The sequence below is a fragment of the Streptomyces sp. NBC_00986 genome (assembly GCF_045162565.1).
Taxonomy (GTDB): domain Bacteria; phylum Actinomycetota; class Actinomycetes; order Streptomycetales; family Streptomycetaceae; genus Streptomyces.
This window is the reverse complement of the sequence record NZ_CP108733.1, coordinates 11,538,322-11,750,813: the sequence shown is the minus strand read 5'-3', so window position 1 is coordinate 11,750,813 and position 212,492 is coordinate 11,538,322. Positions and strand designations below refer to the sequence as shown.

Genomic DNA, 212,492 nt, shown 5'->3' with positions numbered 1-212,492 from the left:
CCGCAGACACGACGCGGTGTCGCTACGCGACACTCTCCGCGCTCCGCGCGGAAGACCGGAACTCCGTTCCGGTCACCGGCTCGCTCCGCGATCCGGCAACGGGACCAGCCTCCGGCCGGCCCCGGACAGGACCGGTGCGCTCCGCGCCCCAGCCCTGCGAAAGCAGCTGGCTAGGGGCGGGTTCAGAGGTGAATGGAGGCCTCTTCGAGAAATGCGTCACTCTTGAGAACTAGATAAATTCTGGAGTAATTCGCCACAACCAATTCAGTGCATTTACTCCCCAATATCGTCGATCGATCGGCCGATGAAAAACTCCTACGACTGTATCGATAAGAATGGAGGGTATATGCCTGACAAATTAACAAAAGAAAGAATATCCAACACTAACGATCGCTACACTAATTTCAGTATTTAAATTTACTTCTGCTGGCTCGGCTTGACAGTTTCTTTGCGTAAGACTGTTTGCTATTTCAGGAATCGCAGAAATAAGTAACATCGAATGAGGCTCGCGTGTAGTTTCGAACAGGGAACTCACGCGAGCCTTCATTTTTCTCTTATCGGTTCGGTGGCGTAATTCTTCGCAACGGATTAATTCTGGGGGTATTTGCATATCCCCTATTGGACGGTACTTCGACGGACCGACTCTGCCTGCGGTGGTGGGGCCTGCGCCGTAACACCGCCGCAGGCCCCACCCTGAAAGGGTGAACCGGGGAACTAAGCGAGCTGGTCCCAGTGTCGAGTGGGACATGAACGGTGATCTCATTAACACGCTCCTCACACTTGCCAGTGGAGCGGCTCTCCTGGGTCTCGGGGCGGTAGCGAACGACTGGCAGACACGGCGCACCGAAGCCCGCAAGCAACGGATGGACGACCGGACGGAGCTGCAAGCGCAGGCGGACGAGCTGATCGCGGCGGTGCTCGACCTGAAGGTGACAGGCGGTCTCCATGACCAGCTCACGGGTAGCCGAAGAACACGGCTGACCGTCGGCATGCACGCACTGGTCCAGGGACTTGCGGAGTGGTCTCGGTCAGGGCGAGGTCGCCTTGGTCTCCTCACCGGCTACGGCAACGCGTCGAAGGTCATCAGGCAGTGGGACCGGGACCACACAGCATCGGCGGCCGGACTGGCTGGGCCGCTCATTCGCCTTGGAGCTGCCGCCGCGCCGCTGATGAGTCGCCAGGAACGGGACCTGGCTGCGGCAGCAGGGAACGTGTTCACCACGATCGTCGAGAACTTCGCGGAGGAAGGCCGGGTGGAACATGCCCTGGCGGAATTCCGAGAGGCGCTGCTGCCTGTCCTGAACCCACCCCCGGCTCGGCGAGGCCTGCTGTCTCTCCGTCGGCGGTGACGACGGGACGGTGCCCGGAATCAGCGCGCCGGCCTTGGGGTCGACGGAGAGGACGGCCAGGACGCGGTCCAAGGCGCGGAGCTCCGCGTCGTTGATGATGTTCTCCATCTGCTTCGCCGCGGGAGTCGGAGAAGCAGATGTGTCGAGCCGAGGCCCGTGGTGAGGGGGCATCAGGCGACGGACGGACGCTCTCGGGTGGGGCGACAGGTGCTGCTCGCGCACGCCGCCGACGCCCTGCGCCGAACGCCGGTAATCCGTATGGACCGGTGCGAGCACCTGGGCTCCAACAGCCGTCACGTAGGGCAAATCGCGGTGCGCAGTGGAAGCGCACACCGTCGGCGCTTCCCAGGCCGGTCCGAATACGTACGCAATGCAGGTGAAGCCGATGCCCGCCCGTGATGGGCGTAGGCGATCGGCTTCACGTGGAGAGAGGTGCGCCAACACCTTCTCTGCTTCCCTGCTGCGTGCCGGTTGGAGCCAGTAGCAATCAGGGCGCCACGGTCGGCGTACGCCCACCGGTAGCTGACTACGAGTGTGCCTGGACTTTCTGATGCACTCAGATCACGGGCGGCGCGAAATTGAATCAACGCAGGTCAGCACGCCCGTGTCCAACTATGCCAGCCTTGCGCACATATCTGGTAGATCGCCAGGTGAGAATTGCGCACTCACAATTTCGGCCATCCCCGCCGCATGCTAGGGCCGTGTTCGACGCCGTGACCTGCGCCAACACCTTTCGATCTTCACATTCGCCATACCCGCACGTACTGGTCTGCGCCTGCAATCGCGTGACGGAGGTCACTGGTGGCCTTTTGGAGCGTTGGTGAGCCAACGGTTTGACCGACTGTCATACATGCCGTAGCGGCTGGGACCCTGTGGAGCAGCAGGTCTCCCACGTGTCGAGAGCGCCAACTCTCGCCAGGCGCATGGGAGACGAGTCCGGTTGGAGCAAGTAGCGCCGTCCGGCGATCTCCTGATCGCCGGACGGTACGTAAGGGGATACACACATGGGCGGAAAGCCCACTGCTGCGGCGGGCGCCGCGGCCACCACGCCGGTGTCGACCGGCACCAGCACCACGACCACGGCCGGCCGGTTCGGCATGCCGCAGGCGGTCGTCATCGTCGCGTTCGTCGTCACCGCGGCCTTCCTCGCCCCTTCGGGCATGAACGTCCGCGATGTCCTGCTGCTCCTCGCGGGCGCCGGCACCACCGGCGCCACCGTCGTCGCGATGGCAGTGACCGGCAGCAGCAGGGCCGGCCGTATCAGCCGCATGGTCCGTGCCTACTTCAGTGCAGGGAACTGAGGTGATCGGCGTGGGGCGCCCCGAGAAGCCGGTGAACCGCACCGTTCCGGCACGCGCGAAGCTCGCGGACTTCCTGCGCGAGCGCAAGGCCCGGTCCGGCCAGACCTACGAGCAGATGTCCCAGGAGGTCAACGGCATCCCTTCGAAGGCCACGTTCGAGCGGGCCGCCTCCGGCAACTCCGTGCCCTCCCAGGAAACCGTCTTGGCCTTCATCGCCACGACCTCCACCAGCAAGGAGATGACCGTCGCGGCCCTCAGCTCCGCCATCAACCGCGGCCAGGAGCTGTGGATCCGTGCCCGCCGGGACACCCGGGCCCCGTACTACGTTCCCAGCGCCCCCGACCCAGACCTGATCTCCACGCGGGCCGACCTGCTCCGCGACCTGCGCCGACAGCATGTGTGGGCTGGCTATCCCACGCCCGGTGAGATGGAACGGATGTCCGAGATCGGCGTGCTGCCCAGCAGCAGCACCCGCCGCGTCATCAAGGGCGAGATGCTGCCCGTCGACCTCCGGCAGACCATCGCCTTCCTCAAGGCCTGCTACGTCGTCAGCCCTGCCGACCTCGAACCGTGGCTCGCCGCGGTGGACCGGGCCCACGCCGACGCGGAGGCCAAGCGGCTCAAGGCCCTCCAGGAGACGCTCGCCCGGACCAAGCAGAAGACGGCCGCCATCCCCCTCAAGCTGTCCAGCCACGAGAGCACCGACGTGGACATGGCCGCGTAGATAGGGATATCCCGACACGTCGACGGCGGATCGTCGCGGTCGTCGCCGGACATGAAGCAGGGCCCCGCACCATGTGCGGGGCCCTGCTCGCAGGATCACAGATGGTTGCCGAACGTACTCATGCCGCGAAGCCGATGTTGGTGACGTACTCGTACTGCCCCCACTGGGAGCCGAGGTCGACGACCTGGTCGACCCACGCGTCGTCCAGCTCCTGGTCGTCGCCAGCCACCCACGCGGCGACGATCCGGTCCCAGTGACGCACGTTCATCGTCCGAAACTCCACTGCTCGTTGGTGGGGGCGGTCCACCTGTGACTGGTTGAGGGGGTGGATCTCGACTCGGGTGCCGCGGTTGAGGCGGGTGAGGAGGTAGCGGGCGACGTTCTCGCGGCGCACGGTGCGGTAGGCCTGCTCGATCGCGGCGAGGTTCTTTCGTGAGGGCGTGCGGGTGCCGTTCAGCCAGGCGCGCAGCGTGCGGCGGGTGACGGTCAGGCCGGCGGCGCGTGCGGCGGCCTGGGCGTGGTCGGTGCGGGTGAGGTAGTGCAGGCGGGCGAGGAGGCCTCGCCGGGCGGTGATCGGGGTGGCGATGTAGCCGGCGAGGGCGTCCAGTTGGCGGGCGACGGCTTCGTAGCCCTTGATGCCGCGTGCGCCGTACTTGCCGAAGTCGATGTTCCGCTCGGGCATTTCAGGCCTTCTCTTCCGTCGCGGTGCCGACCGTGTAAATGTCCTTGACCTTCACCTCGGTCACGCCGCGCCCTTCGGGGAAAATGGCGCGCCATTCGCCGATGACATGCAATTCGTCGGTGCCCATCGCGCGTACCACCATAAGGCCTTCGTCGTAGGCGCGGTGGGCTTTCCACCACAAATTCACGAATGCCTGGGAACGAATGAGGTGCATCCAGTCGGTGCGGTACAGGTCCCGGTTGTAGTTTGACTCCCCCATGGTTGAGACGAATTTCGAGTACATCGCCTTCACGTACTCCAGGGTTACGTCGTCGCCGTCGGTGATCGCGGTGTCGCGGGCGTCCTTGAGGGTGATGCGGAACTTCTCCAGCAGGCTCTCGGTGGCGCCCGACGTCCACGATTCGTGGATTGCGGGCGGCTCGCACAGGGCGTACTTGGGGCTGGAGATCCGCAGCAGCAGGCGCAGGGTCGGCTCCGTGATCCACAGCGGGCCGGCTTCGTCGCGGTTGCCGATCGGGTTGGGCAGGACCGTGTCGTGGTTCCAGGCGGGTGGGGTGATCAGGTGGATGCCGGCCCGGCGGCGGTCGTGGTGGTCGCCGGTGGAGTGTTCCAGCTGACCGAGCGGGAGGTGGGTCTTGAGTGCGGACAGGTAGGCGCCGTTGATGTCGAGCGCGGTCACCTCGTGCACACCTGGCGGGAGTTCGGGGCGGGCCCATTTAGGGCGGGCCTCCCAGATCTGGTCGGCGCCCCGCGCGGTCTGCTTGCGTAGCACGTCGGGTAGCCACGGGTGCGCGACGACGTCGTAGCGGCCGCCCTTGCGGGTTGTGTCGAGCAGGGTCATCGCGTCCGGGATCGCCCGCTTCACCAACGTCGCGGTCGCCGCCTCGACATCGCCGGCGTGCTCAGCGAGCACGGCGGCGACGGCGGACGCGATCGGGTCCGGGGTGTCGGCGGTCTGCATACGACGCCCGACCGGCACCACCTTCACCCCGCGCCCGAGTTGCCGCACCGGCCTGTCCGCGGCCGCCGGACGCCACGCCTCGGCACGCCCGGCAGGCTCCCGCTCCGAGGCGGGCTCAGTGGCCGGGGCTGCCGGGGCGGGACCGCAGTCGGCTGGGTCCAGGTGTTGGGGGAATCCTTCGACCTGGTGGTGGGCGGGCTGCCCGCACAGTACGCACGGCTGCGGGACGGCTAGTTCGTCGACGTCGTCCAGGTCGGCCAGCTCGTCGGCTTCCGCTGGCTCCTCTGGAGGTTCGGTGGCGGGCTCTGTGTCTGCAGTTGCGGCGGTGTCCAGCTTGGTGCGGGCTCCGTTGAGGAAGTAGGCGTATTTCTCGCGCACTTCGCCGCTCGGGTCGCGTCCGGACTCCCAGCCCCCGACCGTGGACGTGCCGACGCCCAGAGCTTGTGCGAGCTGGGTGCGTGAGACGTTCAGTGCCTCCCGTAGAGGGCGGCGTTCTTCAACGGGCGGCAAGGGTGTTTCCTGCTTGGCTCGGGCGAGCAGGGCGTCGATTGCCTCGAAGTCCGTCATCGTGCTCCCCCGTCCTGCACGGCAGCAGTCCGGCGGGCGCGGGCTGCGGTGCGGCCGGCTGGTCGGCGGCGTTGCGTGGGCAGGGACTCTGTGGCCTGGGTGGGGCCGGCCAGCAGTTCCAGTACGTCGATTCCGTAGTGTGCGGCCACGATGTCGCAGTCGGCCAGGCTCCAGGCGGCCGCTCCGGACTGACGGCGGCTCACCTGTGCCTGACTCACCCCCAGCGCGGCCGCGAGATCGGCCTGCGACTCGCCTGTCGCATGCAGGAGCGCGGCGATCGCCGACCGCAGCCGCTCGTCCAGGGCCATACTCATAGCGAGAAGTATACAAGATACGCACTATTGATGCGAATATTGCAACCCTCGGCGTGTTCGGTGCTGCCGGGTGTCGCGGTGGAGCCGGTGCCGTTGGCTGCGGCCTGGTGACCTGGCCCGGACCGGGTCGCGGCGGCCTTCACGATGCGGTCGGGGGCGTCTTCGCGGGCGGCAGGGTGCTGCTGGTTGGGTGCCTGTCAGGTGCTGGTGGAAGATGTTCGGATGCCGCATGTGACGCTGCGTCCGCATCAGGTTGAGGCCGTTGATTCTGTTGTCCGGGCGCTTTCCGGCCTCCCCGGCGGCCGTATGCCTGCCGACGGCCTCAGGGCGCAGGTCATCGCTGCTACCGGGTCCGGGAAGACGCTGATCGGTGTCGAGTCGGCGCGCCGGCTGTCCGCCCGCCGGGTGCTGGTTCTGGTGCCCACCCTGGATCTCCTCACTCAGATGGCGCGTGCGTGGCGTCGGGGCGGGCGCAGGGGCTTGATGGTGGGGGTCTGTTCTCTGCGTGCGCGGGAGAGTGGTGGTGTGCCGTGCACGACGGATCCGGCCGAGCTGGTGGAGTGGACGTCGGGGCCGGATCCGGTGACGGTGTTCGCGACCTACGCCTGTGTCGGTCAGGGCGTTGTGCAGCGGGCGCACGAGGCCGGACTGCAGGTGTGGGACTTGGTGGTGGTGGATGAGGCGCACCGGGTGAGTGGTGATGCGGGCCGGCCGTGGGCTGCGGTGCATGACCAGCAGCAGATTCCGGCGGTGCGGCGGCTGTACATGACGGCGACGGCGCGTGTCTGGGAGGCGGAGGGCGGCGCCCCGCGGCTGGTGGCGAGTATGGAGGAGGACTCCCCTGTCTTCGGGCCGGTCGCGTACAGGTTGCGGCTGTCGGAGGCCATCCGGCTGGGGCTGGTGGCTCCGTATCAGGTGCTGTGTCTCGACATCCGTGACCCTGGCCTCCATGCCGTGCTGACGAGCGGGGACACCGGCTCCGACGCCGTGCGCGGGGTCCGGCTGGCGGCGGTTCAGACGGGGCTGATGAGGGCTGCCGTCGAGGAGCGGTTTCGGCGGGTGCTGGCTTTTCACAGCCGGGTGGGTGAGGCGGAGGCGATGGCGGCCGGGGTGCCGGCGGTCGCTGCCCGGCTCGCCCGGGACGACTCTGACACGTTTCCGGCTGCGGAGCGGGTGTGGGCCGGCTGGCTGTACGGCGGGCACCCGCCGCTGCACCGGCGTCGGGTGCTGGAGGAGTTCGCGTCGGATTTCCTTCGAGGGCCGCAGTCCGGGGAACGGGATGTTCCCGCCGCACTGCGTGTGCTGAGTTCCGTTCGCGTCCTTGGAGAAGGCGTCGATACAGCTGAATGTGACGCGGTGCTGTTCGCGGATGCGCGTGGTTCGATGATCGACATCGTGCAGATGGTCGGCCGGGCGCTGCGGATGCAGCCGGGAGCGGGGAAGCTGGCCACGCTGATCGTTCCGGTGTTCCTCGGACCGGACGAGGATCCCGACGACATGCTGACCTCGGCCTCGCTGAGCGCTCTTGCAAAGGTCCTCGGGGCGCTGCGGTCTCACGATGCGGAGACGGTCTCTGCGCTCGCGGAGGCGCGGGTCCGCAACAGTCGTCCCGGGGTCGGGCAGGGGGACGGGGAGGGCGGGTTCGAGGGTGAGGACAGCGGGCAGGAGCGGGGCCTTGCAGCGGTCAGTGGGGCTGCGGCGGGGGTGCTGCGCTTCAGTGAGGAGCGTGATCCGTTCGCGCTGACGCAGTTCATCCGGCTGCGGATCATCGACCCCGAGGGGGCGTACTGGCGGCGGGGCGTCGAGGCCGCGGCGAAGTGGCTGCGCGAGAGCGGCAGCGCCGGGCTGCGGGTGCCCTACGTGTTCGTGGCGCCTGAGGAGTGGGGCGCGGTCGGGGGGTATCCGCTGGGCCGCTGGTTGGCGGATGTACGGCGCTCTTACGCCGCCGGCACGCTGGAGGCCAGACGGGTTGTCGAGCTTGAGGCGCTCGGGGTGGTGTGGTCGGCGTGGGACACCGCCTGGGCCGATGGACTCGCCGTCGCCAAGGACTACGCAGCCGTGCACGGGCATCTTCTCGCGCCCGCCACCGCGGTCTGGGGCGGTGATGGGATGGCGATCGGGGTGTGGCTGAAGAACCAGCGTGCAGCGGCCCGCAAGACCCGCGCGAACGCCGAGCGGCGTGCCGCCGGGGAAACGGGCATCTCGTCGGCCGGTGAACTCTCCGAGAGCCGTCTGGACGCCCTGGACGGGATCGACCCGGCCTGGTGCCCCGGATGGGGCATCGACTGGCAACGCGGCTTCCACCTGACGCTCACCCACGTCCGCGCCGGCGGGGCACTGCCGGCAGGGGCGGGTGAGGCGATCGTGCAGGGCGAGGACCTCGGCGCCTGGATCCAGGCACAGCGGGCCGGCTGGGACAGGCTGGCACCGGTGCAGCAGTGGCTGCTCGACAGTGTCCTTGGCCTGCAGCCGCTCACGCCGGCAGAGACGGCAACGCAGGCGGGGAGACGGACTCGGACCGACCGATGGGCCACGCATCTCGCCGCCGCCCGCCAGTTCCACGCGCGTGAAGGCCACCTCCGTGTCCCGAGGAAGTTCGTCGAGGAGCTGGCCGGTGGGGACGGGGAGAGTGGTGTGCCGGTTCGACTCGGGGGGTGGCTCGACAACACACGGCGCAGGGCCGACAAGCTCACCCCGGAACGTCTGGCGGCACTCGACGAGTTGGGCATGCGCTGGTAGGCCCATTGCGGAATGGCAGCACCAGGTTGGTCAGTTTGGTGTCCCGTGGCAGTCGGCCGGTCCGAGCGCGAACTGCTCATGCGGGGAGCATCACCGGCAGTCGGGGTCGGTGCGGGGGTTGATGAGGTCCTGTTCGGCGTCTCATCGAGCACGCTGCGACAGTCTGAGTTGATCAAGGTGTGGTACGCGCCCGGGCTGAACATGGTGAGCGTCGGCGTGGTGCCGTCGTAGAAGAGCATGCTCGTGTTCTGGCTCAGCAGGATCCAGTTGGCGGGGCGGCGTGAGTGCCGGGCTGGAGCTGCTGGTCCCGTCGGCGTCCTGCCTGGGAGGGGCCTTTCTGCGCTGGGTGCTCACTGCGGCCGTGCAGCGGGGCTGCGTGGCGCATGTGCACAGTCAGCATCCGGTGAGGGTCCATGAGCGCATCTACCGGCTGGGCTATCTGATCGCAGGCGAGTCGCTGCACCTGGCTGTGGAGTTGGACGGGTTCGCCTTCCGCAGTGATCGTGCCGCCTTCGTCTACGACCGGCTGCGGCGGACCGACCGGGCGGCCACGGGGCTGCCGGTGCTGCGGTTTTCCTATGACGCGGTGTGCCTGGACACGGCACGCTGCGTGGCTCAACTGCAGGCGATGCCGTGCTGGCGCCGTGGGTGATCGCCGCGCCGCGCGTCGAGGTCCGGCGTGTGCGGGGCAGCGTCGGCCGTGCCAGCGCAGTTGTTCGCTGTAGGGGAGCTGGCCGGGACCTGCACTCAGCCCCACACCGAAGCCATCTGTCAGTAACTTGCGCCAAAGCCCCGCTCTCCAAAGCTGGGCAACCCCTGGCGTCCGGTGGCTGCCCGCCCAGCAGAGCCGCGGCGGTGAGCAGCCGGTCAGCGCACGATCGTGGTGGCGGACGCGTGGTGTTCTGCGGCTATGCGGTGGGCCAGGGAGCGTTTTTTGAGCTTGAGGAAGGGGGTCTCCAGGAACCGGAAGCTGAGTTCGGCGGCGGCATAGGTGCTCGCGAGGACCAGGGCCGCGAAGCACAGGTCGGAGCCGCTCCAGCCGGTGAGGGTGTGTTTCATGTGCGGGGCCAGCTGGCCGAGGAGAGGAACGTGCAGGGCGTAGATGCCGTACGAGATGACGCCTGTGCGGACCAGCCAGCGCGGTGACAGGACCTGTGCGAACAGGCCTTCGCGGGAGGCGAAGTGGACGAGTGCGCCGAAGAAGAACGAGACCACGGTGTACTGCCAGACCCAGCCGTAATGATCCGGGAAGGTGACGGGGTAACCCCAGTTCCCGGGCATTCCGTGACCGGTGGCCAGGTTGTGGCCGAGGAGTGCGAGGGTAGCGAGCACGAACACGGTCGCCGCGGCCGCGGCGAGGCGGGGCAGTTGGCGGCGTAGTTCGGGCAGTGCTGTCAGGGCTCCGACGGCGAACGTCTCGATGTAGGTCAGCGGCGACTGGGCGATGGTGAAAAGCCGGAGGTAGCCGTTCGTCTCGGTGGCTTTGAGGAGGAAGTAGAGGCCGACGCGGAGCAGGGGGCCGCCGAGGGCGAGTGCGACGGCGGCGCGGACGAACCAGCGGCGTGGCAGGAGCAGCACCAGCAGAGCCCAGACGATGTAGAGCTGGGCTTCGACGCACAGGGACCAGAACTGGTTGTAGATGGGCACCGTGGGGGGTGCGAAGTCTCCCGCGAGGGTGCGGAAGTCGTAGGTCCACGTCCACAGGTAGGGCAGGTCCGAGGTGATCTCGGCGTGGTGGTAGCCGGCGAGCGCGCAGACGGTGACGACTGCGCAGACGCTCAGGTAGAGGGGGGCCAGTCGCAGTGCGCGGTTGCGGAAGAAGTCCCGCGCGCGCCGGCCACGGCTGAGGTCCTCGTGGCCCAGCAGGGTGCGGGTGATGAAGTGGCCGCTGAGCGCGAAGAACATCGGCACGCCCAGCCAGCCGAAGGGGAGCTGGCCGGTGTGGTAGAGGACCACGCTCAGTACGGCTATGGCGCGCAGGCCGTCCAGGGACGAGAGGTGGCGCTGGCTGGCGGAGTTCCGCGTGCCGGGGGGCACCGACGGCGGGGAAGAGGGGTTCGCTGTCGTCTCGGTCATCGTCGTCTCTCAGCCGTTGTGGTGGGCGGCGAGCCAGTGGTCCTCCGCGTCGTAGTCGAAGAAGGAGAAGCCGGCCGGGTGGTGGGCCAGGGCCGGGAAGACCTCGGTCCAGTCCCGGTCCCGTACGGCGGACAGCAGTGACTCGACGGTGCCGGGCAGCGACTCCAGGTAACCGGTGACCGGTTTGTAGCCGATCTCGCGGCCGGCTGCTTCCAGGCTCAGCACGAACGGGTTCGGCACCCCGTACGGGTGCAGGCCCACCATGCCCTCGGCCGGTCCCGGCATGCCGACGATCTCCGAGCTCGCGCCGAGGAGTTCGTCGACGGCGGTGGCGATCTGTCGTGCCGTGGGGACGTCGGGGTCACCGATGTTGAGGGCGCGGGTGCCGGGTGTGTGGGCTGCGAGCCGTACGGCCTCGGCGATGTTGGAGGTGTGTGCGGGGTGGAAGCGAGTCAGGCCCTGGTGGGCCAGAACGCGCACGGGCCGGTTGTCGAGGGCGCGTTTGACGAACCACCACTCGGAGGGCTTCTTGCCGCGGGGGCCGTGCGGGGCGCCCACGCGCAGCAGGGTCACGGGCAGCGGGCTCCGGCTGCCGTGGGGGGCGTGGGTGGCGGCGGCTTCCATGGCGCGCTTCTGGGTGAGGTAGTTGTCCTCACCGGCCTCCACCATGCGCTGGCCCTCTTCGATGGGCTCAGGGAAGACGCCGAAGCCGCGCGGGCCCATCATGGTGCCGAAGCCGCGTTCCTCGTCGTCGGTGTAGAGCGCGGAGGTGGAGATCGCGACGGCCGATCCGACCAGCCCGGCCAGTGAGCGCAGCTGCTCGCCGTGGCGGCCGGTGTACGCGATGACGTCGACGAGTACGTCGGCGCCCGGGCCGATCGCGGATCGCAGCTGTGCGTCGTCGTCCCGGTCGGCGCGTACGGTCTCCACGTTCCAGTCGGGAGACCAGCCCGCGTCCTGCCCGGTGCGCGAGACGGCGCGTACGCGCCAGCCGTCCTCGGCGAGTGTCCTGACCACGGCCGGACCGATCTGTCCGGTCGCGCCGACCACCACTGCGGTCCTGCTCATGCCGCACCCCCTGCTCGATACCCGTATCGCGGGCAGCTTCAGGGGGTGGACCGGAGTATGCCTGGAGTCGTGGTGGACCCGTGCCGTGGGCCAGGTCAGAGGATCTCGGCGGCGATCGCCTCGATGTAGTCCGTGATGGTCTCGTCATGGTCGAAGTAGGGGACCAGTTCGCGGGTGCGCTCGTAGAGTTGACGCGTGGCCGGGGACAGGCCTTCGCGGCCGCGGATGTCGACGGCCTGGCAGGCGCACAGCAGCTCGAAGGCGACGACGTACTTGGCGTTGGTGAGCACCTCGCGGGCTCGGCGGGCCGCGACGAACCCGAACGACACGATGTCCTGGAAGTCCGCTGTGCTGGTGAGCGTCTGGATGGACATCGGCATGGCCGAGGCGCGGGTCTCCGCGGTGATGGAGGCGGTCATGAACTGACCGCCCATCAGGCCCAGGCGCAGACCGGGGTCCTCGCGGCACAGGAACGGCGGCAGCCCGTTGCTGTTGCTCTTGTCCAGGTAGCGGTCGACGCGCCGGTTGGAGAGGTTCATCAGCGTCGTCAGGGCGATCACCAGATGGTCCATGGCCATGGACACGTACTGTCCGTGGAAGTGGCCGTTGTGGAAGACCTCGTCCTCGTCGGGAACGATGAGCGGGTTGTCGTTGGAGGAGTTCAGCTCGTCCTCGAGGGTGTTGCCGATGCCGGTGATGCTGTCGAGGACGGGGCCGAGGATCTGCGGGGTGCAGCGCACCGAGTAGGCGTCCTCGATGGCCTGCGAGCCGGCCTTCGTGGAGGAGTCCATCTCGCCGGAGAGGATCTTCTCGGTGTCGTGTTCGTCGACAGCGAGCTTGGAGTCGCGCAGGGTGTTCCACAGGGCCGCTGCCACGGCGCGCTGTCCCCGGTGCGGCTTGAGCTCGTGAACGCGCGGGTCGAACGGCTTGGTCATGCCGCTGAGCCCTTCCACGGACAGTGCGGACACCAGCAGATAGGTATCGAACAGCCGGCGCGCCGCCGAGTGGACGAGGCTGCCCAGGCCGACCATGCCCGAGGTGCCGTTGATGAGGGCGAGGCCCTCCTTGAAGCTGAGGGTCATCGGTTCGATGCCTGCCTGGCGCAGTGCCTCGGCGCCGGGCAGGGTCTCGCCGTTCAGGCGGGCGCGCCACTGGCCGACGCATACGAGGGCGATCGCAGCGAGGGGGCCGAGGTCGCCGCTGGTGCCGAGCGAGCCCTTCTCGGGCACGCAGGGGGTGATTCCGGAATTGTAGACGGCGACGAGCTTTTCGAAATTCTCCAGCGAAATGGCGGAGTTGCCGCGGGCCAGCGAAACGATCCGGGACAGGATCACGGCACGTACGGTGGTGTCGTCGAGGTGCTTTCCGACATTGGTGGCAACGGCGTTGATGAGGTTTTCCTGAAGCTGTTTCGCCTTGCTGATGGGAACCAGCCAGTCGACGAAGCCACCCATGCTGGTGTTGACCCCGTAAATGACCCGTCCGTCGTCCACGAAATGTTCCAGGGTCTGCCTCGACGTGTGGATGCGCTTGCGCACGCCGTCGTCCACGACCACATGCTGACCGTCGCGTACGGCAGCCTCCAGGTCTTCCAGACGCACCCGCTGGCCGACTGAAAGTGTGAAAGTCATGGTGCCCACCTCGGTTTCACCGATGTTCGTACGGCTCCCTGGAGCCGCCTGGCCGGGTCTAGTTGAACTCATGTCCCATTCAAGTGCGTGCCCCATGCAGGAACTACGGCTATGGACCCCTAGGCGGGCACCCTGCCCCCAGAATGTGATTGCGGTCAGTTCGGTCCGCGGGAAACACGCAGCAGCAGTTTCGCGAACTCGACGCCGAAGCGGCCGAATTCGTCGCTGTAGTGGCCGATGATCTGTGTTTCGCGGGAGACGCACACCCGGGGCCCGCCCGTCGACATCCGTGCCGTCTGTACCTGGGCGGAGAGTTCGGCGCGTTCCTTGACGAGGCCGATGATGCGGGTGTCGATGGTGTCGATCAAGGCGCGGTGGCCGCGTATCGTCGTGGCGGCCTGGTCGGCATCGGCGCCGTTTCCACGTATTCCGGTGTCCAGGTCAGGCGTGACGGCCGTACTTCTGGCAGTGGTCATACATATCTCCTCGGGTCGTGGATGCGGTGGCCGGCGGACGTCAGCCGCCGGAGGTCGAGCGTGTGGCCATGCGCAGCAGGTCCGCGACGTCCATGTCCTTGATGTCCTCGGCCGACCGCTCCGGCTCCGTGTCCGGCGACGGCGGGCCGTCGCCGCCGCTCTCCTCGCCTGCTGCGAGTTCGAGGAGGGCGTCGAGCAGTCCGGCTTCGCGCAACCGTGCCAGCGGCACGCGGAGCATCAGCTCGCGCACCGACGCCTCGTCGTCGACCGGTACGGGGGCGGTGTCCAAGGCCAGTTCGCCGAGCAGGAAAGCGGCCAGGGTCTGCGGGTCCGGGTAGTCGAAGACGAGGGTCGCGGGCAGCCGCAGGCCGGTCGCCGTGCCGAGCCGGTTGCGCAGTTCGATGGTGGTGAGCGAGTCGAAGCCGATGTCCCGGAAGGCCCGCTCGGCACCGATGGCGTCGGCCCCCTTGTGCCCGATGACGGCGGCCGCGTGCTCGCGGACCAGGTCGAGGAGGAAGCGGCTCCGCTGGTCGGCGGGCAGCGCGGTGAGCCGGCCGGCCAGGCTCTGCTCCTCGGCGGGCTGTGCTGCCCGGGCCGCGGCGCGGCGGGGGCGGCGGCGTACCAGACCCTGGTAGAGGTGCGGGAGCTCCTCCTGTTCGCTCAGGACGGCCAGGTCGAGCGGGAGCGGTACGAGTACGGCCGTGTCGTGCCCCAGGGCCGCGTCCAGCAGCGCCAGGCCCTGTTCCCCGGTCAGCGCCCGCGCGCCCGCTCGTTCCATGCGGCGCAGGTCGGTCTCGTCGAGTCCGCCGCCCATGCCGGCGCCGGCCCACAGCCCCCAGGCGAGGGACTGGGCCGGCAGGCCCGAGGCCCGCCGGTGCTGGGCCAGGGCGTCCAGGAAGGCGTTGGCGGCCGCGTAGTTGCCCTGTCCGGCGCCCTCGACAAGCCCCGCCGCGGAGGAGAACAGGACGAAGGCGGCCAGGTCGGCGTCGCGGGTCAGCTCGTGCAGATGCCATGCGGCGTCCGCCTTCGGCGCCAGTACGGTGTTCAGGCGCTCGGGGGTGAGCGACGCGAGGACGGCGTCGTCGAGCACGCCGGCGGTGTGCACGACCGCGGTCAGCGGATGGTCGGCGGGAATCTTCGCGAGGACCGCCGCCAGAGCTTCCCGGTCGGCCGCGTCACAAGCCTCGACGGACACGACGGCACCCGACTCCTCCAACTCCGCGGCCAGTTCCGCCATGCCCTCCGCCGCGGCGCCGCGCCTGCTCAGCAGCAGCAGGTGGCGCACGCCGTGCCGGGTGACGAGGTGGCGGGCGACGAGTCGGCCCAGGGCTCCGGTGCCACCGGTGACGAGGACCGTGCCCTCGGGGTCCGGGCGGCGCGGGACGGTCAGGGCCAGCTTGCCGGTGTGGCGTGCCTGGCTGAGGTGCCTGAAGGCCTCACGGGCCCGTCGTACGTCCCAGGCGGTGACCGGCAGAGGGCGCAGGGCACCACTGTCGAACAGCGTCATCAGTTCGGCCAGCATCTCGTGGATACGGTCCGGGCCCGCGTCGATCACGTCGTAGGCCTGATAGGACACGCCGTTGTGCCGGGCGGCGACCTCGGCCGGGTCGCGCAGGTCCGTCTTGCCCATCTCGATGAACCGCCCGCCGGGGGCGAGCAGGGAGAGCGAGGCGTCCACGAATTCCCGGGCCAGCGAGTTCAGTACGACGTCCATGCCCTGCCCGCCGGTGGTCTGGCGGAAGGCGTCGGCGAAGTCCAGCGTGCGGGAGCCGGCGATCCGGGAGCGGTCCAGCCCCAGCGTGGCGAGAGTGTCCCATTTCCCGGGCGAGGCGGTGCCGAAGACGTCCGCGCCCAGGTGCCGGGCCACCTGCACGGCAGCCATGCCCACGCCGCCGGCCGCCGCGTGGATCAGGACCCGGTCGCCGGGGCGGGTACGGGCCAGGTCCACCAGGCCGTACCACGCGGTCAGAAAGACCAGGGGCACGGTGGCCGCCTGCTCGAACGTCCAGTCCCGCGGCACTCGGGCGAGCATCCGATGGTCTGTCTCCCCCTGTGGCCCGAACGCGTTGGTGAAGATGCCCATCACGCGGTCGCCGGGCTTGAACTCCTCCACTCCGGAACCCACTTCGAGCACGACACCGGCGCCCTCGCCGCCGAGCCGGCCTCCACCGGGATACATCCCGAGGGTGACCAGGACGTCCCGGAAGTTGACGCCGGCGGCCCGCACGGCGACCCGCACCTGTCCGGCGGCCGGACCGGTCTGCGGCTCCGGCACGGCTACCAGAGCCAGGTCGTCCACAGTTCCGCCGCCGGTGGCCTCCAGCAGCCAGTGCGCACTGTCGTGCGGGGGTACCAGCGCGGTGTCCGAGGCAGCGGTGCGCAGCCGGGCGAGGTAGGCGGCGGATGCGCGTACGGCCAGTTGGGGTTCGCCTGTCTCCAGCAGCTGCTGGAGCCGTGCCACGAACGGGTCGTCCGTCCCGGCAACGCTGTCGGCGTCGGCGTCCACCAGGACGATCCGGCCGGGGTTCTCCGCCTGCGCGGACCGGACGAGACCGCGCAGCGCGGCGCCTGCGAGATCCGTCACGTCCTCGCCGTCGAGGGCGACCGCCCCCCGGGTGAGCACCACGAGGCGGGAGCCGGCGAAGCGCTCGTCGGCCAGCCATGCCCGCATGACGTCCAGCACGTACCCCGTGGCGGTGCGCAGCCTCCGCGGCACGTCGTCGCCGGACTCGGTCCGGCACGGCAGCACCAGCGCCGTGGGTGCGGGTGTCGTACCCGCTTCGATGGCGGCGGTGAGCGCGGGCAGGTCGGGGTAGGACGGCAGGGAAGCGATCCGCGCTCCGAGGCCGATGACCGGGCCGGCGTCCTGCCGGGGCTCGGGGAGCGGCTGCGGGAGCGGTTCCCACGCCAGCCGGAACAGTGAGTCGGTGAACGTGGCGTCCGCGTTCTGCCGTACACCTGTCAGTGGACGGCCGACCAGCGAACGCACGGTCGCCACCGGCCGCCCGGCCCCGTCGGCCACGTCGAGCGAGGAGACCTCCGCACCGCGCAGGCGGCGGATCCGCACGCGCAGCGCCGTGGCGCCCGCCGCGTGCAGACTGACACCGCCCCAGGAGTACGGCAGCAGCGCCTGGCCACTGTCGTCCAACAGGGCCTCCGCATGCAGGGCGGCGTCGAGGAGGGCGGGGTGCAGACCGAACCGGTCGGCCTCACCCGCCGCCTGCTCGGGCAGGGCGACCTCGGCGAAGACCTCCTCGCCCCGCTGCCAGGCCGCCCGCAGCCCCTGGAACACCGGCCCGTAGCCGTAGCCTCGGGCGGCCAGGTGGTCGTACATGCCTGTGGTGTCAACGGGCTCGGCACCCGCCGGTGGCCAGACGCTCAGGTCGTAGGACGGCTCCTCGGCGGAGGATGCCAGGGTGCCGGTGGCGTGTGTGGTCCATCCACCGCCCGACTGCGGGCGGGCATGCACAGTGACCGCACGACGGCCCACACCGTCCGCCGCCCCCACCACAACCTGAACCTGCACCGGCACATCCGACAGCAGCACCAGCGGAGCCGCCAGCGTCAGCTCCTCCACCACCGGGCAACCGACCTCGTCCCCCGCCCGGACCGCCAGCTCGACAAAGCCGGTCCCCGGGAACAGCACACTGCCGCCCACAACATGATCCGCAAGCCAGGGCTGCGCAGCAGTCGACAGACGACCCGTCAGCACCACGGTGTCGCTGCCCGCCGGACCGACCACCGCACCCAGCAGCGGATGACCCGGCGCGTGCAGACCGGCCGAGGCCACATCGGCGACCTGCTCCGAAGTCTCCAGCCAGTACCGCTGATGCTGGAAGGCATAGGTCGGCAGATCCACCCGGCGGGCCCCGCACGGTGCGAAGAACGCCGCCCAGTCCACCTCCACACCCCGCGCCCAGATCCGGCCCAGAGCATCGATCAGCGTCCTGGCCTCGTCGCGGTCCTTGCGCAGCACCGGAACACACCCGGTCTCCGGAGCCATCGCCGACAGCACACCGTCCGGACCCAACTCCAGGAAAGTCCCCACCCCCTGGGACTCCAGCCAGCCGATTCCGTCCGCGAACCGCACCGCCTCACGGACGTGGCGCACCCAGTACGCCGCATCCGGAACCACCGGCCCACCCGTCACGTTCGACACCAACGGGATCACCGGACTGCCATACGTCAGCCCGCCCGCCACGGCGGCGAACTCGTCCAGCATCGGCTCCATCAACGGCGAATGGAACGCATGACTGACCGCCAACCGCTTCGTCCGACGACCCTCGAAACGGGCCACCAAACGGTCCACATCCGCCTCAGTACCGGAAACCACCACCGCACGCGGCCCGTTCACCGCGGCAACCGACACCTGTCCGTCCAGCAACGGAACGACCTCGTCCTCGGTGGCCTCCACCGCCACCATCACACCGCCCGCCGCAAGCTCCTGCATCAACCGGCCCCGCGCCGCGACCAGTTGGGCAGCATCCGCCAGTGACAACACCCCGGCCACATGCGCCGCCGCCAGCTCACCCACCGAATGACCCGCCACATAATCGGGTGTGACACCCCACGACTCCAGCAGCCGGAACAACGCCACCTCAACAGCGAACAACGCCGGCTGCGCAAACTCGGTGCGATCCAGGCGGTCCTGGTCCCCGCCCCACATCACCTCACGCAACGACCCGTCGACCAGCCCGTCGAAGCAGTCGAACACCTCGTCGAGGGATCGCGCGAACACCGGGAACGACGCGTACAGCTCCAGGCCCATCCCCAGGCGTTGGGCACCCTGACCGGTGAACAGGAACGCCGTCGATCCGGCCGAACGCGCCGTCACCGGCGCCTGACCACCCGCCAGCGCGTCCAGACCCCGCAGCAACTCGTCCCGGTCCGCACCGACCACCACCGCACGCCGCTCCAGCCCGGCCCGCCCTGTCCCCAGCGTCAACCCCACATCCACAGTGACCAGTTCAGGCCGCTCCGCCACGAACTCCGACAGCCGGACCGCCTGCGCACGGACCGCGTCCTGCGACACACCCGACACCACCCACGGCACCACCGGCAGCGGGGGAAGGTTCTCCGGCTCGGCCGGCTGTTCCGGGGCCTGCTCCACGATCACATGCGCATTCGTGCCGCTCACGCCGAACGAGGAGATCCCGGCCCGGCGCGGACGCCCCACCTCCGGCCAGGGCTGTGCCTCGGTGAGCAGTTCGACCGCGCCCTCGTCCCAGTCGACCTGCGGCGTCGGCTCATCCACATGCAGCGTCCGCGGCAACACCCCATGCCGCATCGCCTCGACCATCTTGATGATCCCCGCCACACCGGCAGCCGCCTGGGTGTGCCCGATGTTCGACTTCAGCGAACCCAGCCACAACGGCTGTTCCTCCGCACGCCCCTGCCCGTACGTCGCCAAAAGCGCCTGCGCCTCGATCGGATCACCCAGCCTGGTACCCGTACCGTGCGCCTCCACCGCATCCACGTCCGCCGCCGACAGACCCGCGTCCGCCAACGCCTGCCGGATCACCCGCTGCTGCGCCGGACCATTCGGAGCCGTCAACCCATTGCTCGCACCGTCCTGATTGACCGCCGAACCACGAACAACCGCCAGCACCCTGTGCCCCAGCCGCTGCGCGTCCGACAACCGCTCCACCAGCAGCATGCCGACACCCTCACTCCAGCTGGTGCCGTCGGCGGAGGCCGAGAACGCCTTGGAGCGGCCGTCGGCGGCGAGGCCGCGCTGTGCGCTGAAGTCGACGAAGGTCTTGGACGTGGCCATGACGGTGACGCCGCCGGCCAGGGCCATGGAGCACTCACCACGCCGCAGCGCCTGCGCCGCCAGGTGCAGGGCGACCAGGGACGACGAGCACGCCGTGTCCACCGTCACCGCCGGACCCTCAAGGCCGAAGGTGTACGCCAGGCGTCCGGAGGCCATGCTGCCGGCGCTTCCGGTGCCGTGGTAGCCGGTGACGTCCTCGGCCGCCTGGACGAGCCGGACGGTCCAGTCGTGATACATCACTCCGGCGAAAACGCCGGTCCGGCTGCCGCGCAGGGAGTCCGGGTCGATGCCCGCGCGTTCCATGGCCTCCCAGGAGGCTTCGAGCAGGAGCCGGTGCTGCGGGTCCATGGCGGTGGCCTCGCGGGGGCCGATCCCGAAGAAGCCGGCGTCGAAGTCGGCGGCGCCGTAGAGGAATCCGCCCTCCTTGACGTACGTCTTGCCGGGGGTGCCCGGCTCGGGGTCGTACAGACCCTCGACATCCCAGCCCCGGTCCGCCGGGAACTCCCCGATACCGTCCCGGCCCTCGGCCACCAGCCGCCACAAGTCCTCCGGAGACTCCACACCCCCAGGGAAACGGCAACTCATCCCCACGATCGCCACCGGCTCGTCCTCCCGGAGCACAGCCGCTTCGGCTGTCGAGGAAGCGATGATGTCCGAGGGCAGGGCCTTGGTGAGGACGAAGGCGGCCAGTTCGCGGGGGGTCGGGTAGTCGAAGGTCACCGTGGCGGGCAGGCGCAGGCCCGTGGCGGTACCGAGACCGTTGCGGAACTCGACCGCGGCGAGCGAGTCGAAGCCGATCTCGGTGAACGCGCGGCGGGGATCGATCGCCTGGGCGCCGTCGTGGCCAAGGACGTGGGCGGCCTGGTCGCGGACGATCTCGAGGACGAGGCGTTCGTGGTCGGCGGCCGGGGTGGCGGCGAGCCGTTGGGCCAGCGCTCCGCCCGCCGCGGCCGGGATCCCGGAGCCGGCGGCGCGCCGGACGGGTGGGGGGACCAGCGTGCGCAGGAGCGGCTGTATGTCGCCGCGGGCGCGCAGGACGGCCTTGTCGATCCGCAGGGGCAGGACGGTCGGAGCCAGGGTGCCGGGTTCGTTGCCGCAGGCCAGGTCGAACAGGGCGAGGTTGTCGTCGGCGGACAGTGTGACCAGGCCCGAGCGGTCGGTGCGGCGCAGGGTCGCCTCGTCCAGCCTGCTGCCCATGCCCGCGTTGCCGCCCCACAGTCCCCAGGCGAGGGAGAGGGCGGGCAGGCCCGTGGCCCGCCGGTGCTGGGCCAGGGCGTCCAGGAAGGCGTTGGCGGCCGCGTAGTTGGCCTGGCCGGGGGCGTCGAGGGTGCCGGCTCCGGAGGAGAACAGTACGAACGCCGAGAGGTCCAGGCCGGCGGTGAGCTCGTGCAGGTGCCAGGCCGCCTCGGCCTTCGGGGCGAAGACGGTGTCGAGGTGCTGTGCGGTGAGGTCGCCGACCAGGGCGTCGTCGACGGCGCCTGCCGCATGGACGACCGCGGACAGGGTGCGGCCTTCGAGCAGTCGGCTCAGGGCGGACCGGTCGGTGACGTCGCAGGCGACGGCTTCGGCCGTGGCTCCCGACTCGCCCAGTTCCGCGAGGAGTTCCGCGGCTCCGGGGGCGTCGGGGCCGCGGCGGCTGACCAGGAGCAGCCGCCGTACGCCGTGCCGGGTCGCCAGGTGTCGGGCGAGGAGTCCGCCGAGGCCGCCGGTGCCGCCGGTGATGAGGACGGTGCCGGGGCCGGACCAGGGGCTGTGAGGGGTCTGCTCCGTGGCGGAGGTGTCCTGCGGGCGTTGGAGGGCCGGGACCGCTGCGAGCCGAGGCACCCTGAAGGTGCCGGTGCGGATGGCGAGTTGGGGTTCTGTGGTCAGGGGTGCGGTGCGCAGGGCGGGCACGGAGGTGTGTGTGTCGTCGACGTCGACGACGACGAGGCGGCCGGGGTGTTCCGCCTGTGCGGCGCGCAGCAGCCCCCACAGCGCAGCTGTGGGCAGGTCCGGGGTCTCGTCCGGGGCCACGGCGACGGCGCCGCAGGTCACCAGGACGAGCCGGGATGCGGTGAACCGGTCGTCGGCGAGCCAGTCCTGCAGCAGTCGGAGCGTGCGGGCGGTGGTCTCCCGGGCGCTGTCCGGACCGGCGCCGGCGGTGGGGGTGCACGGGGCGATGACGGACTCGGGCTGTGGCAGGCCCGCGGCGATCTCGGCGGCGAGCGCGTCGAGTCCGGGGTGCACGGTGACGCCGGGGCCGAGCGTGTCCGGTCCTGGCGCGTCGGGATCGAGCAGTGCCCAGGAGGCGGTGTCGGGCACCGCTGCAGCGGCTGTCTCGGGCCAGGTCACGTGCAGGAGCGTGCCGTGGTTCGCGGGCCGGGCCGTGCTCGGCAGGTCGGTGGGGGCCGGCCGGGTCACGACGGATTCGAGCTGGGCGACGGGCTCTCCGGCGGGGTCGGTGAGCTGTGCGGTGACCGTGTCCGGGCCGGTGCGCCGGATGCGGACGCGGACGGTGGACGCTCCCCGGGCGTGGAGGGTGAAGCCGGTCCAGGAGAACGGCAGCCTGGGCCGGTCGTCGGAGGTCTGGTCGGTGGCGTGGGCGAGGGCCTGCAGGGCGGAGTCGAGCAGCGCCGGGTGCAGCCCGTAACGGCCGGCCTCCGCGGTGAGAGCCGGGTCGGTGGCGGCCTCGGCGAGGATGTCGTCGCCGTGCCGCCATACGGTCCTCAGGTTCTGGAAGGAGGGGCCGAACTCGTAGCCCTGGGCGGCCTGTTCCTCGTACAGGCCGGTGATGTCCACCGGCTGGGCGCCGGGCGGCGGCCAGGCCTGCGGGTCGGCGGCGGTGGGAGCTGCGGGTGCCGGGCCGGGGGCGAGGAGGCCGCTGGCATGCCGGGTCCAGGGTTCCTCGGTGCTTGCGCGTGCGTGGAGTTCGATGCTCCGGTGGCCGGTGTCGTCTGCGGGGCCGACGACGGCCTGCACCATGAGGTCGCCGCCTTCAGGCAGCGCGAGAGGGGCTTCGAGGGTGAGTTCGCGGACGGTGGGGCAGGCGGCCTCGTCGGCTGCGCGGACGGCCAGTTCGACGAAGGCCGTGCCGGGTACCAGGACGTGGCCGGCGATGACGTGGTCGGCGAGCCAGGGCTGGGTGCGGGTCGAGAGGCGTCCTGTGAGGACGAAGGTGTCGGTGCCGGCGGGGGCCACTGCCGCGCCGAGGAGGGGGTGGTCCGCGCCGGTCAGGCCCAGGGCTGCCGGGTCGGTGGGTGTGGTGGCGTCGAGCCAGTGGCGGCGGCGCTGGAAGGCGTACGTGGGCAGGTCGACGCGACGGGTGGCGCGTTCGGCGAAGAACGTCTGCCAGTCGGCCGCCACGCCCCGGGTGTGGGCGGTGGCCAGGGCGGTGACGAGTTCGCGCTCCTCGTCGTGGCCGGCCCGCAGGACGGGGGCGAAGGCGATGTCGGTGTCCGGGGCGTGCGGGTTCTGCGCGCCCATCGCGGTGAGCACCGCGTCGGGTCCCAGCTCCAGGAAGGTCCGTACTCCCTGGGACTCCAGCCAGCGGATGCCGTCGGCGAACCGCACTGCCTCGCGGATGTGGCGCACCCAGTAGGCCGCGTCGGGGACGACGGGCTCACCGGTGACGTTGGAGACGATCGGGATCACCGGCACCGCATGGGTCATGGCGTCGGCCAGCAGGCCGAACTCCTCGAGCACGGGTTCCATCAGCGGCGAGTGGAAGGCGTGGCTGACCGCCAGCCGTTTCGTCCGGCGGCCCTGGTCGCGGAAGTGGACGGCCAGTCGTTCCACCTCGGCTTCGGCTCCCGAAATCACCACCGCCGAGGGGCCGTTCACCGCCGCGATCGACACCGCACCCGCAAGCAGCGGGACGACTTCGTCCTCGGTGGCCTCCACCGCCACCATGACCCCGCCCGCCGGCAGCCTCTGCATCAAACGGCCTCGCGCCGCCACCAGCAGCGCGGCGTCCTCCAGCGACAGCGCCCCGGCCACATGCGCGGCGGCCAGCTCGCCCACCGAATGCCCGGTGACGTACTGCGGCCTGACTCCCCACGACTCCAGCAGCCGGAACAGCGCCACCTCGACCGCGAACAGTGCGGGCTGGGCGTATTCGGTGCGATCCAGCCGGTCCTGGTCGGCGCCCCAGACCACCTCACGCAGCGGCACTTCCAGCTGGATGTCCAGGAAGCCGAGAGCCTCGTCGAAGGCCCGGGCGAACACCGGGAACGCCTCGTAGAGCTCACGGCCCATGCCGATCCGTTGCGCTCCCTGGCCCGTGAACAGGTAGGCCAGGCGGCCCGGGGAGGCCATCGCGTGGACGGTGGCGGGGGCGGGGCGGCCCTCGCCGAGGGCGGTCAGGCCCTTCAGCAGTTCGGCACGGTCGGCCGCGACCACGGCGGCACGGCGGGCGAGGGCGGCCCGGGTGGTGGCGGTCGCCCCGCCGACGTCGGCGGCGGTCAGCGTGGTGTCGGCCTCGACGAGGGCGCGCAGTCGGTCGGCCTGGGCACGCAGGGCAGGTTCGCTCTTCGCGGACAGCACCACCGGAACGGGGCGGCCGTCGGTGCCGGGGGCGTGGTCGCCCTCGGTGTCCTGCGGTGCGGGCTGCTCGACGATGAGGTGGGCGTTGGTGCCGCTGACACCGAAGGAGGAGATGCCTGCGCGGCGCGGCCGGTCGCCGTCCTGCGGCCAGGAGACGGATTCGGTCAGCAGCTCTACGGCTCCCGACGACCAGTCGATGTAGGGCGAGGGCCGGTCGACGTGCAGTGTCCTGGGCAGCACTCCGTGGCGCATCGCCTCGATCATCTTGATCGTGCCGGCGACACCTGCCGCCGCCCCGGTGTGTCCGATGTTCGACTTGACCGACCCCAGCCGCAGCGGCCGTTCCGCGTGGCGTTGCCGTCCGTAGGTCGCCAGCAGCGACTGCGCCTCGATGGGGTCACCGAGCCTGGTGCCGGTGCCGTGGGCCTCGACGGCGTCGATGTCCTCAGGGTTGAGCCCGGCCTCGGCGAGCGCCTGCCGGATCACGCGTTGCTGCGCCGGGCCGCTGGGGGCGGTCAGGCCGTTGCTGGCGCCGTCCTGGTTGATGGCGGAGCCCTTCAGGACGGCAAGGACGCGGTGCCCGTTGCGGCGGGCGTCGGAGAGCCGTTCAAGGACCAGAACGCCCGCTCCCTCGGCGAAGTTGGTGCCGTCGGCCGTGGCGGCGAATGCCTTGCAGCGGCCGTCCGCGGCCAGTCCCCGCTGCCGGCTGAACGTGGTGAACGTGCTGGGGCTGGAGATGACCGTGACACCGCCGGCCAGCGCGAGCGTGCACTCGCCGCGGCGCAGCGAGTGCACGGCCAGGTGGGTCGCGACCAGTGAGCCGGAGCAAGCCGTGTCGACGGTGAGGGCGGGGCCTTCGAGACCGAGGGTGTAGGCGACCCGGCCCGAGACGATGCTCGGGGCGGTGCCGGCCATCAGGTAACCGTCGTATCCTTCGGGCGCCTGGTGGGCCCGCGGACCGTACTCGTGCGGCTCGACGCCGATGAAGACGCCCGCCCTGCTGCCGCGCAGGGGGGCCGGGTCGATGCCGGCGTGTTCGAGGGCTTCCCAGCAGGTCTCCAGCAGCAGCCGCTGCTGGGGGTCCATGGCTGCGGCTTCCTTCGGGCCGATCTCGAAGAAGTCGGCGTCGAACTCGGCGGCGTCCGGCAGGAATCCGCCGTGCCGCAGGTAGCTGGAGCCGTGGGCGGCGGGGTCGGGGTCGTAGAGCGCCTCCAGGTCCCAGCCCCGGTCGGTGGGGAAGCCGGTGATGACGTGGGTGCCGTCGGCGATGAGCTGCCACAGGTCGGCGGCGGAGCGTACGCCGCCGGGGTAGCGGCAGCCGATGCCGACGACGACGACCGGGTCGTCGGCGTCGGTGGCTGCGGCTCGCACGGTGACTTCCGGTACTGCCGGCTGTGCGGCCCCGCCGAGCAGCAGGGTGTGCAGGTGGGCGGCGAGTTCAGCGGGCGTGGGATGGTCGAAACCGACGGTGACCGGGAGTTCCAGGCCGGTCGCCGCGACGAGCCGGGCGTGCAGGTCGACCAGGCAGAGCGAGTCCAGGCCCGCCGAGAGGAACGGGCGTTGCGCTCCGAGGGTGCCCACCGGGTCGGCGGGGGGCCGGGGTGCCGCCGGGTCCTGCAGGCCGTCGGCGTCCCGGCCTGCAGTGTGCAGGGCTTCGGCGGCGAGGGTGAGGACGAGGTCGAGCAGCGTGTCGGTCTGCGCGGTGACGGGCAGAGCGGCAAGGCGGCGGCCGAGGGCGTCGCCGGCGGTCTGCGCGGTGTTCCAGGACTCACTCATCCCTGTACTCCAGTTGTCCGTCCGGCGGCTGCACGTGCCGCGAGGAGCGAGCGGTCCACCTTGCCGTGCTCGGTGACCGGAATGTCGTCGATGACGCGGATCTCCTGCGGCACCATGTAGTCGGGCAGCGTCTGCGCGCAGAAGGCGCGCAGCTGTTTCTTGTCGAGGGCGCTTTCGTCCGCACCGGCGTCGCCGGGTGCCGGGGCGGGGCCCGGCACGATGAACGCGGTCAGCTGCGGGTCCCCTCCCTGCACGGGCAGCAGCTGCACGACGGCCGCCGCGACCGCCGGATGGCTGAGCAACCGCCTCTCGATCTCGGCGAGTTCGACCCGGTTGCCACGCACTTGCACCTGCGAGTCGACGCGGCCGCAGAAGTACATCTCACCGTCCTCGCCCCGGTAGGCGAGATCCCCGGTGCGCAGCACCGATTGTCCCGAGTACGGCTGGAGGGGGTCGGGCACGAGCGTGGCGGCGGTGGCCTCCGGGTCGCCCCAGTAGCCGCTGAAGAGTGAGGGGCTGCGCAGGAAGATCTCGCCGATGACGCCGGCCTTGTCGACGGGGTTGCGGTGTTCGTCGAGCAGGATCGCCTCGCTGCCGGGTAGCGCGGTGCCGATCGACAGACGTTCCAGGTCGTCGGGGAGGGGGTGCGGCACGTCGGTGAAGGAACACGCCATCGACTCGGTGGCGCCGTATCCGTTGACGGCTCGGACCCGGGGCAGCAGGCGTTGCAGAGCGCGCAGTTCGGGCAGTGGGAAGTCCTCGCCGGCGAACAGCACCCCGCGCAGCCGGTCGAGCCCGGCGAGGGCCTCGGGCTCGTGGCGCAGCACCGGGCGCCAGATGGAGGGCACGCCGTCGACCCTGGTGGCGCCGGTGTCGTCGAGGAAGTTCACCAGTCGGCGGGGCCAGTTGAGCACCGGCCTGGGAACGGGTACCAGGGTGGCCCCGCTGCCCAGGGCCAGGCCGATGTCGAAGAGGGCGAAGTCGAACTGGAGGGGTGAGGTGCTGGCGATCCGGTCGTCGGCGGTGACCAGTCCGCGGCGCAGGATCGCCCGGAAGAAGGCGACGACCGAACGGTGGCTCATCACCACGCCCTTGGGGCGTCCGGTGGTTCCCGAGGTGAAGATGATGTACGCGGTGTCGGTCGCGGTGACTTCGCGGCGCAGCCGGCCGTGGCGCGTCACCGGCTGCTCCACCGCGATTCCGTCGGGTCCGAAGCGTGCCGTGCCGAGGCTTGCGGGCAGGCCGGTGCGGCCGCCGGTGACGGTCTGCAGGTGCAGGGCGGGCTCGGCCGATTCGGCGACGGTGAGCAGGCGCGGGGTGGAGGTCTGCGGGCTCACCGGTATGAAGGCCAGGCCGAGCAGAGAACATGCGAGCAGCAGGGCGATGGCCTCGGCGGAGGTGTCGGACTCCAGGACGACCCGCTCGCCGACGTCGAGTCCGAGTTCCTCGAGGGCGGCGGCGTAGCGCTGGACCAGGTCGTCGAGGTCCCGGTACGTGACGGCGCGCAGGCCGCCGTCGGGGGCGCGCTCCAGCACGGCCGTCGTATCGGGTGCCGACCGTGCGGCCGCCAGCATGAACCAATAGAGATTGTCGACCGATTCATGCGCGCGAGGTGCCCGCCCATTCAAAGCCACCGGAATTTCCTTCCTGGACCAATTTGCCGCACAGCCACGGGCGGCCGAATACCGAATCCATTCTCTAACACCGGCGTCACAGCACTACAAGGCCGACCGGAACGACGCCGGGGAACGGGGCCGCCGGGTTAGGGGGCCGTAGGGGTACTTGGGCCGCGACACCCGGCGGGAAACTTCGGGCATGACCATAGACCATGAACTCGATGCGATTGTCTTTCCCGGAATCACACCGTCCCGATTTTCGGACGTGGGAAAGTTCATGCTCATCAACCCCTGCGCCCGGGAATTGGTGGCGGCGGCGGACGAGACGCTGGGTTACTCGCTTCTGGATCGGTTCCGGAATTCGGAGAGTGATTTCACGGAGGCCGCCAGAGTTGCCTTCCTGGTCAACTGCCTGGCGCTGGCCCGCTGGGCCGAGGAGGAGTACGGCGCTCGCGCCGACGCGGTCGTGGGGCCGAGCTTCGGCGGCACGCCCGCGGCTGTGCACTCCGGGGCCCTGTCGTTCGCCGACGCGGTGTGGCTGACCGCCCGCTGGGGGCACGGCCTGGAGGCGTACTTCGCGGAGGAGTACGGCGACGTCGTGACCCAGTCGTTCGCCCGCACCCCGCCCGAGCGGCTCGCGACGATCCGCGCGGAGCTGGAGGAGGCCGGCGAGTGGCACGAGATCGCGTGCCATGTGGACGACGACTTCTACATGCTGTCGGTGCGTGAGCGCCGGCTCGAGTGGCTGCAGCAGCGGGTGCGCGCCCTGGGGGGCCTGCCGCTGTACACGATGCGCCCGCCCATGCACTCCCCCGCCTTCGGCAGGCTGCGGGAGCGGTTCGAACGCGGTCTGTTCGCCGAGCTGAGCTTCACGGACCCTGTCGTACCGGTCGTCTCCGACCATGACGGCTCGGTGCTGCGCACGGGCGAGCAGGTGCGCACGCTGCTCCTCGACGGGATCGTCAGGCCGGTGCACTGGCCGACGGCGCTGGCCACTCTGCGCGGGCTGGGGGTGAGCCGGCTGTACGTCTCGGGCCCGGACGGGCTGTGGGGCAGGGTGCGTTGCGCCCGGCGGTTCGACGTCGTGGCGCTGAAGCCGAAGACGGCGCTGCTGCCCCGTCGGCAGGCGGCCGTGGCCTGATGCGGACCGCGGGGCACGGCCGGACGGCCCGCCGGCACGCCGCAGCGCCCCTTCCCCGCGGGCGGGTGAAAGGGGCGCTGCGGCGCGGCGGCGGGCCGTCCGGCAGCGGGTCAGGCGGTGAGTCCGGTGACGGGGCAGACGCCCGCTCCACGCGACCTGGAAAGCGTTTCCCACAGCTTTCGGGGGGTTTCGAAGTTCTCCATGTCGAGTGCGTCGTCAAGGAACTTCACGGCGTATTCGACTTCCAGATCGGCAAGGAGCTCGACGGCTCCCATCGAATCGAGTCCAAGGTCCCTCAGGCCCATCTCCGGGCCCAGCTCCTCACCGTCCAGAAGGAACGACAGGTGTGTGCGGAGCACCTTTTCAAATTTCTCGTCCCACATGACTACCCCCGAATCTCGGAGAACCACCAAAAACGTTCTAGGGCGCTGCCAATCCTGGCGGCGGCGCGCGGCGACGTACCACCCTTATCAGCCCCTTATTCAGCCTCACGCACTGGAGTGACCGTGACCGAGAGTCTTGATCCGCCCGTACTGCACGAGCGTTTCCTGCGCTCGCTCGCCGCTCATCCGCGGCGCACCGCGCTGCACGTCGGCCCGGACGTGCTCACCTACGAGGAGCTGCACGAACTGGCCCTGAGCTGGGCGGGTGCGCTGCTGTCGGGGCCCGAACAGCCGACGGCCGTCGCCGTGCTGACCGCCAAGGGCGTCGTGAGCTACGCCGGGATCCTCGCAGCACTGTACGCAGGGGCGACGGCCGTGCCGCTGCACGCCGGTTTCCCCTCGTCGCGCACCCGGCGGATGCTGCGGGACGCCGGCGTGTCCGCGGTGATCGCGGACCGGCCGGGGCTCGCCGCACTGCAGGAGACCGGTCTGGATCTTCCCGTGCTCGCACCGGCGAGCGGCGGCGCGCAGCTGAGCGGGCACCGCGCCATCCGGGTGCGTCCCGGTGAGGCACTCACCGCGCCGCGCACCAACGGCGGCCGGGGTAGGGCCTATCTGCTGTTCACCTCGGGCTCGACAGGCCGCCCGAAGGGCGTTCCGATCAGTCATGCGAGCCTGGACTCCTACTTCCGGCACGCGGACCGGCGCTACGATTTCGTACCGGACGACGTCTTCTCGCAGGCCACCGAGGTCAACTTCGACTGCCACATGTTCGACCTGTTCTGCGCCTGGGGCGCCGGCGCTTCGGTGCACGCCGTTCCCGCGCGCGCCTATCTGGACCTGCCGGCGTTCGTCGCCGAGCGGCGGATGACGGTGTGGTTCTCCACCCCGAGCGGCATCGCCGTCACCCGCCGGCGGGGCGGCCTCACCCCCGGTTCGCTGTCCTCGCTGCGCTGGAGTTTCTTCGCCGGCGAGGCGCTGCTGTGCGGGGACACTGCGGACTGGCAGGCGGCGGCGCCCGGATCGGTGGTGGAGAACCTCTACGGCCCGACGGAGCTGACCATCACGGTCACCGGGCACCGCTGGGAGCCGGAGCGTTCCGCGCGGCTCTCGGTCAACGGGATCGTTCCGATCGGCACGGTGCATCCGGGCCACTCCCACGTCCTGCTCACGGAGACGGGCCAACTCTCCGACGTCGAGGGCGAGTTGTGCATCACGGGCCCGCAGATGGCGGCCGGGTACTTGGAGCCCTCGGACGGCGAGGGCCGGTTCCTGCACCACGACGAGCGCATCTGGTACCGCACCGGTGACCGGGTGCGGCGGCTGGAGAACGGTGAACTCGCCTACCTGGGGCGGCTCGACGCACAGGTCCAGGTGCAGGGCTGGCGGGTGGAGCTCGCAGAGGTCGACGCGGCGGTGCGGGCCTGCGCGGGAGTGGTGGACGCGGTCACGGTGACCAGGCCCGCACCCGAGGGAGGCCTGGAACTCGTGGTCTTCTACACCGGTGCGCCTGTTCCGCCGGCCCAGCTGGCGCGGGAACTGGGCCAGTCCCTGCCCAGCGGACTACTGCCGCGCCGCTACGAGCACGTGGAGGCCTTCCCGCTGAACTCCAACCGGAAGGTCGACCGCAGGGAACTGACCGCACGCGCGGCGGCGTAGGCCCCGGACACACCGGACCCGCCGCCCGGTGATGTCCGGGGCGGCGGGTCTCGGGTGGGGGCTCAGACCGCCGTCGAGTGGGCGGCGCGCCCGGCGATCAGGGTCTCGATGCCGTCCAGGACACAGCGCAGGCCGAACTCCTCGCCATCGCCGGCCGCCGGATCGAAGGCACCGGAGGACATGGCCGCCATCAGCGCGGGGTAGCGGTCGCTGTGTTCGCGCACGATCTCGGCGACCGCGGATCCCCACTGGTCGTCGGGGGTGTCCTGCTCGACCGGCTCAGGGCCGGAGGAGCGGTAGTTCCAGCTCTGGACGAGGCCGCTGACGGTGAACACCGCGTCCAGTTCCTCGGCCCCGGTCAGCCCGGTGCCGGCGAAGGCGGAGACCGCGACCTCGAGCCAGTTCAGCTGGTTGGGTCCCATGAGGCGAGGCCGGGCCGCCAGTTCGAACATCCATGGGTGGCGGTGGTAGACACCGGTGAGTTCGCGTGCCCACCGCTCCAGCTTGGGCCGCCAGCCGCCCGTCTCCTCGTCCAGAGCGGGCGGCTCACCGATGGCCGTGTCGATCATGAAGTCGATCAGGTCGGCCTTGCCGGGAAGGTACCGGTACAGCGACATCGGCGTGAAGCCGAGCTCGCTGGCCACCCGCTGCATCGAGACCGTCTGCAGCCCCTCGGCGTCGGCGATCTTGACCGCCGCGGCGACAATGAGCTCCACGGACAGCGCCGGCTTCGGCCCGCGGCTGGCACGGTCCTTGCCGCCCCAGAACAACGCTGCGCTGCGTTTCGTCCCGGAGTTCTTGCGGGTCACCTCGTTCTTGCCCGCGGCCATGTGCGCTCCCCACTCGGCTCCGACCGCCGCCAGAGCACGGCACGGCCTGCTCTGGCCAGACGTTCGTACGAACACTTTCGGTAGCAGGATAAGGCGCCTGACCCGCCGGACGGGTCCTACCGCACGCCAGGACGGTGGGTCAGCAGGAACGGCACGTCCGTCAGCTTCTCCGAGATTTCCCACAGCCGGACGGCGAGGTCCTTGTCGAGGGCCCTGTCAGCGGGCATCAGCGGCGCCGGGCCGGGACCGTAGTAACCGCTGGGCCGCGCTCCGGGCGAGGTGGCGGCGTAAAGCGTGGGCTCGGCACCCTTGTCCGCGGACTGCAGGAAGAGACCGACCAGCTTCTTGACCGGTTTGGGCAGCGCGCCGATGTTGGTGGCTGTCGTGCCCGGATGGACGGCGAGGCTCAGCAGGTCGAGCCCGGCCACGACGGCACGGCGCTGCAGTTCCTGTGCGAACAGCAGGTTGGCCAGCTTGGAGCGGGCGTAGGCGCTCATCCTGCCGTACTTCCGCTCGGCGGCCAGGTCGTCGAAGTCGATCTCGCCCTCTTCGTGGGAGTCGCTGGTGACGGTGACGACGCGGGCTTGCGGGCGGGCCGTGAGCAGCGGCAGCAGCCGACCGGTGAGGGCGAAGTGGCCGAGGTGGTTGGTGCCGAACTGCTTCTCGAAGCCGTCCTCGGTCAGCCGGCGGGCGATCAGGCCCACTCCCGCGTTGTTGATCAGCAGGTCGAGTCCGTCGAGGCGGTCGGCGAGCCGGTCGGCGAGAGCGTGCACCGAGGCGAGGGAGGCGAGGTCGAGCGGGACGTATTCGGTCTCCGTCCCCGTCGTCCGGCGAATGTGCTCGACGGCGGCCCGGCCCCGGGTCTCGTTCCGGCAGGCGATGAGGACGTGGGCGCCCCGGCGGGCGAGCTCGCGTGCCGTGGGCAGTCCGATGCCGCTGTTGGCACCGGTGACCAGTGCGGTGACGCCCTTCAGATCCGGCTCACTCATGGCCCGCGCTCCTCGCGTCCGAGAGGATCTTACGTACGGCGGCCACGGTGCGCTCGGCGTTCTGCTGGGGAGTCAGCTCGCGCAGTTCGATGGAGATCACCTCGACGGACACGGGCACGTCGACGCCCTTGTCGGCCAGTGTCCTGGTCAGTGCGACCAGGTCGAAGTCGCCCTCGCCGGGCAGCAGCCTGTGGTGGATGCAGTCGTCCTGCACCGACCCGACGGGCTCGGCGTGGCCGTCGGCCAGCTCGAACCCGGTGATGTGGCGTCCGTCGACCTTTGCCAGGCCGGCCGGGCCGTAGGGGTCGCGGAAGTAGTGCCAGGCGTCGATCAGCAGGCCGCCGTTGGAACGGTCGGCGGCCACGACGACATCGGCTGCGACGTCGTAGTTGAACGCCGGGAACACCGCGAAGGGCTCCAGTTCCACGGTCAGGCCGTGGGCGGCGGCCCGGTCGCACAGCGCGGCGAACCGCTCCACGAGCAGGTCGAGCGGGGCGAGCGGGGCCGGCGGGATGAACACCGCGCTGGTCTTGATGCGCTGTACGCCGAACACTTCGGCGGCCGCGTACATGCGGTCCTCGGTCTGCCGGGCCTGCCGGTACTCGTCGCCGTCGGTGTGCCAGCCCAGCAGGAGCTCGAGCTCGCCGATGCGGATGCCGTGGTCGTCGGCGATCGTCCGCAGGGTCCCGGGCGTCTCACCGGCCGGCAGGGCCTCCAGTTCGTACGTGCCCATGCCCATGCCGGTGGCGCCCACCTCGGCGAGGGCCGCGACCCGGTCCTTGAAGGAGTCGCGCACCGGCGCGGGCCACAGCGAACCCGTGAGGTGGGGATGGGCGAAGAACGGACTTTGCTGGTCGAGAAGGCTCATGTTTCCTCATCCGTCGTGGCCTGCGTCGACTTGCGTCTATCGGGCTCTTGAATGCCTGTCAATGGAACTCCATTGAATCGGCGTCGCACGCCCCCGGACCATCGGGAAGACCCCCTAGATGCGTTCTGCCGCCCCCTAGAAATTTCCTCGGCCCGACACCGGCGATTATTTCCCAATTAGCCTCGCGGTATGGCCAACCAAGTGGAATGCACCGAGGAAGTCCTCGCCTACCTACGGGACGTGTCCCTGCGGGACGATCCCGTGCTCAAGGGCCTGCGTGCCGAGACGGCCGCGCTGCCGGCCGGGACGGCGTTGCAGGTCATGGCGGAGGAAGGCCAGCTGCTGGCCCTCCTTGTGGCCCTCACCGGGGCCCGCAGAGTACTGGAGGTGGGCACTTTCACGGGATACAGCACCCTGTGCATGGCCCGCGCCCTGCCCTCCGGCGGCTCGGTGGTCACCTGCGACATCAGCGACAAGTGGCCCGCCATCGGCGCGGAGTTCTGGAAACGGGCGGGGGTGCACGATCGTATAGAGACCCGGGTCGGGCCCGCCGCGGACAGCCTCGACGCACTTCTCAAGGAATCCGGCGCCGGGAGTTTCGACTTCGCTTTCGTCGACGCCGACAAAGCGAACTACCGGACGTATTACGAGCGTTCTCTGGAATTGCTGCGCCCCGGCGGTCTCATGGTGATCGACAACACGCTGTTCTTCGGCCGGGTCGTGGACCCGGCGGCCCAGGACCCGGACACGCGCGCCGTGCGGGATCTCAACGTGTTCCTGCGCGACGACCTGCGGGTCGAGCTGTCGCTGCTTCCGATGGCCGACGGGATCACCCTCGTGCGCAAGAAGTAGGCCCGCGGGGGAACACGGCCGGGGCGGCACCCTGTCGGGGTGCCGCCCCGGCCGTGTTTCAGCCCACCGGGTCCGGGGTCAGGTCCGGTGCTTCCAGGCGGAGCGTGGTGGGCGGGTCCTGGGGTGAGGGCGTCAGGTGCAGCCGCTGGATCCCGTCGCCGCCGGCCGCTTCGAGCGTCTCCAGACAGCCACACGGCTCCTCGGCGAATCCGGCGAAGCGGTAGGCGATCTCCATCATGCGGTTGCGGTCCGTGGTCCGGAAGTCGGCGACCAGATGGACGCCGGCCCGGCAGGCCTGGTCCACCAGCCAGTTCAGGATCACCGTACCCGCGCCGAACGAGACCACCCGGCACGAGGTGGCGAGCAGCTTGAGGTGCCAGGCACGTTCGCCGGTGCGCAGCAGCAGGACCCCCACCGCCCCGTGCGGACCGAACCGGTCGGCCATGGTGGTGACGAGGACCTCGTGCTGCGGGTCCGCGAGCAGGGAGCGCAGCCGTTCGTCGGAGTAGTGCACGCCGGTCGCGTTCATCTGGCTGGTGCGCAGCGTCAGTTCCTCGACCCGGGTGATCTCCTCGTCGCCGGCCCGGCCGATGGTCAGGACCATCTCCAGGGAGCGCAGGAACTCCTCGTCGGGTCCCTGGAAGCGCTCCTTCTCCGCCTCTCGCTCGAACCCCGCCTGGTACATGCGCCTGCGCCGGAGGGAGTCGACGGTGACCGTGGCGGGACTGAATTCCGGCAGGCCGGTGAGTTCCAGGGCCTGCGTCGCGTCGTAACAGCGCACCTGCGGTGCGTGGTAGGCGACCTCGGCGCGCTCGGCGGGCTGGTCGTCGATGAAGGCGATGGTGCCCTCGGCGAACCTGAGGCTCGCGGCGATCTCCCGTACGGAGTCGGACTTGCGCCCCCAGCCGATCCTGGGGAGCACGAAGTACTCGGCGAGGCCCAGCTCCTCCAGGCGCGCCCAGGCGAGGTCGTGGTCGTTCTTGCTGGCGATCGACTGCAGGATCCCGCGGGCGTCGAGGGCGGTGACGGCCTCGCGTATCGCGTCGGTGGGGCGGACGTCCCCGTCCTCGAGCAGGGTGCCCTGCCACAGCGTGTTGTCGAGATCCCAGACCAGGCATTTCACCAGGGTCGGTGCGTCGGTCACAGTTCCTCCTGAGGTGGTTGATGTGGTGTGTCTGCCGGCCGGCGGCGGGAGACGGTCCACGTGCACCACCGCCGGGGCGCCGGCCGGCACACCGCGTCAACCAGCCCTGGAGGCGGCCAGAACGTGCTGGGCGAGGATCAGCTCACAGATCTCGTTGGTGCCCTCGATGATCTCCATCAGCTTGGCGTCCCGGTACGCGCGGGCCACCGTCTCGCCGTCGAGGGACCCGGCGGAGGCCAGGACCTGTACCGCGGTGCCCGCGGCCCGGGCGGCGTGGCCGGCACTGACGTGTTTGGCCAGGACGGTCGAGACGACCATGTCGGGGGAGCCCGTGTCCCAGTGGCCACTGGCGTGTTCGCAGGCCCGGGTCGCGGCCTGCTCCGCGATGTACAGCTCGGCGAGATGGCGCTGGACGAGTTGGTGCGCGGCGAGCGCGGTGCCGGACTGGTGGCGTCGCCCGGCGTGGCGCACGGCCGTGTCCAGACAGGCGCGGAGGATACCCACGCAGCCCCAGGCGACCGAGATGCGCCCGTAGGCCAGTGCCGTGGTGACGATCAGCGGCAGTGGCAGTCCTGCCCGGCCCAGGACGTTGTCCGCGGGCAGCCGTGCCCCGTCGAAGAACAGGTCGGCGTGGCCGGCCGCCCGGCAGCCGAGGGGGCTCGCGATGCGTTCCACACGGACGCCGGGCGTGTCCTTGGGGACCACGACGAAGGCCGCGTCGCCCTCGAAGCGGCCGGCGATCAGCAGCAGGTCGGCGTAGGCGGCTGCGGTGACCCACTTCTTGCCGCCGTCCACCACGACGGAGTCACCGTCCGAGCGGATCTCGGTGGTCATCGCGGACAGGTCACTGCCCGCCTGCGGTTCGCTGAACCCGACCGCGGCGAGGCTGCCCGAGGTCAGTTGCGGCAGCAGCGCGGACTGCTGCGCGGGGTTGCCGAGCCGACGGACGGTCCAGGCGGCCATGCCCTGTGAGGTCATGATGCTGCGCAGCGAGCTGCACAGGCTGCCCACGTGGGCGGTGAACTCACCGCTGTCCCGGCTCGTGGCGCCGATCCCGCCGTGGGCGGCGGGGACTTCGGCGCACAGCAGTCCGGCCGCGCCGAGCTTGCGCAGCAGCGCGTCGGGCAGCGCTCCGGTGAGGTCCCACTCGGAGGCGTGGTCCGCGACCAGGTCCCCTACCAGGCCGCACGCCTGGTCCAGTGCCTCAGACACCGTCGCCGGCGGCGCTGCTGAGCCGCTCCACGAGGGCCGCCATCTTCCGCGCGGTGCGGAAGTTGTCGAGCTTGAGGTCGGCGCCGACGATGGTGACGCCGTAGGTCTGTTCGAGGTGGACGACGAGCTCCATCGCGAACATCGAGGTGACGAGTCCGGTCGCGAACAGGTCGTGGTCCGCGGCGACCTGGGTGCCGATCCTGGTCTGCAGGAACCCGAGCAGCTCCGTCTCGGGCGTCGTCGCGTTCGTCGTCATGACAGTGCCTTTCCGTAGTCGTAGAAGCCGCGGCCGCTCTTGCGCCCGAGAGCGCCTTCGCGAACCTTCTCCAGGAGCAGTTCACAGGGCTTGCACCCCTCGTCGCCGGTCCGCTCGTACAGGGCGGCGAGGGAGTCGACGAGGTTGTCGATGCCGATCAGGTCGGCGGTGCGCAGTGGCCCGGTGGGGTGCCCCAGACAGCCCTCCATCAGGCTGTCGACGGCCTCGACCGTGGCGGTGCCCTCGCCCACGACCCGGGCCGCGTCGTTGATCATCGGGTGGAGCAGCCTGCTGGTCACGAAGCCGGGTGCGTCACCCACCACGATCGGCATCCGGCCGAGTGCGGTCATCAGGGCGGTCACCCTGGCCAGCGTCGCCTCGCCGGTATGGGCACCGCGGACCACCTCGACCATGCGGATCAGGTACGTCGGGTTCATGAAGTGGGTGCCGATGAGGTCCTCGGGGCGGTCCACGTCCTCGGCGAGCTCGTCGACGGGGATGCCCGAGGTGTTGGTGATCACCGGGGTCCCCGGGGCGACCCGCGCCGAGATCTCCCGCAGCACCTTCGACTTGACCTCGGTCAGTTCGGTGACCGCTTCCACGACCGCGTCGAAGGGTCCGCCGGTGTCGAATTCCGTGGCGGTGCGCAGGGTGCCCGGTTTCCGGTCCGCGGGCAGGGCTCCGAGCAGGCCCGCGTGACGAAGGTGCTGGGTGATCCGGGTGCGGGCGGTGCCCAGCACGTCCGGGTCGTTGTCGGTGAGCAGCACGTCGGCGCCGTAGCCGAGCGCCATGGCCGTGATGTTGGCACCCATCACGCCCGCGCCCACCACGGCTATGCGCGAGGCACCCCGCTCGGTAGTCATCGGCCCTCCGCTTTTCCTGGAATTCAATTGAATATTTGCGTTCGAAATATACGGAATACGCTACGTAAGCGATCCCGTGGGGGTCAACCCCTAAGGGTTTCCCCCGGGCCCCTAACCGCCCCGGATCCAGGCACGGTTGACAGCCCGGCCGACATCTGTGTACAACATAAACGCAATGGCCTATGCCGTATACGGTTAGCTTGATCGGCGCCCCGAGGAGTGCCGGGACATGGAGGAACGATGAGCACAGCGAAGGCCGGGGCGGCTCCGGCCCGCGGACAGTCCCGAGGGGCGGATCGCAGGTGGATTGCGCTGGCAGTCCTCTGTGTGGCCGCCCTCGTCATCAGCGTCGACCTGACCGTCCTGCAGCTGGCGATCCCGTCGCTGACGGAGGACATGAACCCGAGCGCGAGCCAGATCCTCTGGATCGCGGACATCTACGGCCTGGTGATGGCCGGCCTGCTGATCACCATGGGCATCATCGGCGACCGCATCGGACGCAAGAAGCTGCTGGTGCTGGGCGCCGTGCTGTTCGGCGGGGCGTCCGCGCTCACGGCCTGGGCACCGAACCCGGAGTCGCTGATCGCGGGCCGCGCACTGCTCGGTGTCGCAGGCGCCACGATCTACCCGACGACCCTGTCGATCATCCGGAACATCTTCACCAACACCAAAGAACGCACTGTCGCGATCGGCATCTGGACCGGCATGATCAGCGGCGGCACCGCGCTGGGCCCGATCGTCGGCGGACCGCTGCTCAACAACTTCTGGTGGGGCTCGGTCTTCCTGATCAACGTGCCGCTGATGGCGGTCGTCTTCCTCGGTGGCCTGATCCTGCTGCCCGAGTCGCGCAACCCGAAGCCCGGACGGCTCGATCTGTTCAGCGTCGTGCTGTCGGTGATCGGCATCCTCGCGGTCGTCTACGCCATCCAGGAGTCCGTCCGTGACGGCTTCGGCGAGCCCAGGATCTACGGCACCGCCGCGGCCGGCGTCGTCGCCCTGCTGCTGTTCGTCTGGCGGCAGACCCGGCTGGCCGAGCCGATCCTGGATGTGCACCTGTTCAGGAACCGCGCGTTCTCCGGCGCGTTCGTGGCGAACTCGTTCACGATGTTCGGCTCGGTCGGCGTCCTGCTCCTGATCAGCCAGTACCTGCAGTTCGTGCACGACTGGTCGCCGATGCGTGCCGCTCTCGCCCTGCTGCCCCCGGCCGGAATGGGCATGATCTGCGCCCCGCTGGTCGTCCAGCTGATCCCGCGTCTGGGCCAGGCCCGTACCGTCGCACTCGGCCTCGCCCTGCTCAGCAGCGCGATGTTCCTGTACAGCAGGGCCGATGTGAACGCCGGCTACACCGCGCTGCTGATCCCGACGCTGCTCCACGGCATCGCCGTCTCCTGCATCTTCGCCTGCACGGTGGAGATGATCGTCAGCAGCGCGCCACCGGAGAAGTCGGGCATCGCATCCGGTATCGCCACCACCGGCGGTGAGCTCGGCGCGGCGATGGGCATGGCGGTCCTGGGCACCGTCCTCAACACCATCTACCACCGCCGGATCGATCTGCCGGACGGTGTCACCGGGCAGGCGCGGCGGCTGGCGAGCGACTCGCTCGGTTCGGCCATCGACGTTGCCGGACACGAGCCCGCCGGCCTGAGCAAGGAGATCCTTGCCTCTGCGAAGTCGGCCTTCATGGACGGCATGCACCTGGCGGTGGTGATCAACGGCACCATCCTGCTGGCCATCTGCCTCTTCACCCTGTACTCAGCCCGCGGCCTGCCGAAGATCCTTCCGCACCACGAGGAGGAAGCCGGCCGGGACACGGTGCCCGGGCAGACGCAGCACACCACGACCGACGCGGGCGTGCGTGGCTGACCGGCCGGGCCCGTCCCGCACCGGATGAGAACGACCGCTGCCGGGTGTACATCCCCCGGCGCCCGGCAGCGGTTTCCCTCAGAGAGAAGAGAAGGTCGAGCCGTGATGGTGGGAAGGATCATCCGCTACGACGATGCGCGCGGGTACGGCTTCATCGTGCCGCGCGGTGGTGGTCGGGACGTCTTCGTGCACGCCAATGACTTCCTCTCCGACAGAACGCTGCTCAGGCCGGGCGTCCTCGTCCGGTTCGACGTCTGCGAATCGGAGCGCGGCCTGCGGGCCGTCACGGTCAGCCCTGTCGAGGACGAGCGCGACACGGAGGCCATGTCCGTCTCCGAGTTCGTGCGCGAGGTGACCGACACCCTCACCGAGGAACTTCCGTCCCTGCCCCGCCGGCAACTGGCACGGGTCGGAGAAAGCCTGGGCGAGCTGGCCCGACGGCACGGCTGGCTCGCCGACTGACCACCCCCCGGGAGGTGCAAACCCCCGTCATCTCCCGGGGGGCTCCGCGCGTCCGGCGCAGCGGGCCCCTAAATGCCTCTCCGACCCCGGAATAGGGGTCGACTGCCGTATCACCCGGGTCGGTACCGGCGATAGAAATTCAAATACGGCAGTGAAAGAAGAAGCAAGGTGAATGGGGAGGCAGGACGAAAATGAATCGAGTGGCAGGAAAGGTTGTCGCGATCACCGGCGCGGCACGTGGACTCGGCCGCAGCCATGCAGTGCGGCTGGCCGAGGAGGGCGCGGACATCATCGCGCTCGACGTGTGCCAGGACGCCTCGACCGCCGAGTACGCCGGCTCTCGGCCGTCGGACCTCGACGAGACCGCCCGCCTGGTGGAGAAGACGGGCCGCCGTGCGGTCGTCCGGCAGGTCGACGTACGTGACCGGAGCTCACTGTCCACCGCGCTGGACGAGGCGGTGGCCGAGCTCGGCCGTCTCGACGTCGTCATTCCCAACGCCGGTATCAGCCCCATGGGCCCCGACCGGCCCCTCAGCGCCTTCACCGAGACGCTCGACGTCAACTTCATCGGTGCGGCCAACACCGTGCACGCCGCCCTGCCGCATCTCGCCGAGGGCGGATCCGTCATCCTGATCGGCTCGGTGGCCGGCCTGATGCCGCGCTACGACGGCAACACGGGCGTCGGACACGGAGCAGCCGGTTACAGCCTGTCGAAGCACCTGCTCACCGAGTACGCGGACTGGCTGGCGATCCAGCTGGCCCCGTCCAACCGGCGGGTGAACGTGATCCATCCGACCAACGTGCCCACCGAACTGATCAAGAACGAGGCCGCCTACCGCACGTTCCGCCCGGACCTGGAGAACCCCACGGCCGACGACGTCGAGCCGGTCTTCAAGTCCGTGCACGGCATGCCGATCGCCTACGTGGAGACCGCCGACGTGTCGCACGCCGTCGTCTTCCTCGCCTCCGACGAGTCGCGCTACATCACCGGCGCCCAGCTGCGGATCGACGGCGGCATGGTGGCCAAACTGCAGGCGGGCTACGACCCCCGCGGCTGACACTGTCCCCCGCAGCACCAAGTGTGGAGCCCCGCCGGACGTCCGGCGGGGCTCCACACTTGGTGCCGGTACCCGGATCGCGCCTACTTGCCGAGGACCAGCGGCAGGTGGTCGAACCCGTGCAGACCCGTGGCAGTGCGCCACTGCGGTGTGCCCTCGATCTCGATCGTGGAGAAGCGGTTGATCAGGGCGGGCAGGATGACCTGCGCCTCCATCCGGGCCAGGTTGGCGCCCAGGCAGTAGTGCGCGCCGCCACCGAACCCGACGTGTGCCCCGTCGTTGCGGGTCAGGTCGAGCCGATCGGGGTCGGGGAACTGCGCAGGGTCGCGATTGGCGCCCGCCGTCATGAGGAAGATGAGCGAGTTCTCCGGGATGTCGTGCCCCCCGATGTGCAGCGGCTCCCCCGCCAGCCGGACGGTGCCGGAGATGGGCGTACCGTGCCGGATCAGCTCCTCGACGGCGCTCGCGGTGATGTCCGGATTCTCCCGCCACCGCTTGAGCTCGTCACGGTTCTCCAGGAGGGTCCACACACTGGTGCTGATCAGATTGGTCGTGGTCTCGAACCCGGCGATGAACAGGAAGGTCGACAGGCCCATCAGGTCCTCGTCGGAAAGCCGGCCCGCCTCCACCTCCGCCACCAGGCCCGAGATCAGGTCCTCACGGGGCTGGGCTCGCCGGTCCCGGAACAACTCCTCGAAGTGGCCGCGGAGTTCCTTGGTCGCCTCGTCCGCCCTGGCGAGTTCCTCCTCCGTGTAGGCGCCGCCGCCCCACACCCGCGTCCAGTCGTTCGCCAGCTCGTAGAAGAGCATGCCCTTCTCGCTGGGCACGCCGAGCAGTTCGCAGATCACCGCGACCGGGTAGGGGCTGGCGACCAGCTTCACCAGGTCGACGGGCGCACCGCCGCTCGCCTGCTCTGCGAGCACGTCCAGGTACTGCTCGGCGATCTTCTCTATGGAGCCGCGCAGCCTCTTGATGGCGGACGGGGTGAAGACCGAACTCGCCAGACTGCGCAGCGCGGTGTGCTCCGGCGGATCGAGGGTGACGAGGGCACGCAGGAACAGTCGCAGCGAGTCATGCTCCTCCCAGTCCTCACGCCGGATGGTCGCGGCCCGACCGCCGTTCTTCATGTTGGGCATCTTGGCCAGTTGCGACACCTCCTCATAACCGGTGACGGCGTAGGCCTGGAGAACCGGACTCCGGTAGACCCGGTCGACACGCCGCAGTGCCTCGTAGAGAGGGTAGGGATCGACCGGCATGGGCGGAGTGCCGAGTTTCGCCAGTGCGGCCTCGGCCTCCTCGATGAGTTCTTCTTGGGACGGCACGGAAATCATTTCTCCTATCCGCCTGGCGGGAAAACAAATCAATTCGACACCAGCAGGCTAGGGGCGGGGAGTTCTGGTACGAACCCCTATCCGCCCCTAGCCACGAACCCCTACCGACTGACTTGACCTGCCCTGATGATCGGGAATGACCTCGACCAAGGGGAAACTCCCGGTCGCGGCGTCAGGAAATTCCGAGTTCGTTGTCGAGCACTTCGAACAGTTCATCGTCGGTGGCCGCACCGAAGTCCTGCTTGAATTCTGCTGGTGCGGATTCGCCGTATGCGCCCTGCCACTTGCGCAGCAGTACGTCGAGCCGCGCGGCGACCTTGGAGTGCTCCGCTCCGGTCGGGGACAGTCCGCTCAGCGCGAGGTCCATCCGGTCGAGCTCGGCCAGCAGCGCCCGGACGCCGTCGCCCCGCGCGGGAGCGGCCGACTCGTCCAGGAAGGCGGCCACGGCCGCCGCCGAAGGATGGTCGAAGGCCAAGCTGGACGGCAGGACCAGACCGGTGACCGTGCCGAGCCGGTTGCGCAGCTCCACGGCGGCCATGGAGTCGAAACCCATCTCCTGGAAGGCCCGTTCGGGATCCACCGCGTCGGCGTCGGCGTGGCCGAGTACCGCGGCGGTGTGTGTGCGCACCAGGTCGAGCAACGACTGCCGGCGCTCCGGTGCGGCGAGAGCAGCGAGCCGCCGCCGGAATCCGTCCACGTCCTGGCGCTCGGCGGCGCTGCGGCGTCCCGGGGCTCGGACCGGCGCGGGAACGCTCGCTTCGTCCTCGGCACTCCGCGCGCCGAGGACAGCCAGGACCTCCGTGACGGGCCGGGTCACCATCGCCGCGACATCCACCACCGCACGCCCGGTCCCATCGGCCGCACTCAGCACGACACCGGACGCGCCGGCCCGGACGTGTACACGCAGCTCCGACGAACCGCCGGCGGACAGCAGCACACCCTTGTACGACTGCGCCCACATCGCTTCGTCGCCCGTCAGAGCGATGCTGTGGAGGGCGGCGTCGAGGAGGGCGGGATGCAGACCGAACCGGTCGGCCTCACCCGCCGCCTGCTCCGGCAGAACAACCTCCGCGAACACCTCACCGTCGCGCCGCCAGGCCGCCCGCAACCCCCGAAACACCGGCCCGTAGCCGAGTCCGACCCCCGCCAACTCCTCGTAGAAACCCCCCAGTTCCACCGGCTCCGCACCAACCGGCGGCCAGACGGCCAGGTCGTAGGACGGGGAGTCGGCGGCTGCCGCCAGCGTGCCGGTCGCATGGGTCGTCCACTCCGCGTCCGGTCCTGCGAGGTGCGGACGGCTGTAGACCGTCACCGGGCGGCGGCCCCTGTGATCCGGTGCCGCGACGACGACCTGGATCTGGATCTGGGAGTCCTCAGGCACCACCAACGGAACGGACAGCGTCAATTCCTCGACCGCCGAGCAACCGACCTCGTCCCCCGCCCGGACCGCCAACTCCACGAAACCGGTCCCCGGGAACAGCACACTGCCGCCCACGACATGATCCGCAAGCCAGGGCTGAGCAGCAGTCGACAGGCGCCCGGTCAGCACGACGGTGTCGCTGCCCGCCGGACCGACCACCGCCCCCAGCAGCGGATGACCCGGCGCGTGCAGACCTGCCGAGGCCACATCGGCGACCTGCTCCGAGGTCTCCAGCCAGTACCGCTGATGCTGGAAGGCATAGGTCGGCAGATCCGTGGCGCGGGCCCCGCACGGTGCGAAGAACGCCGCCCAGTCCACCTCCACACCCCGCGCCCAGATCCGGCCCAGAGCATCGATCAGCGTCCTGGCCTCGTCGCGGTCCTTGCGCAGCACCGGAACACACCCGGTCTCCGGGGCCATCGCCGACAGCACACCGTCCGGACCCAGCTCCACGAACGCATCGACACCCTGGTCCCGCAGATAGCTCACACTGTCCGCGAACCGCACCGCCTCACGCACATGCCGCACCCAGTACGCCGCATCCGGAACCACCGGCCCACCCGTCACGTTCGACACCAACGGGATCACCGGACTGCCATACGTCAGCCCGCCCGCCACCGCCGCGAACTCGTCCAGCATCGGCTCCATCAACGGCGAATGGAACGCATGACTGACCGCCAACCGCTTCGTCCGACGACCCTCGAAACGGGCCACCAAACGGTCCACATCCGCCTCAGCACCGGAAACCACCACCGCACGCGGCCCGTTCACCGCCGCAACCGACACCCGGCCCTGCAGCAACGCAACGACCTCGTCCTCGGCGGCCTCCACCGCCACCATCACACCGCCCGCCGCAAGCCCCTGCATCAACCGGCCCCGCGCCGCCACCAGCCGGGCCGCATCCGCCAGTGACAACACCCCGGCCACATACGCCGCCGCCACCTCACCCACCGAATGACCCGCCACATAATCGGGTGTGACACCCCACGACTCCAACAGCCGGAACAACGCCACCTCAACAGCGAACAACGCCGGCTGCGCAAACTCCGTACGATCCAGGCGGTCCTGATCACCACCCCACATCACCTCACGCAACGACCCGTCGACCAGCCCGTCGAAGCAGTCGAACACCTCGTCGAGGGATCGCGCGAACACCGGGAACGACGCGTACAACTCCCGGCCCATGCCGACGCGTTGGGCACCCTGACCGGTGAACAGGAACGCCGTCGATCCGGCCGAACGCGCCGTCACCGGCACCTGACCATTCGCCAGCGCGTCCAGACCCCGCAGCAACTCGTCCCGGTCCGACCCGACGACCACCGCGCGCCGCTCCAGCCCGGCCCGCCCTGTCCCCAGCGTCAACCCCACGCCCGCCAAAGGCAGTTCAGGCCGCTCCGCCACGAACTCCGACAGCCGGACCGCCTGCGCACGGACCGCGTCCTGCGACGCACCCGACACCACCCACGGCACCACCGCCGGAACCCCACCCCGCACCTCCGGCTCCACGACCGGCTCCGGCTCCGGCTCCGGCGCCTGCTCCACGATCACGTGCGCATTCGTGCCGCTGATGCCGAACGAGGAGATACCCGCCCGGCGCGGACGCCCACCTGCCTCGGGCCATTCACGCGCCTCGGTGAGCAGCTCGACCGCGCCCTCGTCCCAGTCGACCTGCGGCGTCGGCTCATCCACATGCAGCGTCCTGGGCAGGACGCCGTGCCGCATCGCCTCGACCATCTTGATGATCCCCGCCACACCGGCAGCCGCCTGAGTGTGCCCGATGTTCGACTTGACCGACCCCAGCCACAACGGCCCGGACTCCGCACGCTCTTGCCCGTACGTCGCCAAAAGCGCCTGCGCCTCGATCGGATCACCCAGCGTCGTACCGGTACCGTGCGCCTCCACCGCGTCGACATCCGCCGCCGACAGACCCGCGTCCGCCAACGCCTGCCGGATCACCCGCTGCTGCGCCGGACCATTCGGAGCCGTCAACCCATTGCTCGCACCGTCCTGATTGACCGCCGAACCACGGACGACCGCCAGCACCTTGTGCCCGAGCCGCTGGGCGTCCGACAACCGCTCCACCAGCAGCCAGCCGACACCCTCACTCCAGCCTGTACCGTCCGCGGCGGCCGAGAACGCTTTGCAGCGGCCGTCCGGAGACAGACCTCGCTGGGCACTGAAGTCGACAAAGGTGTCTGCGGTGGCCATGACGGTGACGCCGCCGGCCAGGGCCATGGAGCACTCACCGCGCCGCAGCGCCTGCGCGGCGAGGTGCAGGGCGACCAGGGAGGACGAGCACGCCGTGTCCACCGTCACCGCCGGACCCTCAAGACCCAGGCTGTACGACACCCGGCCGGAGAGGACACTGCTCGCGCGGCCGACGGCGGAGTAGCCGGAGAGTTCTTCGGGGAAGTGCGCGAGGTCACCGCCGTAGTCGTAGTAGGCGCCGCCGACGAACACGCCGACGCCCTGGCCACGCAGGGAGTGCGGGTCGATGCCCGCGCGTTCGAGGACCTCCCAGGAGGTTTCCAGGAGCAGCCGCTGCTGCGGGTCCATGGCGGTGGCCTCGCGGGGGCCGATCCCGAAGAAGCCGGCGTCGAAGTCGGCGACCGCGGGGAGGAATCCGCCGGTCATGGCATAGGTCTTGCCGGGGGTGCCCGGCTCGGGGTCGTACAGACCCTCGACATCCCAGCCCCGGTCCGCCGGGAACTCCCCGATACCGTCCCGGCCCTCGGCCACCAGCCGCCACAAGTCCTCCGGAGACTCCACACCCCCGGGAAAACGGCAACTCATCCCCACGATCGCCACCGGCTCGTCCTCCCGGAGCACAGCCGCCGGCAGCGGAACGGAGCCCGTCGCCGCGCCCGTACCGAGGAGCTCGGTGGTGAGGTGGTCGGTGAGCCGGTCGGGGGAGGGGTGATCGAAGACGGCGGTGGCGGGCAGGCGCAGGCCCGTGGCGGTGTGCAGGGCGTTACGGAACTCGACCGCCGTGAGGGAGTCGAAGCCCAGGTCGCGGAAGACTCGGTGGGCTTCGACGTGCTCGGTGGAGTCGTGGCCGAGGACTCGGGCGGCGTGCTCGCGCACCAGCTGGAGCAGGAGTGCGCGCTGTTGCGTGGGGGTGTGTCCGGCGAGGTCGGCGCGCAGGTGCGCGGCGGTGTCCTCCCCGGTGTCCTGGGCGGAAACCTGCTGTTCGGGGTCGGTGGCACCGAGCGCCTGCCGTGCTTCGGGGAGGTCGGCGAGCAGGGGGCTGGGGCGGGTTGCGGTGAAAGCGGCGGCGAAGCGGTCCCACTGGACGTCGGCGGCGGTGATCGTGGTCTCGTCCCGCTGGAGTGCCTGTTCGAGCGCGGTGACGGCGAGTTCGGGGTCCATGGGCGGCAGGCCGTGGCGGCGCAGCAGCAGCTCGTCGTCGCCCTGAGCTGCCATTCCACCACCGGCCCAGGGTCCCCACGCCACGGAGGTGGCCGTGAGTCCCTGTGCGCGGCGGCGCTGGGCGAGGGCGTCGAGCTGGGCGTTGGCGGCGGAGTAGGCGCCCTGGCCGCCGCTGCCCCAGACACCGGAAACGGAGGAGAACAGCACGAACGCGTCGAGGTCGGAGTCGGCGAGCAGTTCGTCCAGGTGGGACGCGCCTGCCACCTTTGCGCGGAGCGTGGCGGAGAACTCCTCGATGGTGGTGTCGCCGAGCGGCACGGTGGAGTCGACGCCGGCGGCGTGCACGACGGCCGTCACGGGGGTGCCGTTGTCGCGCTGTCGGGCGAGGAGGGCCGCGAGCTGGTCGCGGTCGCCGACGTCGCAGGCCGCCAGGTCGACCTCCGCGCCGAGCGCGGTGAGTTCTGCCCGCAGGTCTTCGGCACCGGGTGCCTGAGGGCCGCGGCGGCCGGCCAGGACGAGGCGGGTGGCGCCGGTGCGGGCCAGTCGGCGTGCCACATGGGCGCCGAGTGCTCCGGTGCCTCCGGTGATGAGGACGGTGCCGCCCGGCCGCCAGGGGGTGTCCGGGTGTGCGGTGGTACGGGGGGCCCGCACCAGACGTCGTACCAGAGTCCCCGAGGGACGCAGGGCGACCTGGTCCTCGCCGCTTTCGCCGGTGAGGACGGCGGCGAGGCGCGCCTCGGTGTGCTCGTCGACCAGGTCGGGCAGGTCGACGAGGCCGCCCCAGCGGGTGGGCTGTTCGAGGGCACGTACCCGGCCCAGGCCCCACAGGGCGCTCTGACCGGTGTCGGGTGACCCGTGGTCGTCGGTGGCGACCGCGCCGCTGGTGACGACCCAGAGCGGCGCCTCCAGGCGGACGTCGTCCTGCGCCTGGACGAAGGCGAGGGTCAGCGCGAGTGCGGTGCTGATCTCGGGGTGCAGGGGATGAGGTGTGTCGGCGAGGGGAAGCAGCGACAGGATGCCGGCGATCCGTCGGCCGGCCACGGCCTCGGCCAGCCGTGAGGCCCGTTCCTCGCGTCCGGCGCAGTCCGCGTCCAGGCCGAGGAGGATCGCGTGGGCTCCGTGTGCGGTCAAGGCGCGCGTGGCGGAGGTGACGAGCGGATGGCCGGCACCCTGTTCCTCGTGCAGGACGAGCCAGTCGCCGTGCAGCGCTTCCGCCCATCCGGGTTGCGTGTGGGGTACGGGCTTCCAGACGACCTCGTAGCGCCAGCCGTCGGGGCCGGTCGGGGCGGGGGCCGTGGCGGGGTCGGCGGCGTGGGCGCGGGGCCAGAACCGCTGGTGCTGGAAGGGGTAGGTGGGCAGGTCGATGCGGCGGCCGTCGGCGCCGTCGAGAAGTGCGGTCCAGTCCACTTCGGCGCCGGTGGTGTGCAGGTGGGCCACGGCGGTGAGCACGCTGTCGGGCTCGTCGCGGTCCGGGCGCAGCGCCGCGGCGAAGCGGGCGGTGACGTCGTCTGCGGTCAGGCAGTCCTCGCCCAGGGCGCTGAGCACTCCGTCCGGGCCGAGTTCGAGGTAGCGGGTGGCACCCTCCTGCTCCAGGGTGCGCATGCCGTCGAGGAAACGCACCGGCCGGCGTACATGGCTGACCCAGTAGTCGGCCGAGCAGAGCTCGGTGGTCAACAGGCGGCCGGTGACGTTCGAGACGAGCGGTATCTGTGGAGGGGCGTAGGCCAACTCGCCTGCTATCTGGGCGAATTCGGCCAGCATCGGCTCCATGAGCGGTGAGTGGAAGGCGTGGCTGACGGTGAGACGCTTGGTCTTGCGGCCGCGGGCGCGCAGGATGTCGGCCACCCGTGTGACGGCCGTCTCGGCGCCGGAGACGACCACGGCGGACGGTCCGTTGACCGCTGCGACGGAGGCCTCGCCGTCCAGCAGGGGAATCACCTCGGCCTCGGTGGCCTGTACGGCGGCCATGGCGCCGCCGGCGGGCAGTGCCTCCATGAGCCGGCCGCGCGCGGCGACGAGCCGGGCCGCGTCCTCGAGTGTCAGAACACCCGCGGCGTGGGCCGCGGCGAGTTCCCCGACCGAGTGTCCGAGCAGCAGGTCGGGGCGTACACCCCAGCCCTCCACAAGGCGGAACAGCGCGACCTGGAGAGCGAAGAGGGCTGCCTGTGTGTACTGGGTGCGGTCGAGGAGTGCCGCCTCGGCCGAGCCGGGTTCGGCGAACAGGACCGAGCGCACGGGCAGTGCCGGGCCGGCATCGGGGTGCCCGGTGAGGTGGCGGTCAAGTTCCCGGCAGACGGCGTCGAAAGCCTGCGCGAAGGCGGGGTAGGTGTCGTGCAACTCCCTTCCGGCGCCGACACGTTGGCTGCCCTGGCCGGTGAACAGGAATGCGGTCCGGCCGTCCCGGGCCCGGCCCTGGACGAGCCGCGCGGCCCGCTCGCCGCCGGCCAGCGCCCCGAGTGCGGTGAGCAGGCCCTCCCGGTCGTGGGCCGTGAAAGCGGCCCCGTACTCGAAGCGGGAGCGGGTCGTGGTCAGGGAGTGGGCGAGGTCGGCGGGGGTCTGCTCCGGATGTGCCGCCAGCTGGGCCCGCAGCCGCCCGGCCTGTTCCCGCAGGGCTGCCGGGGTCTTCGCGGAGACCGGTATCAGCAGGGGGGTGCCGCCCGCGGCCTGCCCCCCGGCCGGGGCCGGCTCCGCGGCCGGCTGTTCGGGCTGCTCGATGATGACGTGAGCGTTGGTGCCGCTGGCACCGAAGGAAGACACGCCGGCCCGGCGCAGCCGCCCGGTCTGCGGCCATGTCTGTTCCTCCGTCAGCAGGCGCACGTCGCCCCGGTCCCAGTCGACCTGTGTGCTCGGCTCGTCGACGTGCAGCGTCCTGGGCAGGATGCCGTGCCGCATGGCCTCGACCATCTTGATGATCCCCGCGACACCGGCGGCGGCCTGGGTGTGTCCGATGTTCGACTTGACCGAGCCGAGCCACAGCGGCCGGCCCTGCGGACGGTGCTGCCCGTACGTCGCCAGGAGCGCCTGCGCCTCGATCGGGTCACCCAGGGTGGTGCCGGTGCCGTGTGCCTCCACCGCGTCCACGTCCGCCGACGTCAGGCCGGCGTTCTCCAGTGCCTGCCGGATGACCCGCTGCTGGGCAGGTCCGTTGGGCGCGGTGAGGCCGTTGCTCGCTCCGTCCTGGTTGACGGCCGAGCCCCGTACGACGGCGAGGATCCGGTGCCCGTTGCGTCGGGCGTCGGAGAGGCGCTCCACCAGGAGCATTCCCACGCCCTCGCCCCAAGCGGTGCCGTCCGCGGCCGCCGCGAAGGGCTTGCAGCGCCCGTCGGGGGCGAGACCGCGCAGCGTGCTGAACTCGACGAAGGTCTGCGGGGTCGACATCACGGTCACACCGCCGACCAGCGCGAGCGAGCACTCGCCGGAGCGCAGTGCCTGGGTCGCCCAGTGCAGGGCGACGAGCGAGGACGAGCAGGAGGTGTCCACGGACACCGCGGGCCCTTCCAGGCCGAGGCTGTAGGCGACGCGGCCGGAGACCAGGCTGCCGTTGCCGGTTGCTGCGGTGTCCCCGCTGACGACGCCGTAGTCGTGGTAGATCACACCGGCGAACACACCGGCCTTCGTGCCGCGCAGCGTGGCCGGGTCGATCCGCGCGTGCTCGATCGCCTCCCACGAGGTCTCCAGGAGCAGCCGCTGCTGCGGGTCCATCGCCAGCGCCTCACGCGGGCTGATCCCGAAGAAGGCGGGGTCGAATTCCGCGGCGTCGTAGAGGAATCCGCCCTCGCGCACATAGCTCTTGCCCTCGGTGCCGGGTTCCGGGTCGTAGAGTCCCGCGGTGTCCCAGCCACGGTCGGCGGGGAACGGCGCCATGGTGTCCGCGCCGTCCACGACCAGGCGCCACATGTCTTCCGGGGAGTTCACCCCGCCGGGGAAGCGGCACGCCATGCCGATGATCGCAACCGGCTCGCCGACCTGTGCCGCCAGCCTGCTGTTCCGCTGCCGCAGCTGCTCGACCTCCATCAGCGTGTTGCGGAGCGCCTCGATGATCTCGTCCTTGTTCGCTTCCACCGCAGGGGTCCAATCGGTCGGGAGAGTCGGTCAGTCGAGGGAGTCCAGGAAGCCGGTCAGGATGCGGTAGAAGCGCTCCGGTTCCTCGATGTGGGGCACATGACTGGACTCCTCGAGGATTTCCCAGCGGACGTCCGGGATGAGATCGGCGTACGGCTGCACGGTCACCGGGGTCGCCTCGTCGTGGCGACCGGACAGCAGCAGGGTGGGCGCGGTGATGGCGGAGACGCAGTCGGTCACCGACCAGTCCCGCAAGGTGCCGGTGACGTGGAATTCCGTCGGCCCGTTCATGCTGAAGTAGACGGTGGGATCGTTGTAGATCTCCATGAAGGTGGCCAGGTACTCGCGGGGCCAGGGGTCCACCCGGCAGACGTGCTTGCGGTAGAAGTGCATGGCGGCGTCGAGGTATTCGGCGCTGTCGGTCGTCCCCGCCGCTTCGTGCCGCTTCAGTGTGTCGTCGACGCCAGGCGGCAGCGCGCTCCGCAGGACGGCCATCTCCTTCAGCCAGAGCCCGTACGAGGCCGGCGAGTTGGCGATGACGAGGCCGCGCAGCCCGTGCGGACGCGCCGAGGCGTGCTTGGCGGCGAGCAGCCCGCCCCACGACTGCCCGTACAGCAGATAGTCGTCGGCGACACCCAAGTGCTCCAGCAGGTTGCCGAGTTCGTCGAGGAAGAGCTGGACGGTCCAGAAGTCGGCGCCCTGGTGAGGCAGATGGGTGGAGCCGCCGTTGCCCAGCTGGTCGTAGTGCACGACGGGCCGGCCCTGCTCCTCGGCGAGCGAGGACAGGCCGAGGAGATAGTCGTGCGTGGCCCCGGGACCGCCGTGCACAGCGACGAGCGGAGTGCGCCCGGAGTGCAGATCGCCGGTGACCCGGTACCACGTCTCGTATCCGCGGAAGGGTGCGGTTCCCTTCTTCGCCGCCGCGAGGACGTTTCCGCTGGGCGCCATTCCCACCACCTGATTCAAGAGACGAAGCCGTGTTCACAGTCCTATGGAGAGGTCCTGCAGAGACCCTTGACGGTCGCCGGAGAGGTCCGGACCGGGGTCAGTCGAGTGAGCGGAGCCATTCCTCGATCAGCCGACCGGTCGATTCCGCTTCCTCTTCCACCAGTGCGAAGTGGTTTCCGTGCGCAAGCCGGAAGGTGTGCGCGGGGTCCCAGGGCTCGGCCCGCGGATAGTCCTCGGGGCGGATCGCCGGGTCGTCGTCCGGGATGAACGAGCCGCCCGCCCCGACGAACAGCACCGGCGCGTCGATGCCGGGCCGCTTGAAGTCGGGGAGCAGGTGGAAGTACCGGCTCATCGCCGACAGCCGCGCGCTGTCGTAAGGCCCGAAGGTCGATTCCATCTCCAGCATGCGGTACGTCATGTGCTGGAATCCCGGGGGCATTCCGTGGTCGTCGACGCTGTACGTGTCCAGGAGGACCACCCCGGCGGGACCGGTTCCCGTCGTCTCCTGCAGCCGGTGCGCCGTGCCGTAGGCGAGCAGGCCGCCGGACGAGTAGCCGACCAGGACGAACGGCTCGCCCTCGGCCGCCTCGAGGACGCTTGCCGCGAGGACGTCCACCACTGCGTCTGCGGAGGCGGGCAGGCTCTCGCCCTTGGCGAAGCCCGGCAGGGGAAGCGCCGACACCGGGCGTATGCCGCGGAAGGACGCGGCCAGCCGCGCGTGCTGCACGACTCCGCCCGCCACCATGGGGGTCGCGACGCAGATCAGGCGGGGGCGGTTCGGGCCGTCGGCCAGCCTGGCCGCGCTGGGCAGCCGGTCGAGGACCGCGCGCGTCTCGAACTGCGGCCGCAGATCGGCGACCGCCCGGAGCATCGCGAAACTCTTCGGGATGTCGCAGGTCAGGACGGATTCCCGGAACAGCGCGGTGAGCGTGTCCGCGGGCTCGTCCGCCGTGTCGGCGGCGGACGGCCCGGAGAGGCCGGCGGCAGCCATACGGCCGGACAGCTCCGCCCGCAGGAACCGGGCGAGCCCGGCCGGACTGTCGCTGTCGAAGACGACCGTGGGCGGAAGTCGAAGTCCGGTCTCCGAGGAGAGGGCACCACGCAGTTCGATCGCCGCGAGCGAGTCGAAGCCCGATTCGAGGAACCCGTGGTCGGGGTCGACGGCCCGGGTGTCGCCGTGTCCGAGCAGCCGGGCCGCGTGCGACAGCACCAGCTCCCGCAGCGTCTCTTCCCACTCGTCCTCCGGCAGGCCGGCCAGCCGGTCGCGCAGGGCGTTCGGATCGGCCTGTGGCTTGGCCGCGGCCCGCCGCCTGGCCGGAACCAGGGTCCGCAGCAGGTCGGGGACATCGGCCCCGGTCAGGGAAGGGACATCGAGGCGGATCGGCGCCAGCACGGGCCGGTCCCCGGCCATTGCCGCGTCCAGCAGGGCGAGTCCGTCCTCGGAGCGCAGCGGCAGCACACCGCCCTGCGCCATCCGCGAACGGCCGGCCTCCCCGAGCATCCCGGCCATCCCGCTGGTCTCTTCCCACATGCCCCAGGCCAGCGAGGTTCCCTTCAGACCCAGACCATGGCGATACGAGGCGAGCGCATCCAGGTAGGCGTTGGCCGCCGCGTAGTTGGCCTGCCCCGGAGAACCGAGGATGCCTGCCGCGGACGAGAACAGGACGAACGCCGACAGGTCCATCCCGGCCGTCAGCTCATGCAGGTACCACGCCGCGTCCGCCTTCGCTCCCAGCACCGCATCCACCCGCTGCGGAGTCAACGACCCCAGCACACCGTCGTCCAACACGCCTGCGGTATGAATCACCGCCGACAGCGATCGTCCCTCCAGCACCCCCGCCAACGCCGACCGGTCCGCCACGTCACACGCCACCACCTCAACGGACGCGCCCACGGCCGTGAGCTCCTCGGCCAGCGCAGCGGCGCCCGGCGCCCCCGGGCCCCGACGAGAGACCAGCAGCAGTTCCCGCACGCCGTGCTCGGCCACCAGATGCCGGGCCACCAAGGCACCCAGACCACCCGTACCGCCCGTCACCAGCACCGGGCCGTCCAGCACCAGCGCTCCCGCCTCCACCGCGGCGCGGACCAGCCGGGCCCCGTGCACCACACCGTCGCGCACCGCCACCTGCGACTCACCCGCACCCAGCACCAGCGGCAGCTCCTCCAACCGGGCATCCGCCAGAACGATCCGGCCCGGCTCCTCCGACTGCGCCGACCGCACCAACCCCCACACCCCACCAGCAGCCACATCCACCACCGGCTCACCACCCACACTCACCGCACCCTCGGTCAACACCACCAACCGAGACCCCACAAACCGCTCCCCCACCAAAAACTCCTGCACCACACCCAAAACCCGATGCAGACCCCCATGCAGTTCCCCGGACCCACAGCGCAGCACCACCGTCGGCGGCACCACCTCACCGAACCCGCCCCACTCCGCCCACTCCGCATCAACCACCGGAACCACCGGCACCACCGGCACCACCGGCACCACCGGCCACTCCACCGCGAACAGCCACTCCCCCGCACCAGAGCCCCGCGCCGCAGCCAACTGCCCTGCATCCACCTCCCGCACCACCAACGAACCCACCGACACCACCGGCCGGCCCACACCATCAGTGGCGAACAGCTCCACCCCGCCGTCGACCGGCGCGAGCCGAACCCGCAGCACGGAAGCCCCTGAAGCGTGCAGTGAGACCCCCTCCCACAGGAACGGCAACGCGATCCGTTCCTGTGCTTTCTCTCCGAGTCCGGTGGCGTGGAGGGCGGCGTCGAGGAGGGCGGGGTGCAGACCGAACCGGTCGGCCTCACCCGCCGCCTGCTCGGGCAGGGCGACCTCGGCGAAGACCTCTCCGTCGCGCTGCCAGGCCGCCCGCAGCCCCTGGAACACCGGGCCGTACTCCAGACCGGCAGCCGCCAACGTGTCGTAGAAGCCCTCCAGTTCCACCGGCTGCGCACCCGCCGGTGGCCAGACGCTCAGGTCGTAGGACGGCTCCTCGGCGGAGGATGCCAGGGTGCCGGTGGCGTGTGTGGTCCATCCACCGCCCGACTGCGGGCGGGCATGCACAGTGACCGCACGACGGCCCACACCGTCCGCCGCCCCCACCACAACCTGAACCTGCACCGGCACGTCCGACAGCAGCACGAGCGGAGCCGCCAGCGTCAGCTCCTCCACCACCGGGCAGCCGACCTCGTCCCCCGCCCGGACCGCCAGCTCGACAAAGCCGGTCCCCGGGAACAGCACACTGCCGCCCACGACATGATCCGCAAGCCAGGGCTGCGCCGACACCGACAGGCGCCCGGTCAGCACGACGGTGTCGCTGCCCGCCGGACCGACCACCGCCCCCAGCAGCGGATGACCCACCGCGTGCAGACCTGCCGAGGCCACGTCGGCGACCTGCTCCGAGGTCTCCAGCCAGTACCGCTGATGCTGGAAGGCATAAGTCGGCAGATCCGTGGCGCGGGCCCCGCACGGTGCGAAGAACGCCGCCCAGTCCACCTCCACACCCCGCGCCCAGATCCGGCCCAGAGCATCGATCAGCGTCCTGGCCTCATCACGGTCCCGCCGCAGCACCGGAACACACCCGGTCTCCGGGGCCATCGCCGACAGCACACCGTCCGGACCCAGCTCCACGAACGCATCGACACCCTGGTCCCGCAGATAGCTCACACTGTCCGCGAACCGCACCGCCTCACGCACATGCCGCACCCAGTACGCCGCATCCGGAACCACCGGCCCACCCGTCACATTGGAGATCAGCGGGATCACCGGGCTGCCGTATGCCAACTCCCCCGCCACGGCGGCGAACTCGTCCAGCATCGGCTCCATCAACGGCGAATGGAACGCATGACTGACCGCCAACCGCTTCGTCCGACGGTCGGTGAAATGCCCCACCACCCGCTCGACGTCCGCCTCAGCACCCGAAACCACCACCGCACGCGGCCCGTTCACCGCCGCAACCGACACCCGGCCCTGCAACAACGGAACGACCTCGTCCTCGGCGGCCTCCACCGCCACCATCACACCGCCCGCCGCAAGCTCCTGCATCAACCGGCCCCGCGCCGCCACCAGTTGGGCCGCATCCGCCAGTGACAACACCCCGGCCACATACGCCGCCGCCAGCTCACCCACCGAATGACCCGCCACATAATCGGGTGTGACACCCCACGACTCCAACAGCCGGAACAACGCCACCTCAACAGCGAACAACGCCGGCTGCGCAAACTCGGTGCGATCCAGGCGGTCCTGATCACCACCCCACATCACCTCACGCAACGAGGCATCGAAGCAGTCCAGCACCTCATCCAACGCCCGGGCGAACACCGGGAACACCTCATACAACTCCCGGCCCATGCCGACGCGTTGGGCACCCTGACCGGTGAACAGGAACGCCGTCGATCCGGCCGAACGCGCCGCCACCGGCACCTGACCATTCGCCAGCGCCTCCAGACCCCGCAGCAACTCGCCCCGGTCCGCACCGACGACCACCGCGCGCCGTTCCAGCCCGGCCCGCCCTGTCCCCAGCGTCAACCCCACGCCCGCCAAAGGCAGTTCAGACCACCCCGCCACGAACTCCGACAGCCGGACCGCCTGGGCGCGTACCGCGTCCTGCGACGCACCCGACACCACCCACGGCACCACCGGCAGCGGGGTGAGGTCCTCCGGCTCGGCCGGCTGTTCCGGCGCCTGCTCCACAATCACGTGCGCATTCGTGCCGCTGATGCCGAACGAGGAGATACCCGCCCGGCGCGGACGCCCACCTGCCTCGGGCCACTCACGCGCCTCGGTGAGCAGCTCGACCGCGCCCTCGTCCCAGTCGACCTGCGGCGTCGGCTCATCCACATGCAGCGTCCTGGGCAGGACGCCGTGCCGCATCGCCTCGACCATCTTGATGATCCCCGCCACACCGGCAGCCGCCTGAGTGTGCCCGATGTTCGACTTGACCGACCCCAGCCACAACGGCCCGGACTCCGCACGCTCTTGCCCGTACGTCGCCAAAAGCGCCTGCGCCTCGATCGGATCACCCAGCGTCGTACCGGTACCGTGCGCCTCCACCGCGTCGACATCCGCCGCCGACAGACCCGCATCCGCCAACGCCTGCCGGATCACCCGCTGCTGCGCCGGACCATTCGGAGCCGTCAACCCATTGCTCGCACCGTCCTGATTGACCGCCGAACCACGGACAACCGCCAGCACCCTGTGCCCCAGCCGCTGCGCGTCCGACAACCGCTCCACCAGCAGCCAGCCGACACCCTCACTGAACCCGGTGCCGTCCGTGTCCGCTGCGAACGCCTTGCAGCGGCCGTCGGGAGCCAGGCCGCGTTCGCGGCTGAACTCGACCAGCATGTCCGGGGTTGCCATGACGGTGACGCCGCCCGCGAGGGCCAGCGTGCACTCGCCCGAGCGCAGCGCCCGTACGGCGAGGTGCAGGGCGACCAGGGACGACGAGCACGCCGTGTCCACCGTCACCGCCGGACCCTCAAGACCCAGGCTGTACGCCACCCGGCCGGAGGCGATCGAACCGGCGTTGGTGTTGTGCGCGTAGTCGTGGTACATCATCCCGGCGAAAACGCCGGTCCGGCTGCCGCGCAGTGTGTGGGGGTCGATGCCGGCCCGTTCCAGGGCCTCCCAGGAGGTTTCCAGGAGCAGCCGTTGCTGCGGGTCCATGGCGGTGGCCTCGCGGGGGCCGATCCCGAAGAAGCCGGCGTCGAAGTCGCCTGCCTCGTGGAGGAATCCGCCCTGGCGGGTGTAGCAGGTGCCCTCGGTGGACGGGTCCGGGTCGTAGAGACCGGCGAGGTCCCAGCCGCGGTCGGACGGGAAGTCAGCGATCGCGTCGCCGCCGTCCGCGAGCAGCCGCCACAGGTCCTCGGGGGAACCGACGCCTCCCGGGAAGCGGCAGCTCATCCCCACGATCGCGACCGGCTCGTCGGGCGAGGCGGACATCGACGGCTCGGCGGGTGCCCGCCGTGCGGGTTTCACATCGTCCAGGTCGGCCACCAGACGCCGGACGAGGGCCAGCGGAGTCGGGTGGTCGAAGACGAGCGTGGCCGGCAGGCGCAGGCCGGTGGCCTCGCTGAGCGCGTTGCGGAACTGGACCGCGGCGAGCGAGTCGAACCCCAGGTCCTTGAAGGTGAGCTCGGGGCTGATGTGCGCGGCTCCGGCATAGCCGAGGACGGCCGCGGCCTGGGTGCGCACCATGTCCAGGACGAGGTCGCCCCGCTCGCGTTCGGACAGGCCGGCGAGTCGTTCGCGCAGCCCCTGGTTGTCGGTGGTGGTCGCGGCGGCGCGCCGGGGGGTGCCGCGGACGAGTCCGCGCAGCAGGTCGGGCACGTCGGTCCCGGCCAGGGCGCGGGTGTCGAGGTGGATCGGCGCCAGCGCGGGGCGGCCGTCGGCGATGGCCGCATCCAGCAGCGCCAACCCGTCCTGCGATGCCAGCGGCAGCACACCACCCTGCGCCATCCGAGAGCGGTCGGCCTCGCCGAGTCCCTCGGTCAGACCGCTGGTCTGTTCCCACAGGCCCCAGGCCAGCGATGTCGCCTTCAGGCCGAGGCTGTGGCGGTGCGCGGCGAGGGCGTCCAAGTAGGCGTTGGCCGCAGCGTAGTTGGCCTGCCCCGGAGAACCGAGGATTCCCGCCGCGGACGAGAACAGCACGAACGCCGACAGGTCCATCCCCGCCGTCAGCTCATGCAGATACCGGGCCGCATCCGCCTTCGGAGCAAACACCCCGTCCAGCCGCTCCGGCGTCAACGACGACACAACACCGTCGTCCAGCACACCCGCCGTATGAACCACCGCAGTCAAGGAGCGGTTTTCCAGCACCGCCGAGAGTGCCGAACGGTCCGCCACGTCACACGCCACAATCTCAACCGCAGCACCCAACTCCGCCAGCTCCAAAGCGAGTTCGGCTGCTCCGGGGGCGTCCGGCCCCCGACGAGAGACCAGCAGCAGCTCCCGCACGCCGTGCTCGGCCACCAGATACCGGGCCACCAACGCACCCAGACCACCCGTACCACCCGTGATCAGAACCGGACCCACGCCGTACGACGGCCGCACATCCACGTCCACCCCGGCACGCACCAGCCGGGCCCCGTGCACCACACCGGCCCGCACCGCCGCCTGCGACTCACCCGAACCCAAGACCAGGGCCAGATCACCCAGCTGACCATCGGCCAGGACGATCCGGCCCGGCTCCTCCGACTGCGCCGACCGCACCAACCCCCACACCCCACCACCGGCCACATCCACCACCGGCTCACCACCCACACTCACCGCACCCTCGGTCAACACCACCAACCGAGACCCCACAAACCGCTCCCCCACCAAAAACTCCTGCACCACACCCAAAACCCGATGCAGATCCCCACCACCAACCCGCAGAACCACAACCTCCGGAACCACATCCCGAACGTCATCCCACTCAACCCACGACACCTCAACAACCTCAGCCACCGGCACCACCGGCCACTCCACCGCGAACAGCCACTCCCCCGCACCAGAGCCCCGCGCCGCAGCCAACTGCTCCGCGGAAACCTCCCGCACCACCAACGAACCCACCGACACCACCGGCCGGCCCACACCATCTGCGGCGAGGACCTGGAGCCCGTTCTCCGAGCGGGTGAGACGGACGCGGAGCGTCGAGGCGCCGGTGGCGCGCAGGGTCACGGCGGTCCAGGCAAACGGCAGTGCGGCGGCGCCGTCGGCGACCACTCCGGTCAGAGCGCCGCCGTGCAGGGCGGCGTCGAGGAGCGCCGGATGCAGACCGAAGCGTTCCGCGTCGCCCGCCGCCTGCTCGGGCAGGGCGACCTCGGCGAACACCTCGCCGTCCCGCCGCCAGGCCGCCCGCAGCCCCCGAAACACCGGCCCGTACTCCAGACCGGCAGCCGCCAACTCCTCGTAGAAGCCCGCCAGGTCCACCGGCTCCGCACCTACCGGCGGCCAGACGGCCAGGTCGTAGGACGGGGAGTGGGCGGCTGCCGCCAGCGTGCCGGTCGCGTGCAGAGTCCAGGCGGCTCCTTCCACGCCGTCGCTCTCCGGGCGGGCGTAGACGGAGAGCGGGCGGTGGCCCGTCGCGGTGACGGCCTCGACGACGACCCTGATCCTGACCGCGGTGTCGTCCGGCAGGACCAGGGGGGCGCAGAGGGTCAGTTCCTCCACGACGGGGCAGCCGGTCTCGTCGCCCGCCCTGATCGCCACCTCGACGAAGCCGGTGCCGGGGAACAGCACCGTCCCGCCGGCGGCGTGGTCGGTCAGCCAGGGCTCGGTCCTGGGCGCGAGGCGTCCGGTGAGGACGAGCGGTCCGTGCGGGTCGCCTTCGACCGGGTCGAGGGCGGCGCCGAGGAAGGGGTGTTCGATGGGGCGCTGGCCCAGGGTCCGGGCGTCGGTCGTGCCGGAGGCGGACGGGGTATCGATCCAGTAGCGCTGCCGTTGGAAGGCGTACGTCGGCAGGTCGACGGCGGCCGGGGTGTGCCCGGTGAGGAGAGAGCTCCAGTCGACGGGGGCGCCCCGGGTGTAGGCGTCCGCGAGGGACAGGGCATAGCGGCGCGGGCCGCCGTCCTCGCGGCGCAGCGACTCCACGGAGGCCGCGACGGCGCCGGTCTCGGCGATGCTCTCCTCGATGCCGGGGCGCAGCACCGGGTGCGGGCTGCACTCGACGAACAGGCCGTAGCCGTCGGCGAGGAGGGCACGGGTGGCCTGCTCGAACTCGACGGTGGAGCGCAGGTTGCGGTACCAGTAGCCGGCGTCGAGCCGCTCGGTGTCGGTGCGGGCGCCGTGCAGTGTGGAGTAGAAGGCGATGTCGGTGGCGCGCGGCGCGACGGGCGCGAGGAGTTCGGCGAGTTCGGCTTCGAGCGCGTCGACGTGGACTGAGTGCGCGGCGAAGTCGACGCCCGGGATGGCCCAGCGCATGGTGCCGGAGCGGGCCAGGGTGGTGCCGAGTTCGGCGAGGGCGTCGGCGTCGCCGGAGACGACGACGGCACTCGGGCCGTTCACGGCGGCGATGGAGACCCGGCCGTCGAGGGGGGCGATCTTCTCGCGCACCCAGTCGACGGACTGAACGATGGACAGCATGCCGCCGCGGCCCGCGAGGGCGCGCAGCGCCTTGCTGCGCAGGGCGACGATGCGGGCGCCGTCCTCCAGGGTGAGGGCGCCCGCGACGCAGGCGGCGGCGATCTCGCCCTGCGAGTGCCCGACGACGGCGGCGGGCTCGACACCGTACGAACGCCACAAGGCGGCGAGGGAGACCATCACGGCCCACAGTGCCGGCTGCGCGACGTCGACGCGGTCGAGGGAGGGGGCGTCCGGTTCCTGGCGCAGGACCGCGGTCAGCGACCAGTCGATGAAGGCGTCGAGGGCACGGGCGCACTCGTCGACACGGGCGGCGAACACCGGCGCGGTGTCGAGAAGTTCGGCGGCCATGCCGGGCCAGTGGGAGCCCTGCCCCGGGAAGACGAACACGGTCTTGCCGGGGGTGGTTCCGGTGCCGCGGACCAGTGCCTCGTGGGGCGCGCCGTCGGCGAGCGCCTGAAGGGCGCGGGTGAACTCGTCCTGATCGTCGGCGAGGACGACGGCACGGTGGGCGAAGGTGGCGCGGGTGGTGAGCAGCGCGTGCCCGAGGTCGGCGGGCGCGGTGCCCGGGTGGTCCGCCAGGTGCGCGGCGAGGCGCTCGGCCTGGGCGGTGAGGGCCTGGGCGCTCTTGGCGGAGAGGATCCAGGGCAGCAGGGCGCCGGAAGCCGGGGGGGTGTGGGGCTCGGCCGGGACGGGTTCGGTGTCCTGCTCGATGATGACGTGGGCGTTGGTGCCGCTGACGCCGAAGGAGGAGATGCCGACGCGACGCGGCGCGCCCGTCTCGGGCCACTCCCGGGCCTCGGTCAGCAGCCGTACCTCGCCCTCCGTCCAGTCGACCTGCGGCGTCGGCTCGTCCACGTGCAGCGTCCTGGGCAGGACGCCGTGCCGGATCGCCTCGACCATCTTGATGATCGCGCCCGCGCCCGCCGCCGCCTGGGTGTGCCCGATGTTCGACTTGAGCGAACCCAGCCACAGCGGCCGTCCCCCGGAGCGGTTTTGGCCGTACGTGGCGATCAGGGCCTGTGCCTCGATCGGGTCGCCGAGTTTGGTGCCGGTGCCGTGGCCTTCGACGGCGTCGATCTGCTCGGGCGCAAGGCGGGCATTGGCCAGCGCCTGGCGGATGACGCGCTGCTGTGCCGGACCGTTGGGCGCGGTCATGACGCTGGATGCGCCGTCCTGGTTGACGGCGGTGCCGCGGACGACGGCGAGCACGCGGTGTCCGTTGCGGCGGGCGTCGGAGAGGCGCTCGACCAGCAGCATGCCCACGCCTTCGGACCAGTTGGCGCCGTCGGCGGCGCCCGCGAAGGACTTGCAGCGGCCGTCGCGCGCCATGGCCTGCTGGCGCGAGTACTCGACGAACGTCTCCGGTGTGGCCATCACGGCGACACCGCCGGCGAGCGCCAGCGTGGACTCGCCGGAACGCAGCGACTGCAACGCCTGGTGCAGGGCGACGAGCGACGACGAGCACGCCGTGTCGACGGTGACCGACGGACCTTCGAGGCCCAGCACGTACGAGACCCGGCCGGAGGCGATCGCACCCGCGTTGTTGTTGTACGCGTAGTCGTGGTACATCATCCCGGCGAACACACCGGTCCTGCTGCCGCGCAGGCTCACCGGATCGATGCCCGCCCGCTCCAGCGCCTCCCACGACGCCTCCAGGAGCAGCCGCTGCTGCGGGTCCATGTAGAGGGCGTCGTTGGGGCTGATGCCGAAGAACGCCGGGTCGAACTCGGCGGCGTCGTAGAGGAACCCGCCCTGGTCGACATAGCTCGTCTCGGGGCGTTGTCCGGTCGGGTCGTAGAGGTGCTCGACGTCCCAGCCGCGGTCGGCGGGGAAGGTGCCGATGGCGTCCGTGCCGTCGGCGACCAGCCGCCACAGGTCTTCGGGGGAACCGACGCCGCCGGGGAAGCGGCAACTCATTCCGATGATCGCGATGGGCTCCGATGCTGCGGCGGTGAGCTCTTTGTTCTGCCCGCGCAGGCGCTCGGTCTCCTTGAGGGAGGCCCGCAGGGCGGCGACGAGTTTCTCTTCGGAACCGGTCATCGTCGTCTCACACTTCCTGATTCGCGTCGTCGCGGCCGGAGCCGTCGAGTGCCAGACTGATCAGCATTTCCGTGTCCATCGCGTCGATGTCCTCGCGCTCGTCGGCGTCCGGTGCGCCGTCGGCCTCCGTGCCGTCGGCCGCGAGCCGCAGCAGGGTGTCGACGAGGCCGGCCGCGCGCAGCCGGGTGTAGGGGACGGAGCGCAGGATGCGGTGGAACTCCTGCTCGGTGGTGTCGGCCGTCTCGGTGTCCGCCGCCGGCTCCGCGGTGGCGGGTGCGAGGCGTTCCAGCAGGTGTCGGGCGAGCGCCCGCGGGTTGGGGTGGTCGAAGACGGCGGTGGCGGGCAGCCGCAGGCCGGTCAGCTCGCCCAGCCGGTTGCGCAGTTGCATGGCGGCGAGCGAGTCGAACCCGGACTCGAGGAAGCCCCGGTCGGGGTCGACGGCCCGCGCGTCGCTGTGTCCGAGGAGCCGCGCCGCGTGCGTGAGCACCAGGTCCCGAAGCTCCTCTTCCTGCCGTACGGACGTCAGACCGGCGAGCCGCGTACGCAGCGAGTCCGGGTCGCCTCCCTGTCCCTTGGCGGCCGCCCGTCGGGTGACGGGCACGAGTCCGCGCAGCAGGTCAGGCACGTCGGTCCCGGCCAGGGCGCGGGTGTCGAGGTGGATCGGCGCCAGCGCGGGGCGGCCGTCGGCGACCGCCGCATCCAGCAGCGCCAACCCGTCGTGCGACGCCAGCGGCAGCACACCACCATCGGCGATACGGGAACGGTCGGTCCGGTCGAGAGCGCTGGTCATTCCGCTGGTCTGTTCCCACAGGCCCCAGGCCAGCGATGTCGCCTTCAGGCCGAGGCTGTGGCGGTGCGCGGCGAGCGCGTCCAAGTAGGCGTTGGCCGCCGCATAGTTGGCCTGCCCCGGAGAGCCCAACGTCCCTGCCGCGGACGAGAACAGCACGAACGCCGACAGATCCATCCCCGCCGTCAGCTCATGCAGATACCGGGCCGCATCCGCCTTCGGAGCAAACACCGCATCCAGCCGCTCCGGCGTCAACGACGACACAACACCGTCGTCCAGCACACCCGCCGTATGAACCACCGCAGTCAGGAAGCGGTTCACCAGCACACCGGACAACGCGTCACGATCACTCACATCACACGCCACAACCTCAACCGCGGCACCCAACTCCGCCAGCTCCAAAGCGAGTTCGGCTGCGCCGGGGGCGTCCGGACCGCGCCGCGACAGCAGCACCAGCTCCCGCACACCGTGCTCGGCCACCAGATACCGGGCCACCAACGCACCCAGACCACCCGTACCACCCGTGATCAGAACCGGACCCACGCCGTACGACGGCCGCACATCCACGTCCACCCCGGCACGCACCAGCCGAGCCGCACGGACTTCACCACCGCGCACCGCCACCTGCGACTCACCCGCACCCAGCACCAGCGGCAGCTCCTCCAACCCGGCATCCGCCAGAACGATCCGGCCCGGCTCCTCCGACTGCGCCGACCGCACCAACCCCCACACCCCACCAGCAGCCACATCCACCACCGGCTCACCACCCACACTCACCGCACCCTCGGTCAACACCACCAACCGAGACCCCACAAACCGCTCCCCCACCAAAAACTCCTGCACCACACCCAAAACCCGATGCAGACCCCCACCACCAACCCGCAGAACCACAACCTCCGGAACCACATCCCGAACGTCATCCCACTCAACCCACGACACCTCAACAACCTCAGCAACCGGCACCACCGGCCACTCCACCCCGAACAACCACTCCCCCGCACCAGACCCCCGCACCGCAGCCAACTGCCCCGCATCCACCTCCCGCACCACCAACGAACCCACCGACACCACCGGCCGACCCACACCATCCACAGCCGTCAGCACCACACCATCGGCAACCCGCGCAAGCCGCACCCGCAACACCGAGGCACCAGAAGCCCACAACGTCACGTCCGACCAGGAAAACGGCAGCAACGTCCGACCGTCCCCCTCCACAGCACCGAGCGACATCGCATGCAGAGCAGCGTCCAGAAGCGCCGGATGCAGACCGAAACGACCCGCCTCACCCGCCGCCTGCTCCGGCAGGGCGACCTCGGCGAACACCTCACCGTCGCGCCGCCAGGCCGCCCGCAACCCCTGGAACACCGGCCCGTAGCCGAGTCCGACCCCCGCCAACTCCTCGTAGAAACCCCCCAGTTCCACCGGCTCCGCACCAACCGGCGGCCAGGAGAGCAGCTGTTGGTCGGTCCTCTCGTCGGCGAACGGCGCGAGCGCTCCGGTGGCGTGCAGCGTCCACGGGCCCTCGTCCTGCTCGGGACGGGCGTGCACGCTCACCGGGCGGTCGCCGTGCGGCTCGGCCGCGCCGACCGTGACCTGCACCTGTACCCCGCTCTGCGCCGGCAGCAGCAGGGGTGTGGTGAGGGTGAGTTCGCGGATCACCGGGCAGCCGACCTCGTCGCCCGCCCTGATCGCCAGCTCCACGAAGCCGGTACCGGGGAACAGCACGCTGCCGCCCACGGCATGGTCCGCAAGCCACTTGTGGGTGTGGGTCGAAAGGCGTCCGGACAGCAGCACACCGTCCGTTCCCGCGAGGGTCACCGTCGCGCCGAGCAACGGGTGGTCGGGAGCACCCAGGCCGACGGCGGCGGGCGAGCCGGTGTCGGTGACCGGTTCGAGCCAGAAGTGCTCGTGCTGGAAGGCGTACGTCGGCAGGTCGGTGTGGCGGGCGGGCGCGGTGGGGAAGAGCCGCCGCGGATCCACGGTCGCGCCGTGGGCGTGCGCCTCCATCAGGGAGGCGAGCAGGCGGCGTTCGTCGCCGTTGTCTCGGCGCAGCGAGCCGACGACGGCGGCCCGCGCGTCGGCCGCCTCGATGGTGTCGGCGAGGCCGACGAGCAGGCCGGGGTGCGGGCTGCACTCGACGAACAGGCCGTGCCCGTCGGCGAGCAGGGCCCGGGTCGCCTCTTCGAAGCGGACCGTCTCGCGCAGGTTGGTGTACCAGTACCGGGCGTCGAGGGTCGCGGTGTCGAGGGGGGAGCCGGTCACCGTCGAGTAGAAGGGGATGTCCGAGGTATGCGACTCCAACCCCGCGAGCTGCGCGGCGAGTTCGTCGCGGATGCCCTCGACGTAGACCGAGTGCGAGGCGTAGTCGACGGGGATGACGCGGGCGCGGACTCCGTCGGCGTCCAGGGACGCGCGCAGTTCCTCGAGTGCTGCGGGCACACCGCAGACGACGGCGGACGTCGGGCTGTTGACCACAGCGAGCTGCAGTTGTCCGCCCCAGTCGGCGATGCGCGCGCGGGCCTCGCTCTCGGAGAGGGCGACGGACATCATGCCGCCCTGACCGGCGAGTTCACGCCGGATGACCTGGCTGCGCAGGGCGACGACGCGGGCGCCGTCCTCCAGGGTGAGGGCGCCCGCGACGCAGGCGGCGGCGATCTCGCCCTGCGAGTGCCCGACGACGGCGGCGGGCTCGACACCGTACGAACGCCAGGCTTCGGCGAGGGAGACCATCACGGCCCACAGCGCGGGCTGGACGACATCCACGTCGGTGAAGTCGGGGGCGCCTTCGTCGCCGCGGAGCACGGCGAGCAGGTCCCAGTCGACGAAGGGTTCCAGGGCGCGGGCGCAATCGCGCAGTCGCGCGGCGAACGCCGGCACGGAATCGAGGAGGTCCAGGCCCATGCCCTGCCACTGGGAGCCCTGGCCGGGGAAGACGAAGACGGTCTTGGCGGCGCCGGGCACCACAGTGCCGCGGACCACGGTGCTCGTCGCTGTCCTGTCGCCCGGGGCGGCCTCGTCACCCGCCAGTTCGTCCAGCCCGGCGAGGAGTTCAGCCCGGTCGGCGCCGATGACGGTGGCCCGGTGTTCGAAGAGCTGGCGAGTCGTCAGCAGCGCGTGCCCGGCACCGGCGGCCGAGGGCTCTTCCTCGGCGCGGAGGAAGGTGCGCAGCCGGTCCGCCTGGCCGCGCAGGGCGTCGGCGGTGCGGGCGGTCACGACGAGTGGGACGAGCGCCGGTGCCGGGGGTGTGGGGCTCGGCCGGGACAGGTTCGGTGTCCTGCTCGATGATGACGTGGGCGTTGGTGCCGCTGACGCCGAAGGAGGAGATGCCGACGCGACGCGGCGCGCCCGTCTCGGGCCACTCCCGGGCCTCGGTCAGCAGCCGTACCTCGCCCTCCGTCCAGTCGACCTGCGGCGTCGGCTCGTCCACGTGCAGCGTCCTGGGCAGGACGCCGTGCCGGATCGCCTCGACCATCTTGATGATCGCGCCCGCGCCCGCCGCCGCCTGGGTGTGCCCGATGTTCGACTTGAGCGAACCCAGCCACAGCGGCCGTCCCTCGGGCCGTTCGCGCCCGTAGGTCGCCATCAGTGACTGGGCCTCGATCGGGTCGCCGAGTTTGGTGCCGGTGCCGTGTGCCTCGACGGCGTCGATGTCGACGAGCGCCAGTCCGGCATTGGCGACGGCCTGCCGGATGACGCGCTGCTGGGAGGGTCCGTTGGGGGCGGTGAGGCCGTTGCTGGCGCCGTCCTGGTTGACGGCGGTGCCGCGGACGACGGCGAGCACGCGGTGTCCGTTGCGGCGGGCGTCGGAGAGGCGCTCGACCAGCAGCATGCCCACGCCTTCGCCCCAGCCCGTGCCGTCGGCGCTCGCGGCGAACGACTTGCAGCGGCCGTCCTTGGACAGCCCGCGCTGCCTGCTGAACTCGATGAACGTCTCCGGTGTGGCCATCACGGCGACACCGCCGGCGAGCGCCAGCGTGGACTCGCCGGAACGCAGCGACTGCACCGCCTGGTGCAGGGCGACGAGCGACGACGAGCACGCCGTGTCGACGGTGACCGACGGACCTTCGAGGCCCAGCACGTACGAGACCCGGCCGGAGGCGATCGCACCGGTGCTGCTGTTGTACGCGTAGTCGTGGTACATCATCCCGGCGAACACACCGGTCCTGCTGCCGCGCAGGCTCACCGGATCGATGCCCGCCCGCTCCAGCGCCTCCCACGACGCCTCCAGGAGCAGCCGCTGCTGCGGGTCCATCATCAGCGCCTCGTTGGGGCTGATCCCGAAGAAGCCGGGGTCGAAGTCCCCTGCCTCGTAGAGGAATCCGCCCTGGTTGACATAGGTGGTGTCGGGGCGTTGTCCGGTCGGGTCGTAGTCGCGTTCGACGTCCCAGCCGCGGTCGGCGGGGAAGGTGCCGATGGCGTCCGTGCCGTCGGCGACCAGCCGCCACAAGTCGTCCGGCGAGCCGACCCCGCCCGGGAAACGGCAGCTCATGCCGATGATCGCGATGGGCTCGTCCAGGGCCTGAGCGGTGACGGCGACCGGCGCGGTCTCGTCGACCGTGTCGGCGATCTCACCGAGCAGGTAGCGGGCCACGGACTGCGCGTTCGGGTAGTCGAAGACGAGGGTGGCGGGCAGCCGCAGGCCGGTCGCCTCGCCCAGCCGGTTGCGCAGTTCCACGGCGGCGAGCGAGTCGAACCCCAGGTCTCTGAAGGCACGTTCGGGGTCGACGGCGTCCGGCCCCGGATGTCCGAGCACGGCCGCCGCCTCGGTCCGTGCGATGAGCAGCAGCGCGTCCTCCCACTCGGTCTCGGGCAGCCCCGCGAGCCGGGTGCGCAGGGTGTCCGCGCCCGCTTGCGCTTTGCCGGCCGCCCGTCGGGTGACGGGCACGAGTCCGCGCAGCAGGTCGGGCACGTCGGTCCCGGCCAGGGCGCGGGTGTCGAGGTGGATCGGCGCCAGTGCCGGACGGCCGTCGGCGATGGCCGCATCCAGCAGCGCCAACCCGTCCTGCGATGCCAGCGGCAGCACACCACCCTGGCTCATCCGCGAACGGTCGGTGTCCCCGAGCGTCGCCGCCATTCCGCTGGTCTGTTCCCACAGGCCCCAGGCCAGCGATGTCGCCTTCAGGCCGAGGCTGTGGCGATACGACGCGAGGGCGTCCAAGTAGGCGTTGGCCGCCGCATAGTTGGCCTGCCCCGGAGAACCGAGGATTCCCGCCGCGGACGAGAACAGCACGAACGCCGACAGGTCCATCCCCGCCGTCAGCTCATGCAGATACCGGGCCGCATCCGCCTTCGGAGCAAACACCCCGTCCAACCGCTCCGGCGTCAACGACGACACAACACCGTCGTCCAGCACACCCGCCGTATGAACCACCGCAGTCAGGAAGCGGTTTTCCAGCACCGCCGAGAGTGCCGAACGGTCCGCCACGTCACACGCCACAATCTCAACCGCAGCACCCAACTCCGCCAGTTCGGCGACGAGTTCGGCTGCGCCGGGGGCGTCCGGCCCCCGACGAGAGACCAGCAGCAGCTCCCGCACACCGTGCTCGGCCACCAGATACCGGGCCACCAACGCACCCAGACCACCCGTACCACCCGTGATCAGCACCGGACCCACGCCGTACGACGGCCGCACATCCACGTCCACCCCGGCACGCACCAGCCGAGCCCCGTGCACCACACCGGCCCGCACCGCCACCTGCGACTCACCCGAACCCAGCACCAGCGGCAGCTCCTCCAACCCGGCATCCGCCAGAACGATCCGGCCCGGCTCCTCCGACTGCGCCGACCGCACCAACCCCCACACCCCACCAGCAGCCACATCCACCACCGGCTCACCACCCACACTCACCGCACCCTCGGTCAACACCACCAACCGAGACCCCACAAACCGCTCCCCCACCAAAAACTCCTGCACCACACCCAAAACCCGATGCAGACCCCCCTGCAGTTCCCCGGACCCACAGCGCAGCACCACCGTCGGCGGCACCACCTCACCGAACCCGCCCCACTCCGCCCACTCCGCATCAACCACCGGAACCACCGGAACCACCGGCCACTCCACCCCGAACAGCCACTCCCCCGCACCCGAGCCCCGCGCCGCAGCCAACTGCTCCGCGGAAACCTCCCGCACCACCAACGAACCCACCGACACCACCGGCCGGCCCACACCATCCACAGCCGTCAGCACCACACCATCGGCAACCCGCGCAAGCCGCACCCGCAACACCGAGGCACCAGAAGCCCACAACGTCACGTCCGACCAGGAAAACGGCAGCAACGTCCGACCGTCCCCCTCCACAGCACCGAGCGACATCGCATGCAGAGCAGCGTCCAGAAGCGCCGGATGCAGACCGAAACGACCCGCCTCACCCGCCGCCTGCTCGGGCAGGGCGACCTCGGCGAACACCTCACCGTCGCGCCGCCAGGCCGCCCGCAACCCCCGAAACACCGGCCCGTAGCCGAGTCCGACCCCCGCCAACTCCTCGTAGAAACCCCCCAGTTCCACCGGCTCCGCACCAACCGGCGGCCAGACGGCCAGGTCGTAGGACGGGGAGTCGGCGGCTGCCGCCAGCGTGCCGGTCGCATGGGTCGTCCACTCCGCGTCCGGTCCTGCGAGGTGCGGACGGCTGTAGACCGTCACCGGGCGGCGGCCCCTGTGATCCGGTGCCGCGACGACGACCTGGATCTGGATCTGGGAGTCCTCAGGCACCACCAACGGAACGGACAGCGTCAGCTCCTCGACCGCCGGGCACCCGACCTCGTCCCCCGCCCGGACCGCCAACTCCACGAAACCGGTCCCCGGGAACAGCACACTGCCGCCCACGACATGATCCGCAAGCCAGGGCTGAGCAGCAGTCGACAGGCGCCCGGTCAGCACGACGGTGTCGCTGCCCGCCGGACCGACCACCGCCCCCAGCAGCGGATGACCCACCGCATGCAGACCGGCCGAGGCCACATCGGCGACCTGCTCCGAGGTCTCCAGCCAGTACCGCTGGTGCTGGAAGGCATAGGTCGGCAGGTCCACCCGGCGGGCCCCGGACGGTGCGAAGAACGCCGCCCAGTCGACCTCGACACCCCGCGCCCAGATCCGGCCCAGAGCATCGATCAGCGTCCTGGCCTCGTCACGGTCCTTGCGCAGCACCGGAACGCACCCGGTCTCCGGGGCCATCGCCGACAGCACACCGTCCGGACCCAGCTCCACGAACGCATCGACACCCTGGTCCCGCAGATAGCTCACACTGTCCGCGAACCGCACCGCCTCGCGGACATGCCGCACCCAGTACGCCGCATCCGGAACCACCGGCCCACCCGTCACGTTCGACACCAACGGGATCACCGGACTGCCATACGTCAGCCCGCCCGCCACGGCGGCGAACTCGTCCAGCATCGGCTCCATCAACGGCGAATGGAACGCATGACTGACCGCCAACCGCTTCGTCCGACGGCCGGCGAAACGGGCCACCAAACGGTCCACATCCGCCTCAGCACCCGAAACCACCACCGCACGCGGCCCGTTCACCGCCGCAACCGACACCTGTCCGTCCAGCAACGGAACGACCTCGTCCTCGGTGGCCTCCACCGCCACCATCACACCGCCCGCCGCAAGCTCCTGCATCAACCGGCCCCGCGCCGCGACCAGTTGGGCCGCATCCGCCAGTGACAACACCCCGGCCACATGCGCCGCCGCCAGCTCACCCACCGAATGACCGGCCACGTAATCGGGTGTGACACCCCACGACTCCAGCAGCCGGAACAGCGCCACCTCGACGGCGAACAACGCCGGCTGCGCAAACTCCGTACGATCGAGAACCGCCTGGTCCCCGCCCCACATCACCTCACGCAGCGAGGCATCGACCAGCCCGTCGAAGCAGTCGAACACCTCGTCCAAGACCCGGGCGAACACCGGGAACGACGCGTACAGCTCCAGGCCCATGTTCAGGCGTTGGGCACCCTGACCGGTGAACAGGAATGCCGTCGTCCGGTCCGTGGCGGCGATGCCCTCGTGGTCCGACAGCGCCTCCAGGCCCCGTACCAGTTCGTCCCGGTCCGACCCGACGATCACCGCGCGCCGTTCCAGCCCGGCCCGCCCGGCGCCGAGGGACAACGCCAGGTCCGTGAGCGGGACTTCGGGGCTCTTGGCCAGGAAGGCGACGAGGCGGGCGATCTGTTCGCGCAGGGCCTGCCCGGTGCGGCCCGACACCACCCACGGCACCATCGGCAGCGGGGTGAGGTCCTCCGGCTCGGCCGGCTGTTCCGGCGCCTGCTCCACGATCACGTGCGCATTCGTGCCGCTCACGCCGAACGAGGAGATCCCGGCCCGGCGCGGGCGGTCCGCCACGGGCCACTCACGCGCCTGCGTCAGCAGCCGTACATCGCCCTCGGTCCAGTCGACCTGCGGCGTCGGCTCGTCCACATGCAGCGTCCTGGGCAGGACGCCGTGCCGCATCGCCTCGACCATCTTGATGATCCCCGCCACACCGGCAGCCGCCTGGGTGTGCCCGATGTTCGACTTCAGCGAACCCAGCCACAACGGCTGTTCCTCCGCACGCCCCTGCCCGTACGTCGCCAAAAGCGCCTGCGCCTCGATCGGATCACCCAGCCTGGTGCCCGTGCCGTGCGCCTCCACCGCGTCGACGTCCGCCGCCGACAGACCCGCGTCCGCCAACGCCTGCCGGATCACCCGCTGCTGCGCCGGACCATTCGGAGCGGTGAGGCCGTTGCTCGCACCGTCCTGATTGACCGCCGAACCACGGACGACCGCCAGCACCCTGTGCCCCAGCCGCTGGGCGTCCGACAACCGCTCCACCAGCAGCATGCCGACACCCTCACTCCAGCCCGTGCCGTCGGCGGAGGCGGCGAAGGACTTGCAGCGGCCGTCGGGGGCCAGGCCGTTCTGACGGCTGAAGGCGACGAAGGCGGCCGGCGTGGACATCACCATGACGCCGCCGGCCAGGGCCATGGAGCACTCACCCTGCCGCAGCGCCTGCGCGGCGAGGTGGAGCGCGACCAGCGAGGACGAGCACGCCGTGTCCACCGTCACCGCCGGACCCTCAAGGCCCAGGCTGTACGCCACCCGGCCAGAGAGAACGGCGGGTGACACGGCCGTGGACATGAAGGCCTCGGCGGCCTCGGGGGCGCGCAGGAGCAGGTCGCCGTAGTCCTGGATGCCCGAGCCCACGAAGACGCCGACGTCCCGGCCGCGCAGGGAGTGCGGGTCGACACCGGCGCGTTCCATGGCTTCCCAGGACGCTTCCAGGACGAGCCGTTGCTGGGGATCCGTGGCGATCGCCTCGCGCGGAGAGATCTCGAAGAAGTCCGCGTCGAAGTCCGCGGCGCCATCGATGAAACCGCCCTCATGGACATAACTTGTGCCGTGCGGGCCGTCGTTCCCAGCGAGTTTCGCGAGGTCCCAGCCGCGGTCGGCCGGGAATTCCCCGATGCCGTCCCGGCCCTCGGCCACCAGCCGCCACAGGTCGTCGGGCGAGCCGACGCCACCGGGGTAGCGGCAGCTCATCCCCACGATGGCGACCGGTTCACGGTCGGCGGTCTGCGCCTCCTGCAGTCGCTGCCGCGTCTGGTGCAGATCGGCGGTGACCCGCTTGAGGTATTCGAGGAGCTTCTCGTCGTTCGCCATCAGATCCTCACAACATTCCAGGCGCGCCGTGTCAGGCCGGGCCGAGTTCTTTGTCGATGAAGGCGAGCACGTCTTCTGCGGACGCGGACTCCAGGCGCTGTTGCACGTAGTCGTCGCGGTCCGTCGCACCGACGGTCTCGGTGACCCTGGCCAGCAGCGACTGCAGTCGCGCCGTCAAGCGGTGGGTGGTGATCTCCCGCGGGTCGAGGGAGGCCGCCAGCATCTCCAGCCGGTCGAGCGTTTCGGGCAGGGAAGGGGCAGGGGCCCCTGGGTCCGACCCGGGCGCGATCCTCAGTCGCTCGCGCAGATGGTCCGCGAGGGCGGCCGGGGTCGCGTGATCGAAGACCACGGTGGCCGGCAGCCGTTGACCGACGGCACCACCGAGGCGGGTGCGCAGTTCGACCGCGGCGACCGAGTCGAATCCGAGATCCTGGAAGTTGCGCCTCGGGTCGACGTCCGACGGCCCGTCATGGCCGAGTGTCTCTGCGGTGTGGGTGCGCACCAGGTCGAGCAGGACGCGGCCCTGTTCGACCGGCGGCAACGCGGCCAGTCTCGCGTTGAGTTCTGATTCGTCCGCTCCGTCCGAATGGTGCTCGGAAGCCTCGTCGAGAGCCTCGCGCACCTCGGGGAGCGCATCGAGCAGCGGACGTGGCCCGGCGAGCGTGTAGGCGGGAGCGAAGCGGGACCAGTCGAAGTCCGCGACGACCAGGTGGCTCTCGTCGTGCTCCACGGCCTGCCGGAGGGCCGTGACGGCGACCGCAGGGTCCATGGCGGGGGCGCCGGTGCGGCGCATGAACGCCCGGATCTCCTCGTCGACCATTCCGGTGTCCAGGGGGCCCCAGGCGATCGATGTCGCGGTGAGTCCCCGGGCGAGGCGCCGATGCGCGAGCGCGTCGAGGAAGGCGTTGGCGCTGCCGTAGGCGGGCTGTCCGGCACTGCCCCAGACCGCGGCGCCCGACGAGAACAGGACGAAGGCGTCCAGCTCATGGTCCGCCAGGAGTTCGTCCAGGTGCAGGGCACCGCCGCACTTCGCGGCGCCGACCTCGGCGAACTCGTCGAGGCAGGTCTTCGGCAGGGGTGTGTCGAGCTGGGCGACTCCGGCCGCGTGCACGACGGCTGTCAGTGGCTGGTCGCTGGGAACGGAGTCGAGGAGCCGACGCAGCGCCTCTCTGTCCGAGACGTCGCACGCGGCAACGGTGACCCGGGCGCCGAGCGCGGTCAGTTCGGCGGTCAGCTCGTCGGCGCCCGGTGCCGCTGGGCCACGCCGGCTGGTGAGCAGGAGGTGCCCGGCGCCGTTCGCGGCCAGCATCCGTGCCACCCGCGCGCCGACTCCACCGGTGCCGCCGGTGATCAGGGTGGTGCCGTCCGGCCGCCAGGTGCGGGTGGCGGGCGCGCCCGAGAGGGGTGCGCGGACCAGCCGCTGCGCATGGACGTGTCCGGCACGGACGGCGACCCGGTCCTCGTCGGTGTGCGTCGTGAGGACGATGTGCAGCGCCTCCAGATCGGGTGCGCCCAAGGTGCCGGGTACGTCGATCATGCCGCCCCAGAACGCGGGGTGGTCCAGGGCCAGCGCCGCGGCCGCACCCCACACCGCTGTCTGGAACGTGCTGGTCAGCTCCGTGGCGTCGCTCACGGCGACCGCCCCGGAGGTGAGGCACCACAGCCGCATGTCGAACTCGGCCTCGTGGAGGGCCTGGACGAGTGTCACCGTGGCGGCGACTCCGTAGGAGAGATGGGGGTGGTTCCGGTGAGGGCGGTCGTCGAGGGCGAGCAGGGACAGGACGCCGACAGGTGTGCCGGCGGCCGACCGCCGGGCCCGGTCGAGTTCACGGGCGAGTTCCGGTCCGCTGATGCCCTCCGGAACGGCGAGCGGTACGAACCGGGTGCCGTACCGATCGAGTCCTTCGGTGATCGCCCGGGCCCATGGTCCGGACTCCGTCCCGGCGGGGACGACGAGCAGCCAGGTGCCGTTGCGTGCTGGGTCCCCGTCTGCCGGGAGCGGCGCTGGGGTCCAGGTCAGCCGGTAACGCCAGGAGTCGATCAGACCACGTTCGGCAGCCGTCCGATGCCACTGTGACAGCGCGGGCAGGACCTCACCGAGCGCCGTGGGACCGACATCCAGCTGCCGGCTGAGAACGGCCAGGTCCTCACTGTCCACCGCCGACCAGAACTCCGCGAGCGCCGGGTCTGCGCCATGTTCTTCCGGTACGGCGGTCTCGGCCACGGCCCAGAAGTGCTTGTGCTGGAAGGCGTAGGTGGGCAGGTCCACCCGGCGAGCCCCGTACGGTGCGAAGAACGCCGCCCAGTCCACCTCCACACCCCGCGCCCAGATCCGGCCCAGAGCGGTGACCACTGTCCTGGCCTCGTCACGGTCCTTGCGCAGCACCGGAACACACCCGGTCTCCGGAGCCATCGCCGACAGCACACCGTCCGGACCCAACTCCAGGAAAGTCCCCACCCCCTGGGACTCCAGCCAGCCGATACCGTCCGCGAACCGCACCGCCTCACGCACATGCCGCACCCAGTACGCCGCATCCGGAACCACCGGCCCACCCGTCACGTTCGACACCAACGGGATCACCGGACTGTCGTATGCCAACTCCCCCGCCACGGCGGCGAACTCGTCCAGCATCGGCTCCATCAACGGCGAATGGAACGCATGACTGACCGCCAACCGCTTCGTCCGACGGTCGGTGAAATGCCCCACCACCCGCTCGACGTCCGCCTCAGCACCGGAAACCACCACCGCACGCGGCCCGTTCACCGCCGCAACCGACACCCGGCCCTGCAACAACGGAACGACCTCGTCCTCGGCGGCCTCCACCGCCACCATCACACCGCCCGCCGCAAGCCCCTGCATCAACCGGCCCCGCGCCGCCACCAGTTGGGCAGCATCCGCCAGTGACAACACCCCGGCCACATACGCCGCCGCCAGCTCACCCACCGAATGACCCGCCACATAATCGGGTGTGACACCCCACGACTCCAACAACCGGAACAACGCCACCTCAACAGCGAACAACGCCGGCTGCGCAAACTCCGTACGATCGAGAACCGCCTGGTCCCCGCCCCACATCACCTCACGCAACGACCCGTCGACCAGCCCGTCGAAGCAGCCGAACACCTCGTCCAAGACCCGCGCGAACACCGGGAACGACGCGTACAACTCCCGGCCCATCCCCAGGCGTTGGGCACCCTGCCCCGTGAACAGGAACGCCGTCGGCCCCTCGTCGGCCCGCGCTCCCTCCACCGTGCCCAGGCGTTGCAACAACTCCTCACGCCCCGAACCCACCACCACTGCCCGGTACTCCAACGCCGCCCGCGACACTCCGAGTGACAACCCCGCGTCCACAGCGGACAGTCCAGGCCGCTCCGTCACGAACTCCGACAGCCGCGCCGCCTGCGCCCGTACCGCCCCCGCGCTACGACCCGACACCACCCACGGCACCACCGGCGGAACCTCGGCCCGCGCCTCCGGCTCCGCCATCACCGGTTCCGGTGCCTGTTCCACGATCACGTGCGCGTTCGTGCCGCTCACGCCGAAGGACGACACACCCGCCCGGCGGGGACGCCCCACCTCCGGCCAGGGCTGTGCCTCCGTCAGGAGCCGCACCGCACCTGCTGACCAGTCCACCTCGGGCGTCGGCTCATCCACGTGCAGGGTTTGCGGCAGCACCCCGTGCCGCATCGCCTCGACCATCTTGATGATCCCCGCGACACCGGCAGCCGCCTGGGCGTGCCCGATGTTCGACTTCAGCGAACCCAGCCACAACGGCTGTTCCTCCGCACGCCCCTGCCCGTACGTCGCCAAAAGCGCCTGCGCCTCGATCGGATCACCCAGCCTGGTGCCCGTGCCGTGCGCCTCCACCGCGTCCACGTCCGCAACCGACAGACCCGCGCTCACGAGTGCCTGTTCGATCACCCGCTCCTGGGCCGGTCCGTTGGGGGCGCTCAGGCCGTTGCTCGCGCCGTCCTGGTTGACGGCCGTGCCGCGGACGACCGCCAGCACCTTGTGCCCCAGCCGCTGGGCGTCCGACAACCGCTCCACGAGCAGCCAGCCCGCGCCCTCGCTCCACCCCGTGCCGTCCGCGGCGGCCGAGAACGCCTTGCAGCGGCCGTCCGGAGACAGGCCGTTCTGGCTGCTGAAGCCGATAAAGGCCTCGGGGGTGGCCATGATGTTGACGCCGCCGGCCAAGGCGAGGGAGCAGTCGCCGGACCGCAGCGCCTGCGCGGCGAGGTGGAGCGCGACCAGCGAGGACGAGCACGCCGTGTCCACCGTCACCGCCGGACCCTCAAGACCCAGGCTGTACGCGAGCCGGCCCGAGGCGATCGCGCCCGTGCTGCTGTTGTACGCGTAGTCGTGGTAGACCATGCCCGCGAACACACAGGTCCTGCTGCCCTTGAGGGTGTGCGGGTCGATGCCGGCGCTCTCCAGTGCCTCCCAGGCCAGCTCCAGCATCAGGCGCTGTTGAGGATCCATCTCCCTGGCCTCGCGGGGGCCGATCTTGAAGAAGTCGGCGTCGAACTCTCCCGCGTCGTGCAGGAATCCGCCGTGGCGGGTGTAGCTCTTGCCCTGTTTGCCGGGCTCGGGGTCGTAGATCCCGGCGATGTCCCAGCCGCGGTTGACGGGGAAGCCGCTGATGGCGTCCCGTCCCGTGGCCACGAGGTCCCAGAGTTCCGCGGGCGAGGTGACGTCACCTGGCAGCCGGCAGCTCATCCCCACGATCGCGATCGGCTCCCGGTCCCGCTCCTGCAGGTCCCGCAGCTGTGTCCGGGTCTGCTGGAGCTGCGCCGTGGCGCGCTTGAGATAGTCGCGAAGCTTTTCGTCGTTCACCACCAACAACACCCATCACTCGCACGGCGGACTGCGGATTCGGCCTGCGGAAGGACACAGGGGAACGCGCACGGGGTCCGGTCGGGGACCCGGTGCGCCGTCTGTCCTTCGGACCGGGCCTGCCGGGGAGCCGGCGCTTCGGCTCCCCGGCCCGGGATCACGCGGCGCGGGCCGCGGCCATGACCTTGTCGACCGCGGCGACGGTGCGGTCGATGTTCTCCTGCGCGGAGAGCTTGCGCAGGTCGTTGGACATGATCTCGGCCGCGATCGGCGTGTCGACGCCCTTGGCGTCCAGCGTGCGCAGCAGCGTCACCAGGTCGAAGTCGCCCTCGCCGGGGAGCAGGTTGTAGTTGAGGCAGTCCTCCATTCGGGAGATCTGCGGCTCCGTGGTGGCGTCCCTCAGCTCCACGCCGAAGATGTGCTCGGCGGGCAGCTTCTCCAGGGCGGTGTACGGGTCGGGGTCGCGGAAGAAGTGCCAGCCGTCCACGACGAACCCGGCGTTCTCGCGGCCGGAGGCGAGGATGAGGTCGACGGCGGCGGCGTAGTCGAAGCCGGGGTTGACCGACTGCGGCTCGAGGGCGATGCGGATGCCGTGGTCGGCCGCGCGGTCGAGGATGCCGTTGAAGCGCTCGACGAGCACCTCCTGCGGCGGGAACTCGGTCGGCGTCATGATGACCGTCTTGACCTGCTTGATGTCGAACTGGTCGGCCAGGTCGTAGAGGTGGTCCTCCATCTGACGGGCCATGCGGCCGTAGTCGCCGCCGAAGTGCCAGCCGTAGAGGATCTGGAGTTCGCCGATGGTCACGCCGTGGTCGGCGAGAATTCCACGCAGCTGGTCCACGGTGTGGGTCTTGAGCAGCGTGTCGAATTCGTCGCCGTCGAATCCTATGCCCGTGACGCCGTCCGTCGCGGCGGCTGCGACACGCTCTTCGAAGGAATAGCGCGGCGGCTCACCGAAAGGGCCACCAAGCAGGTGGAGATATGGCAGAAAAACGCCCTGCTGGTCCAGCAAGCTCATCAGTTGGCTCCATTCGTTCACTGTTTCCGCGGTCCGTTTCCAGTCGACCTCCATTCAAGGTGCGCACACCCGGAAGCACCACAGCGCTTCCCCCCTCAAAGCGTCGCCGCACCCCCTACTTAGGCTTTCAACCCCACGGTGAACTCTGCCTTTTGATGCCTGTGGCGCGTACGATCCAAGCACTTCGCCACTCCCGCAGGAAAGGCAACGGAATGAATACGCTCACATCGGAACGTGTCCGCACCACGCTCGACAAACTGTATGCGGACGAGGAGGTGCAGGATGAGCCGGTCATCGCTGCGCTGGTCGCGAAGAATCGCCCGCTGGGTGATTTCACGCACCAGGAGCAGACGGACATGCTGGCCGAGGCCTACATCTCGATTCCCCGCGAGGCCGGTGAACTGATCTATCTTCTGGCAAGGAACCGGCAGGCGAAGAACATCGTCGAATTCGGCACGTCCTTCGGGATATCGACGGTGTTTCTCGCGGCGGCGGCGCGGGACAGCGGCGGCTCGGTGATCACCACCGAGTGGCACGAGAAGAAGGCGGAGGTCGCGGAGGGGAACATCGCCGACGCCGGCCTGAGCGACATCGTCGAGGTACGGACCGGGGACGCCCTGGAGTCCCTCAAGGAGCTGCCCGGCCCGGTGGACCTCGTGTTCCTCGACGGGTGGAAGGACCTGTACCTGCCGGTGCTCGAACTGCTCGAGCCCTCCCTCTCCCCCGGCGCCCTGGTGATCGCCGACGACATGGGGACGCTGCCGGAGCAGCCGTACTTCGATCTGGTCCGCTCCAGTGGCCGCTACCAGTCGGTGCACGTCCCGATGGGTGACGGCCTCGAGGTGTCGGTACTGGTCGCGGACTGACCGGCCGCCGCACGCAGGCCGGACGTCCCTCGCGGGCACCGCCCCGGTCGGCGGTGCCCGCGACGTATGTCCGGCCCGGTCAGGAGATCTCCGCCGCCTCCATGCGGAACTCGACGGGCAGTTGCTCCCGGCTGGTGATGTTCAGCTTCCGGTAGACCCGGGTCAGGTGCTGTTCCACCGTGCTGACGGTGACGAAGATCTTTGTGGCGATCTCCCGGTTGGAGTGCCCCGCGGCGGCCAGCATCGCCACCCGGCGCTCGGAATCGCTGAGTGCCGCGAACTGCCCCTCCCCCATGGGCCGTTTGTGCTTCTCGGGCCGGCCGGCGGAGTGGTAGGGCGTGAGGACCTGGACGAGTCCTTCGGCGTGGCAGCTGTCGGCGAGACGGCGAGCGCGGCGGGCGACGGTCCGGGCGTCGGCCTTGTTGCCCAACGACTGGAAGGTTTCACTCAGGTCGGCCAGGGCCCGGGCGCTTTCCAGACGGTCGTGTCCGGCCTGCAGCGCCTTGAGGGCGTCGCCGAGGATACCGGGCCGCTCACCGACGTCCCGTACGGCGGCCAGACAGCGCAGCACGATGCCCCGGCTGCGCGGCAGACCGGCGCCCAGCCTGCTCATTTGCTCCTCGACGAGCTGGGCGGCGTGATGGCGCTTGCCCAGGGCGAGCCACACCTCGGCGGCGCCGACCCGCCAGGGGGCGACGGAGGGGGAGTCCATGTTCCACTGGATCATGCGCTCCCCGCAGGCCATGAAGTCCGCAAGCGCCGCGTGCGGCCGGTCCATGGCCTGGTGGTGGCGGCCACGGGCGAAGAGGTAGTGGAGTCCGGCTCTGGTCTCCAGGACCTGCTGGCGGATGGGGCGGCTCAGGCACTCGGCCGCCGCCTCGTGGTTGCCTGCGGCGGTGTGGCCCTCGACCAGCATGGCCAGCAGCAGCGCCGAGCGGATGCTGCGTTCGTTGTCCGGCACGAACTTCAGAGCCTGCTGGGACTGTTCCAGCGCGATGTCGATCTGGCCGCGGCGCAGCGCGACCAGCGCGCGGAGCGCACCGAACAGGGCGTTCCAGGCGATGCCGTCGGCTCCGTGCAGTTCGCTCTGCAGCCGGTCGCACCAATCGGCGGCGGTGTCGAGCATGTCGGCGTAGACGAGCGAGAAGATCGCGGTGGCCGCGACCTCCAGCGAGCCCTGCGCCACCGTGCTGTCCTGCAGCACCTGTTCGGCGAGTGCGACGGTGTGCTCGCCGCCCGACTGGGTGACGACGGTGGACAGGCTCTGCACCGCGCGTAGCGAGGGCGGGGCGATCACCGGGGCGGTGGCGGCGCTACGGGCGGCTTCCGGCAGTAGCGCCTCCAGCCTGGTCAGCAGTCCCGGGTATCCGGCGGCGACCAGATGCCGGAGCTGGCGCCATTCCGTGCCGAGGCTGAATCCGTCGTCCCGGGCGGCCACCTCGGCGACGACGTCGAGCGCGTCGTCGAACTGCAGGTGCCACAGGAGCCCTTCGGCCAGCTTCAGGGCCTCCCGCTGCCCCACCTTCCCGGCGAGTGCGGGTGCCTTGAGCGCAAGGTGGCGGGGGCCGGAGGAGACCGGTTCCACCAGACGGTAGAGGGCCGCCACGCGCGCCTTGGTGGCATAGCGCCGGTCCTCGTCGGGGCAGCAGTCGACAGCGAAGTTGAGGTACTGGATGGCCGCGGAGATCTCCCCGTCGGCCAGCGCGTCCTGGGCTGCGCTGCACAGCACCGGCAGGACCCACTCGCGGGGCAGCGGCCCCGCGGCGGACAGCTGACTGATCACCGACCGGGACGGCTCGCCCTCCTCGTACAGCAGTTGGGCGGCGCGGTAACGCAGGTCGATGGCCTCGTCGGCGGGGATCTCCGCGATGACGGCGCTCTGGGTCTCCGGATGGCGGAACCCGCCTTCGGCGAGCACGCCGACCTCGACCAGGCGCTGTACGGTCCCCGCGGTGACTCCGGTGCCGAGTTCGGTCAGACGGCTGATGAGGCCGGTGTCGGGGGCCCGGTCCAGGATCGCGATCGCCCGGGCGACCCGGGTGGCGACGGGGCCCATCCGGTGCAGGCAGACCAGGACGGCCTGGCGGAAGGCGTCCACGCCCGAGGGTTCCCTGGACATCGGCAGGGTCTCCTCCAGCAGGGCGCAGGTCAGCAGCGGATTGCCGCCGCCGAGGTCGAGGCAGCGCCGCGCGAGGGTGTCGGCCTCGGCGGCGGACAGCCGGCTGCCGGTCATCCGCAGGATGTCTCGGTAAGTCAGCGGGCCGACCTGGATGCGCTGTACCCGAGGCCGGTAGATGAGGTCCTCCAGGATGCGTCGCGGTGGCGCCGCGAGCTGCGGCTCCCAGGTGAGCACCAGGGCGAACGGGATGCTCTGGACGCCGTACGCCAGCTGTTGCAGACAGCGCAGCGACTCGTCGTCGATGTACTGCGCGTCATCGATGGCGATCAGTACGGGACCGGCCGCGTTGAGATCGGCGACCGCCCGGTGGGTCTCCCGTGCGACGCGCAGCGGTCCGCGTGCCGGCCCGGCGGTGTCGACACCGAGTCCGGTGAACAGCTTGCCGAGTGCGGCGTACGGCAGGTCCTGTTCGTCCGGGGAGCCCGTGGCGCCCAGGACGGTGGTACCCGCTGCCGTGGCCCGTTCGACGATCTTCTGCAGCAGGGCGCTCTTCCCCATGGTCGCCGGGCCGCATATGACCGTGAAGCCGTTGGTTCCGGCGGCGACTTCGTCGAGCAGGGGATCCAACCCCGGCCCGTCGAGCGGCTCGTCTATGTGCGTGTACTGCTCCAACAACACCAACACACCCTCCGGATCCTGATTCCGCACTGTGCGGAACTCCCGTGCACGCATGACTGGATCGAGATGCATGTCCTTCGGGTGAACTGGACCGGGTTCCCCGAGATCCCTCCGTCCAGAACGCTACGACCGGTCTTTCCGACGGGCCAACCCCTGCCCGTACCCCAGCCGCCCCTAGGGGCGGCCGGGTGCAAGGGGTGAATACCGGCCACGCCACCGGACTCCTGCCGTCGTGGACCGCGGCCGACCTGGCGTGCGAACGGTTCTCAAGCCGTCTCCAAGCCAATAGGGGTCTCATGGTGGTGCCCCCCAGTCGGGGGCGGCACCACCCCGGACAGCACGCGAACCCGCGCATCGGCCGCGAAGGGAGTGCCGAGAGCCTTGCTGGCTGAACGAGCTGACACGTTGGAGCACCTGCAGGCTCTCCTGCTGGGGGCCACCGGGACGACGTCCCCACGCGCCCTGATCAGCGGACCCACCGCCATGGGCAAGACGTCCCTGCTGCACGCCCTGGCCCGGCGGGCGACGTCCTCGGGCCGTGTCGTCCTGCTGGCGGCGAGTACCCCGGCGGAGCAGGACGTGCCGTACGCGACGGTGCACAAGCTCCTGAAGTCCCGGTCCGTCGCCACGAGTCGGCGTCCGGTGCACCGGAGCTCCGCGGACGAGGCCGCGCAGGTGGCCGGTGACGCGCGGCGCACCGTCGCCGAGCTGGCCGGCCGCGGCCCCGTGCTGGTCGCGGTCGACGACCTCCAGTACACCGACACCGAGTCGCTGCGCTGGCTGCGGCAGCTGGTCCAGGAGGTGGCGCCGGGAGGGCTGGCACTGGCCGTCACCCTGGATCCGCAGCTCGACCGGCCGCCGTCCGGCGTGCTCCAGGACCTGCTGTACCACCCGCAGGTGCGGCGCGTGCATCTTGGGCCGCTCGGACCGCGCGGGGTACGGCAGTTGGTGCGTGAGCGGCTCGGGCCTGTTGCGGCGGACCGGCTCGCACTGCCGCTGCACGCGTGGACGGGCGGCAATCCCCTGCTGGTCCGGACCCTTCTCACCGACCACGCGGACGGCCGTCCCCAGCCGGCGGAGCGGACGGCGGGCGCCGCGTTCCGGCAGGCCGTGCTGGTGTGCCTGCACCGGTTGGGCGAGCCGGCCGTCCGGGTGGCGCGAGGCGTGGCCGTCCTGGAGGAGTCGGCCGACGTCCATCTGGTGGGCCGGCTGACCGGCATCGGCTCCGACCTGGCCCGGCGTGCCGTCGAGAAGCTCTCGGAAACCGGGATCCTGGACGGCACACGGTTCAGACACCCCGACGGCGGGGCGGTGGTGCTGGAGGCGGTCCCGGCGGGCGAAGCCGTTCGGCTGCGGGACCGGGCGGCCCGGCTGCTGCTCGACGACGGGGCCCCTTCGGAGGTCATCGCCCGGCAGCTGCTCGGGGCCGGCCCCGCCCCGGGGGACTGGACGGTGCCCGTCCTGCAGGACGCGGCTTTCCACGCCCTCACCGACGACCGGCCCGACTGCGCGATCGGCTATCTCAAGCGGGCCCTGGAGTGCGCGACCGACGACGGTGAACGCCACCTGATCAAGGCGAGATTGGCGTCCGTTCACTGGCTGCTTGCCCCTGGATCGGCGCGGGACCGTTTCTTCGCCCTGAAGGCGCCGATCCTGGAGGGGAGACTGGGCCGGGCACAGGCCCAGGTGGTCGCCGAGTCCCTGCTGTGGCAGTTCCAGTTCCACGACGCCGTCGAGGTGCTGGGCAAGCTGGCCGCCGACCGGGGCGACGCCACCCAGGCGGCCTGCGACGCGACTCTCATCCGCTCCCTCGTCGGCAACAACTTCCCCGGGCTGCTCCCCCGCATCGAGGAGTTCGCGACGCCGCCCACCAGCACCGGCGTGCCCGAGCCACCCGTGATCGCCACCCCCGAACTCCGCTCCGCACAGGCCCTGTCCGCCGTTCTCGGCCAGCGTGCCGACGAGCACACCGTCGCCCAGGCCCAGCAGGTGCTGCAGGACGTGAGCTTCTACCACAGCTCCTGCCGCGCCGTGACCTCTTCGGTGCTGAGCCTCGTCTACTCGGACCTGCTGGAGGATGCGGCGCACTGGTGCCGGCGTTTCCTGACCGAGGCGGACCGGCACCGTCTCGCGGCCTGGCAGGGCATCATCGGCAGCCTGGCCGCGCTCACCGAGCTGCGCCGTGGCCGGCTCGACGACGCCGCCACGTCCGCCGAGCGGGCCATGGACCTGCTCCGCGGAGAGACCTGGAACGAGAACTATGCGCTGGCGCTGGCCACCCGCGTCGAGGCCATGACGGCCATGGGCCGGTACCGGGCCGCGGCCGGGCTGCTGCCCCCGGCCGTGCCCCCGGGGCTCTTCGAGACCCGGGTCGGCCTGCACTACCTGCACGCGCGTGGCCGCCACCATCTGGCCGCCGATCGCTGCCATGCCGCCCTCGCCGACTTCTCGGCCTGCGGGGAGCTGATGGTGAAGTGGCACATCGACAACGCGGCACTGGTCCCCTGGCGGGCCGGTGCGGCCGAGGCCTGGCTGCGGATCGGAGAGCGCGGACGCGCGGCGGCGGTGCTGCACGAGCAGCGGCTGCCGCACACCGGGGGGCGCCACCGCACCCGGGGGATCGTTCTGCGGTCGCTGGCCGCCACCCGCACGGTCCGGGAGCGGCCCGCTCTGCTCGAGGAGGCGCTGCGGCTGCTGGAACGCGGTGGCGACCTCTACCACAGCGCCTGCGCCCTGGCCGAACTGAGCGAGGCCTATCAGTCGGTGGGCGACACCGTGCGGGCCCGCGCCGCCGCCCGCCGGGCGCGGCTGGCCGCCCAGGAGTGCCGGGCCGGCGAGGTGCTGCCACTGCTCTCCCCCGTGCCGCCTCTCAAGGAGCAGCGGACGCATCCGGACGACGACAGACTGGCCACGCTGAGCGAGTCGGAACGGCGCGTAGCCGTTCTGGCCGCCCAGGGGTTCACCAACCGTGAGGTGGCAGCCCGGCTGTACATCACGGTCAGCACGGTCGAACAGCACCTCACCCGGATCTACCGCAAGATGCAGATCCGAAACCGGGAGGAGCTGCCCATCGAACTGCGTCTCGCCGGTGACGTCGGCGAGGCCATATGAGCGCTTCGGCGCGGAAAAGGGACAGCATGCCCGCAACGTCCACGGAACTCGGCCCCTGGCTGCGCAGGTTCCATCCAGCGCCCGCAGCGCGTACCCGGCTCGTCTGCCTGCCGTACGCGGGCGGTTCGGCCTCCTACTACTTCCCCGTCTCCCGAGCGCTCGCGCCGTCGGTGGACGTCCTCGCGGTGCAGTACCCCGGCCGCCAGGACCGGCGCGGCGAGCCGTGCCTGGAGGACCTGCACGAGCTGGCGGACCTGCTGGCCGGGCAACTGCGCCCGCTGCTGGAGGCGGAACCGGACACGGGCTACGCCCTGTTCGGGCACAGTCTGGGCGCCACCCTCGCCTTCGAGGTCGCCGTACGGCTCCAGGAGGCGGGCCTGTCACCGTCGCTGCTGTGCGCCTCGGGGCGGCGCGCGCCGTCGCGGACGCGGAACGAGCACGTACACCTCCTCGACGACGAGGCGCTGGTCGCCGACATGAAGGTGCTCGGCGGCGACGGGGCGCAGCTCCTGGACGACGAGGAGCTGCGGGAACTGGTCCTGCCCTACGTCCGCAGCGACTACAAGGCGGCCGAGACCTACCGGTACCGTTCCCGCCCGCGCCTGGCCTGCCCGCTGCTGGTGCTGACCGGCGACGACGACCCCCGGGTGACGGCGGAGGAGGCCGACGCCTGGCGCGAGCACACCACGGGCGCCTTCGACCTTCGGGTCTTTCCCGGCGGGCACTTCTTCCTCAACTCCCATGTGCCCGCCGTACTGGACGAACTGGCCAGGCGGCTCGGGACGCGGGGCTGACGCACGGCCCTCAGCGGGGACCGGGCAGTGCCACGGCCGTGAGGATGAGGCCGGCCTCCACCGTCCAGGTCCCCTCCAGCGTCCGGATCCCGTGCCCGCGCCCCGCGGGCGGCGGGGCGAGCAGGCGGGCGGCGAAGCGGGGGGCGTTCAGGTCGATCACGATGTCGGCGTCCTCGAAGCCCAGGTTCTGCTCGGTGTAGGGGTTCCACGCCTTGTAGACGGCCTCCTTGGCGCAGAACAGCAGCCGATCCCAGCGCAGCCGGGGCCGGCTCGCCAGGGCGCCGCGGACGCGGGCCAGTTCGGCCGGCAGCGCGATCACTTCCAGTACGCCCTCCGGCAGCGGCGCGTGGGGTTCGGCATCGATGCCGAGCAGGGCGATGTCTTCGGTGCGGGCGACTGCGGCGGCCCGGTAACCGGTGCAGTGCGTGATGCTGCCGGTCGTCGACTCGGGCCACTTCGGAGGCCTGCCCAGGGAGCCCACCAGCGGCACCGGATCCCACCCCAGCCTGGCCAGCGCCCGGCGGGCGCACAGCCGGGCCGTGCTGAACTCGCGCACCCTGGACGGCACGGCGTCGCGGATCAGCAGTGCCTCCTGGCTGAACAGCGGAATGTCCGGCGGATCGTCGTAGGCCTCGGCGACGGCCACCGAATCGGGCAGGATCCGCTCCAGAAGGGCGGGCCTGCGGTCCGCCCCCGCGTGGCCGGCGGAGCACACCGGGATCATCTCGTGGGCGCTCACGGCAGGATCCTGCGCGGCACGGTGCGCGGGTGGCCCGCTCTGCGCCACTCACGGGGGTAGCCCACCGAGACCTCCTCGAAGCGCACCCCGTCGTGCCAGGTCGTACGGGGGATGTGCAGGTGGCCGTAGACCACTGCGGCGGCGCGGAACCTGCGGTGCCAGTTCGCGGTGCGTACCGTGCCGCACCACTGGGCGAATTCGGGGTGGAACAGGATCCGGGTCGGCTCCCGCACCAGCGGATAGTGGTTCACGAGCACGGTGGGGATGTCCGGGTCGATCGCTTCGAGACGCGCCGCGGTCTGCTCCAGCCGGTCGTTGCACCAGGCTTCCCGGCTCGGATGGGGGTCGGGGTGCAGGAGGAACTCGTCCGCGCACACCACGCCCTTGTCGTACGCCTGGGCCAGCGCCGCCTCCTTGTCGCTCGCGGTCGGCGTGCGAAAGGTGTAGTCGTACAGCAGGAACAACGGTGCGACGGTCACCGGGCCGCCCGGTCCCTCCCATACGGCGTAGGGGTCCTCGGGGGTGCGGACGCCAAGGTTTTTGCACAGGTCGACGAGGTGGCGGTAGCGCTCGACGCCGCGCAGCCGGACGGGATCCTCGCGGGGTGTCCACAGTTCGTGGTTGCCCGGCGCCCAGACCACTTCGGCGAAGCGGTCCTTCAGGAGCCGCAGGGCCCATGCGATGTCCTCGGTGAGCTCACCGACGTCGCCCGCGACGAGCAGCCAGTCCTCGTCACTGTCCGGCCTGAGTGCTTCGACGATCTCCCGGTTCTCCGGGTAGGCGACATGCAGGTCGCTGATGGCAAGAAGGCTTCCCCGTTTCATCGCCCGCCTCTCCTGTGCACCGCCGCAAAAGCCGAAGCCCCCGCCGACGCAGGGCCAGCGGGGGCCTTGGTGCCACCGATCGCCTCGTGGGGGTCCGGGCGTGCGGTGGATGCGGGCGCCGCCGGGGATCAGAAGCGGGCGCCCACCGCTGTGTTCCGCGTGCCCGGGCGGCATCGACCGGATGCGCGGATGGTGTCAGCGTGCCGTGTGCTCGGAGACGGCGCAGCCCCCTACCGCCTCCTACACCGGCTGCGGTCCCCCCACCCGCACGCGGGAACGCCGCAGGACGGGCCACTCGCCCGGGCGTGGTTCCCGGCGCACAGGATGCCGGGGTCCACCATCATGACCGGCGGCGGGCCCGGGCCGACGGCGGCCGGCAGCAGCGGCGCCAACTTCTCGCGTGCGGCGTTCGCCTGGGCAGGCGCCCAGGGGGGACGGCCGACGGGGACGACCACCGCGTGGTGGCGTGAGCCGGTGCATGTCTCGGGAACGGGTCCCGCCCATATCAGAAACCAGGACAGCACAGACCAGAAGAACTCCGTACTGGCCGCGAGCGGACCTCCGCCGGGGTGGACGGCGTCCACGCCGAAGCGGTCCGCCGCTTCGAGCAGTTCGGCCGGCCACTGGCAGTCGGCGACCCGGTACGTCTCGCCGGCCTCCCGCGCCGGACGGGCGCAATGGCGGCAGCCGCAGTGCGCGAACACCCCCGTGAGGCCTGCCGTTCGGCAGGTGGCCAGGAGTTCCGCGGCCCGTTCACCTCGGCCGGCGACGACGAGGACACGCATGACATCAGCCCAGTCAGCCCTGGTAGGGGTGGGATGTCCTGGCCTCGCGCAGGGCGTGCGCCCACCAGGCGAGCTGGTCGATCAGCTTCTTGGCGGCTGCCTCGGCCCCAGCCGCGTCGACCGGCCGCCCGTCGGCGTCGAACCGTTCCCAGACGTTGTGGAAGCTGACCCCGTCCCGCACGGTGGCGGCATGCAACTCGGCGAACACCAGGCGCAGTTGCTCGACCGCGCGCAGGCCGCCGGACATGCCGCCGTAGGAGACGAAGCCGACCGGCTTGGCCTGCCACTCGGTGCGGAAACGGTCGACGGCCGCCTTCAGCGGGGCGGGGAAGCTGTGGTTGTACTCGGGGGTCACCACCACGAACGCGTCGGCGGCGGCCAGGCGTTCGCCGAGTCCCTCTGCGTCGGGCCCGAGCACGGCGAGGTCGGCGACGTCGAGGTCGAGGCCCCCGTGCCGGGCGGCCTGGTCGGCGAACCAGTGGGCGACAGTACCGCCCAGACGGGCCTCGCGGGTGCTGCCGACGATCAGGACCGTCCGTGGCGGCGCGACGGGGGCGGGCTTGGTGGCCCGGGCGGAGGGAGCGGTCACCGTCATGGCGCTCACTCCTCCACCAGGGCCACGGCGCGGGCCCATCCGGCACCGGAACCGACCAGCTTCACCGGCAGGCAGGAGACGGTGAAGCCGAAGTCCCCCGGCAGCGCGTCCAGGTTGTGCAGCCGCTCGATCTGGCAGTACTCCCGGCGGCGCCCGGCGAAGTGCGCGGGCCACAGCACGGAGCGGTCCCCGGTCTCCTGGTAGCGGCGGATCATGTCGCCGAAGGGAGCATCGAGGCTGAAGGCGTCGGTCCCGATCACCTTGACGCCGAAGTCGAGCAGCATCTCGGTGGCGGCGCCGTCGAGGCCGGTGAAGTCGGTGAAGTACTCCTGCGTGCCGACGTAGTCGGAGGCCCCGGTGTTCAACAGCACGATGTCGTACGGCTCGGGGGTGCGGCCCACCCGGGCGAGTTCCTTCTCGATCACCTCGACGCCTGCGGCGCCGACCGGCTGGTCGCGCAGATCCAGCCGGATCGCGGGGCGGTGGAACCAGTCCAGCGGCATCTCGTGGATGTGGCGGGGGGTGCCGTAGGCGGCTGTCGTGCCGTAGTGGGACGGAGCGTCGACGTGGGTACCGGTGTGGCTGGTGAGGGTGAACGTGTCGAGCGAGAGCAGTTCAGCGCCGGGCAGCACGGACGGGTCGAAGTCGACGCCGAAGTGCTTGTGCATCTCCTCGCTCATGTGGCGCGCGCCCTCGGCGGGGGTGAGGATCTTGTGGATCACCGGATCGGGCTCCCACGCGGTGGCGTCCACGGGCGAGGACAGGTCGATGATGCGCATACGGGTCATCCCTTCGAGTGCGTCGGGTGCGGGAGGCGGGGCGCGGGAGCGGTGGTGAACAGGTCCGTGCGGACGTCCACGGGGGGATGACCGAAGGCCACCCGGCGGGTGATCTTCAGCCCGATGGGGCTGCGCCGGATCACCCCGGCAAGGCTGGAGCGAAGCAGGTCGGCGACTGGTCCACCGGCCCCGAACATGCCTTTCGCCTGCATCGCCTGCATCTTCATGACGGCGTCCACGGCCCGCATCCGGACGTCGATGAAGGGCGCGAACCGCTCGCGCGCGGTATCACCGGCCTGCAGCGCCTCCAGCAGTACGGGGTGCAACGCCGCCGCGTCCTGCAGGGCCAGGTTGATGCCCTGGGCGCCCAACGGGCTGTGGGTGTGGGCGCTGTCGCCGATGAGGACGAGCCCGTCGCGCACCCACTCGCGCGCCTTGCCGGCGAACACGTCGAGCAGGCTCAGGTCGGCGAGGGCACCGATGGAGTCCTCGATGAGGTCGGCGAACTGCGGCAGCGCAGCGGCCAGTTCGCGCTTGACCTCACCGATGCCCCGGGCCGCGACCTCGGGCCAGCCGCGGTGCGGAAGGGTCCAGCCGATCTGCAGCTTGCCGGGGTGGGAGTCGTGCACGAGGACGGGACGGTGGCCCGTGCGGTGCACCCGTACCCGGTGGGTCTGGCGGTCGGGCGCGTCGAGTTTGAACCAGAGCACGTCGTGCCGGAACGCCTCGATGCGGCCCGCTTCGATCCCGGCCAGCGCCCGGGTCTTGGAGAACCGGCCGTCGGCCGCGACGACCGCCTGGGCACGCACCGTGAGCTGACGGCCGCGTCCGCTCGCGACGGCACCGGTGACCTGGCCGTTCTCCTCGACGAGACCGCTGACGCGGTGCCCGTCGAAGTAGGCGAAGCCCGGCAGCTCATGACAGGCGTCGAGCAGCGCCTGCAGCAGGTGCGGCTGCGGTACGGCGAGCAGGTGGTCGTACGGTGCGGGCAGTGCCCGGTAGTCGATGTCGAGCAGCACCCGGTCGCGATCGACGAGCTGGAAGCCGTCGAGTTCGCAGGCGCCGGCGGCCCGGGCCTCGCCGAGGACCCCCAGTGTGTCGAGGATGTGCTGGCCGCCCGGCTGGAGGATCTCGCCGCGGAACTCGCGGCGCAGGTGGGTGGACTTCTCCAGGACGGCGACCCGCACGCCGGACCGCAGCAGCAGCAGAGCGAGCGCGAGCCCGGCGGGCCCGGCACCGACCACGCAGACATCCGTGCCGATCTCGTCAGTTGACGTCATGTCAGTCCCTCTCAGCCCGCGACCAGGCCGAGGCCGCCGTCGGCGGTCAGGACCTGTCCTTGCAGCCACGCCGCCTCGTTCGTGCACAGCAGCGCGACCACGTCCGCAAGGTCCTCCGGCGTGGTCAGCCGGCCGCCCGGGGTACGCCCGGCGATCGCCTTGGCCACCTCGGGCGGTACGGAACCGTCCCCTTTGTCGAGCTTGGCCGCGGAGACCGCGTTGACGGCGATGCCCCGGCCCGCGAGTTCCACGGCGAGATAGCGCACCAGGGCCTCCAGCGCCGCCTTGGCCACGCCCGCGCCCGCGTACCGCGGCACCACCTTGCGGGCGCCCTCACTCGATACGGCGATGATCCGGCCGGGACGGCCCGCCATCAGCTCCGCGATGGCGGGCGCCCCGGCGAGCAGCGGCCGTACGGCTACGGCGTGAGCCCGTTCGGCAGCCGTGAGATCGGCGCCCAGGGTGGGGCCCGGCCGGAAGTAGGAGGTGTTGTGGACGAAGATGTCGAGGCCGCCGAAGAGCCGCCGTGCCTCGGCCAGCAGGGCCTCCAGCTCCTCGGTGACATCGGCTCTGAAAGCGGTGACACGGCCGGGCAGGTGGGCCAGTGAGCGCATGGCCGCGGCCGCGTTCTCCTCATCGTGTGCGTAGCCGGCCAGCACGTCGGCGCCGCAGGCACTCAGTTTGCGGGCGACGGCGAGGCCGACGCCCCGGGTGGCCCCGGTCACCAGCGCGGTGCGGCCCCTGAGATCGGGGGCGGTGGGATGGTGCGTGATCACGGATCGACTCCTCCGGTAGTCCGCTGGTCCGCGGGGCTGCCGCGGGTGGCCGGGCTCAGGCCTTCTGCGCGGCGCCGAGCGCCTCGTTGACCAGGTCGAGGTACTGGCGGGGCGTCTCGGCCTCGGACACCGCCTCCTCGTCGAGCACCAGGGCGTGGTCGATCTCGATGCGCCCGGTGGTCTGCAGGATGGCGAGCGAGTCGTAGCCGAGCTCGGCGAACGGCACGTCCAGGACGTCTCCGGACAGGTCGACCGCCTCGGCCTCACCGGCGCACTCGCGCAGCAGGTCGGTCAGGTCTTGCAGCTGCATCTCGGCAGACATGGGTGCTCCCTCTTTTTTCGGCCTTCTGGCTTGCGGTGGCTTTCTGGTTGTCTGTGGGTTTCGCCGGGTGTCAGCGGACGGCGCGGACGACCACGGCGGCGTTGAAGCCGCCGCGTCCCCGGGCCAGGACGAGAGCGGTGCGCAGGGGAAGCCACCGCGGCCCGCCGGTCACCAGGTCGATCCGGCAGTCTCCGGCGGGCGCGGCGACGTTCACGGTCGGCGGGACCACCTGGTCGCGCAGCGACAGCAGCGCGGCGGCCAGGTCCAGGGACGCGCCGCCCGCCGAGAGCCGGCCGGTCATCGTCTTCGGCGCGGTGACCGGGACGGCGTACGGGCCGAACAGCTCCGCCAGCGCCTCGGCCTCCGCCTGGTCCGCGGCCCGCTCGCCGGCCGCGTCGGCGAACACGACGTCGACCTGGTCCGGCCTCACCCCGGCGTCGGCGAGGGCGAGCTCCGCGGCCCGGCCCAGGGCCGGTGTCCCGCCGGAACCGGGCGCCGGATCGAACGTGGCGGCGTACCCGGCGATCTCTCCGTACGCCCGGGCGCCGCGCTGCCGGGCGGCGCCCGCGTCCTCCAGGACGAGCAGGGCACCGCCCTCGCCGACCACCTCACCGTTCGCGTCCGCCGAGAACGGCAGGTAGGCGCGGGCCGGGTCCTGGCTGACGCTCAGGCGGCCGCCGGCGATGTGGGCGGTCCAGCCCCACGGGCAGATCGCGGAGTCGACGCCCCCGGTCACCACCACGCTCACCCCGCGGCGCAGCTGTCGGCGGGCCTGGGCGACGGCGTCGAGGCCGCCCGCCTGCTCGCTGACCAGGACGCCGCTGGGGCCGCGAAGCTTGTGCCGGATGGAGATCTGGCCGCTGTTGACGGCGTAGAACCAGGCGAAGGACTGGTACGCGCTGACGTGTTGGCCGCCCTTGCTCCACAGCGCCTGCAGCTCCCGCTGGCCGAACTCGAAGCCGCCGGCGGAGCTCGCGGTGATGACGCCCGCCCCGTACTCGGGCAGCCGCTCCGGGTCCAGGCCCGAGTCGTCGAGGGCCTCCTGCGCGGCGGCGAGGGAGAGCCGGGTCATCCGGTCGGTCTGCGGCAGCAGCCGACTGGGGATGTACTCCGCGTCGACGAAGCCGGGCACCTCGCCGGCGAGGTGAGCCGGGTAGCGGGCGGGATCGAAACGGGTGACCCGGCGGATGCCGCTCTCGCCGTGCAGCACGGCGTTCCACCACACACGGGCGGACAAGCCGTTGGGGGCGGCGACACCGATCCCGGTGACGACCGGTGCGCCGGCCGGTGCGGCCGGAGCCCGGCCCCGGCCGGTCTCGGGGGCGAGGGTGGTCATGCCGCCTCCCGTACGCCGGGGCCGGTCAGGACCATGGCGCTCTGGAAGCCGCCGAACCCGCTGCCGACGCTCAGCACCGTGTCGGTGCGGTGCTCGCGCGCGGTGAGAGGTGTGTAGTCCAGGTCGCAGGCGGGATCGGGCTCGTGCAGATTGGCGGTCGGCGGCACGGTGTTGTGCTCTATCGCCAGGGTGCTCGCGGCCACTTCCAGGGAGCCGATCGCACCGAGGGAGTGACCGATCATCGACTTTATGGAGCTGACCGGGATCCGGTAGGCGTGGTCACCGAGGCTGCGCTTGAAGGCAGTGGTTTCGTGACGGTCGTTCTGCTTGGTGCCGGAACCGTGGGCGTTGATGTAGTCCACGGCTGTGGGGTCCAGGCGCGCCTCGTCGAGTGCGACACGAATGGCCTCGGCCATCTCCTTGCCGTCCGCGCGCAGTCCGGTCATGTGGTAGGCGTTGCAGCGGCTGGCGAAGCCGGAGATCTCCGCGTACACGTGCGCGCCGCGGCGGCGGGCGTGGTCCATGTCCTCCAGGACCAGGACGGCGCTGCCCTCACCGAGCACAAAGCCGTTGCGGCTGCGGTCGAAGGGCCGGGAGGCGGTGGCCGCCTCGGCGTTGCGCGGCGAGGTGGCCTTGATGGCGTCGAAGCACGCCACGGAGATGGGCGAGATGGGTGCCTCGGTCGCGCCGGCGACCATCACGTCGGCGCTTCCTTCCCGGATCAGTTCGACCGCGTGGCCGATGGAGTCCAGGCCGGATGTGCAGCCTGTGGAGATCATGGACACCGGCCCCTGGGCTCCCGTGGCCCAGGCGACCTCGGCCGCCATGGAGCTGGGCACGAAGTAGTCGAAGAGGTGGTCGACGGCCAGGGTGTGGTCCACGTGCCAGCCGGAACCGCCCCGGCTCACCTCGTTGTACTGGAGGTCCAGGCCCATGGTGCAGCCGACTGCGCTGCCCAGCGCCACGCCGGTGCGCAGCGGGTCGAGGTCTCCGGTCATCCCGCTGTCGGCGACGGCCTCACGGGCGCTCACGACCGCGAACTGGGCGGCCCGGTCGAGCCGTTCGGCCTCCTCGGTGGTGAATCCGTGCTCGGTCGGGTCGAAGTCCACCTCGGCGGCGATCCTGGAGCGGAACTGCGAGGCGTCGAAGAGGCTGATGTTCCGTGTGGCGGTACGGCCTTCGGTGAGCATCTCCCAGAACGCCTTGGTGCCCACTGCCCCCGGGGCGACGACCCCGATTCCGGTGATGACGACACGACGGTTCATCGGTCGTCACCTGTTGCTGTCCCCATGGTCATCGGTGTCTCCTGCTGGTCCTGGCATACGGCTGTCATTCGAGGTTCCGGGTGCCGCCTCGAAAGGCACTTGAAGCCCACAGGACCCGGGCCGAGGTGTGATCCCGGCGGGCGGGGCGCCGAAGGGCACAGCAGGGCGCCGGGGCCGCCGCTGTCGCGGCCCCGGCGCCCTGTCCGCGGGCCGGCTCAGGCCGCGTCGCGGGTTCCGCCGTGCCACCGCGCCTGGAGGTAGAGCGCGCCCTCGCAGACGCTGCCGGGCACGGCCGGATCCAGCAGGGGCGGGATCGGGCGGCCGTATTCGACGGCGCAGTCGGCGGGGCTGCGGGACTCCACCTGCCAGCCGGACCGCTCCAGCCAGCGCACCGGGTGCTCGCCGGGACCGCCCTTGACCAACTGGTCGTATTCGAGGCCGGTCGAGTCGGCAGTCTCGGCGTTGTCGCCGCCCATCATGGCCGCCTCGATGTGGTCGGTCGCCAGCATGCTGCCGGGGGCCGAAAGGGCACCGATGTCGTCCAGCATCTGCTGGTTGTCGGCGGGCGTGAGGTAGTGCAGCAGTCCTTCGGCCAGCCAGGCGGTGGGCCGGGTGGCGTCGAACCCCGCCGCCCGCAGCGCGCCCGCCCAGCCCTCGCGCAGGTCGAAGGAGACGGCGTGGCGGGCGCAGGCGGGGCGGGCGCCGCTGGCGCGGAGCACCTCTTCCTTGAAGGCGATCAGGTCGGGCAGGTCCAGCTCGAACAGCTGCAGTTCCGGGGGCCATTCGATGCGGTACGCGCGGGTGTCGAGCCCCGCGGCGAGCAGGACGACCTGGCGGATGCCGTCGGCGGCGGCCCGGCGGAGCAGGTCGTCGAGCCAGCGGGTGCGGATGGCTACGTAGTCGCCCATCGCCGTGAACGGGTTGGCGAGCACGTCCCCGTCGTGCCCGTCCAGCACCTGGTCGCCCGCCTCGATGTAGGGGGCCTTGTCGCCGACGGCGGCGATGAAGTGCGGGGCGAGGTCGTCGGTGAACAGCGCGTCGGCCCGCTCGCCCTCCCGCGCGCGCGTCCACGCCGCGCCCAGGGCGGTCCAGCTGACCTGTGGCATCTCGACGGCGGTCTGGGTGTCAGTCATGTCAGGACCTACCTATTTCGCAGTGGAAGTTGGCTGGGAGTCAGTGGCGTGCGCCGCCCGCTGCTCCAGGAGGGAGACGACCTCGGCGGCGGGCGGCATCGCGGCGATCTCCTCGCTCACGACGCCGGCGCGCCGGGCGTACTCGGCCTGCGTGAGCAGGTCGCCGAGGGCGGCGGCGAGGGCGCCGGGCCGGGCGCGTTCGGCGGGGGTGAGGTGGATTCCGGTGCCGGAGCGGGCGACCTGGTCGGCGCACAGGCTCTGCGGAGTGTCTGTGCCGTCGGGGACGACGAGCTGGGGGACGCCGTACGCGAGGGCTGTCATGGTGGACCCGGCACCGCCGTGCTGGACGAGGCCCGAGCACGTGGGAAGGAGTGCACCGAGCGGTACCCAGCCCGTCAGCCGGACGTTGCCGGGCAGGGTGAGGCCGTCGAAGGCCTCGGGGCGGGTCACCGCCATGACCACGTCGGCGTCCACCTCGGCCGCCTCGTCGAGGAGTTGGCGGCCGAAGTCGTCCACGGTGGAGGTGGTGATGCCGCCGGTGACGCAGATCCGGGGCCGCTTGGGTTCTTCCCGCAGCCAGTCCGGCACCTCGCCGGGGCCGTTGTAAGGGACGTACCTCATGGGGATGCGCGGCACCGGGTGCGGGGTGTGCAGAGCCGGCGGGGTGCAGTCGATCCAGGTGTCCGTGCCGATCCTCGGTTCGGCTCCGAAGCGCTCGAACAGCCGTGGGTAGGTGGGCGGTACCTCGTCCTCATGGAGGAAGTACAGGCCCAGCGGCTGGCACCAACTGTGCGCGAGGGCGGGGACGCCGACAGCCGCCGCGGCGACCAGGCCGACGACTGCCCCCACGTCGTACACCACGAGGTCCGGGCGCCAGAACCGGGCGAAGTCCACCATGTCGTCGGCGAGCGAGTCGGCGAGGCCGAGCACCTGGTCGCTCCAGTGCAGCCGGCGTTCCTCGCTCCAGCCGAGCGGGCCGCTCGGCCACGTGGCGGGCAGCCTTTTGGGGCGTTCGCCGGTGAGGGGTGCGGTCCGCCGGATGAAGGCGTCGCCCGCCGCCGAGTCACCGATCGGCACGGCGATCAGACCGGCCGCGGTGACCCGCGCGACCGACTGCGGCCGGGCGGCGACGCGCACCTCGTGCCCGGCGAGCCGGCTCGCCCAGGCGAGCGGCACGATCCAGGGAACATGAGCGGGTCCATGAGCCACGAAGAGGATGCGCACAGTTCACACCTGTCTGGGACGAAGAGGTCTGGGGGTGGTCAGCGGCGCTGCCGGCCAGGCAGCAGCACCGCGGGCACCACCGTCAGGGCGCTGATGCCGAACGCCCACCAGAAGGCGTCGCCGAAGGCCGGGGCCGCCGAGTGGGCGGTGAGCTGGTGCTGCAGCACCACGGCGAGCGCGGCCGTGCCGATGGAACCGCCGACGCGGTGCAGGACGTTGCTGAGGCCCGCGGCCCGCGGGATCTCCTGCGGCTGGACACTGCGGAAGACCTGGGCCATGGCCGGCGTCATGGTGGCGCCGATGCCGACGCCCCGGACGAACAGGCCGAGGGTGAGCAGTACTTCGCTGGGGTGGTCGCCGACCTGGGTGTAGGGCAGGGTGCCGGCGAGGGCGAGCACGATGCCGGCGAGCACGATGGGCCGGGGGCCGCCGAGGCGGTCGGAGAGCTTGCCCGCGAACATCATGGAGACCGCGACGCCCAGGTCCTGGGGGATCAGCAGCAACCCGGCGTGCAGGGCGTCCTGACCGCGTACCTGCTGGTAGTAGAGCGGCAGCATGAACATCGAGCTGAACAGGGCCGCACCGAGCAGGAACGAGGTCGACACGGAGACGCTGAAGCCCCGGTTGCCGAACAGTCTGAGGTCGAGCAGTGGGTTGCCCCGGTAGCGCCGGGCGTGCACGACGTAACCGACGAGCAGCGCGGCCCCGAGGAGCACCGGGACGGTCACCTCGGGCGAGGTGGGCGAGGCGTCGCCGGCGGCCTCGGAGAACCCGTACATCAGGGCGGCCACGCTGGGGCAGGCCAGCAGGAGACCGAGGGTGTCCAGGGTGTGGCCGCCCTTGGGCTCGGTGGCGGGCAGCACCTTCGCGGCGAGGATCAGGGTGACGATGCCGACGGGGACGTTGATGTAGAAGATCCAGGGCCAGCTGAGCTGGGAGAGGACGACGCCGCCCAGCACCGGACCGAGGAGTGGGGCGAAGGTGAGGGGGATGACCAGCATGCTCATCACCCGGCCGAGCCGCCGGGGGCCCGCCGCCTGCGCGATCATCGACTGGCCGATGGGCTGGATGAATCCGCCGCCGAGGCCCTGGAGGATCCGGAAGGCGATCAGGGAACCGGCCGACCAGGCCAGCCCGCACAGCGCCGAACTGCCCACGAAGCAGGCCACGGAGGTCATCCAGACCTGCTTGGCGCCGAACCGCTCGGTGGCCCAGCCGCTGAGCGGCACGACCAGTGCGAAAGAGAGCAGGTAGCCGGTGCTGACCCACTGCATGGTGGACAGGGGGCTGCCGAGATCCCGCTGGATGGAGTCGATGGCGACGCTGACGATGGTGGCGTCGAGCACGGCCACGATCGTTCCGAGAATGAGGACGATGCCGAGCTTGAGCAGGGCTGCGTCGACGCGGTCGCTGTGCTCCGGCGCGGCCGAGGTGGTATTCGCGGAGGTCGTCATGCACTGCTTCCTTGCGCTAGCGGTGAAAAGGAGTGGAGGCGCGGCGGCTCCGCCGGATGCGGGGAGGGGATCGGGGCCGCCGCTGTCTGTGGGGCCGGGGCGGCGCTCAGGGGATGAGCACGACCCGGCCGAGCTGTGCCCGGTCCTCCATCAGCTGGTGTGCCTTGGCCGCCTCGGTCAGCGGCAGTTCGGTGTGCACGACGGGCCGGACCTTGCCGGAGAGCACCATCTCGGTGACCGTACGAACGCCCTCCTCGATGGCCTCCAGGTCACCGTCGAGGGCGGCCATGGTGAAGTGGGTGACGTACCGGACGCCGGCAATCTCCTCCATGGACACCGACGGCAGTTGCTTGCCGCCCGAGGCCGAGCCGTAGAACACCAGTCGCCCGTACGGCCTGAGCAGGGCGATGCTCCGGGTGGTGATGTCCGCGCCGACGCTGTCGAGGACGACGTCGACGCCGGCACCGCCGGTGATCCTGCGGACTTCCTCGTCCCAGCCCTCCCGGCTGTAGTCGACGCCGGTGTCGGCGCCGAGTTCCTGCGCGAAGGCGAGTTTCGCGGCGGAGTTGGCGGCGGCGATGACCTTGCCCGCGCCCAGTGCCCTGACCATCTGCACCACCAGGTGGCCGATGGCTCCGGCCGCCGCGTGCACGAGGACGGTGTCACCCGGCTGGATCCGGGCGGCCTTGACGACTTCGAGGCCGACCTGGGCCGGCGAGGAGATCATCGTGGCCTGGCCGGCGTCCATCCCGGCCGGCACCGGCACCAGGTCACGGGCGCGGGCGAGCACATGGTCGGCGTAGGAGTCCTTGAAGATGATGCTGGCCACGCGCGCGCCGGCCGTTACGCCGGTGACGTCCGGGCCGATTGCGTCGACGAAGCCGACGACATCACCACCGGGGCAGGCGGGCGGCTCGGAGTGGTGGGCGTAGAAGATGCCCTGACGCTCCTGCAGGCCCGCGAAGTTGACGCCGATCGCCTCGGTGCGCAGGCGCACCATGCCCGGCCCCGGGTCGGGCTTCTCGGCCTCTTCCACCTTCAGCACGTCAGGCGGGCCGAACTCGCGATAGCGGACGATACGCATGGGACTCCCTAAGGGCACGGTGGGACAACGGCACTGTGCGACGGGCCGCTCCGGCCCGGCCCACCCTGTGGCAGGTGGGCGGAGTCCGGCTGGAGCAGCGCTCGACAGTCAGTGCGCGTCGGCCGTGATCCCCGCGAACAGGTCGTCCTCGGGCAGGTCGTCCGCTACGCGCGAGGTGGCCAGGTGGTAGTCCTCGGTGGGCCAGGCCTCGGCCTCCAGGCTCATCGGGGTGGACAGTTCGGGCCCGTCGGGGTCGACCTGGGTCTCGTGGGCCAGCAGTGCCGCGCGGCGCACAGGGAAGTACTCGGCGCATTCGACCTTCGACGTCACCTCCCAGGTCGGCCAGTCGTCCGGCCAGTTCTCCAGCAGGCCGGCCGCCGGAGACTCGAGCCCAGCGCGGGTCATCGCAGCGTTGATCGCACGGAAGTAGTCCTTGTTGAAGGCACAGGTGTAGTAGAGCTTCAGGGGCTGCCACGCCTCGCCGGTGCCCGGATAGCGGTCCGGGTCGCCCGCCGCCTCGAAGGCTTCCACGGACACCCGGTGGGTCATGACGTGGTCGGGGTGGGGATAGCCGCCGTTCTCGTCGTAGGTGACCAGCACGTGCGGGCGGAAGGAGCGCACCGCCTCCACCAGGGGGCGGGCGGCGGTCTCGAGGGGCTGCAGTGCGAAGCAGCCGTCGGGCAGCTGTTCGCCGTCCTTGGGCAGGCCGGAGTCGGTGAAGCCGAGGAACCTCTGGTCGACGCCGAGGATCTCGCGTGCCCGGAGCATCTCCTTGCGGCGGCGCTCGGGCAGTTCGGCCCACACCTCGGGCCGGTCGAGCCGCGGGTTGAGCACGTCGCCGCGCTCTCCCCCGGTCATCGTGCACACCAGGACCCCGGCACCCTCGCGGGAGTACCTGACCAGTGTCGCGGCACCCTTGCTGGACTCGTCGTCCGGGTGGGCGTGCACGGCCATGAGGCGCAGGCCGGTGCGGTGCCGGTGAGGGGAGGTGGTCATGAAGGGGACTCCTGTGATGTCGGTGCCGAGGTGGTGAGAGGTGCGGTGCGCGATCAGCCCCGGCCCGGGGCGCGGCGCGGGTAGAACAGTGCGGGCAGGAGGGTCAGCGCGCCGAAGGCCAGGGCCCACCAGAAGGTCTGGGCGTAGGCGTCCCGCACCCCCTGGTGTCCGGGGTGGGCGCCGGCCAGGGCGGACTGCAGGACGACCGCGAGGACTGCTGTGCCGATCGAGCCGCCGATGCGGTTGAGGACCGTGCGGGCGCTGGTGGCGGCGGGCACCTGGCTCCGCTGGACGGAGGTGTACGTGGCGGCGACGTTCGGCGGCGTGATCACTCCGAAGCCGAGTCCCCTCACGAACAGGGCGGCGACCAGGAGGGCGGTGCCCGGGCCCGAGCCGGACAGGACGAACGGCACGGTCCCCGCGAGGGTCAGCAGGATGCCCACGACGGCCACGGCGCGCGGGCCGTAGGTGTCGGTGATCCGGCCGGCGGGCAGGGTGGCCAGAGCTGTGCCGAGCGCCTGCGGTGCGAGCATCAGGGCCGCTTCGAAGGCGCCCGTGCCGCGTACCTGCATGAAGTACAGCGGCAGCAGGAGCATCGAGCTGTACAGCGCGGCTCCCAGCAGGAAGGTGTTGACGCTCGCGAGGGTGAATCCGCGGCCCGCGAACAGCCTGAGGTCGACCAGGGGCGTCCGCTCGGTGCGCAGCGCGTGAACGACGTACCCGGCGATCAGGGCGAGGCCGGCGAACAGGATGGTGGTCTGCAGCGGGTCGAGGCTGCCGCCCTCTGTCTGCCCCAGGGCGTAGACGAGGGCCGCGAGGCCGGGCGGCAGCAGGGCCAGGCCGAGCCCGTCGGGCTTGAGGGAGGTCTGCCGCTCGCCGTCGTCACTGGGCACCATGCGCGCGGCCAGCACCAGCGCGGCCAGTCCGATGGGCACGTTGAGGTAGAAGAGCCAGCGCCAGCCGGCCGCGTGGAGGACCAGGCCGCCGACAACCGGCCCCAGGATTGGCGCGAGGGAGACCGGGGTGGTGATGATCCCGACCAGTCGTCCGATGCGCCGGGGCCCGGCGATCCGGGCGACGACGGCTTGTCCGATGGGTTGCATCAACCCGCCGCCGAGGCCCTGCAGCAGCCGGAAGGCGATCAGCGAACCGGCCGACCAGGCGAGCCCGCTGAGCGCGGAGGCGCCAATGAACAGAGCCACGGAGGCGAGCCATACCCGCTTGCCGCCGAAGCGCTGGATCAGCCAGCCGGACAGGGGGGCGACCAGGGCGACGGCCAGCAGGTAGCCCGTGCTCACCCACTGGACGGCGGTGAGCGAGGCATGCAGACCGTCCCTCATGGAGGCCACACCGACGCTCACGATCGTGGTGTCGAGCTGAGCGAGGACGGCCCCGAGGACCAGCACCAAGCCGATGCGCACCAGCTGGGGATCGATGCGGTCCGCCTCGTCGGGCAGTCCGACCGTGGCGGGTGGGGCGACCGTGCGCTTCAAAAGGACCTCCGTACGGCTGCGGGACTGGACAGCCGTAAATTTATGTCGGACCATTGTTTATGTCAAGCCTAAGAATAGGCCGAACCAAAGGAGTGGTTACGATGGGAACCATGCAGAGACCGGCAGCATCAGCCCGGAAGGCCGGAACAGGCCTCAGGGAGCGCAAGAAGCAGGAGACCCGGGACCGCCTTGCGCACATCGCGACGCTGCTCTTCATCGAGAAGGGCTTCGACAACGTGACGATCACGGAGGTCTCCGAGGCCGCCGACGTCTCCAAAATGACCGTCACGAACTACTTCCCCCTCAAAGAGGACCTCGTCTTCGACGCCCACGAACTCGTCGTCGACAGCCTCGCGCGCACCGTGCGGGAGCGGCTGCCCGGCGAGTCCGCGCTGCACGGACTGCGGCGCGCGTTCCTCTCGGCCCTCGGCGGCGGCTACCCGGTGCTGACCGGTCATGCCTCACCCGGCTTCGCCCGCCTGGTGCACGACAGCACCCGGCTGCGTGCCCGCGAGCGGGAGATCGACGAGCAGCGCGAGGAGGTGCTCGCCGAAGCCCTCGCCGCCGCGACCGGTACCGCGCCGGACGGCCTCACCCCCCTCCTCGCCGCGGCCCAGCTCGCTGCCGCCCACCGGGTGCTGTTCCGCCTGGTGCGCTCCCTGGACCGCGCGGACACCCCGCCCGCGGAGGCCGACCGTCTGGCCGCGGCCGCCGCCGAGGATGCCTTCGACCGCCTGGAGCCGGTCCTCGGCACCTACGCGGTACGCCCGGACGGCGTATCGCCGGCCCGCGGGCCGCGCCCCTGACGGGACCCGCAGCCCCGCCCTACAGGGCCGCTGCCAGCAGCGCCAGCTCGCGCTGGGCCACCGGCGGCAGCCAGCGGTGGAGTGCCGCCGGGACAGGGCCGGACTCCGCGGAAGTCAGCCGGGCGCAGAGGCTGATCTCCACGCCGGACGCGGTCTGGGTGAGGTCGATCCGGGCGGTGGCCGCGTGCAGCCGCGAGGACAGGCCCGCGACCCGCTTGAGGACGACCGCGCGACCAGGCAGAAGAGCCGCCGCCCAGTGGTGGTCCGCCCCGACGGCCTGCGCCAGCCGCTCGTAGACGTCCGTGCACGCCCCGGGCACGACCGTGCGTGCCTCGGCCCGTACGGTGCGGGCCGTCAGCCGCGGGTACGACTCGGCGACCGCACGCAACTGGTCGAGCTGGGCACGACCTCCTCGGTCGATGTCGGCGAGCGCGGCCCGGACCTCCACGGGCGTGGTGGCGCCGGCGAAGGTGAGCGCGTGCTCCAGCCGCACCTCCGTCGTGCCGCCGGCCGACGGGGTGAAGGACCACTCGCCACGCATGCCCGCCACCGGCGGCCTGCCTCCCGCGTGCTCGAAGACGATACGACGGGCCGTCACGTCGACGAACCGGTCCGCCGTCCAGTTGCGGATGCCTCCGCCGGGCGCGATCACCCACCGCTCCACGACCTGCCGGCCGCCGCCGCGCCGCACCTCGGCATGCAGATGCGAGCCGAAGAACTGCGGCGCGCTCTCCACCCCGGCGACGAGGTCGAAGCAGAGCCCGGCGGGCGCCGCCACCGACCCGCTGTGCACGACGAGCTGGGGTTCTGCCTGCTGGATCACGGGTGCCGCCATGGTGTGTTCCTCTCCTCGGCTGCCAGTTGCCACGAGCCTGGCCCGCCGCCCTCGACGGCCGATCGAGCCCGCTTCGAGCGCGAGACCACAGCCTGGCCCCGCAGGAGCCCGTGTCCGAACCCGGAGCGAGAGGAACGACGACACGTATGGCCGCAGTGGCACCGGCCCCCGGGCCGATCACCCGACAGACCATTCTGGAGACCCTGCTGGCCTTCAAACGGACCAGTGTGCTGCGCACCGCGATCGAGCTGAGGGTCTTCGACGCCCTCGCCGACGGTCCACGGGACGCGGCTTACGTGTCCAAGGCGGTCGGCGCACCGGCCCGCGCGGTGCGCGTGCTGCTCACCACGCTGGCCGCCATCGGCTACGTCACCGAACACGGCGTTCCGGAGCACGAGGAATTCGCTCTCGCCGACGGCGCCGGGCGGTTCCTCGTCACCACGAGCCCCGAGTACGCGGGGGACGCCACCGTCGTCGCCGCCTCGCAGGCGGAGTGGGAGTCGATGGGCGCCCTCACCGAGATCGTGCGGGCCGGCACCACCCTCCTCGACGAGGATGCGAGTTCGCCGCACTTCACCTACTGGCAGGACTTCAACGCCCACGGCACCTTCGCCACCCGCCCGGTGGCCGCCGCCCTCGCCGAGGTCCTCGGCGACTGGGCGGCCGAGAAGCGGGACACACTCCGGCTGCTCGATCTCGGTTGCGGACATGCCCTTTCCGGGCTGCTGTTCGCCCAGGCGTTCCCGCAGACCCGGGTGGTCGGTCTCGACTGGCCGGACATGCTGACGGCGGCCCGCGAGAACGCCGCCGCGATGGGGCTGGCCGAGCGCACCGCACTCATCGCCGGTGACGCCTTCAGCACGGACCTCGAAGGGCCGTACGACCTGGTCGTCCTCGCCAACCTCCTGCCGCAGTACACGGAGCAGGACGGCATACGGCTGCTGCGCCGGGCCCGCGAGGTGCTGGCCCCGGGCGGGCGGGTGGTGGCCGCGGGGTTCACCGTGGGCGACTTCGGACCGGCCCGCGAGTTCGGCGGGCGGATGCTGTCGCTGCTGCTGCTGGCCTGGACCCGCGGCGGCGAAGTGCCCGCCACCGAAGGCTGCCTGCGGATGTTCCGGGCGGCCGGCCTCACCGAGCCCGAGGTGCACGACGTACCGAACCTGCCCACCAGGCTGTTCGTCGCCGCGCGGGCCTGACCACTGGTCCAGAAGGAGCAGATCATGCAGTACGCAGCGCTGGGCACGAGCGGTCTGATGGTCAGCCGGGTGGCGTTCGGCAACTCGCTGACCCATGGCAACCAGATCGACGACGGGGCCGCGCGCTCCTGTGTGCACGCCGCACTGAACGCCGGGATCACCACCTTCGACACCGCCGACGCCTACGCCCAGGGCCGGGCGGAGGAGCTGCTCGGCACGTTCCTGGCCGGACAGCGCCGCTCGGACCTGGTGCTGTGCACCAAGGTGGGCCGCTCCCCGCGGCCGGGCGCGAACGAGGGCCGGCTCTCCCGCAAGCACATCCGCGACTCGGCGGAGGCCTCGCTGCGCCGGCTGGGCACCGACTACATCGACCTCTACCAGGCGCACCGCTGGGACGGGCAGACCCCGCTGGAGGAGACCGTGTCGGCCTTCGCCGACCTCGTGCACAGCGGCAAGGCGCTCTACATCGGCGTCTCGGAGTGGACGGCCCCGCAGATCCGCGCCGCGGCAGCGCTCGCCCGTGAACTGCGCTTTCCGCTGGTCTCCAACCAGGCGCAGTACTCGCTGCTGTGGCGGGTCATCGAAGGCGAGGTGATGCCGGCCTGCACCGAGGCGGGCGTGGGCCAGATGGTCTGGTCGCCGCTGGCGGGCGGGGTGCTGACCGGCAAGTACCGGCCCGGGCAGGGGCTGCCCGAGGGCAGCCGGGCGGCCGGTGCCGAGGGCGGCGCGAAGTCCCTCAACCGGTGGAACTACCTGGACGAGGCGGTGCTCACCGCCGTCCACGCACTGGTGCCGCTCGCGAAGGAGGCCGGGCTCACCCCGGCCCGACTGGCCCTGGCCTGGGTGCTGCGCAATCCCGCTGTGTCCTGCGCCGTCACCGGGGCCTCCCGCCCCGACCAGCTCCGCGACACCCTGCTCGCTCTGGAAGTCGACCTGGACGACGGCCTGGTGGACCGGGTGGAGGCCGCTCTGGCCGGCGTCGCGGTCACCGACGCCGCGATGGCCGGCCGGGCGCCCGCCCCCAGGCAGCCTTGTCCGGCCGTTCGGCGAGAACGGCAGACGGCGTGAGCCGAACAATCCGCAGCGACCGAAGAGAGGGAGACGTATGCCCGAGCTCACCACCCAGGTCCTGATCGTGGGAGGAGGGATCGTGGGCCTGTCGGCCGCCCTGTTCCTGCGCGACCAGGGCGTCGACGTCGTAGTGGTCGAACGGCACCAGGACACGTCCGTGCTGCCCAAGGGGCGCAACATCAACGCCCGTACGATGGAGGTCTATCTGTCCCACGGCGTCGAGGCGGACATCCGTTCGGCGCCCCAGTCGATCTTCCAGGAGTTCGACGAGCGCTGCCGCGCGGTGACGCTGGCAGGCGAGGAGATCCTGCGCGAGGTGCGCCCGGCACCCGAGACCCTCGCCGGGCTCAGCCCGAGCGACCCGGCTCTCGTCGACCAGAGCACGGCCGAGCCGATCCTGCGCAGGCATGCGGTCCGGCGCGGTGCCGATGTGCGGTTCTCGACCGGGCTTGTCTCGTACAAGGACGACGGCACGGGGGTCACCGCGGTCATCGTCGACCGGATCCTGGGCGAACGCACCGTCGTGCGCGCCGACTACCTCGTCGCCGCCGACGGACACCGCTCCGGCATCCGGGAGAGCCTGGGCATCGACCGCGACATCATCGCCGAGGCGACGCCCGTGGTCAGCGTCGTCTTCGAGGCCGACCTCACCGAGCCGCTGCGCGGCCGCCGGGTCGCCCTGTGCTACCTGGACGAGCCCGAACCCGGCACCCTGCTCACCCCGCTGGACACACTGGAGCGCTGGCTGCTCATCGTCCCCTACCACCCCGAACGCGGCGAGAGCACCGAAGACTTCACGCCCGAGCGCTGTGTGGAGCTGTTCCGTGCCGCCGTCGGCGTGCCCGGCCTGCCCGCGCGGGCCGTCCCGGCGATCCCGGGCAGCAGCAGGCTCGCCCACCCGTGGGAGCTCACCGCATGGGTGGCCGACCGCTACCGCGACGGCCGGGTCTTCCTCGTCGGTGACGCGGTGCACGTGTTCCCGCCGACCGGCGGGCTCGGTGCCAACACCGGTGTCCAGGACGCCCACAACCTCGCGTGGAAGCTGGCCGCGGTGCTGTCCGGGCGGGCCGGAGAGGGGCTGCTCGACACCTACGAGAGCGAGCGGCGCCCGGTGGCCCGGCTGGCCGCGCGTTTCGCCACCGAGCGCCAGAGCGACCGGGCCGCGGGCCGCAGCGACGGGCAGGGCCCGCTGGACATCCTGGCGGTCGTCATGGGCTACCGCTACGACTCCCCCGCCGTGCTCGGCGCGCGCCCCGACGGGCCGGCCGCCCTGCACCCCAAGGAGCTGGACGGCGAACCCGGCACCCGGGCCCCGCACCTCCCGCTGGCGGACGGCGCCCGGGAGCTGTCGAGCATCGAGCTGTTCCATGACGCGCTCGTGCTGCTGGCCGGACCGGGCGGCGAGGGCTGGGCCCGGGCCGCGGACGACAGCACGGCCCTCCGCGTGGTGCGCATCGGCACGGACCTGGCCGACAAGGCGGGCAGCTGGCCGGGCGCGCTGGGCGTGGATGCCGGCGGCGCCGTGCTGGTACGGCCCGACGGCTTCGTGGCCTGGCGTTCGCAGCCGGGCCAGGAGCCCTCCGCGCACTTCCTGGACAGGATCCTCGACCGGATCCTGATGCGTCCGTCCGGGACCTGAGCGACCACCGGCCGCACACATGGCGCCGGCACCGCGTAGGACGCGGTGCCGGCGCCATGTGCCGAGGGGCGGGGTTACGGTCAGGCCGCGCGGGCCGGATGCCGGCCGCCCGGGAGTGAGTCGACGAGTTCCTGGTAGCGGGGCTCCCACTCGGTGAGGAAGCGCTGGCGCACCGGCGCCGGCATGCGGCCCAGCATCACCTCGCGCTGCGCCTCGCCCGCGTGCGCGACCACCATCGGCATCTCGGTGGCGACGCTCTGCGGGGAGTGGTCACGGGCCAGCGCGGCACCGAGCGCCGCGAAGGCCTGAGGGCCGACGGTGGTCTCCAGGGCGGGCACCAGGGTGCGCTCCTCGAGGATCAGGTGCTCCTCCAGGACGGCGTCGAAGACGGCCACGGTCTCGCGCAGTGCCGCAACCCTCTCGTGCCAGGTGTCGGCCAGCGCCTCGGACAGCCCGGCGAGCCCGGCGTCGATGTGTTCCAGATGGCCGTCGAGAGTGGCGTGCTGACCCTCGATCTCGGTGACGGCATCGGCGAGCCCGGGCGCGGCGGCGATCGCCACCGGCCACACCAGGCGGTCCTCGACCTCGTGGTGGCGGTTGAGGATGGTGGTGAACACCCCCCACCAGCGCACGATCCTCCGTACCGCCGCGCCGTCGCCTGGTTCAGCGGCGGTCAGCCGCTCGGAGAGTTCCGGCACGGCACGGCGGATGAGGTCATGGGTGAGCATGAAGCCGGTCATGTCGTTCCTTGCGACGGACACGGCGGTTCCCCTTTCTCAGTCGATCGTGATGTCGAACAGCGCGATCGAGCCGCGCACCGCGAGCCGGATGTTCTTGAAGCGGCCGGCGAGTTCGGACTCCAGGTCCTCCAGCGAGTCGTCGAGGTTGTTCATCGGGCCGTTGCCGTCGTTGAGGTTCTCCAGCGCCTTCGGCGCGAGCCTGCCGTGCTGCACACCCTTGGCCAGCACGGTGGAGCCGAAGATGCGGCCGCCGGGTGCCACGTGGGGCAGGACATGGTCGAAGACGGTCGCCTTGTGCGCCATGTCTCCCGGCAGGCAGTGGATGAGCATGTTCAGCGCGACGGAATCGAACCGGGTCTCCTCACCGAGGTCCAGGGGGGCGAGCACATCGCGCTTGAGAAGCTGCGGGCGCAGGTGTGCGACCCGTCCGCCGGCCTTGCGCAGCACCCCCTCGTTGAGGTCGACGAGGGTGAGCTCGGGGGTCAGGGTCGGGAAGGCGGCGCGCTCCAGGAACCAGCCGGTGCCGGGACCGAGATCCAGGTGGCGGGCGCCGACGGACCGGTTGTACTGCCGCAGCATCTCGTCGCGCGGGCAGCCCCACACCACCGGGCAGACGAATCCCAGCACCCACATGTCGTAGGTCGAGAGGATGCGGCTGGTGTACGGCGCGGCGCCTGCGAGCACTTCCTCGCGGGCGGGGGCGGTCGGTTCGGTGGTGGTCATGCCGTGCCTTTCGTCTTGTCGTCGGTTCACCGGCCGCCGGCCACGGTGACGATCTGGCCGGTGGTGTTGCCGTTGGCCGCCGAGCCCAGGAAGAGTGCGGCGGTGGCGATGTCCTCGGGGGTGCTGAGCCGGCCCGTGGACGTCAGCCTGGTCTCCCGCTCCCGGATTTCCGGGGGCAGGCCGTACAGCACCCGCTCGGTGGCGGTCAGACCCGGGCAGATCACGTTCACCAGAACGCCGTCGGTGCCGACGTCCCAGGCGAGGTTCCGGGCGAAGCCGTGCAGCGCGGACTTGACGGCGCCGTAGAACTCCTGGCCGCGGTGGCCGTCGAGCGCCACGTGCGAGGAGATGAGCACGATCCGGCCCCATGACCGCTCGCGCATGCCGGCCACGGCGAGCTGCACGGTGCGCAGTGTCGGTGCCAGGTTGTCGTCGAGGAACGCCAGCCAGTCTCCCGTCGCGACGTCCTCGAAGTGCTCGCCCGGGGGCCGCCGCGGGGCCCAGCGCACCGCGTTGGCGACGAGCACGTCGATGCCGCCCCAGCGCTCGGTGACTTCGGCGACGGCGGACTCCACGGTCTCCGGCTCGGCAAGCGAGTACCGCACCGCCATGGCCAGGTCCTGGCGCGCGCCGAGTTCGTGGGCGAGCCGTTCGCCGGTGTCGCGGTTGCCGCGGTAGGTCAGGGCGACCCGGGCGCCCTCGGCGGAGTAGGCCCGGGCGATGGCCGCGCCGATGCCGGAGGACGCTCCGGTGACCAGCACCGTGCGGTCCTTGAGTCCCATGTCCATGCGTACTCGTCTCCGTACCTGTCCGTGCTGGTCCGGTCGTGCTACGACCGTGCTGGTCCGGCCGGGCACGAGTCCGGCCGTCGGTGCTACGGCGCCGTGCCCTGCGTGCTCAGCGCCGGTGTCCCGGCCCGGGTCCCCGGGCGGTCGAGGTGCGCGGCCGCCAGCGCCCGGGCCAGCGACCTGCGGTGCAGTACCGTGCCCCGGGCGGCGACGTAGCCGTCCGGGCGCACCAGCAGCCAGCCGCCGGGCCCGAGGCCCAGGGCAGCGCGCAGTCGGCCGTTCGGGTCGGCGAGGGGGGTGCCACCCGCGGTGAGGACGTCCGGGACGGTGTCGTCCAGGAGCCGTACCGACAGCCACTCGGTGTCCGTCGGCGTGTCCTCGGCACCGGGCGCGGCCACGGCCAGCGTCCAGCGGGTGTCGCGGAGTTCGTCCGCCCAGGCGCGGCAGCCGGGGTCGTCCGGGTCGGCCCCGGCGCCCGAGGAGGCACGGGTGCCCGGGAGCGGACCCGGGCCGGCCGCTGCCGGCGTGGTCAGCGGCGAGTCGGGATATCCGAGCAGCAGCCCGGAGATGTTGCCGAGCACCTTGCGCTGCACCTTCTTGCGCAACGGGGTGACCTTGCGGATGACGCCGAAGACGAGGGGCAGGGCGATCGGCGCGAAGGTGTTCTTCAGCTGGACCAGGAAGGTGGCCTTCTTGGTGGAGCCCAGCAGCTGCTCTCCGATCGGGACCCGCTCCGCGCTGTATGAGTCGAGGAGCTCCCGCCGGGCGTGGCCCTGTTCGACCAGGGCCAGCTTCCAGGCCAGGTTGTACGCCTCCTGGATGCCGGTGTTCATGCCCTGTCCCGAGGCGGGGCTGTGCACATGGGCCGCGTCGCCCGCGACGAAGACCCGGCCCTCGCCCATGCGCGGGACCATCCGCTGCTGGAAGGTGAAGACTGAGGTCCAGGTGGGGTCGTGGACGTCGACCGGGCGACCGAGCCCCGGGGTGAGCTTCTCGGCGAAGCGGGCGGCGATCTCCTCGGACGGGGTGTCGGGCGAGGCGGTGGTGGTGTCCAGCAGGCGCCAGCGGCGACCGCGCCGGAACGGCACCATCATCAACGCCTGCGCGCCGATGTGGATCCAGTAGATGCTGTCGCGCGGCAGATCCACGTCCACCGGGGAGTCGGCGAGCATCCATGTCTCGCTGGCTTCGCCGAGCAACGGCAGGCCCAGGGTCTTGCGCACGGTGCTGTGGCCACCGTCGCAGCCGACGAGCCAGGGCACCTCGACGGACTCCGTCTTCCCGCCGGCATGTTCGAGGGCGACGACGACCCGGCCGTCCTCCTGTTCGAAGCCGGTCAGCCGCACCCCCCACTCGACGGTGACGCCGAGCCGGGCGACGGCCGCCCGTAGGACGGCCTCGGTGTCGACCTGCTCCACGATGGCCGTGAACGGGTAGCGGGTGGGCATGGTCGAGTAGTCCGCGTCCAGCCGGACCAGCCGGCGGCCGCTGCTGAACATGGTGAAGGCCCGTATCTGCTGGGCCTGGGCGAGGATCTCACCGATCACGCCCATCTGGTCGTACGTCTCCAGGGTGCGCGGATGCGTGGCCACCGCACGGCTGGTGGTGGCGGGTGCGGGAGCCGCGTCGATCAGCCGTACCCGCAACCCGCGCCGGGCCAGTTCGTGCGAGATGGTGAGGCCGACCGGGCCGGCCCCCGCCACCAGCACCTGTGCTGCGTCAGACACCGCTGTCCCCGCCCTCGGTGACCTCCTGGTAGAGGCCGGGCTCCACGGTTGCGAGGCCGCCGAGGCCCTTGACCCGCGCCTGGAACGCGTCGCTGCGCACCGCACGCTGGTGCGAGGCGGCGTCATCCCACTCGGCCAGCTCGATGAAGACGTTCGGCTGCCCGATCTGACGCAGCATCGACGAGCTGCGGTAGCCGGGCTGGACCGACATGAATTCGGTGAGGGAATCCTTGATGAGGAAGAACTCCTCGACGTCGCCGTTGATGGTCAGCTTGTTGACGAAAGTCACCACGGTGCTCTCCTGCTCTGGTTTGGGTGGTGTGGTGGCCGGGGGCCTGGTCCTACACCGCCGCGGCGCTGCGCAGCCGTTCGCGCAGCGGGCGCCGGTCGACCTTGCCGTTGGGCGAGCGCGGTACGGCGGTCAGCTCCTCGACGTGGCGGATGTGCTGGTGCTCGGCAAGCTGCGCGTTGACCCGGCCGGTCAGGGCCGCGAGGTCCACCGGGCCCTGACCGGCCGGGACGACACCCGCCCACACCACGGCGCTGCTGAACGCGTCGGGGTAGTCGACGACGACGCAGTCGGCGACGTCCGGGTCGTGGGAGAGGAGCCGTTCGATCTCGTTCGGCGACACCAGTTCGTTGCCGACCTTGAAGACGTCCTTGATGCGGTCGACGAGGAAGAGCCGGCCGCCGGTGTCCTCGTGGCCGACGTCCCCGGTGTGGAACCAGCCGTCCGCGTCGATGTCCGCAGCGTCGGGCAGGCCCAGATAGCCGGCCATCAACTGCGGTCCCCTCAGCAGGACTTCGCCCTTCTCTCCGGCGGCGACGTCGGCGCCGGTGTCCAGGTCGACGATCCGGCACTCGGTGCCCGGCACGACCGGTCCGACCGAGCCCGGCCGGCTGTCGCCGAGCAGGTCGTTGTGGCTGAGCGGGGAGAGTTCGGCGAGGCCGTAGCCCTGGATGACGGGAACGCCGAGCCGGTCGCTCAGGGCCTGGGCGACCGCCGGGGCGAGCGCCGAGCCGCCGGAGGCGACCACGCGCAGGGCAGGTCCCGCCTCGACGCCGGCGAACCGCTCGTCGGCCACCAGCCTGGCCAGCCGTACGGGCAGGGAGAAGTAGTGGGTCGCCGCCGCCTCAGCCGCGGCCGTGAACGAGCGGACCGGGTCCGGGTCGTGGCACAGCACCTGCGTACCGCCCGCGTACACCGTCGCATTGAGGTGCATCAGGTGGTAGAGCGGCAGATGGTTGAGGCACACCGACGCGCTGTCGAGTCCCTGAACGTGCGCGACCTGCACGGCGTTGGTCACCAGGTTGCGGTGGGTGAGCATGACGCCCTTGGGGGGACCCGTGGTGCCGCTGGTGAACTGGATGCAGACGACCTCGTCCAGAGGGCGGGTGGCAGGATCGGGCAGCGGGGCCGTCGTCTCCGGCTCCTCCTGCGCGAACAGGTCGGCCAGCGGCCGGGTGCCCTGGAGCGGTGTCCCTTCCGGGTCCGCGTCGATGACGTACACCTCGCGCAGCGCCGGCAGGTTCTTCCGCACGGTCTGCAGCCGACGGGCCGTCTCTTCGGGCACCACGGCGATCTCGATGCCGGCCGTGCGGAAGATGTGCTCGAGTGCCGCCTCCCGGACCAGCGGATTGATCATCACGATGCGGTTGCCGCTGCGGCTGGTGCCGTAGAAGGCCGCCGCGAACACCGCGTCGAGAACGCTCGCCACGCCGATCGCCGCGCCGCGGCCGCCGACGGCCCGGTGCAGGGCCCGGGCGAACCGGTCGGCGTACGCGTCGAGTTCGGCGTAGCCGGTCGCTCCCCGCTCGTCACGGACGGCCGGGTGGCCGGGGCCGCGTTCGGCGGCCCGGCGCAGCAGCCCGTCCAGCGGCAGCGCCGGGACGGACGGGAGCTCAGACACCGGCGCGCTCCTCCGCGTACGCCTTGGCCAGCCGCAGGTTGCTCATGCTGTTGGCGCTCAGGACCCGGCGCAGGTAATTGCGCGCGTCCTGCACGGTCGTGCCCTCGCCGAGGATGTGCAGCGCGGACGGCTTGATCGTCGCGGTGTGCCGGGCCTCGGCGATGACGCCCTCGGGGGTCTGGGTGAACTTCCAGTGGCCGGTGTGGCCGTCGAGCAGCACGGGCAGTTCGGTCTGCTTGTAGACGATGATGTCGGGCTCGATGGCGATGCGGACCGAGCGGGTGCGGTGCGAGGAGCCGTCGGGGGTGGAGGTGTCCATGTCGAAGAACTGGACGTCGTCGGCGGGCTGTTCGAGGTCCAGCTTGGCGATGTGGGGGATGCGCTCCTCCCACTTGTCCGCCTCCCACAGGTAGTCGTACACGTCCTTGATGTCACCTGCGATGAACAGCGGGTCCTCCATGCGGATGATCAGCTGGTCGAGCTCCTCGCCGTTCTCCGCGGCGTAGCCGAGGACCCGCAGGTAGTCCTGATTGCCCGCGTGCAGCCGGTCGGTGACCTCGTCGAGACGGCCCTCCTCGCCCTCGGCCAGGGTGAAGTCGTGGCGCAGGGTCACCACGGTCTTGCCGTCCTGCTCCTTGAAAGTCCACTCGCCGCTGAGCGAGGCGAACGGGTGCTCGGCCGGCACGTGCACGAAGGAGATGCGGTCCGCCTCCCTGGTGCGACGGACCTTCCAGGTGCGTACCGAGTGCCGGTCGGCGACGGCCCAGTGCTGGATGAGCTGTTCGGTGCCGTCGTCCTCGAGGATCTCCGCGTGGACAGCGGTCGTATGCAGCTGTGTCCAGCCGATGACGTCGTCGACCAGGCCGCGCGCCACCGCGGCCGGGGCCGCTACGACCACCTCGTCGCTGGCGGAATGCTGCTGGATCTTCGTCACGGTGTGCCTCCAGGTCCTTGCCTCGTCACCACGCTGGGTTTGGCGCCGCCAACATTTCCGGGCCGTTCTCGAGGCCTCTTGGAATTCGCCTCGACAGGGGCCGCCGGACCGTGCGCTGCATGCGGACTCGAACGCGGCTCGATCGTGGCCGCGCAGGATGTCGTGCCACACACCACCGCGCCCGATCGCGCCATGGAGGGAAAGACACAGTGACTACGCAGACCGAGTTCCAGCCGCAGGCCACCGACGCGAGCACCACCGCGTTCGCCGTCCTGTACGCGGAGGTTCAGCAGTTCTACGCCCGCCACATGCACCAGCTCGACAGGGGCGAGGCCGACGCGTGGGCGGCGGGTTTCGCTGAGGACGCAAGCTTCTCGGTGCCCACGCTGCCGGAGCCCGTGGTGGGGCGTTCGGGCCTGGCCACCGCCGTCCGGCGCAGCGCGGCGGCCCTCGCGGAGGCAGGCGAGCAGCACCGGCACTGGCCGGGGGTCTTCGACGTGGTGCCGCAGCCGGACGGCTCGGTCGTCGTGCACTCCTACACCACCGTCTTCGCCTCTCCTCTCGGGGGTGACTCCCGGGTGCACCGCGTCTGCACCTGCACCGACGTGCTGGTGCGCGACGAGGGCGGCCGCCTGCTCATCCAGGACCGCAAGGTAGGCCGCGACGACCTGCGCTGACGCCCCGCACCGCTGCCTCCGCCGCCGGCAAGGTGCCGGCGGCGGCAGCGGTCGGGCACCGAGAGGGCGGTCGAGCACGGCTCAAGACACGCTCCAAGAGCCGCCCATAGCGTCTGGACCATGCCGAACTCCGAACAGCTCAAGGGCAAGGTCGCACTGGTCACCGGCGCCAGCCGGGAGATCGGCGGCACCATAGCCCGCGAACTCGCCGCGCGTGGCGCGGCCGTCGCCGTCAACTACCGCAGCTCGGCCGATGCCGCCGCCGAGGTCGTCTCCTCGATCCGGGAGGCCGGCGGGCGGGCCGTCGCCGTCGCCGGCGACGTGACCGACGCCGGCCAGACCGACGCCGTGCTCGCCCAGACCGAACAGCAGCTCGGTCCCGTCGACATCCTCGTTCTCAACACGACCGGATACAGCTCCCACCTGCGGGGGCCGTTCCTCGGTATGAAGGTCGACGAACTGGTCGACAACATGGCCGCCCAGGCGCGCGCCGCGCTGCGTCCCGTCGCCGCCGTCGCCCCGGGCATGGCCGAACGCGGGTCGGGGGCGATCGTCTTCATCTCCGACAGCTTCGCCCGCACGCAACTGGTGGGCACGATCGGTCACGGCCTGACGAAGGCGCCCGTCGAGTCCGCCATGAAGCACCTGGCCCTGGAACTGGGTCCGAAGGGTGTGCGCGTCAACACCGTCATCCCGGGTGCGACCCGCAGTCCCAACCTGCTCGTGTCGGCCGGCGACCAGCACGCCGGCAAGCTCGAACCGGTCATCCAGGCAACCCCCCTGCGCAAGATCGGCGAGCCGCAGGACGTCGCCAATGCCGTCGCCTTCCTGGCCGGCCCCGAAAGCACCCACATGACCGGCGCCTTCCTCCCGGTCAGCGGCGGCTTCCTCCTCCTGTGACAGACCGGCGGCGCGCCGGCCCGGCCCGCGCCGCCGCACCCGCGCCCCGCAGTGACCCCTTCCCCGGTCTCCCGTGCCCCCAGTACCCCCATACCCAGCGACGGATTCGGAGCCAGCACCATGACAGACACGACCCTGCAACGCCCGGGTACCGGGCGTCCTGGAGACCTTCCGGGAGGTGCCGCACCGGCGGCCCGGCAGACCCATGTGGCCGCCCTCGACGGGCTGCGCGCCCTCGCCGTGCTCGCCGTGATCCTCTACCACACCGGTCAGCTGAAGTTCGGCTGGCTCGGCGTGCCGATGTTCTTCGTGCTCAGCGGCCACTTCATCACCCGGACGCTGCTCTCCCACCCGGAGCTCAGCCGGGCCCAGCGGGCCAAGAACTTCTTCCGCAACCGGCTGCTGCGCCTGGCCCCGCTGTACTTCCTGTTCGTCGCGGGGCTGACGGTCGTCGCACTGGTCGGCGGCGACAAGATCCTCACCCGCGACCTGCCGTACCTGTGGACGTGGACGTGGAACCTGTCCGCGATGCTGCACGACTTCCAGCCCACCCCGATGGTGCTGTACGCCCAGGTGTGGTCACTCGGCGTGGAGGTGCAGCTGTACGTGGTCTGGGCCCTGCTCGCCTTCTTCCTGCCGCGCCGCTGGTTCGTGCGCGCCTCGGTCGTTCTGGCGTTCGCCGGCCCGCTGCTGCGCTGGGGCGTGTGGCTGCTCATGGACGCCACGCACTTCCCGATCAAGCCGCTGCAGGCGATGGTCGTCTACTGCTCCCCCGCCTCGTACCTGGACGTGTTCGCGATCGGTGCGTGCACCGCGCTGCCCGAGGTCCGCAAGCACCTGGCCGGTTTCGCCAAGGCCGCCGTCGCCCTGTTCGCCGTCGTGACCGCCGCACTGGTCGCCCAGGGCTTCGCCGACGGCAAGGGTTTCCGCAGCGACCTCGGCTACCCGGTGCTGCTCGCCTCGGACTACGAATGGGTGTGGAAGTACTCGGTCGCCGGGCTGTTCTTCGGTGCGGTGCTCTATTTCGCGGGCAACGAGGGCAGGCTCCAACGCGTCCTGTCCTGGCGGCCGTTGGTCCGGGTGGGCCTGATCTCGTACGGCATCTACCTGCTGCACATGGTCATCCTCGGCCGGCTGTTCGAGCTGCACGCGCCGACCGTGCACGGCTGGGCCTGGGCCGACGTGGGCATCGCGGCGATCGGCATCCCGGCCGCCTATCTTCTCGCCGAGGCGAGTTACCGCTGGGTGGAGAAGCCCTTCCTCAAGCGCAAGAAGGGGTCTCTGGCCCAGCAGCTGGCCGTCGACCCGGCACAGCCCCCGAACGTCTCCGTGACCGTCTGAGGCGGTCTGCCGAGCGGCGCCCGTCGGACCTTTCCTCCCCGTCCGACGGGCGCCGGCATGCGAGAAAACAGGTGGTGCGGCCACCGGTCCCGGCCTACTCTCGTCCCATGGGTATCTACTTCCTGTGATTCTCGTCGCCGGACGCGAGGACGCCTCCGGCAAGCACCCCGTGCCGGCCGGCCGCTGCCGCCGGCTCTCTCCTCAGTGCTGACGAGAATCAGGAGAATCCTTTTGCGTACCCACCGACCGTCATCCCCCGCCCAGCTCACACTGAACGACGTCACCAAGTGCTACGGCGACCGGATCGTCCTCCACGACGTGTCCCTCACCATCCGCCCCGGCGAGAAGGCGGCCGTGGTCGGCGACAACGGCTCCGGCAAGTCCACGCTGCTACGGCTGATCGCGGGCGTGGAACGGCCGGACGGCGGCGACCTGACCGTCGAGGCGCCCGGCGGCCTGGCCTACCTGGCCCAGACACTCGGCCTGCCGCCCGGTGCCACGGTGCAGGACGCCATCGACCACGCCCTGGCCGAACTGCGCGCCCTGGAGGCGGAGATGGCCGCGGCCGAGGAGAGGATGGCCGCGCTCTCCGCCGAGGAACTGGCCGCGTACGGCGCACTTCGGGCCGAGTTCGAGGCCCGGGGCGGTTACGGCGCCGACACACGGGTCGACATCGCCCTGCACGGTCTCGGGCTGCCCGGCCTCGAGCGCGGCCGCCGCCTGGACGAGTTGTCGGGCGGGGAGCGTTCCCGGCTCGCCCTGGCCGCGACCCTGGCGTCCGGCCCGGAGCTGCTGCTGCTCGACGAACCCACCAACGACCTCGACGACCGGGCAACGGCCTGGCTGGAGGACCGTCTGCGGCGCCATTCGGGCACCGTGGTGGTCGTCACCCACGACCGGACGTTCCTGGAAGCCGTCGCCCACACCGTCCTGGAGGTGGACGACGCCGCGCACACCGTGCACCGCTACGGCAACGGCTATGCCGGCTACCTGTCCGCGAAGGCCGCGGCCAGGGCCCGCTGGGAACAGGAGTACGAGGACTGGCTGACGGAGATCGACCGGCAGCGGCGGCTGTCCCGGACCGCGGGTGCCCAGCTCGCCACGATCGGCAAGCGGGTCGCGCTCAGCAACGGCGGGTCCGGCGCGGCACGGCCCCGGGCGACGTCCACGGGCACCTCGCACAAGGTCCGCAACGCCAACGAACGGCTGCGCCGGCTGCACGACGAGCCGGTGCCCCGTCCTCCGGATCCGCTGCACTTCAGCCGGGCCGTCCGCACCACGGATGACGGCGAGCTCGCGCAGGGACCGGCCGTCGAGCTGAGGGACGTCGTGGTCGGTGACCGGCTGCGGGTGGACGATCTGCGGCTCGCCCCCGGGGAACGTCTGCTGGTGACCGGCGCCAACGGAGCGGGCAAGACGACTTTGCTGAGGGTCATCGCCGGGGAACTGCCGCCCGGGCGGGGCTCGGTGACGCGTCCGCGGGCCGTCGGCCATCTGCGCCAGCTGGAGACGGCCGGGCTCCCGGGGCAGACGGTCCTGGAGGCCTTCGCTCACGGCCGGCCCGGGCTGCCCGAGGAGTACGAGGAGGAGCTGCTGGCCCTCGGCCTGTTCCGCCCCGAGGCGCTCACCGCTTCGGTGGATACGCTGTCGACGGGGCAACGGCGCCGCCTGGCCCTGGCCAGGCTGGTGGTCCGCCCGGTGGACCTGCTGCTGCTGGACGAGCCGACCAACCATCTGTCGCCGGTCCTGGTCGAAGAGGTGGAACGGGCTCTCGCGGACTACGCCGGCACTCTCGTCGTGGTCAGCCACGACCGCCGGTTGCGGGCGTCGTTCCGGGGCACCCGCCTCGAACTGCAGGCGGGCCGCGTCCTGATCCCGCAGCCGGCCTGAGCGGCGCGAGGAATCCGACCGCGGCCCGGGCTCCTCCCCCGCGCCGTTGGCGTCCCGTTCCGGCCGAGCCGTCGCCTTCGGCCGGAACGGGCAGTCTGCCGTTGTCCCACGCGGCGCGGGGTGCCGCACCGCGTCCGGTCACACCATGGTTTCCCGCACGTCGATGCCCAGAGCCTCCTGTGCGAAGGGAAGCTGGCCGCGCTGGGAGTCGTTGGCGGCGTGCCCGCGCGCGGTGTGCACGTCCCGCCAGGCACGCTGCAGTGCACCGGAGCCGGTCCGCATGGCGTTTCCGCCGGCGTGCGCCATCAGCAGGTCGACGGCCTCCATCGCCCGCTCCGTGGCCCGTACCTGGTCCCGCCGGGTGCGTGCGCGCAGGGCAAGTGAGGGTCGCCCGCCGCGCTCGGCGCACGCGGACAGCTCCTCGATGTTCCCGATCAGCCCGCGCCAGGCCGCGTCGATGTCGCCGCTGCCGCGGGCGATCCGCAGCAGTCCCGCCGGGTCGAGGTCACCGGGCCGCGCCGTGCCCTCGGCGATCCGCGCGCGCAGCACCGCGCAGTGGTCCCGGTAGGCGGCCTCCGCGATGCCTACGGCCGGCGCGGCGACCGCGGTGGTGAACATGGCGGGGAACGGCACCCGGTAGAGGGGCTCCGGGTTGAGTTCCCAGCCGGGAAAGACATGGCCGTCGGGCACACCGACCTCGACGGTGCGGTGGGCAGGGACGAACACGTCCTCGACGAGGATGTCGTTGCTGCCGGTGCCGCGGAGCCCGACCGTGTCCCAGTTGGCCTCGACGCGGCAGTCCGCGCGCGGCAGCAGGAACGCCCTCATCCCGGGCGGCCCGGCCTCTCCCCGCGGCACCAGGCCGCCCAGGAGCACCCAGGTGGCGTGGTCGGATCCCGAAGAGAACTGCCAGCGCCCGCTGAGCGTGTAGCCGCCGCCCACTGCGGTCGCGGTGCCCGAGGGGGCGTACGACGAACAGGCCAGGGCGGTGGGGTCGTCGTCCCACACGTCGTGCTGGGCCCGTGGGTCGAACAGTGCCACGTGCCACAGGTGGATGCCGAAGACGGACGCCACCCAGCCGGTCGAGCCGCAGGCGGCGGCGAGTTCACGGACGGCGGTGAAGTGTGCCTGGGGCGCGGCGGCGAGCCCGCCGCGGGCGCGCGGCACAAGCAGCCGGAAGAATCCGGTCTCCCGCAGTTCCTTGACGGTGACGTCCGGGATCCGGCACGCCGTCTCGCTCTCCTCGGCACGCGCCCGGATCTGCGGCACCAGCTCCCGCACGGCGGCCAGGACCTCGTGCACGGTCATGGGCGGTCCTTCCTGTCGGCCCGGTGGTCGCCGCCAGGCTCCGGCCGCCCGCTCGAATCGTGGTCAACTCTGCGTCGGGCCGCGGCCGCCGCTCCGGTGACCGGGCCACAGTTCGCGCGCCAGCTGCTGCTCCGCCTCGGACAGCGGCACGCCCTTGCACAGCCGCTCGGGGTGTCCCTCGGGCAGCCCGCGCAGCCCTGGCGACAGCAGCAGCCTCTCCGACAGCCACGGCGTCGCGGGCCAGTCGCTCCAGCCCGCGCCCCGGTAGAGGCCGTAACAGCCGTACAGCGCCGCGGAATCGGCCCGTTGGTCGACGTGGCCGACGAACATCGCGCCGTAGGCCATCAGGCTTCGCCAGACGGGCGCCAGGACGTAGTCGGCCAGGACGCGCCTGATCCACATGGCGCTCGTGGCGCGCCCGCTCCGGGCCCGCCCTGAAGGGGACAGCATCCGTTTCACCTCAGTCCTCCGCACCTTGGCTCCTGGATCGCTACAGAAGGTTCCGGGAGGTGCTCGTGCCGTGGTGGAGCGGCAGTGGGCCGACCACTGGTCGACCGTTGCTCGAGGGTTTCCTCCCCACAATGGGGCGCCGCGCGGGTCAGACCCGTTCCTCGATGGAGGTCACATGAAGATCGACAAGTGCCGCATCTGCGGCAACCGTTCGCTGGTGCCGGTGCTGGACCTGGGCCGGCAGGCTGTCACCAGCATCTTCCCCAAGACGCGCGAGGAGGAGATCCCCGCTGTTCCGCTGGAGCTCGTCAAGTGCTCGGCGCCGGACGGCTGCGGTCTGGTGCAGCTGCTGCACACGACGGACTTCTCGCTGATGTACGGGGACCACTACGGCTACCGGTCAGGTCTCGGCGAGTTCATGATCCGTCATCTGCAGGGCAAGGCGGCCTCCCTGATGGAGCTGACGGGAGCCGGTCCGGGTGATCTCGTCGTGGACATCGGCAGCAACGACTCCACGCTGCTGCGCGGCTACCCCTGCGCCCCGGACGAGCGGCCGGACCTGGTCGGCATCGACCCGACCGGCGGCAAGTTCCGCGCGTTCTACCCCGAGCACACCGAGCTCATCACCGAGTTCTTCTCCCGCAAGGCCTTCACCGACCGGTTCGGGAACCGTCGCGCCAAGATCGTCACCTCGGTCGCCATGTTCTACGACCTGCCGCGTCCCCTGGAGTTCATGCAGGACGTCCACGACATCCTCGCCGAGGACGGCGTCTGGCTGATGGAACAGAGCTACATGCCGGCGATGCTGGAGGCGACGGCCTACGACGTCGTGTGCCACGAACACCTCGAGTACTACGCGCTGCAGCAGATCGAGTGGATGGCCGGGCGCGCGGGGCTGAAGGTCGTCCACGCCGAACTCAATGACGTCTACGGCGGCAGCCTGTGTGCCGTGCTCGCCCGGCAGGACTCCCCGCGCCCGGTGGACGAGACGTCCCTGGAGCTCATCCGTGCCCGGGAAGCCGCGCTTCGCCTGGACACGATGGCACCGTACGAGGCGTTCGCCTCCCGGGTGCGGCGCTACCGCGAGGAGCTGGTGGAGTTCCTCGACACCTCACGCAAGGAAGGCAAGCTGACCCTGGGCTATGGGGCATCGACCAAGGGCAACGTGATCCTGCAGTACTGCGGACTCACCGCGGACGACCTGCCCTGCATCGGCGAGGTCAACGAGGAGAAGCACGGCGCCTTCACCCCGGCCACCAGGATCCCGATCGTGTCCCAGGAGGAGGCGAGGTCCCGCCGGCCCGACCAGCTCCTCGTCCTGCCCTGGATCTACCGGGACGGGTTCGTGGAGCGGGAGCGCGCGTACACGGCCGGTGGCGGCAAACTGGTCTTCCCGCTGCCCGTCCTCGACGTCGTGCGGTGAGGCGGCCGTGACCACGCACGCCGAACGGATCACCGAGGTCGCCGGCACCCAGGTCCGTGCGCTCGCCGTCGAGGGATGTTTCGCGTTCACCCCGCAGGTCCACCGGGACGAGCGCGGGGTCTTCGTCTCGCCCCTGCAGGACGAGGCCTTCGTCGCTGCTGTCGGCCACCGCTTCCCCGTGGCCCAGACCAACCACAGCAGGTCGGCCCGGGGCGTGCTGCGTGGCATCCACTTCACCACGATGCCGCCCGGCCAGGCCAAGTACGTCCACTGCGCCCGGGGCAGGGCCCTCGACATCGTGGTCGACCTGCGTCTGGGCTCGCCCACTTTCGGAGTCTGCGACACCGTGCGGATGGACACGAGGACGTTCCGCTCGGTGTACCTCGCGGAGGGGGTCGGTCACGCCTTCCTGTCCCTGAAGGACGACACGGTGATGTCGTACCTGGTGTCCACCCCCTACCGGGCCGAGCTGGAGCAGGCCATCGACCCGTTCGATGGCACGCTCGGCCTGCCCTGGCCGAAGAACGTGGAGTTCACGCTCTCCGCACGGGACCGTGCCGCGGTCTCCCTGGCCGAAGCCGAAGCTCTCGGCATGCTCCCGCGCTACGCGGACTGCCGGGCCGGCCTTGCCGACGCAAGCGGGACGCGATGACGGCGGCCCGCATCCTGGTCACCGGTGGAGCGGGATTCATCGGCTCGCACTACGTGCGTACGCTGCTGGGTCCGCAGGGCGACCCGGCCGTCCGGATCACCGTGCTCGACAAGCTGACCTATGCGGGCAGCCTCTCCCATCTGGCGCCGGTGCGGGACTGCGGACGGCTGTCGTTCGTCCGGGGCAGCATCAACGACGCCACGCTCGTAGACGCCCTGGCCGCCGAGCACGACCAGGTGGTCCACTTCGCCGCCGAGTCCCACGTCGACCGGTCCATCGAGAGCTCCACGGATTTCGTGCAGACCAATGTGGCCGGGACGCACACGCTGCTCGACGCGGCGCTGCGCCACGGGGTGGGCACCTTCGTGCACGTCTCCACCGACGAGGTGTACGGGTCGATCGACACCGGGTCCTGGCCGGAGACGGACCCGATCAGCCCCAACTCGCCCTATTCCGCGACCAAGGCGTCCAGCGATCTGCTCGCGCTGGCCCACCACCGCACGCACGGTCTCGACATACGGGTGACGCGCTGCTCCAACAACTACGGTCCGTACCAGTTCCCGGAGAAGCTCGTCCCGCTGTTCATCACCGCCCTCCTCGACGGCGGCACCGTTCCGCTGTACGGCGACGGCGGCAACGTGCGGGACTGGCTGCACGTCGATGACCATGTGCGCGGAATCGAGCTGGTGCGGACCCGGGGCCGGGCGGGTGAGGTCTACAACATAGGCGGCGGCACCGAGCTCTCCAACAGGGAGCTGACCGGCCTGCTCCTCGAAGCATGCGGAGCCGGCTGGGACAGCGTGCGGCACGTCACCGACCGCAAGGGGCACGACCGCCGGTACTCGGTCGACTGCACCAAGATCACCGAAGAACTCGGCTACCGCCCGCTCACGGACTTCGTCGCCGGCCTCGCCGGGACGGTGGCCTGGTACCGCGACAACCGCGCCTGGTGGGAACCGCTGCGCCGGCGGCCGGCGCCAGCGGCATGATCCGCCCGGGAGAGGCACCAGCGGGTGTCTCTCCCGAACTGCGCGGCCGCCACGTCCCGCGGGCCGGGTTCGTCTCAGAGCGCGGCGGCCGCGCGCATCGCGGTCAGCAGATCGGCCTGGGCCAGCAGGTCCGTGTGGTCGTGGGCGTCCGTGCCGCCGGCGCGCACGGTGCGTACCGCGGCGGCGAACTCAGCGAGCGTCCGCACGGCCTGGTCCGCGGCGGCCGCCTCGACCGGCTCCGTGCCCCCCGAGCGCTCCAGCAGAATCCGCGGGCCCTCGTCGGCCGGCGGGGTGAACGCCCGGTCGACAGTGATCCGGCCGGCGCTGCCCCACACCTGGTAGGCGCTGCGGTACGCGTGCTCCATGCCGAAGGTCAGCTGCGCGGTGACGCCGTCGGCACGGCGCAGCAGGGCCGCGCCGGCGGTGTCGACGCGGCGTCCGGCGCCGACGGACAAGGTCGCGCCGACCGTCTCCAGACCGGGGCCGAGCAGATGGACCGCCGCCCGCACCGGATAAAGCCCCACGTCCCACAGGGCGCCGCCGCCGAGTTCCGGGTCGTGACGGATGTCCGTGTCGGCGCGAGCGGGAATGGCGAACACCGCGTGCAGAGCGCGCAGTTCGCCGATGGCCCCCGCGGCGAGGAGCCGACGTACCACGGCGTGCTGCGGGTGGTGGACAAACATGACGTTCTCCCGCAGCACCAGACCGCGCCGCTGGGCCAGCGCCAGTAGCTCCCGGGTGCGACGGGGGTCGGTGGTCAGCGGTTTCTCGGCCAGGACGTGCTTGCCCGCGAGCAGCGCCGCCTCGACCCACTGGTCGTGCAGCGCGACGGGCAGCGGGAGGTACACGGCGTCCACGCCGTCGTCCGCGAGGAGGTTCGCGTAGCCGGCGACCGGGCGGCCGCCGTGGCGGCGGGCCATGGCGGCGGCGGTGTGGGCCGAACGGCTGCCGACGGCGGCGAGTTCGACGTCCGGCGCGGCCGCCATCGCGGGCATCATGCGGCGGCGCGCGATCTCGGCACAGCCGAGGACGCCGAAGCGCACGGGGGCGGCGGGTGGCACGGGCGGGTGGTACCGCATGGCGGCGACTCCAGTCGTGCGGTGCGTCGGTGCACGGCGAAGGACGGGCGGTGATCCGGTCCACGGCGGCTCGTTCCCGGGTCGAGGTGGCGTCGAGCCGCTTCCCTGAGAGTGAGATGGACCGCGGTCCATCGGACACGACCCGGTGCCCGCGCGATCGGGCGGCCCTGGGCATTCTCGGCTGACGCCCCTCGCTCCGGGCTTGAGTCCTGGAAGATCCCCCAGCAGAGAGGTCCTCACATGTTCTCCGACACGGCAGAGTTCCACGACTGGTTCACGCAGCGGTGCCGCGTCAACTCCTACAAGGTCACCAAGGTTCCGCTGGACCGTCTGGACGGCTGGTCGGTGGAGAAGGACTCGGGAAACCTCACACACCGCAGTGGACGGTTCTTCTCCGTCCAGGGCCTGGACGTGACGGATTCGGGCCGCGCCGTCGACGCCTGGCAGCAGCCCGTGATCGTCCAGCCGGAACACGGCATCCTAGGGATCCTGGTGAAGGAGTTCGACGGGGTGCCGCACTGCCTGCTGCAGGCGAAGATGGAGCCGGGCAACATCAATCTGGTGCAGCTGTCGCCGACGGTCCAGGCCACGAAGAGCAACTACACACGGGTGCACGGCGGCCGTCCGGTGGCCTACCTCGAACACTTCGTCGCGCCACGCACGGGACGTGTGCTGTTCGACGCGCTCCAGTCGGAGCAGGCGTCCTGGTTCCTCGCCAAACGCAACCGCAACATGATCGTTCTGACCGACGAGGACGTGCCCGTCCTGGACGACTTCTGCTGGCTGTCGTTCGACCAGATCGCCGAACTGCTGCAGATCGACGATCTGGTGAACATGGACACCCGTACCGTGCTGTCCGGTGCGGTGGCCCTGCGACCCCGCCCCGCCGCCGGCGAGGACGGCAGTTTCTCGGCGGCTCTGGTGGACTCTCTTCGTCCGCAGGCCCGTTCGTTGCACGACACGACCGATCTGCTGAGCTGGTTCACCGAGGCCAAGGGCCGGGCAACCCTGTCGCGTCGCCTCATCCCGTTGTCCGAGGTGCGTGACTGGTCGGCCGCGGACGGGGTGATCGCCCACGACGAGGGACGGCACTTCACCGTCCTCGGCGTGGCGGCCGAGGCTCCCAGCCGTGAGGTGGCCGGCTGGACGCAGCCCATGTTCGCGCCCCGCAGCCGAGGCGTGATCGCCTTCCTGGTCCGCCGGGTGGCCGGAGTGTTGCATCTGCTGGTGCAGACCCGGGTGGAAACCGGTGCGCTGGACCGCATCGAGATGGCGCCCACCGTGCAGTGCCAGCCGGCGGACTACGCGGGACTGCGGGCCGGACGGCCGGCGTTCCTCGACGAGGTGCTGTCGGCATCGGCGAGGCAGATCCGCTTCGACGCCCTGCAGTCCGAGGAAGGCGGTCGCTTCTACCACGCGCACAGCCGCTACCTGCTCATCGAGGTGGACGAGGACTTCCCGCTGGAGGTACCGCCGGAATTCGCCTGGATGACGGTGCGTCAGCTGATGGATTTCGTCCGCTTCGGCAGCCACCTCAACGTGGAGGCGCGCAGTCTGCTGACCCTCCTCGGTTTCCTGCCCGCCGACGCGCAGCGCGCAGCGACGGCCTTCGAGCCCGACCGGCTGCTCCTGCCGGCGGTCGCGTAGCGGCGGGCCGGCGCTCAGCCGGCACCGCCGGCGACGGCGTCCGTGCGCACGGTGTCCCACATCGCCCGCACGGACGCCTCGATGCCGTACCGCGGGCGCCAGCCGAGCAGCCGCCGGGCGCGGGAGGGATCAACCATGATCCAGTCGCCGCCCTGGCCGACGATCTCGCCGCGCCGGGTACGGACGACCTCGGGCGGCAGCCCTGTGGCCGCGACCAGTGTGCGTACCAGTCCGGCGATCTCCGGGGCTTCTCCCCGGCCGACGTTGACCACCGGCCCGAGGGCGTCGTGCCGCGCCGGGCGCGGGCGGCACGCCGACCGGACGACCGCGTCGGCGGCGTCGCGCACGTCGACGTAGTCACGGCGGGCGTCCGCGACGGTCAGTTCGATCCGGGTGTCGGGGCCGGCTTCGGCGAGCCGGAACGCGAGGGACCCGAGGAAGCTCTGCCGGGCCGGGTGCGGGCCGATGGTGTTGGCCATGCGCAGCACCGTGGCGTCGACGGTGCCGTCCTGCACCGCGTCCAGGACCAGTCTGGAGGCGGTGAGCTTGGCGCGTGGGTAGGGGGCCTGCGGCTCGGGGCGGGTCCGCTCGGTCACGGACGTGCCGTACGGACACGGGCCGTACTCGTGGATGGTGCCGAGCTGCACCAGCCGGGGGCGCTGGGGTGCCGGCATCAGGCGCAGCGCCTCCAGCAACCGCTCGACCAGCCCGACGTTCACGGCGAGCAGGTCGTCGCCCCAGCCGAGGGTCGCGTTGACCACGACGTCGGTTCTGCGGGCCGCGAGGAGGCCGGCGAGCCGCTCGGGGTCCGTGGCGGCGAGGTCCAGTGGTTCGAACCGGTGCGCGGCGAGGTGCTGTGCCGGTCTGCGGGCCACGGCCAGTACGTCGCTGCCCCTGGCGGCGAACGCCGTGCACAGATGGCGGCCCACGCAGCCGGTGGCGCCGAGGACCGCCACCCGGGCAGGAGGAGCGAAGGAGTCGATGGGGGACCTCAAGAACGCACTCCGTCCGGGATGTCGGCGGTTCGGGGTGGCGCCCGGCGGGCGTCAGGACGCGATCTGCACTTCGCTGTGGTCACCGAGGATCAGCCGGTTGGTGGAGGGTATGTGCAGTGCGGGGGTCACCGTCACGTTGCGGCCGATGAGAGAGCCGTGGACGCGGCCCACTCCCTCGAGGCGCGAGTCGGACAGCATGATCGAGAACTCGATCTCGCCGTTCTCCACCCGGCAGTTGTCACCGATGGAGGTGTAGGGGCCGATGTACGAGCCGCTGACCAGCGTCCCGGTGCCGATGACGGCGGGGCCGACGATGCGCGAGCCCCGAATCCGGGCACCGGCCTCGATCCTGACCCGGCCGATGACCTCGCTGTCCGTGTCCACCACGCCGTGGGTGCGCGCTTCGACGGTTTCCAGCGCGGTCCGGTTGACCTCGAGCATGTCAGTGACGTTCCCGGTGTCCTTCCAGTAGCCGTGGATCGTCGTGGACCGCACGTCACGGTGCTCGTCGATGAGCCACTGGAGGGCGTGGGTGATCTCCAGCTCGCCCCGCCAAGAGGGTTTGATGGACCGCACGGCCTCGTGCACGGCCGGAGAGAAGAGGTAGACGCCGACCAGTGCGAGGTCGCTCCTGGGCTGCTGCGGTTTCTCCTCCAGGCTCACGACCTGGCCGTCGGCGCCCAGTTCGGCGACGCCGAAGGCGGCCGGGTCGGGAACCCGGGTGAGCAGGATCTGGGCATCCGGACGCTGGGTGCGGAACTCCCTCACCAGATCGGCGATGCCGCCGACGACGAAGTTGTCACCCAGGTACATGACGAAGTCGTCGTCGCCGAGGAACTCCCGTGCGATCAGGACCGCGTGGGCGAGGCCGAGCGGTGCCTCCTGGCGTATATAGGTGACTTGAAGGCCGAAACGGGAGCCGTCGCCGACGGCTTCCTGGATCTCCCGGGCCGACTCCCCCACCACGATCCCGACCTCGGTGACACCGGCCTGTGCGATGTCCTCCAGCACGTAGTAGAGAACAGGTTTGTTCGCCACCGGCACCAGCTGCTTGGGCGCGGTGTGGGTGATGGGCCGCAGACGGGTGCCCGAGCCTCCGGACAGGACCAGTGCCTTCATACCGGTGATGATGGGCCGCATCTCTCAAGTCCTCCTCGGGACCGGGTCGTCGCGTGCCGGAGGGGCACGTCAGTCGATGCCACGGACGATGTTCGGCTCTGCCGTGTCGTCCTCGTCGACACCGGCCAGACGCAGCGGCGGGGCTGCGGTCACGGGGAAGGCGACCACGGCCGGGGGGTCGGACTGGTCGGGACGGTGCACCGGGTACGTCTCGTTGTTGTGCACGTGGTCCTCCTGCGGTCGGGACCGGGCCAAGCCGGCGTCCCGGCCGGCCCGGCCTCGGTGGCAGTGCTCAGTAGCGGTAGTGGTGCGACTTGTACGGGCCCTCGACCTCGACGCCGATGTACGACGCCTGCTCGGGGCGGAGCGTGGTCAGCTTCACGCCGAGCGCGTCCAGGTGCAGACGGGCGACCTTCTCGTCGAGGTGCTTGGGCAGCACGTAGACGTCGGTCGGGTACTCCTCGGGCTTGGTGAACAGCTCGATCTGGGCCAGGGTCTGGTCCGCGAACGAGTTGGACATCACGAACGAGGGGTGGCCGGTGGCGTTGCCCAGGTTCAGCAGACGGCCCTCGGACAGCACGATGAGGACCTTGCCGTCGGGGAACGTCCAGGTGTGGACCTGCGGCTTGACCTCGTCCTTGACGATGCCCGGGATCTGCGCGAGACCGGCCATGTCGATCTCGTTGTCGAAGTGACCGATGTTCCCGACGATCGCCTGGTGCTTCATCCTGGCCATGTCCGCGGCCATGATGATGTCCTTGTTCCCGGTCGTGGTCACGAAGATGTCGGCCTTGTCGACGACCTCGTCCAGCGTCGTGACCTGATAGCCGTCCATCGCCGCCTGCAGCGCACAGATCGGGTCGATCTCGGTGACGATCACACGGGCACCCTGCCCGCGCAGCGACTCCGCACAGCCCTTGCCCACATCGCCGTAGCCGCAGACGACCGCGGTCTTGCCGCCGATGAGGACATCGGTGGCACGGTTGATGCCGTCGATCAGGGAATGACGGCAGCCGTACTTGTTGTCGAACTTCGACTTGGTGACCGCGTCGTTCACGTTGATCGCCGGGAACAGGAGGGTGCCGTCACGGTGCATCTCGTAGAGACGGTGCACACCGGTCGTGGTCTCCTCGGTCACGCCACGGATCTCCGAGGCGAGCCGGGTCCACTTCTGCGAGCCCTCGGAGATGGTGCGCTGCAGGACCTGGAGGACGACGCGGTGCTCGTCGGACTCGGCGGTGTCGAGGGAGGGGACCTTGCCGTCCTTCTCGTACTCGACGCCCTTGTGGACAAGCATCGTGGCGTCGCCACCGTCGTCCAGGATCATGTTCGGACCGCCGGTGGGAGTGTTCGGCCAGGTCAGCGCCTGCTCCGTGCACCACCAGTACTCCTCCAGAGTCTCGCCCTTCCAGGCGAAGACCGGGATGCCCTGGGGGTTCCCGGGCGTGCCGTCCGGGCCGACCGCGACGGCGGCGGCCGCGTGGTCCTGGGTGGAGAAGATGTTGCAGGACACCCACCGGACCTCGGCGCCCAGCGCGACCAGGGTCTCGATGAGAACGGCGGTCTGCACGGTCATGTGCAGCGAGCCCATGATCCGGGCGCCGGCCAGCGGCCGGCCGGCGGCGAACTCGCGGCGGATCGACATCAGGCCGGGCATCTCGTGCTCGGCGAGGGTGATCTCCTTGCGGCCGAACTCGGCCAGGGAGAGATCGGCGACCTTGAAGTCCGTGAAGTCAGCGGGCACTGAAGCTCCTAGAGGTCTGGAGGTTGCGGTGGATGTCGAGGGCGGCGGTGGACCGGTTGAGGGTGATGTAGTGCAGCCCGGGCGCCCCTTCGGCGAGCAGCCGGTCGGCCATGGCCGTGGCGTGTTCGACGCCGATGCGGTGGCCCTCGGCGGGGTTGTCGCGCGCGGCCTCCAGCCGGTGCGCCAGTGCCTCGGGGAAGGCGGCGCCGGACAGTTCGGCGAAGCGGCGGATCTGGCGTACGTCGGTGGCGGGCATGATCTCCGGGATGATCGGGATGTCGCAGCCCGCCGCGGACACCCGGTCACGCAGCCGCAGATAGTCCTCCACGTGGAAGAACATCTGGGTGACGGCGTAGTCGGCGCCCGCTCGGCACTTGGCGACGAAGTGCCGGATGTCGCTCTCCCAGTCCGGTGAGCGCGGGTGCCGTTCGGGGAAAGCCGCCACCCCGATGGTGAAGTCGCCCAGGGACCGCACCAGTTCGACGAGCTCTCCGGCGTATGTGAATCCCTGCGGATGAGGGATCCAGGGAGCGTTGGGGGCGCCGGGCGGGTCACCGCGCAGGGCGAGGACGTCGCGGATGCCCGCATCGGCGTACTGGCCGACGATGTGACGCAGTTCGGCCGCCGAGTGGCCGACGGCGGTGAGGTGGGCGACGGGCCGCAGAGTTGTCTCGGAGGCGATACGGCGGGTGACGGCGATGGTCCGGTCGCGGGAGGAGCCGCCCGCTCCGTAGGTGACGGACACGAAGTGGGGGCAGAGCGGCTCCACCCGGCGGATCGCGTCCCAGAGGGCGCGCTCGCCCTTCTCGGTCTTCGGCGGGAAGAACTCGAAGGAGAAAGTCGTCATGCTCGTCCTCCCGCGTTGAAGTAGCCGGCCTCGGGGTGGTGAACGACGATCGCGTCCGTGGACTGCTCGGGGTGCAGCTGGAACTCCTCGGAGAGGTGGACGCCGATGCGTTCCGGCTGGAGCAGGTCGGCGATCTTGGCCCGGTCCGCGAGGTCGGGGCAGGCCGGGTAGCCCAGCGAATAGCGGCAGCCCTGGTACTCCGTATGGAACATCGCATCCAGCGAATCCGGGTCCTCGCCGGCGAAGCCGAGTTCGGAGCGCACGCGCGCGTGCCAGTACTCGGCGAGTGCCTCGGCCAACTGGACGGACAGGCCGTGCAGTTCGAGGTAGTCGCGGTAGGAGTTCGCCTCGAAGAGCTTCGCGGTCTCCTCGCCGATGCGGTTGCCCATCGTGACGATCTGGAAGCCGACCACATCGGTCTCGCCGGACTCCTCCGGGCGGAAGAAGTCGGCCAGGCACAGACGCCGGCCGCGGCGCTGGCGCGGGAACGTGAAGCGGGTGCGCTCGTTGCCCTGCTCGTCCAGGATGATCAGGTCGTCGTCCTTGGACACACAGGGGAAGTAGCCGTAGACCACGGCCGCTTCGAGGAGGTTGTCGGTCTGGAGCCTGTCCAGGAGACCGCGCAGACGCGGGCGGCCCTCGGTCTCCACGAGTTCCTCGTACGTCGGGCCGTCGCCGGTGCGGGCCTGCTTGAGGCCCCACTGGCCCTTGAAGAGGGCGCCCTCGTCCAGCCAGGACGCGTACTCCTTGAGCTGGATGCCCTTGACGACCCGGGTGCCGCGGAACGGCGGAGTGGGGACCGGGTTGTCGACGGCGACGTCGGAGCGGACGTGGCCCTCCTCGGGACGCTCCTCGGCCTCTGAGACGGCCGCCGTCGCCCGCACCCGGCGCTGCTTCAGCTCGGGCAGCTTCGCCCCGGGCACGCCCCGCTTGACACCGATCAGGGCGTCCATCAGGCGCAGCCCCTCGAACGCGTCCCGGGCGTAACGGACTTCGCCCTCGTAGATCTCGTGCAGGTCCTGCTCGACGTAGGCCCTCGTCAGCGCGGCGCCGCCCAGGATGACCGGGTAATCGGCGGCCATCCTGCGCTGGTTGAGCTCCTGGAGGTTCTCCTTCATGATCACCGTGGACTTGACCAGGAGGCCCGACATGCCGATGACATCGGCGCGGTGCTCCTCGGCGGCCTCCAGGATCGCGGAGACCGGCTGCTTGATGCCGAGGTTGACGACGGTGTAGCCGTTGTTGGACAGGATGATGTCGACGAGGTTCTTGCCGATGTCGTGGACGTCGCCGCGCACCGTGGCCAGCACGATGGTGCCCTTGCCCTCCGCGTCCGACTTCTCCATGTGCGGCTCCAGATAGGCGACCGCGGTCTTCATCACCTCGGCGGACTGGAGCACGAACGGCAGCTGCATCTGCCCGGAGCCGAACAGCTCGCCGACGACCTTCATGCCGTCCAGGAGCGTCGCGTTGACGATGTCCAGGGCCGGGCGGGTCTCCAGCGCGGCGGCGAGGTCGGCCTCCAGGCCGTTCTTCTCGCCGTCGATGATCCGCCGCTTGAGCCGCTCCTCCAGCGGGAGCGCGGCCAGCTCCTCGGCCCGGCCCGCCGTCCGGGACTTCGTGGTGGCGCCCTCGAAGAGGGCCATCAGCTTCTGCAGCGGGTCGTAGCCCTCCGCGCGGCGGTCGTAGACCAGGTCGAGGGCCGTCTTCACCTCCTCCTCGGTGAAGCGGGCGATCGGCAGGATCTTCGAGGCGTGCACGATCGCCGAGTCCAGGCCCGCCTTGACGCACTCGTCGAGGAAGACGGAGTTGAGCAGGACGCGGGCGGCCGGGTTGAGGCCGAAGGAGATGTTCGAGAGGCCCAGCGTGGTCTGGACGTCGGGGTGGGCGGCCTTGAGGCGGCGGATCGCCTCGATGGTGGCGATGCCGTCGCCGCGGGACTCCTCCTGGCCGGTGCAGATGGTGAAGGTCAGGGTGTCGATGAGGATGTCCGACTCGTGGATGCCCCAGTTCGCCGTCAGGTCCCCGATCAGCCGCTCGGCGATGGCGACCTTGTGCTCCGGGGTGCGCGCCTGGCCCTCCTCGTCGATGGTCAGCGCGATGAGCGCGGCGCCGTGCTCCTGGGCGAGCTTGGTGACCTTCGCGAAACGGGACTCGGGGCCGTCGCCGTCCTCGTAGTTGACGGAGTTGATGACCGCGCGGCCGCCGAGCTTCTCCAACCCGGCCCGGATGACCGGGACTTCGGTGGAGTCCAGGACGATGGGGAGGGTGGAGGCGGTGGCGAAGCGGCCGGCGAGTTCCTCCATGTCGGCGACCCCGTCACGGCCCACGTAGTCCACGCAGAGGTCCAGCATGTGGGCGCCCTCGCGGATCTGGTCACGGGCCATCTCCACGCAGTCGTCCCAGCGGCCGTCCAGCATGGCCTCGCGGAACTTCTTCGAGCCGTTGGCGTTCGTGCGCTCGCCGATCGCCATGTAGGCGGTGTCCTGGCGGAACGGGACCGTCTGGTAGAGGGAGGCGGCGCCCGGCTCGGGCTGCGGGTGACGCTCGGTGGGCGCGGCCTCACGGACCCGCTCGACGAGCCGGCGCAGGTGCTCGGGGGTGGTGCCGCAGCAGCCGCCGACCAGGCTCAGGCCGTAGTCGCGGACGAAATTCTCCTGCGCGTCGGCGAGTTCGGGCGCGGTCAGCGGGTAGTGGGCACCGTCCGAGGTGAGGATGGGCAGGCCCGCGTTCGGCATGCACGACAGCCGGACACGGGAGTGGCGGGCCAGATAGCGCAGGTGCTCGCTCATCTCGGCCGGGCCCGTCGCGCAGTTCAGGCCGATCATGTCGATGCCGAGCGGCTCCAGCGCGGTGAGCGCGGCGCCGATCTCGGAACCCAGGAGCATCGTGCCGGTCGTCTCGACAGTCACCGACACGATCAGCGGCACCTCGTACCCGGCGATCTCCATCGCACGACGGGCGCCCAGGATCGACGACTTGGTCTGCAACAGGTCCTGCGTGGTCTCCACGATCAGGGCGTCGGCGCCACCCGCGAGCAGGCCCTCGGCATTCTGCTGGTAGGCGTCCCGAATCGCGGTGAACGTGGTGTGGCCGAGGGTCGGCAACTTGGTACCCGGCCCCATCGAGCCCAGCACCCAGCGCTGGCGGCCGTCCCGCGCCGTGTACTCGTCCGCCGTCTCCCGGGCGGCACGGGCACCGGCCTGCGACAGCTCGGCGACGCGTTCGGCGATGTCGTACTCGCCCAGCGCACTGAGGTTCGCGCCGAAGGTGTTGGTCTCCACGCAGTCCACACCCACGTCGAAGTACGCGGAATGCACCGAGCGGACGATGTCCGGACGGGTGACGTTCAAGATCTCGTTGCAGCCCTCCAGCTGCTGGAAGTCGTCCAGAGTGGGGTCCTGCGCCTGGAGCATCGTGCCCATCGCTCCGTCAGCCACCACCACCCGGGTGGCAAGGGCCTCGCGGAGCGCGGACGCGCGGTCGGCATTCGTCATGACACGTTCCCCAGCATCGGGGCGAGCTGACGTGCGGCGGCGTCGCCGTAGGTCTCTCGCGCGTCGGCGAGAAGCCGCACCGAATCCGTCTCGTAGGACTGCGAGCCCACCTCCGCCAGCGCGGCACCCGCCAGCGTGCAGCCCATCCGGGCAGCGGCATCAGGGGGCAGTCCGTGGCTGACGGCAGCGAGGAAGCCGGCGCGGAAGGCGTCGCCGACGCCGGTCGGGTCGGTGACAGGTACGCCCGTGAGCGCGGGGACGGCAAGGTCCGGCAGACCGGCCCGGGCGATGCGGGCCCCGCGCTCGCCGAGGGTGGTGACCCAGGTGCCGACCGCGGCGAGGACCTGCTGGTGACCGAGGCCGGTGCGCTCCAGCAGGAGTGCTGCCTCGTACTCATTGGTGAACAGCCACGCGGCGCCGTCGATCAGCTCGCGCACCTGCTCTGCGGTCAGCCGGGCCAACTGCTGGGAGGGGTCGGCCGCGAACGGGATGCCGAGTTCCCTGGCCTGCCGGGTGTGGCGCAGCATCGCCTCGGGGTCGTTCGGGGCAACGACGACGAGGTCGATGCCGCCGGCGCGGGCGACCACGTCCGCGAGGTCGATGTCCGCGGCCTCCGCCATCGCTCCCGCGTAGAAGGAGGCGATCTGGTTGGCGTCCTGATCCGTGATGCACGTGAAGCGCGCGGTCTGGCGCCGTTGGGACGCACGGACCGCGCCGGTGTCGACCTGGTGTTCCTTGAGCCAGACCTCGTAGTCCGCAAAGTCCGCGCCCACTGCCCCCACCAGCAGGGGGGCCAGTCCGAGACCGCCCAGGCCGAAGGCGATGTTCGCCGCGACCCCGCCCCGCCGTACCTCCAGGTCGTCGACCAGGAAGGACAGCGAGATCTGAGCGAGCCGATCGGGGATCAGCTGCTCCGTGAACCGGCCGGGGAAGACCATGAGATGGTCCGTGGCAATGGATCCTGTCACCGCAATACGCACCTGAACGCTCCCGTCGAAGGGGGGTGGACCGGTCAGAGTCCGACCGCTGCCTTGAGCTGCTGGATGCGGTCCGTGCGCTCCCAGGTGAAGTCCGGGAGTTCGCGGCCGAAGTGGCCGTACGCGGCGGTCTGGGTGTAGATGGGTCGCAGCAGATCGAGGTCTCGGATGATCGCGGCGGGCCTCAGGTCGAACACGTCCTTGATGGCCTGCTCGATGACGCTCTGCGCCACCACCGCGGTGCCGAAGGTCTCCACGAACAGACCGACCGGCGCGGCCTTGCCGATGGCGTAGGCGACCTGGACCTCGCAGCGCGTGGCGAGGCCCGCGGCGACGACGTTCTTGGCGACCCAGCGCATCGCGTAGGCGGCCGAGCGGTCGACCTTGGAGGGGTCCTTGCCGGAGAAGGCGCCGCCGCCGTGGCGGGCCATGCCGCCGTACGTGTCGATGATGATCTTGCGGCCGGTGAGGCCGGCGTCGCCCATCGGGCCGCCGATCTCGAAGCGACCGGTCGGGTTGACCAGCAGACGGTAGCCCTCGGTGTCCAGTTTGATGCCCTCGTCGTCCAGCCCGCGAAGCACCGGTTCGACCACCTCCAGGCGGATGTCCGGGGTGAGCAGGGAGTCCAGGTCGATGTCGCTCGCGTGCTGCGAGGAGACCACGACCGTGTCCAGCCGGACGGGGCGGCTGCCCGCGTACTCGATGGTGACCTGTGTCTTGCCGTCCGGACGCAGGTAGGGAACGGTGCCGTCCTTGCGTACCTCGGTCAGCCGCCGTGAGAGTCGGTGGGCCAGTTCGATCGGCAGCGGCATCAGACTGGGGGTCTCGTCCGAGGCGTAGCCGAACATCAGGCCCTGGTCGCCGGCCCCCTGCCGGTCCAGCTCGTCGTTCTCCCCGCCCTCGACCCGCTTCTCGTACGCGGTGTCGACGCCCTGCGCGATGTCCGGCGACTGCGAGCCGATCGACACCGAGACCCCGCAGGAGGCGCCGTCGAAGCCCTTGGCCGAGGAGTCGTAGCCGATCTCCAGGATCTTCTCGCGCACCAGTCGGGCGATCGGTGCGTACGCCGTGGTCGTCACCTCGCCCGCGATGTGTACCTGACCTGTGGTGATCAGTGTCTCGACGGCGACCCGGGAGGCGGGGTCCTCGCGCAGGAGGGCGTCGAGGACGGTGTCGCTGATCTGGTCGGCGATCTTGTCGGGGTGCCCCTCGGTCACGGATTCCGAGGTGAACAGTCGGCGGGACATGGCTCTCCAGAGTCTCGGTGGTTCAGAGATGACGGGGCGTTCTTGCGGGCGGGGCGTACGAGTTCGGCGTCGGTGCGTGCCCAGGGTCGTGGTGCCGGAGTCCCACCGGGCTGAAGCTCCATGGAAGGACCACCCGCATGAGGATCGCTTGAGGACCGCAGACAGCCCACGTCGGCGTGGGATGTGATGGGGCGCGGTCCGTACCGGTTTGGCCTTCAGCCGGCGCGGTCGACGAGCGGGGCCTCGCCCAGAAGTTCCACGACCGTGCCGAGGAATCCTTCGTCGAGCATGGTGGCGACGGCGATGTCGGGTGAGGCGTCGAGGCCCGCGTCGTGACAGGCCACGCTGATGAGATAGCGGCTCAGTGCGGGGCGGGTGGCGAAGGCCCACTCGCCGTGGGCCGCGGGAGTGCCGTCGGGTGCGAGCAGCCCGCCGCCGCCCGGGTCGAACCCGAACTGGGTGAAAGCCAGGCGCATTCCCTGCCCGAGCGCTTTCGTGTACGCCTCCTTCAGCGTCCACAGCCGCAGCAGGGCGGCCGCCTGTTCCCGCTCGTCGAGTCCGGCCAGTTCCCGCCTTTCAGCGAAGGTGCACATCTGGTCCTTGAGGAGTCCGACCGGCATCCGGCGGTCCATGGGTTCGGCGTCGACACCGATGCGGCCGTTGCGGCTGATGCCCACCGCGATCAGGTCGTCGGTGTGGGTGAGGCTCAGATCGATCTGGCCCAGGCCCCGCAGATAGGGGCGGCCGGCGATCCTGTACGCGAGGTCGAGGTCGGCCGGTTCGACGCCGAGCGCCGCTGCCGCGGTGTACTTGACGGCCAGCCGGGAGGCGACGAAGCGGTAGCGGATCGTGGGGTCGGCGGTGCGCCGGTAGCGCTGCCAGTCGCGGCCGAGCAGCGGCTGCAGCGCTGCGTCGGCCAGGACGGCGGGCAGCCATTCTCCCCATGTGGTGTACACGACGGCGTTCCCCCTCAGCCGCATGCTCTCCCGCACCGTATGCCACGGGCCGTCTGGTCCGGGGACATGGCTGAAGGGGCTGATGCGCGCCGTGTCGTCCATCGGTTCCTCCTTGACCCGCGGGGCACGGGGCGGATTGGTCACTGCACGAGTTCCGTCGCGTCCAGGTCGCAGCCGCGGCCGGTGCGGTGGCGCAGCAGGAGTTCCTCCAGGACCTGGTCGAGGCAGCCGGCGGGCAGCTCGGGCACCGGCATGCCGAGGCGTTCACCGATCCTGGACAGGGCCAGCACCGCCCAGGCGGGCGCCGCGAGGAACGGGGACGTGCCGTCCTGGCCCTCCCACACGCCCAGGACCGCGGCGGCGGCGAGCAGCAGGGCGTACCGGTCGCTCAGCACGCACACGGCCGGGTCCGTGAGTGTCCTGGCGGTGATCGCGGGCAGTGCGCGGCACTTGGCGCGCAGGGCACGGAGTTCGTTGGCGAACCCCTCGGCCAGTTCGCTGAGCGCGCCCAGTTGCCCTCCGACGCCGCGCGCCCGGCTGAGCCGGTCGGCCGAGCCGATCAGGGACGCGGCCAGGAAGTCTCCGCCGTCGGCTATCTGGAGCAACCCGTAGTCGAGGTCGGGCAGTTCGGCGTTGCGGTCGAACAGCCGGGGCGGCGGCTCCTCTTCCGCGAACCAGGAGTGCTCGGCCAGGATGCGCAGCCGGGGCACGATGACCGCTTGGCAGGCGGCGGTACCGGCATGGCCGAGCCCGGCGCCCGGCAGGTCACGCATCAGTTTGTCGAGGGCCCCGTATGCGGGGCTGCCGTGTTCGTAGCCGCGGGAGCCGAGCACGGTGGCCAGTTCCTCGAGGTCCTCCCTGATCAGGTCAGGCACCACATATTTGACGGCGGCGGCCGGCACATGGGCGCAGTCCGGCATCAGGCTCAGCGAGCGCAGGGCGACGGTCGCCATGCTGTCGCAGGCGAGCAGGTCGGCGAAGACTCCGGCGAGCGGCTTGCGGCAGCGAGGGGCGATCGGGCCGCTGCGAGCCGTGGTGGCGGCTCGCACCGCGGAGTGCAGCACCGTGTCGGCGGCGGCGGTGACCACGGAGGCGATCAGGCAGCGGTTGACCTGGAAGGTGCGCAGCGCCAGGGCGACACCCTCGCCGGGCCGGCCGACCAGCGCGTCGCCCGGCACGGCGCAGTCGGTGAACTCCAGACCGGAGAAGAGGCCGCCCCGCGCCCCGTTCACGATCACCCGGGGCATCCGGCGCACCCCGTCGGGCGGGAGCTGCCCGGGATCGAGGAGCAGCACGGAGTGGCTGCGCGGGGTGCGGGCCGGATCGGTGCGGGCATAGACGACGTACGCACCGGCCCGTTCGGCGTTGATGATGACGCTCTTGCGGCCGCTGAGGGCGTAGCCGCCCGGTACGGTGCGGGCGGTGAACTCCTCGCGCAGGATGGCGTTGGCGTGGGCGAGTTCGTGGTGCAGGATCGTGGCGCGCCCGCCGCCGAGCAGTACGTCGGCGATGGACCGGCGCTGGGTCTCGGTGCCCGCGGCCCACACCGCGGAGCTCGCGAAGAGCGAGGTGACGCCGAAGCCGAAACCGAGCATCACATCCCGCCGGAAGACCGGGCGCAGCACCTTGGCCAGCAGGTCGGCGCGGGTGAGCCGGCCGCCGAGGGCGACGGGGACGAACTCGGAGCCCAGACCGGCTTCGGCGAGCAGGAGTTCGGTCCGGGCGGGGGGTTCATGGCGGCTGTCGGCGGCGAGCAGGGCCTTCAGTCCGTGCGGGTTGGCAGGATCGTAGGGGTCGCCGAGCAGTGCGTCGAGCCGGGCGGCGCGGTGCAGCGCGGCCGTCGTGGCGTGCTCTTCTCCAGCGGTCCTGACGGGAAGGGTCTGCGCATTGGTGACCATGGCGGCTTGGGTCAGCTCCTTCGGCACACGGGCGGGCGTCTTGCTCGCGTGCCCTGTTGCGCGCACGCGCTTCAGAGCCTGTACGGGAATGCTGGAGAGGGTCTGGAAGAGTTCTGGAGGCATGCTCGACCCAGGCGGCGGTGCCCCATGCGAAAGGCTGCCGTGGCGTCGGTCTCCGACGGCACGGCAGCCTCGTGGTGAATCGCCCGGATCAGCCGGTCTTCCTGCGGACGTACGGTCGTTGCCCCGCAAAACCGTTCATGCTCCGCACGTTCCTTCTTGGCCGGACGGCCTCCCGCGGACGTGCAGATTTCACAGTTGGCCGAGGACCGGCCGGCGGCTTCGCAGGACATGAATCGCCGACTTCGCGTGTTCTCGGGCCAGTTCGAGGAGCTGGACGCTGCTGCGTCCCAGCTCGGCGCGGACGGTCCGGCGGGCCCGTTCGAGATCGGTGCCCGCGCCGAGCACCCGCTGCTCGGCGTCGTCCCGCAGCACGACGCTGTGCTGCGAGACGACGGTGACGCCCGTCTCGTCGGGCACCACCGACCACTCGCCGGTGTGCGCGGCCACCAGCTTCGGGCAGACGACCTGTTTGTAGACGATGCGCCCTGCGTGCGGGAAGCACACCCGCACCGTCTCGATGCCGTGCACGACGCCGGCGGCGGTCGAGGTCACCATCGTCATCTGCTGGACGCCGGCCTGCGGTTCGGCCAGATCGACGCGGTGGACGTGGGGAACCACGGCGGGCCAGTCGGCGGCCCGGTACAGGAAGTCGTAGACGAGTTCGGCCGGGCCCTTGACCCGTACGGAGTCCTCGAAGGACAGCGTCAGTGCGTCGAGGTCGGTCCAGCGCTCCGCGAACGACCGTAGCTGCTCGAGCTCGGAGCGGGTGTTGGCGTTGATGGCCCGTTCCAGCCAGGCCACGTCCTGGGCCCGGTCGTCGACCGCCGTGAACTCGTGCCGCAGGGTCAGCCGGCAGGAGCCCGCGCCGGCCGCCTCCACGGTCCAGACGCCGCCCAGCGAGGCCGCGGGCGTCGCGGGCAGTGTCTGCCGGAAGGAGACGGTGCGCCGGGCCGCGTCGAGGACCCGGTCCGAGGTCCACGATTTCACCTGCCCGTTGGCGGTCACCCACATCCGCAGGCGTTCCCTGACCCCGTCGAAATCGAGGCGTTCCACGTGGATGCTCGGCGGGAAGAACAGCGGCCACCGGACGGAGTCCGCGATCAGTCCGTACACGACACCCGCCGGTGCGGCCACATCGATCGCGTTCAGCACGTGGTGAACACGCCTGTTCGGCATCGCCAACACCTTCTCTCATGGACGGCGCCCCCGCCTGCCGGCGCGGCTACGAGGTCCACACGTCACGGACGACCGTGCCTCGAGAGTGCGCCGCCCGCCTCAAGACCCGCCGGAGTCCCGCCGGAGCCCCCCCCCATTTTTTGTGGGCCACGGGAAGGACCGCGTGTCCTCGGGGCCCCTGTGCGGCTCACGTCCGAACCGCGGCCTGTGCCTCGGCGCGCCGGGCCACCCGGCAGGCCCTCGCGATCAGACGGGGCAGTTCCCGGCCGCCGGCGAAGAAGTGGTCACCGGGCACGGTGCGCTGGACGAAGCGGCCGGTGGTCCAGCGCCGCCATCCGGCCAGCACGCCGGTCGGGGCCAACCGGTCCGCGCTTGCGGCGACGGCGAGCAGCGGCACGGTCAGCGCTCCCCCGGTGGCCGGGGCCACGGCGGCCCGGCGCAGGGCGTCCGCCAGCCGCAGATCGTCCCGCAGGACCGGCAGTACGGCGCGGTACCACACGCCGCCGGGCGCCCCGACGCCCCCGGGTGGCAGCAATCCCGCCGCGGAGAGCGCCTCGACCAGTTCGGTGTCGGCGGCGTCGGCGGCGTGCAGCAGAAGCGGCGGCGCGTCGGGCGGCGGGGAGGCGCCCACCGCGACGAACGCGGGCGGGGGCGACGCCGTGTCGGCCAGCGCCCGTGCGAGGGTGTGGGCGACGAGGCCGCCCAGGCTGTGCCCGTACAAGGCGAACGGGCCGTCGCCGGGATCGCGTTCGGTGATGTGGCCGAGGAGTTCGGTGAGCAGTTCGTCCCGTCCGGTCAGCCTCGGCTCGCGACGGCGCTTGTCCCGCCCGGGCAGCATCAACGGAACGACCCGGAGGCCGGGTCCCGCAAGGTCGCCCCAGCGGTGGAAGCTCGACACGCCGGCACCGGCGTGGGCGAAGCAGTAGAGCGTCATGGGAGGGCTCTCGGGCACGGCATGGCCTCCTTCGCGATCCTTGATGTGCGGCCTCAGAGCTTCGCCGAGCCGTCTGGAGAGCCGCTCGAGCCCTGCCGCCGGTGCGGCCCGGCTCCCCGGCCGCACCGGTTCAGACGGAGCCGGCCAGCGAGGGGCCCTCCTCGTCGACGCCGAGGCGGTGGTCACGCACCGCCCGGAGCGACGCCTCGCGATCCGGTGCCGGGCGGGTGGCCTGCGCGGTCGCGGAGTCCGGCACCGAGGCGGACCGGGCGCCTATGCGGGCGGCCATCGCGCCGATGGTGGGGTGGTCGTACAGCACGGCGGCCCGCTCCTGGAGGCCGTAGAGCCGGTTGATGCCCGCCACGAACTCGGCGCCCAGCAGGGAGTCGAGACCCAGCGCGTCGAACGTGGTCGCGGCGCCGATGTCCCACGGGTCGCAGCACAGGATGCCGGCAAGCTGCTCCCGCAGCACGTCGACGACCGGGGTCGGGTCCGCGCCGGCGGCCAGGGGCGGGCCGGCCGCCGGCGCGGGTGCCGGGCCCGGCACACCCGCTTCGCACGCCACGTGGTGGGCGAATGCGAAGGGCGTCGGGTGGTCCAGGATCGCCGGGGTCGCGATGCGGGTGCCGTACCTGGCGTTCACCACGGCCACGAACTCCATGGCGAGCATCGAGTCGAGGCCCAGGGACCGGAAGGTCTGCCCGGGGTCGATCTGCTCCGGCCGCAGCCCGAGGACATCGGCCAGCACGGCCGTGAACTCGGTGAACCAGCCGGATCCCCGGGTCCGGGATGGCGTGCCGGACACGGTGTGCGGGGCGCTGGTCATGAGGCCGCCTCCTGTCACCACCCGATGCCCGCCGCGCGTTCCCGTTCCGGACCGGTACCCGTCGCGGACGCGGTCGGCGGGGCGAGGGGCTCCGCGGCGGCGGCCAGCATCGAACGCTGCAGCCGGCGCAGTCCCGCGGAGGGCTCCAGGCCGGCCTCGTGCACGAGGGTGCCCCGCAGCCGCTGGTAGACGTCCAGCGCCTCGCCCCGCCGTCCCGAGCGCTGCAGCGCGAGCATGAACTGGGCGTGCAGGCTCTCGTGGGTGCGGTACTGGTTGACCAGCACGGTGAGTTCGGCAAGCAGTTCGCGGTGCCGTCCGAGCCGCAGGTCGGCCTCGATGCGCTGGTCGAGGGCGCACAGCCGGCTTTCCTCGAGCCGCTTGGCCTCCATCCGCAGCTGCGGCCCCGCCTGTACGTCGGCGAAGGCACTCTCCGACCACAGGTCCAGGGCCTCACGCAGCTGCCGTGCGGCGCCCGCGAAATCCCCCGCGTCCATCGCCCGGTAGCCCGTGCCCGCGAGCCGCTCGAACTCCCGGACGTCACTGGTTCCGCCGCCGGGGGACAGGAGGTAGCCGCCGGGAGTGGTCATCAGGATGTCCTTGGCGCCGAGCCGTCCGCCGTCGTGCTGCTCATCGGTCCCGAGGGCGGCCGCGATGAGTTCGCGCAGCTGGAGCACATAGGTCTGCAGTGTCGTCCGGGCACTGCGCGGCGGGCGGCCCGCCCAGACCTCCTCGAACAGGACGGGAACGGGCACTACACGGTCGGCGTGCAGCGCGAGCAGCGCCAGGACCTGCCGAGGCTTCGGCGCGGTGGGCGTGACCGAGACCCCGTTCACCCGCACCATCAGGCCACCTAGTACGTCGATGTCCACACCGTCTCCCTGTCCATGCGATGAAAAACAGCACGAGTGGTCCACCAACAGAAAACCGCATAAGCGGTTTCCTAGTCAAGCGGATGGACCGCCGGGCCGGATCAGGCAGGGACGGAGCGGCGGAATCTGCGGATATGCCACCAGTATTCGGCGATACGGAAACAGACCGCCGACCACGGTCGACAGTCTTTTATTGCCGGATATGCATTTTGGGTATTTTTAGTTCATTGCGGGGGGTTGCCGTGTTTGCGCGAGGGCAGGTCGGCGTGCTTGGTGTGCAGCATCGCGAGCGACCTGATGAGTACTTCGCGGGTCCCGGCGGGGTCGATGACGTCGTCGACCAGGCCCCGCTCGGCCGCGTAGTAGGGGTGCATGAGTTCGGACCTGTACTCCTTGACCATGCGTGCGCGCATGGCCTCGGGGTCCTCGGCGCCGGCGATCTGGCGGCGGAAGATGACGTTGGCGGCGCCCTCGGCGCCCATCACGGCGATCTCGTTGGTGGGCCAGGCGTAGGTGAGGTCGGCGCCGATGGACTGGCTGTCCATGACGATGTAGGCACCTCCGTACGCCTTGCGCAGGATCAGCGAGATCCGCGGCACCGTCGCGTCGCAGTAGGCGTACAGCAGTTTCGCGCCGTGGCGGATGATGCCGCCGTGCTCCTGGCCGACACCCGGGAGGAACCCGGGGACGTCCAGAAGAGTGACGATCGGGATGTTGAAGGCGTCGCACATCTGCACGAAGCGTGCGGCCTTCTCGCTGGCCTCGATGTCCAGGACCCCGGCCAGGACCTGCGGCTGGTTGGCGACGATGCCGACGACCTGGCCGTCGAGGCGGGCCAGCGCGCAGATGATGTTGCGGGCCCAGCGCTCGTGGACTTCGAGGCAGTCGCCGTCGTCGACGATCTCCTCGATCACCTCGGCCATGTCGTAGGGACGGCTGCCGTCCGCCGGGACCAGGTCCAGCAGGATCTCCGAGCGGCGCTCGGCCTCGTCGCTCGACTCCGCGCGCGGCGGGTTCTCCCGGTTGTTCTGCGGCAGCAGCGAGAGCAGGTAGCGGACCTCGGCGAGGCAGGTCTCCTCGTCGTCGTAGGCGAAGTGGCAGACGCCGGAGGTCTCGGCGTGCACGTCGGCGCCGCCGAGGCCGTTCTGGCTGATCTCCTCGCCGGTGACGGCCTTGACGACGTCGGGGCCGGTGATGAACATCTGCGAGGTCTCGCGGACCATGAACACGAAGTCGGTGAGGGCGGGGCTGTAGGCCGCGCCGCCGGCGCACGGGCCGAGCATGACGCTGATCTGCGGGATGACCCCGGACGCCTTGGTGTTGCGCTGGAAGATGCCGCCGTAGCCGGCCAGCGCGGAGACGCCCTCCTGGATACGGGCGCCGGCGCCGTCGTTGAGGGAGACCAGCGGGGCACCGGCCGCGATGGCCATGTCCATGATCTTGTGGATCTTCGTGGCGTGGGCCTCGCCCAGCGCGCCGCCGAAGATGCGGAAGTCGTGCGCGTAGACGAAGACCGTGCGGCCCTCGACCGTGCCCCAGCCGGTGACGACACCGTCGGTGTACGGCTTCTTCGCCTCCAGGCCGAAGCCCGTGGCACGGTGCCGGCGCAGCTGCTCGACCTCACGGAAGGAGCCCTCGTCCAGCAGCAGTTCGATCCGCTCGCGCGAGGTCAGCTTGCCCTTGGCGTGCTGCGCCTCGGTCGCCTTCCCGCCCGGTCCGGCCAGCGCCCGGGCACGGATCTCGTGCAGCTCGGCCACCCGTCCGCGTGTACCGGTCGCCGCCGCGTCGCCCGGGGCGCGGTCACCCACCACCGTCATGTCAGATCCCTTCGTTCGGCTGCCGAGCGAAGGCGCCCGGGAAATCGACGCGGAACCGCAGGCGTCTCACTGCCAGCTGTGCGGCGACCGGTAGGCCGCCATGCGCTCCCACCGGCGCCACGAGGACACCGAGCCGACGGTCCGGCGGCCCCGGTCCCCGTCCTCGGTCCGCCGCGCGAGCAGACAGAACAACGCGACCGTCACCGCGGCCAGTTCCTCCTCAGCGGCCTTCCCGCGCTCGACACGCAGGACATCGCCCGCACCGTTCAAGCCGTCCACAGCGCCTCCTCGGCTTTCGGGCCAGGGTCTGCCGCAGCCCTCAAAAGGGGCTCGGCTCCCGCTGGAGACCGGCTCCGGCCCGGGTGGCCTCAGGCGGCGAAGATGTCGTAGGTGGAGGTGTGCCGCGGGCCGGCGAGCACATCCAGCTGCGGGTCGACCGCCAGCATCGCCTGATGCAGCCGCTGTGTCTGCGGCGACGGTTCCACCCCCAGCTCCTCGATCAGCCGTCCCCGCAGCCCCCGGTAGACCTCCAGCGCCGACGCCTGCCGTCCCGACCGGTACAACGCCACCATCGCCTGTGAGTGCAGTCCCTCATGCTGCGGGTACCGTGCCGTCAGCTCCGCCAGCTCGGCCAGCAACTCCGCGTGCCGTCCCAGCCTCAGATCCGCATCGATCCTCCGCTCCACCGTCACCAGCCGCGACTCCTCCAGCCGCACCACCTCGATCTCCAGCACGGGGCCGCCCCGTACGTCCACCAGCGCCGGGCCCTGCCACAGGTCCAGCGCAGTGCGAAAGCGCTCCGCCGCCGCCTCGTCGTCGCCCGCCTCGAACGCCGTCTGCCCCTCCCGCACCAGCCCCTCGTACACGTGCACGTCCACGCACTCCGAAGGCACCTGCAGCAGATAGCCCCCATGCCGCGTCACCAGCACCTCCTTCGCACTCCCGGGTGCGTCCGGGCCCATCGCCGTCCCCAGCCGCCGGCGCAGCTGCAAAATGTACGTCTGCAATGTCGTCAACGCACTCAGCGGCGGCCGCGAACCCCAGATCTCCTCCATCAGCGTCGGCACCGGCAGCACACGACCCGGATGCAAAGCCAACAATGAAAGAATCTGTCGCGGCTTCGCCGCCGACGGAACAATGGAACCCCCGTTGACCTCCGCGCTCAACGGACCCAACACTCGAATCCTCACTGCATCCACCCTGCAATCGTCGAGTTCGTTGCCATGCCTTCCGATGGCGAGAAATCCACGCCGCTGTGCACGCTAGCCGCGCCCGTGCTTTCCCATCGTTTCCTCCAGCAGCCCTCTAGCGGACTTCCAAGCACCGCTCCGCAGAGGAAATGAATCGGATTATCCGAATGACCGCAGAGCTCGCTCCCGGTGCTCCCGACGTCTTCTCAGCAGTCCTTCGCGACCGCAGACCTGAGCCCCAGAGCCAGTGCGGAGGCGCTGTCGGCGGCGCTCCCGAAACCGGTCATGACCACGGTCACCGGGACGTCGGCCCCCGCCGCGGTGTCCGCCGCGATCGCGTAGGCCGCCCGTGAAGCGGGCCCGCATCCGCACAGGATCAGCCGCCGGCCTCCCGAACCCAGCGCCTGGCCCAGCTCGGCCGGCAGCGCCCCGCGCCCGCCGTCGAGGCGCAGGACCACGATGCACTCGGGGCCCTCGTGCGCACGCACGAAGAGGTCGTAGCTGCCCGGCGTGACCCCCGGGACCGTGACGAGGCAGACGATGTCCGCGCCCGGCTCTCCGGACCGCAGTGTCGTGAGTGCGAGTCCCCGCCACGCCCTGCGGGGTGCCACGCCCGGCACGTCGGAGGTCCCCAGCAGCTCCAGCACCTGCCCCACAGTGACCTGCGGGTCCCGCAGATCGGGCAGGGTGCGCAGCAGATGCACACACTGGCCGTGGAGCGTGGAGGCGTCCGCGTCCGCCATGCTCGCGCGGTCGTAGACGGTGGTCAGGACCAGGCCGCCCTCCGGGTCGGGGCGGGCGAGGACGGTGACGGGCAGGACCGTGTCGCCGTCCGGACCGCGGGGCGGGTCAGGACGGACCTGCTGGACCCGCGGCTCCCTGCGCAGCCGCGCGGGCAGTTCGGGAAGGCCGTCGAAGCGGACGGCGATGTCGAACAGTTCCGCGTCCTCCTCCTGTCCGGTCCAGGCCCGTATCCGGTCGGCCGAGACCCAGGGATACGCCGTGATGTCGAGCAGCCTGTCCCGCGCCTCCCGCACCAGGTCCGCGAGGGACCCGGCCGGGTCCACGGTCACGTTCAGCGGCAGCGGGCCGCCCAGCAGCCCGGGGATGCCGGCGGCCCCCGGCAGGGTGATGTCACAACCGGACACATGCACCCCCAGGCACACCGCAAGAGGTCCCCCGCCGCCCGAAGCCCGGTACAGCAGCAGCGCCCACACCACGTGCAGGGCGCTGCTCTCGCCCGCTCCCAGGGCCGCCGACCAGGCCCTGAGCCGGGCCGTCTGAGACATCCGCAGGCGGGTCTGGCACCGGCCGCGGCCGGTGTTCCACCCCAGGAGCGCACGCGGCCGCCCGGGGCTGATCGCGGCGCGGCCGGGCGGCAGCGCCTGTGTCCAGAACGCGCGTGCGGCGGTGGTGTCCTGTGCGGCCAGCCACGCGGCATGGTCCCGGATGTCGGGGCGCCGCTCGCTGCCGGGCAGTACACCGCCCAGCGTGTAGGCCCGGTAGAACTCCCGCAGCAGGATGCGCACCCCGCGCTCGTCGAGCAGCGCCCGGTGGTAGGTCAGCAGCACTCGGGTGGGCACCCCGCCCTGCCCGTCGCCGCCCGCCTCCATGTCGAGCAGTGTCAGACGCAGCTGCCCGGGCCGGTACGGCTCGAAGCCCCGCCGCCGGTCGCGTTCGAGGAGTTCCTCCCAGGCGAGGGTGCCGCCGGCATGCCGTACGACGTCGACGTCGGCCCGTGCGTGCACCACGAGCCGGGGTGTCGTGACCCAGTCGAAGGCGGCTCGCAGCACGGCCTCCCGGTCGAACACGGATTGCCAGGCGCTGATGAACTGCGCCACGTCCAGCGCGCCGGACCAGGTCCAGAAGAGCTGCCCGATGTGACGGTCGTCGCCCTCCTCGCCGGCGAGGGCGGAGAGGAGGAGCTCTCGCTGATGCCCGGTCACGGGCATCGTTTCGGTGTCGCCCTGACAGGGCGCCAGCAGATCGGCGAGGAGTTCCGCGGGCAGCGCCAGGGGGCCGCGCCGCACGGCGGACGGCGTCAGCCGCAGGGTGTGGTGGCCGCTGTCGTGGCTGTCCAGCACGACGGAGAAGTCACGGTGGCGTCGGGCGAGCCGGGCGCCGACCGTCTCGGCGTCCAGCGATCCCGCGGGCCCGGAAAGTTCGAGTACCAGTGAGGTGCCGGGCTGCTGCGTCCCGCCCGGTTCGTTGACGACCGCGAGGGTGACGCCCCGCGACGAGTGATGGATGCTCATCGGCTGTCTCGGGCGCTGTGGTCCCTGGTCCCCCGTCTCGACACGGCGACCGGCCCCCTTCCCCCTATCGGATCGTTTCTGCACACGGCTCGGAAGGCCGGCCCGGCCCACCGGGACCGGACTGAGCCACCGGATCCTGCCCGGACGCATCAGGACACCGGGCGCTGCACCGCTCCGGTGGGCCTGTGCCGGCCGGCTGTCGGGCGGGTGGGGCGGGCGGCGGCCGCCGGCCGCCCCTCCCGCCGGCTTCGGACCGGATCCTAACGTCGTCGCAGGTCGGGAGCCTGTTTCCTCGAGCGGCCGTGAAGCGTTCCACGACGCGGTCTCGACCGTACGGGGACATGCACGCGGCCGTGCACGGCCGCTGTCGGCGAAGGCGGGGGACATCCGCGGGCCCTCGCCGGGCCGTGTTCAGCCGACCGGGGCCAGCCGGCGGCCGCCGGAGGGAGCGGGCACGGCGGTGCCGTTGACGGCCGAACCGCCCGGCCGTGCCGCCAGGATGGAGCGCTGCAGCTTGGCCAGTGCGGCCGAGGGTTCCAGGCCCAGGCTGCGCACCAGCGTGGAGCGAAGCCGCTGATAGGCCTCCAGAGCCTCTCCCCGGCGCCCCGACCGGTACAGAGCCACCATGTACTGACCGCACAGGCTCTCGTGCATGGGGTACTTGCTGACGAGCACGGTCAGTTCGGCCAGCAGTTCGCGGTGCCTGCCCAGCCGCAGGTCGGCCTCGATGCGCTGGTCCAGCACGCACAGCCGGGTCTCCTCGAGCCGCTTGATCTGTGTCCGCAGATGCGGGCCCGCCTGGACGTCGGCGAGGGCGGGTCCGGTCCACAGCGCGAGCGCCTCGCACAGGCAGCGGGCGGCCTCGCGGAAGTCCTCGGCGTCCATCGCCCGGTAGCCCATGCCCGCGAGCCGCTCGAACTCGCGGACGTCGCTGGTGCCTTCACCGCCCTTGAGCAGGTAGCCGCCGGGGACGGTCAGCAGCACGTCCTTGGCGCAGCGGCCCTCGTTCGTCGCGCCGCCGTGCTCCAGCGCGACGGTGATCAGCTCGCGCAGCTGCAGGATGTAGGTCTGCAGCGTGGGACGCGCGCTGCGCGGAGGCTCGGCGCCCCACAGTTCCTCGGTCATCATGGTCACGGGCACCACCTGGTCCGTGTGCAGGACCAGGAGCGCGAGCACCTGCCGCGGTTTGGGAGCGCTCGGTGCGATCGAGATTCCTTTTTCCCTCACCCCGAGTGTGCCGAGTATGTCGGTGTCCACGCTTTCCCCCTGTCGGTCTGCCGCTGATGTCACCGTGAAGCGGTTACGTAGCATCCCGAGTAAAAAACAGCGTGTGCGGTATGTCAATGCCATACCGGACACCGCGTTTGTTCTCGTGCCCCCCTCCAGAACAACTCAAGTGAACTGTACATTTAGGGCACTCGGCATCAAAGTGGGTAACAGAATGATCCCCTTGTCATTTCTTTCCTGTTCCTTGAACTGAAATCATCAGACCGCACGGTCTGTCTTTCGATCCGGGTCCGGTCCGGCCGGCCGGACCGGGGAGCCGGACGGGGAAGCGGCGAGCCCGGGCAGCACGAGGACCCAGAACTGCTCCACGAGCTCCGGAGAGAGCCTCAGCCGTCCGGACGAGCCGAGCATCCCGAACCCGACCGTCGTGGCGACGACGGCCGCGGCCGCCCCCTCCGGCGAGACACCGTCGGCCAGTTCGCCCGCCTCGCGGGCCTCGCGCAGCAGCGCGTGCACCCAGTCGCTCCACCAGTGACCGGGCCCCTCCCCCTTCTTGCGCGAGGGGTCGCCCCCCAGCCGGAAGCCCGCCCGCAGCACGATGTCGGCACCGATGGCGGCCGCCAGGTCGAGCGTCGCGCCCACCAGGAGCTGCAGCGGCGTGTCCGCCGAGGCCCGGCGCCGCTCGACGAGCCGTTCCACGGACCTCGTGGCCACAGCCTCCACCTCCCTGGCCAAGGAGTCCTTGCTCGCGAAGTGGAAGTGCAGGGCTCCCGTACTCACGCCGGCGAGCCCGCTGATCGCGGGAAGCGAGGCGAGGGTGTAGCCGTCGGCGGCGAACACCTCGGCCGCCGCCCGGAGCAAGGCCTCGCGTGTACGTACCGCCCGCACCTGCCTGGCCATCACACTCTCCATAATAAACCGCATAAGCGGTATCTTTGGATCACGGACCGGCCCCCGCACGAGGGCGTGCCGCTTGATCATCCCGAACGAGGTCGGCCCAGCTGGGACATCTCCCCTGCCGCGGGGCCCGCCGCCACCTTCCCCGCCGGAGCCCCGGAGCAGTCGATCACTCCACGGTCATCGTAAACCGTCCGGGCGGTCTGTAAAGACTCGGCGGTCACATTGAGCAAGCACCAGCACGACTTCGGCGCATTTCCGACGCGGACGCGCCCCGCCGGGAGCTCGGGCGCCGGCATGGCCCGCGTGCGGTCAGGACGGCGGACCCCGCCCGGCTCCTGGTCGCACCGGCCCAGCGGGGTTCGCGCGGGTCCGCTGCCCCCGTCCGCCGCCATGATCGGTGGCGAACCTGGAAGCGGGCTCGGATTCCGCCGGAACCTGCAACGGTTCACGGAACCGGAGACCCTGGGCCTGCTGCGCGTCGGGGCTCTCAGCCCTGCCCCGTCAGACACAGGGCTCCCCTGCTTCCCCTGCTTCCCCTGCTTCCCCTGCTTCCCCTGCTTCCCCTGCTTCCCCTGCTTCCCCTGCTTCCCCTGCTTCCCCTGCTTCCCCTGCTTCCCCTGCTTCCCCTGCTTCCCCTGCTTCCCCTGCTTCCTCCGCTTCCTCCGCTTCCTCCGTCCGGACAGCGGGGCGGCTGCCTTCGGGGCGGCCTGCGCGGCCCGTCCGGGGCCGCAGAACCGTTTGTTGAGGACAGCGGGCACCGCGGCGCCCGGGCAGCCCCTGCGCCGGCCGGACAGGATCATCTCCCCGGCAGACACCAGTCCGGCCGCTTCGCGGCCCCGGCCGCCGAGCCGCGCGGCTCGGCGGCCGGGGCGCCCCCGTCAACCAGGTCCGGCACACCGCGCAGGGGTGGGCCCGTTCTGTCCCGGGAGCGGCCTCGAGCCGGCAGCACTCGCCGAGGAAACGCCCGGTGCGCTCCCCGGTCTGCGCGTACGCCGCCGTCGCGATCCGTACGCGCTCGGGGCGCTGGGGTCCTTCTCGCCGCCCGGACAGCAACGGGCACGAGCACCCAGGACCAGCCGGCCGAGGACTGCGGGCTTCGCCGAAAACGGCCCCCCGGCTCAGCCCCGGTGCACACGATCGCCCTGCGGCCGTGCAGTCCGGCCAGGCCGGCCGGATGCTCCTCGTAAGGGCGGGCCCCCAGGAAACCGGGCGGAGCGGTGCAGTCCCCCGGGGATCTTCACCGGCACGTCGGGCAGCACCGGCTTGCCGTTCCTGCCGGAGCCGGACCGGTGCCCGGCGTACGGACGCGCAGGGTCGTGCCGCCGTCGGGCCCGGCGACGCCGCGCAGGGCGGCCGACACACCGGTGTGCGGAAGCCGCCGGCCGGTCCCGTCAGGCCGACGGCGTCGCAGATGCCGGTCCCGGGCAGCAGCCGGCCGCCTCCGGACGGTCCCCGTGCGTGAGTGTCCGGTGCCGGCGGCCACGCGGTCTGGCGGCCCGCGGGCGATCCCGACGCCGGAGCCGCCGCGGCGGCCCGGAGCGACCAGGAATCCCGTGAACAGCTTCCCCTCGGCCGCTGCCCGTCGCGAACCGGCCTTGAGCAAACCTGCAGCAACGCTGGAGCCCGATGCTGTGCCGTCGAGTGGTGCAGCCGGGCGTGCGGCGTGCGCACACTGCCGCACACGTCGCCCTGGCGAACGGGCAGTTCCCGGTGCGGCCTGATGCGGCTGTTGGAGCCACCGCGTACGAGCGACGGAGCTGAGACGGCCAGGCCCTGCGGGGCGACGGAGTTCCTGCTGCCCACACAGCCCCTCCTCCAGAAAGGCGGAACTACTGGTGACGACCGCCGCGTACCAGGGTGAGCCCGGATCCAACTCGGCGACCGCCGCGCTCGCCCTCTACCCCGAGGTCGGCGAACTGCCCTGCACCAGCTTCGAACAGGCCCTGGACGCCGTCACCCTCGGCGACGCCGACATCGCCGTGATCCCGGTGGACAACTCCGCGGCCGGACGCGTGGCCGACGTACACCACCTGCTGCCCGAGTCGGGGCTGTTCATCGTCGCCGAGTACTTCCTCCCCATCTCCTTCGACCTGATGGGCGTGCCCGGCGCCACTCTCGACCAGGTGCAGTGCGTCCGCAGTCATGTGCATGCGCTGGGGCAGTTCCGCAAGGTGCTGCGGGAGGGCGGCTGGCGCACCCTCGTCTGCGACGACACGGCCGGCGCCGCACGCGAGGTGGCCGAACTGGGCGACCCGCGACACGCGGCGCTCGCCCCGCCCGCCGCGGCCGGGCTCTACGGTCTTCAGGTGCTGCGCGCCGGGGTCGAGGACGACCCGGACAACACCACCCGGTTCGTCGTCCTGTCCCGGGACGCCGTCCTGGTCCCGCACAGCAAGGAGCCGACGATGACGAGTCTGTTCTTCAGCGTCCGCAACATCCCCAGCGCCCTGTACAAGGCGCTCGGCGGCTTCGCCAGCAGCGGCGTGAACCTCACCAAGATCGAGAGCTACCAGATGGGGGCCGGGTTCAATCCCTGCCGTTTCTACGTCGAGATCGAGGGGCACCCCAACGAGGAAAGCGTCGCCCTCGCCCTGCACGAACTGCGCTTCTTCTCCACCGAAGTACGCATCCTGGGTGTCTACCACGCGCATCCCCGCCGGCAGAAGAACTGACCGGCCCCACCTCCCGTCAGGTGAGCCGCTCCGCCAGCCGCCGCTTCCGCCCCGTGCTGATCTCCCGTAAGAAGAAACGGCGGCACGGAAGGCCGCGGGAGAAGACGGCGTGCCGGAGCGCACCCGGGAGTTCGGCGGGTGCGGTGCCCGAAGCGAAGCAGCAAGGGCCGAAAAGCAGTTGCCGCCGGCCCGCCTGCACCGCCTCACCCCTGCCCCCGCACGCCCCGGCGGCCGCGCCGACGACGAGCCCCCGGTGACCGGGAACGGTCCCGCGGGGCCACGAGGAGTCCGGACACCCCGCGCAGCAGCGCGCACAGCAAGTCCGTGTCCTGCGGGGGCAGCGGTTCTGGGCCAGCGCGTTCACAGGGCGGCCACGGACAGCAGAGCGACCTGATGCGCTGCCGTCACCCGGCAGGTGCTGTCTCCGCCGCGCCGCCGCGCGGGGAACGGGGGCCCTGGCCCCGGTCCTGCCGGGTTCGGTGGTGCTGGGGTCGACGGCTCCTCCGGGCGCGCCCGCCCGGCACGCGCCGGCGGGGCCGCTGTCACGGCCGTGGGGCAGGAGGAAGAAGGCCCGGCGGGCGAACAGGCCGCTGTCGGGGCCGCGTTCGACGTCAGGGGACAGGGGACGGACAGGCCGGTGCAGCCGGCGAGGCGGCCACCGCGGGAGCAGCAGGGCCCGCCGCGGCGCCGGCCGGCCTCGCCGAGGACCCGGCGGACACGGTCGAGGCCCGCTCCACCTCCCGCGCCACCACTCCGGCTCCGGCTCCGGCTCCGGCTCCGGCTCCGGCTCCGGCGGTGAGCCGGCTGTCCCGCGGCATCGAGCTCATGCCTGCCGGCGGACGGAACGGGCCCACCGCCGGCCGGTGTGCCGCCCTCGGCCCGGACGGCACGTGACGCGGCGCGGGCCCGGTGCCGGGCGGCCGGGGCCTGCCCGCGGCTTCCCCGGCCCCGGGCCCGCGCAGGGCGCTGCGGCCGCACTCAGGCGCACTCCCGTCCCCGGCGGGGCGGGACCTGGCCCCGCGGTCCGGCCGCCGCTCCGGGCAGCACACGGAACGGACGGCCGCCGCCCGGCCGCCGTCACCCGGCGCAAGCGCCCCCGCTGCCCGGCCCGCCCGGCCGGGCCGCCGTGTCCGGGCCGCCCGCCGGGCCGCCCGCCGGGCCGCCGGCCGTGTCTCCTGCGGCTGCGGCGGCGGCCGGGTGGACGACCACCAGCTGGGGCGAGGCGGCCAGCAGCGGCAGCAGGAAGGTCCAGAAACGGGCGGTCCGCTCCAGCGACACCCACTCCAGGTCCCAGCCGCCCAGCGTCTCGAAACCGACCGTCGCCGCGACGATCGCCGCGGCCGCGTCCTCGCAGGAGACGCCGCGGGCCAGTTCACCCTCCTCCGCGGCCTGGGCGACGAGGTCCTGCACCCATGCGCACCACCACTCCACCAGCCCTCCCGCGCGCGCCCCCGCCCGGCGGGAGGGGTCCTGGCTCAGCTTGAAACCGGCCCGCACGACGGGATCGCTGCCCACCGCGGCCAGCAGCCGGCAGGTCGCGTTCACCAGGGACTGCAGCAGGGTGTCCGCGGTACTGCGGCAGCCCGCCGCCATCTTCCCCACCGAATCGGCCGCCGCCCCCTCCACCTCCCGCGCCAGCGCCTCCTTGCTGGCGAAGTGGAAATGCAGGGCACCGGTGCTCACCCCGGCCCGCCTGCTGACCGCGGGCAGACTGGCCAGCGCATAGCCGTTGTCGGCGAAGACCTCGGCCGCGGCGACGATGAGGGCCTCACGTGTACGGGCCGCTCGCGCCTGCTTGACCATTGCACCCTCCTTGCTACCCATCCGGCTGTACCACCCAAGCAAACCGCACGTCTGGTTGGTTTACAAGAGCGCAGGGCGGCGCTCTGTTTGAGGGCTTCAACTATACAGGCAGCAAATCCGCTGCTCGCAGGAAGACAGTCCGGCCCGTACGCCTTTTCCGGCACCTCCGGCGATCCGCACGGAACGGGTTGCCCGGTCCGTTATCGGGCCGGAGGATGCTGCCGGAGCACGGCGAAACCGCAGAGGCCCAGGAGAAAGGGAGAAAACACGCCAGAAACCGCGATGACCACGACGGCATGACCGTCGTGGGAAACCTTCCATAAGGTTTGGTTCGCGGACACAAAGGCGGCCGCCGGCCGCGCCGGCTCAGCCGGCCGCCGGCCGGGCCGTCAGCCGCTCGACTTCCTCGATGACGCGGAGACCCCGGTCCGGCGCGATGTCCAGGTTGACCAGGGCGGCCGGGGTGGCGATCGCCGGGAGGATGTAGCGGTAGAGCAGGGAGGCCCGCTCGGGCAGGTCGCTCCAGTTGGTGTAGGCCTCCGACAGGAACTGGATGCCCAGCCAGGCGCCGAGGAAGAACTCCGCCGTCTCGTGCGGGTCGATGTGCGCCAGCACCTCCCCCAGTTTCTTGCCCTCGGCGAGCTTGCCCGCCACCAGCTCGGTCCACGCGGGCCAGGCACTGCCGAACAGCTCCCGCCCCTGCAGGTCCGCGGAGAGCCTGATGCCCGCCATCAGGACCACGTCCTTGGGGATCCGGTGGGCCAGCGTCATGCAGATGTCCACCCACTCCTGGAGCTTCAGCTCACGCGCCACCCAGTAGTCGCCGGTGATCTGCGCGTCGATGACACCGCGCGCCAGCGCCTCCTTGGAACCGAAGTGGAAGTAGAGCGCCCCCTTGGTCACATCGGCCCGCTCCAGGATCTCGGCGATCGTCGCCGCCGCGTACCCCCGCTCGGCGAACACCGCCGCAGCCGCCTCGACAACAGCGCGCCGGGTCCGTACCGCACGTTCCTGCCGCGCCATGGGACCCTCCAGAAGGCGAAAAACAAAACCGAACGTGAGGTACCTTACCCCACCTTCAGGCTCCCACCCGGGCCAGGACACACCAATCCCGGCCCCCGCACCCCCGCCCCGCACCCGCCCCGCACCCGCCCGGGCAGGAGCCGGTGCGCATCCGCACCGCCCGCCACCCGCACACCCACCGGCCCGCCCGCACAGCGATCCTCCGCGCCCGTCCACCGGCCCGCAGGCGCACCGGACGCCATACCGGCCGCACAACCCCCACCGGCCAGGCCGCCGGCCCCACACCCTCCCCGCCCGCCCCCGCCCGCCCCCGCGTCCCGTCCGACTCCGCGTCCCGTCCCCGGCACCGTCCACCGGAACCGGCACCGGCACCGGCACCGGCACCGGCACCGGCACCGGCGGTACGGCGCCCCCGCCGGCCCGTCCGCACACCGGCGCCGCGTTCCTGCCCGAGGTCTCCGCCCGCCACCGGGCACCGGCAGGCCACAGCTGCCACAGCCGCCACAGCCGCCACAGCCGCCACAGCCGCCACAGCCGCCACAGCTGCCGGGGCTGCCGGGGCTGCCGGCCCACGGTGACCGGGAGCGGGAGCGGCGGATGCCGCCGTCCGCCGCAGCCGGGACGCCTGCCCGGGGGGCGGATGCCGGGAGCCGCTGCCGGGAGCCGCTGCCGGGGTCTGCTGCCGGGGATCGGCCGTCTCACCAGGCGGTCCGCCCCCCGTCCACGGACAGGGTGGTCCCTGTGACGAAACCGGCCAGGTCGCTGCACAGCCACGCCGCCGCCTGCGCCACCTCCCGCGGGTCCGCGGCCCGCTGCTGCGGCGCACTGCGCAGCGCGCGCCCGCCGGTGTGCGGGTCCCGGAGCCGCTCCCGGACCATCTCCGAACGGGTCAGCCCCGGCGCGAGAGCGTTGACCCGGATGCCCTCGCCCGCGTACTCGACCGCGGCCGCCTTGGTCAGCCCGATCACCGCATGCTTGGAGGCGATGTAGGGGGCACCCGCCGAGGAGGCGACCAGACCGCCGACACTGCTGGTGTTCACGATCGCGCCGCCCCCGCACCCGAGCATCGCCGCGATCTCACTGCGCATGCAGTTCCACACCCCGCGCACATTGGTGTCCATCACCACGTCGTAGGCGTCGTCCTCCAGCAGATGCAGAGGCGACCGCTCCAGCCCCGCACCCGCATTGTTGAACGCCGCGTCCAGCCGGCCGTAGCGCTCCACCGCGTACTCCACCAGCCCCCGCACCTCCTCCCCCCGCCGCACATCCGCCACCCGGTAACACGCCTCGAACCCACCACCGCGCAACTCCTCCACCAGAGCACGCAGCCGCTCCTCGCGCCGCGCCGCCAGCACCACCACCGCACCCTGCTCGGCGAACACCCGCGCCGCACCCGCACCGATCCCACTGCTCGCACCCGTGATCAGCACCGCCTTCCCCGCCAACAGCCCCACACCACCCCCGAACACACCCCCGGCAGCACCCCCCTTCCCCGACACACCCGCACCCCCGCCCGCACCCGTGCCTGCCCGCATGCCCGCACCCCCGCCCATACCCGCACCCCCGCCCATGCCCGCGCTCCCGCTCCCGCTCCCGCCCATGCCCGCGTCCCCGCCCGCGCCCGTGCCGGCGTTCACCGGGCACCCGCGCCCACCGGCGGCCGCCCGCCGGCCCCCCACACCGTGTCCCGCGCGACCTCACCGTCCACCGTCCGCACCAGCGCCTCGTCTATCTCCCCCAGACACCCCACCAGGTGCCGCACCCCGTTCTCCCGCATCGCCTCCCGCTGGAACCCGTACCGGAACGCACTGGGATGCCCCACGAACGGCACCCGCAACTCCCGCGCATGCTCCGCGAACCTCGCCGCGTCATCGATGAACAGCACCTGCTCGAGCCCCAGCCCGAAACAGCCCCCCGCGATCTCCCGGATCCCCGGCCGCACCGCATCCGTGCACACATAACCCGGCCCGCTGAACCACGACCGCCACTCCCCCAGATACCGCTCGAAATGACTCTCCTCCAGCCCTCCGTAGCACACCACCTCCAACCCCAGCCCCCGCAACCGCCCCACCAGGTCCACCGCCCCCTCGTTCAGACACACCGGATGCTCCCGCAGATACTCCCCCCGCAACGCGAAATACGCCCGGATCGTCTCCTCCACACCCCCCTCCGCCTCCCCCTCCACCACCGGCCCCGCACCAGCCCCCAGCACCACATCCACCCCACCAAACCCGCCACCCACCCCAGCCCCAACAGCCCCCGCCACCCCCGCCACCCCCGGACCCGCAGGTCCCGCGCCCGCCCGGCCCCCCGCAGCCCCCCCAGGACCGGCGACTCCCGACACGCCGGCCGGCCCGGCGAACCCGTCAGCTCCTACAGCCCCCGCGGCACCGGCAGCACCGCCGCCCCAGGCATTCCCGCGCCCCGGCCCGTAACCCGCAGGGACACCGGCAGCCCCGGCAGCACCGCCCGCCCAGCCGCCCCCGGCCCCCCGCGAAGCCCCGCCGCCCCGGACAGCACCGGCCGTCCCGGCAGCCCCCGCACCCCCGGAATCCCCCCCGGCCACAGCAGCCGGGAAGCCGTCCCCGGCCGCCCGTGAAACGGCGCCGGCCCCGGCCGTACGGACGGCACGCGCGGCGCCGGTGGCCTCCGCGAGAACCCGCGCCGCGACATGACGCGGCTGGGACAACACCGCCCGCTCCAGCTCACGCGTGTACGCCACACCCCGCGACGTGACGAACCGGTGGATCACCGGACTGAACGTGTCGTTGAGGAGGACACCGTCGATATTGACGGCGGCCAGCCGGAGCGACTCCAAAGAAGCAGGCATCACGCTCTCCCTGTCACGGACTGCAGTCGGTACCCGGATCACCGGCTCCCTCACACCACAACGGACACAAAGAAAACCGTCAAGCGGGTTTTACTTGGCCTGAACCTGCGGAACGAGTGGAACTTTTTGCCGCGACACCGCAAAACGGAGTCACTTATTCACATTTCCGCCGCAAACTTGGTGAAGCCTTTGCCCTGAGCGTCAGCCAACCAAACCGGTAGGTCCGTATCTTATGGAGTCGTCAGACGCGGCTTCAAGACGGGGGCAACGATGAACCTGACCACCACCGAAAGCGGAAGAGAAACGCGGGACCTGCCCCGCCTGACCACCACGGTCCCCAAGGAGTACGTCCACCGCGCCAGCCTCGCCGAGGTCTTCCTCACCGACTGCACCGCCCGCGGCGGCCTCGGCTTCACCCTCACCGGCCAGTGGCCCCGCGCCCACACCTACTTCACCAGCCCCGACGGAACCCGCCACGACCCCCTCCAGGTCGCAGAGACGTTTCGCCAGGCCGGCATCTTCCTCGCCCACACCGAACTCGACGTCCCCCTCGGACACCACTTCGTCATGTGGGCCCTCAGCTACACCACCGACCCCCACGGCCTGCGCATCGGCCCCCGCCCCACCGACTTCACCATCACCGCCCACTACACCGAACTCGTCCAACGACGCCACACCATCAACCGCGCCACCATCGACCTCACCCTCCACCGCGACAACACCCCCATCGCCCACGGCACCGCCACCTTCTCCACCATCAGCCCCAGCGTCTACACACGCCTGCGCGGCAACACCCCCACCCCCACAACAACCACAGACACAGACACAGACACGACAGACGCAGACACGACAGACACCAGGACACGGGCAACAACCGGCATCACCACCACAGGCCCGGCCACCCCCACACCCCCCACACCCGCAATCCCCCTCCACGCCTGGGCCGCAGGCACACCCACCACACCCCACACCGTCCTCACCCCCACCCCCCACCCCCACCGCTGGCTCCTCACCCCCAACCTCAACCACCCCACCCTCTTCGACCACACCGGCGACCACATCCCCGGCATGGTCCTCCTCGAAGCAGCCCGCCAAGCCGCCCACCACGCCACCAACAACCCCGCCTACACCCCCACCAGCGCCACCACCACCTTCACCCGCTACACCGAATTCGACCACCCCTGCCACATCGACATCACCCACATCACCCCCAACAACCACACCACCACCATCCACATCACCGGCCACCAGAACAACCACACCGTCTTCACCTCCACCCTCACCGGACCCACCCCACCCACCACAAACACCACCCCACAATGACCCCACCCACCACCAGCAGCGACCCCAGGCAACAAGCCCCCACCCCACAACACACCACACCCCCTGCCGGCACTGCGGCCAAGCCGACGGCAGCACCCGGCACCAAACGACCGGCGAGCACACCGCCACGAACTCCCCCCACCTCACCCGCGCGAAAGCCGCAGCCCACAGCAGCGCGCACACCAAGAAGAACGCCCCGCCGCACGGCCGACCAGCTGCTGCACCGGGAACACCGCACGGGCATCAGCACCCCACCCCCACCCACGCACAGCCACCCTCGACCGCACAGGCCTTGGCCAGCACACTGACACCGCCCCTCCAGCCGAGCCCGCTGGAACCGACATCCGCGGCGCCGCTCCGAAAGCGCCCCCGGGCCACGGCTCTCCCCGTCGCTGCTGCTCGACGGCCGCACGGCCGAAGGGCCCTGCCGTACAGCCCCACACCACGCGCCGAGCACCACCTCCCAGCGGGCCGGGAGTCCGGTTCAGTTCAACGAGAGGCCCCAGATGCACAGAGAGCCGGGCTTCCACCACTCAGCAGACCCACGCAAAGCAGAACGACCAACACCACCGTCCCGGCCCGGTCGGGTCGGGTCGGGTCGTGTCGGGTCGAGAGAGACAGCCACCGAGAAAAGGCCGGCAGCGTGCCAGAAGGTGCCGTTGCCCCGACGGCCCTGACACACGGAGGCGACCGCCGCCTCACCTCCGGACAGCACTTCGCCGGCAAACCAGTCCCACGCAGTGACAATGCAGCTCCAGACGGTTCCGTCAGCGTCGTCGAACACGCCCACCCCGACTACCGGACCACAACCAGCACAGACGAGTGTTTGTAAGCACGTGAATGGGCTCCGCTGTACGGACGAGAAATGGCTCCGCGACGTAAGAAGTTGATCTGGCCCCACCCGGCTGCCAGAGGGCCGTGAAAGGCTCGATGGATGGATTATGTGATCGATGCTCCTGCCGTTGACCGAGAGCTTCTGGACTTCGCCGTTCGCCTCGCCGGTCGTGCCGGGCAGATGTCAGCACAGGGCTTCTTCAGCGATGACTGGCACAGCTGTCTGAAGGAGGACGGCACCGAGGTCACCGAGATCGATGTGGCTGTCGAGGAGCTCATCAGGGATGAGCTGAGCCGGCGGGTGCCGGATGACGGGATCTTTGGCGAGGAAGGGGGTGTGACCAGCGGGTTATCGGGACGGCGTTGGATCATCGACCCGATCAACGGCACGAAGTACTTCACCCACCGGGTGCCTCTGTTCTCGAACGATCTCGCCTACGAGGACGAGTACGGGCCGGCTGTCGGCGTGATCAACATGCCCATGAGCCAGCAGATGATTGTGGCGGGTCGTGGGCTGGGCTGCTGGGTGTTGCCTGGTCCGGAGCCCGACCTGCGGTCTGGGCGCCGTGCCCGGGTCACGGAGCGGACCAGCCTGGGAGGGGCGAGGACGCTGATGCACAATCCGGGCGGATGGCCGGAGGAGTTGCTGTGTGCTCTTCACCGCCGGGTCCTGCTGGTGCCCTCAACGGGCATGATCGTGGCCCTGGTGACGGGCCGAGCCGATGCCGGCGTCATCGCCGGTCCGCCGATGGGCTATGAGGACGTCGCTCCGATGCCGGTCATCGTCACAGAGGCGGGCGGCCGGGTGACCGACCTGAGCGGAGCGTCCGTACTGGATGGCGACATGTCGGTGCTGGTCACCAACGGTCGGTTGCATGAGGGGTTCTTGCAGCTGGTGAAGGGTCTGGCTCGCAGCCGCGACTTCCGGGCTCTCGGCGAAGGCGAGTAGCACGGCAGGCGCGAAGCCGCCTGGGGACGTTTGCGTGAGTGCCGACACGCAGGTCCGCGACGTGCCCTCTTTGGAGTGAATGCACTGGTCCGTCCATCCGGCGACGGCAGGGTTTGTGCGCCGATCACGGTCATGCCGAAGGCCGTGGTGCTTGATCACGGTCGTGTCGGGAGGCCGGGATGGGTTTGTCGCGGGCGGAGCTGTTTGCTGCGATCCGGAGGGACAGGCGTCTCGATCCGGAGTTGTCGCAGCGGGCACTGGCAGCGAAGTGCGGAGTTCACAAACGGACGGTGCGGCAGACGCTGACGTCAGCGGTCCCGGCGCCGAGGAAGAAGCCAGCGCCTCGGGCCACGGTCCTGGAGCCGGCCAAGCCGTGGATCGACGCGATGCTGCTGGAGGATGCGACCGCGCCGCGCAAGCAGAGGCACACAGCCCGCAGGATTCATCAACGTCTTGCACAGGAATACGGGTTCGACCAGGCGTCGTACTCCACTGTCTGCGACTACGTGGTGATCCGGCGCCCGCAGATCGAAGCAGAGGCGCTGGAAGGGCGCCGTCACCTGTCGGGCATGGTCCCGCAGGTCCATCTGCCCGGCGAGGAGGCCGAGGTCGACTTCGCCGATGTCTGGGTCCGGCTGGCGGGCCAGGCCGTCAGATGCCACCTGTTCACGCTGAGGCTGTCCTACTCGGGCAAGGCCGTCCATCGCGTCTATGCCTCGCAGGCCCAGGAATCCTTTATGGAAGGGCACGTTGAAGCCCTCAACGTTCTGGGCGGTTATGTGGGTGACAACTCTTCCGCGGTCCGGTGTTGCCGGTCAGGATGGTCGCTCCCGTCGAGGAGCTCGGATGGCCTGGCAGCCGCAGTTGGCACGACGTGTCGATGCCGCGGGGAACCCCGCGGCATCGCTCGGCCACGCCCTGGTCGACGACTACCTGGAGTTCGTGGCGGCCCGCTGTCGGCCGAACACCCTGCTGGCCACCGCCTACGACCTGAAGGTCTTCTTCTCGGTGGTGCCCAAGGAACCGGCCGACGTCGTCACCGCAGACGTCTTCGCGTTCATCACCGCGCAGAAGAAGCCACGCCGTGGGCTGAAGGTGGTCCGGCTTGAGGACGGTGAGGCGGGGCTATCCGCACGTACCATTAAGAAGCGCGCAGGTTCGCAGATTCCCGGACCACCCTGCGCGCGAACCCGTCCCTTGTCCGGTGCATTCTGCCCTGCCGGGACGCAAGTTCGCGCGGGCGTGGCCCGGCAGGGGTGTGTGGAACGCCAGACGGTCGTCATGCCCCGGAGTCCACCCCGTAAAGGTCGCCATCGACGCCGTCCTCTAGCCACCGTCACTGCTGCCGAGTGACACGTCGGTGTCCCGCACGCCGATTTCCGCCGCCACTACAGCGATGAGGTGTGTCCGCTCGATGCCGCTCAGAGCGCGGTGAGGAGGCCGCGTGCATGTGACTGTGTCGCACTGACCCTCCGATCGAGCCTATGCTCGCCGGGGCGTGGCGGGCCCTGCCCGGTGGGGTTGATCGCGGAGTAGAAGTTATGGACAGGGTTCGGTCTTGTTCGTTGTCCACGGCCGAACGTGCATCGCGCCAGACCGCCATGCACGGGTGTCCGCTCCTGCGAGAGCGCCGGCGAGGGATGTGCCTGGTCATCAACGTGATCGCGGCCCAGGTGATCAGGGCTATCCAGGACGGCTCCGACGCCGTGATCACACCAGCCACCGCAAGATCGTCTCACCTGCCGCTGAGGCAGTTGGCGGACCAGCGCCTGACGGCCGCCCGAGACCAGGGCCCGGCGCCAGCGGTTCACCGACATCCGAGTCACCCGGAACCGCCGGGCTACCTCCCGGTCACTGGCCCCCGCATCGATCAAGTCAGCTGCCGCGAGCCGCACTTGCTCACGCCGATCATGCTCCTCGGCCGTCAGCCCATCCCCATCGGGATACCTCGTCCCTCCGGCATAGCGCGGCCCCCACCAACCATCACGACCCGACGTAACCCACACCGTTAAAGATCTCTAGACCCTCAGAGGGAACCCAGTGACGGACTTGATACCGCTCCAACGGTTCTTCTGCAGCTGCGGACCCAACGCTTGATCGCTGGCGAATCCGGGCGTCCAAGTCACCAGCCTTGCTGGGGTTCGCCCAGCGAAAGTCCGCAGTCGCGGCGCCAGTTCTCGGCTTCGGCCGTCCAGGCGATGCGGTTGCCGAGGGAGATCCAGACGCCGAACTCGCCGGGCGACGGCACGGCGATCTGCCGCGTCCAGACACTGTTCAGACAGAGTTGTACACCGCAGTCCTTGGACTCGGACAGGCCGCGCCAGCCGCAGTCCCAGTCCACGTTCAGAGACAGCGGTCCGAGGACGGAAACCATGTCATTCAGTTCCTCCTCGGTGCAGTCGGGGTCGGGCTCGCTGTAGGGATCGCCGAAGGGCGAGGTCGAATCCAGAGTGAGAGTCAGTTTCTCGGGCAGCGGCCAGAGGTCGATCAGATCGGGGCGGAGTATCGCGTAGCCGGCGAACGAGGAGTTCGGCTCTTCGTTGTCGAACGTGACGACGGTGCGGCGCCGCAGTTCGTCCAAGCAGGGTCCGACGCCGGGTTCTGCCTGGTTCCCGTAGATGCGGGCGGTGTCGAAGGCGGAGAGGGCGTAGGCGTATTGCTCGGCTGTGGTGACCGGCTCCATCCGGGGCGTGGGGCAGGATGTCCAGTCGGCCAGTTCGCGCGAGATCTCCCGCGCCCGCGCCAGCGCATTCGGCGCGTCAGGGAAGGACTCGCGCAGTCGGTAAAGCATCGAGGACAAGAAAGGCGCCTTTCGGACAGGGGCGGGGCGGACGCGCCCTCGCGGTACGCGTCCGCCCCGCCCCGGATTACGGTCTGAGGTCATTCAGCGCTGGGCGGTTCAGTAGGAGTACCCGTTCGGTGAATGGTAGGTGTGGTCCTCGACATAGCCTTCGTCGGCGTTATTGCCCAGATCGAAGGTCCCCAGACTGTTGCCGCTTTCGCTGAAGACCCGCAGACGATACCCGCTGATCGACTTCACTCCGCCCCTGCGAGCATCCCGGTAGCTCTTGACCCAGCTCTTGACCTCCGGAGGATCGGCCAGGTCGGGGACCTGGATGAAGATCTCGTTGACCTCCGTGCCGCCCTTCCAGTCCTGCCGCCAGCGCAACTGCTTGACGGCACTGTCAAGTTGCCCGTCGAACTTCCCCTCGTCGGCCTCTCCGATGGTCTTGACCTCGCCGTAGCCGACGATGTCACCCTGCTGGTCGAGGTATTCGAGGTCAGCGTTCTTGACCTTGTCTTTCCCCTTGGCTCCTGGCTTGCTCGTGAGCTCGTTCTCCTTGGGCATCACCCGGGCTCGAGTCCCCTCCGGAGCGCCGTCCAACGAGCGGTAGGCATTGTCCAGAGTGAGCTGCGGCTCACGGTCCTCGCCTTTGTGTTCCTGCCGCAGAGACTGCGCATCCCTGTCCCGGTCCGAATCCTCCGAGGACGAGCCGTCCGACCCACCCCCGTCGTCGCTGCCACCGCCGCCATCGCCGTTCTGGACGGCGAAGGCGATGTTGGGCGCGGCAACCGCACCGGCCACCGTGGCGCTGCCGGACACGGCGAGCACGGACCCTGCGGCGATCAGTGCCTCGCCCGGTCCGAGCGCCCCGATGCCCGTCGCCATGAGCGCGCCGCCCAGGCCGTCCGCGGCTCCGCCGAGCAGCAGTTCCCCGACGCCGAGTGCGGCCATGGGGCCGTTGGTCCGGTCGATGACCTGTTGGGCGGTGTCGGCGAAGCTGGAGACCGCGTTGGACAGGGAGCTGAACCAGCTCTGTCCGGTCGGGTCGCTGCCGGTCACCGGATTGTTGGCGGCGTAGTCGTAGCCCGTCAGCTGCGAGGGGTCGGTGGCCTCCAGTTGCGGGTCACGGCTGACGAAGCGGCCGGTCTGCGTGTCGTATTCGCGCAGACCGAGGTTGACCAGGCTGGTGGCGGTGTCGGTGGTGCCGCCCACATAACCCTTGTCGCCGAGCCAGGAGGCCGGGGCCGCGCCGCGGGTACCGCCGAAGGGCAGGTACTGACGCCGTGTCACCGCCTGGGTCTGGTAGTCGACGGACAGGTAGTCGGTGCCCTGCCGGTTGGGGATCAGATACTGGACGTTCCCGCTGCTGGAGCGGGCGGCCACGGTGGTGCCGTTGACGGAGTAGTAGCGGGTGCCGGTCACCGCTTTGGTGGCGGTGTTCTCCACCAGTTCCTCGTCGCCCAGGTAGAGCGTGGCCTGGGTCGGGTCGGTGCGCAGCACCAGGCCGCCGTCGAGGCCGTAGAGGTAGCTGGTGGCGCCGGCCGACGTGGTGTCGGTGTCCAGCCGGTTCTGGTGGTTCCAGGTCAGGGTCTGGTCGCCCAGTGCGCCGCCCTGGATCGAGGTGGTGTTGCCGGATGCGTCGTAGTGGTAGGACGCCGTGTTCGCGGCGGCCGCCGGGCCGGTGGCGGTGGTGCTGCCGAGGGTGTGCGGCTGGTCGGTCGCGGAGCCCGGGTCCGGGTAGTGGTAGGTCGTGGTGGTGTCGTCGGCGCTGTTGCCGGAGGTGTCGTGGTCGGTCTGGGTCTGGCGCTGGCCGTCGGCGGCGTAGTTCCACGTCTGCCAGTAGGGGCTGGTGCCGCCGACGGTGGCGCTGCTGCCGGTGTCGGGTGTGGCGGCGCAGTTGTCGGTGGCGGTCCAGGCCGAGGTCAGGCGGGCTGCCCAGTCGTAGCCGAAGCACTGGGTGTCCGTGACCGAACCGCCGTTCTGGCTGTCGGTGGTCGAGGTGAGCAGTCCTGCGCCCTTGGAGACGCCCGAGTTCCCCCAGGTGTAGCTGGTGTCGTCTACGACCGTGGCGCTGGTGGAGTCGGTGGTCTTGGCGTCGGTGGGCTGGCCGGTCTGCGGGTCGTACTTCAGGGTCAGATCGACCCAACTGGTGGTCGGGCCCATGGAGTACTGGAGCGGGTCACCGTACTGGTCGTAGCCGATGGCGGAGACGTACGTCCAGGCGGCGGTGCCGGTGCTGCCGACGCTGGTGACCTGACCGTACTGGTCGTAGCCGTAGTTGACGGATTCAGCGGGCAGTCCGCCGCCCGCCGGGTCCTGCTGGCCCGACAGCGTACCGGTGAGGTTGTATGTGTAGGCCTCCGTGTAACCGGCGGACGGCGCCAGCGGTGCCAGGTTGCTCGGCAGGTTGGCCAGCGTGGTCTTCGAGGCAGCGACCTCGCCCATGCCGTTGTAGACGAGCACCGCATTGGTGACCGAGGCGCTGGTGGTGCCCAGTTGGTAGGAGGTGGAAGAGGTGAGGTACCCCTTCTTCAGCGTGTCGTACGTCCAGGCGGCGACCTGGTTGGCGGTGGACGGGGTGGCGTTGCCGGTGATGTCGTAGGCTGCGGTCCTGCGGCCGTCCTTGTCGTAGTCGTACCGGGCCTGGTCGCCCCGGGCGTCTGTCGTGGTGAGCAGTTGGCCCGCGTTGTCGTAGGTCGCCGAGGAGGCACCGGAGTCGGGGTCGGTCGCCGAGACCTGGTCGCCCAGGAGGTTGTAGTTCCAGGTCCAGGTGTTGCCTGCTGGGTCGGTCTGGCCGGCCTGGTGGCCGTCCGGGTGGTACGTGTAGTGCGTGTCTGAGTAGTCCGAGGCGGCGGCGTGCACCGGGTCGGCCGCGGCGCCCGCGTGGTATTGGTACAGGTCGGTCTGGCGTCCCCGAGCATCGGTGACCGAGGTCTCGGCCACGCCGCCCTTCGGGGGGATGGTGGTGGTGAAGTTGCCGCCGAAGACGGTTGTGGTGTTCCAGGTGGCAGTGCCCAGCGCATAGGCAGTGGACACGGTCTTGCGTCCGGCACCGTCGTAGGTGAAGCCGGTCTCCGACGGAACGTCACCGTCCTGCGCCTGCACCAGCGTGGAGTTGGGGGAACCGCCCGAGTAGTAGGGAGAGGTGGTCTTGGCCACCCATCCGTTGGTGTCGTAGACGGTGTCGGTGACGTCCCGGCCGCCGTCGACGGTGGCGATCTGCGTCTCGCGGGGCCTGAGCAGCGCGTCCATCAGCAGCTCACTGCTGCGGTAGCTGCCGTCGTCGTTCAGGGTCTGGGTGACGACGGAACTCGGTTTGTCGGCGGCGAGCGTGTAGCTGTACTTGGTCGTGGCGTCGGTGATGCCGGGCCGGAATACGGCGGTGATCCGCCCCAGCGCGTCGTACTGCGCCTTGGTGACGTAGCCGGCCGCGGTGGTCTGCGTCAGCATCAGCCCGCGCAGCGGGTCGTAGGTCTGGCTGAGGGTCTGGCCCATCGGGTCGGTGGAGACGATGGCGGTGGGTGCGGCACCGGCCGTGGGGGTGTAGCTGGTCGTGGCGGTCCGCTGGTCGGCGTCGGTGCTGGTCAGCGTCCGGCCGTAGACGTCCGTCGTGAGTGACGACATGGTCGAGTAGACCGGGGTGGACCCCTTGTACGAGGTGGCCTGCTGGGTCGAGGTGGGGTCACCGACCGTGGGTGTGGCGCCCAGGGTGCCGGAGCCGTCGTAGAAGACCCGCTTGTCGCTGACGGCGTCGTCCGGGAGCGTCGGGGTGGCCGAGCAGTTGACGGACACCGTCTTCGTCTCGTCCACCAGGTCGAAGATCCATGCGGAGGTGTTGTCCGCGTAGCTCGCCGTGGTGCACAGGTCGTCGTTCGCGGTGGAGACGTCGCCCTTGTCGTCGACCTTGGTGACGCGGCCGTGTGAGTCGTGGGTGTAGTCGGTCTCGGTCTCCCGGGTGGCCCCGGACGCCAGCGGCGTGAAGACCTCGACCGCGCTCTGGCCGGTCAGGAACGCCTGCTGCGCCGGCAGTCCGCCGGACAGCGCGTGGACGGCGGTGGCGCTACTGCTCCAGGGTGCGGTGATCGTGTCGTTGACGACCTTTCCGCTGTTCAGCCCGTTGTAGAGGATCGCCTCGTAGGTCAGACCGGCGTACTGGGCCGAGTCGGTCACCGGCGGATCGCCGCGGGAGTCGGTGACGGCCGCCGAGCGGGTCTTGCCACCGGACAGGGTGTCCCCGTCCATACCGCGGAAGTAGGTGTAGTCGGTCTCGGTGACCGGGTCGGGCGCGGTGCCCGTGGTGACCTTCATGCCGCCGTAGCCGCGCCACTGGTCCCAGGTGCGCTGGGCGGTGGGGGTCAGCGGATCGTCGTCGTAGTGCCAGGCGGGGGTGCCCACCGGAAGGTAGCGGGTGACGATGTTGTCGTTGACGCCGCCGCCGGTCGGGTCCTGCTGGGTGACCGCGGTGACGACGTACTTGTTGAACCAGTCCAGCATCGGGCTGGTCTGCCCGGTGGGAGTCCAGTAACCGGGGTAGCACAGAGAGGTGTTCTGGCCGGCGTCGCTCGGGGTGCCGCTCGCGCAGGCGGCGGTCGAGTAGCCGACACTGATGATGCCGCCGGACTCTGTGGTGATGGTGTTGAGCCGGTAGCGCGTGATCGGCGGGTAGCCGTCGGTCACGTTCACCCGGTTCGACAACGGCGCGCCGGAGAAGGTCACCTTCGGCATGGCGATCGCCGACGCGGAACCGCCGGCGGAGGTGTCCTGGCCGGAGCGGGTCACCGAATTCAGCCACAGCGAGGGCGTGGTCGCGTCCCCGGTCGGGGGGAAGGAGTAGGTGAACGCCCAGGAGTCGACGTTCGTCTCGGTGGAGCCGACCAGCTCCTGAGTCTGAACGCCCGTCAGCTCGTTCTCGGTCCAGAAGGTCGGAGAGTTGGACGAGCAGGAGGCCCCGCTGGCGCAGTTCAGGTCGAACGGCACGTCCGGCCAATGGGACGCCGTGGAACTGGTCAGCGTGGAGGTGGCACACCCGGAGGCGGAGGTGTTGCAGCGGCCGTTATAGGCGAAGGTGACCTGAGCGGCGGGGCTGGTGGAGTACACCGAGCCGTCGCGCTGGCCGTACTGGATCTTCGCGAGCACCGCGTCGCGCACGTAGGGGGTGTCGGCGGTCTTGCCGAGGTTGCGCGCGTAGTAGGCGGTGGTCGGCGTGTAGAAGGAGGACATCACGTCGCCGTGGGTGTCCTTGACGTAGTCGAGCATCCAGCGGTAGCCCTGCTGGCACCAGGAGTTGGCCCAGGTGGCGTTGTAGCAGGGCTGGGTCGAGTCGGTGCTGTAGACGGGCTCGGTCAGCACCGAGTTGGTGGTCGCGTTCCCCGACGCCCACCCCGGCAGCCTGTTCAGGCCGAACGTGTACTGGGTGCCGTCCGACGTGGTCACCCGGAAGTATTCGCCGCTCTGGGCGCCGTTGGTCGCGCCGGTCAGCCGCTCGACGCGCTCGTCGGAGTCGCCCTGGGCCCGAAAGGTCCCTGTGGTGTCGTCCTTGATCAGGGTGGTGGTGGTGCCGTTGAGCGAGAGGGTGAGCTGGTTGTCGGACGACCAGCAGTTGTCCCAAGTCTTTGTGGCGCCGGTGGGATTGTCGTGGCAGGAGCCGTAGGAACGCTCGATGTAGTTGTTCGGCAGCGAGAAGCCGTCGCCGACGACCGAGGCCTGGTTGTTGGTGGACGAGGTCAGGCCGTCCACGCTCTGCGAGTCGTAGCCCAGTGAGAGATTGGGAGTCAGCCCGCCGGGAACGCTGGGCCCGGTGATCGGGTAGGACCAGGTGAACGCGTCGGTGCTGCCGCCGGCCTGCCAGGAGCCGGAGGGCTTCAGCGAGGTGGCGGCGAAGTCGCCGCCACCTCCGCTCGGTGCGGCGGTGGCCGCCAGGACCACACTGTTCTTGGCGAGGGTGAGTGGGGCCGAAAGGGTGTGCGCCGTGGCGCTGTTGGCCGAGGCAACGGGGGTCTGCGTGCGGCAGGAGGCGAGTCGCGGCGTGGTCAGGGCACAGTCGGGCAGCTTCACGAGCCGCAGCCGCGAGCCCCAGTCGGCGCCGAACGCGGCGGAGAAGTCCCGGTAGTCCAGGCCGACTTTCACTTTTCCGTGGCTGCCGCTCGGCAGCCCGGACAACTTGAGCAGCACTCCGTCGACACCGGCCGACTGCCCGGTCCGCTGCGGCAGGATACGCACCGCGGCGTGGCCGAGGGAGAGGCCGGCGGAGGGTGCCAGCCAGACCGGGAGGCTGCCCGCCCGGAGCCGGGCGCCGGATGCCGCATGCGTGTTCGCGGCAGTGCCGCCCGTTGCTGTCGGGGCCGCAGCGGTCATCGCGGTGGCAGCGAAGACAGCGGTACCGCTGGGCCACTTCACCTTCGGTGAGGGCGAGTTGGCCAGGTGCCGGACCGGGCCGTAGTGGGAGCGTACGGCGGTCACCGGGACCGGCTTGACCTGCGTGAAGCCGGGTTGCCGGTGGTTCGAGACCGCTTCGGCCGTACCGGTGAGGCCCACGATCACGGAGATCGCCGCCGTCATGGCGGTCAGCCCGCGTATCAGAGGGCCCACGGGTCTCACTCGTCCGCCCGTCCGGGCGCGTGAACCTGTCGTCCTTGGCAAGAGCTTGCTCCTTCGGATGACGATGGAAGTCGATGAAGTCGATCTTGAAGTCGCAACGGAACGCACCCAGGACAACCGTCCAGGAATTGCCGCTCGGGAATCTCGCGTCAGATTTACGACATGGGCATGTCGCTACTTTCGGATGGCTGGTCACATAGGGCGTCAGCGTGCCGAATTGATCTTTGCGGGGTCCCGGACGGCCACTTAACTCGCCGCCGGGCCAGCCCTTCGGCCGACATCCGGAGACAGGAATCCGATGTCATACCTCACGCGACGTTGCGCTTCGCTGAGGTCTTCGCCTGGCCGATCCGGCGCGCATCGCGGTACCGGATGCCTGCTTCGTCGTCGCCCCAATTCCCCTCAGGGCGACCTTCGCCGCACCGGAGGGCCGTGAGACGTGCGTGGGCCGGTAGGCCGGCATGGGCTTGGGCTGGTGGCAGTGCGAGGCGACAGCGGAGACCGGTACCGGCTCGTCATAGGCGAGGGTTGGCGCCTGGTGCTGAACGGCCACAGCGTCCGGCGTTGCCAGTAAGAGTTCGGCGCATAAGACCATCGCGGCGAGAGCCACAGTGGGAGCGGGCAGTGTAATCCGGCTCGGCCAGGCACTTGCGGCCCGGCCCGTTCGGGGCAGCCTTGCCGCCCCGGTGTCTACCAGAAACCACAGCGCCCCGCCCCTCTGCGTCCATAACGATCACTCGATCCGAGCGGACGCTACCCACCCCTTGACGCTCGATGAACCCTCCGATGCAGGCATGACCAGACCTTTACGTCACCTACATGACAACGTTTCCCCGTCAATCGGGCGGAATGATCGCCTCCACCCACCGTGCCCCTCTGGTCACGGACAGCGGCGTACTCCTAGCGTCGTGAACTACTGGATCTTCAGGTCTCAGACAGAGGTGGATGTCCCCATGCGAAGGCACCGCATACCCGGCGCACGCAGAACCACCGGCCGGAGCAGAGCCGCCGTCACCGCCACGCTTGCCCTGCTCGCCGCCACAGCGAGCCTGCCCCCCGCGTATGCCGACACTCCTGGGGGCGCGGCCCTCTACTCCTCTGGCGCCTCCGCCCCAGTCGCCGACGACACGTCCGAGCAATCGGATCTGCCTCAGCTGTCGAACGGCTATGGTCCGTCGGCCCCCCAGCTTGAGGCGATGGAGACCGCTGCGGCGACAGCACAGAAGACCGGGAAAGCCGTCACGATCAGCTCGTTGACAACCCCCGTCCAGCAGGTGACCGCCAGTCCCGGCGGCGGATTCCAACTGTCGGCCAACCCCGAGCCCGTGCGCGTCAAGCAGCACGGAAGCTGGGTCGCTGTCGACATGACACTGCACCACAACAGCGACGGCACCTGGTCCCCGGCCGCAACCGCGTACGGCACGGTGTCCTTCTCCGGTGGTGGTCACGCCCCGTTGGTCACCACCCATTACGGCGGCGTGAGCATGGCCGTCTCCTGGCCAGGGACGCTGCCCGCCCCCGTCGTCAAGGGTGGATCCGCGACCTACCGGTCCGTGCTGCCCTCGGTGGACCTGGTGGTCTCGGCCACCGCCGCCGGCGGCTTCACCGACACGCTGGTTGTCAAGTCCCCTGCCGCCGCGCGGAACCCGGCGCTGGCCACCCTCCGTCTGGGTACCCAGGTGACCGGCGGCCGCCTGGCCCGGGGCAACTCGGACGATCTCGCACTGCGTGACATCCGTGGCCGGGACCTCATGGACGCGGCCAGCCCGATGATGTGGGACTCCAACACCGTGCTGCCGACTTCGGCAGCCAAGAAGGCGCGTACGGCGAGCACGGCCAAGGTCGCTGCGGACTCCTCGGACGCCGCGCACCCCGGGCTGGCCGCGCGTGAGGCGCCGGTGGGTACGAAGGTGTCCGCCTCACAGCTGTCCCTCGTGCCGGACTCGCGGATGCTGACGGCCCGCTCCACGGTCTTCCCGGTCTACATCGACCCCACGTTCAACTGGCACCCGTACGATCCCGCCGCCCCGGCCTTCGACGAGGTCAAACAGGGTTGTCCCAGCAAGTCCTTCTACAACCAGACCGGTTCACTCGCGGACAACGGATACCTGGGGGTCGGCTACAACGGCTGGCAGGAGGGCTCCTGCTACACCGGCAAAGAGCACGCGATCTACCAGTGGAAGCTGTCCTCCACCCTCTTCGGCGCACACATCAACACCGCCACCGTCAACGCCACGGAGATCTACTCCGCGTCCTGCTCCAGCTCCTACACCGTCAATCTGCACTGGTCCGGCGGCATCGGATCGGGCACCGACTGGAGCAACCGGCCCGGCTACAACAGCTACTCCACCTCCGCCGGCTTCGCTCGCGCCTACAACCCGACGTACTGTCCCTCGAATGGTTCGGTGACCCACGGTCTGAACGTGCTCACCCCCATCAAGCACAACGCCGCAGGTCACTCGGCCACCTTCACCGCCACACTTAGCGAGGACTCCGCCGAGGCCGACCACGACGACGGCGGTTTCTCCCGCTTCTCGCACAACCCCAGCCTGGAGATCTTCTACAACCGCCCTCCCTCTGCCCCCTCCAAAGCGACAATGGCAGCGGTAGCCGGCGCGGACGACGCGGCCTGCGACACCACCGGCCCCGACTACCCGTACATGGGCAAGACCATCGCCAGCACTCCGCCCGTGCTGAGGGCGAAGGTCTCCGACGCCGACAGTGACAAGTTGCAGGCGACCTTCCAGTACTGGATCAACGGCTCCACCACTCTGCACACCGGGCTCAGCGGCGACAACCTGGCCAGCGGCTCCAATGCCGCCTACAGCCTGCCGGCGAGCTTTATCAGCTCGCTGACCAGCGGCCAGGTCGTGGACTGGCAGGTCAAAGTCACCGACGGTGAGGACTCCACCGCCTACACCCAGTCCCCAACCTGCCACTTCGTCGCCGAACCCACCGCGCCGAGCGCCCCCACCGTCACCTCGAAGAACAACCTCTACCCCAACACCGACAACGACGGGGTCACAGGCGCCGCAGCCGGCACCGCCGGCACCTTCAACGTGTCCACCAGCGGCGGGGCCAGCGCGACGAAGTTCGTCTACTCCGTCGACGTACCGCCCGCCACCAGCAACCCACCCGCTTCCCAGATCGTCACCGCCACGAGCAACGCCGCCGCGGTGACCATCACTCCCTACTCCCCCGGTCCGCACACCCTTTGGGCGTACGCCGTGGACGCCGCAGGCGACGACTCCGGTACCACCGGCTACCCGTTCCTGGCCGCCGGAGACCCGAACACCACTTGCACGAGCCTGTCCGCGTGCTTCAACAACACCGGCGTCAGCGCCGACGCCACCCCCGCCCAGGCCGACCTGGACGGCAGCGGCGACAGCTACTCCGCCACCGACCTCACCACCGCAGGCTGGACCAGCGGCGGCAAAGTCACGGTCGACGGAGCGACCTTCACCCTGCCCGCTTACGGAGCCGGGCAGAAGGACAACGTCCTGGCCGCCAACCAGACCATCACCTACAACGGCTCCGGAAACGCGCTGGAGTTCTTGGCCACCTCCACCTGGTCGGGGCTGTCCACCCCCGGCGCCATCGCCAACGACGACACCGCGCCCTACGTCCCGGCCGGAACCGCGGTGAGTGGTTCGTACTGCTTCTCGGGCACCGACCCGACGGGAGCCTGCGCGGCCACCGGCACCGTCACCTACAGCGACGGCACCGCCGCGACATACGACCTGACCGTTCCCGGCTGGACCGTCAGCGCCGACTCCATCGCTGCCGTGGTCCTGCCCCACCGCAACAACACCTCCGGGCAGACCACCACCCCGCACCGGCTCTACGCCTTCTCCGTACCCATCGACCCGGCCAAGACCATCGCCTCGGTGACGCTGCCCGATGTGGGCAACCGTATCGGCTACCACACCCAGTCCCTGCACATCTTCGGCATGGCCACCCGCAACACCACCACCGGCACCCCCGAGGCCAAAGGCGCCACAGCCGCCGCACCGGCCGGCCAGAGCTGGACCGGCGCCTGGGCCAACCCCAACGAGGGCCAGTACAACTTCCAGGGCGCCAACTTCTCCAACCAGACCTTCCGTATCGCCCTGCCCGCCTCGATCTCCGGCAACACCGTCCGCATCAAGCTCGACAACGCCATCGGCTCCAGTCCGCTGTCCATCGGCCACGCCACCATCGCCCAGGCCTCCGGGTCCGGTGTCATCTCCGCCGTGCCCGCCGCCACCCCCACCACCCTCACCTTCGGCGGCAGCCAGGCGGTGGCCATCCCAGAGGGCGGTTCCGTCTACAGCGACCCGCTCACCTTCCCCGTCACCGCCAACCACTACCTCCTCGTCTCCTATCAGCTGACCAACTCCGTGCCGTACCTGGTCCAGCACTCCTTCGCCAACAATGCCTACCAGTACGTCACCGTCAGCGGCGCCGGGGACAAGACCACGGACACCACCGGCACGCCCTTCGCCGGCAGCACCGGAACCCTGCAGGGCTATTTCACCGACCTCGTCACCAACGTCGACGTCACCACCGGCCACATCCCGACCGAAGCGGTGCTCGGTGACGGACTCATCGACGCCTTCCAGCCCAACACCACCCCCATCACCAGTGGAAACCGCGTCTCCGACACTCTGGAAGGCGCCGAACCCACCACCCCCACCCCCTACGGCACCATCGCCGAGGGCATCGAGTCCAACGACCTCATGACCGACAACCCGCAGCTCTACAACTCCAAGATCCTCGGCGGCCCCTCAGCCCTCTCCCGCATCGACCGCGACATCCTCGACCAGCCCGGCATCAGCAACGTGGTCGTCTACGAAGGCCTCGAAGACCTCCTCGGCGGCAGCACCCCGGACGAGTTGGAAGCCAACGGCTACACCGCCCTCGTCCAACAACTCCAAGGCTGGGGCATCTCCACCACGCTGACCTCCCTCACCCCCTGCGATGGCTTCAACGGCGACGGCGCCACCGCCAACGACCCCTGCACCAGCACGGTCGACGCCAACCGCACCGACGTCAACGACTGGCTCGACGACATGGACCTCGGCAGCCCCTGGTCCACCCCGCCGGTCTACTACGCCGACTTCAACACCGCCCTCGCCATACCCGACACCGGCAACGGCGAGGACAAACTCGCCACCGCCGCCGACACCGGCGACCATGTCAACCTCACCAACGCCGGGTACGCCGCCGAAGGCCTCGCCATCCTCTCCCCCCACGACACCTGGGCCCTCGACGACGGCGACGGATTCACCATCGCCAACGACACCGCCCCCACCGACACCCCCTACACCGTCAACGACACCACCGGCGTCGGCAGCAACACCCTCACCCTCAACGGCACCACCACCTGGACCAACGACACCACCCGCGGCGAGACCCTCTCCTTCGACGGCACCACCGGCTACGCCGCCGACAGCGGGCCGGCGCTCAACACGGCCGGCAGCTACTCCGTTTCCGCGTGGGTGAAACTCTCCTCATTGCCCACCAGGAACGCCACCGTCGCCGCCCAGGACGGCACCCAGAACAGCCCCTTCTACCTCCAGTACGACTACGCGGACACCGGCAGCCCACGCTGGGCCCTCGCCTTCGCGAACACCGACACCGCCGACCCTGCCCTCACCGTCGCCGACTCAACAACGGCGGCCACCGCCAACACCTGGACCCACCTGGTCGGCACCTACGACGCCACCACAAAAACCGCCCAGCTCTACCTCAACGGCACCCTCGCCGCCACCGCCACCGGCGTCACATCCTGGAACGCCGCCAACGCCTTCACCATCGGCCGCAGCCTTCACAACGGCACCAACAACGACTTCTTCCCCGGCCTGATCAGCACCGTCCAGGCCTGGAACTACACCCTCACCCCCAACCAGGTGACCGCCCTCTACCAACAAATCCCCTGACCCAGACCGCCGTGGGTGCACCCGGCCCGACAGACAGGAGCACCCACGGCGGCGCACCACATGAGCCCCAAGTCCTGCTGAGTAGCTGTTGTCGTTCCGAATCTGAGGGCGGTGTTTCGCTGGTCAGACATTGGGCCGGTGATTCGGTGGGAGTGGTGGCGTGTTGGGTCGTCGCTCCCCGGGAGGTAGCGGATGCTGTCGGTCGTCTGACTGCTGGAAGAGCGCGAGCTCGCTGCTCGTTGTCGGGTCGACGGGTTGCGTGAGGAAGCTGATCGCATCCAGGCCGAGTGGGTCGCGGCCAAGCAGGAATGGCAGGAACGGGTGATCGCTCGCAGGCGAGTCAGGAACCATTACTTACCAAAGCGGAAGATGTGCTCGGTCAGATAAGGCGAGACGTGAGCGACGCCTTCCGGGCCGATCGTCCGTCGTGGGCGCGGGCAGTGTCGTCCGGTCAGCGGATCCGGGGCAGGGCCTTGTCCGGGTGCGCGGTGTGTACGTACTTCACCGCGATGGTGGGGTGGATGCCGAAGAGGCGGACGAGGTGGACGGGGTCGGCGGTCTCGCGGGCCTCGTCCAGGATGCGGTCGGCCCATACCTGCCGTGGCAGCAGCCCGATCTGGTCGAACGCCGTCCGCATCGCGCAGTAGCTGATCTGCGGGGAGGCAGGGTGGCGGTAGGTATGGGAGGTGATGAGCAGGTGCGGGTTGGTGGCCTGGGGCCAGCGGCGGCGGCGCTCGCGCAGCCAGTCTGCCACCAGGACGGCGCTCAGGTCGTCGAAGTAGACGAGGTGGGTGTACTCGCCCCGCCGCACTGCCAGGGTCCGGCGGGCTAGGTCAGGGTCTGCCAGGTCGAGCCGGGCGACCTCCACGGCGCGCACGGCGTGGATGGCGACCAGGCCGACGATGAGCCGTGCGGCGGGGCCGTCGAGCCGGTCCAGGGCCCCGGCCAGGCGGTCGCTGGACAGCGGCCGTGGCAGGTGCACTCCGGCAGGCTGCCGCAGCCCGGCCGTGGGGTTGCGGAAGATCAGCCGCTCCTGCTTCAGGGCCCGGAAGATGCTGCGCAGCACGCCGAGCAGACCGCGGGCCACGTTGCTCCGGTGGCGGGCGATTTCTGCCGTGATGTCGTCGGCGGTGATCTGCCGCAGGTCCAGTCCGGCCGCCGTCCACGTGGTCAGGGCAGGCCAGGCAGTGCGCAGGTAGCGGCGGATGCGCCGCAGGTCTGCCGCGGGATGCCGGTAGCGGCCCTGGCCGCGCAGGACCCGCACCCAGGCGTACAGCTGGTCGGCCATCGGCACGGGAAGCTGAGCGATCCGTGCGTACAGGGCCTTCTCGTCGTGCCGATCGCGCTGCCCCTGGCTCAAGTCCATTACCCGCGGGTGCATTTGGTACTGGACGTCGGTGAGCAGCTGCGCGGGTGTCTCGGAGACTTCGTCGGCCTCCAGCAGGTGATGCGTACGGAGGAAGGAGATCACCCGGCGGGTGGCGGCGGTACCGGCCGCGACGGTCCCGGCCAGGGAGCGCACGTCGCGCTCGGGGATCGGCTCGTGCGGCCCCAGCCGGGCCAGCAGAGTATGCAGGACCAGGGCCGCACCACCCGGTACGTTGCGTTTGTCGGCGAGCCACGCCCGCGGATACTCGGCGGTGAAGGCATCCAGCAGCTCCTGCGCTGGAGCCGGCAGCGGGGACGACGCGAGGACGGGGGCGTGCGGCTCACGCCGCCAGGTCCGCGGCATCGAGAACAGCGACAGCTGCCCCGCGGCGGCCGGCATCGGCACCGCCCGGCCTTCCGGGGCAGCTGCCGCCCGGGCGCGTGCGCGGGCAGCCGGGCCGGAACGGTGGTGCACGACGAAGCCCAGCTCCCCGGGCCGCCGCTTGAGCTGGTGCGCGAGCGGCCCGGCGAAAGCGAGCTGCGTGAAGGACGCCGCCTCCGTCTGCGGGCCGGCCTCGCACACATATGCCAGGCAGCCGCGGCACAAGTCCTTCTCCCCGTGCAGCGGCAGTCCGTCCCGCCGGCATCGCGGGCACCGGCCCACCGGGTAGCGATCGCGGTTCTTGCGCCATTCGTCACAGCCGCGGCACCGGGTTGGCGTAACGCCCCAGCACCCACAATCCGCGCAGGACCGCACCGGCCAGGCCACAGGCGGCGCAACCGTGCGTGGCCTCAACAACCCCGCCTGGGCAAGCAGTTCAGCAGCGGCAGCCTTCAGCGGCAACCGCACCTGATCGAGCAACTCCGCGACCAGAGCCTCTCCCTCCGCGTCCCGGATCGCCAGCGCACACCGGATCAGCCGCAACACCATCTGCCGCCATGTCCCCGACAGTCCCGCGCTCGCCGCCCGCTGCCCGGCGAGCGCCTGCAGAACCTCCTCCTCCGGCCACGTGCGGCCACTGATCCGCCGGGCATCGCCGCGTTCGAAGCGCCGCCGGACCGGAAACAGCGTCAGCTGCCCCCGCATCACGGCGGGACAGACCTTCGGGTCGTCGACCGGATGCCGCACCTCGCACGGCCCTCGTCGGGGAGCGGCCGCGCCCCGCGGACGCGGCAGGTTCCGTGCACCCTGTCGTCCCAGACCCAGCACGAAGACGTGCAACTGAGTGGGCCCCGGGAAGACGGCGTCGACACCCGCCCGGATCTCCTCACGCACCGCGATCACGCACGGCCGGCACAGCCCGTCCCCGTCCACCGCACCGACCCGGCAGCACCGCAGACACCGCGCCGTCTCCCGGTTTCCCAGCCAGCCACGACAGTTCCAGCACAACCCGTTCACCAGACGGGACACACCCCAGTCCAGGCACAACCCGCACTGCCGCACCACCACCGACGCCCCTGCCGTCAGTTCGGCGGCCGCAGCCGGCGCGGTCCGTCCCGGCGAGGCACCGGCCGCACCGGCCCCGCCTCGCCCCCAACTGCCCGCTCCCGCTCCTCCTGGTCCGCCGCGGCGGCCACCGGCTCCGCCTCCAGCAGGTCGGCCACCGTGCACTGAAGCGCCGCGCAGATCTTGTCCAGGTCCTCCAGCCGCACCGTCACCGGAGTGCCACCCCACAGGGCGGCGACCTTGCTCAGCGACGGCGTGAACCCCACCGTCGCGAACGCCGCCTGCAGATCGACCGGCCGCCAGATGTCGCGCTTGGCAGCTGCCCAGCGCAGGTTCCACTTCACCGCAAACTCCCCCTGTCCGCGATCAGCCGCTGTCCGGCCCGCGCCGCCGACTGCCGCCAGCGTTCCGCCTGCTCCGGATCGGCCTGGGCCGTCGCCAGATAATTGACCGTCGTAGTCGTCCAGATATGCCCAAGCATCCGCTGCACCTCCCACAACGTCATCCCGCGCTCGTAGTTGTGGGTGGCGCACGCGTGCCGCAGCAGATGCGGGAACAGCTCGGGCACCGGCCCCGGCAGATACAGTCGCGACGTCGCCTTCAGCGCCCGCCGGAACGTCGCCGGGACGACCTCCGGCGCGACCGGCATGTTCAGCGCCGCCACCGGCCCCGGCAGCCGCTCAGAGGGAAACAATGGCGCCGCAGGATGCTCCGGGTCATCCCGGAACAGACCCCGCACCTCCTCCACGTACCACCACAACAACTCGCGCCCCTCCTCGAAAAGGAACGCCTCCCGCGGCCTCGGACCCGACCCGCGGGCCCCCTTGCCCTGGACCACGAACCGGCCCCACCGGCCCGACTCCCAGTGCACGTCCCCCAGCGCCACACCGCACAGCTCCGCCGCCCGCACCCCGGACACGTAGGCGAGCTTCGCCATCACGTAGTCCCGGCACGCCACCGCCTCCTTGCGGGCCTGGGGCAAGGCATCCCGCCACGCCTTGAAGAACTCCCGCATCGCCCGCTGCGACGGAGGCACCCGCAGCCCGAAATCGCCGCGGTGACGGGGCCGGTTGAACGAGTCGACCGGCGACTCCACCACCGCGCCGAACAGCCGGTGGATCTCCCCGGCGTACCGCTGCTCCAGGAACGCGAAGTACGCATCAATCTTGTTGATCTTCGCGAGGACCGTCGGCCGGGCCCGCTTACCCGGACCCGCAAAGTACCGGTCCAACGCAGCCGGCGTGAGCTGCCACGGCACGACGTCGTAGTGCTCACACAGCTCGATCACCGGCTTCACCAGCTGGTCGATCGACGCCGGCATCAGCCCCGCCGCGTCGCGCGCCCATTGGTACTCCGCGAGCGTGTCGAAGAAGTACGACCTCTCATCCCGCTGACCCGAGTGGCTCGACCGGTAGGTGTGGAGAGAGAAGACCTCCGCCAGGCCGACCGCATCGCGTCCAGGAGTCAGGGAACGGGTTTCGGAATCCCCCATGAACCCGCAGATTACGAGTGCCACACGCAGAATCTGCCAGTGATTGCGGGAATCTCACGCTTACGTAGGACGCCTCGAACACGGGTCTCCTACCTGCTGACTTCGCCCGATCACGCCCCTGCTGCAGGCCCAGGAACCCGTCCGTACTCCAGTTGCGCCGCCTGGCCAGTATCTCCGGGCTGTTCGGCTATTTGATGACCCGCGACGACCTCGGCATCGACCGCAACCCTGTGCCGACGGGACTGGCCAACCGCCGCTGCGGCGGCGGCAACCGCGGGGCCCCACTCCTGCGCACGCCCCGCACCCTCCCGCGCGTTCTTGGACCGGCCGATGTCGAGACAGTCCTTGGCGCGATGAACACCGCCCGGGACAGGGGCATGGTCTTCGCGATGCTGCTGGGCGGACTGCGTCGCTGCGAGGTCCTTGGACTGCGAGTGGGTGACCTCTCACCGGGTGAGCGTCGGGTCTTCATCAGCGAGGGCAAGGGCGGCCACCAGCGCCTGATACCCATCTCCGCGCAGTTCTTCAGCGCGGTCGGCGACTAGCTGGACGGTGAGCGTCCACCCGTCGACCACGACCGGCTGTTCGTGGTGCTGCGTGGGCCGACCCGCGGCCGACCGCTGTCCGCCGACGGCCTGGACGAGATCCTCGACGGAGTCCGGAAACGGACCGGACTACCGAAATTGACGTGCCATCAGCTACGGCACACCTGCTTGACCCGGCTGCGGGAGGCGGGCATGGCCCTGGAAGCGGTACAGGCGCAGGCCGGACACCGCTCCATCGAATCGACCCGCATCTACATCCACCTGGCGAACAGCTGGCTCGCCGAGCAGTACCTAAAGGCCAGCGCCGCCATCGACGCCGACCGGGCAGACGCCTGATGCGCCGGGCCCGCGCCACGGCCCTGCCGATCGTGCGCCCAGACCTCATCGAGTCCTACCTCTCCCACCGGACCGTGCAGGGCATGAACACCGACCACAAGTTCCGCTGGGGCGCCCGTGTGCTGCTCGCCCAAGTCCCCGACCTGGCCCACTTCTGCCGCCTGCCGCTGGAACGTCAACTCGCCTTCAATCACGAGACCCACCGGTTCATCAGCTGGCTCTCGGTCACCGGACGCCGGCAGCCCGGGGCGGACTACCTGGTCGCCCGACGCCCGCGACTGGGCATCGTCCTCGCTCATACAGACCCGGCACTACACGTACAGTTCATGGAGACCGCTCGCACGCTCGGCTTCCGCGACACGGTGGCTATGACCCACTTCAACCTGCTGGCCCACTTCATTGCGCTGTTCGGCAAACAGCCTGAGCATCTGCAACAGGACGACTGGGACGAGGGCCGCCGCCTGCTTCCGGAAGCGGCCCGCCGCATCCCCAACCGCAGCGTCAAGCCCTGTCGGCCGCCCTGTTCAACCTGGAAGCGACGCTGTTCCACTGCGAGTTGACGGACCAGCTCCCGCGCCGACGCTCCCCGGACCACGCCGACATGAGGGCCCGGGAATGGTCCCGTGTCCCGCTCGGGATGGCCGACACGATGCAGCACTACCTGCAGCAGATCGCCGGAACGCTGCGACCGGGCACGGTGGAGAACGCCGAGCTGACACTGAGGGAGTTCGCCCTGCTGGTCGCCGCCGTCGACCCGGTCGTGACCTGTGTCGCGGAGCTCAGACGACGGCATGTCGAACGCTGTCGGCAGTGGCTGCTGGAACGGCCAGCCGCCCGCGGCGGGCCGCTGCACCGGCACACCGTCCGCGACCGCCTCAGCAAACTCCGGGGCTTTTTCCGCCGCCTGGACGAGTGGGACGCCGCCGACCGGCCGCCTCGCCAGCTGGTGTTCGACAGCGACTTCCCGATCGCGGACGAGCCGCTGCCACGCTTCCTCGACGACGCGGCGGCCGCCAAGCTGCTGGCCGCCGCCCGCAAGGATCCTGATCCGTTCGCCCGGCTGGCCATCGAGATCCTCGCCCGCACTGGGATGCGCCGCAGCGAAATGCTCGGCCTCACCGTCGACGCGGTGGTCCAGATCGGCTCTGCCTACCTCCGTGTCCAGGTCGGCAAGATGCACACCGACCGATACGTTCCTCTGCACCCGCAGCTCAAGACACTGCTGGACGACTGGCTGCTGCATCGGCCCGAGTGCCTGCGCTCCACACTGTTCGGCCGCCCGGTCAACGCCTCCCGCATCGAAGCCGCGGTCCGCAACGCCGCCCGGCAGGCCGGACTCGGCCGGGTCACCCCGCACCAGCTCAGACACACTCTGGCCACCCAGGCGATCAACCGGGGTATGTCCCTGGAGGCCATCGCGGCACTACTTGGCCACAGGTCTCTGTCCATGACACGTGTTTACGCCCGGATCGCCGACCGGACTGTCGCGGACGAGTACTTCGCCGTCTCGGAGAAGGTGGAGGCACTCTACGACGCCCCGCGCCAGCTACCCGCCGAGGCCGAGGGAACAGAGATGGCCAACCTCCGCCGGGAGATGCACCGCCGGATGCTCGGCAACGGCTACTGTGCTCGCCCCGTCGAGATGGACTGCCACTTCGAGTCGGTCTGCGAATCCTGCACCTTCTTCGTCACCACGATCGAGTTCCGGCCCACCCTCGAACGCCAGCGGGACGACGCGGCAGCCAAGGGCCAGGTGGCACGCGAGCAGATCTTCGACGGACTCCTCAGCCGACTCGACGGAGAAGCCTCCTGACAAGCGTCAGGAGCTGAGGGGTGCCGTGCTGCCGAGCTTGTCGAGGATGTGCGGCCACGCCGCCTCTCCCAGGAGCGCGTCAGCTTCGGGCGTGCCTCCATACAGGAAGTGCGGAGACTCTGACGCCGGGCTCTCGCCGGGAAAGCGCGGTCGGTGGCCGGCATCCTGGCGGGCGATCAGATGCGCGGTGGTTCCGGCCGAGCGTCGGCGTTGTGCCAGTTGTTCGGCGAAGCGGAGAGAAGGCCACATCGCGTCGTCGCCGCCGGCGACGAGTATCAGGTCGGCCCGGGCCCTGTCGACGGGGATCTCTGCCGGAGGGAGCAGGTGAGTGAAGCTCTCCTCGCTGAGTTCGTACCATCCGCGGATGGCGACCGGACCGTTGCCCAGGTTGACCGGGGTCCAGGAGTCATCCAGCGGGACAAACGGCAGGGGCTTCCCCCGCCAGGTCCAGGACGAGCGATACGGGCGCTGTTCCCCATCGTGGCCCGGGCCCACATTGCACCAGACTCGCGACGTGGGTGACAACGCGACGACAACGTCCACGCGAGGGTCGTGCACGGCTGTGAGCAGAGCTGCTTCAGCCCCTTTGGAGACACCGAGGATGCCGATGCGTCGTGCCCCGCTCGCTGTGAGGAAGTCGACCGCGGCGGTGAAGGTCTCCAAGGGGATTTCACAAATTCCCGGGGCCTGTCCTGGCCCACCGAACCAACGGATGGACAAAGCCGCGATGCCCTGCTGAGCGAGGATGCGTGCTCTCTCGCGGTCGATACGTCCGCTGGAACCGGCAAGGACCAGGACGCCGACGTCACTGCCTTGGGCAGGAGCGGCCAGGACGCCTTCCCAGGGATGGTTCAGCTCCCGCTCAACAACCTCCACGTGCTCCCTCAGTTCGACGCGTCGTGGTCAAAGGGTGTCTTGGCAGCTTCTCAAATACAACCGAAGGATTGACATCGAGACCCGCATATTAGAGGCGTGCCGTCCGGTCAGGTCCGCTACTACAACCTCACCCCGGCCGTGAAGAAGGTGGTCTTCCGCAGCCGCTCGCGGGAGGAGAACCCGCGCTGGACCAACTTCCACGAGTACTACGGGTTCACCCCGTTCTACTGCGAGCCGGGCCTGCGCGGCGCCCACGAGAAGCGCGGGGTCGAGGGCCAGGTCGGCTATTTCCGCCGCAACTACCTCACCCCGGTGCCGCAAGTGGACAGGTCATGACGGACCGCCGTGCGTATCCGAGTGACCTGTCCGACGCCCGCTGGGAGTTGATCGAGCCGGTGCTGTCCGCCTGGCGCTCCGAGCGCCGCAGCCGGGCCCAGGACTTCGGTCGGCCGTCTCGACCCGGTCGACGAGATCATCGTCCTCACCGACTTCCGCCCCGACCTCGCTCGCCCCACTGACCGACCCCAACGTCCACTCCTGCGGCACGGTCCACTCGCACGGTGCAACGAGCTCTCCCACCCCGAACGGGGCGTCTGTCTCGTCGGTATGAAGTTCTACGACCGAACGCCCACGTTCGTTGCCATGACTGGCCAAGTGACCACGCATCACACTGCACGGCGTGGCCGCTGTCCTCGCAAGAGATTGCCCCTCGGGGCGCGGCGGCCCTGCACGGAAACACCAGGCGCCGCAAAAGGCGCGCCACGGGCTCACAGGTGGAGTCGGCCGGCAAGCATCGCCATGGCGAGTTCGACCCGTGAGCCGTGCCCGGTGCGGGAGAACAGTCGCGACAACCGGCCCTCGACGCTCTTCTCGCTGGTCCGGAGGATCCTCGCGATCTGCTTGTTCGTCAGTCCCTCGGAGACGAGTACGGCGAGCAGTCGTTCGTTCTCCTCCGCGGTGGCCTGGCGCCCCGGTACGGCCACTGCGTGCGCGCGCATGAGGAGGCGCAGCCAGAACCGGGGCATCAGTGCGTCGAGTTCGCCGAGCAGGGTGTAGGTGTCCCGGAGCATCGTCGGATCGCCCATGCCGGAGCGGATGAGTTGGTACAGGACGGCGCTCTCTTCCAGAGGCTGCTGCCGCTGCTGGGCCAGTTGCCTCGCGGCCCGACCTGCGCCGTGGTCGGTGTGTACGGCCGCGTACAGGACGAGCCGGATCATCTCGGACCGCTCGGTGCCCAGCCTGTTGGCGACTCCCGTTGCCTTCGCCAGGCATTCCTTCAGTGTCTCGGGTCGTCCGGCGTGCATCGCGGCGTCGGCCACCCGCAGCCACAGCAGGTCGGTTCCCGCCACCACGCCGTCCGACTCAGCGCGGTGCACAGCCGTACGCAGCAGGTGCTCCGCACCTTCGACCTCTCTGTAGACCAGTTCGCACAGGGCCTGGGCGGAGGTGAGCAGATGGGGCAGCATCGGCTGCCTGGCGCGGGCCAGCGCGAGGAGTTCGCCGGCGCGGGTGAACCTGCCGCCGTACACGAGCAGGACCGCCGCGTGGTGATACATCTCGCTCTGAACGGCGTCGCAGGTGTGCACGCCGGTGATGGCGCTCCGGCGTGCCAGGTCCATGGCTTCCCGAGGACGCCCCCGGTGGAGGGCGATGAGCATCCGGCTGGGCAGGCCCAGCTGGCGCAGGTTTCTCCCGGTGTCGGAGAGCAGTTGTTCGGCCCGGCGGGTCTCGCCCAGCGTCAGCAGTTCGCCGACCCGGCAGTGCACCTCGGCGGCTGTCGCCTCGCCGGCGCGATGACGGGCGGGCAGGGTGGCGATGCTCCGCTCCGCCCCTTCCGTGGTGCCCAGCCACAGCTCCGCCGTCGCGGTGAGGAATTCGGCCTTCCACTCGACCAGTCCGCTCATGTCGCGCCGCCGGACCGCCCCCAGCAGGTCACGGACCTCATGCCAACGGCCGAGCAGCAGCAGGGCGCAGCCGCGCGTGACGGCTCGTTCCAGAGGCCCCTCCGGACCGGGGTGCTGGAGCCAGCCGTCAGCCGCGATCTTTTCCAGGGTGGTGATTTCTCCCGCCCGGTACAGCGCGGCCAGGTGTGCGAAGCAGACGTCGAGGAGTTGGTCCGGACGCAGGTGGTCGCGGTGGGTCCGTTGCACGAGCCGCAGGGAGTTCAGTCCCTCCTCGGGTCTGCCCTGCGCCAAGCAGATCTTTGCGTGCTCCAGCAGAAGGCGGGGTCGCTCCACCGGGTCCGAGGTCAGATCGGCGACCGCCCGCAGCCATCGGGCGCCGCGATGGTCGTCGTACGCGTCGTCACCGTTGTGATGTGCCAACCGCTTGGTGGCGGCCATCAGTTCGGTTCTCGCCCGCTCCGGGTCCACCAGATTTCCTGCAGCCGCGAGTTGTTCGGGGAGGTAGGAGGGATCGGCGCAGTGCGCGGTGCCCTGCCACAGTGCGGATACGGCGATCCGGGCCAGGTTCCGCCGCTCGTAGGGGCCGAGCGAGTCCGCGACAGCGGCTCCGGCCAGCGGCAGCCGGTACTCCCAGACGGAATCCGACCGGCGGTAGCGCAGGACGCCTGCCTCCGCCAGCCGCGCGAGCAGGCCACGGGCTTCCTGCCCGGTGACGGCGACGGCCTCGGCCGTCAGTGTTGGCACAGCCTCGCCCAACGGGCCGAGGACGGCCACCGCTTTGGCGACCTCCCAGACCGGCCCGCCCGTGTCACGGACGGGCAGTACCAGTTCGTCGATGGCGAAGGGGAGCGTGCAGGTGTCGCCACCAACGAGATAGGCATGCCGATCGACCACCCGGACGACTCCCTGTTCCCGGGCGGTTCGCAGCACCGCGCGAGCCGCGGCGGGCCAGCCCCGGGTGAGGCGCCACAGCCAGGAGACCAGCGTCGGTTCTGCCCTGGCCTCGATCTCGGCAGCGATCATGTCGCCGAGTGCGCGGAGCGAGAGGGGCCGCAGGTTCACGTGGTGCACCAGCCCGTCCTGCCGCAGTCGGCCGAGCACCGCGGCGAACACGGCCCGGGACGCCCGGGACACGGGAAGCGTGACGGTACCCACACATCTCGTGTTCGTCCCGTCCGACTGCCGGATCAAGCCTTCCAACGAGAACAGTTCGTCCGGGGAGAGATGCTGGAGATGTTCGAGTATGAGTACCCGTCCACGCTTTCCGTCTCCGGTCCTGTAACCGAGCAGGTGGTCGGAAAGCTGAAATTTAGGTGAAGGATCGGAAAAGCTAATGCGTACTGTCTCCGGGGCGGCGCCGAGGGCCTCTGTCCCGTACACCCTGTCGTGCGCCGACAATTCATTGAGAACGGACCCGAGTTCCATACCGGAGGGACTGCTCAGCACGACAAGTCTCGGGGAGCCGGGCGCGCGGATCGCTTGGAGCGTATCGACGGCGACATGCTCGTAGGGCGGGACGCTGTGCGCTGTATGCATGGATCCTCGCAGGGTGGCAGGGCTCAACCAGATGTTAACCGGCCGCGTCTGTCCAGCGAAGAGAGCCGATACGAGGGTGAGGAAGGCGGGAGCGGTGGCACTGAGAGGTGGTCGGGCCGTGTCCGGCAGGGATACCGAGCTGTCGGCCGTCCACGAGGCATATGGGCGTCCGCTGCTCTTCATCGTCCGTGGACAGGTCGGCATGGGCAAAACGACCCTGCTGCGGGAAGTCCACCGAACCTGGCGCAGGCGCGGCCCCGGAATCGTACGGATAAAATGTTCTGCCGCCATTCCGCGATGGGATCTGTTCGGTGCCCGTGCGGTGGTGAAAGCGTTCAGCGATTCCTTTCCCGACGTGGGGAATTCCTCGCTGTCCGACGCGATGGCCGCGGTGAACCGACTCTGTCTGCCGGAAAGCTACGGCTCGGCCCGCGCGCGATCCGCTCTCTTCGCCGAACTGGTAGGGCTTTTCGCGCATCTCACCGAGAACGCTCCCGGCGCCGTACTGATCGACGATCTGCATGCCGCCCCCGACCCCGCGCTCGTCGTTGCCGCCGCCCACCGAGTCGGCTGCACGGTCGTGGCGACGTACCGGGAGGACGGCTGGGCCGCCAGGCCGACGAGCTCGGCCTCGCCCCGTACGTTCGCGGATCGGATCATCGACCTGAGCCCACTGCCGGACGACCAGATCGACGACCTGGTGAAGGTCGCCGCCCGGGAGCCTCTGGACCAGGCCGTGGCACCCGCGCTGCGCGCCGCCCTGGGACCACTGGCCGGAAACCCGGGCACCGTGCTGGACACCTTCGAGGCACTGCGGCGCAAGGGCCACCTCGTACGGTTCCAGGGCCACCTGTGTCTGCGCGAGCCCGCTGCCGGACCGGCGCTGCCCGACGACCATGCCCTGGTGCGGCAGGTCGCGGAGTGCGGCGCCACCGGCAGGCAATTGTTCGCGATCACTGCCTTGTCCGGCCGCTTCGCGATGGATGATCTGCCGGACTTCGCGGCGGCCACCGACCGCGCTCTCGCAGCGTGCGGCCACACCGTGGATCGCCTCGTCGCTGTCGGGGCCCTCGCCTGCGACGACCACGGGGTACTGCGCGTCTCCTGCCCCGCGCTGGTCCCCGCCGTACTGCCCGGCCCGGCTCGTGACGAGGCGGCCGAGGTGCACCGCGCCCTTGCCGAACATCACCTGCGCGGCGACGGCACAGCGGCACCGGACCCGACGGCGACGTCCGACCACATCGTGCTCGCCGGCTCCGCGCTGCCGTCCACGCCCTCCGTCGTGCCGCTTCTGGAGCGCGAGGCCGTCCTGTCGCTCGGGACCTTTCCTGTCCGGGCAGCACGCCGGTACCGGGCCGCCCTGCGCCACTGCGAACCCGGTGACACCGCGTACTCCCGCATCCTGGCCGTCCTGTTGCCGTTGCTGGTGCGGACTGGCGACTACGAGGGCCTCGCCGAGACCGTGGCCGAAGGAGCGCGGGCCGACGGTAGGGGTCCTCAGCAGGCAGAACTCGCGGCGTATGCGGCGCTCGCCGCAGTCCACACCGGGCGACCGGTGCCGGCCCCGGTACGAGAAACCCTGGCCGACGACCCGCAGACCCGCGGCGCCCTGGAGTTCGCCGACGGCTGGTTCACCGGCCGAGAACCGCTCCGGGCGAGCCAGGTCCTCTCCGCCTTCGCGTGTCTCCACCCCGACGGAACGGACACGGCCCCTACCGACGTGACCGATAACGACTGCTTCGACCCGGTGGCACTCTTCGGGCAGGTGCTCGGGACGGCGGCCTACGGCGAACCGGTCACCGGCCCGCTGGCGGCCTACGCCCGGATCATGCGGGACTACCGGGACGGGAACTGGGCCGGTATCCCGTCCAGGGCCCGGACACTCGAACTGGCGGGGCCGCCCTGCACCCCCGTCCACCACGCGGTCCGTCTGATCGCCGCAGAGGTGCATTCGACGATGGGCGACTACGAGGGAAGCGCCGCGTGGTTGGAGTCGGCGGGGCACGACTGTCCTTTCCCCGCGCTGTGGGCCTGGGCCTCCATGGGACTGGCCTACCGGACCGGGGAGTGGGAGCGAGCCCGGAAGCTCGGCTGGAGCCGCTGCGACGAGCCGGGGGAACGCATCGGCGGGGGGAGCGCGGTGGGCTTCGGCCGGCTGCTCATCCGGCTCGCGTTCACCGAGTGGGGGGAGGGCGGTCGCCGGGAACTGCTGCCCCGCCTGTGTACCGAGGCGGAACGGTGGTACTCCCGGCTGGGCGGTATGGAGCTGAAGGCTGCCGCACTCATCACCCGCGCCTTCGCCGAGCGCGACATCGGCAGCGCGATCGCAGCGGTGGACGTTCTGCGGGTGCACGGCGGCCGGAGCGAACTGCTGCGGGCGTGCATGACCGTCGCGTTCCTGGCCGACGACCCGCGCCCGTGGCATCAGGAGGCCCACGCCATCGCCCGAGGTCTCGGCGACAGCCTCCATCGAACCGCGATGCCTGAGTCGATGGGGGCGTCCGGCCTGGCTCCGGCGACGTGCGACGACACCGCCCGTAGTGGCCCCGCAGCCCTGTCCGGCCTCGAAGGGCCCATCGCCGCCCTGGTCGGGCGGGGTCTGACCAACCGGCAGATCGCGAGGGAACTCCAGGTGAGTGTGAAGACCGTCGAGAACAACCTCACTCAGGTGTTCGCCAAGACGGGATGCCGCTCACGGCTGGATCTGGCTCTGGCCGTGATGGAGGGCCGCCTCACCTCGATCCTTCCGCGTTCGTGAGGGATTCCCCCCGGGAAGGGGCCGTGCCCTCCGACCAGGAGGTCCGGTCCACCAGGATGTCTCACAGAGGCGACCTATCCGCCTCACAGCTCTTCCAGCACACCAGCACGGAGGTAAGACCCCCCACACGCACAGCGCCGCAGGGCGCGACTCCGCAGCGGACACCCGTGAAGCCCAGGACGGCCCGCGCAGCAGTTCGCTCCTGACGACGACTGCTCCCCCGCTCCCGCCCGCGACCCGACCGCGAAGACCGGCGGCCGGGCGAAGCCGGCGACAAGTCCATCGGCGTCATCGACTCGATGACCGCCCGATCCTGTGAACCCCCATGCCTGTCGGCCGACCCGTGCTCGGACGAGCCCGTGGACCCGACCTGGCTGTCAACTTCCCTACCCCGAAGGGGAGTTGCCCACCGGAGCGAACCTCTGCCCGTTCCGGTGACGCGCGGCTCTCCACGCACATGGTTCCCCACTCTCACACCTTCGGGCTTCCCGCCCCCAGAAAGGAAGACCATGAAAGACAGGGCCAAGGTCGAGGACCTGCTCGTGGCGTCGGATCTGCAGGTGCAGTCCTCGGAGACCGCCTGGAAGCACGTCAGGGCCGAGTACGTCGACATCATCGACGACATCCTGGCGACGCTGGCACCGAGCGGCCCCTACGCGTACACCGTCAGCCCATCGGTCGAGGAGGGCAAGGAGCTTCCGACCCAGCGCATCGTCACCACGTTCGACGAGATCGCCGCGTCCTACCGCGGCATGCACCGATACGCCGCCGTGGTGGCGATCCGTCCCGTCGCGGAGATCAACACCTCCTGGTACACCTTCGTCAGCGGCCGCGGACGCGGGCGCCTCAAGACGACCGGCGAGGAGAGCGAGCGGCCGGTCATCGTGCTGTTCCCGACGATGGGCTCCGAGGGCATCACCGGAGAGCTGTTCTGGGGCAGGACCCAGCAGGACAGCATGCCGGGAGACCCGGCCGACGGGGTGCTGGCCGGCCGGTACGCGGTGGCCGGGCTGCACGAGACCCTGCTCGACGCGTATCGCAAGGGCGACGTCGACACGATCGTCGAGAAGGCCCACCCCGAGATCCAGGGGGGTGTGCGCGACTACGTCTCCCATTCCGGGACCCTGCCCGAGATGCACACCAAGGACGACCTGCGGGCCCACCTCGAAGCCTTCTACGAGGCGTACTCCGTCCGCTCGATCGAGGTCGTCAACCGGCACTTCGACGACTGGTTCTTCTTCCACGAGCTCCGGTGGACGGTCGAGGCCCACCAGGGCGTGAACGCCGGACAGAGCTTCCGGTACCACACCGCCGAGTACGCCGAGGTGTCGGCCGCCGGGCTCGTCGTCTCGCACATCGGCCACGGCACGGACCAGATCAAGCTCGGCTGACTCGGCGTCCGGCCCGCACTACGGCGGGCAACGCCGTTGCCGACCGGCAGACCGGGGCGCTGTGAGCGGAGGCGTCCCCGGAGCGCCGACCCCGTGGGGACGGAGACCGGCGCTCTCCCCGGATCCGGCGGCGGACGGGCACTTCGTCCGCCGCCGGGTCCGAGATCACCGACGGCGCCGCAACCTGACGGGGCCGACTATCTCTCCCGTACACGGAACAGCCCAGAACCACTTGGACAAGAAGGAGCACCCGCCATGAGCACCGGTCTTGAAGGGCGCAGTGTGATCGTCACCGGTGCCGGGTCCGGCACCGGCCGGGCCGCGGCCATGCGGTTCGCGCGGGAGGGCGCGTACGTGCTGGTCGCGGACCTGAGACGGACGGGGGCCGAAGAGACCGTCAAAGCGGTCGCGGAGGTGGGAGGCACCGCCCTCGCCGTCGTCGGCGACCTCAGCGACCAGCGGGTCGTGGACCAGGTCGTCGACACCGCCGTCGAAGCCTTCGGCGGTGTGGACGTCCTCGTGCACAACGCCGCGATCATGGACCGGATGTCGGTCGTCAGCGAGACCGGCGACGCCGAGTGGTACCGCGTCGTCGAGGTCAACCTGACGGCACCGTTCCTGCTGACCCGCGCCGTGCTGCCGCACATGATGGCCGAGGGGCGCGGCTCGATCGTCTTCACCGCGGCCGAGGCCGGACTGCGCGGCAGCATCGCCGGGGCCGCCTGCACCGCCTCCAAGCACGGCGTCATCGGCCTGGTCAGGTCACTCGCCGTGACCTACCTCGGTGTCGGTATCCGTACCAACGCCATCGCCCCGGGCGGCGGTACCGACTTCCCGAATGCCGCCGTGTCCGAGGTCCACGGTGACAACGTTCTCGCTCCCCGTTTCGGCGGTACCAGCCGCGTCGCCAGCGTCGAGGAGCAGGCCGCCGCCATCGTGTTCCTCGCCTCCGACGCCGCCGCCCACATCAACGGCACCGTCCTGCCCGTCGACGAGGGCTGGTCCGCCGCCTGACGAACCGCCCGCCGCGACTCCCGTACTCAGCAAGGTTCAGAAAGAGAGCTCCTCATGGCCACGATGAAGTCCGTGCGGACCGGTGGCGTCGGCAAGATCGAAACAGTCGACGTCGAACGTCCGGTGCCCGGCCCTAAGGACGTGCTGCTGAAGATCCGCGCCTGCGGTATCTGCGGCACCGACGTCACCTTCCTCCACATGGGCGGCATACCGGCCAGAGCGCATCTGGGCGGGGATCTCGTGCCCGTGCCGTTGGGCCACGAGCCGGCCGGCGAGATCGTCGAAGTGGGCACCGAGGTCGCCGACTTGAAGGTGGGCGATCGTGTGGTCGTCAATCCGCAGGACGCCCCGACGGGGCTCATCGGCTGCGGCGGGAAGTTCGGCGGGATGAGCGAGTACCTCCTCATCGAGAACGCCGTCGCCGGCAGGAGCCTCGCGGTCTTCCCCGACACCGTGCCCTTCGACGTCGCTGCCCTCAACGAGCCGATGGCGGTGGCCCGGCACGCCGTCAACCGCTCCCAGGCGGCCCCTGGGGACAAGGTGGTCGTCTTCGGCGCCGGGCCGATCGGTCTGGGCGCGGCGATCTGGCTGAAGCTGCGCGGGGTCGGGCACGTCGTCGTCGCCGATGTCATCCCGTCCCGGCTCGACACCGCGCTCTCCGTGGGCGCGGACGCGGTGCTCAACTCGGCGGAGGAGGACGTCACCGCGCGTCTGACCGAACTGCACGGCCAGGCCGCCAACGCCCTCGGCCAGCCGCGCGCAGGCACCGACATCTACATCGACGCGGCCGGTGCTCCCGCCGTCTTCCAGGCCGCGGTCGACTCCGCGAAGTGGGGCGCCAAGCTGGTCATGGTCGCCGTACAGAAGAAGGGGTCGGACGTCGACCTCGGCGGCATGCTCCGCAGCGAACTGACCCTCATCGCTTCCCAGGGCTATCCCACGGAGATCTTCGAGGTAACCCCCGAGATCGTGGAGCACCACGAGCGCTTCGGGAAACTGATCAGCCACCGCGTCCCGTTCGCCGAGGCCGACCGCGCCTTCGAGCTCACGCTGACACCGGGCGCCGCGGAGAAGGTCGTCGTCGTCTTCGACGAGTAGCCCAGAGCGGCAGAAGACGTGCTGGGTCCCGGCAGTCGCATCTCCCTCTGCTCTCCCGCTGCCCTCCTCCTCTGCTCTCCTCCTCTGCGCTCTTCCCCTTGTTCTTTTCCACGGAGGCCGTTCCATGTCCGACGCCCCTGCCCGGCCCTCAGCCGTCGGGCGCTCCGCCCCGGTGAGGTCGAACACCGTAGTGGCCGTGCTGGCCTTCGCCGGGATCGTCGTCTCGCTGATGCAGACGCTCGTCATCCCGATCGTCCCCGAGCTGCCACGGCTCCTCGACGCCTCGGCGTCGAACACCGCCTGGGCGATCACCGCCACCCTGCTCGCCGCCGCCGTCGCCACCCCGGTGATCGGCCGCCTCGGTGACATGTACGGCAAACGCCGCCTGCTGCTGGTCAGCATCGTCCTGCTGATCGCCGGCTCGGTCGTCTGCGCGCTGAGCGACTCCGTGATCCCGATGATCACCGGACGGGCTCTGCAGGGGCTGGCCGCCGGTGTCATCCCGCTCGGCATCAGCATCATGCGCGACGTACTGCCCGCGGAGCGGCTGGCCGGCGCCACCGCGCTGATGAGCGCCTCCCTCGGCGTCGGCGGCGCCCTCGGCCTGCCCTCCTCCGCGTTCATCGCCGACAACTTCAACTGGCACGTACTGTTCTGGACTTCGGCCGCCCTCGGCGCCGTCGCGCTCGCGCTCGTCCTGGTCCTCGTACCCGAGTCGGAGGTCCGTACCGGCGGACGATTCGACCTGATCGGCGCCTTCGGCATGGCGGTCGGCCTGATCTCCCTGCTGCTGGCCGTGTCCAAGGGCGGTGACTGGGGCTGGACGAGCATCCCCACAATCGGCCTGTTCGCCACCACGCTCGTCGTACTGCCGGTCTGGGGCTACTACGAACTGCGCACCGGTCAGCCGCTGGTGGACCTGCGGAGCACTGCCCGCCGCCAGGTGCTGGTCACCAACCTGGCCTCGGTGGCGATCGGCTTCTCGATGTTCGCGATGTCCCTGGTGCTGCCGCAGGTGCTCCAGCTGCCCGCGGCGACCGGCTACGGCCTCGGCAAGTCCATGCTGGCCGTGGGTCTGGTCCTGGCCCCGCAGGGCCTGGTGATGATGACGATGTCCGCCGTGTCGGCACGCGTCACCAAAGCCAAGGGCCCGAAGGTCACCCTGATGTGCGGCGCCGTCATCGTCGCCGCCGGCTACAGCCTGAGCCTCGTGCTGATGTCCGAGGTCTGGCACATCACGCTGATCGCCTGCACCATCGGCGCCGGCATCGGCTTCGCCTACGGCGCCATGCCCGCCCTCATCATGGACGCCGTACCCGCCTCCGAGACGGCCGCCGCCAACAGCCTCAACACCCTGATGCGGTCCATCGGCACCTCCTTCGCCAGCGCCATCGCCGGCGTCATCCTCGCCCAGATGACCACCGACTTCGGCGGCCACCCGCTGCCCGCCGAGAACGGCTTCAAGGTGGTCATGGCCATCGGCGCGGGCTCGGCCCTCATCGCCTTGGTCATCGCCTCCTTCATCCCACGTCGGCACACCACCGTCGAGCCGCCGCCGGCCGCGGACGGGCCGACGGCCGCCGCAGAGGTCACCGAAGCCAAGGTCTAGCCGTCGTCGAGAACACCGACTCCGGCCGTCGCCGCCACCCACCCCCTTGGGGCGACCGTCCGACCGCTCACCACCGATGCACGGCTCCAGGGTCGCCGGACCGTTCCGGCGCTCAAGCAGACAAGCAAGCTTCCCGAAAGGTAGATCCCATGAAGTCGCTCCTCTCCTCCCGCCCCGTCCTGTGGTTCCTGTTCCTGTTCAACCTCGCCGTCGCGGCGGTCGCACCCTTCGCCATCGACGGCACCCAGGGCCTCATCACCAGCGCCGCCATGGGCGTCATCGCCCTCGGCGCGGGCAGCGGCCTTCTGCGCAGCCGCGGGCAGCGCGCCTGACCCTGGAACACCGGGCACCGCAGCGGCCCTGCCCGCCAGTCAGGACAGCGCCATCGCGTCGTCACCGTGGGAGTTGACAGCGGCGACAAGCTCGGCGAACAGAGCGTCGTAGCTTGCGGCCCGTTGTTCGGCGATCTCATGCGGAAGGTAATCAGTGACCCAAGTTAGACGAGCCCGTTCACGATGATCCACCTCGACCCGCATCTCGGCCTGGTGATGCTCAACCCCGTTGAGACCCGGCACCGTGTACGTCGCCCGCCGGTGCACCGGGTCGACCGACACGTTCCGCTCCCAGATCTCCCGACCGTCGGCCAACGTGACGACGCGATACTCCCCTTCCTGCCGTTCGGCCCGGCACAAGGAGCAGACATGCACCTCTGACCTGGTGTATCGCTCGATGAAGTCCCAAGCCGTATCGGCCGACACGTCGAGATCCGCGGTGCGGTAGATGCTGCTCAAAGAGTCTCCCTTCCGGAAGGCCGACGACCGCCGTCACGACGACTGGAAGACCGTATCCGGCAGTCATTCGGCGACTAGGGTCCGTCTTCGAACTGATCTTGCCCAGAGTAGGAATGATGCGAGACTGACCGCTGCCTCGTAGGAGGTGGCGGTCTTGATGCCCCTATGGATGTCAAGCTGCGAGGACCCGGTCGCCGCCATCAACGAGTGGCTGTAGGAATCCGGCGAAAGCCGAGGGCCGGTGGGGGCCCCACAAACCAGTCGAGAAAGCCTTTGCGGGCTGTCACCCTGGGCAGATGCTGCTCAAGCTGACCGGATCCAGCGGTGCGGGCAAGACCACCCTCGCCTTCGCCGTCGCCGACCGGCTGGACGGGGTCGTGGTGCACGACTTCGACGAAGTCGGCGTCCCGGACCCTCCGATCCCTCCCCACTGGCGCAATCGCATGACCGAGGTGTGGGTGCGCCGCGCGCTGGAGTACCAGGACCGTGGAATGGACCTGCTGCTGACCGGGAACTCCCCGCTGGGCGAGGTCCTGGCCGCCCCCTCGGCCCCGTCGCTGAACGGGATCGCAGTCTGCCTGATCGACATCGCCGACCAGGACCGTCGCGAGCGACTCGCCGCTCGCGACGGCGGCCGATGGGACCAGGCCGCCACCGACGCCTTCTGCGGCTGGGCCGCCTGGCACCGCGGGCACGCCCGCGACCCGCGCTTCCGGTCTGACGTCATCATCGACAGGAGCTGGCCGGAGATGGCCTGGCAGCGCTGGACCACATGGACCGCCGAAGACCCCCGATGGCGCACCCACCTGATCGACACCACCGGCCAGCCGCTCGCGACATCCGTGAACCAGGTCGAGCGATGGGTCACCGAACAGCGCGAGGCACACCGGTCAGGCCGACTGGCCCTGACCCACGGCTGGACAGACGAGACACACCGCCCAACCGACCACGGTGCTTGATCCACTTCTGAAACACGCCCTAGCTTGATCTTTAACGTTCGGCGTCGAATGGCAGGTCGAACTTGATCACTCGGTCCGGTAACTGCCGTACGTGGAAGCGGCCTTCGTCTGAACATGTGCTCCGACCAAGGAACACACACATTCAGAACGAAGGCCGTGAGGATGAGTCTGCTGCATCACGACGCCCAATCGGAGGCGTTGGCACAACTGTCATGCTTCCGGGGCGAGTTCTACTCCTGCCTGACCGCTCGTTCGGACGCGCTGTTCGAGCTGGCTGATGCCGTTCTGTGCAGCGACGGACCGGTGAGGTCTCTGGCCGAGCTGTCGCTGGTGGGTGAACACCGCCGCGGTCATGGCGGGCTCTACGCCGCAGTGGCCCGTGGCCGCATCGATGCCGGCCGGCTGCGGCGGGCACTGGCCGAAGTGCCACTGCCACGGGCTGGCGACGGCCGGCTGGTCCTGGCCATCGACGTCACCTGCTGGCTGCGACCCGACGCCCACACCTCACCGCAGCGGATCCTGTGCCACACCTACGGCCGGGGCAAGGACCAGCACATCCCCGTCCCCGGCTGGCCCTACTCGATCATCTGCGCACTGGAGCCGGGCCGCAGCTCATGGACCGCACCGCTGGACGCTCTGCGTCTGACGCCCGGCGACGACACCGCCACTGTCACCGCCCGCCAACTGCGCGATCTACTTCAGCGACTGATCGCAGCGGGGCAGTGGCAGACCGGTGACCCCGACATCCTCATCGTCGCGGACGCCGGATACGACGCGCCCCGCCTCGGCTTTCTCCTCAAAGACCTGCCGGTCCAGGTGCTGGCCAGGATGCGCTCGGACCGCGTCCTGCGCAGGGCTGTCCCACCCCGGCTGCCGCACACCCAGGGCCGGCCGCCCCGGCACGGCGGCGAGTTCGTCTTCGGGCAGCCCGACACATGGGGCACCCCGGACACCGAGACCGTCACAAACACCCGCCTCTACGGCACCGCCACCGCACGTTCCTGGATGGCGTCCCGCCTCATGGTGTAGGCGATCAACCGTCCGTAGCGTTCGGGGTGTTGGGGAGCTCGCGGGTGGCGTGGTCGGCGTGTTCATCGGCGTAGATGGCGGCCATGCTGGCTTCGGAGAGGTAGCGGCGGGGGAAGGCGATCCACTCGTCGTGCATCTCGCTGAGCACGGCGGTGACCAGTCGTTCGAGTGCGGCCGGATTCGGGAAGACCTGCACGACGTCGGTCCGGCGCTTGATCTCGCGGTTGATCCGCTCCAGGGGGTTCGACGACTGGATCTTCTTCCAGTGGGAGATGGGAAAAGCGGCGAAGGCGGTCAGGTCCTCCTTGGCCTCCAGCAACATCTGTTTGACCTTGGGGAACTGCTGCCCGAGCATGTCCGCCACCGCGTCGAGCTGATGATGGACGGCATCCGCGGTGGGCTGGATGAAGATGGTGCGGATCGTCGCCGCGACCATCTCGCCGGACCCCTTCGGGATCACCGAGAACACATTCCTCAGAAAATGGACACGACAACGCTGCCAGGCGGCGCCGAGCATGACCTTGCGGATCCCGGCCACCAGACCGCTGTGGCTGTCGGAGATGACCAGACGGACCCCGCCCAGGCCGCGTTCGCGCAGGGAGCGCAGGAACTCGCTCCAGAACGCCTCGCTCTCGCTGTCGCCGACCATCACGCCCAGCACCTCGCGGCCGCCGTCCTCGCTGATCCCGGTGGCGATGACCACGGCCTGCGAGACGATCCGGTGGTTCACGCGGGCCTTGCAGTAGGTGGCGTCCAGATAGAGGTAGGGGAACCGGCTGTGATCCAGCGGCCGGTTGCGGAAGACCGCGAGCTGTTCGTCCAGGTCGCCGCAGATCCGTGAGACCTCGCTCTTTGAGATGCCGCTGTCCGCGCCGAGCGCCTTGACCAGGTCATCGACCGAACGAGTGGACACTCCGTGCACGTATGCCTCCATGATCACCGCGTAGAGCGCCTGGTCGATCCGGCGGCGCCGCTCCAGCAGGCTGGGAAAGAAGCTGCCACTGCGCAATTTCGGGATGCCCAGGTCCAGATCGCCGGCCTGAGTGGCCAGGGTCTTGTCCCGGTGGCCGTTGCGGAAAGCGGTGCGGGTCTCGGCATGCTCGTTCCACTGGGCACCGATCCGGCCGCTGAGTTCGGCCTCGATCAGTTCCTGAAGCATCCGCTCGGCGACGTTGCGGACGAGTTCGATCCCGTCCGCCGTGCGTAGTGACTCCAGCAGGCGTTGTAGGTCAGACTGGGACAAGGCCATCGGGCACCTCCCGGGTTGAACTGGCCGTTCACCAGGGAGATTTGCACGGTGGCCTGCCCTATGCGCAGGGAGCGGAAGCCGTCACCGGATGCACGCCCCGGGCACCCGCCCGCGCACACCCGCAACGTGATCGCCTACACCATCACGCGGGACGTCATCCGTTCCTGGGACCGGCTGCACCCCAAACTGACCCACCGCTCGTCCTGGGCCGCGGCCGACGGCACCCTCCCTATCGTCGAAGGGACGGTGATCCGCCTGGACATCGACCACCTGCCCAGCGGAGCAACACCGAAGCCGGTCTGGCTGTGGTGGTCAGGCACCGACGCCACTGCGGCAGACGCCGACCGGCTTTGGCAGGCATACCTGCGACGCTTCGACATCGAGCACACATTCCGTCTCTTCAAACAGACCCTCGGCTGGACCTCACCGAAGATCCGCACCCCCGAGGCAGCCGACCGATGGACCTGGCTGATCCTCGCCGCCTACACCCAACTGCGGCTCGCCAGGCCGCTGGCAGCCGACCGGCGTCGCCCCTGGGAAAGACCAACTCCGCCGGACAGGCTCACCCCCACCCGAGTCCGCCGCGACTTCCGGCACATCCGCCCGAAGACCGCCTGTCCGGCCCAAGCGCCGAAACCTTCCCGCCCTGGCCCCGGACGACCCCCAGGACGAAAGAACACCCGACCCACCCCACGCCACGACGTCCACACACCCCACAAAACACCGGCGGCGAAACAACGAACGAAGACGTCAACCACCCCACGACCACGCCGCACAGGTTAAAGATCAAGCTAGAGCTGCCCTAGAGCCTGTGTGACGGATTCCGGGCTCGGCGCTCCTGGCATAGCTGCGTGACTGGGCGGCAGCATAGTTGGCCGGACAGTCACGCGAGCGATGGCCACCGGTCGGCGGCCCACTCCAGCCATCCTGACCATCCAGGAGGCGGACCTCCTACCTCGTGTCCGTCAAGTTCCGTGGCATCGGGCTCCTCGAACAGCGTCCTCCAGTGCGAGAGGTCCGTCTCGCTCATCATGAAGGTCTGATCAGGGGTGGTCGACTGGCGATGGGTGATCCGAGCAAGTTGGGTCTTGTGGTCCACCGGCACGTATACGAGTTGGCAGGACGCGCCCCCAGACTTCACCAGCCAGCGGATCGCGGACCTCTCATCACGAGACCAGCATCCGAAATCCAGGATCACGTTCGTTCCCAGTTTCAGCGCCTCCAGCCCCAGCCAGAGCAACCGTCCTTCCAGCACATCGCGCTTCCCGGCCGGCTGCGGATCGCCGAACAGCGGGAGCATCCACTCATCAGGTGTCAGCCGCAGCGCGCTGTGCACCTTGGCCAGTTGTCGCGCTCTCGTGGTCTTTCCGGCCCCGGGCAGGCCGACCGTCAGGAACAACGTCGTCACGCCCGGATCTTGTCACGACGGCCAAGTGATAACGGCCTGAGGCAAAGGCGGATCGAGGCCGCGGTAGGCAGACCGAATTGGCCACAAGATCCGCCGGACAGGCTCTAACCCTGGACAACGCCTACCGTTCGCTGGACGGTGCTCCGGAGGGCACACGGGCTCGGCGAATGCCCGACGAGAACCAACTGAAGGCCGACCCGGGCCAGACGGTGGAGAACCCGGACATCGAGTACCTCGACCAGCAGGGCAACATCGTCGGCTACGGCGAGATCAAGACGATTATGAAAAACAGCTTCAAGAGTTTCAACGGCCAGCTCAGAGAGGCTGTCAAGCAGCTGCGTTGGCGCCAGGACTGGGCGAAAGGTACGGAGGTCAACGAGGTCTTCATACAGGTCCCGGACCTGGTTGATGCCTCGGAGGTCAAGGGGTGGGTCCGCAAATATCGGGGTCTGCGAATAAAGAACAACGGCGGCCTCGACTCGGTCCGCGGGTACCGTCTACGGGTCTACAGCAAGAGCGGCGACAGTCTGGGCACTTTCGACCTGGGCAACAACGCCGACGAAGGTCATGTCGAGGGACATACCTACTATTCGCCGAACGGGTATTCCTACTGATCTGCCTGCTGTCGCTGTCTGACATCAGGCTGTAATCCGGGACAGGGGCGGATGCGTACCGTGAGGGCGCGTCCGCCTCTGTCCCTGACTGAAGGGCACGTTCCTTGCCGCTTTTCCGAGTGTGCGAATCCTTTCCCGACGCCGCGAGTGCGCTGTCGCGGGCGCGCGCGATCATGCGTGATCTAGCCGACTGGAACAGCATTCCCTGGCCCCAACTGGAGCCGGTCAGCACAGCCGAGCAATATGCACACGCCCTCCGTTCCTTCGGCACCGCCCACATCGTCGGGGACAGGGAACCCGGCGCCGTACCGTTCCTGGACGAGCTGCGGCGCCGCGGTGTCGTCACGTTCGACACGGAGCAGCCGTATTCCCGGTTGTTCATGGCGGACCTGCGGCTAGGTCCTGACCTGGCCGATCTCTGGCCGCTGCCCGAGAGCGTGACCCTCAGTCTGAACCGAACCCCGCCCTTTGGCGGGCCCGACAGCGAGCCCGAGGACGACTGCACCGAGCAGGAACTGGACCGGATGGTGGCCGTGCTTGGCCCGCTCATGCTGGCCGCCTCCTGGCACTGCGGCTGGCGCGGAGTGCCCGAGTTCAAAGGCAGCGGTGTGAAACTCTGCCTGAACAGCGTCTGGCTGGATCAGGCCGCCGAGCCGTCCCCCGGCGAGTTCGGTGTCTGGATCGCCCTCGGCTCCCGCGTCGCCTGGTCGCCCGAGGGCGAAGTCTGGCGCCGTGACTCGGGACTCCTGCTGGGCGAAGCACAGCAGGAGTGACCCAAACACTCCGAGCCTCCTACGCTCCGATGGAGGTGAGGGGTGCGCGCCACTGCACGGGGCAGCGGGGAACATGCGCGTGAAGTAGCTGTGGTCGGGCAGGCCGTCTGGCGGGCGATCTCGGCAGCGCCACCGCCGAAGGCCATGTCGAGAGACACATTTGTTACTCACCGAGCGGGTCCTACTGATGCGCCTGCTGCCGCTGGCTGACACCAGGCTGCAACCCGGAGCAGGGGCGGATGCGTACCGTCGGGACGAGTCCGCCCCCGCCCCTGTCGGAAAGGCACGTTCCTTGTCCTCGGCGCTCTATCGAGTGTGTGAATCCTTTCCCGACGCTCCGAGCGCGCTGACTCGCGCGCGAGCGATCTCGCGCGATCTGGCCGACTGGACGTCCTGCCCGACACCCCGAATGGAGCCGGTCACCACAGCCGAGCAATACGCCTACGTCCTCTCTGCCTTCGACACCGCCCGCGTCTACGGGAACCGGGGAGAATCCGGCGTCGGCCCCTCCCTGGACGAACTGCGGCGTCGCACCGTCGTCACGTTCGACAACGACGAGCCGAACTCCTGGTTCGCCGGGTACGTGAGACTCCGCCCCAACCTGACCGACCTCTGGCCGCTGCCCGCGGGGCTGACCCTCACTCTGGACTCGACCTCGCCCTTCGGTGATCCTTACACCGAGCCCGACCCCGACTGCACCGAGGACGAACTGGATCACATGGTTTCCGTTCTCGGACCGTTGGCTCTGAACGCAAGCTGGGACTGCGGCTGGCGCGGTCTCGCCGAGTCCAAGGACTGCGGCGTGCAACTTTGCGCCAACAGCATCTGGACGCGCCAGACCGCCGAACCGTCCCCCGGCGAGTTCGGCGTCTGGATCTCCCTCGGCAACCGCATCGCCTGGACGACCGAAGGCGAGAACTGGCGCCGCGACTGCGGACTTTCGCTGGGCGAACCCCAGCAAGGCTGGTGACTTGGACGCCCGGAGCTTTACGCCCCGGTGGAGGCGAGGCGTGCGGGGTGACGCCCGGGTAGGGCGGAACACGTGGGCGAAGCAATGGATGTCGGGCAGGCTGCCCGGCAGTCTTCCCCGACGACCGGCAGGCAGGTGCCGGTCAGCAGCCAGCCAGCCTCGCTGGACTCAGTAGCTGTTGTCGTTCCGATCTTGAGGGGTGTGCGTCGAACGGGAGTCTCGATCGGGTGGTTGGCGCCGGCTGCGGGCATGAAGACAGGGCCTCTCGGTAGCTCGGGGTTGCGAAGCCAACCGAGATCCAGGAGACCCTGTTGCCGCAGTTGTATGTGCTTACGCCGGTGGAGTTCAACTCGGCTGCACCGACGTGTGATTGTGTCGCTCACCGGTTCGGAAACGCGGCCGATCACCCGGAACGTGTTCGACGGTATCCCTCGGACATGACGGACGCGGAGTGGGCCGTGGTCCGGCCGCTGCTGCCGGTGCCCGGCTGGCTGCGCGGCCGGGGCGGACAACCGGAGGCGTACTGCTACCGGGCAATACTCGATGCGATCCGCTACCTCGTCGACAACGGCATCAAGTGGCGGGCCATGCCCGGCGACTTCCCGCCGTGGGACCGCGTCTACGCGTTCTTCCGCCGCTGGCGCGACCACCTGCTGGTCAAGGAGTTCCACGACCGGCTGCGCGCCAGGGTCCGCGAGAAGTCGGGCCGTGACGTGGAGCCGACAGCCGGGGTGATCGACTCACAGTCCGTCAAGGCGGACGCAGTCGTCGGATCGGACAGCTGCGGCTTCGACGGCGGCAAGCTGGTCAACGGGTGCAAGCGGCATGTCGTGGTCGACACGCTCGGCCTGCTGCTGGGCGTGATGGTCACCGCTGCGGACACCGGCGACCGCGCCGCGGCCCAGGTCCTGCTGCGGCAAGTCGCCGACGCACACCACCGGTTGGAGCTGGTCTGGGCCGACGGCGGCTACACCGGCAGCCTCATCGAGTACTGCCTGGCCACGTTCATCCTGGTCCTCGCGATCGTCAAGCGCAGCGACGACATGCGTGGCTTCGTGGTTCTGCCCAAGCGGTGGATCGTCGAGCGTCTCTTCGCCCACCTGATGCGCACCCGCCGCCTGGCACGCGACTTTGAGCGCGGCACCACCAGCGCCGAGGCGATGATCTATTGGTCGATGACACTGCTCATGACCCGCCGCCTGGCCCGGCCACACCCGCAGCGAGCATGAACCGGCCCGGCTGCCGCTCGGCCAGCCAGCCCCGCGCGACCAGACGTTTCGCCTTCGACCGCAACGCCTCCACCTTGGACGGCACCGCGTCCAGACCGAACAGCACGGCCAACTCCTGGCAGGCCAGTGGCCCTTGATGGAGCCGGTCCCGGTCCGCGAGCACGGTGAGGATGCGCTGATAATCCACCGACAGCACCGACCAGGCCAGCCCCTCACGCCACATCGGCACCTGGGACTTCGACTTCGCCGCGGTCGGTGCTGACGATGTCTCCTCGGCCTGGGCGTGGCTTTGCCCTGGCTCGTCCACGGGGGCCAGTACCTCACCGACCCGCGAGCGGGCGATGGCCCACTCCCGCCATTCCCGCTCGGCCACGGCCAACTCTGCCTGGACGCGGTCGGCTTCTTCCCTCAGCCCATCCACGCGACGGCGGGCGGCGACCTCGCGCTGTTCCAGCAGCCCCACAACCGACGGCATCCACGACCTCCACCGGAGCGACGACACGACACGCCATCACTCCCAACGAATCATCGACCCTATGCCTGACCAGCGAAAACGCAGTCCTCAAGTCCGGAAAGACAACAGCTTCTGACCGACGGCAGCAACCCCTTGGCGGAACAGAACAGTTCGGGAACCACAACAGCCACAGTGGCCACCTCCGGTCTGGACTCATTCCTCACCCGCACGGAAAGCGGAAAGACCCAGGTCTACCTGACCGACGCCCTGGGCAGCGTGGTCGGTCTGGCCAACTCGGACGGCACGGTCGCGACGACCTACGCCTACGACCCCAACGGCACACCCACCGCTTCGGGTTCGGCGACGACAAGCCCGTACACGTTCACCGGCCGCGAGGACGACGGCACCGGCCTGCTGTACTACTGCGACCGCTACTACGACCCGCAAGACCGGCCGCTTCATCTCCCAGGACCCGAGCGGCCAGGCCGGCGGCACCAACCTCTACGAGTACGCCCTGTCGTCCCCGACCACGTACACCGACCCCTCCGGCAACAATCCCCTGATCGCCGCGTGTGTGATCGGCGGCCTCATGGACGGCGGCCTCGACTGGCTCACCCAGCGACTGTCCGGACGCAAGGTCAACTGGGGCCAGGTCGGCCAGTCCGCCGTCACCGGCTGCCTGGCCGGCATGCTCGGCGAAGGCCTCGGAGCCCTGGCCGAAGGCAGAGCCGGTTCCAGACTCGGCAGCTGTGCCCTCCCCAACAGCTTCACCGCCGACACCCTCGTCCTCATGGCCGACGGAACCCGCAAGCCCATCAAGGACGTCGCCATCGGCGACACCGTCGTCGCCACCGACCCCGAGACCGGCAACACCGGCCCACGCAAGGTCACTGCCCTGATCAAGGGGAAGGGCAAGAAACAACTGGTCGACGTCACCGTCGACACCGACGGCCTGACGGGCGGCAAGACCGGCACCGTAACCGCGACCGACGGCCACCCCTTCTGGGTGCCCCAAATCCACCAGTGGATCAGCGCCGGTGACCTCACCGCGGGTCAGTGGCTGCAGACAAGTGCCGGCACCTGGGTCCAGATCACCGCCGCCAGCCGCCGCACCGAGCAGGCCTCGGTCTGCAACCTGACCGTCGACGGCCTGCACGCCTACTACGCACTCGTGGGCTCGACGCCGCTTCTGGTCCACAACTGCGGGGTGGACCCGGCCGCGGCCGACCCGGACTTCACCGTAGGAGCCATCCGCAATACGGACGGCACACGGACCATCCCCGAGGACTCCCTGCTGTACCGGCCACCGGGAGTGAACCGGGTCGGGCAAGGTAGGTTCGAGGGCAAAATCGAGATCGACAAGGACGGCCCGAAGTCGCGTACGGGCGAAGCGACAGAAGCCTTCGTACGCATCCTCGACAAGCTGCCCGACATGCACCTGCCCGGGCATTTCCCGGGCTCGGGCTGACACGCGAGGTGGGGCTCGAATGGATCCGCGGGCGACTCTGCAGGCGTTGAAGCGCCGGGCCGAGGAAGGAGAGTCGCCGGAAAGCCTCTCCCACTCCGCGCTCGACCTCGTCGGGCGGTCGGCTGCCGAGACTGCCGTGCCGTTCGATGACGAAACCCGGCGGATGGCGGTACGCCTGGCGGGCGGCACCATGATCCACGGTGGCCGGGTCGCGGGGGAGGATCGACTGCGCGGAGCCAGGGTCCTGGCCGGGTTCCTGCACGCACTGGCCGGGCGCGGAGTCCATCTCATCACCCCCGACGAGCCTCAGGCACAAGAAGAGGGGGAACGGACAGCAGCCGTGTACGGCCCGCTGGGAATGACCGTCGGTGTCCTGCGGACAGACATGAGCCGGGCAGAACGCAGAGCTGCCTACGGCGCCGACGTCACCGTCGGGGCCTACCGCAGGTTCGGGCTGGATCTGCTCCATGACCGGCAGGCCATGGCCCCTGAGGACCGCAGCCGCCGGGATGCTCCCGCCGCGGTGGTGAAAGACCCCGGACACGTCCTGGTCGCCCCCATCGCCGAGCCGCTGACGCTGGTGGAGGACGACGCGTCCCCGGCGCACGAACTGCGTAAGGTGGCCCGATTGACGGCCGCCTTGAGCGACGGCCAGGACTATGCCGTCGATACGGACCGAGGAGTGGTGCGGCTGACTCCCAAGGGCCGCGACCGACTTCACGATGCCTTCGGAGTGACCGACCCGGCGGGTATGGAGACCCTGCTGCTGGAAAAGCGCGTCGGAGAAGCGGTCCTCGCGAACCACCGCTACGTACAAGGGCGGGACTACGACGTTGCCGACGCCAAGGTGGTGCCCGTCTCCTCCGGGGAACTGCCCAAGGGAGTGCGCCTGCGCGGCGGGCTGCTTCAGGCCATCGAGGTCAAAGAGGGCCTGACGGTGAGCGATGCCCAATGGGTCACGACGACGGTCTCAGTCTTCGAGTACTTTCGGCGGTATCCCCACGTGGGCGGTACCTCGCTGGCGGAGCTGATGTTCACAGCCGAGCTGGAGGAGCTTTTCGGGCTCACGGTGTGGGATCTTCGAGGACCCGACGAGCTGAGCACCCAGCAGCAGTACGCGCAGCAGATGGCCGTATACCTGGACCTGAACCGTCGTATCGCCAGGTGGAGCCGACTGGGCGAGCAGCAGCGAGCCGAACTGAACGATCTGCGTGACCGTAGCTGGGAGCCGCACGAACTGCGGACTCTGCTGCGTCATTCGGTCGGCGAAGCGGTCAGGGAGGAGCTGCGACGCAGTGACGGCGATCCCCGGCGACTGCGCCGTGGACTTGGCGAGTTGGCCGGCGGCCGCCCGCCGGAGCGGCTCACAGATACCGGGGATCCGCAGAGTATCGCGGACACCGTGCTCACGAATGCGCGGAGGGTCTGTGACGACCGCCTGCTGGCGGACCCGGACACCCAGCGCGGAGGCGTGCAGTCCGCGGTCGACCAAGCAGCCGTCTATCAGGCCCAGGCCGAGATGTATTACCGGGATCTCCACTGGCCCGATGACCTCGCGGCCTTCGAGGAGGCGCTGACGGGAGTCCATGAGGGACTCCGGACGCAGTTCGGCCGTGCGGTGGCCCGCCACGCCCTGCGCCGCAACTGAGCCTTGTTTCCTGGGGACTTACCGCACAGACACCGGCAGACCTTGAAGCGGCCCATGAACAACTCGATCACTTCCTGAAGGACGGCTCACTGATGATGCGAAGCAGACGTGGAGTCCTGCGCACCTCTGTTGCCGCGGCCGTCGGAGTCGGCGCCCTGGGCGTTGTCGGTGCTGCCGCGCTGAGGGGCGAGTCAGGCCACGGAAAAGGGACTCCCTCGCACTCGAGCCGGTCGGCGAGGACCTGGGGCGCGTCCCTGTGAGCGACGAACCCGCTCACCGTGGCCGGCTCGGCACCGGTGGCAGCCTCCGCCAGGCGGTGGGCGGCGGGACGATCCAGACGTGCCCACAGCAGCCGGACTGGCTCCAAGATCACCCGCAGATTCTCCGGCGGCAGGAGTATCGCGAGAGCCCAACAGAAAAACACTCCGGGCCCCGGAGAATCAGTCGTGACATCCCCGGGGCCCGATGCATGGAACCGCATTGTTCAGGACGGACGCTGGAATCCAGAGCGCCATCCGACGGACAGTCCCCAGTGGACTTCAGGGCTGGCCGTAACCGTGATTTCGACCTGTTGCTTGCTGCTGGCCAAGCCGATTTCGTTGTAGGTCGTCGAGGGTGTGGCCGCGCACGGGATGGTGTAGGTGGCCAGTTTCCCGATGGCTATGGTCGTTTTCCCCTCGCCGGTGCATTCGGTCGCCACGGCAACCGTCCCCGCCTTGATGTTCCCGATCACGGCCACCTCTTCCGACCCTGTCCTGTTCGCCAGACGGACGAGGGTCTTGGCCGAACCGGAGATGTCGGGCGGAGTCTTCGTCAGATCAATGGCAGAAGAACGAGGGGAAGGCGATGCTGAGGCTGTCGGGGTTTTGCGCGGTGAGCTCTGACCGTTGTGCGCTGTGCACCCCGCGATCAGGGGAACGCTCGCCGCGAAGGCGATCGTCACTGCCGCACGGACCTTGGTCAGCTTATCCATGTGTACCAGCCGACGGTGTAAGGCGTGTACGAGACGATCGTCGAAGGCTTGGAGCTCTCGCAGTTGCTGTACACGTAGTAGCTGGTGCCGGTGACGCGTCGTCGCCAAACGCCGTACTTGGCGTTGAGGGTCTTGTGCGCCGGGATGGCGGAGGTTACCGAGTTGCCCAGTTTCGCGGTCAGTGATGCTGACAGGTTGACGCCGAAGGTGGCTTCCTGGCGCGAGACGAGCTCGCTGAGCGTGACCTTCAGCGATCCGCTGAAGCTGATGCCGACGGTCCCTGACGCCTCGGCCGAGAACGTGGTGCTCTCCTTGCTGCTGGTGCCGTTGTAGTTGGACTGAGGGGCGCCGATGGCGCGGA

At 70.4% G+C, this 212,492-nt stretch carries 136 protein-coding genes and 12 pseudogenes (1 of these 148 running past the window's edge); 53 read left to right on the top strand and 95 right to left on the bottom strand.

What is annotated here, in order from left to right; all coding sequences use genetic code 11:
• The first annotated feature begins 746 nt into the window (after positions 1-746).
• The 3 genes from OG504_RS52785 (at position 747) to OG504_RS52775 (ending at position 3,374) form a co-directional block, all read left to right on the top strand.
• Complete coding sequence (locus tag OG504_RS52785) at positions 747-1,349, top strand: hypothetical protein (protein WP_405987747.1); 603 nt, start codon at positions 747-749, stop codon at positions 1,347-1,349.
• A gap of 1,004 nt (positions 1,350-2,353) precedes the next feature.
• On the top strand, positions 2,354-2,650 hold the full coding sequence (locus OG504_RS52780; protein WP_405987748.1) for a hypothetical protein: 297 nt from the start codon (positions 2,354-2,356) through the stop codon (positions 2,648-2,650).
• Positions 2,651-2,660: 10 nt separating this feature from the next.
• The gene (locus tag OG504_RS52775; protein WP_405987749.1) at positions 2,661-3,374 is read left to right on the top strand and encodes a hypothetical protein; all 714 of its coding nucleotides are present in this window, start codon (positions 2,661-2,663) and stop codon (positions 3,372-3,374) included.
• Between the two features lie 118 nt (positions 3,375-3,492).
• On the opposite strand, the gene OG504_RS52770 is transcribed toward OG504_RS52775, so the two are convergent.
• Genes OG504_RS52770 through OG504_RS52760 form a run of 3 tightly spaced genes read right to left on the bottom strand, consistent with a single transcriptional unit; the run spans position 3,493 to position 5,898 of the window.
• Positions 3,493-4,056 (bottom strand): helix-turn-helix domain-containing protein, encoded by a 564-nt coding sequence (locus tag OG504_RS52770; RefSeq protein ID WP_405987750.1) that lies wholly within the window; start codon positions 4,054-4,056, stop codon positions 3,493-3,495.
• A 1-nt stretch (position 4,057) separates the two neighbouring features.
• Positions 4,058-5,584 (bottom strand): helix-turn-helix domain-containing protein, encoded by a 1,527-nt coding sequence (locus OG504_RS52765; RefSeq protein ID WP_405987751.1) that lies wholly within the window; start codon positions 5,582-5,584, stop codon positions 4,058-4,060.
• Complete coding sequence (locus OG504_RS52760; RefSeq protein ID WP_405987752.1) at positions 5,581-5,898, bottom strand: helix-turn-helix domain-containing protein; 318 nt, start codon at positions 5,896-5,898, stop codon at positions 5,581-5,583. The genes OG504_RS52765 and OG504_RS52760 overlap by 4 nt, the downstream gene beginning before the upstream one ends.
• A gap of 222 nt (positions 5,899-6,120) precedes the next feature.
• On the opposite strand from OG504_RS52760, the gene OG504_RS52755 reads away from it, so the two are divergent.
• On the top strand, positions 6,121-8,637 hold the full coding sequence (locus OG504_RS52755; protein ID WP_405987753.1) for a Helicase associated domain protein: 2,517 nt from the start codon (positions 6,121-6,123) through the stop codon (positions 8,635-8,637).
• A gap of 280 nt (positions 8,638-8,917) precedes the next feature.
• Entirely contained in the window at positions 8,918-9,289 is a 372-nt protein-coding gene (locus tag OG504_RS52750; protein ID WP_405987754.1) for a hypothetical protein, read from the top strand.
• Positions 9,290-9,504: 215 nt separating this feature from the next.
• Here the strand turns inward: OG504_RS52750 and OG504_RS52745 are convergent, their stop codons facing one another.
• From OG504_RS52745 to OG504_RS52720, 6 genes are all read right to left on the bottom strand, one after another.
• Positions 9,505-10,713 (bottom strand): acyltransferase family protein, encoded by a 1,209-nt coding sequence (locus OG504_RS52745; RefSeq protein WP_405987755.1) that lies wholly within the window; start codon positions 10,711-10,713, stop codon positions 9,505-9,507.
• 9 nt (positions 10,714-10,722) lie between these two features.
• Positions 10,723-11,781 (bottom strand): NAD-dependent epimerase/dehydratase family protein, encoded by a 1,059-nt coding sequence (locus OG504_RS52740; RefSeq protein ID WP_405987756.1) that lies wholly within the window; start codon positions 11,779-11,781, stop codon positions 10,723-10,725.
• 95 nt (positions 11,782-11,876) lie between these two features.
• On the bottom strand, positions 11,877-13,412 hold the full coding sequence (locus OG504_RS52735) for a phenylalanine aminomutase (D-beta-phenylalanine forming) (protein WP_405987757.1): 1,536 nt from the start codon (positions 13,410-13,412) through the stop codon (positions 11,877-11,879).
• 155 nt (positions 13,413-13,567) lie between these two features.
• Positions 13,568-13,888 carry a chorismate mutase gene (locus OG504_RS52730; protein WP_405987758.1) on the bottom strand — a complete coding sequence of 107 codons (321 nt, stop codon included), beginning with the start codon at positions 13,886-13,888 and terminating at the stop codon, positions 13,568-13,570.
• 40 nt (positions 13,889-13,928) lie between these two features.
• Complete coding sequence (locus tag OG504_RS52725) at positions 13,929-25,958, bottom strand: SDR family NAD(P)-dependent oxidoreductase (protein ID WP_405987759.1); 12,030 nt, start codon at positions 25,956-25,958, stop codon at positions 13,929-13,931.
• Positions 25,955-27,532, bottom strand: coding sequence for an AMP-binding protein (locus OG504_RS52720; protein WP_405987760.1), 1,578 nt, complete (start codon positions 27,530-27,532; stop codon positions 25,955-25,957). Before OG504_RS52720 ends, OG504_RS52725 begins: the two co-directional genes overlap by 4 nt.
• 319 nt (positions 27,533-27,851) lie before the next feature.
• Here OG504_RS52720 and OG504_RS52715 point away from each other — a divergent pair, with 319 nt between their 5' ends.
• Positions 27,852-28,715, top strand: coding sequence for an ACP S-malonyltransferase (locus OG504_RS52715; protein ID WP_405987761.1), 864 nt, complete (start codon positions 27,852-27,854; stop codon positions 28,713-28,715).
• Between the two features lie 110 nt (positions 28,716-28,825).
• Here OG504_RS52715 and OG504_RS52710 read toward each other — a convergent pair whose 3' ends face one another.
• Positions 28,826-29,098 carry an acyl carrier protein gene (locus OG504_RS52710; RefSeq protein ID WP_405987762.1) on the bottom strand — a complete coding sequence of 91 codons (273 nt, stop codon included), beginning with the start codon at positions 29,096-29,098 and terminating at the stop codon, positions 28,826-28,828.
• Between the two features lie 123 nt (positions 29,099-29,221).
• Between OG504_RS52710 and OG504_RS52705 the strand changes: the two genes are divergently transcribed.
• Positions 29,222-30,757, top strand: coding sequence for an AMP-binding protein (locus tag OG504_RS52705; protein ID WP_405987763.1), 1,536 nt, complete (start codon positions 29,222-29,224; stop codon positions 30,755-30,757).
• A gap of 62 nt (positions 30,758-30,819) precedes the next feature.
• Here the strand turns inward: OG504_RS52705 and OG504_RS52700 are convergent, their stop codons facing one another.
• The 3 genes from OG504_RS52700 to OG504_RS52690 form a co-directional block, all read right to left on the bottom strand.
• Positions 30,820-31,587 (bottom strand): TetR/AcrR family transcriptional regulator, encoded by a 768-nt coding sequence (locus tag OG504_RS52700; protein ID WP_405987764.1) that lies wholly within the window; start codon positions 31,585-31,587, stop codon positions 30,820-30,822.
• A gap of 116 nt (positions 31,588-31,703) precedes the next feature.
• Complete coding sequence (locus OG504_RS52695; protein WP_405987765.1) at positions 31,704-32,576, bottom strand: oxidoreductase; 873 nt, start codon at positions 32,574-32,576, stop codon at positions 31,704-31,706.
• Complete coding sequence (locus tag OG504_RS52690; RefSeq protein WP_405987766.1) at positions 32,569-33,444, bottom strand: sugar phosphate isomerase/epimerase family protein; 876 nt, start codon at positions 33,442-33,444, stop codon at positions 32,569-32,571. The genes OG504_RS52695 and OG504_RS52690 overlap by 8 nt, the downstream gene beginning before the upstream one ends.
• Before the next feature lie 189 nt (positions 33,445-33,633).
• On the opposite strand from OG504_RS52690, the gene OG504_RS52685 reads away from it, so the two are divergent.
• The gene (locus OG504_RS52685; RefSeq protein WP_405987767.1) at positions 33,634-34,296 is read left to right on the top strand and encodes an O-methyltransferase; all 663 of its coding nucleotides are present in this window, start codon (positions 33,634-33,636) and stop codon (positions 34,294-34,296) included.
• A 58-nt stretch (positions 34,297-34,354) separates the two neighbouring features.
• Here the strand turns inward: OG504_RS52685 and OG504_RS52680 are convergent, their stop codons facing one another.
• The 4 genes from OG504_RS52680 to OG504_RS52665 form a co-directional block, all read right to left on the bottom strand.
• Complete coding sequence (locus OG504_RS52680; RefSeq protein WP_405987768.1) at positions 34,355-35,440, bottom strand: HAD-IIIC family phosphatase; 1,086 nt, start codon at positions 35,438-35,440, stop codon at positions 34,355-34,357.
• A 96-nt stretch (positions 35,441-35,536) separates the two neighbouring features.
• The gene (locus tag OG504_RS52675) at positions 35,537-36,652 is read right to left on the bottom strand and encodes an acyl-CoA dehydrogenase family protein (RefSeq protein ID WP_405987769.1); all 1,116 of its coding nucleotides are present in this window, start codon (positions 36,650-36,652) and stop codon (positions 35,537-35,539) included.
• On the bottom strand, positions 36,645-36,908 hold the full coding sequence (locus OG504_RS52670; protein ID WP_405987770.1) for an acyl carrier protein: 264 nt from the start codon (positions 36,906-36,908) through the stop codon (positions 36,645-36,647). The genes OG504_RS52675 and OG504_RS52670 overlap by 8 nt, the downstream gene beginning before the upstream one ends.
• Entirely contained in the window at positions 36,905-37,771 is an 867-nt protein-coding gene (locus OG504_RS52665; protein ID WP_405987771.1) for a 3-hydroxyacyl-CoA dehydrogenase family protein, read from the bottom strand. Before OG504_RS52665 ends, OG504_RS52670 begins: the two co-directional genes overlap by 4 nt.
• Before the next feature lie 240 nt (positions 37,772-38,011).
• On the opposite strand from OG504_RS52665, the gene OG504_RS52660 reads away from it, so the two are divergent.
• From OG504_RS52660 to OG504_RS52650, 3 genes are all read left to right on the top strand, one after another.
• On the top strand, positions 38,012-39,634 hold the full coding sequence (locus tag OG504_RS52660) for an MFS transporter (protein WP_405987772.1): 1,623 nt from the start codon (positions 38,012-38,014) through the stop codon (positions 39,632-39,634).
• Positions 39,635-39,739: 105 nt separating this feature from the next.
• Entirely contained in the window at positions 39,740-40,096 is a 357-nt protein-coding gene (locus OG504_RS52655) for a cold-shock protein (RefSeq protein ID WP_405987773.1), read from the top strand.
• Between the two features lie 191 nt (positions 40,097-40,287).
• On the top strand, positions 40,288-41,154 hold the full coding sequence (locus tag OG504_RS52650; protein ID WP_405987774.1) for a mycofactocin-coupled SDR family oxidoreductase: 867 nt from the start codon (positions 40,288-40,290) through the stop codon (positions 41,152-41,154).
• Between the two features lie 83 nt (positions 41,155-41,237).
• On the opposite strand, the gene OG504_RS52645 is transcribed toward OG504_RS52650, so the two are convergent.
• The 10 genes and pseudogenes from OG504_RS52645 to OG504_RS52600 form a co-directional block, all read right to left on the bottom strand.
• A complete protein-coding gene (locus OG504_RS52645; protein WP_405987775.1) occupies positions 41,238-42,476 on the bottom strand; it encodes a cytochrome P450 in 1,239 nt (412 codons plus the stop codon).
• Between the two features lie 451 nt (positions 42,477-42,927).
• Positions 42,928-51,336 (bottom strand): annotated as a pseudogene (locus OG504_RS52640) (SDR family NAD(P)-dependent oxidoreductase); the annotation flags it as partial.
• A gap of 30 nt (positions 51,337-51,366) precedes the next feature.
• Entirely contained in the window at positions 51,367-52,284 is a 918-nt protein-coding gene (locus tag OG504_RS52635; protein ID WP_405987776.1) for a proline iminopeptidase-family hydrolase, read from the bottom strand.
• A gap of 97 nt (positions 52,285-52,381) precedes the next feature.
• Positions 52,382-53,026, bottom strand: a pseudogene (locus OG504_RS52630) (alpha/beta fold hydrolase); the annotation flags it as partial.
• Between the two features lie 231 nt (positions 53,027-53,257).
• A pseudogene (locus tag OG504_RS52625) lies at positions 53,258-63,361 on the bottom strand (SDR family NAD(P)-dependent oxidoreductase); the annotation flags it as partial.
• Positions 63,362-63,401: 40 nt separating this feature from the next.
• Positions 63,402-63,824, bottom strand: a pseudogene (locus OG504_RS52620) (acyl carrier protein); the annotation flags it as partial.
• Positions 63,825-64,256: 432 nt separating this feature from the next.
• Positions 64,257-67,349, bottom strand: a pseudogene (locus OG504_RS52615) (SDR family NAD(P)-dependent oxidoreductase); the annotation flags it as partial.
• The gene (locus tag OG504_RS52610; protein ID WP_405996219.1) at positions 67,231-73,815 is read right to left on the bottom strand and encodes an SDR family NAD(P)-dependent oxidoreductase; all 6,585 of its coding nucleotides are present in this window, start codon (positions 73,813-73,815) and stop codon (positions 67,231-67,233) included. The pseudogene OG504_RS52615 and the gene OG504_RS52610, both read right to left, overlap by 119 nt.
• Before the next feature lie 31 nt (positions 73,816-73,846).
• Positions 73,847-78,652, bottom strand: a complete 4,806-nt coding sequence (locus tag OG504_RS52605) for a type I polyketide synthase (protein WP_405996218.1) — start codon at positions 78,650-78,652, stop codon at positions 73,847-73,849.
• A gap of 154 nt (positions 78,653-78,806) precedes the next feature.
• Entirely contained in the window at positions 78,807-79,667 is an 861-nt protein-coding gene (locus OG504_RS52600) for a sugar phosphate isomerase/epimerase family protein (RefSeq protein WP_405987777.1), read from the bottom strand.
• Between the two features lie 212 nt (positions 79,668-79,879).
• On the opposite strand from OG504_RS52600, the gene OG504_RS52595 reads away from it, so the two are divergent.
• Positions 79,880-80,533, top strand: a complete 654-nt coding sequence (locus tag OG504_RS52595; protein ID WP_405987778.1) for an O-methyltransferase — start codon at positions 79,880-79,882, stop codon at positions 80,531-80,533.
• 79 nt (positions 80,534-80,612) lie between these two features.
• On the opposite strand, the gene OG504_RS52590 is transcribed toward OG504_RS52595, so the two are convergent.
• Positions 80,613-83,384, bottom strand: a complete 2,772-nt coding sequence (locus tag OG504_RS52590; RefSeq protein ID WP_405987779.1) for a LuxR C-terminal-related transcriptional regulator — start codon at positions 83,382-83,384, stop codon at positions 80,613-80,615.
• A 315-nt stretch (positions 83,385-83,699) separates the two neighbouring features.
• Between OG504_RS52590 and OG504_RS52585 the strand changes: the two genes are divergently transcribed.
• Positions 83,700-86,441, top strand: a complete 2,742-nt coding sequence (locus tag OG504_RS52585; protein ID WP_405987780.1) for an AAA family ATPase — start codon at positions 83,700-83,702, stop codon at positions 86,439-86,441.
• A 26-nt stretch (positions 86,442-86,467) separates the two neighbouring features.
• Entirely contained in the window at positions 86,468-87,235 is a 768-nt protein-coding gene (locus OG504_RS52580; protein WP_405987781.1) for a thioesterase II family protein, read from the top strand.
• Positions 87,236-87,245: 10 nt separating this feature from the next.
• Here the strand turns inward: OG504_RS52580 and OG504_RS52575 are convergent, their stop codons facing one another.
• The 16 genes from OG504_RS52575 to OG504_RS52500 all read right to left on the bottom strand — a co-directional run bounded on the left by OG504_RS52575 (position 87,246) and on the right by OG504_RS52500 (position 103,320).
• A complete protein-coding gene (locus OG504_RS52575) occupies positions 87,246-87,974 on the bottom strand; it encodes a 4'-phosphopantetheinyl transferase (RefSeq protein ID WP_405987782.1) in 729 nt (242 codons plus the stop codon).
• Positions 87,971-88,798 (bottom strand): metallophosphoesterase family protein, encoded by an 828-nt coding sequence (locus tag OG504_RS52570; protein ID WP_405987783.1) that lies wholly within the window; start codon positions 88,796-88,798, stop codon positions 87,971-87,973. The genes OG504_RS52575 and OG504_RS52570 overlap by 4 nt, the downstream gene beginning before the upstream one ends.
• A gap of 230 nt (positions 88,799-89,028) precedes the next feature.
• Positions 89,029-89,583: a biotin carboxylase N-terminal domain-containing protein gene (locus OG504_RS52565; protein ID WP_405987784.1), complete on the bottom strand. Its 555-nt coding sequence runs from the start codon at positions 89,581-89,583 to the stop codon at positions 89,029-89,031.
• 13 nt (positions 89,584-89,596) lie between these two features.
• Positions 89,597-90,178: an NADPH-dependent FMN reductase gene (locus OG504_RS52560; RefSeq protein ID WP_405987785.1), complete on the bottom strand. Its 582-nt coding sequence runs from the start codon at positions 90,176-90,178 to the stop codon at positions 89,597-89,599.
• A gap of 5 nt (positions 90,179-90,183) precedes the next feature.
• The gene (locus tag OG504_RS52555) at positions 90,184-90,957 is read right to left on the bottom strand and encodes a cyclase family protein (RefSeq protein WP_405987786.1); all 774 of its coding nucleotides are present in this window, start codon (positions 90,955-90,957) and stop codon (positions 90,184-90,186) included.
• A 5-nt stretch (positions 90,958-90,962) separates the two neighbouring features.
• Entirely contained in the window at positions 90,963-92,237 is a 1,275-nt protein-coding gene (locus tag OG504_RS52550; RefSeq protein WP_405987787.1) for an FAD-dependent monooxygenase, read from the bottom strand.
• An 11-nt stretch (positions 92,238-92,248) separates the two neighbouring features.
• A complete protein-coding gene (locus OG504_RS52545) occupies positions 92,249-93,013 on the bottom strand; it encodes an SDR family oxidoreductase (RefSeq protein WP_405987788.1) in 765 nt (254 codons plus the stop codon).
• A gap of 55 nt (positions 93,014-93,068) precedes the next feature.
• Positions 93,069-93,335: an acyl carrier protein gene (locus OG504_RS52540; protein ID WP_405987789.1), complete on the bottom strand. Its 267-nt coding sequence runs from the start codon at positions 93,333-93,335 to the stop codon at positions 93,069-93,071.
• A gap of 70 nt (positions 93,336-93,405) precedes the next feature.
• Positions 93,406-94,671, bottom strand: coding sequence for a ketosynthase chain-length factor (locus OG504_RS52535; RefSeq protein ID WP_405987790.1), 1,266 nt, complete (start codon positions 94,669-94,671; stop codon positions 93,406-93,408).
• Positions 94,668-95,936 carry a beta-ketoacyl-[acyl-carrier-protein] synthase family protein gene (locus OG504_RS52530; RefSeq protein WP_405987791.1) on the bottom strand — a complete coding sequence of 423 codons (1,269 nt, stop codon included), beginning with the start codon at positions 95,934-95,936 and terminating at the stop codon, positions 94,668-94,670. The genes OG504_RS52535 and OG504_RS52530 overlap by 4 nt, the downstream gene beginning before the upstream one ends.
• A 215-nt stretch (positions 95,937-96,151) precedes the next feature.
• Positions 96,152-97,069: an SAM-dependent methyltransferase gene (locus tag OG504_RS52525; RefSeq protein ID WP_405987792.1), complete on the bottom strand. Its 918-nt coding sequence runs from the start codon at positions 97,067-97,069 to the stop codon at positions 96,152-96,154.
• A 12-nt stretch (positions 97,070-97,081) separates the two neighbouring features.
• On the bottom strand, positions 97,082-98,293 hold the full coding sequence (locus OG504_RS52520) for a nucleotide disphospho-sugar-binding domain-containing protein (RefSeq protein ID WP_405987793.1): 1,212 nt from the start codon (positions 98,291-98,293) through the stop codon (positions 97,082-97,084).
• Positions 98,294-98,331: 38 nt separating this feature from the next.
• Positions 98,332-99,747, bottom strand: coding sequence for an MDR family MFS transporter (locus OG504_RS52515; RefSeq protein ID WP_405987794.1), 1,416 nt, complete (start codon positions 99,745-99,747; stop codon positions 98,332-98,334).
• Positions 99,748-99,853: 106 nt separating this feature from the next.
• The gene (locus tag OG504_RS52510) at positions 99,854-100,831 is read right to left on the bottom strand and encodes a zinc-binding alcohol dehydrogenase family protein (protein ID WP_405987795.1); all 978 of its coding nucleotides are present in this window, start codon (positions 100,829-100,831) and stop codon (positions 99,854-99,856) included.
• A 108-nt stretch (positions 100,832-100,939) separates the two neighbouring features.
• On the bottom strand, positions 100,940-101,827 hold the full coding sequence (gene mca, locus OG504_RS52505) for a mycothiol conjugate amidase Mca (RefSeq protein WP_405987796.1): 888 nt from the start codon (positions 101,825-101,827) through the stop codon (positions 100,940-100,942).
• A gap of 53 nt (positions 101,828-101,880) precedes the next feature.
• A complete protein-coding gene (locus OG504_RS52500; protein WP_405987797.1) occupies positions 101,881-103,320 on the bottom strand; it encodes an MDR family MFS transporter in 1,440 nt (479 codons plus the stop codon).
• A 110-nt stretch (positions 103,321-103,430) separates the two neighbouring features.
• On the opposite strand from OG504_RS52500, the gene OG504_RS52495 reads away from it, so the two are divergent.
• Positions 103,431-104,126 (top strand): TetR/AcrR family transcriptional regulator, encoded by a 696-nt coding sequence (locus OG504_RS52495; protein WP_405987798.1) that lies wholly within the window; start codon positions 103,431-103,433, stop codon positions 104,124-104,126.
• Between the two features lie 19 nt (positions 104,127-104,145).
• Here OG504_RS52495 and OG504_RS52490 read toward each other — a convergent pair whose 3' ends face one another.
• Positions 104,146-104,961, bottom strand: coding sequence for an aromatase/cyclase (locus tag OG504_RS52490; protein ID WP_405987799.1), 816 nt, complete (start codon positions 104,959-104,961; stop codon positions 104,146-104,148).
• Positions 104,962-105,107: 146 nt separating this feature from the next.
• On the opposite strand from OG504_RS52490, the gene OG504_RS52485 reads away from it, so the two are divergent.
• The 3 genes from OG504_RS52485 to OG504_RS52475 are packed head-to-tail and all read left to right on the top strand — an operon-like array spanning position 105,108 to position 108,867.
• Complete coding sequence (locus OG504_RS52485; RefSeq protein ID WP_405987800.1) at positions 105,108-106,157, top strand: methyltransferase domain-containing protein; 1,050 nt, start codon at positions 105,108-105,110, stop codon at positions 106,155-106,157.
• A gap of 24 nt (positions 106,158-106,181) precedes the next feature.
• Positions 106,182-107,225 carry an aldo/keto reductase family protein gene (locus OG504_RS52480; RefSeq protein ID WP_405987801.1) on the top strand — a complete coding sequence of 348 codons (1,044 nt, stop codon included), beginning with the start codon at positions 106,182-106,184 and terminating at the stop codon, positions 107,223-107,225.
• A gap of 37 nt (positions 107,226-107,262) precedes the next feature.
• Positions 107,263-108,867, top strand: coding sequence for an FAD-dependent oxidoreductase (locus OG504_RS52475; protein WP_405987802.1), 1,605 nt, complete (start codon positions 107,263-107,265; stop codon positions 108,865-108,867).
• Positions 108,868-108,947: 80 nt separating this feature from the next.
• Here OG504_RS52475 and OG504_RS52470 read toward each other — a convergent pair whose 3' ends face one another.
• The 7 genes from OG504_RS52470 to OG504_RS52440 form a co-directional block, all read right to left on the bottom strand.
• Positions 108,948-109,628 (bottom strand): hemerythrin domain-containing protein, encoded by a 681-nt coding sequence (locus OG504_RS52470; protein WP_405987803.1) that lies wholly within the window; start codon positions 109,626-109,628, stop codon positions 108,948-108,950.
• Between the two features lie 15 nt (positions 109,629-109,643).
• The gene (locus OG504_RS52465; RefSeq protein ID WP_405987804.1) at positions 109,644-110,330 is read right to left on the bottom strand and encodes a class I SAM-dependent methyltransferase; all 687 of its coding nucleotides are present in this window, start codon (positions 110,328-110,330) and stop codon (positions 109,644-109,646) included.
• Between the two features lie 26 nt (positions 110,331-110,356).
• Positions 110,357-111,118, bottom strand: a complete 762-nt coding sequence (locus tag OG504_RS52460) for an SDR family NAD(P)-dependent oxidoreductase (RefSeq protein WP_405987805.1) — start codon at positions 111,116-111,118, stop codon at positions 110,357-110,359.
• 86 nt (positions 111,119-111,204) lie between these two features.
• Positions 111,205-112,845 (bottom strand): FAD-dependent monooxygenase, encoded by a 1,641-nt coding sequence (locus OG504_RS52455; RefSeq protein ID WP_405987806.1) that lies wholly within the window; start codon positions 112,843-112,845, stop codon positions 111,205-111,207.
• Positions 112,838-113,137 carry an antibiotic biosynthesis monooxygenase family protein gene (locus tag OG504_RS52450; protein WP_405987807.1) on the bottom strand — a complete coding sequence of 100 codons (300 nt, stop codon included), beginning with the start codon at positions 113,135-113,137 and terminating at the stop codon, positions 112,838-112,840. The genes OG504_RS52455 and OG504_RS52450 overlap by 8 nt, the downstream gene beginning before the upstream one ends.
• 49 nt (positions 113,138-113,186) lie before the next feature.
• A complete protein-coding gene (locus tag OG504_RS52445; RefSeq protein ID WP_405987808.1) occupies positions 113,187-114,755 on the bottom strand; it encodes a class I adenylate-forming enzyme family protein in 1,569 nt (522 codons plus the stop codon).
• Entirely contained in the window at positions 114,748-115,689 is a 942-nt protein-coding gene (locus OG504_RS52440; protein WP_405987809.1) for an SRPBCC family protein, read from the bottom strand. The genes OG504_RS52445 and OG504_RS52440 overlap by 8 nt, the downstream gene beginning before the upstream one ends.
• Positions 115,690-115,898: 209 nt before the next feature.
• On the opposite strand from OG504_RS52440, the gene OG504_RS52435 reads away from it, so the two are divergent.
• The 4 genes from OG504_RS52435 to abc-f all read left to right on the top strand — a co-directional run bounded on the left by OG504_RS52435 (position 115,899) and on the right by abc-f (position 120,497).
• Positions 115,899-116,366 carry a nuclear transport factor 2 family protein gene (locus tag OG504_RS52435; protein ID WP_405987810.1) on the top strand — a complete coding sequence of 156 codons (468 nt, stop codon included), beginning with the start codon at positions 115,899-115,901 and terminating at the stop codon, positions 116,364-116,366.
• A gap of 120 nt (positions 116,367-116,486) precedes the next feature.
• The gene (locus OG504_RS52430; protein ID WP_405987811.1) at positions 116,487-117,266 is read left to right on the top strand and encodes an SDR family NAD(P)-dependent oxidoreductase; all 780 of its coding nucleotides are present in this window, start codon (positions 116,487-116,489) and stop codon (positions 117,264-117,266) included.
• 120 nt (positions 117,267-117,386) lie between these two features.
• Positions 117,387-118,607: an acyltransferase family protein gene (locus tag OG504_RS52425; protein ID WP_405987812.1), complete on the top strand. Its 1,221-nt coding sequence runs from the start codon at positions 117,387-117,389 to the stop codon at positions 118,605-118,607.
• A gap of 231 nt (positions 118,608-118,838) precedes the next feature.
• A complete protein-coding gene (gene abc-f / locus OG504_RS52420) occupies positions 118,839-120,497 on the top strand; it encodes a ribosomal protection-like ABC-F family protein (protein ID WP_405987813.1) in 1,659 nt (552 codons plus the stop codon).
• Positions 120,498-120,635: 138 nt separating this feature from the next.
• Here abc-f and hsaA read toward each other — a convergent pair whose 3' ends face one another.
• Both hsaA and OG504_RS52410 read right to left on the bottom strand, forming a co-directional pair.
• The gene (gene hsaA / locus OG504_RS52415; RefSeq protein ID WP_405987814.1) at positions 120,636-121,805 is read right to left on the bottom strand and encodes a 3-hydroxy-9,10-secoandrosta-1,3,5(10)-triene-9,17-dione monooxygenase oxygenase subunit; all 1,170 of its coding nucleotides are present in this window, start codon (positions 121,803-121,805) and stop codon (positions 120,636-120,638) included.
• A gap of 63 nt (positions 121,806-121,868) precedes the next feature.
• Positions 121,869-122,255 (bottom strand): DUF6059 family protein, encoded by a 387-nt coding sequence (locus OG504_RS52410; RefSeq protein ID WP_405987815.1) that lies wholly within the window; start codon positions 122,253-122,255, stop codon positions 121,869-121,871.
• A 175-nt stretch (positions 122,256-122,430) separates the two neighbouring features.
• Between OG504_RS52410 and OG504_RS52405 the strand changes: the two genes are divergently transcribed.
• From OG504_RS52405 to rfbB, 3 genes are read left to right on the top strand one after another with little or no spacing between them, the layout of a single operon-like run.
• Entirely contained in the window at positions 122,431-123,678 is a 1,248-nt protein-coding gene (locus OG504_RS52405) for a class I SAM-dependent methyltransferase (protein ID WP_405987816.1), read from the top strand.
• 7 nt (positions 123,679-123,685) lie between these two features.
• Complete coding sequence (locus OG504_RS52400; protein ID WP_405987817.1) at positions 123,686-124,330, top strand: dTDP-4-dehydrorhamnose 3,5-epimerase family protein; 645 nt, start codon at positions 123,686-123,688, stop codon at positions 124,328-124,330.
• Positions 124,327-125,319: a dTDP-glucose 4,6-dehydratase gene (rfbB, locus tag OG504_RS52395; RefSeq protein ID WP_405987818.1), complete on the top strand. Its 993-nt coding sequence runs from the start codon at positions 124,327-124,329 to the stop codon at positions 125,317-125,319. The genes OG504_RS52400 and rfbB overlap by 4 nt, the downstream gene beginning before the upstream one ends.
• A gap of 74 nt (positions 125,320-125,393) precedes the next feature.
• Here the strand turns inward: rfbB and OG504_RS52390 are convergent, their stop codons facing one another.
• Positions 125,394-126,398: a Gfo/Idh/MocA family protein gene (locus OG504_RS52390; protein ID WP_405987819.1), complete on the bottom strand. Its 1,005-nt coding sequence runs from the start codon at positions 126,396-126,398 to the stop codon at positions 125,394-125,396.
• Positions 126,399-126,638: 240 nt separating this feature from the next.
• Here OG504_RS52390 and OG504_RS52385 point away from each other — a divergent pair, with 240 nt between their 5' ends.
• Entirely contained in the window at positions 126,639-128,045 is a 1,407-nt protein-coding gene (locus OG504_RS52385; protein ID WP_405987820.1) for an NDP-hexose 2,3-dehydratase family protein, read from the top strand.
• 14 nt (positions 128,046-128,059) lie between these two features.
• Here the strand turns inward: OG504_RS52385 and OG504_RS52380 are convergent, their stop codons facing one another.
• The 20 genes from OG504_RS52380 to OG504_RS52285 all read right to left on the bottom strand — a co-directional run bounded on the left by OG504_RS52380 (position 128,060) and on the right by OG504_RS52285 (position 152,642).
• Positions 128,060-129,040 carry an NAD-dependent epimerase/dehydratase family protein gene (locus OG504_RS52380; protein ID WP_405987821.1) on the bottom strand — a complete coding sequence of 327 codons (981 nt, stop codon included), beginning with the start codon at positions 129,038-129,040 and terminating at the stop codon, positions 128,060-128,062.
• 51 nt (positions 129,041-129,091) lie between these two features.
• On the bottom strand, positions 129,092-130,159 hold the full coding sequence (locus OG504_RS52375; protein WP_405996222.1) for a glucose-1-phosphate thymidylyltransferase: 1,068 nt from the start codon (positions 130,157-130,159) through the stop codon (positions 129,092-129,094).
• Between the two features lie 69 nt (positions 130,160-130,228).
• Positions 130,229-130,384 (bottom strand): hypothetical protein, encoded by a 156-nt coding sequence (locus OG504_RS52370; protein WP_405987822.1) that lies wholly within the window; start codon positions 130,382-130,384, stop codon positions 130,229-130,231.
• Between the two features lie 67 nt (positions 130,385-130,451).
• Positions 130,452-131,903, bottom strand: a complete 1,452-nt coding sequence (gene ahcY / locus OG504_RS52365) for an adenosylhomocysteinase (RefSeq protein WP_405987823.1) — start codon at positions 131,901-131,903, stop codon at positions 130,452-130,454.
• Entirely contained in the window at positions 131,893-132,750 is an 858-nt protein-coding gene (metF, locus tag OG504_RS52360; protein ID WP_405987824.1) for a methylenetetrahydrofolate reductase [NAD(P)H], read from the bottom strand. The genes ahcY and metF overlap by 11 nt, the downstream gene beginning before the upstream one ends.
• On the bottom strand, positions 132,747-136,247 hold the full coding sequence (gene metH / locus OG504_RS52355) for a methionine synthase (protein WP_405987825.1): 3,501 nt from the start codon (positions 136,245-136,247) through the stop codon (positions 132,747-132,749). The genes metF and metH overlap by 4 nt, the downstream gene beginning before the upstream one ends.
• On the bottom strand, positions 136,244-137,227 hold the full coding sequence (locus tag OG504_RS52350; protein WP_405987826.1) for a carbohydrate kinase family protein: 984 nt from the start codon (positions 137,225-137,227) through the stop codon (positions 136,244-136,246). Before OG504_RS52350 ends, metH begins: the two co-directional genes overlap by 4 nt.
• Before the next feature lie 32 nt (positions 137,228-137,259).
• The gene (gene metK, locus OG504_RS52345) at positions 137,260-138,471 is read right to left on the bottom strand and encodes a methionine adenosyltransferase (protein WP_405987827.1); all 1,212 of its coding nucleotides are present in this window, start codon (positions 138,469-138,471) and stop codon (positions 137,260-137,262) included.
• Between the two features lie 215 nt (positions 138,472-138,686).
• A complete protein-coding gene (locus OG504_RS52340; protein WP_405987828.1) occupies positions 138,687-139,529 on the bottom strand; it encodes a 4'-phosphopantetheinyl transferase family protein in 843 nt (280 codons plus the stop codon).
• Between the two features lie 38 nt (positions 139,530-139,567).
• Positions 139,568-141,448 carry an acyl-CoA dehydrogenase gene (locus OG504_RS52335; protein ID WP_405987829.1) on the bottom strand — a complete coding sequence of 627 codons (1,881 nt, stop codon included), beginning with the start codon at positions 141,446-141,448 and terminating at the stop codon, positions 139,568-139,570.
• Positions 141,449-141,637: 189 nt separating this feature from the next.
• Entirely contained in the window at positions 141,638-142,624 is a 987-nt protein-coding gene (locus tag OG504_RS52330; protein WP_405987830.1) for an aromatase/cyclase, read from the bottom strand.
• A gap of 187 nt (positions 142,625-142,811) precedes the next feature.
• Positions 142,812-143,576, bottom strand: coding sequence for a thioesterase II family protein (locus OG504_RS52325; protein ID WP_405987831.1), 765 nt, complete (start codon positions 143,574-143,576; stop codon positions 142,812-142,814).
• A gap of 112 nt (positions 143,577-143,688) precedes the next feature.
• Positions 143,689-144,384: a phosphopantetheine-binding protein gene (locus OG504_RS52320; RefSeq protein ID WP_405987832.1), complete on the bottom strand. Its 696-nt coding sequence runs from the start codon at positions 144,382-144,384 to the stop codon at positions 143,689-143,691.
• A 14-nt stretch (positions 144,385-144,398) separates the two neighbouring features.
• Complete coding sequence (locus OG504_RS52315) at positions 144,399-145,253, bottom strand: BTAD domain-containing putative transcriptional regulator (RefSeq protein WP_405987833.1); 855 nt, start codon at positions 145,251-145,253, stop codon at positions 144,399-144,401.
• Positions 145,254-145,477: 224 nt separating this feature from the next.
• Positions 145,478-147,070, bottom strand: coding sequence for an acyl-CoA carboxylase subunit beta (locus tag OG504_RS52310; protein ID WP_405987834.1), 1,593 nt, complete (start codon positions 147,068-147,070; stop codon positions 145,478-145,480).
• A 66-nt stretch (positions 147,071-147,136) separates the two neighbouring features.
• Positions 147,137-147,349 (bottom strand): acyl-CoA carboxylase subunit epsilon, encoded by a 213-nt coding sequence (locus OG504_RS52305; protein WP_405987835.1) that lies wholly within the window; start codon positions 147,347-147,349, stop codon positions 147,137-147,139.
• An 89-nt stretch (positions 147,350-147,438) separates the two neighbouring features.
• Positions 147,439-148,260 (bottom strand): BTAD domain-containing putative transcriptional regulator, encoded by an 822-nt coding sequence (locus OG504_RS52300; RefSeq protein WP_405996223.1) that lies wholly within the window; start codon positions 148,258-148,260, stop codon positions 147,439-147,441.
• Between the two features lie 206 nt (positions 148,261-148,466).
• Positions 148,467-150,515: a condensation domain-containing protein gene (locus OG504_RS52295; protein ID WP_405987836.1), complete on the bottom strand. Its 2,049-nt coding sequence runs from the start codon at positions 150,513-150,515 to the stop codon at positions 148,467-148,469.
• A gap of 411 nt (positions 150,516-150,926) precedes the next feature.
• Positions 150,927-151,772, bottom strand: coding sequence for a BTAD domain-containing putative transcriptional regulator (locus OG504_RS52290; RefSeq protein ID WP_405987837.1), 846 nt, complete (start codon positions 151,770-151,772; stop codon positions 150,927-150,929).
• A gap of 228 nt (positions 151,773-152,000) precedes the next feature.
• Positions 152,001-152,642, bottom strand: coding sequence for a ScbR family autoregulator-binding transcription factor (locus OG504_RS52285; RefSeq protein WP_405987838.1), 642 nt, complete (start codon positions 152,640-152,642; stop codon positions 152,001-152,003).
• A 1,835-nt stretch (positions 152,643-154,477) separates the two neighbouring features.
• Here OG504_RS52285 and OG504_RS52280 point away from each other — a divergent pair.
• On the top strand, positions 154,478-155,314 hold the full coding sequence (locus tag OG504_RS52280) for a prephenate dehydratase (RefSeq protein WP_405987839.1): 837 nt from the start codon (positions 154,478-154,480) through the stop codon (positions 155,312-155,314).
• A 16-nt stretch (positions 155,315-155,330) separates the two neighbouring features.
• Here the strand turns inward: OG504_RS52280 and OG504_RS52275 are convergent, their stop codons facing one another.
• From OG504_RS52275 to OG504_RS52250, 6 genes and pseudogenes are all read right to left on the bottom strand, one after another.
• A complete protein-coding gene (locus OG504_RS52275; RefSeq protein WP_405996636.1) occupies positions 155,331-155,936 on the bottom strand; it encodes a DUF6009 family protein in 606 nt (201 codons plus the stop codon).
• Positions 155,937-156,391: 455 nt separating this feature from the next.
• Positions 156,392-157,117 (bottom strand): ScbR family autoregulator-binding transcription factor, encoded by a 726-nt coding sequence (locus OG504_RS52270; protein ID WP_405987840.1) that lies wholly within the window; start codon positions 157,115-157,117, stop codon positions 156,392-156,394.
• 366 nt (positions 157,118-157,483) lie between these two features.
• Complete coding sequence (locus OG504_RS52265; RefSeq protein WP_405987841.1) at positions 157,484-158,140, bottom strand: ScbR family autoregulator-binding transcription factor; 657 nt, start codon at positions 158,138-158,140, stop codon at positions 157,484-157,486.
• Positions 158,141-158,838: 698 nt separating this feature from the next.
• Positions 158,839-159,777 (bottom strand): SDR family NAD(P)-dependent oxidoreductase, encoded by a 939-nt coding sequence (locus tag OG504_RS52260; RefSeq protein ID WP_405987842.1) that lies wholly within the window; start codon positions 159,775-159,777, stop codon positions 158,839-158,841.
• Positions 159,774-160,301, bottom strand: a complete 528-nt coding sequence (locus tag OG504_RS52255; protein ID WP_405996637.1) for an HAD family phosphatase — start codon at positions 160,299-160,301, stop codon at positions 159,774-159,776. The genes OG504_RS52260 and OG504_RS52255 overlap by 4 nt, the downstream gene beginning before the upstream one ends.
• Before the next feature lie 474 nt (positions 160,302-160,775).
• A pseudogene (locus OG504_RS52250) lies at positions 160,776-160,970 on the bottom strand (HAD family phosphatase); the annotation flags it as partial.
• 270 nt (positions 160,971-161,240) lie between these two features.
• Here OG504_RS52250 and OG504_RS52245 point away from each other — a divergent pair.
• The 3 genes from OG504_RS52245 (at position 161,241) to OG504_RS52235 (ending at position 165,429) form a co-directional block, all read left to right on the top strand.
• Positions 161,241-162,293: a ScbA/BarX family gamma-butyrolactone biosynthesis protein gene (locus tag OG504_RS52245; RefSeq protein ID WP_405987843.1), complete on the top strand. Its 1,053-nt coding sequence runs from the start codon at positions 161,241-161,243 to the stop codon at positions 162,291-162,293.
• A 934-nt stretch (positions 162,294-163,227) separates the two neighbouring features.
• A complete protein-coding gene (locus OG504_RS52240; RefSeq protein ID WP_405996217.1) occupies positions 163,228-164,076 on the top strand; it encodes an inositol monophosphatase family protein in 849 nt (282 codons plus the stop codon).
• Between the two features lie 846 nt (positions 164,077-164,922).
• Positions 164,923-165,429: a hypothetical protein gene (locus OG504_RS52235; protein ID WP_405996216.1), complete on the top strand. Its 507-nt coding sequence runs from the start codon at positions 164,923-164,925 to the stop codon at positions 165,427-165,429.
• Between the two features lie 68 nt (positions 165,430-165,497).
• Here the strand turns inward: OG504_RS52235 and OG504_RS52230 are convergent, their stop codons facing one another.
• The 3 genes from OG504_RS52230 to OG504_RS52220 all read right to left on the bottom strand — a co-directional run bounded on the left by OG504_RS52230 (position 165,498) and on the right by OG504_RS52220 (position 173,449).
• A complete protein-coding gene (locus OG504_RS52230) occupies positions 165,498-165,971 on the bottom strand; it encodes a helix-turn-helix domain-containing protein (RefSeq protein ID WP_405996215.1) in 474 nt (157 codons plus the stop codon).
• A 227-nt stretch (positions 165,972-166,198) separates the two neighbouring features.
• Complete coding sequence (locus OG504_RS52225; protein WP_405996635.1) at positions 166,199-166,867, bottom strand: hypothetical protein; 669 nt, start codon at positions 166,865-166,867, stop codon at positions 166,199-166,201.
• 108 nt (positions 166,868-166,975) lie between these two features.
• Positions 166,976-173,449: an RHS repeat-associated core domain-containing protein gene (locus OG504_RS52220; RefSeq protein ID WP_405996214.1), complete on the bottom strand. Its 6,474-nt coding sequence runs from the start codon at positions 173,447-173,449 to the stop codon at positions 166,976-166,978.
• Positions 173,450-174,711: 1,262 nt separating this feature from the next.
• On the opposite strand from OG504_RS52220, the gene OG504_RS52215 reads away from it, so the two are divergent.
• Positions 174,712-179,379 (top strand): LamG-like jellyroll fold domain-containing protein, encoded by a 4,668-nt coding sequence (locus tag OG504_RS52215; RefSeq protein WP_405996213.1) that lies wholly within the window; start codon positions 174,712-174,714, stop codon positions 179,377-179,379.
• Positions 179,380-179,830: 451 nt separating this feature from the next.
• On the opposite strand, the gene OG504_RS52210 is transcribed toward OG504_RS52215, so the two are convergent.
• The 3 genes from OG504_RS52210 to OG504_RS52200 all read right to left on the bottom strand — a co-directional run bounded on the left by OG504_RS52210 (position 179,831) and on the right by OG504_RS52200 (position 183,686).
• The gene (locus tag OG504_RS52210; RefSeq protein WP_405996212.1) at positions 179,831-182,023 is read right to left on the bottom strand and encodes a hypothetical protein; all 2,193 of its coding nucleotides are present in this window, start codon (positions 182,021-182,023) and stop codon (positions 179,831-179,833) included.
• Between the two features lie 188 nt (positions 182,024-182,211).
• Positions 182,212-182,538, bottom strand: coding sequence for a helix-turn-helix domain-containing protein (locus OG504_RS52205; RefSeq protein ID WP_405996211.1), 327 nt, complete (start codon positions 182,536-182,538; stop codon positions 182,212-182,214).
• Positions 182,535-183,686 carry a site-specific integrase gene (locus tag OG504_RS52200; protein WP_405996210.1) on the bottom strand — a complete coding sequence of 384 codons (1,152 nt, stop codon included), beginning with the start codon at positions 183,684-183,686 and terminating at the stop codon, positions 182,535-182,537. The genes OG504_RS52205 and OG504_RS52200 overlap by 4 nt, the downstream gene beginning before the upstream one ends.
• A 194-nt stretch (positions 183,687-183,880) precedes the next feature.
• Between OG504_RS52200 and OG504_RS52195 the strand changes: the two are divergent.
• The 3 genes and pseudogenes from OG504_RS52195 (at position 183,881) to OG504_RS52185 (ending at position 186,380) form a co-directional block, all read left to right on the top strand.
• A pseudogene (locus OG504_RS52195) lies at positions 183,881-184,567 on the top strand (tyrosine-type recombinase/integrase).
• A complete protein-coding gene (locus tag OG504_RS52190) occupies positions 184,567-185,127 on the top strand; it encodes a hypothetical protein (protein ID WP_405996209.1) in 561 nt (186 codons plus the stop codon). Before OG504_RS52195 ends, OG504_RS52190 begins: the two are co-directional and overlap by 1 nt.
• 41 nt (positions 185,128-185,168) lie before the next feature.
• Positions 185,169-186,380, top strand: coding sequence for a tyrosine-type recombinase/integrase (locus OG504_RS52185; protein WP_405996208.1), 1,212 nt, complete (start codon positions 185,169-185,171; stop codon positions 186,378-186,380).
• A 6-nt stretch (positions 186,381-186,386) separates the two neighbouring features.
• Here the strand turns inward: OG504_RS52185 and OG504_RS52180 are convergent, their stop codons facing one another.
• A complete protein-coding gene (locus OG504_RS52180; RefSeq protein WP_405996207.1) occupies positions 186,387-187,256 on the bottom strand; it encodes an acyl-CoA thioester hydrolase/BAAT C-terminal domain-containing protein in 870 nt (289 codons plus the stop codon).
• A 96-nt stretch (positions 187,257-187,352) separates the two neighbouring features.
• Here OG504_RS52180 and OG504_RS52175 point away from each other — a divergent pair, with 96 nt between their 5' ends.
• The 3 genes and pseudogenes from OG504_RS52175 to OG504_RS52165 form a co-directional block, all read left to right on the top strand.
• Positions 187,353-187,592 (top strand): hypothetical protein, encoded by a 240-nt coding sequence (locus tag OG504_RS52175; protein ID WP_405996206.1) that lies wholly within the window; start codon positions 187,353-187,355, stop codon positions 187,590-187,592.
• Positions 187,589-187,729: pseudogene (locus tag OG504_RS52170) on the top strand (IS5/IS1182 family transposase); the annotation flags it as partial. The gene OG504_RS52175 and the pseudogene OG504_RS52170, both read left to right, overlap by 4 nt.
• Positions 187,707-187,907: pseudogene (locus OG504_RS52165) on the top strand (flavoprotein); the annotation flags it as partial. The pseudogenes OG504_RS52170 and OG504_RS52165, both read left to right, overlap by 23 nt.
• Positions 187,908-188,023: 116 nt before the next feature.
• On the opposite strand, the gene OG504_RS52160 reads toward OG504_RS52165, so the two are convergent.
• The gene (locus OG504_RS52160; RefSeq protein ID WP_405996205.1) at positions 188,024-190,294 is read right to left on the bottom strand and encodes a LuxR C-terminal-related transcriptional regulator; all 2,271 of its coding nucleotides are present in this window, start codon (positions 190,292-190,294) and stop codon (positions 188,024-188,026) included.
• Positions 190,295-190,694: 400 nt separating this feature from the next.
• On the opposite strand from OG504_RS52160, the gene OG504_RS52155 reads away from it, so the two are divergent.
• The 6 genes from OG504_RS52155 to OG504_RS52130 all read left to right on the top strand — a co-directional run bounded on the left by OG504_RS52155 (position 190,695) and on the right by OG504_RS52130 (position 198,898).
• A complete protein-coding gene (locus OG504_RS52155) occupies positions 190,695-193,454 on the top strand; it encodes an AAA family ATPase (RefSeq protein WP_405996204.1) in 2,760 nt (919 codons plus the stop codon).
• A 509-nt stretch (positions 193,455-193,963) separates the two neighbouring features.
• Entirely contained in the window at positions 193,964-194,845 is an 882-nt protein-coding gene (locus OG504_RS52150) for a hypothetical protein (RefSeq protein ID WP_405996203.1), read from the top strand.
• A 255-nt stretch (positions 194,846-195,100) separates the two neighbouring features.
• Positions 195,101-195,859, top strand: coding sequence for an SDR family NAD(P)-dependent oxidoreductase (locus OG504_RS52145; protein WP_405996202.1), 759 nt, complete (start codon positions 195,101-195,103; stop codon positions 195,857-195,859).
• A 54-nt stretch (positions 195,860-195,913) separates the two neighbouring features.
• On the top strand, positions 195,914-196,957 hold the full coding sequence (locus tag OG504_RS52140) for a zinc-binding dehydrogenase (protein WP_405996201.1): 1,044 nt from the start codon (positions 195,914-195,916) through the stop codon (positions 196,955-196,957).
• Positions 196,958-197,081: 124 nt separating this feature from the next.
• A complete protein-coding gene (locus OG504_RS52135) occupies positions 197,082-198,566 on the top strand; it encodes an MFS transporter (RefSeq protein WP_405996200.1) in 1,485 nt (494 codons plus the stop codon).
• Positions 198,567-198,715: 149 nt separating this feature from the next.
• A complete protein-coding gene (locus tag OG504_RS52130) occupies positions 198,716-198,898 on the top strand; it encodes a hypothetical protein (protein ID WP_405996199.1) in 183 nt (60 codons plus the stop codon).
• A gap of 39 nt (positions 198,899-198,937) precedes the next feature.
• Here the strand turns inward: OG504_RS52130 and OG504_RS52125 are convergent, their stop codons facing one another.
• Positions 198,938-199,357 carry an SRPBCC family protein gene (locus OG504_RS52125; protein ID WP_405996198.1) on the bottom strand — a complete coding sequence of 140 codons (420 nt, stop codon included), beginning with the start codon at positions 199,355-199,357 and terminating at the stop codon, positions 198,938-198,940.
• A 296-nt stretch (positions 199,358-199,653) separates the two neighbouring features.
• Between OG504_RS52125 and OG504_RS52120 the strand changes: the two genes are divergently transcribed.
• Positions 199,654-200,316: a hypothetical protein gene (locus OG504_RS52120; protein WP_405996197.1), complete on the top strand. Its 663-nt coding sequence runs from the start codon at positions 199,654-199,656 to the stop codon at positions 200,314-200,316.
• 162 nt (positions 200,317-200,478) lie between these two features.
• Positions 200,479-201,321 (top strand): annotated as a pseudogene (locus OG504_RS52115) (transposase); the annotation flags it as partial.
• Positions 201,322-201,349: 28 nt separating this feature from the next.
• Here OG504_RS52115 and OG504_RS52110 read toward each other — a convergent pair.
• Positions 201,350-202,594: an IS256 family transposase gene (locus OG504_RS52110; protein WP_405992699.1), complete on the bottom strand. Its 1,245-nt coding sequence runs from the start codon at positions 202,592-202,594 to the stop codon at positions 201,350-201,352.
• A 60-nt stretch (positions 202,595-202,654) separates the two neighbouring features.
• Here OG504_RS52110 and OG504_RS52105 point away from each other — a divergent pair.
• Positions 202,655-203,377 (top strand): annotated as a pseudogene (locus tag OG504_RS52105) (transposase); the annotation flags it as partial.
• Between the two features lie 100 nt (positions 203,378-203,477).
• On the opposite strand, the gene OG504_RS52100 reads toward OG504_RS52105, so the two are convergent.
• A complete protein-coding gene (locus OG504_RS52100; RefSeq protein ID WP_405996196.1) occupies positions 203,478-204,002 on the bottom strand; it encodes an AAA family ATPase in 525 nt (174 codons plus the stop codon).
• Between the two features lie 167 nt (positions 204,003-204,169).
• On the opposite strand from OG504_RS52100, the gene OG504_RS52095 reads away from it, so the two are divergent.
• From OG504_RS52095 to OG504_RS52080, 4 genes are all read left to right on the top strand, one after another.
• Positions 204,170-204,616 carry a hypothetical protein gene (locus OG504_RS52095; RefSeq protein WP_405996195.1) on the top strand — a complete coding sequence of 149 codons (447 nt, stop codon included), beginning with the start codon at positions 204,170-204,172 and terminating at the stop codon, positions 204,614-204,616.
• A 173-nt stretch (positions 204,617-204,789) separates the two neighbouring features.
• Positions 204,790-205,389 (top strand): hypothetical protein, encoded by a 600-nt coding sequence (locus OG504_RS52090; protein ID WP_405996194.1) that lies wholly within the window; start codon positions 204,790-204,792, stop codon positions 205,387-205,389.
• Positions 205,390-205,681: 292 nt separating this feature from the next.
• Complete coding sequence (locus tag OG504_RS52085; protein ID WP_405996193.1) at positions 205,682-206,359, top strand: hypothetical protein; 678 nt, start codon at positions 205,682-205,684, stop codon at positions 206,357-206,359.
• 437 nt (positions 206,360-206,796) lie between these two features.
• The gene (locus OG504_RS52080; RefSeq protein WP_405996192.1) at positions 206,797-207,588 is read left to right on the top strand and encodes an IS5 family transposase; all 792 of its coding nucleotides are present in this window, start codon (positions 206,797-206,799) and stop codon (positions 207,586-207,588) included.
• Here OG504_RS52080 and OG504_RS52075 read toward each other — a convergent pair.
• The gene (locus tag OG504_RS52075) at positions 207,545-208,063 is read right to left on the bottom strand and encodes a hypothetical protein (protein ID WP_405996191.1); all 519 of its coding nucleotides are present in this window, start codon (positions 208,061-208,063) and stop codon (positions 207,545-207,547) included. The two genes, OG504_RS52080 and OG504_RS52075, sit on opposite strands and share 44 nt — an antisense overlap.
• A 436-nt stretch (positions 208,064-208,499) precedes the next feature.
• Between OG504_RS52075 and OG504_RS52070 the strand changes: the two are divergent.
• The 3 genes and pseudogenes from OG504_RS52070 to OG504_RS52060 form a co-directional block, all read left to right on the top strand.
• Positions 208,500-208,580: pseudogene (locus OG504_RS52070) on the top strand (hypothetical protein); the annotation flags it as partial.
• 36 nt (positions 208,581-208,616) lie between these two features.
• A complete protein-coding gene (locus OG504_RS52065) occupies positions 208,617-209,510 on the top strand; it encodes a polymorphic toxin-type HINT domain-containing protein (protein WP_405996190.1) in 894 nt (297 codons plus the stop codon).
• A gap of 19 nt (positions 209,511-209,529) precedes the next feature.
• On the top strand, positions 209,530-211,158 hold the full coding sequence (locus tag OG504_RS52060; RefSeq protein ID WP_405996189.1) for a hypothetical protein: 1,629 nt from the start codon (positions 209,530-209,532) through the stop codon (positions 211,156-211,158).
• A gap of 484 nt (positions 211,159-211,642) precedes the next feature.
• Here the strand turns inward: OG504_RS52060 and OG504_RS52055 are convergent, their stop codons facing one another.
• Both OG504_RS52055 and OG504_RS52050 read right to left on the bottom strand, forming a co-directional pair.
• Positions 211,643-212,131: a hypothetical protein gene (locus OG504_RS52055; RefSeq protein WP_405996188.1), complete on the bottom strand. Its 489-nt coding sequence runs from the start codon at positions 212,129-212,131 to the stop codon at positions 211,643-211,645.
• A protein-coding gene (locus OG504_RS52050) for a hypothetical protein (protein WP_405996187.1) crosses the window boundary here: on the bottom strand, positions 212,119-212,492 show its end. 1,441 nt of this gene lie beyond the right edge of the window; 374 of the gene's 1,815 nt are visible here — the last part of the coding sequence; its start codon lies beyond the right edge, outside the window; its stop codon occupies positions 212,119-212,121. The genes OG504_RS52055 and OG504_RS52050 overlap by 13 nt, the downstream gene beginning before the upstream one ends.

What these genes read in the sequence shown, in the direction of transcription:
- OG504_RS52785 (WP_405987747.1), top strand. Translation starts at nt 747, where the DNA reads ATGAACGGTGATCTCATTAACACGCTCCTCACACTTGCCAGTGGAGCG.
- OG504_RS52780 (WP_405987748.1), top strand. Translation starts at nt 2,354, where the DNA reads ATGGGCGGAAAGCCCACTGCTGCGGCGGGCGCCGCGGCCACCACGCCG.
- OG504_RS52770 (WP_405987750.1), bottom strand. Translation starts at nt 4,056, where the DNA reads ATGCCCGAGCGGAACATCGACTTCGGCAAGTACGGCGCACGCGGCATC.
- OG504_RS52765 (WP_405987751.1), bottom strand. Translation starts at nt 5,584, where the DNA reads ATGACGGACTTCGAGGCAATCGACGCCCTGCTCGCCCGAGCCAAGCAG.
- OG504_RS52760 (WP_405987752.1), bottom strand. Translation starts at nt 5,898, where the DNA reads ATGAGTATGGCCCTGGACGAGCGGCTGCGGTCGGCGATCGCCGCGCTC.
- OG504_RS52755 (WP_405987753.1), top strand. Translation starts at nt 6,121, where the DNA reads ATGCCGCATGTGACGCTGCGTCCGCATCAGGTTGAGGCCGTTGATTCT.
- OG504_RS52745 (WP_405987755.1), bottom strand. Translation starts at nt 10,713, where the DNA reads ATGACCGAGACGACAGCGAACCCCTCTTCCCCGCCGTCGGTGCCCCCC.
- OG504_RS52740 (WP_405987756.1), bottom strand. Translation starts at nt 11,781, where the DNA reads ATGAGCAGGACCGCAGTGGTGGTCGGCGCGACCGGACAGATCGGTCCG.
- OG504_RS52735 (WP_405987757.1), bottom strand. Translation starts at nt 13,412, where the DNA reads ATGACTTTCACACTTTCAGTCGGCCAGCGGGTGCGTCTGGAAGACCTG.
- OG504_RS52730 (WP_405987758.1), bottom strand. Translation starts at nt 13,888, where the DNA reads ATGACCACTGCCAGAAGTACGGCCGTCACGCCTGACCTGGACACCGGA.
- OG504_RS52725 (WP_405987759.1), bottom strand. Translation starts at nt 25,958, where the DNA reads ATGAGTGAGTCCTGGAACACCGCGCAGACCGCCGGCGACGCCCTCGGC.
- OG504_RS52720 (WP_405987760.1), bottom strand. Translation starts at nt 27,532, where the DNA reads ATGCTGGCGGCCGCACGGTCGGCACCCGATACGACGGCCGTGCTGGAG.
- OG504_RS52715 (WP_405987761.1), top strand. Translation starts at nt 27,852, where the DNA reads ATGCTCATCAACCCCTGCGCCCGGGAATTGGTGGCGGCGGCGGACGAG.
- OG504_RS52710 (WP_405987762.1), bottom strand. Translation starts at nt 29,098, where the DNA reads ATGTGGGACGAGAAATTTGAAAAGGTGCTCCGCACACACCTGTCGTTC.
- OG504_RS52700 (WP_405987764.1), bottom strand. Translation starts at nt 31,587, where the DNA reads ATGGCCGCGGGCAAGAACGAGGTGACCCGCAAGAACTCCGGGACGAAA.
- OG504_RS52695 (WP_405987765.1), bottom strand. Translation starts at nt 32,576, where the DNA reads ATGAGTGAGCCGGATCTGAAGGGCGTCACCGCACTGGTCACCGGTGCC.
- OG504_RS52690 (WP_405987766.1), bottom strand. Translation starts at nt 33,444, where the DNA reads ATGAGCCTTCTCGACCAGCAAAGTCCGTTCTTCGCCCATCCCCACCTC.
- OG504_RS52685 (WP_405987767.1), top strand. Translation starts at nt 33,634, where the DNA reads ATGGCCAACCAAGTGGAATGCACCGAGGAAGTCCTCGCCTACCTACGG.
- OG504_RS52670 (WP_405987770.1), bottom strand. Translation starts at nt 36,908, where the DNA reads ATGACGACGAACGCGACGACGCCCGAGACGGAGCTGCTCGGGTTCCTG.
- OG504_RS52665 (WP_405987771.1), bottom strand. Translation starts at nt 37,771, where the DNA reads ATGACTACCGAGCGGGGTGCCTCGCGCATAGCCGTGGTGGGCGCGGGC.
- OG504_RS52660 (WP_405987772.1), top strand. Translation starts at nt 38,012, where the DNA reads ATGAGCACAGCGAAGGCCGGGGCGGCTCCGGCCCGCGGACAGTCCCGA.
- OG504_RS52655 (WP_405987773.1), top strand. Translation starts at nt 39,740, where the DNA reads ATGGTGGGAAGGATCATCCGCTACGACGATGCGCGCGGGTACGGCTTC.
- OG504_RS52650 (WP_405987774.1), top strand. Translation starts at nt 40,288, where the DNA reads ATGAATCGAGTGGCAGGAAAGGTTGTCGCGATCACCGGCGCGGCACGT.
- OG504_RS52635 (WP_405987776.1), bottom strand. Translation starts at nt 52,284, where the DNA reads ATGGCGCCCAGCGGAAACGTCCTCGCGGCGGCGAAGAAGGGAACCGCA.
- OG504_RS52610 (WP_405996219.1), bottom strand. Translation starts at nt 73,815, where the DNA reads ATGGCGAACGACGAGAAGCTCCTCGAATACCTCAAGCGGGTCACCGCC.
- OG504_RS52600 (WP_405987777.1), bottom strand. Translation starts at nt 79,667, where the DNA reads ATGAGCTTGCTGGACCAGCAGGGCGTTTTTCTGCCATATCTCCACCTG.
- OG504_RS52595 (WP_405987778.1), top strand. Translation starts at nt 79,880, where the DNA reads ATGAATACGCTCACATCGGAACGTGTCCGCACCACGCTCGACAAACTG.
- OG504_RS52590 (WP_405987779.1), bottom strand. Translation starts at nt 83,384, where the DNA reads ATGCGTGCACGGGAGTTCCGCACAGTGCGGAATCAGGATCCGGAGGGT.
- OG504_RS52580 (WP_405987781.1), top strand. Translation starts at nt 86,468, where the DNA reads ATGCCCGCAACGTCCACGGAACTCGGCCCCTGGCTGCGCAGGTTCCAT.
- OG504_RS52570 (WP_405987783.1), bottom strand. Translation starts at nt 88,798, where the DNA reads ATGAAACGGGGAAGCCTTCTTGCCATCAGCGACCTGCATGTCGCCTAC.
- OG504_RS52565 (WP_405987784.1), bottom strand. Translation starts at nt 89,583, where the DNA reads ATGCGTGTCCTCGTCGTCGCCGGCCGAGGTGAACGGGCCGCGGAACTC.
- OG504_RS52560 (WP_405987785.1), bottom strand. Translation starts at nt 90,178, where the DNA reads ATGACGGTGACCGCTCCCTCCGCCCGGGCCACCAAGCCCGCCCCCGTC.
- OG504_RS52555 (WP_405987786.1), bottom strand. Translation starts at nt 90,957, where the DNA reads ATGCGCATCATCGACCTGTCCTCGCCCGTGGACGCCACCGCGTGGGAG.
- OG504_RS52550 (WP_405987787.1), bottom strand. Translation starts at nt 92,237, where the DNA reads ATGACGTCAACTGACGAGATCGGCACGGATGTCTGCGTGGTCGGTGCC.
- OG504_RS52540 (WP_405987789.1), bottom strand. Translation starts at nt 93,335, where the DNA reads ATGTCTGCCGAGATGCAGCTGCAAGACCTGACCGACCTGCTGCGCGAG.
- OG504_RS52535 (WP_405987790.1), bottom strand. Translation starts at nt 94,671, where the DNA reads ATGACCACCCTCGCCCCCGAGACCGGCCGGGGCCGGGCTCCGGCCGCA.
- OG504_RS52530 (WP_405987791.1), bottom strand. Translation starts at nt 95,936, where the DNA reads ATGAACCGTCGTGTCGTCATCACCGGAATCGGGGTCGTCGCCCCGGGG.
- OG504_RS52525 (WP_405987792.1), bottom strand. Translation starts at nt 97,069, where the DNA reads ATGACTGACACCCAGACCGCCGTCGAGATGCCACAGGTCAGCTGGACC.
- OG504_RS52515 (WP_405987794.1), bottom strand. Translation starts at nt 99,747, where the DNA reads ATGACGACCTCCGCGAATACCACCTCGGCCGCGCCGGAGCACAGCGAC.
- OG504_RS52510 (WP_405987795.1), bottom strand. Translation starts at nt 100,831, where the DNA reads ATGCGTATCGTCCGCTATCGCGAGTTCGGCCCGCCTGACGTGCTGAAG.
- mca (WP_405987796.1), bottom strand. Translation starts at nt 101,827, where the DNA reads ATGACCACCTCCCCTCACCGGCACCGCACCGGCCTGCGCCTCATGGCC.
- OG504_RS52495 (WP_405987798.1), top strand. Translation starts at nt 103,431, where the DNA reads ATGCAGAGACCGGCAGCATCAGCCCGGAAGGCCGGAACAGGCCTCAGG.
- OG504_RS52490 (WP_405987799.1), bottom strand. Translation starts at nt 104,961, where the DNA reads ATGGCGGCACCCGTGATCCAGCAGGCAGAACCCCAGCTCGTCGTGCAC.
- OG504_RS52485 (WP_405987800.1), top strand. Translation starts at nt 105,108, where the DNA reads ATGGCCGCAGTGGCACCGGCCCCCGGGCCGATCACCCGACAGACCATT.
- OG504_RS52480 (WP_405987801.1), top strand. Translation starts at nt 106,182, where the DNA reads ATGCAGTACGCAGCGCTGGGCACGAGCGGTCTGATGGTCAGCCGGGTG.
- OG504_RS52475 (WP_405987802.1), top strand. Translation starts at nt 107,263, where the DNA reads ATGCCCGAGCTCACCACCCAGGTCCTGATCGTGGGAGGAGGGATCGTG.
- OG504_RS52465 (WP_405987804.1), bottom strand. Translation starts at nt 110,330, where the DNA reads ATGACCACCACCGAACCGACCGCCCCCGCCCGCGAGGAAGTGCTCGCA.
- OG504_RS52460 (WP_405987805.1), bottom strand. Translation starts at nt 111,118, where the DNA reads ATGGACATGGGACTCAAGGACCGCACGGTGCTGGTCACCGGAGCGTCC.
- OG504_RS52430 (WP_405987811.1), top strand. Translation starts at nt 116,487, where the DNA reads ATGCCGAACTCCGAACAGCTCAAGGGCAAGGTCGCACTGGTCACCGGC.
- OG504_RS52425 (WP_405987812.1), top strand. Translation starts at nt 117,387, where the DNA reads ATGACAGACACGACCCTGCAACGCCCGGGTACCGGGCGTCCTGGAGAC.
- hsaA (WP_405987814.1), bottom strand. Translation starts at nt 121,805, where the DNA reads ATGACCGTGCACGAGGTCCTGGCCGCCGTGCGGGAGCTGGTGCCGCAG.
- OG504_RS52410 (WP_405987815.1), bottom strand. Translation starts at nt 122,255, where the DNA reads ATGCTGTCCCCTTCAGGGCGGGCCCGGAGCGGGCGCGCCACGAGCGCC.
- OG504_RS52405 (WP_405987816.1), top strand. Translation starts at nt 122,431, where the DNA reads ATGAAGATCGACAAGTGCCGCATCTGCGGCAACCGTTCGCTGGTGCCG.
- rfbB (WP_405987818.1), top strand. Translation starts at nt 124,327, where the DNA reads ATGACGGCGGCCCGCATCCTGGTCACCGGTGGAGCGGGATTCATCGGC.
- OG504_RS52390 (WP_405987819.1), bottom strand. Translation starts at nt 126,398, where the DNA reads ATGCGGTACCACCCGCCCGTGCCACCCGCCGCCCCCGTGCGCTTCGGC.
- OG504_RS52385 (WP_405987820.1), top strand. Translation starts at nt 126,639, where the DNA reads ATGTTCTCCGACACGGCAGAGTTCCACGACTGGTTCACGCAGCGGTGC.
- OG504_RS52375 (WP_405996222.1), bottom strand. Translation starts at nt 130,159, where the DNA reads ATGAAGGCACTGGTCCTGTCCGGAGGCTCGGGCACCCGTCTGCGGCCC.
- metF (WP_405987824.1), bottom strand. Translation starts at nt 132,750, where the DNA reads ATGACGACTTTCTCCTTCGAGTTCTTCCCGCCGAAGACCGAGAAGGGC.
- metH (WP_405987825.1), bottom strand. Translation starts at nt 136,247, where the DNA reads ATGACGAATGCCGACCGCGCGTCCGCGCTCCGCGAGGCCCTTGCCACC.
- metK (WP_405987827.1), bottom strand. Translation starts at nt 138,471, where the DNA reads ATGTCCCGCCGACTGTTCACCTCGGAATCCGTGACCGAGGGGCACCCC.
- OG504_RS52340 (WP_405987828.1), bottom strand. Translation starts at nt 139,529, where the DNA reads ATGGACGACACGGCGCGCATCAGCCCCTTCAGCCATGTCCCCGGACCA.
- OG504_RS52335 (WP_405987829.1), bottom strand. Translation starts at nt 141,448, where the DNA reads ATGCCTCCAGAACTCTTCCAGACCCTCTCCAGCATTCCCGTACAGGCT.
- OG504_RS52330 (WP_405987830.1), bottom strand. Translation starts at nt 142,624, where the DNA reads ATGCCGAACAGGCGTGTTCACCACGTGCTGAACGCGATCGATGTGGCC.
- OG504_RS52320 (WP_405987832.1), bottom strand. Translation starts at nt 144,384, where the DNA reads ATGACCAGCGCCCCGCACACCGTGTCCGGCACGCCATCCCGGACCCGG.
- OG504_RS52310 (WP_405987834.1), bottom strand. Translation starts at nt 147,070, where the DNA reads ATGACGGTGGTGGGTGACCGCGCCCCGGGCGACGCGGCGGCGACCGGT.
- OG504_RS52295 (WP_405987836.1), bottom strand. Translation starts at nt 150,515, where the DNA reads ATGAGCATCCATCACTCGTCGCGGGGCGTCACCCTCGCGGTCGTCAAC.
- OG504_RS52285 (WP_405987838.1), bottom strand. Translation starts at nt 152,642, where the DNA reads ATGGCCAGGCAGGTGCGGGCGGTACGTACACGCGAGGCCTTGCTCCGG.
- OG504_RS52270 (WP_405987840.1), bottom strand. Translation starts at nt 157,117, where the DNA reads ATGGTCAAGCAGGCGCGAGCGGCCCGTACACGTGAGGCCCTCATCGTC.
- OG504_RS52265 (WP_405987841.1), bottom strand. Translation starts at nt 158,140, where the DNA reads ATGGCGCGGCAGGAACGTGCGGTACGGACCCGGCGCGCTGTTGTCGAG.
- OG504_RS52245 (WP_405987843.1), top strand. Translation starts at nt 161,241, where the DNA reads ATGAACCTGACCACCACCGAAAGCGGAAGAGAAACGCGGGACCTGCCC.
- OG504_RS52240 (WP_405996217.1), top strand. Translation starts at nt 163,228, where the DNA reads ATGGATTATGTGATCGATGCTCCTGCCGTTGACCGAGAGCTTCTGGAC.
- OG504_RS52235 (WP_405996216.1), top strand. Translation starts at nt 164,923, where the DNA reads ATGGCCTGGCAGCCGCAGTTGGCACGACGTGTCGATGCCGCGGGGAAC.
- OG504_RS52225 (WP_405996635.1), bottom strand. Translation starts at nt 166,867, where the DNA reads ATGCTTTACCGACTGCGCGAGTCCTTCCCTGACGCGCCGAATGCGCTG.
- OG504_RS52200 (WP_405996210.1), bottom strand. Translation starts at nt 183,686, where the DNA reads ATGGGGGATTCCGAAACCCGTTCCCTGACTCCTGGACGCGATGCGGTC.
- OG504_RS52190 (WP_405996209.1), top strand. Translation starts at nt 184,567, where the DNA reads ATGCGCCGGGCCCGCGCCACGGCCCTGCCGATCGTGCGCCCAGACCTC.
- OG504_RS52185 (WP_405996208.1), top strand. Translation starts at nt 185,169, where the DNA reads ATGAGGGCCCGGGAATGGTCCCGTGTCCCGCTCGGGATGGCCGACACG.
- OG504_RS52155 (WP_405996204.1), top strand. Translation starts at nt 190,695, where the DNA reads ATGGATCCTCGCAGGGTGGCAGGGCTCAACCAGATGTTAACCGGCCGC.
- OG504_RS52150 (WP_405996203.1), top strand. Translation starts at nt 193,964, where the DNA reads ATGAAAGACAGGGCCAAGGTCGAGGACCTGCTCGTGGCGTCGGATCTG.
- OG504_RS52145 (WP_405996202.1), top strand. Translation starts at nt 195,101, where the DNA reads ATGAGCACCGGTCTTGAAGGGCGCAGTGTGATCGTCACCGGTGCCGGG.
- OG504_RS52140 (WP_405996201.1), top strand. Translation starts at nt 195,914, where the DNA reads ATGGCCACGATGAAGTCCGTGCGGACCGGTGGCGTCGGCAAGATCGAA.
- OG504_RS52135 (WP_405996200.1), top strand. Translation starts at nt 197,082, where the DNA reads ATGTCCGACGCCCCTGCCCGGCCCTCAGCCGTCGGGCGCTCCGCCCCG.
- OG504_RS52130 (WP_405996199.1), top strand. Translation starts at nt 198,716, where the DNA reads ATGAAGTCGCTCCTCTCCTCCCGCCCCGTCCTGTGGTTCCTGTTCCTG.
- OG504_RS52120 (WP_405996197.1), top strand. Translation starts at nt 199,654, where the DNA reads ATGCTGCTCAAGCTGACCGGATCCAGCGGTGCGGGCAAGACCACCCTC.
- OG504_RS52110 (WP_405992699.1), bottom strand. Translation starts at nt 202,594, where the DNA reads ATGGCCTTGTCCCAGTCTGACCTACAACGCCTGCTGGAGTCACTACGC.
- OG504_RS52095 (WP_405996195.1), top strand. Translation starts at nt 204,170, where the DNA reads ATGCCCGACGAGAACCAACTGAAGGCCGACCCGGGCCAGACGGTGGAG.
- OG504_RS52090 (WP_405996194.1), top strand. Translation starts at nt 204,790, where the DNA reads ATGCGTGATCTAGCCGACTGGAACAGCATTCCCTGGCCCCAACTGGAG.
- OG504_RS52080 (WP_405996192.1), top strand. Translation starts at nt 206,797, where the DNA reads ATGACGGACGCGGAGTGGGCCGTGGTCCGGCCGCTGCTGCCGGTGCCC.
- OG504_RS52075 (WP_405996191.1), bottom strand. Translation starts at nt 208,063, where the DNA reads ATGCCGTCGGTTGTGGGGCTGCTGGAACAGCGCGAGGTCGCCGCCCGC.
- OG504_RS52060 (WP_405996189.1), top strand. Translation starts at nt 209,530, where the DNA reads ATGGATCCGCGGGCGACTCTGCAGGCGTTGAAGCGCCGGGCCGAGGAA.
- OG504_RS52055 (WP_405996188.1), bottom strand. Translation starts at nt 212,131, where the DNA reads ATGGATAAGCTGACCAAGGTCCGTGCGGCAGTGACGATCGCCTTCGCG.